The organism is Nocardia sp. NPDC058114 (genome assembly GCF_042884695.1).
Lineage (GTDB): Bacteria > Actinomycetota > Actinomycetes > Mycobacteriales > Mycobacteriaceae > Nocardia.
Map to the genome: position 1 here is coordinate 226,964 of NZ_JBHVTK010000006.1, position 230,686 is coordinate 457,649.

General features: G+C 66.2%; 189 protein-coding genes and 3 pseudogenes (2 of these 192 cut by a window edge). 99 read left to right on the top strand and 93 right to left on the bottom strand.

The genetic code is table 11. The features are described from left to right. The 3 genes in view from ACFVVI_RS23000 to ACFVVI_RS23010 are tightly spaced (at most 3 nt apart) and all read left to right on the top strand, a layout consistent with a single transcriptional unit that may run on beyond the window. Positions 1-654, top strand: the 3' portion of a protein-coding gene (locus ACFVVI_RS23000; RefSeq protein ID WP_067446961.1) for a mycofactocin-coupled SDR family oxidoreductase. 195 nt of this gene lie to the left of the window's left edge; 654 of the gene's 849 nt are visible here — the last part of the coding sequence; its start codon lies off the left edge, out of view; its stop codon occupies positions 652-654. A 3-nt stretch (positions 655-657) separates the two neighbouring features. After that, a complete protein-coding gene (locus ACFVVI_RS23005; protein ID WP_067446959.1) occupies positions 658-849 on the top strand; it encodes a rubredoxin in 192 nt (63 codons plus the stop codon). Beyond that, complete coding sequence (locus ACFVVI_RS23010) at positions 846-2,114, top strand: NAD(P)/FAD-dependent oxidoreductase (RefSeq protein WP_387446732.1); 1,269 nt, start codon at positions 846-848, stop codon at positions 2,112-2,114. The genes ACFVVI_RS23005 and ACFVVI_RS23010 overlap by 4 nt, the downstream gene beginning before the upstream one ends. Positions 2,115-2,196: 82 nt before the next feature. Here the strand turns inward: ACFVVI_RS23010 and ACFVVI_RS23015 are convergent, their stop codons facing one another. Beyond that, positions 2,197-3,882 carry an FAD-dependent oxidoreductase gene (locus ACFVVI_RS23015; protein ID WP_387446734.1) on the bottom strand — a complete coding sequence of 562 codons (1,686 nt, stop codon included), beginning with the start codon at positions 3,880-3,882 and terminating at the stop codon, positions 2,197-2,199. A 235-nt stretch (positions 3,883-4,117) separates the two neighbouring features. Between ACFVVI_RS23015 and ACFVVI_RS23020 the strand changes: the two genes are divergently transcribed. Both ACFVVI_RS23020 and ACFVVI_RS23025 read left to right on the top strand, forming a co-directional pair. Next, entirely contained in the window at positions 4,118-4,966 is an 849-nt protein-coding gene (locus ACFVVI_RS23020) for an SDR family oxidoreductase (protein ID WP_387446736.1), read from the top strand. Between the two features lie 16 nt (positions 4,967-4,982). Beyond that, positions 4,983-5,783 (top strand): enoyl-CoA hydratase/isomerase family protein, encoded by an 801-nt coding sequence (locus tag ACFVVI_RS23025; RefSeq protein WP_387446737.1) that lies wholly within the window; start codon positions 4,983-4,985, stop codon positions 5,781-5,783. Positions 5,784-5,816: 33 nt separating this feature from the next. Here ACFVVI_RS23025 and ACFVVI_RS23030 read toward each other — a convergent pair whose 3' ends face one another. Beyond that, entirely contained in the window at positions 5,817-6,701 is an 885-nt protein-coding gene (locus ACFVVI_RS23030; RefSeq protein ID WP_378992975.1) for a TetR/AcrR family transcriptional regulator C-terminal domain-containing protein, read from the bottom strand. Between the two features lie 279 nt (positions 6,702-6,980). Between ACFVVI_RS23030 and ACFVVI_RS23035 the strand changes: the two genes are divergently transcribed. The 4 genes from ACFVVI_RS23035 to ACFVVI_RS23050 all read left to right on the top strand — a co-directional run bounded on the left by ACFVVI_RS23035 (position 6,981) and on the right by ACFVVI_RS23050 (position 12,892). Further along, positions 6,981-7,877, top strand: coding sequence for an HpcH/HpaI aldolase/citrate lyase family protein (locus ACFVVI_RS23035; RefSeq protein WP_387446739.1), 897 nt, complete (start codon positions 6,981-6,983; stop codon positions 7,875-7,877). A gap of 252 nt (positions 7,878-8,129) precedes the next feature. Further along, positions 8,130-10,865 (top strand): ATP-binding cassette domain-containing protein, encoded by a 2,736-nt coding sequence (locus tag ACFVVI_RS23040; protein ID WP_387446740.1) that lies wholly within the window; start codon positions 8,130-8,132, stop codon positions 10,863-10,865. Then, the gene (locus ACFVVI_RS23045) at positions 10,862-11,578 is read left to right on the top strand and encodes an ABC transporter ATP-binding protein (RefSeq protein ID WP_379315026.1); all 717 of its coding nucleotides are present in this window, start codon (positions 10,862-10,864) and stop codon (positions 11,576-11,578) included. Before ACFVVI_RS23040 ends, ACFVVI_RS23045 begins: the two co-directional genes overlap by 4 nt. Positions 11,579-11,644: 66 nt before the next feature. Beyond that, positions 11,645-12,892 carry an ABC transporter substrate-binding protein gene (locus ACFVVI_RS23050; RefSeq protein WP_387446742.1) on the top strand — a complete coding sequence of 416 codons (1,248 nt, stop codon included), beginning with the start codon at positions 11,645-11,647 and terminating at the stop codon, positions 12,890-12,892. 24 nt (positions 12,893-12,916) lie between these two features. Here the strand turns inward: ACFVVI_RS23050 and ACFVVI_RS23055 are convergent, their stop codons facing one another. The 6 genes from ACFVVI_RS23055 to ACFVVI_RS23080 all read right to left on the bottom strand — a co-directional run bounded on the left by ACFVVI_RS23055 (position 12,917) and on the right by ACFVVI_RS23080 (position 18,346). Then, positions 12,917-14,146, bottom strand: a complete 1,230-nt coding sequence (locus ACFVVI_RS23055; protein WP_387446744.1) for a CoA transferase — start codon at positions 14,144-14,146, stop codon at positions 12,917-12,919. A gap of 121 nt (positions 14,147-14,267) precedes the next feature. Beyond that, entirely contained in the window at positions 14,268-15,188 is a 921-nt protein-coding gene (locus tag ACFVVI_RS23060; RefSeq protein WP_387446745.1) for an alpha/beta hydrolase, read from the bottom strand. Positions 15,189-15,194: 6 nt separating this feature from the next. Beyond that, a complete protein-coding gene (locus ACFVVI_RS23065; RefSeq protein ID WP_378992985.1) occupies positions 15,195-15,635 on the bottom strand; it encodes a hypothetical protein in 441 nt (146 codons plus the stop codon). Beyond that, the gene (locus ACFVVI_RS23070) at positions 15,632-16,345 is read right to left on the bottom strand and encodes a TetR/AcrR family transcriptional regulator (protein ID WP_378992987.1); all 714 of its coding nucleotides are present in this window, start codon (positions 16,343-16,345) and stop codon (positions 15,632-15,634) included. The genes ACFVVI_RS23065 and ACFVVI_RS23070 overlap by 4 nt, the downstream gene beginning before the upstream one ends. Continuing rightward, complete coding sequence (locus ACFVVI_RS23075; RefSeq protein WP_379312522.1) at positions 16,342-17,145, bottom strand: enoyl-CoA hydratase/isomerase family protein; 804 nt, start codon at positions 17,143-17,145, stop codon at positions 16,342-16,344. Before ACFVVI_RS23075 ends, ACFVVI_RS23070 begins: the two co-directional genes overlap by 4 nt. 4 nt (positions 17,146-17,149) lie before the next feature. Next, positions 17,150-18,346 (bottom strand): CaiB/BaiF CoA transferase family protein, encoded by a 1,197-nt coding sequence (locus ACFVVI_RS23080; protein WP_387447019.1) that lies wholly within the window; start codon positions 18,344-18,346, stop codon positions 17,150-17,152. A 255-nt stretch (positions 18,347-18,601) separates the two neighbouring features. Between ACFVVI_RS23080 and ACFVVI_RS23085 the strand changes: the two genes are divergently transcribed. Continuing rightward, a complete protein-coding gene (locus ACFVVI_RS23085; protein ID WP_387446746.1) occupies positions 18,602-19,528 on the top strand; it encodes a TIGR03619 family F420-dependent LLM class oxidoreductase in 927 nt (308 codons plus the stop codon). 102 nt (positions 19,529-19,630) lie between these two features. After that, entirely contained in the window at positions 19,631-20,023 is a 393-nt protein-coding gene (locus ACFVVI_RS23090; protein ID WP_387446747.1) for a pyridoxamine 5'-phosphate oxidase family protein, read from the top strand. Between the two features lie 89 nt (positions 20,024-20,112). Here ACFVVI_RS23090 and ACFVVI_RS23095 read toward each other — a convergent pair whose 3' ends face one another. The 6 genes from ACFVVI_RS23095 to ACFVVI_RS23120 all read right to left on the bottom strand — a co-directional run bounded on the left by ACFVVI_RS23095 (position 20,113) and on the right by ACFVVI_RS23120 (position 27,826). Beyond that, positions 20,113-21,333, bottom strand: coding sequence for an amidohydrolase family protein (locus tag ACFVVI_RS23095; protein WP_387446748.1), 1,221 nt, complete (start codon positions 21,331-21,333; stop codon positions 20,113-20,115). Positions 21,334-21,524: 191 nt separating this feature from the next. After that, positions 21,525-22,610, bottom strand: coding sequence for a phosphotransferase family protein (locus tag ACFVVI_RS23100; RefSeq protein ID WP_387446749.1), 1,086 nt, complete (start codon positions 22,608-22,610; stop codon positions 21,525-21,527). Then, entirely contained in the window at positions 22,607-23,686 is a 1,080-nt protein-coding gene (locus ACFVVI_RS23105) for a TIGR03857 family LLM class F420-dependent oxidoreductase (protein ID WP_387446750.1), read from the bottom strand. The genes ACFVVI_RS23100 and ACFVVI_RS23105 overlap by 4 nt, the downstream gene beginning before the upstream one ends. A gap of 255 nt (positions 23,687-23,941) precedes the next feature. After that, positions 23,942-24,829 carry a DAPG hydrolase family protein gene (locus ACFVVI_RS23110; protein WP_387446751.1) on the bottom strand — a complete coding sequence of 296 codons (888 nt, stop codon included), beginning with the start codon at positions 24,827-24,829 and terminating at the stop codon, positions 23,942-23,944. Positions 24,830-25,025: 196 nt separating this feature from the next. Then, positions 25,026-25,352, bottom strand: coding sequence for a ferredoxin (gene fdxA, locus ACFVVI_RS23115; RefSeq protein ID WP_379312515.1), 327 nt, complete (start codon positions 25,350-25,352; stop codon positions 25,026-25,028). After that, entirely contained in the window at positions 25,349-27,826 is a 2,478-nt protein-coding gene (locus ACFVVI_RS23120; protein WP_387446752.1) for a molybdopterin-dependent oxidoreductase, read from the bottom strand. The genes fdxA and ACFVVI_RS23120 overlap by 4 nt, the downstream gene beginning before the upstream one ends. Before the next feature lie 104 nt (positions 27,827-27,930). Here ACFVVI_RS23120 and ACFVVI_RS23125 point away from each other — a divergent pair, with 104 nt between their 5' ends. The 8 genes from ACFVVI_RS23125 to ACFVVI_RS23160 all read left to right on the top strand — a co-directional run bounded on the left by ACFVVI_RS23125 (position 27,931) and on the right by ACFVVI_RS23160 (position 36,237). Further along, complete coding sequence (locus ACFVVI_RS23125; RefSeq protein WP_379312513.1) at positions 27,931-28,506, top strand: TetR/AcrR family transcriptional regulator; 576 nt, start codon at positions 27,931-27,933, stop codon at positions 28,504-28,506. A 219-nt stretch (positions 28,507-28,725) separates the two neighbouring features. Next, positions 28,726-29,316: a TetR/AcrR family transcriptional regulator gene (locus tag ACFVVI_RS23130; protein WP_387446753.1), complete on the top strand. Its 591-nt coding sequence runs from the start codon at positions 28,726-28,728 to the stop codon at positions 29,314-29,316. A gap of 249 nt (positions 29,317-29,565) precedes the next feature. Continuing rightward, complete coding sequence (locus ACFVVI_RS23135) at positions 29,566-30,957, top strand: flavin-containing monooxygenase (RefSeq protein ID WP_387446754.1); 1,392 nt, start codon at positions 29,566-29,568, stop codon at positions 30,955-30,957. Positions 30,958-30,987: 30 nt separating this feature from the next. Beyond that, on the top strand, positions 30,988-32,232 hold the full coding sequence (locus tag ACFVVI_RS23140) for an NADH:flavin oxidoreductase/NADH oxidase family protein (protein WP_387446755.1): 1,245 nt from the start codon (positions 30,988-30,990) through the stop codon (positions 32,230-32,232). 17 nt (positions 32,233-32,249) lie between these two features. Then, complete coding sequence (locus ACFVVI_RS23145; RefSeq protein WP_387446756.1) at positions 32,250-33,050, top strand: SDR family NAD(P)-dependent oxidoreductase; 801 nt, start codon at positions 32,250-32,252, stop codon at positions 33,048-33,050. 1 nt (position 33,051) lies between these two features. Continuing rightward, entirely contained in the window at positions 33,052-33,831 is a 780-nt protein-coding gene (locus tag ACFVVI_RS23150; protein ID WP_387446757.1) for an acetoacetate decarboxylase family protein, read from the top strand. Next, complete coding sequence (locus ACFVVI_RS23155) at positions 33,828-34,952, top strand: hypothetical protein (RefSeq protein WP_387446758.1); 1,125 nt, start codon at positions 33,828-33,830, stop codon at positions 34,950-34,952. Before ACFVVI_RS23150 ends, ACFVVI_RS23155 begins: the two co-directional genes overlap by 4 nt. Positions 34,953-34,968: 16 nt before the next feature. Next, positions 34,969-36,237 (top strand): cytochrome P450, encoded by a 1,269-nt coding sequence (locus tag ACFVVI_RS23160; RefSeq protein WP_387446759.1) that lies wholly within the window; start codon positions 34,969-34,971, stop codon positions 36,235-36,237. A gap of 230 nt (positions 36,238-36,467) precedes the next feature. Here ACFVVI_RS23160 and ACFVVI_RS23165 read toward each other — a convergent pair whose 3' ends face one another. From ACFVVI_RS23165 to ACFVVI_RS23175, 3 genes are all read right to left on the bottom strand, one after another. After that, positions 36,468-36,866, bottom strand: coding sequence for a hypothetical protein (locus ACFVVI_RS23165; protein WP_378989567.1), 399 nt, complete (start codon positions 36,864-36,866; stop codon positions 36,468-36,470). Between the two features lie 569 nt (positions 36,867-37,435). Beyond that, a complete protein-coding gene (locus ACFVVI_RS23170) occupies positions 37,436-39,652 on the bottom strand; it encodes an MMPL family transporter (RefSeq protein WP_387446760.1) in 2,217 nt (738 codons plus the stop codon). A 46-nt stretch (positions 39,653-39,698) separates the two neighbouring features. Further along, the gene (locus ACFVVI_RS23175; protein ID WP_387446761.1) at positions 39,699-40,361 is read right to left on the bottom strand and encodes a class I SAM-dependent methyltransferase; all 663 of its coding nucleotides are present in this window, start codon (positions 40,359-40,361) and stop codon (positions 39,699-39,701) included. Positions 40,362-40,958: 597 nt separating this feature from the next. Between ACFVVI_RS23175 and ACFVVI_RS23180 the strand changes: the two genes are divergently transcribed. The 7 genes and pseudogenes from ACFVVI_RS23180 to ACFVVI_RS23210 all read left to right on the top strand — a co-directional run. Continuing rightward, the gene (locus ACFVVI_RS23180; protein ID WP_387446762.1) at positions 40,959-46,406 is read left to right on the top strand and encodes a type I polyketide synthase; all 5,448 of its coding nucleotides are present in this window, start codon (positions 40,959-40,961) and stop codon (positions 46,404-46,406) included. Positions 46,407-46,412: 6 nt separating this feature from the next. Continuing rightward, positions 46,413-50,873 carry a type I polyketide synthase gene (locus ACFVVI_RS23185; protein ID WP_387446763.1) on the top strand — a complete coding sequence of 1,487 codons (4,461 nt, stop codon included), beginning with the start codon at positions 46,413-46,415 and terminating at the stop codon, positions 50,871-50,873. 22 nt (positions 50,874-50,895) lie between these two features. Next, the gene (locus ACFVVI_RS23190; RefSeq protein ID WP_387446764.1) at positions 50,896-56,013 is read left to right on the top strand and encodes an SDR family NAD(P)-dependent oxidoreductase; all 5,118 of its coding nucleotides are present in this window, start codon (positions 50,896-50,898) and stop codon (positions 56,011-56,013) included. 18 nt (positions 56,014-56,031) lie between these two features. Continuing rightward, on the top strand, positions 56,032-58,326 hold the full coding sequence (locus tag ACFVVI_RS23195) for a type I polyketide synthase (protein WP_387446765.1): 2,295 nt from the start codon (positions 56,032-56,034) through the stop codon (positions 58,324-58,326). Beyond that, positions 58,323-58,748 (top strand): acyl carrier protein, encoded by a 426-nt coding sequence (locus ACFVVI_RS23200; RefSeq protein WP_387446766.1) that lies wholly within the window; start codon positions 58,323-58,325, stop codon positions 58,746-58,748. The genes ACFVVI_RS23195 and ACFVVI_RS23200 overlap by 4 nt, the downstream gene beginning before the upstream one ends. A 71-nt stretch (positions 58,749-58,819) precedes the next feature. Continuing rightward, positions 58,820-65,074 (top strand): annotated as a pseudogene (locus tag ACFVVI_RS23205) (beta-ketoacyl synthase N-terminal-like domain-containing protein); the annotation flags it as partial. A gap of 180 nt (positions 65,075-65,254) precedes the next feature. Next, positions 65,255-68,173 (top strand): annotated as a pseudogene (locus tag ACFVVI_RS23210) (SDR family NAD(P)-dependent oxidoreductase); the annotation flags it as partial. Between the two features lie 11 nt (positions 68,174-68,184). Here the strand turns inward: ACFVVI_RS23210 and ACFVVI_RS23215 are convergent. Continuing rightward, positions 68,185-69,774 carry an amino acid adenylation domain-containing protein gene (locus tag ACFVVI_RS23215; RefSeq protein ID WP_387446767.1) on the bottom strand — a complete coding sequence of 530 codons (1,590 nt, stop codon included), beginning with the start codon at positions 69,772-69,774 and terminating at the stop codon, positions 68,185-68,187. A 32-nt stretch (positions 69,775-69,806) separates the two neighbouring features. Next, positions 69,807-71,642 (bottom strand): 2-isopropylmalate synthase, encoded by a 1,836-nt coding sequence (locus ACFVVI_RS23220; RefSeq protein ID WP_387446768.1) that lies wholly within the window; start codon positions 71,640-71,642, stop codon positions 69,807-69,809. Positions 71,643-71,948: 306 nt separating this feature from the next. Between ACFVVI_RS23220 and ACFVVI_RS23225 the strand changes: the two genes are divergently transcribed. Next, a complete protein-coding gene (locus tag ACFVVI_RS23225) occupies positions 71,949-73,061 on the top strand; it encodes a prenyltransferase/squalene oxidase repeat-containing protein (protein WP_387446770.1) in 1,113 nt (370 codons plus the stop codon). Then, on the top strand, positions 73,028-74,071 hold the full coding sequence (locus ACFVVI_RS23230; RefSeq protein WP_378989580.1) for a UbiA family prenyltransferase: 1,044 nt from the start codon (positions 73,028-73,030) through the stop codon (positions 74,069-74,071). The genes ACFVVI_RS23225 and ACFVVI_RS23230 overlap by 34 nt, the downstream gene beginning before the upstream one ends. Here ACFVVI_RS23230 and ACFVVI_RS23235 read toward each other — a convergent pair. Both ACFVVI_RS23235 and ACFVVI_RS23240 read right to left on the bottom strand, forming a co-directional pair. Continuing rightward, on the bottom strand, positions 74,055-75,440 hold the full coding sequence (locus tag ACFVVI_RS23235; RefSeq protein ID WP_387446771.1) for a hypothetical protein: 1,386 nt from the start codon (positions 75,438-75,440) through the stop codon (positions 74,055-74,057). The two genes, ACFVVI_RS23230 and ACFVVI_RS23235, sit on opposite strands and share 17 nt — an antisense overlap. A 13-nt stretch (positions 75,441-75,453) precedes the next feature. Then, complete coding sequence (locus ACFVVI_RS23240; protein WP_387446773.1) at positions 75,454-77,514, bottom strand: AMP-binding protein; 2,061 nt, start codon at positions 77,512-77,514, stop codon at positions 75,454-75,456. A 307-nt stretch (positions 77,515-77,821) separates the two neighbouring features. On the opposite strand from ACFVVI_RS23240, the gene ACFVVI_RS23245 reads away from it, so the two are divergent. The 3 genes from ACFVVI_RS23245 (at position 77,822) to ACFVVI_RS23255 (ending at position 80,825) form a co-directional block, all read left to right on the top strand. Continuing rightward, entirely contained in the window at positions 77,822-78,796 is a 975-nt protein-coding gene (locus tag ACFVVI_RS23245; protein ID WP_387447020.1) for an alpha/beta fold hydrolase, read from the top strand. A gap of 176 nt (positions 78,797-78,972) precedes the next feature. Next, positions 78,973-80,034 carry a cytochrome P450 gene (locus ACFVVI_RS23250; RefSeq protein ID WP_387446774.1) on the top strand — a complete coding sequence of 354 codons (1,062 nt, stop codon included), beginning with the start codon at positions 78,973-78,975 and terminating at the stop codon, positions 80,032-80,034. Then, positions 80,031-80,825, top strand: coding sequence for a thioesterase II family protein (locus tag ACFVVI_RS23255; RefSeq protein WP_387446775.1), 795 nt, complete (start codon positions 80,031-80,033; stop codon positions 80,823-80,825). The genes ACFVVI_RS23250 and ACFVVI_RS23255 overlap by 4 nt, the downstream gene beginning before the upstream one ends. Here the strand turns inward: ACFVVI_RS23255 and ACFVVI_RS23260 are convergent. Continuing rightward, a complete protein-coding gene (locus tag ACFVVI_RS23260) occupies positions 80,760-81,710 on the bottom strand; it encodes a cytochrome P450 (protein WP_378989585.1) in 951 nt (316 codons plus the stop codon). The two genes, ACFVVI_RS23255 and ACFVVI_RS23260, sit on opposite strands and share 66 nt — an antisense overlap. Positions 81,711-81,993: 283 nt before the next feature. After that, on the bottom strand, positions 81,994-82,311 hold the full coding sequence (locus ACFVVI_RS23265; protein WP_387446776.1) for an acyl carrier protein: 318 nt from the start codon (positions 82,309-82,311) through the stop codon (positions 81,994-81,996). A gap of 459 nt (positions 82,312-82,770) precedes the next feature. Between ACFVVI_RS23265 and ACFVVI_RS23270 the strand changes: the two genes are divergently transcribed. The 3 genes from ACFVVI_RS23270 to nocL are packed head-to-tail and all read left to right on the top strand — an operon-like array spanning position 82,771 to position 87,121. Continuing rightward, positions 82,771-84,858 (top strand): amino acid adenylation domain-containing protein, encoded by a 2,088-nt coding sequence (locus ACFVVI_RS23270; RefSeq protein WP_387446778.1) that lies wholly within the window; start codon positions 82,771-82,773, stop codon positions 84,856-84,858. Positions 84,859-84,872: 14 nt separating this feature from the next. After that, the gene (locus tag ACFVVI_RS23275; protein ID WP_378989590.1) at positions 84,873-85,916 is read left to right on the top strand and encodes a polyprenyl synthetase family protein; all 1,044 of its coding nucleotides are present in this window, start codon (positions 84,873-84,875) and stop codon (positions 85,914-85,916) included. A 44-nt stretch (positions 85,917-85,960) separates the two neighbouring features. Then, a complete protein-coding gene (gene nocL / locus ACFVVI_RS23280; RefSeq protein WP_378989591.1) occupies positions 85,961-87,121 on the top strand; it encodes a 3-methyl-2-indolic acid synthase in 1,161 nt (386 codons plus the stop codon). Between the two features lie 51 nt (positions 87,122-87,172). Here nocL and ACFVVI_RS23285 read toward each other — a convergent pair whose 3' ends face one another. The 5 genes from ACFVVI_RS23285 to ACFVVI_RS23305 all read right to left on the bottom strand — a co-directional run bounded on the left by ACFVVI_RS23285 (position 87,173) and on the right by ACFVVI_RS23305 (position 91,929). Continuing rightward, a complete protein-coding gene (locus tag ACFVVI_RS23285) occupies positions 87,173-87,622 on the bottom strand; it encodes a nuclear transport factor 2 family protein (protein ID WP_387446779.1) in 450 nt (149 codons plus the stop codon). A 66-nt stretch (positions 87,623-87,688) separates the two neighbouring features. Continuing rightward, positions 87,689-88,915, bottom strand: coding sequence for a cytochrome P450 (locus tag ACFVVI_RS23290; RefSeq protein WP_387446780.1), 1,227 nt, complete (start codon positions 88,913-88,915; stop codon positions 87,689-87,691). Positions 88,916-88,954: 39 nt separating this feature from the next. Beyond that, on the bottom strand, positions 88,955-90,115 hold the full coding sequence (locus ACFVVI_RS23295; protein WP_378989596.1) for an LLM class flavin-dependent oxidoreductase: 1,161 nt from the start codon (positions 90,113-90,115) through the stop codon (positions 88,955-88,957). Positions 90,116-90,322: 207 nt separating this feature from the next. Further along, positions 90,323-91,198, bottom strand: coding sequence for an LLM class F420-dependent oxidoreductase (locus tag ACFVVI_RS23300; RefSeq protein WP_387446781.1), 876 nt, complete (start codon positions 91,196-91,198; stop codon positions 90,323-90,325). Between the two features lie 257 nt (positions 91,199-91,455). Further along, a complete protein-coding gene (locus tag ACFVVI_RS23305; protein WP_387446782.1) occupies positions 91,456-91,929 on the bottom strand; it encodes a MarR family winged helix-turn-helix transcriptional regulator in 474 nt (157 codons plus the stop codon). 119 nt (positions 91,930-92,048) lie between these two features. Here ACFVVI_RS23305 and ACFVVI_RS23310 point away from each other — a divergent pair, with 119 nt between their 5' ends. Both ACFVVI_RS23310 and ACFVVI_RS23315 read left to right on the top strand, forming a co-directional pair. Then, complete coding sequence (locus tag ACFVVI_RS23310; protein WP_387446783.1) at positions 92,049-92,927, top strand: dioxygenase; 879 nt, start codon at positions 92,049-92,051, stop codon at positions 92,925-92,927. Positions 92,928-93,003: 76 nt separating this feature from the next. Continuing rightward, the gene (locus ACFVVI_RS23315) at positions 93,004-93,939 is read left to right on the top strand and encodes an NADP-dependent oxidoreductase (protein WP_387446785.1); all 936 of its coding nucleotides are present in this window, start codon (positions 93,004-93,006) and stop codon (positions 93,937-93,939) included. Positions 93,940-94,064: 125 nt separating this feature from the next. Here the strand turns inward: ACFVVI_RS23315 and ACFVVI_RS23320 are convergent, their stop codons facing one another. The 3 genes from ACFVVI_RS23320 to ACFVVI_RS23330 form a co-directional block, all read right to left on the bottom strand. Further along, on the bottom strand, positions 94,065-94,562 hold the full coding sequence (locus ACFVVI_RS23320; RefSeq protein WP_378989601.1) for a DUF6764 family protein: 498 nt from the start codon (positions 94,560-94,562) through the stop codon (positions 94,065-94,067). A gap of 258 nt (positions 94,563-94,820) precedes the next feature. Then, on the bottom strand, positions 94,821-95,618 hold the full coding sequence (locus ACFVVI_RS23325; protein ID WP_387446787.1) for an SDR family NAD(P)-dependent oxidoreductase: 798 nt from the start codon (positions 95,616-95,618) through the stop codon (positions 94,821-94,823). 33 nt (positions 95,619-95,651) lie between these two features. Beyond that, positions 95,652-96,221, bottom strand: coding sequence for a hypothetical protein (locus ACFVVI_RS23330; RefSeq protein ID WP_387446789.1), 570 nt, complete (start codon positions 96,219-96,221; stop codon positions 95,652-95,654). Positions 96,222-96,305: 84 nt separating this feature from the next. Here ACFVVI_RS23330 and ACFVVI_RS23335 point away from each other — a divergent pair, with 84 nt between their 5' ends. Further along, the gene (locus ACFVVI_RS23335) at positions 96,306-96,872 is read left to right on the top strand and encodes a TetR/AcrR family transcriptional regulator (protein WP_387446791.1); all 567 of its coding nucleotides are present in this window, start codon (positions 96,306-96,308) and stop codon (positions 96,870-96,872) included. A 54-nt stretch (positions 96,873-96,926) separates the two neighbouring features. Here the strand turns inward: ACFVVI_RS23335 and ACFVVI_RS23340 are convergent, their stop codons facing one another. Continuing rightward, complete coding sequence (locus ACFVVI_RS23340; RefSeq protein ID WP_387446793.1) at positions 96,927-97,586, bottom strand: hypothetical protein; 660 nt, start codon at positions 97,584-97,586, stop codon at positions 96,927-96,929. Positions 97,587-97,832: 246 nt separating this feature from the next. Here ACFVVI_RS23340 and ACFVVI_RS23345 point away from each other — a divergent pair, with 246 nt between their 5' ends. After that, entirely contained in the window at positions 97,833-98,741 is a 909-nt protein-coding gene (locus ACFVVI_RS23345) for a hypothetical protein (RefSeq protein ID WP_378989606.1), read from the top strand. Positions 98,742-98,785: 44 nt separating this feature from the next. Here ACFVVI_RS23345 and ACFVVI_RS23350 read toward each other — a convergent pair whose 3' ends face one another. Continuing rightward, complete coding sequence (locus tag ACFVVI_RS23350) at positions 98,786-99,697, bottom strand: alpha/beta hydrolase family protein (RefSeq protein WP_387446794.1); 912 nt, start codon at positions 99,695-99,697, stop codon at positions 98,786-98,788. 86 nt (positions 99,698-99,783) lie between these two features. Next, positions 99,784-101,895, bottom strand: coding sequence for an acyltransferase family protein (locus ACFVVI_RS23355; protein ID WP_387446795.1), 2,112 nt, complete (start codon positions 101,893-101,895; stop codon positions 99,784-99,786). 280 nt (positions 101,896-102,175) lie between these two features. Between ACFVVI_RS23355 and ACFVVI_RS23360 the strand changes: the two genes are divergently transcribed. Next, positions 102,176-102,766 (top strand): hypothetical protein, encoded by a 591-nt coding sequence (locus ACFVVI_RS23360; RefSeq protein ID WP_387446797.1) that lies wholly within the window; start codon positions 102,176-102,178, stop codon positions 102,764-102,766. 143 nt (positions 102,767-102,909) lie between these two features. Then, positions 102,910-103,470, top strand: coding sequence for a hypothetical protein (locus ACFVVI_RS23365; protein WP_387446798.1), 561 nt, complete (start codon positions 102,910-102,912; stop codon positions 103,468-103,470). 333 nt (positions 103,471-103,803) lie between these two features. On the opposite strand, the gene ACFVVI_RS23370 is transcribed toward ACFVVI_RS23365, so the two are convergent. Beyond that, entirely contained in the window at positions 103,804-104,415 is a 612-nt protein-coding gene (locus ACFVVI_RS23370) for a hypothetical protein (RefSeq protein WP_378989612.1), read from the bottom strand. 299 nt (positions 104,416-104,714) lie between these two features. Here ACFVVI_RS23370 and ACFVVI_RS23375 point away from each other — a divergent pair, with 299 nt between their 5' ends. From ACFVVI_RS23375 to ACFVVI_RS23385, 3 genes are all read left to right on the top strand, one after another. Further along, complete coding sequence (locus ACFVVI_RS23375) at positions 104,715-105,335, top strand: hypothetical protein (protein ID WP_387446800.1); 621 nt, start codon at positions 104,715-104,717, stop codon at positions 105,333-105,335. 150 nt (positions 105,336-105,485) lie between these two features. Continuing rightward, complete coding sequence (locus ACFVVI_RS23380) at positions 105,486-105,929, top strand: RDD family protein (RefSeq protein ID WP_387446801.1); 444 nt, start codon at positions 105,486-105,488, stop codon at positions 105,927-105,929. Positions 105,930-106,028: 99 nt separating this feature from the next. Continuing rightward, positions 106,029-106,679: a zinc ribbon domain-containing protein gene (locus ACFVVI_RS23385; protein WP_378989615.1), complete on the top strand. Its 651-nt coding sequence runs from the start codon at positions 106,029-106,031 to the stop codon at positions 106,677-106,679. 46 nt (positions 106,680-106,725) lie between these two features. Here ACFVVI_RS23385 and ACFVVI_RS23390 read toward each other — a convergent pair whose 3' ends face one another. Continuing rightward, the gene (locus tag ACFVVI_RS23390) at positions 106,726-107,523 is read right to left on the bottom strand and encodes an EI24 domain-containing protein (RefSeq protein ID WP_387446803.1); all 798 of its coding nucleotides are present in this window, start codon (positions 107,521-107,523) and stop codon (positions 106,726-106,728) included. Positions 107,524-107,650: 127 nt separating this feature from the next. Here ACFVVI_RS23390 and ACFVVI_RS23395 point away from each other — a divergent pair, with 127 nt between their 5' ends. Continuing rightward, on the top strand, positions 107,651-108,868 hold the full coding sequence (locus ACFVVI_RS23395; RefSeq protein WP_387446804.1) for a TerD family protein: 1,218 nt from the start codon (positions 107,651-107,653) through the stop codon (positions 108,866-108,868). Positions 108,869-108,919: 51 nt separating this feature from the next. Here the strand turns inward: ACFVVI_RS23395 and ACFVVI_RS23400 are convergent, their stop codons facing one another. Then, positions 108,920-109,288 carry a VOC family protein gene (locus ACFVVI_RS23400; RefSeq protein WP_387446806.1) on the bottom strand — a complete coding sequence of 123 codons (369 nt, stop codon included), beginning with the start codon at positions 109,286-109,288 and terminating at the stop codon, positions 108,920-108,922. Between the two features lie 62 nt (positions 109,289-109,350). On the opposite strand from ACFVVI_RS23400, the gene ACFVVI_RS23405 reads away from it, so the two are divergent. Both ACFVVI_RS23405 and ACFVVI_RS23410 read left to right on the top strand, forming a co-directional pair. Next, positions 109,351-109,803 carry a MarR family winged helix-turn-helix transcriptional regulator gene (locus ACFVVI_RS23405; RefSeq protein WP_378989619.1) on the top strand — a complete coding sequence of 151 codons (453 nt, stop codon included), beginning with the start codon at positions 109,351-109,353 and terminating at the stop codon, positions 109,801-109,803. 31 nt (positions 109,804-109,834) lie between these two features. Next, complete coding sequence (locus tag ACFVVI_RS23410) at positions 109,835-110,419, top strand: QsdR family transcriptional regulator (RefSeq protein WP_378989620.1); 585 nt, start codon at positions 109,835-109,837, stop codon at positions 110,417-110,419. Here the strand turns inward: ACFVVI_RS23410 and ACFVVI_RS23415 are convergent. Then, entirely contained in the window at positions 110,416-111,015 is a 600-nt protein-coding gene (locus ACFVVI_RS23415; protein ID WP_387446808.1) for a TetR/AcrR family transcriptional regulator, read from the bottom strand. The two genes, ACFVVI_RS23410 and ACFVVI_RS23415, sit on opposite strands and share 4 nt — an antisense overlap. Positions 111,016-111,072: 57 nt before the next feature. On the opposite strand from ACFVVI_RS23415, the gene ACFVVI_RS23420 reads away from it, so the two are divergent. From ACFVVI_RS23420 to ACFVVI_RS23440, 5 genes are all read left to right on the top strand, one after another. Next, entirely contained in the window at positions 111,073-112,236 is a 1,164-nt protein-coding gene (locus ACFVVI_RS23420) for an acyl-CoA dehydrogenase family protein (protein WP_387446810.1), read from the top strand. A 9-nt stretch (positions 112,237-112,245) separates the two neighbouring features. Next, positions 112,246-113,373: an acyl-CoA dehydrogenase family protein gene (locus ACFVVI_RS23425; RefSeq protein WP_387446812.1), complete on the top strand. Its 1,128-nt coding sequence runs from the start codon at positions 112,246-112,248 to the stop codon at positions 113,371-113,373. Then, complete coding sequence (locus ACFVVI_RS23430; protein ID WP_387446814.1) at positions 113,373-114,497, top strand: alcohol dehydrogenase catalytic domain-containing protein; 1,125 nt, start codon at positions 113,373-113,375, stop codon at positions 114,495-114,497. The genes ACFVVI_RS23425 and ACFVVI_RS23430 overlap by 1 nt, the downstream gene beginning before the upstream one ends. Further along, entirely contained in the window at positions 114,494-115,936 is a 1,443-nt protein-coding gene (locus ACFVVI_RS23435; RefSeq protein WP_387446816.1) for an NAD-dependent succinate-semialdehyde dehydrogenase, read from the top strand. Before ACFVVI_RS23430 ends, ACFVVI_RS23435 begins: the two co-directional genes overlap by 4 nt. A 102-nt stretch (positions 115,937-116,038) precedes the next feature. Further along, positions 116,039-117,943, top strand: a complete 1,905-nt coding sequence (locus ACFVVI_RS23440; protein WP_387446817.1) for an alkyl/aryl-sulfatase — start codon at positions 116,039-116,041, stop codon at positions 117,941-117,943. Positions 117,944-118,080: 137 nt separating this feature from the next. On the opposite strand, the gene ACFVVI_RS23445 is transcribed toward ACFVVI_RS23440, so the two are convergent. Beyond that, entirely contained in the window at positions 118,081-118,536 is a 456-nt protein-coding gene (locus ACFVVI_RS23445) for an NUDIX hydrolase (RefSeq protein ID WP_378989627.1), read from the bottom strand. 440 nt (positions 118,537-118,976) lie between these two features. Here ACFVVI_RS23445 and ACFVVI_RS23450 point away from each other — a divergent pair, with 440 nt between their 5' ends. After that, the gene (locus ACFVVI_RS23450; RefSeq protein ID WP_387446818.1) at positions 118,977-120,011 is read left to right on the top strand and encodes an alpha/beta hydrolase family protein; all 1,035 of its coding nucleotides are present in this window, start codon (positions 118,977-118,979) and stop codon (positions 120,009-120,011) included. Positions 120,012-120,059: 48 nt separating this feature from the next. Here ACFVVI_RS23450 and ACFVVI_RS23455 read toward each other — a convergent pair whose 3' ends face one another. The 4 genes from ACFVVI_RS23455 to ACFVVI_RS23470 all read right to left on the bottom strand — a co-directional run bounded on the left by ACFVVI_RS23455 (position 120,060) and on the right by ACFVVI_RS23470 (position 124,863). Then, positions 120,060-120,473, bottom strand: a complete 414-nt coding sequence (locus tag ACFVVI_RS23455; protein WP_378660098.1) for a nuclear transport factor 2 family protein — start codon at positions 120,471-120,473, stop codon at positions 120,060-120,062. Then, positions 120,470-121,405 (bottom strand): NAD-dependent epimerase/dehydratase family protein, encoded by a 936-nt coding sequence (locus tag ACFVVI_RS23460; RefSeq protein WP_387446820.1) that lies wholly within the window; start codon positions 121,403-121,405, stop codon positions 120,470-120,472. Before ACFVVI_RS23460 ends, ACFVVI_RS23455 begins: the two co-directional genes overlap by 4 nt. An 11-nt stretch (positions 121,406-121,416) precedes the next feature. Further along, entirely contained in the window at positions 121,417-124,182 is a 2,766-nt protein-coding gene (locus ACFVVI_RS23465) for an AMP-binding protein (protein WP_387446821.1), read from the bottom strand. A 69-nt stretch (positions 124,183-124,251) separates the two neighbouring features. Beyond that, positions 124,252-124,863, bottom strand: a complete 612-nt coding sequence (locus ACFVVI_RS23470; protein ID WP_378989633.1) for a malonic semialdehyde reductase — start codon at positions 124,861-124,863, stop codon at positions 124,252-124,254. A gap of 122 nt (positions 124,864-124,985) precedes the next feature. On the opposite strand from ACFVVI_RS23470, the gene ACFVVI_RS23475 reads away from it, so the two are divergent. Both ACFVVI_RS23475 and ACFVVI_RS23480 read left to right on the top strand, forming a co-directional pair. Further along, complete coding sequence (locus tag ACFVVI_RS23475; protein WP_387446823.1) at positions 124,986-125,657, top strand: TetR/AcrR family transcriptional regulator; 672 nt, start codon at positions 124,986-124,988, stop codon at positions 125,655-125,657. Positions 125,658-126,265: 608 nt separating this feature from the next. Then, a complete protein-coding gene (locus tag ACFVVI_RS23480) occupies positions 126,266-127,402 on the top strand; it encodes an acyl-CoA dehydrogenase family protein (protein WP_387446825.1) in 1,137 nt (378 codons plus the stop codon). A 77-nt stretch (positions 127,403-127,479) separates the two neighbouring features. Here the strand turns inward: ACFVVI_RS23480 and ACFVVI_RS23485 are convergent, their stop codons facing one another. Then, positions 127,480-128,436, bottom strand: coding sequence for a helix-turn-helix domain-containing protein (locus ACFVVI_RS23485; protein WP_378989637.1), 957 nt, complete (start codon positions 128,434-128,436; stop codon positions 127,480-127,482). A gap of 638 nt (positions 128,437-129,074) precedes the next feature. Between ACFVVI_RS23485 and ACFVVI_RS23490 the strand changes: the two genes are divergently transcribed. The 6 genes from ACFVVI_RS23490 to ACFVVI_RS23515 all read left to right on the top strand — a co-directional run bounded on the left by ACFVVI_RS23490 (position 129,075) and on the right by ACFVVI_RS23515 (position 137,139). Next, positions 129,075-129,827: a hypothetical protein gene (locus ACFVVI_RS23490; protein ID WP_378989638.1), complete on the top strand. Its 753-nt coding sequence runs from the start codon at positions 129,075-129,077 to the stop codon at positions 129,825-129,827. Between the two features lie 689 nt (positions 129,828-130,516). Next, positions 130,517-130,705 (top strand): hypothetical protein, encoded by a 189-nt coding sequence (locus tag ACFVVI_RS23495; RefSeq protein ID WP_387446826.1) that lies wholly within the window; start codon positions 130,517-130,519, stop codon positions 130,703-130,705. A 261-nt stretch (positions 130,706-130,966) separates the two neighbouring features. After that, a complete protein-coding gene (locus ACFVVI_RS23500; protein ID WP_387446828.1) occupies positions 130,967-132,388 on the top strand; it encodes a family 2B encapsulin nanocompartment shell protein in 1,422 nt (473 codons plus the stop codon). 4 nt (positions 132,389-132,392) lie between these two features. Further along, positions 132,393-134,678 carry a germacradienol/geosmin synthase gene (locus ACFVVI_RS23505; RefSeq protein ID WP_387446830.1) on the top strand — a complete coding sequence of 762 codons (2,286 nt, stop codon included), beginning with the start codon at positions 132,393-132,395 and terminating at the stop codon, positions 134,676-134,678. Further along, positions 134,675-136,066, top strand: a complete 1,392-nt coding sequence (locus tag ACFVVI_RS23510; protein ID WP_387446832.1) for a family 2B encapsulin nanocompartment shell protein — start codon at positions 134,675-134,677, stop codon at positions 136,064-136,066. Before ACFVVI_RS23505 ends, ACFVVI_RS23510 begins: the two co-directional genes overlap by 4 nt. Next, entirely contained in the window at positions 136,063-137,139 is a 1,077-nt protein-coding gene (locus ACFVVI_RS23515; RefSeq protein WP_387446833.1) for a family 2 encapsulin nanocompartment cargo protein polyprenyl transferase, read from the top strand. Before ACFVVI_RS23510 ends, ACFVVI_RS23515 begins: the two co-directional genes overlap by 4 nt. A gap of 87 nt (positions 137,140-137,226) precedes the next feature. Here the strand turns inward: ACFVVI_RS23515 and ACFVVI_RS23520 are convergent, their stop codons facing one another. After that, complete coding sequence (locus ACFVVI_RS23520; protein WP_387446834.1) at positions 137,227-139,047, bottom strand: ABC transporter ATP-binding protein; 1,821 nt, start codon at positions 139,045-139,047, stop codon at positions 137,227-137,229. Between the two features lie 77 nt (positions 139,048-139,124). Here ACFVVI_RS23520 and ACFVVI_RS23525 point away from each other — a divergent pair, with 77 nt between their 5' ends. Further along, positions 139,125-139,535 (top strand): MarR family winged helix-turn-helix transcriptional regulator, encoded by a 411-nt coding sequence (locus ACFVVI_RS23525; RefSeq protein WP_378989646.1) that lies wholly within the window; start codon positions 139,125-139,127, stop codon positions 139,533-139,535. Between the two features lie 101 nt (positions 139,536-139,636). Here the strand turns inward: ACFVVI_RS23525 and ACFVVI_RS23530 are convergent, their stop codons facing one another. Then, positions 139,637-141,202, bottom strand: coding sequence for an FAD-dependent monooxygenase (locus ACFVVI_RS23530; RefSeq protein WP_387446835.1), 1,566 nt, complete (start codon positions 141,200-141,202; stop codon positions 139,637-139,639). A 203-nt stretch (positions 141,203-141,405) separates the two neighbouring features. Between ACFVVI_RS23530 and ACFVVI_RS23535 the strand changes: the two genes are divergently transcribed. Further along, the gene (locus tag ACFVVI_RS23535) at positions 141,406-142,035 is read left to right on the top strand and encodes a TetR/AcrR family transcriptional regulator (RefSeq protein WP_378989648.1); all 630 of its coding nucleotides are present in this window, start codon (positions 141,406-141,408) and stop codon (positions 142,033-142,035) included. 187 nt (positions 142,036-142,222) lie between these two features. Here the strand turns inward: ACFVVI_RS23535 and ACFVVI_RS23540 are convergent, their stop codons facing one another. After that, positions 142,223-145,525 (bottom strand): protein kinase, encoded by a 3,303-nt coding sequence (locus tag ACFVVI_RS23540; protein ID WP_387446837.1) that lies wholly within the window; start codon positions 145,523-145,525, stop codon positions 142,223-142,225. 147 nt (positions 145,526-145,672) lie between these two features. Continuing rightward, a complete protein-coding gene (locus ACFVVI_RS23545; RefSeq protein WP_387446838.1) occupies positions 145,673-146,536 on the bottom strand; it encodes an SDR family oxidoreductase in 864 nt (287 codons plus the stop codon). Positions 146,537-146,598: 62 nt separating this feature from the next. On the opposite strand from ACFVVI_RS23545, the gene ACFVVI_RS23550 reads away from it, so the two are divergent. Beyond that, complete coding sequence (locus ACFVVI_RS23550) at positions 146,599-147,321, top strand: PaaX domain-containing protein, C- domain protein (RefSeq protein ID WP_378989652.1); 723 nt, start codon at positions 146,599-146,601, stop codon at positions 147,319-147,321. A gap of 119 nt (positions 147,322-147,440) precedes the next feature. On the opposite strand, the gene ACFVVI_RS23555 is transcribed toward ACFVVI_RS23550, so the two are convergent. Then, positions 147,441-148,721, bottom strand: coding sequence for a PucR family transcriptional regulator (locus tag ACFVVI_RS23555; protein WP_387446840.1), 1,281 nt, complete (start codon positions 148,719-148,721; stop codon positions 147,441-147,443). A gap of 161 nt (positions 148,722-148,882) precedes the next feature. On the opposite strand from ACFVVI_RS23555, the gene ACFVVI_RS23560 reads away from it, so the two are divergent. The 3 genes from ACFVVI_RS23560 (at position 148,883) to ACFVVI_RS23570 (ending at position 153,668) form a co-directional block, all read left to right on the top strand. Further along, entirely contained in the window at positions 148,883-150,322 is a 1,440-nt protein-coding gene (locus ACFVVI_RS23560) for a class I adenylate-forming enzyme family protein (RefSeq protein WP_387446842.1), read from the top strand. A gap of 91 nt (positions 150,323-150,413) precedes the next feature. Beyond that, positions 150,414-152,213, top strand: coding sequence for a DUF3556 domain-containing protein (locus tag ACFVVI_RS23565; protein WP_387446843.1), 1,800 nt, complete (start codon positions 150,414-150,416; stop codon positions 152,211-152,213). A gap of 42 nt (positions 152,214-152,255) precedes the next feature. Then, entirely contained in the window at positions 152,256-153,668 is a 1,413-nt protein-coding gene (locus ACFVVI_RS23570) for a phytoene desaturase family protein (RefSeq protein WP_387446844.1), read from the top strand. Between the two features lie 133 nt (positions 153,669-153,801). Here the strand turns inward: ACFVVI_RS23570 and ACFVVI_RS23575 are convergent, their stop codons facing one another. From ACFVVI_RS23575 to ACFVVI_RS23595, 5 genes are all read right to left on the bottom strand, one after another. After that, a complete protein-coding gene (locus ACFVVI_RS23575) occupies positions 153,802-154,119 on the bottom strand; it encodes a VOC family protein (protein ID WP_387446846.1) in 318 nt (105 codons plus the stop codon). 516 nt (positions 154,120-154,635) lie between these two features. Then, positions 154,636-155,739 (bottom strand): MCE family protein, encoded by a 1,104-nt coding sequence (locus ACFVVI_RS23580; protein ID WP_387447022.1) that lies wholly within the window; start codon positions 155,737-155,739, stop codon positions 154,636-154,638. A 9-nt stretch (positions 155,740-155,748) separates the two neighbouring features. Next, positions 155,749-156,513 (bottom strand): MBL fold metallo-hydrolase, encoded by a 765-nt coding sequence (locus tag ACFVVI_RS23585; protein ID WP_387446847.1) that lies wholly within the window; start codon positions 156,511-156,513, stop codon positions 155,749-155,751. A 7-nt stretch (positions 156,514-156,520) separates the two neighbouring features. Continuing rightward, entirely contained in the window at positions 156,521-157,486 is a 966-nt protein-coding gene (locus ACFVVI_RS23590) for a fumarylacetoacetate hydrolase family protein (RefSeq protein WP_387446849.1), read from the bottom strand. Beyond that, positions 157,483-158,817: an alpha/beta hydrolase family protein gene (locus ACFVVI_RS23595; protein WP_387446851.1), complete on the bottom strand. Its 1,335-nt coding sequence runs from the start codon at positions 158,815-158,817 to the stop codon at positions 157,483-157,485. The genes ACFVVI_RS23590 and ACFVVI_RS23595 overlap by 4 nt, the downstream gene beginning before the upstream one ends. 98 nt (positions 158,818-158,915) lie before the next feature. On the opposite strand from ACFVVI_RS23595, the gene ACFVVI_RS23600 reads away from it, so the two are divergent. The 3 genes from ACFVVI_RS23600 (at position 158,916) to ACFVVI_RS23610 (ending at position 160,455) form a co-directional block, all read left to right on the top strand. Further along, positions 158,916-159,521, top strand: coding sequence for a TetR/AcrR family transcriptional regulator (locus tag ACFVVI_RS23600; RefSeq protein ID WP_378989662.1), 606 nt, complete (start codon positions 158,916-158,918; stop codon positions 159,519-159,521). 47 nt (positions 159,522-159,568) lie between these two features. After that, a complete protein-coding gene (locus tag ACFVVI_RS23605) occupies positions 159,569-159,961 on the top strand; it encodes a carboxymuconolactone decarboxylase family protein (protein ID WP_387446853.1) in 393 nt (130 codons plus the stop codon). Positions 159,962-160,167: 206 nt separating this feature from the next. Then, entirely contained in the window at positions 160,168-160,455 is a 288-nt protein-coding gene (locus ACFVVI_RS23610; protein ID WP_387446855.1) for a hypothetical protein, read from the top strand. A gap of 360 nt (positions 160,456-160,815) precedes the next feature. Here the strand turns inward: ACFVVI_RS23610 and ACFVVI_RS23615 are convergent, their stop codons facing one another. Next, positions 160,816-162,075, bottom strand: coding sequence for a hypothetical protein (locus tag ACFVVI_RS23615; RefSeq protein ID WP_387446857.1), 1,260 nt, complete (start codon positions 162,073-162,075; stop codon positions 160,816-160,818). 443 nt (positions 162,076-162,518) lie between these two features. Here ACFVVI_RS23615 and ACFVVI_RS23620 point away from each other — a divergent pair, with 443 nt between their 5' ends. Then, positions 162,519-163,298: a class I SAM-dependent methyltransferase gene (locus tag ACFVVI_RS23620; RefSeq protein WP_387446859.1), complete on the top strand. Its 780-nt coding sequence runs from the start codon at positions 162,519-162,521 to the stop codon at positions 163,296-163,298. 165 nt (positions 163,299-163,463) lie between these two features. On the opposite strand, the gene ACFVVI_RS23625 is transcribed toward ACFVVI_RS23620, so the two are convergent. The 6 genes and pseudogenes from ACFVVI_RS23625 to ACFVVI_RS23650 form a co-directional block, all read right to left on the bottom strand. Continuing rightward, a complete protein-coding gene (locus tag ACFVVI_RS23625) occupies positions 163,464-163,799 on the bottom strand; it encodes a hypothetical protein (RefSeq protein WP_387446860.1) in 336 nt (111 codons plus the stop codon). A gap of 177 nt (positions 163,800-163,976) precedes the next feature. Beyond that, positions 163,977-164,528: a S1 RNA-binding domain-containing protein gene (locus ACFVVI_RS23630; RefSeq protein WP_387446861.1), complete on the bottom strand. Its 552-nt coding sequence runs from the start codon at positions 164,526-164,528 to the stop codon at positions 163,977-163,979. Positions 164,529-164,638: 110 nt separating this feature from the next. Continuing rightward, positions 164,639-165,013, bottom strand: coding sequence for a DUF1206 domain-containing protein (locus ACFVVI_RS23635; protein ID WP_387446863.1), 375 nt, complete (start codon positions 165,011-165,013; stop codon positions 164,639-164,641). 82 nt (positions 165,014-165,095) lie between these two features. Then, positions 165,096-165,170: pseudogene (locus ACFVVI_RS23640) on the bottom strand (hypothetical protein); the annotation flags it as partial. 47 nt (positions 165,171-165,217) lie between these two features. After that, on the bottom strand, positions 165,218-165,385 hold the full coding sequence (locus ACFVVI_RS23645) for a CsbD family protein (protein ID WP_387447024.1): 168 nt from the start codon (positions 165,383-165,385) through the stop codon (positions 165,218-165,220). 157 nt (positions 165,386-165,542) lie between these two features. Further along, on the bottom strand, positions 165,543-166,304 hold the full coding sequence (locus tag ACFVVI_RS23650; RefSeq protein ID WP_378989665.1) for a nuclear transport factor 2 family protein: 762 nt from the start codon (positions 166,302-166,304) through the stop codon (positions 165,543-165,545). A 61-nt stretch (positions 166,305-166,365) separates the two neighbouring features. Between ACFVVI_RS23650 and ACFVVI_RS23655 the strand changes: the two genes are divergently transcribed. The 5 genes from ACFVVI_RS23655 to ACFVVI_RS23675 all read left to right on the top strand — a co-directional run bounded on the left by ACFVVI_RS23655 (position 166,366) and on the right by ACFVVI_RS23675 (position 170,684). Continuing rightward, positions 166,366-166,971: a TetR/AcrR family transcriptional regulator gene (locus tag ACFVVI_RS23655; RefSeq protein WP_387446865.1), complete on the top strand. Its 606-nt coding sequence runs from the start codon at positions 166,366-166,368 to the stop codon at positions 166,969-166,971. A gap of 271 nt (positions 166,972-167,242) precedes the next feature. Continuing rightward, on the top strand, positions 167,243-167,779 hold the full coding sequence (locus ACFVVI_RS23660) for a hypothetical protein (RefSeq protein WP_387446866.1): 537 nt from the start codon (positions 167,243-167,245) through the stop codon (positions 167,777-167,779). A gap of 112 nt (positions 167,780-167,891) precedes the next feature. Further along, a complete protein-coding gene (locus ACFVVI_RS23665; protein WP_387446868.1) occupies positions 167,892-168,374 on the top strand; it encodes a nuclear transport factor 2 family protein in 483 nt (160 codons plus the stop codon). 259 nt (positions 168,375-168,633) lie between these two features. Beyond that, a complete protein-coding gene (locus ACFVVI_RS23670; RefSeq protein ID WP_387446869.1) occupies positions 168,634-169,377 on the top strand; it encodes a hypothetical protein in 744 nt (247 codons plus the stop codon). A 137-nt stretch (positions 169,378-169,514) separates the two neighbouring features. Continuing rightward, positions 169,515-170,684: a serine hydrolase domain-containing protein gene (locus ACFVVI_RS23675; RefSeq protein ID WP_387446871.1), complete on the top strand. Its 1,170-nt coding sequence runs from the start codon at positions 169,515-169,517 to the stop codon at positions 170,682-170,684. Positions 170,685-170,739: 55 nt separating this feature from the next. Here the strand turns inward: ACFVVI_RS23675 and ACFVVI_RS23680 are convergent, their stop codons facing one another. Continuing rightward, positions 170,740-171,408 carry a hypothetical protein gene (locus tag ACFVVI_RS23680; protein WP_387446872.1) on the bottom strand — a complete coding sequence of 223 codons (669 nt, stop codon included), beginning with the start codon at positions 171,406-171,408 and terminating at the stop codon, positions 170,740-170,742. Between the two features lie 226 nt (positions 171,409-171,634). Between ACFVVI_RS23680 and ACFVVI_RS23685 the strand changes: the two genes are divergently transcribed. Continuing rightward, positions 171,635-172,894, top strand: a complete 1,260-nt coding sequence (locus tag ACFVVI_RS23685; protein WP_379312451.1) for an oxygenase MpaB family protein — start codon at positions 171,635-171,637, stop codon at positions 172,892-172,894. A 17-nt stretch (positions 172,895-172,911) separates the two neighbouring features. After that, a complete protein-coding gene (locus ACFVVI_RS23690; RefSeq protein ID WP_378989672.1) occupies positions 172,912-173,976 on the top strand; it encodes a lipocalin-like domain-containing protein in 1,065 nt (354 codons plus the stop codon). A 23-nt stretch (positions 173,977-173,999) separates the two neighbouring features. On the opposite strand, the gene ACFVVI_RS23695 is transcribed toward ACFVVI_RS23690, so the two are convergent. Beyond that, positions 174,000-174,626: a TetR/AcrR family transcriptional regulator gene (locus ACFVVI_RS23695; protein ID WP_378989673.1), complete on the bottom strand. Its 627-nt coding sequence runs from the start codon at positions 174,624-174,626 to the stop codon at positions 174,000-174,002. Between the two features lie 270 nt (positions 174,627-174,896). Between ACFVVI_RS23695 and ACFVVI_RS23700 the strand changes: the two genes are divergently transcribed. Beyond that, positions 174,897-175,451: a hypothetical protein gene (locus ACFVVI_RS23700; RefSeq protein WP_378989675.1), complete on the top strand. Its 555-nt coding sequence runs from the start codon at positions 174,897-174,899 to the stop codon at positions 175,449-175,451. Positions 175,452-175,512: 61 nt separating this feature from the next. Here the strand turns inward: ACFVVI_RS23700 and ACFVVI_RS23705 are convergent, their stop codons facing one another. The 11 genes from ACFVVI_RS23705 to ACFVVI_RS23755 form a co-directional block, all read right to left on the bottom strand. Next, the gene (locus ACFVVI_RS23705; RefSeq protein ID WP_387446874.1) at positions 175,513-176,220 is read right to left on the bottom strand and encodes a cutinase family protein; all 708 of its coding nucleotides are present in this window, start codon (positions 176,218-176,220) and stop codon (positions 175,513-175,515) included. A gap of 53 nt (positions 176,221-176,273) precedes the next feature. After that, on the bottom strand, positions 176,274-177,746 hold the full coding sequence (locus tag ACFVVI_RS23710; RefSeq protein ID WP_387446875.1) for a serine/threonine-protein kinase: 1,473 nt from the start codon (positions 177,744-177,746) through the stop codon (positions 176,274-176,276). After that, positions 177,739-178,971, bottom strand: coding sequence for a hypothetical protein (locus tag ACFVVI_RS23715; RefSeq protein WP_387446877.1), 1,233 nt, complete (start codon positions 178,969-178,971; stop codon positions 177,739-177,741). The genes ACFVVI_RS23710 and ACFVVI_RS23715 overlap by 8 nt, the downstream gene beginning before the upstream one ends. A 3-nt stretch (positions 178,972-178,974) precedes the next feature. Beyond that, positions 178,975-180,417 carry a serine/threonine-protein kinase gene (locus ACFVVI_RS23720; protein ID WP_387446878.1) on the bottom strand — a complete coding sequence of 481 codons (1,443 nt, stop codon included), beginning with the start codon at positions 180,415-180,417 and terminating at the stop codon, positions 178,975-178,977. Next, on the bottom strand, positions 180,404-181,942 hold the full coding sequence (locus ACFVVI_RS23725) for a serine/threonine-protein kinase (protein ID WP_387446879.1): 1,539 nt from the start codon (positions 181,940-181,942) through the stop codon (positions 180,404-180,406). The genes ACFVVI_RS23720 and ACFVVI_RS23725 overlap by 14 nt, the downstream gene beginning before the upstream one ends. Positions 181,943-181,947: 5 nt before the next feature. Then, complete coding sequence (locus tag ACFVVI_RS23730) at positions 181,948-183,147, bottom strand: hypothetical protein (RefSeq protein ID WP_378989682.1); 1,200 nt, start codon at positions 183,145-183,147, stop codon at positions 181,948-181,950. Then, complete coding sequence (locus tag ACFVVI_RS23735) at positions 183,144-184,613, bottom strand: serine/threonine-protein kinase (protein ID WP_387446881.1); 1,470 nt, start codon at positions 184,611-184,613, stop codon at positions 183,144-183,146. The genes ACFVVI_RS23730 and ACFVVI_RS23735 overlap by 4 nt, the downstream gene beginning before the upstream one ends. A 280-nt stretch (positions 184,614-184,893) precedes the next feature. After that, positions 184,894-186,000 (bottom strand): saccharopine dehydrogenase family protein, encoded by a 1,107-nt coding sequence (locus tag ACFVVI_RS23740; RefSeq protein WP_387446882.1) that lies wholly within the window; start codon positions 185,998-186,000, stop codon positions 184,894-184,896. Further along, the gene (locus tag ACFVVI_RS23745) at positions 185,997-186,761 is read right to left on the bottom strand and encodes an alpha/beta fold hydrolase (RefSeq protein WP_387446883.1); all 765 of its coding nucleotides are present in this window, start codon (positions 186,759-186,761) and stop codon (positions 185,997-185,999) included. Before ACFVVI_RS23745 ends, ACFVVI_RS23740 begins: the two co-directional genes overlap by 4 nt. Further along, entirely contained in the window at positions 186,758-188,278 is a 1,521-nt protein-coding gene (locus ACFVVI_RS23750) for a flavin-containing monooxygenase (protein WP_387446885.1), read from the bottom strand. The genes ACFVVI_RS23745 and ACFVVI_RS23750 overlap by 4 nt, the downstream gene beginning before the upstream one ends. Further along, complete coding sequence (locus ACFVVI_RS23755) at positions 188,278-189,525, bottom strand: NADH:flavin oxidoreductase/NADH oxidase family protein (protein WP_387446886.1); 1,248 nt, start codon at positions 189,523-189,525, stop codon at positions 188,278-188,280. Before ACFVVI_RS23755 ends, ACFVVI_RS23750 begins: the two co-directional genes overlap by 1 nt. A 105-nt stretch (positions 189,526-189,630) precedes the next feature. On the opposite strand from ACFVVI_RS23755, the gene ACFVVI_RS23760 reads away from it, so the two are divergent. Next, entirely contained in the window at positions 189,631-190,227 is a 597-nt protein-coding gene (locus ACFVVI_RS23760) for a TetR/AcrR family transcriptional regulator (protein ID WP_387446888.1), read from the top strand. Between the two features lie 106 nt (positions 190,228-190,333). Here the strand turns inward: ACFVVI_RS23760 and ACFVVI_RS23765 are convergent, their stop codons facing one another. From ACFVVI_RS23765 to ACFVVI_RS23780, 4 genes are all read right to left on the bottom strand, one after another. Beyond that, positions 190,334-191,917, bottom strand: a complete 1,584-nt coding sequence (locus ACFVVI_RS23765; protein ID WP_387446889.1) for a succinic semialdehyde dehydrogenase — start codon at positions 191,915-191,917, stop codon at positions 190,334-190,336. Between the two features lie 21 nt (positions 191,918-191,938). After that, complete coding sequence (locus ACFVVI_RS23770; RefSeq protein WP_379313645.1) at positions 191,939-192,892, bottom strand: alpha/beta hydrolase; 954 nt, start codon at positions 192,890-192,892, stop codon at positions 191,939-191,941. A gap of 45 nt (positions 192,893-192,937) precedes the next feature. Continuing rightward, positions 192,938-193,855, bottom strand: coding sequence for an acetoacetate decarboxylase family protein (locus ACFVVI_RS23775; RefSeq protein ID WP_387446891.1), 918 nt, complete (start codon positions 193,853-193,855; stop codon positions 192,938-192,940). A gap of 95 nt (positions 193,856-193,950) precedes the next feature. After that, positions 193,951-194,667, bottom strand: coding sequence for a type 1 glutamine amidotransferase domain-containing protein (locus ACFVVI_RS23780; protein WP_387446893.1), 717 nt, complete (start codon positions 194,665-194,667; stop codon positions 193,951-193,953). A gap of 172 nt (positions 194,668-194,839) precedes the next feature. On the opposite strand from ACFVVI_RS23780, the gene ACFVVI_RS23785 reads away from it, so the two are divergent. Beyond that, positions 194,840-195,670, top strand: coding sequence for a serine aminopeptidase domain-containing protein (locus tag ACFVVI_RS23785; RefSeq protein ID WP_387446894.1), 831 nt, complete (start codon positions 194,840-194,842; stop codon positions 195,668-195,670). Between the two features lie 145 nt (positions 195,671-195,815). Next, on the top strand, positions 195,816-196,028 hold the full coding sequence (locus ACFVVI_RS23790; protein WP_378989698.1) for a hypothetical protein: 213 nt from the start codon (positions 195,816-195,818) through the stop codon (positions 196,026-196,028). Here ACFVVI_RS23790 and ACFVVI_RS23795 read toward each other — a convergent pair whose 3' ends face one another. Next, positions 196,029-196,955, bottom strand: coding sequence for an SMP-30/gluconolactonase/LRE family protein (locus ACFVVI_RS23795; protein ID WP_387446895.1), 927 nt, complete (start codon positions 196,953-196,955; stop codon positions 196,029-196,031). A gap of 187 nt (positions 196,956-197,142) precedes the next feature. Then, a complete protein-coding gene (locus tag ACFVVI_RS23800; RefSeq protein WP_387446896.1) occupies positions 197,143-197,781 on the bottom strand; it encodes a TetR/AcrR family transcriptional regulator in 639 nt (212 codons plus the stop codon). 138 nt (positions 197,782-197,919) lie between these two features. On the opposite strand from ACFVVI_RS23800, the gene ACFVVI_RS23805 reads away from it, so the two are divergent. Further along, positions 197,920-198,552 carry an NAD(P)-dependent oxidoreductase gene (locus tag ACFVVI_RS23805; RefSeq protein ID WP_387446897.1) on the top strand — a complete coding sequence of 211 codons (633 nt, stop codon included), beginning with the start codon at positions 197,920-197,922 and terminating at the stop codon, positions 198,550-198,552. Positions 198,553-198,737: 185 nt separating this feature from the next. Here the strand turns inward: ACFVVI_RS23805 and ACFVVI_RS23810 are convergent, their stop codons facing one another. Further along, the gene (locus tag ACFVVI_RS23810; RefSeq protein ID WP_387446898.1) at positions 198,738-201,053 is read right to left on the bottom strand and encodes a protein kinase; all 2,316 of its coding nucleotides are present in this window, start codon (positions 201,051-201,053) and stop codon (positions 198,738-198,740) included. A gap of 213 nt (positions 201,054-201,266) precedes the next feature. On the opposite strand from ACFVVI_RS23810, the gene ACFVVI_RS23815 reads away from it, so the two are divergent. From ACFVVI_RS23815 to ACFVVI_RS23825, 3 genes are read left to right on the top strand one after another with little or no spacing between them, the layout of a single operon-like run. Further along, a complete protein-coding gene (locus tag ACFVVI_RS23815; RefSeq protein WP_387446900.1) occupies positions 201,267-202,394 on the top strand; it encodes a polyprenyl synthetase family protein in 1,128 nt (375 codons plus the stop codon). Between the two features lie 33 nt (positions 202,395-202,427). Further along, entirely contained in the window at positions 202,428-203,954 is a 1,527-nt protein-coding gene (gene crtI, locus ACFVVI_RS23820; RefSeq protein ID WP_387446901.1) for a phytoene desaturase family protein, read from the top strand. Continuing rightward, positions 203,951-204,913: a phytoene/squalene synthase family protein gene (locus ACFVVI_RS23825; RefSeq protein ID WP_387446902.1), complete on the top strand. Its 963-nt coding sequence runs from the start codon at positions 203,951-203,953 to the stop codon at positions 204,911-204,913. The genes crtI and ACFVVI_RS23825 overlap by 4 nt, the downstream gene beginning before the upstream one ends. A gap of 3 nt (positions 204,914-204,916) precedes the next feature. On the opposite strand, the gene ACFVVI_RS23830 is transcribed toward ACFVVI_RS23825, so the two are convergent. Both ACFVVI_RS23830 and ACFVVI_RS23835 read right to left on the bottom strand, forming a co-directional pair. Beyond that, positions 204,917-206,404, bottom strand: coding sequence for an SDR family oxidoreductase (locus ACFVVI_RS23830; protein WP_387446903.1), 1,488 nt, complete (start codon positions 206,402-206,404; stop codon positions 204,917-204,919). Between the two features lie 107 nt (positions 206,405-206,511). Continuing rightward, a complete protein-coding gene (locus tag ACFVVI_RS23835; protein WP_387446905.1) occupies positions 206,512-207,795 on the bottom strand; it encodes a class I SAM-dependent methyltransferase in 1,284 nt (427 codons plus the stop codon). Positions 207,796-207,944: 149 nt separating this feature from the next. On the opposite strand from ACFVVI_RS23835, the gene ACFVVI_RS23840 reads away from it, so the two are divergent. From ACFVVI_RS23840 to ACFVVI_RS23860, 5 genes are all read left to right on the top strand, one after another. Beyond that, on the top strand, positions 207,945-209,144 hold the full coding sequence (locus ACFVVI_RS23840) for a PucR family transcriptional regulator (RefSeq protein WP_387446906.1): 1,200 nt from the start codon (positions 207,945-207,947) through the stop codon (positions 209,142-209,144). A gap of 161 nt (positions 209,145-209,305) precedes the next feature. Further along, positions 209,306-210,754, top strand: coding sequence for a dihydrolipoyl dehydrogenase (gene lpdA / locus ACFVVI_RS23845; protein ID WP_387446908.1), 1,449 nt, complete (start codon positions 209,306-209,308; stop codon positions 210,752-210,754). 10 nt (positions 210,755-210,764) lie between these two features. Next, positions 210,765-211,862 carry a pyruvate dehydrogenase (acetyl-transferring) E1 component subunit alpha gene (pdhA, locus tag ACFVVI_RS23850; RefSeq protein WP_378989711.1) on the top strand — a complete coding sequence of 366 codons (1,098 nt, stop codon included), beginning with the start codon at positions 210,765-210,767 and terminating at the stop codon, positions 211,860-211,862. Between the two features lie 20 nt (positions 211,863-211,882). Then, positions 211,883-212,866 (top strand): alpha-ketoacid dehydrogenase subunit beta, encoded by a 984-nt coding sequence (locus ACFVVI_RS23855; protein WP_387446909.1) that lies wholly within the window; start codon positions 211,883-211,885, stop codon positions 212,864-212,866. A gap of 26 nt (positions 212,867-212,892) precedes the next feature. Continuing rightward, complete coding sequence (locus ACFVVI_RS23860; protein ID WP_387446910.1) at positions 212,893-214,158, top strand: dihydrolipoamide acetyltransferase family protein; 1,266 nt, start codon at positions 212,893-212,895, stop codon at positions 214,156-214,158. Between the two features lie 274 nt (positions 214,159-214,432). Here the strand turns inward: ACFVVI_RS23860 and galE are convergent, their stop codons facing one another. Genes galE through ACFVVI_RS23880 form a run of 4 tightly spaced genes read right to left on the bottom strand, consistent with a single transcriptional unit; the run spans position 214,433 to position 218,476 of the window. Beyond that, positions 214,433-215,410: a UDP-glucose 4-epimerase GalE gene (galE, locus tag ACFVVI_RS23865; RefSeq protein ID WP_387446911.1), complete on the bottom strand. Its 978-nt coding sequence runs from the start codon at positions 215,408-215,410 to the stop codon at positions 214,433-214,435. Next, positions 215,407-216,471 (bottom strand): hypothetical protein, encoded by a 1,065-nt coding sequence (locus ACFVVI_RS23870; RefSeq protein ID WP_387446913.1) that lies wholly within the window; start codon positions 216,469-216,471, stop codon positions 215,407-215,409. The genes galE and ACFVVI_RS23870 overlap by 4 nt, the downstream gene beginning before the upstream one ends. Positions 216,472-216,474: 3 nt before the next feature. Then, positions 216,475-217,788, bottom strand: a complete 1,314-nt coding sequence (locus ACFVVI_RS23875) for a phosphomethylpyrimidine synthase ThiC (protein WP_387446914.1) — start codon at positions 217,786-217,788, stop codon at positions 216,475-216,477. A 13-nt stretch (positions 217,789-217,801) separates the two neighbouring features. Beyond that, positions 217,802-218,476 (bottom strand): hypothetical protein, encoded by a 675-nt coding sequence (locus ACFVVI_RS23880; protein ID WP_387446915.1) that lies wholly within the window; start codon positions 218,474-218,476, stop codon positions 217,802-217,804. A 92-nt stretch (positions 218,477-218,568) separates the two neighbouring features. Between ACFVVI_RS23880 and ACFVVI_RS23885 the strand changes: the two genes are divergently transcribed. Together ACFVVI_RS23885 and ACFVVI_RS23890 are read left to right on the top strand one after the other, a co-directional pair. Continuing rightward, on the top strand, positions 218,569-219,885 hold the full coding sequence (locus tag ACFVVI_RS23885; protein ID WP_387446916.1) for a helix-turn-helix domain-containing protein: 1,317 nt from the start codon (positions 218,569-218,571) through the stop codon (positions 219,883-219,885). After that, positions 219,882-220,532: a 2'-5' RNA ligase family protein gene (locus tag ACFVVI_RS23890; protein WP_387446917.1), complete on the top strand. Its 651-nt coding sequence runs from the start codon at positions 219,882-219,884 to the stop codon at positions 220,530-220,532. Before ACFVVI_RS23885 ends, ACFVVI_RS23890 begins: the two co-directional genes overlap by 4 nt. Positions 220,533-220,656: 124 nt before the next feature. Here ACFVVI_RS23890 and ACFVVI_RS23895 read toward each other — a convergent pair whose 3' ends face one another. The 3 genes from ACFVVI_RS23895 to ACFVVI_RS23905 form a co-directional block, all read right to left on the bottom strand. Further along, positions 220,657-220,926, bottom strand: a complete 270-nt coding sequence (locus tag ACFVVI_RS23895) for a DUF6301 family protein (protein WP_387446918.1) — start codon at positions 220,924-220,926, stop codon at positions 220,657-220,659. A 144-nt stretch (positions 220,927-221,070) separates the two neighbouring features. Further along, complete coding sequence (locus ACFVVI_RS23900; RefSeq protein WP_387446919.1) at positions 221,071-221,265, bottom strand: hypothetical protein; 195 nt, start codon at positions 221,263-221,265, stop codon at positions 221,071-221,073. Positions 221,266-221,332: 67 nt separating this feature from the next. Beyond that, positions 221,333-221,830 (bottom strand): DUF4442 domain-containing protein, encoded by a 498-nt coding sequence (locus ACFVVI_RS23905; RefSeq protein ID WP_387446921.1) that lies wholly within the window; start codon positions 221,828-221,830, stop codon positions 221,333-221,335. 461 nt (positions 221,831-222,291) lie between these two features. On the opposite strand from ACFVVI_RS23905, the gene ACFVVI_RS23910 reads away from it, so the two are divergent. After that, the gene (locus tag ACFVVI_RS23910) at positions 222,292-223,062 is read left to right on the top strand and encodes an SDR family oxidoreductase (protein ID WP_387446922.1); all 771 of its coding nucleotides are present in this window, start codon (positions 222,292-222,294) and stop codon (positions 223,060-223,062) included. A 135-nt stretch (positions 223,063-223,197) separates the two neighbouring features. Here the strand turns inward: ACFVVI_RS23910 and ACFVVI_RS23915 are convergent, their stop codons facing one another. After that, a complete protein-coding gene (locus ACFVVI_RS23915; RefSeq protein WP_387446924.1) occupies positions 223,198-223,596 on the bottom strand; it encodes a DUF4345 domain-containing protein in 399 nt (132 codons plus the stop codon). A 78-nt stretch (positions 223,597-223,674) separates the two neighbouring features. Here ACFVVI_RS23915 and ACFVVI_RS23920 point away from each other — a divergent pair, with 78 nt between their 5' ends. From ACFVVI_RS23920 to ACFVVI_RS23930, 3 genes are all read left to right on the top strand, one after another. Next, the gene (locus ACFVVI_RS23920; RefSeq protein ID WP_387446926.1) at positions 223,675-224,277 is read left to right on the top strand and encodes a TetR/AcrR family transcriptional regulator; all 603 of its coding nucleotides are present in this window, start codon (positions 223,675-223,677) and stop codon (positions 224,275-224,277) included. A gap of 685 nt (positions 224,278-224,962) precedes the next feature. Continuing rightward, positions 224,963-225,484 carry a flavoprotein gene (locus ACFVVI_RS23925; RefSeq protein ID WP_387446928.1) on the top strand — a complete coding sequence of 174 codons (522 nt, stop codon included), beginning with the start codon at positions 224,963-224,965 and terminating at the stop codon, positions 225,482-225,484. Positions 225,485-225,507: 23 nt separating this feature from the next. Continuing rightward, entirely contained in the window at positions 225,508-226,320 is an 813-nt protein-coding gene (locus ACFVVI_RS23930; protein WP_387446930.1) for an alpha/beta fold hydrolase, read from the top strand. A 31-nt stretch (positions 226,321-226,351) separates the two neighbouring features. Here ACFVVI_RS23930 and ACFVVI_RS23935 read toward each other — a convergent pair whose 3' ends face one another. Next, positions 226,352-226,855: an SRPBCC family protein gene (locus tag ACFVVI_RS23935; RefSeq protein ID WP_378989720.1), complete on the bottom strand. Its 504-nt coding sequence runs from the start codon at positions 226,853-226,855 to the stop codon at positions 226,352-226,354. 166 nt (positions 226,856-227,021) lie between these two features. On the opposite strand from ACFVVI_RS23935, the gene ACFVVI_RS23940 reads away from it, so the two are divergent. From ACFVVI_RS23940 to ACFVVI_RS23950, 3 genes are all read left to right on the top strand, one after another. Further along, the gene (locus tag ACFVVI_RS23940; RefSeq protein WP_378989721.1) at positions 227,022-227,387 is read left to right on the top strand and encodes a BlaI/MecI/CopY family transcriptional regulator; all 366 of its coding nucleotides are present in this window, start codon (positions 227,022-227,024) and stop codon (positions 227,385-227,387) included. Further along, a complete protein-coding gene (locus tag ACFVVI_RS23945; RefSeq protein ID WP_387446931.1) occupies positions 227,384-228,334 on the top strand; it encodes a M56 family metallopeptidase in 951 nt (316 codons plus the stop codon). The genes ACFVVI_RS23940 and ACFVVI_RS23945 overlap by 4 nt, the downstream gene beginning before the upstream one ends. 79 nt (positions 228,335-228,413) lie before the next feature. Continuing rightward, positions 228,414-230,366: a peptidase gene (locus tag ACFVVI_RS23950; protein WP_387446933.1), complete on the top strand. Its 1,953-nt coding sequence runs from the start codon at positions 228,414-228,416 to the stop codon at positions 230,364-230,366. A 12-nt stretch (positions 230,367-230,378) separates the two neighbouring features. Here the strand turns inward: ACFVVI_RS23950 and ACFVVI_RS23955 are convergent, their stop codons facing one another. Then, a protein-coding gene (locus ACFVVI_RS23955) for an SDR family oxidoreductase (protein WP_378989724.1) crosses the window boundary here: on the bottom strand, positions 230,379-230,686 show its 3' portion. 529 nt of this gene lie beyond the right edge of the window; the window shows 308 of its 837 coding nt (coding positions 530-837); the start codon falls outside the window, past its right edge; it ends in the stop codon at positions 230,379-230,381.

Consider the following 230,686-nt stretch of genomic DNA (forward strand, 5'->3'; position numbering starts at 1 on the left):
GGTGCGCGTTTCCATCCGGTGGTCGTCGATGTGCGTGAGCGTGGCGCCGTCTGGCAGGCGGTCGCGCAGGGGGTCGAGGCGCTGGGACGGCTCGATATCGTGGTCGCCAACGCGGGGATCGCCCCGCTGGGCAGCGGTCAGACCATGCAATCCTGGTCGGACACCATCGATACCGACCTCGTCGGTGTGTTCAACGTGGTGCAGGCGAGCCTGCCGCATCTCGGTGCCGGGGCGTCGATCATCGCCACCGGTTCCCTCGCCGCGCAGCTGGGGAGCTCGACCAAGCAGGGACCGGGCGGCTCCGCCTACAGCCTCGCGAAACAAGTTGTCGCGCACTACGTGAACGACCTGGCGGTCCAGCTCGCGAAGAAGTCCATTCGGGTCAACGCGGTGCATCCCACCAATGTCAATACCGACATGCTGCACAACGAGGGTATGTACAAGATCTTCCGTCCCGATCTCGAGGCGCCGACTCGCGCCGATGCCGAGGTGGCGTTCCCGGCGATGCAGGCGATGCGCGTGCCGTACATCGAGCCGCAGGACGTCTCCAACCTCGTGGTCTTCCTCGCCTCCGAGGATTCGCGCTACATCACCGGCAGCCAATTGCGGGTGGATGCGGGTGGTTTCGTCAAAGCCGTGCCCTGGGGGAAGTGAGCGATGAGCGACACGACGACGGTGTACAAGCTCTACCGCTGTGTCATCTGCGGATGGGAGTACGACGAGGAACTCGGCTGGCCGGACGACGGCATCGAACCCGGCACCCGCTGGGACGACATCCCCGAGGACTGGACCTGCCCCGACTGCGGCGCCGAGAAGGCCGAGTTCGACATGGTCGAGGTCGATCGGTGACGATCGCGCGACACGGCCGGGCGGTGATCGTCGGCACCGGTGTCGCCGGCGCCAGCGCGGCCGAGACGCTGCGCAAGGAAGGGTTCGCCGGATCGATCGTGCTGGTCGGCGACGATCCGGCGGCACCGTATCGGCGCCCGATGGTCTCCAAGGAATTGCTGTCCAGCTCGGTCGGCGAGGAGAAGGCGCGGCTCAAGCCCACCGCGTTCTGGGCGGACAAGTCGATCGAGTTGCGCACGGGTGTGACCGTGCGTGCCGTCGATACCGCCACGGCCAGTGTGGAGTTCGACGACGGCGACCAGCTGGCCTATGACGCGCTGATTCTCGCGACCGGAGGCAGGCCACGACGGCTGGATCTGCTGCCCGAGGCCGAGACACTGCGGCACCTGCGTGACGCGGCCCGATTGCGGCAGATTCTCGATCGCGTCGGTGCTACCGGCGCCGTACCGAGTGTTCTCGTCGTCGGCGGTGGACTGGTCGGTTTGGAGGCGGCGGCCGCGGTGCGTACTTTCGGCGCCGACGTCGTGGTGTTGGAGGCCGCGGACCGGGTGCTCGGACGGGTGGTGCCGGCCGAGGTCTCGGCGAGCTATGAGCGTCTGCACCGGGATCGAGGGGTCTCGGTGAACACAGGAACACGGCTCGCGGCCGCGCACAACGAGAACGGCCGGACCCGCGTGTTCGCCGAAGACGGCCGGGAATGGGTCGCCGACGTGGTGATCGGCGCGGTCGGCATGACCCCCGATACCGAACTGGCGGTCCGCGCGGGCCTCACGGTCGATGATGGCGTCGTCGTCGACGAGTTCGGGGCGACCTCGGCGCCCGGGGTGTACGCGGCCGGTGACGTCGCGCGGCTGCCGAACCGGATTCTGGGTGGGTCCGACCGGATCGAGCACTGGAATCACGCCCAGGCCCACGGCGCGGCCGTCGCGCACACCGTCTTGGGCGCGCGGGTGCCGTATGAGGAACTTCCGTGGTGTTGGACCAACCAGTTCGGTCGCAACCTCCAGATCGCGGGCTGGCCGGGGTACGGCACGGAGACAATCGTCTACGGCGACGTCGATGCCGGACCGTTCCTCGCGCTGACCCTGGTCGAGGATCGCCTGGTCGGCGTGCTCGGCGTCGGTAGGCCCAAGGATGTCCGAGCAGCTCAGAACCTGATCAAGAACGGCCCGTATCTGCCGCGAGCCGCGCTCGCGGCCGACAATCTCGATTTGGTCGAGTTGGCCTCGGCACCAGAGCAATTCGCCGCATCAGCACGGGATTAGGGCGCTCATACAGCTCGCCCGGGTCAGGTACGCGGAACTAAACCGACCGCCGCTTCGACATCGAAGCGGCGGTCGGGTCGTTTCAGGACCGCACCGTCGCCGTCCGCGCCGCGTCGAGCAGATCGGCGTGATCGGTGAACTTGACCCGTGGTCGGCCGGTCGCCGCGCCGGCGGACCGCTCGGCCTGGTCGATGGCTTTCCATCCCGCGCGATCGACGACATCGGGCTGCCGCTCGTTGACCAGCGCGGTGAGGGCGGCCCGATCGCCGGTGGGCGCGGTGAGTCGGCCCGCGACGAAGTCGGCAACGAGGTGCTCGACGGTCTCCGCCGAGTCGACGCGGTTGGAGCCGATGACACCGCGCGGCCCGCGCTTGATCCAGCCGCTGACATAGACGCCCTCGATCGGGCAGCCGTCCGCGCCGATGACGCGACCGTGCTCGTTGGGCACCACGCCCAGTGCCTCGTCGAAGGGTAGGTCCGCCACGGCGACTCCGCGATAGCCGATCGAACGCAACACCAGGCCGGTCTCCACCCGCTCGGTCTGATCGGTGGCCCGTGCCACCCGTTGTCCGTCCCGGTCGATCAGTTCGTTGCGGGCGAACTCGAGGGATTCGACCCGCTCGCCGCCGTGGATCTCGATCGGAGAAGTCAGATAGCGGAACACGATCCGCTTGTTCTCGGGGGTGGCCGGGTCACGCGAGTATTCCTCGGCCAGTGCGTACTTCAACCGCGGTGACGGCCCGGCGTCCGGGTGGTCCAGGGCAGCGTGGTCGACCGGGTCGAGCACGAGGTCGGCCTCGTCGATGATCACGTCCACACCGTCGAGATGCCGCAGCGCCATGAACTCCGGACACGTGTAGGCGGCCTGCAACGGGCCGCGCCGCCCGAGCAGCACGACCTCACGGATGTTGCTCTCGCGCAGCGCGGCCAGGGCATGGTCGGCGATATCGGTGCCGGCCAGCTCGTCCGGTGACACGGTGAGCACGCGGGCCACGTCGAGGGCGACGTTGCCGTTGCCGACGATCACCGCGCGCGGCCCCGAGAGGTCGAAGACGCGATCGGCGTAATCGGGGTGGCCGTTGTACCAGGCGACGAATTCCGTGGCCGAATGCGAACCGGGCAGGTCCTCGCCGGGCACGCCCATCCGGCGGTCGCTCGACGCACCGACGGCGTAGAGCACCGCGTGATGGTGCTCCATGAGCTCCGCGTGTGAGATGTGTTCGCCCACTTCCACATTGAGATGAAAGCCGACGCTGTCGCCACGGAACGCGGAGTCGAACAACTGCGTGACGGTCTTGGTGCCCGGATGGTCGGGAGCGACCCCGGCGCGCACGAGTCCCCATGGTGTCGGCAGCTTGTCGAAGATCTCGACCTCGGCCGAGCAGCGCCGCCGTAGCTCATCGGCGGCGTAGCACGCGGCGGGGCCCGCACCGACGATCGCGACCCGGAGCGTGTCGAGACCCGTCGGCAGTCGGGGCGTCGGCGCGATCGAATCGAACGTCGAGCCCAACGGATGATGCTGGAAATAGGTGGCGTTGATATCGCGGAACCGGGCCAGCGACGCGGTCAGGCTGTCCTCGGGGAAGATGGCCTCGACCGGGCACGCGTCCGCGCACGCACCGCAATCGATGCAGGTGTCGGGGTCGATGTAGAGCATTTCGGCCGTAGCGAATTCGGGGTGGTCCGGCCGAGGGCGGATGCAATCGACCGGGCACTCGGCGACGCAGGTGGCGTCGTTGCAACAACGCTGGGTGATGACATAGGCCATGTGTGCTGCTCCTTCGGGAGGGTGGAAATGCCAAGTCGCTCGGCGGATCGGGTCCGCATCCGCTGGCGCCCGACCTCGACTGGTGATATTACTGTAATGACAACTGGAAGGGTTTCATCAGCGTCTCGACAGCAGTGCGCGATGCGGACGAGACTGTGAGCCGGTGGAGAACCCGCGTGGCTCGCCCTGCCCTTCGGCGGAATTCGAGTCGGGGTCGAACAGATTGGAGCCGGTGATGCCGGACAGTGACAGGCCACTCGCGGGCAAGACCCTGATCATGTCGGGCGGCAGCCGCGGCATCGGGCTCGAGATCGCCAAGCGGGTGGCCGCCGACGGGGCGAACATCACCCTGATCGCCAAGACCGATCAGCCACACCCCAAGCTGCCGGGCACCGTGCACACCGCGGCCGCGGAGATCGAACAGGCCGGCGGCTCGGTTCTCGCGGTCGTCGGTGATGTGCGCGACGACGCGGTGGTCGCGGCGGCGATAGATCGAACGGTCGAACGCTTCGGCGGGATCGACATCGTGATCAACAACGCGTCGGCGATCGACCTCGCCACCACCGAGGCCCTGTCGATGAAGGCCTACGACCTGATGCTCGACATCAACTGCCGGGGCAGCTTCCTGCTGTCCAAGCTTGCTATCGGGGCCCTGCGGAAATCGGCACTGGCCGGGCGCAACCCGCACATCCTGACTCTGTCGCCACCGTTGAACCTCGAGCCACGCTGGGCCGGAGCCCATCTCGGCTACACCATCGCCAAATACGGTATGTCGCTGACGACGCTGGGACTGGCCGAGGAACTGCGCGCCGACGGCATCGGCGTGAACTCGTTGTGGCCGCGCACCACGATCGCCACGGCGGCGATCCGGAACCGTGCCGGTGGCGAGGAGCGGATCGCCACGTCACGCACACCGGCGATCTGCGCCGATGCCGCCTACCTCGTGCTCACCTCACCCGCCGAACACACGACGGGCAACTTCCTGATCGATGAGGAAGTCCTGGCCGAGCACGGGATCACCGACCTGGACAGGTATCGGGCGGTTCCGGGGAACGCGCCGCTGATCGTCGATCTCTTCCTCTAGTACAGGAGTCGACCAGATGACCGAAGAGCTTGTGCTGCATCAACTCCGGCGCGACGGGGTGTGCACCCTGACGCTGCATCGCCCCCATCGCAAGAACGCGATCACCATCGGACTGTGGACCGCCCTGCGCGAAGCTCTGGACACGATCGCGCACGACCCCGCGGTGCGGGCGATGGTTCTGACGGGGGCGGGTGGATCGTTCTGTTCCGGCGCCGACGTCACCGACAGTGATCCCTATGCCGCGCCGTTCGCCAAGCTGCAGGCGATCTCGGACGTCGCCCAGCGCCTGCACGATCTGCCGGTACCGACCGTCGCCAAAGTGCGCGGTGTCGCGGTCGGCGCCGGATGGAATCTGGCACTGGGGTGTGACCTGGTCGTCGCGACGCCGGACGCGACGTTCTCCCAGGTCTTCGCCCGCCGTGGGCTCTCGCTGGACTGCGGCGGTTCGTGGCTGTTGCCCAAGCTCGTCGGAGTGCAGCAGGCCAAGCGGCTGGCGCTACTGGCCGAGACGATCGATGCCGCGGCGGCGCTCGACCTCGGTTTGCTCACCTGGGTCACCCCCGAGCCCGAGATCGATGACTTCGTCGACCGGATCGCCGACCGGCTGGCGGCCGCCCCGCCGATCGCCGTCGCGCAGACCAAGGCCCTGCTCAACGAAGGCGCCGACCGGACGATGCACGAGGCGCTGGCCAGTGAATCGCGTGCACAGGCCGTGAACTTCGCGACAACCGATGTTCCCGAGGCATATGCGGCGTTCGCTCAGAAACGCGAAGCTGCCTTCACCGGGGCATGGAACGTTCGTCGTCCGCCGAGCTGACGGCGATCGAACCGGATGCCGATATGTCGCTGGTTATTCGGCTTTGGCGGCGGACCTGCTTCGTCGCGGGGCGGCGACCTTCTTGGCTGCGACGGTCTTTTTGGCTGCCACCGTCTTCTTCGCTGCGACGGTCTTCTTCGCCGCGACCGTCTTCTTCGCAGGTCCAGCCGCCGCCTTCTTGGCGGGGGCGGCCCTCTTGCGCGGTGTCGACGGACGTGTCGAGTCGATCAATCGGCTCGCGCGCTCGAGAATGGATTCGAGGCCGTACTCGAAGTTGGTGTCGTCGGGAGCGCCGCTGTGATGGCCCCGTGCTCCCGCCTCGGCCAGTAGGGGAGTGGTTTCCGGAGAAATGGTCAGATGCTCGTAGTAGGCGCCGCGCTCGTCGCCGGATTCCTTGTTCTTGTCGTAGAGCCGCTGCAGGACAATCGATCCGCGAGTGTGCAACTGGATCGCCGAATACGTGTCGACGGCATCGTCGAGTGTCAGGCCGGCCTCCATGAGATTCGCGATCACCTGCTCGGTCAGTTGCGCGCCCAGGCGAGCGGCCAAGGGGCTCAGCGCCGATCGGATCAGGATCAGATCGCAGAGAATGGGGTTGCCCAGAAACGTCGCTCGCATGGTCCTGGCGTGGTTGCGCATCGTGTCCTGCCAGTCGCTCGCCTGGATGAACGGGGCCTCGCTCGCATACTGTTCCAATGCGCGATCGGTCATGGCGTTGAGCAGATCGTCCTTCTTGCGGAAATACCAGTAGATGCTGGTGACTCCGACATCCAGATGCTTGCCGAGCATCGGCATGCTGAGATTGTCGAGGGACACATCTTCCGCGAGTTCGAATGCGCCGTCGAGAATATCCTCCGGGTTCAGGGACCCGCGCTCGCGTCGCTGCCGCTTATCCGCAGTCGCTTGCTGTTTCGCCATGCCGTAACCACCTTTGTGAGTTCCTGGGTTGCCGACGTTAACTGTTGTCGACGCTGCGCCGCCAGCCCTGGTGGTACGCGCCACAGTAAATGATACCGCGAGGCATTCTATCGACTCGTCGAGCCGATCACGGTGAGGAGCCGAACCGGTGTCGTCGGCGCGTCGAATATTCTCGCCGCCTGTTTACTGTATGTAGTACCGTAATGATTACGGCAAAAGGATTCGCTCCGTAGCTGCGGTGTCCACACCGGCCGACCCAATCCATCGAAGGGACCGTTCATGAGCAGCATCGGACACCGCGGATTCGACGCCAGGTCCTGGCTGTTCGCTCCTGGCGACAGTGCGCGGAAAATGGCGAAAGCGGCCGCTGGGGCCGCCGATATCGTGCTCATCGATCTCGAGGACGCCGTCGCGGCCGCGGAAAAGCCGGCGGCCAGGAATCGAACCGCGGATTTCCTCGCCGCGCACGCGGAATCGGACCGCCGCCGGCTGTGGGTTCGGGTCAATCCACTCGACGGTCCACACACGCTGGCGGATCTGGCCGCGATCGTGCCCGCGCGACCGGGCGGAGTCATGCTGCCCAAATCCCGTGGCGGCCAGGACGTGCGGACACTGGACCACTATCTGTCCGCGTTGGAGGTCGCCTCCGATGCCGAACCCGGCCGGATCGAGGTGATCGCGCTGGCCCCGGAATCCGCCGAAGCCGTCTTCACCACCGGAACCTATCGGGACGCACCGAGGTTGGCCGCCCTCAGCTGGGGTGTGGAAGACCTGGCCGCGTCGCTGGGGGCCGGTACGCATCGCGGCCCCGATGGCGGCTACGGCTTCACCTACGAGTTGGCGCGAAGTCTCTGTCTGGTCGGCGCGGCGAGCGCCGCAGTGGCCGCCGTCGACACCATCCACGGCGACTACCGCGATCTCGACGGTATGCGAGCTCGTGCGGAAAAGGCTCGTCGTGAGGGCTTTCGCGGGATGTTGGCCATTCATCCGGATCAGGTGGACATCATCAACGCGGCGTTCGCGCCCAGCGTCGAGGAACTGGCTGCTGCCCAGGAGATCGTGGATTTGTTCGCCGCCGATCCCGAGACCGGAGCGATCGGCTACCGAGGTGGGCTACTGGATCGACCGCACCTGGCCAGAGCGCAGGCGCTCCTCGCTACTCGCAGGCAGGCCTGATCCTCGAGCTCGGCTGGGAATCCGATGGTCGAGACGGTGTGGGCGGAAGATTCCTATTGCCATTACAGTATGTATTACCGTAGCGTGTCTCGCGTCACATGGTTGACCTGACGACCTGGCCGACAGGCAGGGGCGTCAGCTGTGTTGGAACAATTCGGGCCTGCGAGTGCTGCCGCCCGAATCGCGAGTGAGGCGCTCAATGCTTTCTGTCACGACCGCAGGGGATTTCGAGCTCGTCGAGGGGCTCGGAGCATGAGTCAGCATCTTCAGTTCCTGATCCTCGGGATCGGTAGCGGCGGCGTGTTCGGTGCCCTCGCGATCGCGTTGGTCCTGATCTACCGCAGCTCCGGCGTCCTCAATTTCGCCACCGGCGCGATCGCGCTCAACTGTGCCTATATCTACGCCTTCTTGCGGCGCGGCGAATTCTTGATCCTGGTCCCCGGCCTGCCCAAATCGGTGGGTATCGGGGGTGATCCGGGCTTCGCGGTGTCGGCGCTGGTCGCAGTCCTGCTGTCGGCGATGTTCGGCCTTCTGCTCTACATCGTCGTGTTTCGTCCCCTGCGCAAGGCTCCGCCGATCGCCCGCGCCGTCGCCTCGATCGCGTTGATGATCGTCTTGGTGGCGATAGCGACCAAACAGGTCGGTACCAACACCATCGGGGTCAAGGCGATCTTCCCGGTCGGCATCTGGAGCCTCGGGGGTATTCGGATCCCGCAGGATCGGGTGTATTTCGGGATCGCCATCGTGGTGATCGCTCTGGTCCTGGCCGCTCTCTACCGATTCACGAGATTCGGCTTGCTCACCCGTGCCACCGCGGAGAGTGAGCAAGGCGCCTACGTGAGCGGTCTGTCGCCCGATCGCTGCGCGGCCTACAACTGGATGATCGGCTGCGCGGTGGCTGGATCGGCGGGCATTCTCATCTGCCCGATCGTGCCGCTCACCCCGACGGGCTATTCGTTGTTCATCGTTCCGGCGCTGGCCGCGGCCATCATCGGGCGGTTTTCCTCGATCGTCGCCGCTGTCCTGGCGGGCCTGGCGATCGGCATGCTCCAGTCGGAAGCCACCTACCTCTCGCGGGTATACGAGTGGCTACCCTCCAGCGGTTTGGTCGAGCTGGTTCCACTGCTCGTGCTGCTCGTCGTGCTGGTCGCGCGGGCCAGGCCGTTGCCATCACGCGGCGCGGTCATAGTCGCCGAGTTGGGCAACGCGCCCTACCCTCGCCGGTTGTGGTCCAGCGCCGGGGTGGGCGTGGTGGTGGTCGGCCTGGCGCTGGTATTCGCCGGAAACGACCTGCGCATCGCGCTGATCACCTCTGTCATCCTGGCCGTCATCGGTCTGTCCCAGGTGGTGGTCACCGGATACGCGGGTCAGGTGTCCCTCGCTCAACTCGCCCTCGCCGGCGCCGCCGCGTACATACTGGGACCGATTGCCGAGAACTGGGGCATACCGTTCCCGTTCGCTCCGTTGCTCGCGGCGCTCGTGGCGACCGTCCTCGGTGTGGTCGTGGGACTACCCGCGCTGCGGATTCGCGGGCTCACTGTCGCTGTGGTCACCCTGGCGCTGGCCTATGCGATCGAAGCACTGTGGTTCCGCAATCTGGATTTCGTCGGTTCGGGCGGAATCAACATTCCGGACCCGACCGTATTCGGGTACAGCCTCGGAATCGGGCGCGGCGAGAACTATCCCAGAGTGGAATTCGGGCTGTTCTGTCTGATGGTGCTGACGGTGGTCGGACTCGGGGTCGGGTACCTGCGGCGAAGCCGACTCGGTACACGGATGCTGGCGGTTCGGGCAAATGAGCGTTCGGCCGCCGCCTCGGGTGTCGATGTGGTGCGGACGAAGTTGTCCGCGTTCGCGATCGGCGCGTTCATCGCGGGACTCGGTGGCAGTCTGCTCGCCTATCAGCAGACGAACGTGTCGTTCCAATCGTTCACCGCGCTGGCCGGTGTGACTTTGTTCGCGACCGTCTACCTCGCGGGTGTCACGTCGATTTCCGGAGGTGTGCTCAGTGGCGTAATCGGCGCCGGCGGTGTGGCTTTTCTGCTGCTGGAGCAGATCAGTGACCAGGCGGGCAGCTGGTATCAGGTGATCGTGGGTATCGGGCTGCTGCAGACCGTGCTGACGAATCCGGAGGGAATTGTCGCCCCTGTCCAGCGGGCCTTCGCCCGTACCGGTCCGAAGTCGTCTGGCCGTACGGGGTCGCTGGCCGGCACCGGAGTCGCCGCGCCGAAGCCGACTGCGGTGTCAGTAGGCGACCCGCTGCTCGGACTCCACAACGTGACAGTCCGCTACGGAGGTGTCGTCGCTGTCGACAACGTGACATTCGATGTACCCGAAGGCGCGATAGTCGGTCTCATCGGTCCGAACGGTGCGGGAAAGACCACCTTGATCGACGCGATCAGCGGGTCGGTGCGTGCTGAGGGCACCATCGCCATCGGCAGCGAGTCGCTCGGGACCAAGAAGACCCACGAGCGTATTCACGCGGGTCTCGGCCGTACGTTCCAAGCGATCGAACTCTACGAGGATCTGAGTGTTCGTGAGAACGTCGTGGTCGGACTGTCGGGCCGAGGCACGGCGCGGGCAGCCTTCGACGAGGCGGAGTTCGACGAGATCTTCGACTTGCTCGGGCTGGCGCACGCTCGCGAGACGCCCGCGGGTGAGCTGTCGCAGGGACAACGCCAGTTGGTGTCGATCGCGCGCGCGATGGCGGGCAAGCCGCGAGTCCTGCTGCTCGACGAGCCGGCCGCCGGCCTCGATACCACCGAGAGTCACTGGCTCGGTGAACGATTGCTCGCCATTCGAGACAGCGGGGTGACCATCGTGTTGGTCGAGCACGATATGAGTCTGGTGCTGCGGATCTGTGACCACGTTCAGGTGCTGGACTTCGGGCGGATCCTCGCCTCGGGTACGCCCGAGCAGATCCGAAACGATCGCACAGTCGCCGAGGCCTATCTCGGCAGCATGTTCGCGGAGGAGATCACCGAATGACTCTGCGACTGCACAATGTGACCGCCGGGTACGGCAAACTTCCGATCGTTCGTGAGCTCGACCTCGAGGTCGCGTCCGGATCGGTGACGGCCGTCCTGGGACCGAACGGCGCGGGAAAGACGACCCTGATGTCGACGCTGGCCGGTCTGCTTCCCGCCCTCGCGGGCGAGGTGACGGTGGCCGGGCGGCGTCTACCGAATGGCAAGCCCGCCAAGGCGAATCGCGCGGGTGTGGTTCTCGTCCCGGACAATCGCGCGCTGTTCAACAGCTTGACCGTCTCCGAGAATCTGGAAATCGCCCGCGTGCGCAATGGACCGTCCCTGGACGAGATCCTCGCGCTGCTACCCGCACTGCGACCGCGGTGGAAGGTCGCGGCGGGTGCACTCTCGGGCGGCGAACAGCAGATGCTGGCGGTGGGGCGGGCGCTGGTTCAGAATCCGGCAGTGCTGCTCATCGATGAGATGAGCATGGGACTGGCCCCGGTCGTCGTGGAGACGCTGCTTCCGGCCGTGCGACATATCGCCGATACCACCGGTGCCGCGGTCGTCCTCGTCGAACAACACGTCCGGCTCGCGCTCGAGATCGCCGACGAAGCCATCGTTCTCGTCCACGGGGAAGTGACTCTCCGGGGTAGCGCAACCGAGCTGAAGGCATTCCCGGAGCGTCTGCGAGCCGCGTATCTCGGAGGCGAGACCGGCACCGCCGCAGGTTGATGCGTGCCCGTGCCAACGGGGTGAACGGCAAGTTCGCCCCATTCGATTCAACACCAGGAGACAAGCATGTCCTTTTCCCTACGGAACCGGTGGGCTGCCCTGCCGTATGTCGCGCTCGCAGTGGCGTTGTCGGCCTCCGGCTGTTCGAGCGGCGACGGCGGTTCACCGGCTCCGGTCGACAGATCAGTGCTCGGCCAGGAGAACAAGGCAACGGGTGCGCCGATCAAGCTCGGGTTCGTCACCACCGGACCCCGAGCGCCTGTCCACACCGAGGAACTCGAAGTAGCGAAAGCGACCGTCGCCTACGTCAATACCCATCTCGGTGGGATCAACGGTCGTCCGATCGAGCTCATCACGTGCGAGGACGAGATCCAGGTGAGCCTGGCTCGAAATTGCGCGAACAAGTTCGTGCAGTCCGACGCTGTCGCCGTGGTCACCGGTGACTACGGCAATTCCGACACCATCGCCACGATCACCTCGCCCTCCGCCATGCCCTATTTCGCACTCGCCGGCGGCGGGCAGGCGATGGTGCTGCCGAACACCTATGTGATGGGCAACCCGCTGAACGGGCTCATCGGAGTACCGGCGGCGTATGCGAAACAGAACGGCTACAAGAAGATCGCGGTCCTGACCGTCGATTCGCCCGTCGCGGTGGAGCCGCTCACCAAGCTCGGTCCCCTCGCGTTCGGAAATGCCGGTGCGCAGGCCGACGTGGTCGCGATCCCACTCGGCACCGCCGATATGACGCCGCAGATTCAAGCCGCACTCGAGAAGAAGCCGGACATGTTTCACCTGCTCGGCGATGTCTCGTTCTGCGCGGCGGCGATCAAGGCCATGCGGACGCTGAACGCGACCCAGCCGGTGATGACGGTCAACCAATGCGTCGGCGATTCCGAGATCGCGTCGCAGATCCCCGGCGGCTACCAGGATTTGCTTGTCGTCGCCAATAGTGTCGTCGACCCTGCCTCGAAAGAGACGAAGCTCTTCGAAGCGGTGGTCGACGGATCAGGTGCCAAGATGCCGGATACTGCCGCAGCGCCCTATATGGCGATCCTGGGGCTCCGGTCCGCATTGGACGGGATGGCGGGCGAGATCACTCGCGCGACGGTCGCGGCCCGTCTCGGTTCGATGGCAGAACCCGAACCGCTCCCTCTCACCCCCGCATCGACGTTCCAATGCGGAACCAAACCGATCTCCTTCGGTCCGAACATCTGCAGTGGCAATGCCCTGCTCGGCAAAGCGGAAGAAGACGGCTCGGTGGTCGATGTGAAGACCATAGATACCACCGCGGTATTCGCGACACCCGGGCGTTAGCGAGAGCGCGTTCTCGCCGCGAGATCAACTCTCGGTCGCGATGACGGCCGCCTCGCGCAATCGCGCGAGGTCGGCCGGCGACAGGTGAAGCCGGTCGCGTAAGACCTGTTCGGTGTGTTCACCCAGCCGTGGAGCCGCTTGCGGCGCGGTGTGGGCGCCGTCGACCGACGCAGGCGCACTGGGCGCGAGGTAGGTGCCGATGCCAGGTTGCAGCAACGACGCGAACAAGGGATTGGCGGTGACCCGTGGGTCGGTCACTACCTCGTGAAAGCTCCGGTAGCGCTCCCACAGGATCGAGGTCTGTTCGAGGGCGGCGGTGATCTCGACGCCGCTGCGGGTCCGGAACCACGGCGTGAACAGGCCGGTGAGGACATCACGATGGTGGTAGCGGGCGCCCTCGTCGGTGAAGTCGGCGTCGAGAGCCGTGGCCAGCGCGTCGACGGCGGCGCGAGTTCCGGTGAGCTCGGTGAGCGCGTGAAAGTGGCGGGAGGTGAGGGCCACGATCATGAACGTGGCGTCGTCGGCCGCACTGAAATGCTGACCGTACTGGCCGTAGATGGCGTTGCCGAGGCGCGGCCGCGGCGTCTGGCACAGCATCGCCTCGGTGAGAAAACCGAGGTTTCCCGCCGTCGCCAGTGCGACATCCTCCAGCGGCAACGTGATCCTGCTGCCTTCTCCGGTCGCCTCGCGGTGCCGTACGGCCCCGGTGATCGCCAGCGCGGCGTACAGACCGCAGAGCAGATCCCAGGCGGGCAGAACCTGATTGATCGGCCCCGCGTGCTCGGCCGGGCCGGTAACCATCGGAAAGCCGATGGCGGCGTTGACGGTGTAGTCCACCGCAGTCGAACCGTCGGCACGCCCGAGGATCTCGAGCCGGATCAGATCGGGTCGCCGGGCGGCGAGAGTGTCGTAGTCGAGCCAGTCCCGGCCCACGGTGTTGGTGAGCAGGATGCCACCGCCTGGTCCACCGTCGGTGATCAGGTTCGAGATCAGTTGTTGCCCGGCGGAGCCGCGCAGGTCCGCCGCGACGGAGCGCTTTCCCTTGTTGAGACCGGTCCAGTAGATGCTCGCACCGTCGTCGGTGAGCGGCCACCGATGGTAGTCGGCCGCCCCGCCGAGGGGATCGACCCGAATCACGTCGGCACCGAGTTGGCTCAGTGTCATTCCCGCCAGCGGAGCGGCGACGAAACTGGAGATCTCCACCACCCGGAGCCCGGCCAAAGGCTGTGCCGCCGATCGTACGGTCTCGCTCATGGGATCTCGCATTCCCTCTTCGGTTCGATACTGTTTGAAATACGGTATGTATTACCGTTGAACGTACTGAACAAGGTAGCAAGCATCGCCTGCCGAGGGAAACGGAGCACGCTTCACCGGCTTACGCGGGGTCTGCCCCGCCGTTGAGCGCGTCGTCGAGGGCATCCAGCCGGGCTCGCCGAAAGGCACGCGCGACCGGCGTGCGCCGCTCGACCAGGTCGAAGCCGTGGTAGGCGCCGGGCACCAACCGCAGGGTGCACCGAATGCCGGCCTGCCGGAGGCGTTCGGCATAGGCGAGGTCTTCGGCGTAGAAGAGATCGTTGGTCCCCACGCCGATCCAGGCCGGCGCGAGCCCGGTCATGTCGTCGCAGCGGGCCGGAACCGCCAGGGGCGATACGGTGTCGCCGCTGGCACTGCCGAGGTAGGAACGCCAGCCGAGCCGGTTGCTCCGTTCGTTCCACAGACGTAACCGGCCGGGAGTGGGGTAGGTGCGGGCGGTGGTCCGGTCGTCGAGCATCGGATAGGACAGCACCTGGAGAACGGGGCTCACCTCGGCACTCCACGTGCAGAGGTGGGCCAACGCGGCGGCCAACCCGCCGCCCGCGCTCTCGCCGACGAGCGCGATCCGGCGAGCGTCCACATCGGATCGAGCCGCGAGCCAGCGCAGCGCCGCGTAGCAGTCCTCGAGCGGGACGGGGAACGGGTGTTCCGGCGCCAGCCGGTACTCGACCGATGCCGCGACCGCACCGAGTTCGCCGGCGACCCGCCGACAGAATCCGTCGCCCATCGCCGCATTGCCGATGAGGTACCCGCCGCCGTGCACGAACAGCACCGCCGGTGCTTTCGGTCGCGCGCCGTCGGGCCGGAACAGCCGGACCGTGACATTCGCGTCGACCCGCTCGAGCACGCCTTCGGACGGTGGTCGGCTGCCGCTACGAGCCGTCAGTTTCCGGATGAGACCCACCGACCGTGATCCGACGACCGTGCGTGGCAGGTATCGGGCAAAGCGCAGGTCGGGATGAAAGTCGGTAGGTTCGTCCACGGACGCTCAGGCCACCATCTCGTCGGAGTCGAACGGCGCGAAGAACGCACCCATACCGCCCACTGCCAAGGCGTGGCCGAGGGCATCGAAATCATAGGTCGCGGCGATGTTTCCGGAGGCACCCAGTATCCGGGCGAGGATCTCGTGGGACGTGTCGGGCAGCAGGGCGGCGCGAGCTCGATCCAATCCGGGCAGTGCGCAGCGCTGCTGGACGTGGGCGATCATCAGGTGCAGACACAGCTGCTGGGCTGGTGTTTCCGGCCGCGGGCTCGTGCCGTCGGCGAGCCTGGTGGTGAGCGAGTCCAACGTCTGCGCGAGGTAGAAGCCGAACACCGGTCGCGAGCTGTGCAGGATATCGGCGCGGACTCGGTCGGCCAGGCCGGCGCCCGCGGCACCGAGGGCGGCGGTGATCGCGGGTGTGAGGGCTGGATCCTTCGGCTGTCTCACCGGCTCTGCTCCTCCATCGCCCGCTTCGCGTGATCCAGGATGCATTCCAGCCCCCATTCGAAATTTCGGTCGTCCGGAGCTCCGGTCCGCCTGCCCTTGGCCATGGCGGCCGCCAGCAACGGAGTCGTCTCGGGGTCGACGTGGATGACGTCGTAGTAGGCGGTCGCATCGCTGCCCAGCTCCTGGTTCTTGTCGTGGAGTCGTTGCAGGACGACCGAGCCCTGCACATGCAGGTTGACCGCTGAGTAGACGGTGAACGCCTCGTCGACCGAGAGCCCGGCCTTCACCAGGCTCGCGACCGTGCGCTCCACCTGCTCGGCGCCCAACCTCGCCGCGTGCTGACTCAGCGCCGAACGGATCAGCACGAGGTCGCACAGGATCGGATTGTTCAAGAACGCGCGGCGCATGGTGCGCGCGTGGCGCGACAGCGACTCGCGCCAGTCGTGCGCGTCGACGGCAGGGTAGGGCGCCGCGTAGATGAACTGGCGCAGCGCGCGATCGGTCATGGCGTTGAGCAGGTCGTCCTTCTTGCGGAAATACCAGTAGATGCTCGTGACGCCGACATCGAGATGTTTGCCGAGTAGCGGCATGCTGAGCCCGTCGACCGAGACCTGTTCGGCGAGTTCGAACGCGCCGTCGATGATGTCCGCGGGATTGAGCGATCCTCGTTCGCGTCGGCGACGCGGCTGCCCGAGTTTTCGACCGGTCATAGCGCGACTTGCTGATCGGCGGCGGCGTACACCGGTTCACGCTTTTCGGCGAAGGCGGCGAAGGCCTCGATCACGTCGGCCCCCGTGAGGTTGACGCCCGCGGCCTTCGCCTCGGCATCCAGCGCCTCGGACAACGTTCGATCGGATCCGGCATTGAGCAGATTCTTGGTCTGCCGCAACGCAACGGGCGGACCCGCCGCCAGTTTGCCCGCTATCTCGTCGACGAACTCATCGATCGTCTCGGCAGGCCGCAGCCAGGTGACGAGTCCGAGCCCCTCGGCATGCTCGCCGGTGATCATCTCGGTCAGCAGGGTCAGGCGCTTGGCCTGCTGCAAACCGACGAGCCGGGGAAGCAACCACGAGCCACCGCAATCCACCGACAGCGCACGGCGGGCGAAGATCTGGCAGAACCGTGCCTGCGGGGTCGCGACAACGAGATCGCAGGCCAGCGCGAGGTTCCATCCCGCGCCGACCGCAACGCCACGCACCTTGGCCACTGTCGGCACCCGCAGCTCGTGCAGCAACTGCACGGTCTCGTTGATGGTGCGCAATTCGCGAGCCGGATCCGGAAACTCGTCCATTCCCTCGGTGGCGGCGAGATCGGCTCCCGCGGAGAACGATTCGCCCGCGCCGGTGAGCACAACGGCCCGCACCGTGGGGTCGCTCGTGATGTCACGCAGTGCCGCCCGCAGCGCGTGCCACAGCGGGGTGCTGATCGCGTTCTTACGACGTGGGCGGTTGAGCGTCAGCGTGCGCACGCCGCCGGCGTTGCCGATGAGCAGTACGGGCTCGTCTGTCACAGGGTCATCCTTTCGTCGCCGTCACTGCGGACGGGGCGGGAGTGGTAGTGCCGATCGCACCGCGATCACGGAGTTCCGCGATGTCCGAAGGTGTGAATCCTGCTGCTGCCAAGACTGTCTCGGTGTGCTCGCCGAGACCGGGTACCGCACCCATCGGCGGCGCGAAGCCCGCGATGACCGGAGGCGGCAACAGGGCGGTCACCGAACCTGCGGGAGTGCTGATCTCATGCCATCGGTCGCGCGCCGCGAGATGAGGGTGCGCGATGACCTCGCGCGGTGTTCTGAAACGAGAGTTCCCGATGCCTGCCGCATCGGCCCGAGCTTGGACGGTGGCTGCGTCATGGCGCGCACACCACTGGGCGATCTCGTTGTCCAGTTCGGTCCGGAGTCGGACCCGGTCGAGGTTGCCCGCGTAGCGCTGGTCGTCGGCGAGGTCGGGCCGATCGAGCAGATCCCGGGCGAGGCGCTGCCATTCACGGTCGTTGGTGGTGCCGAGAACCACGGTCTCGCCGTCCGAGGTTCGGTAGGCGCCGTACGGTGCGACGGCGGGGGAACTCATCCCGAGCGGTTGCTGATCGACACCGGTATGGCGGGTGTAGGTGAGCTGGTAGCCCATCAATTCGGCGGCGGTATCGAACAAGCTCACCGATGCGTGGGTGAACGGGGCAGGCTCGGCGGTGCCGCCGGTGCGCGCACCGGGTGATCGTCTGGCGCAGATCATCGCCAGGATCGTCAGCGCGGCATACAGACCCGAGCTCACATCCGCGATGGGCGGGCCCGGCTTGGCGGGTGCCCCTGGCGAGCCGGTGACGGCGCAGACTCCGGACTCTGCCTGGATCAACAGGTCGTAGGCGCGTTTGTGTGACAGCGGTCCCCCCGCGCCGTATCCGTCTATCTCCATCACCACCAGGTCCGGGTGTCGCTGTGCGAGTTGGACCGGTGAGATACCCAGTGCCGCGGTCGCCCCCGGTGCCAGGTTGGCGACGAAGACATCCGCCGTGTCGAGCAGTCGGTGCAGGACCGTCATCCCGTCCGGATTCTTGAGGTCGAGAGTGATCGACTCCTTGCCGCGGTTGGCCCAGACGAAGTGCGCGGCGAGCCCGTGGACCACGTCGTCGTAATGTCGTGCGAAGTCGCCGCCGCGGGGGTTCTCGATCTTGATCACCCGGGCACCCAGATCGGCCAGTGTGCGCGTGCACATCGGTGCCGACACCGCTTGTTCGAGCGTGACGACCGTGATCCCGGCAAGCGGACCTTCCGACTCGTCCTGAACAGGGATGTGCACAGCTCACCTCATCGTTCGTCACCACGCCACTCTGGCGCACCATTGTACTGTAAGCTATACAGTAAGAAGGACCGAGTTGGCCACTGTTGCGCTCGACGTGGTTCGTCGGCCAGTGGCACGCTGTCGTGCGCGAACGACGTGCGCGGTGATCTGGACAAAGGAATTCGCGTAATGAAGTACGTTCTCGAGTATCCCGCCGAGCTGCCGACGGCATCCGACGCGTTCTTGGACCCCGCGGTCATTCGTGACGTGGTGAGCCAAGCCGAGGAGTCCGGTTTCGCCGCGGTGGCGCTCAGTGAACACCCGGCGCCGTCGTCGAAGTGGCGGCACAACGGGGGTCACAACACTCTCGACCCGATCGCGGCATTGAGCTATATGGCGGGGTTCACCACGCGTATTCGATTGCTCACAAATCTGTATGTACTGCCTTTCCGTAACCCCTACCTCGCCGCGAAAGCGCTGGGCAGTCTGGACATCGTCTCGGGTGGTCGGTTGATCGCCGGTGTCGGAGCCGGATACCTGCGGGCCGAGTTCGCTGCTGTCGGCGTCGATCATGACCGGCGCGGCGAGCTGCTGGACGAAGCGCTGGATGCGCTGCGGCGCATTTGGGCCGACCCTGAAACGCCGGTCGCGGGAGTGGGTTTCGGCGCGCCGGGGCCGCTGTGGTTGCAGTCTCCGGCGCAGCGCCCGCACCCGCCGCTGTGGATCGGCGGTAACGGCAGGGCGGCTCGGCGCCGCGTCGTCCGGCACGGCATCGGGTGGATGCCGATCATCGCCGATGCCGGCATGGCCGCTGCTATGCGAACGACCGCTATCGAGAGCGTCGAGGCGTTCGGTGCCGCGGTGGCCGACCTGCGCCACGGTCTGGCGGCAGCGGGCCGAGATGCCGACGCGGTCGACATCCAGGTCGTATGTCCGCACCTGGACTTCGGTGATACCGATACGGTCCTGGCGGCGTCGGGCTATCTGGACGACCTCGAAAAGCGTGGCGCCACCTGGGCTGTTGTGCACGTCGACGGTTCCAGCCCGGCGGCCGCTACGCAGTTCGTGAAGAGATTCGGGGCAGAGGTCATCGCCGGGCGACGCGGCATACTGTAATCTATACAGTAACTATATCGGTATTCGGATTCTGCCGCGGCGACGACCAGCGCGCCGGTGCGGAATCGTGTATCTCACTGCGAATCGATGGTGGAGACTCTCATGACCTCAAGGGTGCCTACGGAATACGAAGACCTGCTTCAGCGACCGATCGTCGGTGTTCTCGGAACCGTGACCCCGCAGGGTTCGCCTGACCTGTCGCCCATGCGCTTCACCTGGGACGGTGCGCACCTGCGGATGAGCCATACGATCCCGCGACGCAAGTTCACCAGCTTGCAGGCGAACCCGAACTACTCGTTCCTCATCACCGACCCCGATGCGCCGACCAGGTCGCTGGAGACACAGGGATGGCTGGTCACGGTCTTGGGAGACGATGAGGGGGTCTTCTATCGTGAGCTGAGCGAGTTGTACGGTGACGTCGACGCCGGGCTGCCCGATGATGTCTACGATCGCGTCGTGCTGATTCTCGACGTCACCAGGTTTACCGTGAAGTGACTGCTCGCCGATAGTCCTACCCGAACCGTGCAACATCCCGAATACGCAATGCGGCTCCCCGTCGGTGACGGGGAGCCGCATATTTCGCGCTATCGGCTGGGTGACTCCTGAGCGACATTCGAGCCGATCAGATCGAGAGCGTTGTCGCGCATTACTTTCCGGGTGTCCTCATACGAGAATTCCGGAAACTGTGGAATGTCCGCGGTGAAGGTCGTCGGATCGGCGAGCCCCTCGCCGTGTGGCCAATCGGAGCCGAACAAGACCTTGTCCACGCCGATCGTCGCGGCGAGCAGTTTGACGTCGTCTTCGTAGTAGGGCGCGATCCAGACATTGTTCTTCAGCTGCTCCACCGGATCCTCGGTGAAGTGGTGAGGAGCAGTGTTCGCGGCCTTCTTCAAGCGCTTGATCAACCGGTAGACGAAGTACGAGCCGTTCTCGATGCTCACCACTCTGAGCTTCGGGTGGCGGGTGAACACCTGGTGCACGATCATCGAGGCGATCGTGTCGTGGATCGCGCGATCGTCGAGCAGGATCTGATCGAGCGGATCCTTCTTGCCGAATCCCTCGAACGTCGCCGTGCCGCCCCACAGCGCGTTGATGGCGAGATATCCGCTGTCGGACAGGTGGAAGCCGACTGGTACGCCGGCTTCGGCCAGGCGGGCCCACACGGGGTCGTGCAGAGGGTCACCGAGGGACCGCGGGCGTGTCACACCGGGTACCGGTGCCGGGCGCACGAGCACCATCTTGGCGCCGCGGCTCAGCGCGAACTCGACCTCCTCGACCGCCGCCGCCGGATCGGCGAGGGAGATGATCGGCGCCGAGATGATGCGGTGGTCGGGACGGTCGAACCCCCAGTCCTCGTCGAGCCACAGGTTGAAAGCGTGGACCGAGGCGATCGTCGCGGGAATGTCGTGCTTGAGCGCTTCCTCTACCCCGCAGGCGAAGGTCGGCAGCATGAAGACAGTTTCGAGGTTCTGTCGATCCAGGACCGTCACGCGAGCGTCGCGGTTCTGGTATTCGGGGTGCTCGGACAGGCGGTCTACTTTCATCAACGAGGCCGGAGAGACGCCCTCGGGAATCTCGCCGCGAAACAGCAGATCGAGGCACCCGGGCTCGATGATCGGGTCGAACGTAGGGTTGGGGACGAATTGGTTGACCTTTCCGCCCATTATCGCCAGCGTCCGCTTTCCGTCGTTGACCATCTGCACCCCGCGCTGCTTGAACTCTTTGGGCAGATGGCGGGTGAACGCGTCCAGTGGTTCGTAGTAGTGGTTGTCGACATCGACCGCCAGATAGTCCAGCTTTGTCATTCTTCGTCCTTTCGCAACCGGTGGTCTCGCCGGGCGCTCCGTCGTCGAACCGGGCGATCGGCATCCGGCACGGACCGCGCCGGGAAGACCTCCAGGAAGACCATCGTCGGCACTAACGTTTGACTTACTGTACCTCTTTCAGTAGCGCCTCGCGCAAGTCCGGCTTCGCAGCGGTTCGCGGTCGACGCGCGTCAGTCGGCAGCGCTGATCAATGCGAGTGTCCCCAGGTCGCGAATCGCCCGGCAGCTGCGCTCCAGCATGACGAGGAAAACCTCTTCGCCGCGCGCTGTGGGTGTCGCGAAGGCGGCGCCGAGGGCGATGATCAGCGGGGCCTGCACCATTCCGAATCGATAATCCTGCCAGCATGTTTCGCGGGTATATCCGGTGACGCCGTACTCGAGCAGTCTCCGGTGGTACACGTCGACGAGGCTGTTCTCGCACGCCGATCGCGCGTCGGGGTCCAGACCGGTCGCGGTGAAGTAGGCGAGATCGCGCGCGGGCAACCCGACGCCGAGCGTTTGCCAGTCGACCACGCTGACGCTGCTCGTCGCGGTATCGAACATGAGGTTGTCGAGTCGGTAGTCTCCGTGCAGCAACGCGAATCGGCCGGTATCGGAGCCGGCCTGCAGCCAGGGTGTCACCAGACCCAGGGCCTCGGAGAAGGTTTCACGGTCGCGATGATCCATGCGCGCGCCGAGCTTGTCGAGCGTGATGTCGGCGGCCATCCGCGCCACGTCGCCGAGGCCGCCTGCCGCTGCGGTGTCACCCGGTTTGGGCATCGCTACGGCGAGGTCCAGCCAGCGTGGATCGCGCCAACTCGGCCCGTGTAGACCGGCCAGCGCGGACACAGCCTGGTACGCCGCATCGGTCCCGCAGCCCGCGATCTGGTCGCCGGGGACGGCGGGGGACAGGTCGGCGAGGAGCAGGGCGAATTCGGTCCCGTCCTCGGTGATGTCGCTGTAGAAGCAGCGTGGCGTCGGCACGCTCGTCTGCGTAGCGGCTTGTCTGTAGAAGGTGATCTCGCTGAGATAGCCGAGCGTGACGCCCGCCCGCACACCGTCGTCGTCGGCGGGCAGTTTGATGACGAAGGTCGACGGGAATTCGTGCTCGCTGTGTGCATAGCGTGGCGTGATTCGGAACGTCGCCCCGGTCTGGCCGGTGCCGATCGGGCAGATCTCGACACCCTCGACGACGTTTGTCTCCGGTCCGAGCACCGCCTGCAGCCAGTGGCTGGTGATGTCGGCGGCGCGGCGCGGAATCGGTACGGTCGCACTCATTTCGAGGCCCTCACTGTGTCGCTGTCACTGTCGCTGTCTCGGTACGCGGCGACGACAGGCGCGAGTTCTTCGGGAGTCGCGCCGTGCAGGATCACGCGGTCGGCACCGTTACCGAATTCCTCGCGTATTCGGTCGGCGCATTGCCTCGGCGTGCCGGTGGCCGCCGATGCCAGCCACTCCGAGGGCAGTATCGCCGCGATGTGCTCGATCTGGTCGGCGGTCGCGACCCCGTCGATCGGACCGGCGATCGAGGTGACGACCCGGTCTTCGCGGAACCGCCGCAGCGCGCCCGGATCCCAGCCGTTCGTGCGCACCATCAGGTCCCCGTATCCCTGCAGATATGTCGCCAGCCGGGCCACGGTCTTCTTCAAGCGAAGCTCTTCTGGCAGATGGTCGCCCACGGTTGCCAGGCATGACCAGACCCGCACCGAATCGGGATCGCGATCGGCCTTCTCGGCAGCGAGCTCGACCGTCCGCACACACCGTCGCAGAGTCTCCGGTGAGAAGTAGGTGTGCAGGATGACATCGTCGAAGACCCGTCCGCCGAGCGCCAAGGTGTTCGGACCGAACGCGACCAGCGCGAGTGGAATGTCCTCATCGAAGCTCTGGTCGAGAAAGAGTACGGGGTAGGAGCCCAGCGGGCCGTCGTGGCCGATGATCGCCTCTCCCCGCCACAGCCGTCGCATGACGTGGGCCCAATCCTCCATCTGAGCGGTGGTCACCGCCGGGATGCCGAACGCGGAGTACATCGCCGCGACGCCCCGCCCGATACCGAGAGTGAACCGGCCCCCGGAGAGCCTGTGCATGGTCGTGGCCCACGACGCGGTGACCAAGGGGTGGCGCGTGTTGTGGTTGGTCGCGGCAGTGGCCACCCTGGTTCGCTCTGTCACCGCGCAGGCCGCGCCGGTGAGCGACGCGGCCTCTTTGACGTTCCAGCGTTCGGAGATGAACGCTGTGCCGAGCCCGAGTTCCTCACCCCTGCGCGCATCTTCGATCAGGCGTGCCGGACCGCCCCCGCCCGAGCCCGCCAACAGGTAGTAACCCAACTCTTCGAGTGGGCGCTGGTCCACGGTCATGGTGTACCTCGATCTGGAATCGCGAAGGAGACGGCGCAATCCTCAGGTCCGGAGTGGTCGTGGCCTCGGCGCAGCTCGGCTGGGAGCTGGTCGACGCTCACACGTGCAGCGCGGTGAGGACTGGGGGAGCCTCTCGAAGAGGCTACCAATGGGGCAACGGTAATGCTATCGGTTCAGTGAACGGTAGTAGGCCGGAATCACTGATCGATCTGTCCGTGGCGACGCGCAGCGGGTGAGGCTGACCAGCACCGCTCCCTACGGGTTCGCGAATTCCCTGTAGAGATCGGGCAGGAATTGGGCCAGGTGGTGCATCTCCTGCCCGCAGTGCAGCAGGAGATCGCGGGCGAGATCGGTGCCGAGGACGAGATCCGCTGCATCGACCGCGGCGCCCCGGCTGATGGCTTGTGCGGCTCGGACCAGGTCGGGGCTGTGGAGCCCGTAGTGGTTGAGATAGAAGCGGCTGCGCATTTCGCATCCGCCGGGAACGGGCCGAACCTGATGCGCGAGCCACCCCACATCGACGGGCGCCACGCTGCTGCCTACCCGTCCGAAAATCACTGTGTGTCCAGCGGGTACATCGAATCCGTGGTCCTGTGGATCGAGAAAAGCGATAGCCAGCTGTTGTAGTTTCGGGCCGACGTACTCATCGACATAGGAGATATTGCCGACGTACTTCGCGCGATCCGGCACCGCGTGGCCGGTCTTGTCCACGCTGATTCCGGCATACAGGTGTGCGTCGGGATGCCACAGCTTGTATCTCGCCGATTCCGCCGAATGCCAGCCGAACCACCAATCCCACATCGCCGCAGAGACATTCGGCATATCGGTGTGTACTGCCGCCCACACCATTCCGCTCGCGGTCTGTCCGTATCCGGTCTCGACCGGAGAGTAGCCATGGGCGGCGAGATCGTGCGAAAGTGCCGAAAAATCCGGAATGGTATTCGGCGGCACCGGCGGACCGTCGTAGGTGGTGAGCACTGATGCCGGTGCGGGTGCGGTTCGTGCGGCCATGAACCGCGCATAGGGCTTCGCCCGGTCGTCGGCGGAGTACCCCTGGTATCGGACGGCGGGGTCTTCTTCGGCATGTGACACGGCCGAGGCCCCCGCGCCCGAGAACACTCCACCGACCAGCAGGGCTCCCATGGACAGAGTCTGCCGTCGAGTCCACCGCCTGTGTCTCCACATGTGTCGACGCTATCGAAAGCCGCCCGGCGCGGACCGCGGAACGGCGTGAGCAGGCCGCGTTCTGTGGGAACTAACAGACCGGCTCGCACACCAGTAGGTCCCGTCGACATTCATCGAGACGCGACGCGTGTGCTGAGCGGCAGTGTCACCGGGCTCAGCCGTCGACGGTGTTGGGCGCCAAACCGGCCACGAACGGGGTATCTCCGTCGTATTTCCCGAATTTGGCGGCGCCACCGGGGGAACCGATCGTGTCGAAGAAGTCCACGTTCGTCTGCGTGTAGCCCGTCCACTGGTCGGGGACGTCGTCCTCGAAGAAGATCGCCTCGACCGGGCAGACCGGTTCGCAGGCACCGCAGTCGACGCATTCGTCGGGCTGGATGTAGAGCATCCGGTCGCCCTCGTAGATGCAGTCCACCGGGCACTCTTCGATGCAGGCTCTGTCTTTGATGTCGACGCAGGGTTCAGCGATCACGTAGGTCATGCGGTCGGGATTTCTTCGAGTGCTTCGAGCCGGGCCGGGACGTGTTTGTGCCATGGGGTGCCTGCGAAGGCGTCTTTGAGTGCGAGGCCGGTCAGTTCGTTGGGGGAGACCCCGGCACTGGTCGTTGTTCCGTCGCCGGTGGGGTAGTCGAGGCCGAAACCGTTGGGCAGGGCGATGTTTCCTGCCCGCATCATGTCGCTGACCTCGACGATCACGGTGGCGGATCCATTCGCGGTGACCAGTCGTGCCGGGGCGCCGTCGGTCAGCCGCAAGGCGGTGGCATCCTCGGCGCTGATCCGGAGGTGGCCGTCGCGGTCACGGCGACGCCGGTCGGGGTTGCGGAAGATCGTGTTGGCGGTGAACGAGCGCCGCTCACCGGCGGCCAGGACCAGCGGGAACTCCGGGGTCGTCCACGCCGTGCGCGCGGTGGGCAGCCGGCGGACCTGGTCGAGCAGATTGTCGATGTCGATGGTGAAGCGGCGGTCCTTGCGTTTGACGTAGTGCCAGACGTCATCCCAGGTGTCGTCGGTGAAGACCACGCCGGTCGGGGATTCGACGATCGCGTCGAACAGCCGGTTGCCCGGCGTCAGGCCGGTACCGGTGAAGCCCGCTCGGGCAACGGCTTTCGGGTTCGACATCGCACATATCTGACTGATGCCCCACAGCACCGCGGCGCCCCTCATCTGTGGCGCCATCGTGGTGCCGAGCGTTTCGTACAACAAGTACGGAGCGATCTTTCCGAGGGCGGGATCAGCGGCGACGGTGGCCAGGAAGGTCGCGCCGAAGGTGTCACGGCCGGTCTGCGCGGCGCGTCGGAGCCGGGCGACGGTGTCGGTGTCGAGGACCCGCATGCGTCGAAGTACCCGCGCGTAGATCTCGGGTTCGGGCAGCGTGCCGTCGAGCGGCTCCATGAGCGGTTTGCGGAGGTGAACGACATTGCGCGGGAATTCGAAGTTGAAGAACGTCGCTTCGGGCTTCTCGTACTGGCTGGCGGCGGGCAGCACATAGTCGGCCTCACGCGCGGTTTCGGTGAACGCCACATCGATCACGACCGACAAGTCCAGTGCGCGCATCGCGGCCCGGAAGCGGGGCGAATCGGCGAGGGAATGCGCCGGGTTGGACGAGTCGATCCACATCGCGCGGAAGCGATTCGGGTGGTCGGTGAGGATCTCGTCGGCTATCGAATTGCAGGGGATCAGGCCGCCGATGATCTTGGCGCCGGTGACCGGGGAGGTCCGGCCACCGCCGCCACTACCGCCGCTGCCGAGCATCCCGCCCGCCAGGGGAACCATCGCGTCGAGCAGGGCCGAGGCCCCGGCCTCCACCCGCGCGCGCAGCGGAGTCACCCGGGCGAGGGTGGGCAACGTCGCGCTGATCGCCGTGGCCGCCGCGGTGACGGTCCGCGCCGTCAACCGCTTCTGCGCGCGGGCCAGTGCGCTCGGCTTCTTGCGCGGTGATCCGGACCCGGAACCGCCGGTCAGCATCGCGAAGGAGGAGTGCAGGTACATGGTGCCGGGTCTGCCGAAGTTGCCGGTGACGATCCACAGGAGTTTGTTCAGGTAGGACACCAGGGTGCTGTTGGGCGCCTGCTGGATGCCGAGGTCCTCGTAGACGCACACGCTCGACGCGGTCGCGATCCGGCGCGCTGCCGCCCTGACCTCGCCTTCGCCGACACCGCTGATCGTCGCGAAATCCGTGATGTCGCAGGACTGGAACGCCGCCTGGACCTCGTCGTAGCCGGTGGTGTGCGCGGCGATGAAGTCGGCGTCGACCAGGTCTTCCTGCACGATCACCGCGACCAGTGCGGCCATCAGCCAGGCGTCGCGCCCCGGCAACACCCGCAAGTGGTGCTCGGCCATCGCCGCGGTTTCGCTGACGCGCGGATCGATCACGATCATCGAACGGGTCGGGTCGGCGGCTACCTGCTTGAGTACCGGTCTGGCCCGCGGAAAGCTGTGTGATTGCCAGGGGTTCTTGCCGACGAACACCAGTACTTCGGCGTGTTCGAAATCGCCTTTGGTGTGACCGCCGTACAGGCGGCCGTCGACCCAGATCTCCCCGGTCTTCTCCTGTGCCAGCGCATTGGAGTGATAGATCGAGCCCAGTGCCCCGCGCAGCCCGGCCGCGTTGGCGGCCCCGAGGTGGTTACCTTGGCCGCCACCGCCGTAGAAGAAGATCTTGTCTCCGCCGTGTTCATCGGTGATGGCGGAGAGTTTCGCGGCGATCTCATCGATCGCTGTGTTCCAGTCGATCTCCTGGTAGGTGCCGTCGGGCCGGCGTTTCAGTGGGGTGGTGAGGCGGTGGGCGCCGTTCTGGTACAGGTCCAGGCGCATCGCCTTCTCGCAGGTGTAGCCCTCCGATGCCGGATGCGCCTTGTCGCCGCGGATCTTCGCCAAGCGGCGACCCGCCACCTCGACGGTGATCCCGCAGTTGCACTCGCACAGCACACACGCGGTCGCCTTCGGTTCGGCCATGTCACACCCCTTCGACGAAAGTATGCTAGGCAACATAGCATAATGTTATGCCAAGTAGCATAGTATTGCTGAGTTGACCCGAATCCCGTAAGGAGCGCGACGACATGGGAGCCCGCACCGACACCCGGCAGAAGATGCTCTACAGCGCTGTCGAGCTCCTTCGCGAACGTGGCTCGGCCGGGGTGACCATCGACGCCGTGCTGGCGCGCAGTGAGGCACCGCGCGGATCGGTCTACCACCACTTCCGCGGTGGACGCGCCCAGATCATGACCGAGTCGCTCGCGCTGGCCGGTGACGCCATCGGCACCATCATCGACAAGGCGGTGGAGCAGGGATCGGTTGCGGCGTTGCGGCGATTCGGGCAGTTCTGGAACACCCTGCTCGCGCAGTCCGACTTCGAGGCAGGCTGCCCGGTCGTCTCGGTAGCAGTCGGCAGCTCGCCCGATGACCGGCACCTGCAACCGGCGGTCGCGGGCATCATCCAACGGTGGCAAGCCGCCCTCGTCACCGCGCTCGAAGCCGACGGTGTCGAATCCGAGCGCGCCGTTCGGCTGGCCACCATGGCGATCGCCGCCATCGAAGGCGCGGTGATCCTGTGCCGGGTCAATCGATCCACGACGGCGCTCGACGATGTCATAGAAGAACTCGAGGGGCTGCTCACCTCGGTGGTCGCCGGCTGAGGTGCCCTCGGTGCCCGGCGTCGCGATGGTCGCTCGTGTTCCGAGCTCCGCGGTGAGCCGGTGCTCTGGGGCCGTGGGAGCGAATTCCTATTGCTGCATCTAGTGCAGCTACAGCGTGTGTAGAATTTTCCTCTGCGCTGTCGCTGGACTCGCTCGGCGCGGAGAGGGTGGTACGCGATCGTGGCCGAACGGCAGAGCAGGGCAGCATATGCCCCGCGAATGGCTCCTGAGCAGCGCCGGGAGCAACTGTTGGACGCGGTTTTGCGGGTCATTGTCGGGCAGGGCGTGCACAAGGTGTCCATCGACACTGTCGCGAAGGAGGCCGGTGTGAGTCGCCCGGTCGTCTACGGCCATTTCGACGACTCCGACCAGCTGCTGCTGGCCTGCCTCGACCGGGAGGAGGCCGCGGCGGTAGCGCAGATGGCCACCGTAGTCCCGATGATGACGACCGATCCGACCCAGGCAATGGCGGACAGCCTCGAGCATTTCCTCGACGCGGTGCAGGCCGCGCCCGATAGATGGCGGGCGGCATTCCAGCTCGCCGACTCCAGCACTCCCGCCTTCCGCCGCCGTCTCGAACGCGGACGCCGAGCGTTCACCGAGGCGCTGACCGCGTATGTGCGCGCGGCGGCGCCGCCAGGACAGCTTGTCTCGGTCGATGTCGAACTCACTGCCCGTCTCGTGTACGCGCTGTTCTGGGAAGCGGGCCGACTCGTTCTGGCGGAACCCGATGCGTTCCCGCCGCAGCGCATTCGTGACTACGCCGCACAGCTCATTCCCGCTCTGCCTGCGTTTCATACCTCTGCCTGATCGAGCCGGGTCGACACCCTCGCGGCCGTCGATGTTTCGCCGCCTTCTCTAGGCGCTGCTGTTTACCGGCCGAAGATCGCCGTTATCGAGCGGCGACCTCGGCATGCCTTGCCGTCGTGTTCATCGACTTCCCGGTGTACGCCCCGCGTGAGGCCCGAAAACCGACTCGTGCTTGACAGGGCACCGCCAGGTAGCAAATACTACACTCAATGTAGCTACAAAGACTGTAGCTTTTGATGGGAGGTCGCCATGACGCGCCGGTACTGCATCATCGGAGCGGGATACACCGGTCTGGCCGTGGCCAAGGCCTATACAGACCTCGGTCTCGACTACGACCACATCGAGGCGACCGCCGCGATCGGTGGCAACTGGTCGCACGGGGTGTACGACTCCACCCACCTGATCAGCGCCAAAGCGGTCACCGAGTACCCCGACTATCCGATGCCGGACGACTATCCGGATTTCCCCAGTGCCGGGCAGATGCGCGACTATCTGCATTCCTTCGCTGCCGCATTCGGGCTCGATCGGCGCATCGAGTTCGACTCTCAGGTCACCGACGTCGCGCCGCTCGATGACACCGGGATGGCGGGATGGCGAGTCGAATTCGCGAGCGGTGAGGCACGTGAGTACACCGGCGTCGTCGTCGCCAACGGGCACTACTGGGACACCAACATCCCGACGTATCCCGGCGAATTCACCGGCAAGCAGATCCACTCCAAAAACTACAAGCGCCCCGCCGACCTCGACGGCACGCGGGTCCTGGTCGTCGGCGCCGGTAACTCCGGATGCGATCTGGCGGTGGAAGCCGCACTGAATTTCGGTACGTCGGAGATCTCTCTTCGCCGCAGCTACTGGTTCATCCCGAAGTATGTGCTCGGCGTGCCGAGCAGCAAGTTCGACATCGGCTCGGTTCCGGTGCCGAAACTGCTGCAGGAGGCCGTCTTCCGGTCGATCGTCGCAGTGGGGATGGGTAGCTTTCACCAGTTCGGGCTGGAGAAGCCGAAGCACCGCATCTTCGACCAGGATCTGGTGGTCAACCAGCAACTGCCGTATTTCCTCAAGCACGGCCGGATCGCGGTCCGTCCCGAGATCGCGCGCTTGGACGGGCACACAGTGCATTTCGTCGACGGCACCAGCGGGGAGTACGACACCATCGTCTGGGCCACCGGTTTCAGGACAACCTTTCCGTTCCTGCGCGAAGGGCTGCTCACCTGGGAGAACGGGCAGCCGCGGCTGGTGTCGCACACTTTCGCGCCTGGCCTGGCCAACCTCTCCTTCGCCGGACTGGTCGCGCCGCGTTCCGGCGCGGGCATGTTGTTGATGAACAGCTCCCGGCTACTCGCCGAGGCCGCGTTGCTGCAACAGCAAGTACGCACCCCGCTCGGCGATCTCTACTCGATCGTCTCCGAACCCTCCGGTGAAATCCTCGCCGGTGGACCGGAATTGCGCTGGAAGGTGCTGCGCGGCCGATGGCTGGTGCGCGTGCTCACCCAGCTGTCCACATTGCGGATCCTGCTGTTGCGCAGTCCCGTCACGACGGCGACGGAACCTGCGAGCCCAGAACCCGTGCCGGTTGCGCCACGCAGGCTGACCCGCATCGTGGTGAGCCCAGTCCTCGCCGTCGCCCGTCGGATCGCTTGACTCCCAACCCACTACACAGGAGCCCCTTCCATGCCTCCCAAGAATCGTGCACCCCGGACGATCGCCGTCGGTAGCCCCTTGACTCTGCCGTGCGGGGTGACTTTGCCCAACCGCATCGCCAAGGCCGCGATGAGTGAACAGCTCGGCGAGATCAACGGTGCGCCCAGCCAGACGCTGACCCGTCTCTACAGTGCGTGGGGTCGCGGCGGCGCGGGTCTGTTGATCACCGGCAACGTGATGATCGATCGCCGCGCCTATGTCGAACCCCGCAATGTGACACTCGAAGACGATCGCCACCTCGAAGCCGTCGGCAACTGGGCGCGCGCGGGGTCGCGGGAAGGTGCCGTGATGGTCATGCAGATCAACCATCCCGGCCGAGTCGCGATCGGCCCGCTGAACCGGCTTCCGGTGGGCCCTTCGGCATTGCGTCCGGGGACGATCGGCTACAACCTGCGCAAGCCGCGCGCGTTGCCGCTCGACGACATCGCCGACCTGCGACGTCGCTTCGTACGCTCCGCGGAATTGGCGGTCGAGGCCGGTTTCGCCGGTGTGCAGGTGCATGCCGCGCACGGATATCTGCTCTCGCAGTTCCTCTCTCCCATCGCCAACCAGCGAACCGACCGATACGGCGGCAGCCCGGCGAACCGTCGTCGGCTGCTACTCGACATCATCGCCGACGTGCGCGCAGCCATCGGGCCACGCGCACTGCTCTCGGTGAAGCTCAACTCCGCCGACTTTCAGACCGGGGGACTGGACGAGCGCGAATCGCTCGATATCGCACTCGCCCTCGAGCAGCTCGGGATCGATCTGCTGGAGGTCTCCGGCGGCAACTACGAAGCGCCGGCGATGACCGGCGTGGTGCAGGACAGCACCCGTGCGCGCGAGGCCTACTTCCTGCGCTACGCCGAGAATCTGCGCGCCGAATCGGCGATGCCACTCATGCTCACCGGCGGTGTCCGCACCCTCGAATTCATGAACGACGTGCTGGCACAGGGCGCGGTCGATGTGATCGGGCTCGGCCGCCCGTTCGCGGTGCGCCCCGATATCGCGGCCGAACTGCTGGCCGGTACGCAGGAGCCGCAGACGCTGCCCACGGCGCCGCGCATCCCGATCAAGGGCACGACGCCGATCAACTCCTACCTCCAATTGGCCTGGCACGCGGCGAATTTCCGGCGCATCGCGGCCGGCGAGCGTCAGGTGAGCGGACCGGGCGCGATCCGGACTCTGGTCGCCGCCGGGACCACCGTGACCGCCCGCGCGCTCACCCAATTCTGATCACCGAGGAGCAACTCATGAGCCTGCCCACTCCCACTCCCGCCCTGCGGGCCGTCGTCACCGGAGCCTCCTCCGGGATCGGCGAAGCCCTCGCCGACGGCCTGGCCGGTCGCGGATACTCGTTGATCCTGGTGGCACGCCGCGAAGACCGGTTGCGCGAGTTGGCCGATCGGCTTGCCGAACGTCACCGCGTCGAAGCCGAGGTCCGTGCCGTCGACCTGTCCGACCGCGACGAGCGCGCGAAACTGTGCGAGGAACTCGCCACCCGCGAGATCGCCGTCCTGTGCAACAACGCCGGTTTCGCCACCTACGGCACGCTGGCGACCGCGAACCCGGCCAGGGAACGCCAGCAGGTGGAGCTGAATACCGTTGCCGTCCATGACCTCACGCTCGCTGTACTGCCCGGCATGCTCGCCCGCCGCGCGGGCGCGATCCTGATCACCGGATCCACCGCGGGCAACCAGCCCGGTCCGAACAATGCCACCTACGCCGCCAGCAAGGCCTTCGCCAACACCTTCGCCGAATCGCTGCACGGTGAATTGGCCGGCACCGGCGTGCAGTGCACCTTGCTCGCGCCGGGGCCGGTGCGGACCGAATACGCCGAGGTGGCTGAGGTTCCGAACCTGGACCGGATGGTGCCGGGCCCGCTGTGGGTCAGCGCCGAACAGGCCGCGAACGATGCGATCGCGGGCATGGCAGGCGGTCGCCGCCGTGTAGTCCCCGGCATCTTCGCCAAGGTACAGACCGTCGGCGGCCAGTACACCCCGCGCGGGTTGGTCGGGCCGATCCTGCGCACCATCTACCGAAGGGTCAAGTGACATGGGTTGGGAACCTGCCGACCGGACCGAGGGCCGATCGTTCCGGGCGGATATGCGCCGCGCACTGGCGATCGGCGATCCGCGCCGCAGCCTCTACCGCGACGCCCACTACTTCAGCGCCACCGTCGACATCGACCCCGCTGCGATGAAGAGGTGGCTCCCGGTCGGCGTGCGGTTGACCGAACCGGCGCGCGCGGATCTGTTCACCGCGTGCTTCCCGGACAACAACTTCGAGTCGCCGGGATACCACGAGGCGGGGTTGTTCGTGCACATCAAGACGGTGCAGGGCACCGGAATCCACTGCCCGTGGATGATTCTCGACGACGATGTCGCCTTGATCATGGGGCGCGAACTGCTCGGCTATCCGAAGAAGCTCGGTGAGGTCGACTGGACAGTCACCGACACCGAGATCCGCGCCGAGGCGTCGCGCCGCGGCAACAAGCTGCTCACCATGGGTGGCAGGCTCGGCGCGGTTATCGCCGATCCGCCACCGATTCTGGGCCGCCCGCACCGCAATGTCGTCGGCCTCGCCGGGCTGTTTCCCGCCTTCGTGGTGGGCTTCACGCCCCGCGAGCGGGTGATCGAGGTGCGCCAGATCGAGGACTTCAGCCTGGTCGTACACGGTTCCGAACGCGATCCACTCGACCAGATGGGGATCGGGCGGGTGATCCAAGCGCGGCTGCACCGCGTCGATCTGCTCGGTGTGTGGGTGCCACCGATACCGCTGCGACCGCTCACCCCGCTGTTCACAGCGAGCCGGATGCGGCCTCGAGTCCTATGAGCATCGCCGATCGACTCATTACCGAACCGCTCGCCATCCCGCGACCGGCCGTCACCGCGCCGTTCCCCCGCCTCGATACCTTCGACAAGGCACTCACCGCACCGGGCGGTTTCGGTCCACGACTGCGCGCATGCCGCACGGCCGCACTGGATTTCCGTCGCGAGTTCGCCGCCACCGGGCGACCGGACTCGGTGCGGACCCACGATCTGATATCGCTGCCGTATCCGACCCGCTACGGTCTGTTCCGCGCCGCGATCAGTCCCACACCGTTCGTCACCATCAGCAACCGCTTGCTGATCGTGCGCTGGACCGAGACCGACGGCACCCCGCGCACGTTGCTGTTCGAGCCGAGCGATCATGAACTCGACTCCTACACACCGTATTTCGATGACATGAAGCGATTGGCACCAGGACCGGTACGAGGCATGTTCGTCCATGAGCACACCGATGTGCTGACTGCCTGCCGCCGCGCCGGAGTCGACCCGGCCGAGGTCGACTACCTCGCCTTCGACCACCTGCACACCCAGGACGTGCGGCGCTGGCTGGGCACCACCTCGCCGGAACCCGACATCAGCCCGAATCAACCTGTGGTAGCGGCTTTCCCGAATGCGAAGCTGCTGGCTCAGCGTGACGAGCTCGAGGCCATGGCCGACCTGCACCCGTTCCAGCGGCCCTGGTATCAGCCGAGCACCTTCGTCGACCTGCCACCCGAGAAGATCCTGCCGCTCGACGGCAGTGTCCTGCTCGGCCCCGGTGTCGCGCTGATCACCACGCCGGGCCACGCCATGGGTAACCAGTCGCTGGTGCTCAATACCGACACCGGCATCTGGGCGATCAGCGAAAACGCCATCGCCACGGAATGTCTCACGCCGGACCAGTCTCGAATTCCGGGTCTGGCGAAGGCGGCGAAATCCTGGGGACACGAGGTGGTGCTGAACGCCAACACCATCGAAACCGCGTACGAGCAGTACAACTCGCTGGTCATCGAGAAGACCATCGTCGATGTGTCCCAGCAGGATTCACGCTTCCTGCAATTCTTCCCGTCCAGCGAGCTGACCGGCGCACTGCTCAATCCCGGCACCGCACCCACCTTCACCCACCGCGCCATCCGGCACGGCTGACCCACTCGGCGGCATCATGACCACCACACCCGCGCGCAACCTCGGACTTTTCGCTCAGCTGCTCGATCCCGCACACCGCGCAGACCCGTACCCGCTCTACCACCGCATCCGCGAGCACGGACCTGTCCGGCTCGGCGGGGCACCGGTAGTGGTGTTGTCGTCGTATCAGGACTGCGCAACGGTATTGCGCGACAAGGCGAGCAGTGTCGAACGCCACTACGCCTCGATTCCTTTGGGACCCACCCCCGTTCACGACCTCGCGGGAGACCTCGCCGGCGAACTCACCGGCATCGCCCCGATGCTGTTCCGCGACAACCCGGATCACGCCCGCCTGCGTCGTCTGGTCGCCGCGACCTTCACTCCCGCCGTCGTGCGCCGGATGGAGCCACGGATCACCGCCATCGCCGACGCAGCTCTGGACCGTGCGGCCGAGCGCGGGCAACTCGATATCGTCGCCGATCTCGCCGGCCCGCTGCCGGTCACAGTGATCTGCGAACTACTCGGTGTCCCACTCGATGACGAACCCCTGATTCGAGGGTGGTCGACTTGGCTGGCACGCGCTCTCGACCCGGTGTCGGCCACCGCCACCACCGGCCGCCCCGACCCTGCGGCACTGGTCAGCGATAACAACGCGCTGCACGATTACTTCGAACAGCTCGTGCGCCACCGCCGCACCCGACCGGGTGACGATCTGGTGTCCGCCCTGATCGTCGCCGAGGACTCAGGCCAGGCCCTGAGCCACGACGAACTCATCACCACCTGCGCGCTCCTGCTGATCGCTGGACACGAAACCACGGTCAATCTCATCTCCAACACCGTTCTGGCTCTGCTTTCTCATCGCCTCCATCGCCAGATCCTGCGCGTAGCACCGCCTTTCGTCACATCAGTGGTCGAGGAGAGCCTGCGCTACGACCCGCCGGTCCAGCTGGTTCCCCGCATCGCCCGCGAGGCCATCCAGCTCCCGGATATCACCATCGCGGCCGGTGACTTCATCGTCATGCTCCTCGCCGCGGCCAACCGCGATCCGGCGGTGTTCGCCGACCCCGATCGATTCGACCCCGCCCGTGCGAATCGTCATCTCGCCTTCGGTCTCGGCCAGCACTTCTGCCTCGGTGCCCCGCTGGCTCGGCTCGAAGCCACCGTCGCCATCAACTGCTTCGCCCGCCGGGTCATCGACCCCCGCCTGGTCAGCGACCCACCGAGCTACCGCGAGCACGTCACCTTGCGTGGACCGGCGGCGATGCCACTCACCTTCGCCTCGATCGCTTCCGCGAACGCCGCGTGACCGGATGCGTGCGGTCCTGAGTGACCCGGGCGGGACCCAATCGGTCCAGTCCTCGTTCAGCCGGCGGAACGGGCCATGTAGCAGACCAGAGCCTCGATCGTGCTCGGCAACGAACCGAGGTGAGGCTCTGTGAGTCCGGCCGCCTCGACGCTGAACCGGATAGCGCAGAGGCGCCCGCTCGATGACTTCCGCGCCGGCACGGTGCAGCCCCGGGATCGACCCGGAATTGCTCAGTCCAGGAGCTGGGGGTCCCGTCGGCAGTAGGTGATGGGCGGGTCGATGACGATCACATCGGTGACGGTCAGCAGGTCGGCGGGCACCTGGCCATCGAGGTGGATGAACGTGGGGCACAACACCACATCGACGGCGAGCTCGGTGACGAGGAACTGTAATCGGGCCAACGGTGTTGCCGTGAGTATCAGAGTCCCGAGGAGCTCGTAGCCGAGATCGGTCGCGGTGGTACGGATCAGTGATTCGCACTGCGGTCGGCTCGGACCGGTCAGGTCGGCACGCACATAGCCGATAGCGGTCCTGACGGCCGGACGCCGGCGCCGACGGGCGAACCCGATGTCTGCCGAGGCGCGAGTGAACCGGCGCGCACCGGCCGGGTCCGAGATCTGTTTGTGCATCGGATGTCCTGCCTTCGGTCGAAGCCATGTCTGCGGGCACGGCACGGATGGGAAGGTGATGGCGAGATCGCACCAGGCTGGAACGATCTGGCGCGATGAGCTATCGAGTCCGCCCGCGGACATAGGACGGAGTGGTCGCATCGGCGAAGTAGCGCACGGCGCGACTGGTGGTGATATCGGCTGCGCTGTCGCCGATGTCCGGGTGGGCGGCACACGCAACTCGAGGGGCAATCATCACCTGAACACCTCACTGTCTGCGGGGTGGAGCGTTCGACGGGCCCAACCTCATCACAGTTACCGATAGGCAAATAGAGTAGAAAGTCCCTCTAAAAAGAGTGGTCGGGGAGCCGTGTCAGCATCGGGGACGTGCTCGCGTCTCGGGTAGCGTTCGACCGGGTGGGTTGTGAGTACATCTTCACGAGCAGATCCACTGCTCGGTACGAAGCTCGCCGAAACCCCGGTAGGACTAGCACATCCGGGCGCACTGGATCGGCTCGCCGCCGGACCGGCGTGTTACGCCGAAACCGAGACGGCATCACGTGGTGACACCGGCAGCGAATCCGGTACGTCTAGCGAGATTCGCTGATTCCGATTCGATCATGCAGTGCGGCAAGGGGTTTCGGAGCCCACCAATTGGCGCGGCCCATCACGTGCATCGCCGCAGGCACCAGCACAGTGCGTATCAGTGTCGCATCCATCAGCACCGCCAGGGTGAGCCCGAGGCCGAACATCCTCATGAATGGCACTTGCGAGGCTGTCAGCGCGCCGAATGAGATCGCCATGAGCAGCGCGGCGGCGGTGATCACCCGTCCGGTTCGGGCTACGCCCAGCGCCACGCCCTCGTCGTTGGCCTGAGTGCTGTGGTCGGAGGTCTCCCAATGTTCGCGGAACCGCGAGACCAAGAACACCTCATAGTCCATCGATAGGCCGAATGCGATGCAGAACAACATCACCGGCATGCTGGCGACCAGGGTTCCGGTGGGCGTGGTTCCCAGGGCTCCGAGGTTGCCGTCTTGGAAGATCCATACGAGCGCGCCGAACGTCGCCGTCAGTGACAACACGTTGAGGATCAACGCCTTCACCGGGAGCACGACACTTCCGGTGAGCAGGAAGAGCAGTGCGAAGGTGAGGCCGGCGATCAACCCGAGCACCAGCGGCAACCGTGAGGTGATGGCATCCACGCTGTCGCGGTTGATTTGCGCGAGTCCGGATATCTGTACCGATCGGCCCGCCGGGCCCGCCACATCGTGAATCCTGTCCAACTGTGTGTCGGAGGCGTCAGTGCTCATCGGTGCGGTGCTGAAGACCGTGAGAAACCCGCTGCCCTCGGCCAAGCCGGCCAGATCGGCCGGTGGCCCCACTTTCATGCCTCCCGCGAACGAGCCGGTCGGGGCGGCCACCGCGGCGACGTCGGGCACGAGAGAGAGGTTTGCGGCGTAACGCTCCAGGTCGGCCTGTTCCAGGCCGGACGCGTCAGGGATGACGATGGGGATCGACGCCGCGGGATCGATGGCGAACTCGCTGCGTAACTGGTCACCCACCTGATGTGCCGACATGGAATCCGGGAGCAGGCGGTCGTCCGAGAATCCCCATTTCATGCCGATGGCGGGAGATCCGAGCAGCAGTAGGAGTGCGATCACAGCCAGACCGATCGGTATGGCGTGGCGCATGACGCGCTTGGTCGAGCGGTACCAGAACGACTGCTCGATCGGTGTGGGCACGGGATCGGGCCTGCCCAGCAGGCGGCGAGCCAGGCGCCGCACATCCAGGGCATCCAGTCTGTGCCCCAGCAGGACGATGACCGCCGGTGACACTACGATCGCCGCAATCGCCGCGAAGGCGACGATGGACACGCCCGCGTACGCGAACGACCTCAGGAAGTACATCGGGAACACCGCCAGCACCGACATGGACAGTGCGACGGTGATCGCGGAGAACGCCACGGTGCGGCCCGCGGTGGCCATGGTCCGGAACAGCGCGGCGTTGCCGGTGGCGCCGTCGGCCACTTCGTCGCGGTAGCGACTGATGATCAGCAAGGTGTAGTCGATCGCCAGGGCGAATCCCAGCGCGGTCGCCAGGTTGAGAGCAAAGGTCGACACCTCGGTGCCGAAGGTGATCAGCCTGAGCACCGACAACGAACCGACGATGGCGATCAATCCGACGGCGACCGGCAAGGCCGCCGCCAACAGTCCGCCGAATACCCACACCAGCGCAACGAAGCTCAGCGGAATCGCGATGGCCTCCATCAGAAGCAGGTCGTGCTGGCTCTGCTCGTTGACTTGCGCGTAGGCCAGTGGCGTGCCGCCGGCGCGCACGGTGACGTCGCCCCTGTCGCGCGCCACTTCGTCGGACAGGGTCTTCGCGTAGTGCTCCGCGTCGTTCTCCGAGCCCGCGAGATTGGCCACGATCAGCCCGGACCTGCCGTCTTTGCTGACCATGGCCGCCGCTGCCTGCTCGGGCGAGGTCCACGCCGACGACAGGTCCATGACGTGCGGCGACCGTTTCATATGGTCGACGACATCGATGGCGACCTGTCGACCTTGTTCACTGCGGGCACCGTCGGGGGCGGTCACCACGATCAGCAACTGCTGATCGCTGACGCCGAACTTGTCCGTCAGTAGCCGGGTCGCCCTGGCCGAATCCGACTCCGGATCATTGAAGCCGCCCGCCGACAGGCTCCCCACCGCCGGGATGCCGAATATCGCCGCGCCGACAAAGAGCGCCATCGTGACGGCGACGACTCGTCGTGGTGCGGCGACAGCCAGTTGTGTGATCCGGTGAAACAATGCGGGGTCCTCTCGGGGCGGGAGCTATCGGCGGACGGCTATATGATCAGTCGCGCCCCGGCTTGGTTGCCGAGAAATATGCGATCGCGCCCGAACAATTGATGGTGATCTGATCGAGGCCGGCCGCTTGAAGCCACTGACGAAGCTCGTTCTCCGGGTAGACGTCGGCGAAGATCCCGCGCCGTTGCCACAGTGACACGAAGAGATCGTTCTTCCGGCCCTTACCGGTGAGAACCGTACTTCCGCGCAATACACCGCCCGGGCGTAGCGCGCGCCCGACAGCGGCTATCGCACCCGCCGGATCGGGCATGCAATGCAGGCCCATGTAACTCAGGCAGAGGTCGAATTCCGAATCGTAGGGAAGTGTCACCACGTCGCGTTCGACCAACTCGAGGTTCCCGATTGCGGATTTCTCTGCTTCTTTGGCGGCGAGCGCGAGCATCGCCGGGGAGACGTCGGCGCCGATGTATCGCTTCGGTGTGGTGCCTGCCAGTTGCGGGAATACCGCACCACCGCCGCACGGAATATCGAGGACCTCGGCGCCGTCGACCAGACCGCGCACGTCTTTCAGGTCGGCATAGAAACGCCGGTAATCGGATCCGAATGCGACGTATGTGTAGACCATCGCAACGATCGGATGCTTCACCGTGTAATCCCATCCTGAAGTGATGGGTGTGCCTTTACGCCATTTCTGGGTGACGATCGTCATTGTTCTTTACCATCCTTTTCTTCGGCGTATCGCACTGATATGAGTGTCTTCGTGATCCGGCCGTTCATGCGCAAAACGTATGTCCGCCGATATGTTGGGTTCGAGGGGTGCGCGGGTCGGTCCAGGGCGATCACGTGGATTGCGGGATGCTTGCGAAGGTGCCGCGCGGAAAGCCAATTGCGATGGGGTGCAAGGGTATTGGTGGTCGTAACCACATGCTCCCGGGTCGCGCTCGCCGGCGGCCGGACCGGCGGCCTGCAGTCCGGGGCCGCCACGTCGCTGCTGGACTGGTCTGACCTCTGAAGATGCATGCTGACATGCTGAAATAAACCTGCGCCAGGTATGGCGGCCCCCTGCCGATCCGAGTGGACGAATTGCTCCCCAGGCTTCACGGAGGCCACCATCACCTCAAGCGAGTGTGACTTATCTCACATTAGGCGGAGAAGCTCCGGTCCTACGTAGCTGGTAGCTTCCAAAGTAAGGGGACTCGGGGCGAGGAGCGTCGAAGTCACGCGGGAGAAGTGCAATTCATGGCTCGGAGGGGATGACTATGTTCAACGATTCTAATCCAAAGATCGATGCCGGTGTAGCCCACTGATGCAGCCCGGCGCGGAATCGCTGTTAAAAAAGCTTTCTCCGGCAACCAAGGCTGCGCTACGCCGTGCGCTCGCTGCCGAGGATGTGAACGTATCCACGTCGGCGGAAACGGACGCTGTAGCGCTCATCGGCGTTGGTTGCAGGTTCCCCGGGCGCATCACCGATTCCGGTAGTTACTGGGATTCCCTGATGGAAAAACGGGATGCGATCACCGAAGTGCCGGCGGGGCGCTGGAATATTCGCGAGCAGTACGAACGGCATCCGGGAATTCCCGAGAGCAGTTCGATGAACTGGGGCGGATTCATCGATGATCCCGCTGGGTTCGACGCTGAATTTTTCGGTATATCCAGCGCCGAGGCTACGGCCATGGATCCGCAACAGCGGGTACTTCTCGAAGTCGCTTGGGAGTCGATTCAGAATTCCGGAATTCGCTCCGACGCTCTCGGCAACAGCCGGACCGCTGTGATTGTCGGGATGACGAGCTGGGATTATACGATCGTCAATATCGAGCGGCGCAGTGAGCCTGTCGCGCATATGGCTACCGGAAACACCCACAGCACCGCCGCCGGGCGTATCTCGTATCTGCTGGGTCTGCACGGGCCGTCTTTCACGGTCGATACGGCCTGCTCTTCTTCGCTGGTCGCCATCCACCTCGCGTGTCAGAGCCTGCGGTCGGGCGAAAGCGACCTGGCCCTCGCCGGTGGCGTGCAGCTGAATCTGGCGCCCTACGCGGGGCTGGCGATGTCGCGATGGTCTGCCTTGTCGCCGACGGGCAGGTGCCGGGCGTTCGACAGCGAAGCCGACGGATTCGTCCGGAGCGAGGGTTGCGGTGTCGTCGTGCTCAAACGCCTGTCCGATGCGGTGCGCGACAACAATCGCATCATTTCCGTCATCCGCGGATCGGCGGTGAACCACGACGGACCGACGAACGGGCTCACTGCCCCGAGCAGGGCTGCGCAAGCCGATCTGATCCGTCAGGCACTGGCATCGGCCGATGTCCCGCCGGGGACTGTGGGTCTGATCGAAACACACGGCACCGGAACGCCGCTCGGCGATCCCATCGAGTTCGATGCGATACGTCGGTCCTACGGCGCCGCGGGTATCAGTTGCGCGCTGGGTGCGGTGAAGACGAACCTGGGTCATCTCGAGGCAGCGGCCGGGGTGGCCGGGCTGATCAAGGCGAGTCTGGCGCTCTACAACGACGCGATTCCGCCCAACAATCATTTCAACGAGTGGAATCCGCAGATAGACGCGTCGGGATCGCGCTATTTCGTTCCGACCGATTGCACGAAGTGGCCGGTCGCCGATCACCCGCGTCGTGCCGGGGTGTCGTCCTTCGGCATTTCCGGCACCAATGCGCACGTGATCGTGGAACAGGCACCGGAAGTGCCGCTGACAGCGGTGCTGGAACGTCCCGTCACCGCATTGCGCCTGACGGGGAAGACGCCGGAACGGATTGCCGCCGAGGCCGATGCCCTCGCAAACTGGATGGCAGGCGACGGGGCGAAGGTCTCGATCGACGATATCGCCCACACCGTCAACCGGACACGGGCGAGCTATCGGCATCAAGCTGTGGTGGCAGGCCGGGACCGGGCCACGATTACCCGCAGGCTTCGGCAACTGTCCCGGCCGGAAGCCGATGGCGCCGTGGTGCATCGACGGTTCCGGAGCGGGCTGCGGCCGGTGTGGTTGTTCTCGGGCCAGGGATCGCAGTGGGCCGGGATGGGTCAGCGGCTGATGGCGGACGAGCCCGTCTTCGCCGCGGAAATCTCGCGGGTGAGTTCGCTGATCTCCGCCGAAGTGGATTTCGATCTTCGTGACATGCTGAGCCGCGGCGAAGAATTCAGCGGAATCTCGCAAATTCAACCCGCACTGTTCGGTGTTCAGGTCGCGCTCGCGGCGCTCTGGCGTTCGTACGGGGTCACACCCGGCGCCGTAATCGGTCATTCCATGGGGGAGATCGCCGCGGCGGTCGTTGTTGGCGCTATCGACGTACAGACCGGGGTGCGCGTCATCTGTCGTCGCTCCCTGCTGCTGCAGCGAAACGCGGGCCGAGGCGCGATGGCGATGCTGTCGCTCAGCTCGGCCGACTGCGCCGCACTGATCCGCGGATACCGCGGCCTGGATATCGCCGTGCTCGCGGCACCGAGCCAGACGATCGTCTCCGGCGACGAAACCGAGCTGGCCGACCTGATGGCACGGGCCGAGAAGGAGTCGATTCCGGTCTGGTCCATCAAATGTGATGTGGCGAGCCACAGCCCCCAGGTGGACAATCTGCTCGGCGATCTGCGCCAGCGTCTCGCGGGGGTGGCGAAAAGACAAGAGCCGGAAGGCGGGTACTACTCTGCGACCTCGGCCGACCCGCTGGAGACGCCGCTGTTCGATCCCCAGTACTGGGTCGACAACCTGCGCCGGCCCGTGCAGTTCCACCGAGCCGTGTCGGCCGCGGCTGCCGACGGATATCGGCTTTTCACCGAGATGTCTCCGCATCCGCTGCTCGCCTCACCGGTCACCGACACGCTCGAGTCGGTGCTGGCGGGAGAAGAGTTCATGGTGAATTACTCCATGAAGCGCGATCAGGATGAAACCGAGGAGTTTCGTTCTCAACTCGAGCGCGTCTTGTCCGCGCTCGAGCCGGCATTCGGCGAACTCGGGCCCGACACGGGTCGATTCGTCGATGTCCCGGCCGCGCCGTGGGCACATCAGAACTTCTGGACGGCCGATCGAGCGCCCGTCGTGGATACCGGCGGTCACCCACTGCTCGGCCGAAACGTTGGTGTCCCGCGCACCGGCACCCACGTCTGGAGTGTCGATGCCGGTACCGAACGGCATCCGTGGCTGAACGATCACCGGGTGCACGGAATGCCGGTGATGCCGGCCGCGGTGTTCGTCGATATGTGTCTGGGTGCTGCCGGTGACGTATTCGGTCTCGGATCCGAACAACTGGAGCTGCACGATTTCACCGTCGACACCATGCTCGTGCTCGACCAGCACTTGACCCTGACCACGCACCTGACCTGGCGGGCTGCTGATCGAACGGCCGAGATCGAGATCTTCTCGCAGTCGGTTGACGGCGACTGGCTCCGGCACGCCGGGGCAGTGGTGAGTCGCGTCGATGATGTGACCGGCGATCGCGACCGGGCTCCCGTCGATATGGCCGGCGAGCCGGGGACTTCCACGAAGACGGTGCCGGTGTCGGCGCTCTATGCCCTGTTGAGGCAATCCGGCCAACTGCACGGGCCTGCTTTCGCGGCGTTGACCAGGATCGAACGGCATGGCGGGGGAAGGGCTTCCACCATGATCGAACTCCCGGCCTCCGCTCCGCAGAACCTTCGATTCACGGCGCATCCGGTCATCCTCGACGCTGCCCTGCAGAGCATCGGCGCCGCGCTGAGTGACACCTCTTCGACGCTGTCTGCGGACGCCACCTATCTGCCGCGATCGATCGAGTCTTTCCGGATCTTCGAACCGATCGGCCACGCAGTCGGCTGCCGCGTACGGCTACGGCAGTCCGACGATGTGGACCGCAGTGTTGAGGCATCGGTCCAGCTCGTGAACGAGGCCGGCCGGTCGGTGGCGGAATTCACCGGTATCTCCTTGAGGAAAGTGACCTCCCGGAGGCTGGATCTTCCGATCGGGCACAAGGTTTTCGATACCCGATGGACTGCGAAACCACCGACGGCACCGGCGAGTTCGTTCGATGGGAGCAGCTGGATCCTGGTGACCGACGGCGACAACTGGTCATCGTCCGCGTCGGCCGTCGCCGCCGCGATCGGCGAGAATCAGGGGCGGGTTCTCCCCGCTACGCTCGCGGACGAGCGATCATTGCTCGCGGCATACGAGTCGGCCGCGGAGGGTGAAGGCACTTCCCCGGCCGGGATAGTGATCTTCCTCGATCCCGCCGGGCCGCGGGAGGCAGCCACCGCGGTGGGAATCGCGCGCGCACAGGGGTGGCTGCGGCACTTGTCGTCCATTGTTCGGACGATCGTTCAGCACCCCGCCGAGCAATCGCCACGTCTGTGGCTGGTGGCTCGGGGCGGCCTTGCTGTTCACGATGACGAAGTCGGCGACCCCGGGGTCGGGGCACTGCGCGGGGTGATCCGGACGCTCGCGTTCGAGCATCCGGAATTGCACGCGACGCTCATCGATCTCGACCCCGGTGCCGACGCTGCCGCGGAACTGTTGTCCGAACTGAGGGCAAGCGCCGGAGACGATACGGTCGCCCTGCGTCGTGGTCTCAGATATGTGGAAACACTCGCGAGAGCGCAACTCGGCTCAGACGTTCCGGGCAATACGGTGCGAACCGACGGCTCGTACATCATCACCGGCGGCCTCGGCGGGCTGGGACTCAGCATCGCGCGATGGCTGGTGGAACAGGGTGCCGGCCGCGTGGTTCTCAACGGCCGGTCCGCGCCATCCGACGAAGTAGCGGCGCTGCTGGCGGAGTTCGGCGGCAGCGCCGAAGTGGTCGTCGAACTCGGCGACGTTTCGGCCGCCACGACCGCGGACAGACTCGTCGCGGCCGCCGAGCAGACCGGTCGGCCGTTGCGGGGTCTGATTCACGCTGCCGGCGTGCTCGACGACGGAATATTCCTCTCGCTGGACGACGAGAGCTTGACGAAGGTGTGGCGACCGAAAGTGGCCGGTGCGGTGGCCCTGCACCACGCCACCGTCGGCCGGGACATGGATTGGTGGATCGCCTTCTCATCGATGGCCGCGATGCTCGGATCGCCCGGCCAGGCAGCCTATGCCGGGGCGAACGCGTGGCTCGACGCTTTCGTTCGATGGCGCCGCGCGCAGGGCGCACCGGCATCGGTGATCAATTGGGGCCAATGGTCGGGTGTCGGATTGGCGACGTCGGTAGTCCTTCCTGTAGTCGACCCGCTCACTCCGGCGGAAGGTGTCGAGGCGTTCGGAACGCTGCTGGCCCACAACCCGGCGCGTATCGGAGTCGCGCGGCTGCGGCTGGATCGTGCGCGGGATCTTCCGGAGCTGAAACAGCTGTCCTATTTCGGGGAGGTGATCCAAGAATTCGATCATGCGGACGTATCGGAAGAATGGATCGGCCCGGACGGTCTGCGGAAAATGGGCCCCGACGAGGCGCGCAAGGCAATAGCGGAACGATTGGCCTCCCGTCTGAACGCCATAGTCGGCGCGACGTCGTCGGTCGGACTCGATGCGAGTGCTTCACTGTTTTCGGTGGGAATGGATTCGCTGATGGCGATACGTATCAAGAATGCGTGCCGAAGGGATTTCGGGGTGGAACCGTCGGTTGGACTGCTGTTGCAGGGCGCATCATTGCATGATCTGGTACAGGACATCGCCGGTCAGCTCGGGTTGAGCCTGTCCGAGCATTCGAATGAGAACGACGAAACACATAATCGGCCGATAGCACGTGCGCACGCTCGCCGAAGCGCACGGGCACGACGGTCGCGCGGCGGAGAATAGGATTGCGTGAGTAAGGTGACAGTAGCGGCCGATTCCGGTATCGAGAACTCGATTGCGATCGTCGGTATCGCCGGGAAATTTCCCGGCGCCGAGTCAGTGGAAGAATTTTGGGAAAATCTTCGTCATGGTCGCGAATCCATTATCGATATCTCCGACGATACGCTGATCGGGTCGGGAGTTCCGGAAGCGGTGTTCAAACGTCCGAATTATGTGCGGCGTGCCCCGATTCTGGCAGACATCGACAAGTTCGACGCCGAATTCTTCGGGTTCACGCCGCGAGCGGCACGGATCATGGATCCGCAACACCGGATGTTCTTGCAGACGGCCTGGAAGGCGCTCGAGGACGCCTGCTGTGATCCGTACCGGTACGACGGCGCGATAGGAGTGTTCGGCAGCAGCGCGGCCAGCGGTTACCTGCTGCACAACCTGCTTTCGCACGGTGACCTGCGCGAATCGATCGCTCAGGGAGCGAACGCAGAGCTGCTCAACCTATTGATTCACAACGACAAGGACTATCTGGCAACCAGGCTGTCCCACCAGTTCAATCTCCGAGGCCCCAGCCTGACCGTGCAGACGGCGTGCTCCTCTTCCCTGGTGGCTGTGCACATGGCGTGTCAGAGCCTGCTGTCGAACGAATGTGACATGGCGCTCGCGGGCGCCGTATCGCTTCGGATACCGCACCACGTCGGATACTTCTACGAACCGGGATCCATGGCATCGGCGAGCGGACATTGCCGGCCCTTCGATGCCAGGGCCGACGGTACCGTCTTCGGTAGCGGTGCAGGCATCGTGGTTCTGAAGAGGCTCGAGGACGCGCTGGCGGCGAATGACACCGTCCACGCGGTGATCGCCGGTTCCGCCGTCAACAACGACGGGTCCCGGAAGATGGCGTTCACAGCGCCCAATGTCGCGGCCCAGGCGGACGTCATCGCCGAAGCACAGGCTGTCGCCGGTGTCGACTCGTCCGATATCAGCTATATCGAAGCCCACGGCACCGGGACGCCGCTGGGAGACCCCATCGAGCTGGACGCACTGCGCCGGGCTTTCGAGATATCGAGGAAACAGCGGTCGGCGCCATGCTATATAGGCTCCGTCAAGTCCAATATCGGACACCTCGAGGTGGCATCGGGTGTAGTCGGTCTGATCAAGACCGTACTGTGCCTGAAGAACCGAGCGATTCCGCCGACGCTGCATTTCGAAAAGCCCAATCCCGAACTGCGGCTCGATCGCAGTCCTTTCGTGGCACCGACAGAGTATCGCCCGTGGGATTGGGACGGCCTTCGATACGCCGGCGTGAGTTCGTTCGGAGTGGGCGGAACGAACGCGCACGTCGTGGTGCAGGAGGCCCCCGTCGTCGCCGCTGCGCCGTCCCGTTCCGGGCCGCAGGTGCTGTTGCTGTCGGCGCACACCCATGAGGCCCTCGTGGAATCACAAGGGCGCCTGGCCGCGCACCTGAATTCGAGCCCGGAACTCGACCTTCTCGATGTGGCGTACACCCTCGACAAGGGACGAAAGCCCCATCAGGTGCGAGTAGCCACCGTGGTGAACGACCGGGCTTCGGCGACGCAGGCCTTGGCCGGTCGCGGAAACGAGCCCAAGATCGTGCTCGACCCGGACGCAGCGGTTGCCTTCCTGTTCCCCGGCCAAGGAACTCAGCACCTGGGGATGGCCCGGGACCTGGTGGAATCGGAGCCGGTTTTCGCCGAGACCTTCAACCGTTGTGTCGACGAGTTCCACAGACTGTCGGGTCGCGATATTCGCTCGGCGGTATTCGGCTCGGACACCACGCAATTGAACCGGACCTGCTACGCGCAGCCGGCGATCTTCAGCGTCGAGTACGCCTTGGCGAAGCTCCTGGAGTCGTACGGCGTCCGGCCCGCGGCGTTGGTCGGGCACAGCATCGGTGAATATGTGGCAGGCACGGTAGCCGGTGTCTTCGATCTCGGCACGGCGATCCGGGCTGTGGTCGCGCGCGCTGAGCTGATGCATGCCGCGCCGATGGGCGCGATGCTCGCTGTCGCGTCTGCGGTCGGCGGGATCGAGGACGGGCTGGGGCCGGAGCTGGATGTCGCCGCGATCAACGACCCGCACCAATGCGTGGTATCGGGGTCGACTCCGCGCATCGAGGAGTTCGAACGCTGGTCGGCGGGCCGGGGAATTCTGACCCGCCGATTGGATGTCTCGCACGCATTCCATTCGGGCCTGATGGAGCCAGTGGTGCCGAAGTTCCACGATGCACTCCGGGACCTGCCGCTCGCCGAACCGAAGATCCCGTTGTTGTCGAACAGATCCGGTTCGTGGATGTCAGCGGTGGAAGCGACCGATCCGGCCACGTGGGCGCAGAGTATCCGCGCTACCGTCCGGTTCAAGGACAATGTCGAACATGCCCTGGACACGGCCGGCTACGTGTTCGTGGAGGTCGGACCCGGCGGATCGCTGAGCGCATCCGTGAAGCGGCACCAGAGTTGGACCGAGGACAATCACGTTGTGCGCCTCATGCGCCGACCGTCGGAGAACGCGAACGATCACGACGTCTTCCTCGGCGCACTCGGCCTGCTGTGGACTGCCGGAGTGGGTATCGATTGGTCCCCGCGGTATTCGGGCGCCGCTCCGCGCTGGGCTTCGTTGCCGGCGTATCCGTTCGCACGTGACCGCTATTGGATCGACGCCGCCCACGTTGTCACCGGCGACTCAGGAGGAGCCGACGCCACCGAACCGAAGCGGGACGTGTCCGGACGGGTCTCGGCCCCGAGCGAGAACGCCGAAGACGTGGGCGGCGTCCGGGCGATCGAGATCATGCTCAGCGAGATCGCGAACGAAGTGATCGGTGTAGACCACCTCGATCTCGACACGAACTTCTTCGATCTCGGCGTCGATTCGCTCATGGCCGTCGGATTCGTCCGACGAGCGCTGGAGTCCGGGGCGGATATCGAACCACAGGATCTGTTGGAGAATCAGACGATCCGATTGCTGGCGCGGGCCGTGTACGAGCGGTCGTTGTCGAGTGAGGGCAGCGAGAGCGCGGCCACACCCGATGCACAAGCGGCGGATTCGGTCGCCGACACAGGCACACCGGCGAAGTTCACCGACCGCGAACTCACCGGGATCGCCGGTCAGCTGAGCGGACATCGACCGGGAACACCCGTGCCCGTCAGCGAGATCGAAGATATCTATCCGCTGTCTCCGGTACAGAAGGACACGCTGCGATACGTGCTCGCAGCCGGGGGCGCCGGTGTCTTCCTCGAACAGTTGGTGGCGACGTTGGTCGGCCCACTCGACGTCGAACTGTTTCGCGATGCGACACAGCGGGTGGTCGACCGGCACCCTGCCTTGAGAACGTCGATTGCGTGGAACGGGGATGCCGAGCCTGTTCAGGTGGTTCGCCGCAGCGCGACAATTCCGTTCGTCGTCGAAGACGTGACGGCATCGGACAGCCACGATGGGGGGAAGCGCGAGAGCGAATTCATTGCCCGGGATCGGGGGCAGGGCTTCGACCTCGCCTCGGCGCCCCTCGTTCGGATCACGATCGTCAAGGTATCCGAGGACCGCCACCGAATCGTGTGGACGCATCATCGGATGCTCCTCGACGGCACATCTTTCGCCATGGTCGTCGCGGAAACCGCCGCCCGATACCAAGGTCTGAAGGCGGGAAGACTGAGCGCGCCGAAGGCCGCTCGGCCGTTCCGGGACTACATTTCGTGGGTTCACGAACTCGACGGCGATTCCGCCGAGGAGTTCTGGCGCGCCGAGCTGAACGGCATGAGGTCCAACGCGCTGAAGGAGATCCGTCCCGCGGAAGCCCCCGCAGCCTGCGGGGAGGGAGACGCGCAGCCGGTTGTCGCCGTCGGACTCACCGCCGCGCAGACGGCACACGTCACCGAAAGCCTGCGTGCTCAGCGCGTAACTTTGGCGACCGCTGCCTACGGGGCGTGGGCGGGCGTCGTCGAGCGGCACAGCGGCGAATCGGACGTCACCATCGGCGCGGCCGTATCCGGGAGGTTCGGTCCCTCGGCCGGCATGGAGCAGATCGTCGGTGCGTTCTCGAACGTGGTCCCGCTGCGCGTTCACTTCGATCCGTCGGTTCCCACCGGAGAATGGCTGCGACAACTCCAGTCCCATGTCACCTCGCTCAGGAGTTTCGAGCATGTCGCACCGCCTGACCTGGCGCAGTGGTCGGGCGTGCCCGCGGGGCGTCCACTGTTCGAGACCGCGGTGTCGGTCGCGGTCCACGCATACGAAGGTCTGGACGTCGGCTTCGCCGATGTGTCGTTCGAGGATGTCGACGTTCACCTCCGATCGAACGTCCCGCTCTGGGTGATGGTGATTCCCGGCGCCGAGATCTCGTTCCGGGTGATCTACCACGCCGCCCGGATCGACGCAGCGGAGGCAAGGTCGCTGCTCCAGGATTGGGTGTCGATTTTCCTGGAGTTGGTCGGGGAGGGTCGGCCGGGTGTCGATGGCGAATAGGGGCGGGCCCGACCGTGTTGCGGTGCCGGTCGTTCCGTGGGTGATTTCGGCCAAGAGTGCTGCCGCGTTGACCGCGCAGGCCGCGAAACTGCTGGCTCACGTGGAGCGACACCCCGGGCTGGACCCGGTCGATATCGGCTATTCGCTGGTGACGACGCGATCCACGTTCGATCACCGGGCTGTCGTTCTGGGCAGGGACAAGGACGAACTCGTCGCCGGACTCACGGCCTTGGCCCAGGACGCCACCGCGCCCGGACTCGTGACCGGCCGTACGACGGTCGGGGCCAAGACCGTTTTTCTGTTCCCGGGCCAGGGCAGCCAATCGTCGGGTATGGGGCGCCTGCTCTGGGATCGGTATCCGGTCTATACCAAGGCGTTCGACGCCATCTGTGCCGAGTTCGACGGAGAACTCGAGACTTCGCTGCGCGAGGTGATCTTCGCCGACCCCGGCTCCGGCACCGCCGAGTTGCTGCATCAGACCGTGTATACGCAGGCCGCGCTGTTCGCGGTGGAGGTGGCGCTCTTCCGGCTGCTCGATTCCTGGAATGTGCGGCCGGACTGTGCGATGGGGCATTCGCTGGGCGAGATCACCGCCGCCCATATCGCCGGTGTCCTGCCGCTGAAGGATGCCTGCACCCTGGTAGCCGCACGCGGTCGGCTCATGCAATCCCTGCCCGCCGGCGGTTCGATGATGTCGGTATCGGCGGCGGAGGATTTCGTGGCACCCTTGCTGGCGGATTACGGAGACAGGCTAGGCATAGCGGCGGTGAACGCACCCACCTCGGTGGTCGTCTCCGGCGACGACGACGCGGTCGGAGAATTCGAAGAGGCGCTGGCAGCCGCCGGAACACAGACGAAGCGACTACGGACCAGCCACGCCTTCCATTCCCGGCGAATGGACCCCGTCCTGGCCGACTTCGCCGCGGTCTGCCGCGGCCTCGATTTTCACGCGCCCGGCATCGAAGTCGTTTCCAACCTCACCGGAAAGCCCGCGGACCCCACCCAGCTCGGTTCACCGGACTACTGGGTTCGGCATCTGCGCGACCCCGTCCGATTCATGTCGGGCGCCCAATACCTGGGCCGAGGTGGCAACGCCGGCAGTTTCCTCGAAATCGGCCCCGGCACCGCGCTTTCCGCGATGACGCGGGAAAGTCTCGCGGCTGCGGGCGATGCCACGCCACCGCAGGTCGTCACGTCGATTCTCCGGCTGAACCGTGACGCCGACACGGCCTTCGTCACCGGTGTGGCGGAGGCGTATGTGGTCGGTGTCGGTGTGGATTGGTCGGCTGTCTTCGCGGGGACCGGTGCCGGGCGGGTCGACCTGCCGACGTACGCCTTTCAGCGAAAGTCGTTCTGGCTGAACGAGAGTACGACTACAGATGTCGGCGCGGCCGGTCTATCCGCGGCGGGTCATCCGATGTTGGGTGCGGTGGTCGATCTGGCCGCCGGTAGCGGGGTGTTGCTGTCGGGGCGGTTGGGGTTGCAGACGCATCCGTGGCTGGCCGACCATCGGGTGGGTGGTGCGATCTTGCTGCCGGGGACGGCGTTCGTGGAGTTGGCGCTGCACGCAGGCAGTGTGGTGCAGGCTCCGGTAGTGGAGGAGCTGATCTTGCAGGCGCCCTTGGTGGTGCCGGACTCGGGCGCGGTCGAGCTGCAGGTCGCCGTCGACGAGCCGACGGGGTCCGGGCAGCGGTCGGTGACGGTGTTCTCCCGCCCCCAGGTCCCCGGCCACGGCTCGGGTGCGCCATGGGTGTGCCACGCGACGGGCGTATTGCGTTCGGAGAGTAAGGGTTTCGAAAGTTCGGGCGATTCGGCGCAGTGGCCACCCGCTGGTGCGTCGGCGGTCCCGCTGGGTGAGGTGTACGAAGATCTGGCCGAGGCGGGGTACGAATACGGATCGGTCTTCCGGGGTCTCCGGTCGGTGTGGCGTCGTGGGGACGAGACGTTTGCCGAGGTGAGCATGCCGGAGCATGCGCGGGCGGAGGTGGAAGGGTTCGGCATTCATCCGGCACTGCTGGATTCCGCACTGCACGCGCTGCTGGTCACGGGTGCGCTCGGTGCCGGAACCGCCGCCGGAGATGTCCGCCTGCCGTTCTCCTGGGAGGACGTTTCGCTGTCGGCTGTCGGCGCCACCGATCTGCGGGTTCGACTGCGGGTCGCGGGTTCCGATCGTGTCGAGATCGAGTTGTCCGATCCGGCGGGGGGACCGGTGGCGCGGGTGGGAGCGCTGACGGTTCGAGATGTTTCACCCGCCTCGTTCGGTGCGGCGGCGCAGCGCTTTTCGGTCGGTGACGCACTGTTCACGACCAACTGGTTGGCGGCTCCGTCCAAGGAAGCCGTTGTGCCGCAGGGTGAGTGGACGACCGTTGCCGACGAGACCGGCCTGCCGTTGGAGCGGTGCGTAGTCCACGGCCGGGAATACCTGGTGGCGCGGTGCTTCTTCGCCGAGATCGGTGCGGAGGGCGCCCGACAGGTGCGCACCGGTGTGACCGACGTCCTGGCGCTGTTGCAGAACTTGCAGGGGGTGGATTCGCCGCCGGCCGTCGTGGTCACCTCGGGTGCGGTCGCGACGCATCGCGTCGAGGATGTCGATGATCTGGTGGGCGCCGCCGTGTGGGGGCTGGTCCGCAGTGCCCAGAACGAGAACCCCGGACGGATCGTCCTGGTCGATGTCGGGGATCCTGCGGAATACCGCACCGGGGTCGTCGCCGCGATTTCGCATGGCGGCGAACATCAGAGTGCCGTGCGGGACGGGGAGGTACTCGTGCCACGGCTGGTACGAGTCGGCGCAGATGTCCTCGGCTCCGCGGAGCTTGTCACCGCCGGCGGCGATTGGCAGCTGGTGACGCGAGGGCGAGGGACGTTGCACGGCGACAACATGATCGCCGCTTCCCATGATTCGTCGCCTGCGTCGTTGCGGGCGGGTGAGGTTCGGGTCGGCTTGCGTGCGGTCGGCCTGAATTTCCGTGATGTGCTGATCGCGTTGGAGATGTACCCGATTGCGGACACTCCGGTCGGTAGCGAGGGTGCCGGTGTGGTGCTCGAGGTGGCCGACGATGTGGTGGATCTGACGCCCGGCGATCGGGTGATGGGCATCTTCGCGGGGATCGGGTCGACGGTGGTGGCGGATCAGCGGATGATGGTTCGTCTTCCCGAAGTGCTGACGTTCGAAGAAGCGGCCGGAGTGCCCGTCGTGTTCGCGACCGCGGTCTACGCGCTGCGGGATCTGGCGCAGGCGTCGCCGGGCGAGTCGGTGTTGGTGCATTCGGCGACCGGCGGTGTCGGTATGGCCGCTGTGCAGCTGGCGCGCCATTGGGGACTGGATCTCTACGTGACGGCGAGCGTTCCGAAATGGGATGTCCTGCGTGCCGCGGGATTTTCCGACGATCGGATCGGCGATACCCGGAGCACCGATTTCTCCGCCGAATTCCTCCGGAACACCGGCGGCTCGGGAGTCGACGTGGTTCTCAATTCGCTGACCGGCGACAAGATCGACGCCTCGCTGGAACTGCTGTCACGCGGTGGCCGATTCATCGAAATGGGCGTCACCGATATCCGCGAGGCGGAGCAGATCACCGCGCGGTATCCCGGCGTCGAATACCGCGCGTTCATGCTGCCAGAGGCGGGCGCCGACCGGATTCACGAAATCTTGGTCGAGGTGGCCGACCTGTTCGACACCGGTGCGTTGCGGCCGGTGCCGGTCACGGTGTGGGATGTGCGTCAGGCGCCGGAGGCATGCCGGTTCCTGAGTCAGGCCAGACACGTCGGAAAGAACGTCCTGTCGATACCGAGGAGCCGCAACCCCGAGGGGACCGTGCTCATATCCGGTGGCACCGGTGGTCTCGGAGGCAGGCTGGCCGAACATTTGGTGGCCGAGTGCGGTGTGCGCCATCTGGTGCTGACTTCACGCCGCGGGCCTGCCGCCCTGGGGGTCGGCGAATTGGCGTCGCGATTGTCGGAACTGGGCGCGCGGGTCGAGGTGGTCGCCTGCGACATGGCGAACCCTGCCGCGGTCCGATCACTGGTGGCGGGTATCGATCGGTCGCACCCGCTGACGGCAGTCGTTCAGGTAGCGGGTGTGGTGGACGACGCGGTCTTCTCGTCGCAGACGCCAGGGCATGTCGAGCGGGCGCTGCTGCCCAAGGTGGATGCCACGTGGAATCTGCACGAGGCGACTCGCGATCTGCCGTTGGACGCGTTCGTCATGTACTCCTCAGTGGCGGGGGTGCTCGGCAGTCCCGGCCAAGCGAATTACGCGGCGGCGAACGCCTTTCTGGACGGCTTGGCGCACCACCGCCAGCGGCTCGGCTTGCCGGCGACCGCCATGGCCTGGGGCGTCTGGGAGCGGCCCACCGGGATGACCGGGCACCTGCGGGACGCGGATCTCGAGCGATTGCGGCGTGGCGGTTTCGCGCCGATTTCGGACGCCAAGGGCATGGCCCTGTTCGATGCGGCGATGGCCACGGGTCTGCCGTCGACCGTGCCTGCCCCCATGGAACTGGAGGCGATTCGCCGGCGGATTGTCGACGTGGACGACATTCCGCCGCTGCTGCGCGGACTGGTCCGGGTAACCAGACGAGCTTCCGACAGCGATTCGGGTACCGTCTCGAAGCTGCTGGCTGAATCGGCCGGGCTCAGCCGCGCCGACAAGGAACGACTGTTCCTCGACGCGATCCGCTCGCACGCGGCCACTGTGCTCGGGCACGGCTCTCCCGACGACATCCCCGCCGACTCCGCCTTCGCCGACCTGGGATTCGACTCGCTCGGCGCGGTCGAGTTCCGCAATCGAGTGCAGTCCGCGACCGGTGTGAAGCTGTCGGCGACCGCCGTCTTCGACTATCCGACTCCCTCGGCATTGGCTCGCTACATCGGCGAGCATCTCGCGCCCGACGACAACCCGGCAAGACGAATACTCGGTCAGATCGACTCACTCGCCGAGACCTCGCTACTCGGGGATCTCGAAGATCAAGACCTCCGGATCTTCGCGGATCGTATGGAGGAAATGGCCAGGAGGGTCAGGGCGACATTGCCGGAGAGCGTCGTTGTGAGTCGTGAGGTCGATCCGGAAGAGGACATAGATTTTGATGAAGACGACGCCATATTCGAGTATCTGGACCGTTCCGATCCGACGTTCAACTGAGTTGAGAGGTCTTTCGCAGTGAGGGAGGACGAGCTCCGGGACTATCTGAAGAAGGCCGTCAAGGACCTGCAGAAGGCTCGCCAGCGCTTGCGGGACATCGAGGCGAAGTCGCGCGAGCCGATCGCGATCATCGGCATGTCCTGCCGCTATCCAGGTGGCATCGAATCACCTCAGGACCTGTGGGAGACCGTTCTGAACGGTCGCGATGTCATCACGGATTGGCCGACGGATCGCGGGTGGGACAACCTTGTCCGACATGGTCTCGGGCCCATAGATTTCGACAAGATCCGGAGTCGTTCCGGCGGATTCCTCACCGCGCCTGGCGAGTTCGATGCCGAATTCTTCGGGATCACGCCACCCGAGGCGTCGGCGATGGATCCACAACAGCGCCTGGTGCTGGAAGCGGCGTGGGAGGCTGTCGAATGCGCCAGGATCGATCCACGGACGTTGCACGGCAGCGACACCGGCGTCTATGTCGGCGCGGGCAATGACCAAGGCTATGGATCCCTGGAGGCGCAGGGGGAGTACGCCGATACCGACTCGACGGCTTATCTGACCGGAAGTGTCGCGGCGCTGGCCTCGGGGCGGATCTCGTACATCCTGGGCCTGAAAGGGCCTGCGATAAGCCTGGATACCGCGTGTTCGTCAGGTTTGGTGGCCGTGCATACGGCCGTGCAGGCCCTGCGTTCGGGCGAATGCGCGATGGCGCTGGCCGGGGGCGGTTCGGTCCTCGCGACGCCGGGAGTCTTCGCGCTGTTCGAGGGCGGTCTCGGAGTGGCCGGAGACGGGCGGGTGAAATCGTTCGCGGCGGGCGCCGACGGGACGATTTTCGCCGAAGGCGTGGGAATGCTGGTGCTGGAGCGCTTGTCGCAGGCACGGCGGCTCGGGCACGAGGTGCTGGCGGTGGTGCGTGGTTCGGCGGTCAATCAGGATGGTGCCTCGAACGGGTTCATGGCGCCGAACGGCCTGGCTCAGCAGCAGGTGATCCGCGCGGCGCTGGCCAACGCCGGGGTGCCGGCCGCCGAAGTGGATGTGGTGGAAGGACACGGGACCGGTACCGAGCTGGGGGACCTGATCGAGGCACAGGCATTGCTGGCGACCTACGGACAGAGCAGGCAGCAGGATCGGCCGTTGCTGCTGGGATCGATCAAGTCGAACATGGGCCACACACAGCTCGCTTCCGGGATCGCGGGGGTGATCAAGATGGTGGAGGCGATGCGCTGCGAGACAGTGCCGTCGACGCTGCATGTCGATGAACCCAGCCCCCATGTGGACTGGTCGACCGGGGGCGTGCACGTGGTTACCGAGACACAGTCGTGGCCGGACAATGATTGGCCGCGCCGGGCCGCAGTATCGTCCTACGGAATCAGCGGCACCAACGCGCATGTGATTCTCGAGCAGGTTCCCTCGGGCGTTCCTGTCGACGCGACAGATTCGGCCGTGCTCTCGGTGATTCCGTGGGTGATTTCGGCCAAGAGTGACGCGGCCCTGATGGCGCAGTCGGCGAAGCTGCTCGCTCATGTGCAGCGGCACCCGGAGTTGGATCCGGTCGATATCGGTTATTCGCTGGCGACGACACGATCGGCGTTCGACTACCGGGCCGTTGTCCTCGGCAGGGACAGGAAAGAACTCGTTGACGGACTGACGGCATTGGCCGAAGGTTCCACCGTGACGGGGCTTCTCACCGGCCGAACGGCCGTCGACGCGACGACGACCTTCCACTTCGCTGGACGGGATACCGGTGCGGGACAGCTGCTGTACGAGGAATTTCCGGTTTTCGCCGCCGCGTTCGACGCTGTCACTGCTGAGTTCGGTGAACAGCCGGCGGCGCCGTTCACGGTGGAGGTTGCCCTGGTCCGGTTGCTGGAATCCTGGGGTGTGCGGCCGGATTGTGTGATGGGCAGTTCGCTGGGTGAGATCACCGCTGCTCATGTCGCTGGTGTTTTGTCGTTCAAAGATGCCTGCACGCTGGCGACCGCGGACGAATTGCCCACGGCACTGGCCGATTTCGCTCTCGCGGAGCCGTCGATATCGTTCGCGGCCTCGGGCGAACCGGCCGGGCCGTTCGGCTCCTTGTACACCCCGGAGCCGGCGCGCGACGTGCTGGCACGTCCGGGAGCCACCCTCATCGAGATCGGATTCGACGCACCGCATGCGCTTCTTCGGGGCGTCGCGGGCGGCTGGATTCGAGGGATCCGGGTCGACTGGGGAGCCGTCTTCGGACGGCGGGGCACGGTGGCATTGCCCACGTATGCATTTCAGCGGCAACGCTATTGGCGTGGCATCGCCCTCGGAAATGAGGAATCCAAGTGAGTCATGACTCGTCGGGCGCCTCGTCCGGTTCGCGGCCGGTGAATATTCCCGGTGAGCGAGAAATCCGTTCCTGGTTCATCGGTGCACTCGCGGAGAAGCTGGCGGTACCACGCGCGGAGATCGATACCACCGTGCCGTTCGCGGAGCTGGGATTGACGTCGCTGCAAGGCGTGCGGATGTCGGATGAGCTGAGTCGATGGCTCGGCGTCGCGGTGTCGGCCGGAGTCGTCTTCGACTATCCGACAATCGATCTGCTGGCCCGTCACCTGTTCAGTGAGATCAGCGACGGTGACTCGACCGAGATGACCGAAGCATCGGATCCCGGGGACGAGGATGCCGGGGAAAGTTTGGAAGACATAGAGGAACTGCTCCGACTGCTGGATGAGGATGCCGGCGGGGATGGTCACGGGGAGACCGAGTGAGTACTGCGAACTCTTTTCGCAGCTTGATTTGAATGGGTGCGCATATGTTCGGTTCGTTTTTGGATCTGTTGATGCTGCGGAAGGCGGAGCAAGGATCTGGTCTCGCCTTCCGATTCCTGAAAACGGGCGACATCGGCGGTGACATCGATGAACTGACCTACGCCGACCTGGAACGCCGGGCCATGGCGATCGGGGCACGGTTGCAGGCCGAGGGTTTCGCGCATCGGCGGGCGTTGTTGCTGTACCCACCGGGGATCGAGTTCCTCTCGGGCTTCTTCGGCTGCCTTGCCGGTGCCGTGGTGGCGGTGCCGGTGCCGTTGCCACAGCGGCACGAGGTCGATCGGGCGTTGCGCCGGTTGCGTCAGGTCATCGCGGACGCCGACATCCAGGTGGTGCTGACCACCCGATCGGTCATCGATGCGCTCGGCGCGGTGGTCGAGCAGGTGCCGGAACTGGCGAGGCTGCGATGGATCGCGACCGACGAAGTTCCCGGCGATATCGCGTCGACCTGGTCCGATCCCGGGGTGGGCCCGGAAACGGTCGCCTTTCTGCAGTACACGTCGGGCTCTACGAGTGCACCGCGAGGCGTCGTCGTCACCCACCGCAACCTCCTGCACAATCAGCAGGCGATCGCCGAGGCCATGGACCACACCCCCGAGCGGGTGGCGTCGTGGAACGGTTCGTTGTTCGTCAGCTGGTTGCCGGTGTATCACGACATGGGGCTGATCGGGCCGGTGTTGCAGACGGTGTATCTGGGGGTCGATGCAGTTCTGTTCTCTCCGTTGCACTTTCTGCAGAAGCCGGAGCGGTGGCTGCACGCGGTATCGCACTTTCGGGCGCACACCAGCGGCGGTCCCAACTTCGGCTACGAACTGGCCGCACGGCGAGTCACCGCCGAACTGGCAGAACAGCTGGACCTGAGCCGATGGCGGGTGGCGTTCAACGGGGCGGAGCCGGTGCGCGCAGGCACACTGCGCCGATTCGCGGACGCGTTCGCACCGTCGGGGTTTCGGCCGGAGACATTCCAGCCGGTCTACGGCTTGGCCGAGGCCACGCTGCTCGTGACGGGCGCTCCGGTCGATCGCGCACCGACAGTGGTGAAACATTCCACCGATGCCGACCCCGCCCGGTCACGTGAGGTGGTCGGGGTGGGTTACCCGCCCCGAGGTGTCACGCTCGCGATCGTGGATCCCGAGCGAGGCGTGGAGTGCCGCGACGGCGAAGTCGGCGAGATCTGGGTGTCCGGCGACAGTGTGGCGGCAGGGTATCTGAACGACGAGGACAAGACGGCCGAGGTGTTCGGCGGCGTCCTCGTCGACGGTCGGGGTCGTTTTCTGCGGACCGGCGATCTCGGATTCCTTTCCGCGGGCGAATTGTTCGTCGCGGGGCGGAGCAAGGATCTGCTGATCATCGACGGCAAGAACCACTACCCGCAGGACATCGAGTTGACGGCCGAATCCGCGCACGGCTCGGTGCGTCCGGGCTGCGTCGCGGCGTTCCCCGTGGACACGGGCGATGTCGGGGAGCGGCTGGTACTGGTCGTCGAAGTGGCGGCGACCGAGGCGGACGAGCTGGACTACATCCGGGCAGCTGTCCGCGGCGCCGTTGCTACCGAACACGCCATCGCCATCCACGATGTCGTGCTGATCCGCCCGCGAACGATCTTGAAGACGAGTAGCGGCAAGGTCCAGCGCCGGGCTTGCCGCACAGCCTATCTCGACGGCGAACTGGACACGGTCGAGGTTCCGGCAGGCGCTGCGGCAGCGGAGAACCTGGAGACTCGACGCATCGCCGACACGGCTTCGGCGGCGCAGATCGAGGCGTGGCTGATCGCCGCGGTGGCGCAGGAGACCGGCCTGCACCAGGACCGGATCGACGTCGATCGTCCGCTGGCCGAATTCGGTTTGGGCTCCAGCAGTTTGGTCCGGCTCACGGCGAGTTTGGCCGAAAGCATCGGCCGGGATGTCGATCCGAGTGTGATCTTCGAATATCCGACTATCACCGCCCTCGGCACCGTCCTCGCTGAGGCGGCCACACCACGAGCCGACGAACAGCCCGACACCGGCGACAGTGCCGTGGCGATTGTGGGGATGGCATGCCGATTGCCCGGCGGAGCAGACGATCCGGAAGCATTCTGGAAGCTGCTGGCCGACGGGACAGACGTAGTCGGCGAGGTGCCGTCGGGTCGATGGAACCTCGACGGGCTGTACCATCCGGACCCCGACGTCGCGGGCACGGCATACACGCTGCGGGGCGGTTTTCTCGAGCGGATCGCCGAGTTCGACGCCGCCTTCTTCGGCATCACGCCGCGGGAAGCCGCGGCGATGGACCCGCAGCAGCGGCTGCTGTTGCAGACCAGCTGGGAGGCGATCGAACGGTCCGGGTGTGATCCTCGCGCATTGAGCGGTACGTCGACCGGGGTGTATCTCGGGCTCTACAGCAGCACCTACCTCGCCGGCGCGGCGCTGGCTCAGCTCGACGGTTATGTGGGCACCGGTTCGGCGACCAGTGTCGCGGCCGGCCGGATCGCCTACCAGCTGGGCCTGCACGGCCCGGCGGTGACCATCGACACGGCGTGTTCGTCGTCGCTGGTGGCGCTGCATCTGGCCGCGCAGGCACTGCGGGCGGGTGAATGTGATCAGGCCCTCGCGGGTGGGGCCACGGTGTTGGTGGGCCCCGAGACCCACGTTGAGTTCAGCAGGCTGCGTGCGATGTCGCCGTCTGGGGTGTGCAGGCCGTTCTCCGCCGACGCCGACGGCATGGTGTGGGGCGAAGGTTGCGGCGTGGTGATGCTCAAGCGCCTGGACGACGCCGTGCGCGACGGCGATCCGGTGCTGGCGGTGCTTCGGGGGTCGGCCGTCAACTCGGACGGTCGCAGCCAGGGCCTGACCGCTCCGAACGGTATCGCGCAGGAACGGGTCATGCGCGCGGCGCTGGCCGCGGCGGGTCTGCACGCGGCCGACATCGACTACGTGGAGGCGCACGGCACCGGCACCACCCTCGGCGATCCGATCGAAATGCGGGCGTTGGCAAGGGTATTCGGTACCGGTCGCGAACCGGGGCGTCCGATGGGGGTGGGTTCGGCGAAGTCCAACCTCGGGCACAGCCAGGCAGCGGCCGGGATCGTCGGCGTGATCAAGACCGTGCTCGCGCTGCGGCACGAGACAGTGCCTGCTTCGCTGCACGCCGAGCATCCGACCGAGCGGATCGACTGGGAGACGAGCGGTGTCGCGGTGCAGAATCGGCCCGCGCGGTGGCTTCGCGGTAACCGGCCGCGGCGGGCCGGGGTGAGCTCGTTCGGGATCAGCGGCACCAACGCGCATGTCGTCCTCGAGGAGGCGCCACCCGCGGCTGTCGAACCGGACGGCGCGGGCAGCGCGACCTTGTTCCCCCTCTCGGCCCGCAGTGATGCCGCACTGCGCGGTCAGCTCGAGCGCCTGATCGGCCTGGTGGAATCGGATCCGGGCCTCGCTCTGCCGTCGGTGGCGCGATCACTCGCCCTGCACCGCACGCACTTCGAGCGCCGGGCAGTGGTCGTGGCCGCCGATCGTGCGGAGTTGCTCGAGGGACTTCGGGCAGTCTCGCTGGGCGAGCCCGCGCCGAACACGGTGGGGCCCGAGGACGCGGTGATCTCGGGCAAGGTGGCGTTCGTATTTCCTGGGCAAGGATCCCAGTGGCTGCGGATGGGCCGGGATCTGTGGTCGCAATCCCCGGTGTTCCGAGCCGAATTCGCACGTTGCGACGACGCGTTGCGCCCCCACACCGGCTGGTCGGCGGTGGGTGTGCTGTGTGGTGATGCGGACGCGCCCCCGCTGCGTGACGATGATGTCGTGCAGCCGATGCTGTTCGCGGTGATGGTGTCGCTGGCCGCGATGTGGCAGGCGGCCGGCGTGCTGCCGGACGCGGTGGTAGGCCACAGCCAGGGTGAGATCGCCGCGGCCTATGTCGGCGGTGCCATCGGGCTGGCGGCCGCGGCAGCCGTGATCACCCGGCGCAGCCGGGCCTTGTCGACCGTCAGCGGTGGTGCGATGGCGGCGGTCGGATTGCCTGCCGCGGCACTGGAAGCGAGGCTGGGTGGCGGGGTGTCGGTGGCCGCGGTGAACAGTGGCGCCTCCACCGTGCTGACCGGTGACCGCGAGGCCGTGACGGCCCTGCTGGCCGAACTGGAGCAGGAGAACGTCTTCTGCCGTCTGCTGGCGGTGAACTACGCATCGCACTGCTCGGACATGGACCCGCTGCGGGAGCCACTGGCTGCCGAGCTGGCGGGGATCGTTGCCCTTCCGGCCTCGATCACCTGGTACTCGACAGTCTCCGCGGAGCCACTGCCCGCCGAGCCGCTGGCGCCGGACTACTGGTATCGCAATCTGCGCGAGCCGGTCCGTTTCGCCGACACGATCGAGCGGATGATCGGCGACGGCTACCGATTCTTCGTCGAGGCGAGCCCGCATCCGAGCTTGACCACGGCCGTCGAAACCGTTGCCGCGGAGTGTGATCGCGCGGTCGTCGCGGTCGGCTCCCTGCGCCGAGGCGAAAGCGGTCCACGTTGTCACGATCGTGCGGTGGCGCAACTGTACGTCAGCGGTTTCGGGCTGGACTGGACACCTCTGATGCCCGCGTCCGGCCGCGCCGATCTGCCCACGTACGCCTGGGATCCGCAGTCGTACTGGACCGAGCCGAAGGGAATCGGCACGAGCAGGTCGGGGCTGTCCACGATCGGTCACCCGCTCCTGGATGTGGTGGTGGCGCAACCGGATTCCGGTGGTGTGGTGGTGGCAGGCAGGGTGGCCATGGCGTCGGCCGGCTGGCTTCGTGATCACACCGTGGGTGGCTCGGTCCTGATGCCCGGTGCGGCCCTCGTGGAGCTGGCCGTGCGAGCAGGTGACGAGGTGGGCTGTCCGGTAGTCGCCGAACTCGTGCTGCACGCGCCGTTGGTGGTGCCCGCTGTGGGAGGCGCCTACCTGCGAGTCGTGGTCGGCGGTCCGCAGCAGGGTGGGATGCGTTCGGTGTCGGTGTACTCGCGCGAGGAGGGCAGGACAGAGGACGGCGAGCGACCCTGGGTGTGCCATGCGTCCGGGGAGTTGTCGCCACAGACCTCGGCGCCGACGATGCCCGAACTGGCCCAGTGGCCGCCGGCGCGCGCGGTCGAGTCCGATATCGGGCGTTTCTACGCTGACCTCGCCGAGCGGGGATACGAGTACGGTCCGGCGTTCCAGGGTGTGCGCGCGGCGTGGCGGCGCGGCGCGGACGAGGTGTTCGCGGAGGTGGTGTTGCCGGAGCCGGAGGACGTCGGCCCGTACGCGCTCCACCCTGCGCTGTGGGACGCGGCGGTGCAGGTCATCGCGTTGGCCGGGTTAGAGCCGGCGGACGGGTTCGTGCTGCTGCCCTTCTCCTGGTCCGGGGTGTCGATACACGCGGTCGGCGCGACCGCGCTGCGGGTGCAGCTGACCCGCAGCGGAGACCGGCAGGTGCGGGTGCGGATGGCCGATCCCTCGGGCGCGCCGGTGGCCTCGATCGAATCTCTTGCGGTGCGGGACATGTCGTTGTCGCAGTTCACATCGACCGTCTCCGGACCGGGATCGCAATTCGCGGTCGAATGGGTGCCGCTTCCGTCGCCGGGGCGCACCGAAACCGTGGCGCGGACGGTCTTGACGGTGCGACCGCCCGATGCGCCGCACGGTGTCCCGGCCGACCTGGCGGCATCGACGCGGACCGCGGTCGCCACGGTGCTCGAACGGGTGCGGCGGTGGCTGTCGACCGGCCCGGATGCCCCGCTCGTGGTGGTGACGTGCCGGGCGGTGTCGGTCCACGGCGAGGACGTGGTCGATCTGAGCCGCGCGCCGGTGTGGGGATTGCTGCGCTCGGCCCAGACGGAGAATCCCGGGCAGATCGTGCTGGTCGATGTCGAGGATTGGACACAGGTCGACACCGCGGTGTCCGCGGCGCTGGCGGTCGACGAGCCACAGGTGGCATGGCGTGACGGTGCGGTACTGGCACCCCGGCTGATCAGGGACAACGGACAGTCCACCCTCAGCGCGCCCGCCGGGAGCGCCGCCTGGGGACTGGTCACCCTCGGTACCGGCACGCTGGACGCGGACAACCTGGCCTTGCGGCCGTGGACGGCAGCGGATCGGCGGCTCGGTCCACGCGAGGTGCGCCTGGGTGTGCGTGCCAACGGTATGAACTTCCGCGATGTGCTGATCGCGCTCGGCACCTACCCCGACCCGGGCATCGCGGTGGGTGCCGAAGGCTCGGGCGTGGTCCTCGAGGTGGGGGAGGAGGTGACCGATCTCGCGCCCGGAGAACGGGTGATGGGATTGTTCGCCGGCGCCGGTTCGGTGGCGGTGGCCGATCGCCGTACGGTGGTGCCGATTCCCGCCGGGCTGACCTTCGCCCAGGCCGCCGCGATTCCGGCGGCCTTCCTCACCGCCCACTACGCCTTGACCGAACTCGCGGACCTCCGCGCGGGGATGCGCATTCTCGTGCACGCCGCGACCGGCGGTGTCGGGATGGCCGCGGTCGCGCTGGCGCGGCATCGGGGGCTGGAGGTCTTCGCCACCGCCAGCCCCGGCAAGTGGGCCACGTTGCGGGACATGGGATTCGACGACGAGCACATCGCCTCGTCACGCACTCTCGAATTCGAGGACCGGTGCCGCGCGCAGTTCGGTTCCGCCGGAGCGGATGCCGTGCTCAATTCACTCACGGGTGACCTGCTGGACGCGTCGTTGCGGCTGATGGCGCCCGGCGGCACATTCATCGAAATGGGCAAGGCCGATCTTCGCGATCCCGAACATGTGGCAGCCACATACGCCGGAGTCCGCTATCGCGCGTTCGATCTGACCCGGGCCGATCCGGATCGGCTGCAGCAGATGTTGTGTGAGATCGTCGCGCTGTTCGACTCGGGTGCGTTGGCGCCGTTGCCGATTCGCACCTGGGATCTGCGTGAAGCGCCCGCGGCGTATCGGTTCATGGCGCAGGCGAGGCACGTCGGAAAGCTCGTACTGACGGTGCCCCGGCCGATCGACCCGGACGGAACGGTCCTGATCACCGGCGGGACCGGAATGCTCGGCACGCTGCTGGCCCGGCACATGGTGTCCGAATACGGTGCCAGGAATCTGCTGCTCATCAGTAGGCGAGGACAGGCGGCGGCAGCCGCGGAGGCCGTCACCGAGGAATTGGGGGCGCTGGGTGCCAGTGTCACCCTGGTCGCCTGTGACGTCGCCGATCGGGACGCCCTGGCGGCCGTCTTGGCGGGAATCCCGGCGCAGCACCCGTTGACGGCCGTGATTCACGCGGCCGGAGTCCTCGACGATGCCGTGTTCGATGCGGTGACCCCGGCGGGGCTGGACACGGTGATGCGGCCGAAGGTAGACGCCGCGTGGCACTTGCACGAGCTCACCCTCGACGCGGATCCGGCCGCATTCGTGTTGTTCTCCTCGATGGCGGGTGTGGTGGGCACGCACGGTCAGGCGAACTACGCGGCTGCGAACGTCTTTCTGGACGCGTTGGCGCAGCATCGGCGGCACCGGGGTCTGCCCGCGATCTCGATGGCCTGGGGGCAGTGGGACCAGGCGAGCGAGATGACCGGTCACCTCGACGATCGGGACAGGGCCCGGCTGAGTCGAAGCGGCATGGTCGCGCTGTCCGCCGAGGAGGGCTTGCGACTGTTCGATACGGCGATGGCTGCCACGCGCGCAGTCGTGGTGACCGCGCGGATCGACACCGCCGCCCTCGCGGCGCTCGACGATGTCCCAGCGCTGGTCCGCGCCCTGGTGCCCACCCGGCGAGCGGCTCACGTGGAGCGACCGACCGCCGATACCGTGTCCACCGGCGCCACCGCCGCCGAACGGGAACAGCAGATGCTGGCGTCGATCGTCGAACACGCCAGTGCCGTGCTCGGGTCCGAGCAGCGGTCGGTGCACGTCGATCGTTCGTTCACAGAGCTCGGGTTCGATTCACTCAGCGCGGTGGAATTCCGCAACCGGCTCCAGCGGGCAACAGGCGTCCGGCTGCTGGTGACCGCGGTGTTCGACTACCCGACTCCGGCGGCACTGGCCCGTCACCTGACGGCCGAGATCGCGCCGCGGCCCTCGACACCTCCGTCGGCGAGCCGGATGGTTCGGCCGGACCGCGATGATCCGATTGTCATCGTGGGCAGCAGTTGCCGGTATCCCGGCGGGGCGGATTCCGCCGACGAACTGTGGGAGATAGTTACCCAGGGGCGCGATGTGCTCAGCGCATTCCCCGAAGACCGCGGGTGGAACCTGGCCGATCTCTATCATCCGGATCCCGATCACACCGGTACGACCTACGCTCGCGCCGGTGGCTTCCTCGACAGCGTGGCCGGGTTCGACGCCGACTTCTTCCGGATCAGCCCGCGGGAGGCGCTGGCGATGGATCCGCAGCAGCGGTTGCTGCTCGAGGTGTCGTGGGAAGCGCTGGAGCGTGCCGGGATCGACCCGGAATCACTGCGGGGCAGCGCGACCGGGGTATATGCCGGCATCACCTACGCGGACTATGCGGCCCGCCTGCTGAACAACGCGCCGCCCGAAGCCGAGGCGTATCTGGGCGAGAGCTCCACACTCAGCTTGGGCTCCGGTCGGATCGCCTATTTCCTCGGGCTGGAGGGCCCCGCGTTGACGGTCGATACAGCGTGCTCGTCGTCGCTGGTCTCACTCCATCTGGCCGCACAGGCACTCCGGTCAGGTGAATGCTCGATGGCGTTGGCCTGCGGCGCCACGATCATGGCGTCGCCGGGGGTGTTCATCGGATTCTCGCGCAAGAGGGGGCTCGCGCCGGACGGCCGATGCAAAGCGTTCTCGGATGCGGCCGACGGCACCGGATTCTCCGAAGGCGTGGGTGTTGTTGTGTTGGAGCGCCTTTCGGACGCGGAGCGGTTGGGTCATCCCGTGTTGGCGGTGGTGGCCGGCTCGGCGGTCAATCAGGACGGTGCCAGCAACGGCCTCACCGCACCGAACGGCCCGGCGCAGCAGGCGGTCATCCGCGCGGCCCTGGCCGATGCCGGCTTGGCGCCGAACGAGATCGACGCGGTCGAGGCGCACGGCACCGGTACCACGCTCGGCGATCCGATCGAGGCGCAGGCGCTGCTGGCCGGCTACGGGCAGGATCGCCCCATGGATCGACCGTTGTGGCTGGGCTCGGTGAAGTCGAATATCGGCCACACCCAGGCTGCTTCCGGGCTGGCGGGCGTCATCAAGATGGTGGAGGCCCTCCGGCGCGGCGTGCTGCCCGCGACACTGCATGTGGACAAGCCGAGCCGCCACGTCGACTGGGAGGCCGGCGCGGTGAGCCTGCTCACCGAGGCTCGGGAATGGCCGGCCGCCGATCGTCCCCGGCGTGCCGGTGTGTCGTCATTCGGACTCAGCGGTACCAACGCGCACGTGATCCTGGAGCAGGCGCCGTCCGGGCCCGCCGTTCGCTATGCCGGAGAGGAGCTGCTACGAGATACACCGTGAGCGGCTAGGGCCTTGCGATCGACTTTGCCGTTCGGATTGAGTGGAAATGCCGTTACTTCGACGAATTCGGCGGGGACCATCGCGTGCGGTAGCACTGCGAGCAACTCCTTGCGCAGTCGAGGCTTGTCGAGTGCGTCGGCCGTCGGAATCACGAAGGCGATCAGTTGCAGATCGTCGGCGTCGTCGGCCACCGCGACGACCGCCGCGTCGTTGACCGCACCGTTGCGCCGCACGGCTTGGTCGACCTCTCCCAGATCGATCCGATGACCGCGGATCTTCACCTGCGAGTCCATGCGGCCGACCAGGACGAGCTCGCCGCCTGGCGTCACATAGCCCCGGTCGCCGGTGCGGTACACCGGAATCAGCAGCCCGTTCCGCTCGATCTTCGTGAACCGAGCCGACCCCTCTTCCGACGGGTTGATATAGCCGGCGCCGACACTTGCCCCGGAGATGCAGATCTCCCCGACCTCACCGGGCCCCACCTCGTCCAGGTGCTCGCCGAGCAGGTGGATCGTGGTGTTGTACACCGGCTTTCCGGCCGGCGTGACACCCGCGGCGGCGTAGCCCGGGTAGTCGGTCATCGGGTGGGAGGTGGCGACGTCGGTGCACTCCGCAACGCCGTACTGGTGCAGCAGGACGCAGGTGTTCCCAGGCCGCGTCGCCCACGTCGACACCCGTGTGGAGGACAGCGCTTCGCCACCGATGAACACGTATCCCACCTGTGTCAGTGCCGTGCCACCGCGCTTCATCTCCCGGTCGACCAGCAGGTAGAGCGTGCTCGGGGCGCAGTGCAGGGTTCGCACGTCACGCTCACCGAGCAAGCGGTAGGCGAGCGAAAGGTCGAAGCTGCGGCTGCCGAGCAGGTGCACGGCAGCGCCCGAGAACAGCGGTGTCATGATGCTGCGTTGCGTGATGTCGAACCCGAACGAGCTCACCACGAGACTCGACGAGAGCTGGTCCAGACCGTATTCGAGGACGAGCCAGTTCAACAGGTTGTACCAGCCGCTATGGCGCACCGCGGTCGCCTTCGGAGTCCCCGTCGAGCCCGAGGTGAAGACGACATAGCACAGGTCCGCCGGCGTCACCGCCGACTGCGGATTACTCACCGGTGCATCGCGGATCGCCTGATCGCGCCCCTCGTCGGAGAGCAGGATCGTCTCGGGGCGACTGGGGCCGAGCATTGCCTCGGTCTCGGCCGAGCCGATGACCATGGCCATGTCGGGCAGCTGCGCCAGCATCAGCCGCAACCGGTCCGGCGGGTACGAGGTGTCGAGTGGTACATAGGCGGCACCGGCCTTGAGTACCCCGAGAATCGCCTCGATCAGGCACGGAGTCCGATCCAGGCAGAGGCCGACCAGGGAACCGGGCCCGACCGATTTCGACCGCAGATGATGCGCGAGCTGATTCGCCCGGGCGTTGAGCTCACCGTAGGACCGGACGACAGGGCCGCATGTCACAGCGACTCGATCGGCAGCGGCAGCGGCGTGGCGTTCGAATTCGAGGTGGACAAGTGGGCGGTCGGGGAGCGCGAGGGTGTGTCCGGGCAGAGTCATACAGGGTGTCCTCGATCGTGATGGCGATGCGATCAGTGAATCGGCTCTGCGGATACCCCGCCGCGAACCTTGTTCACCGCGTTGATGATGGCGCGCACTTCCGCCGCCGTCGTCGAATCGTCCAGACCGACCCCGAAGGACCGCACCTGGTCGACGATCAGTTCGCAGTAGACGGGGTTGCCGTGCGGACAGCTCCGATCTGCCGGTGCTTGACGAGTCACGTCGACAACGTCGATGTCATGCCCCGCTCGACGCATTCCGTCGACGAGAGCGGAGCTCGGGTCCGCACCGGATCCGTGGAATTCGATCAGCCTGCCGTCCTCGGTGACCGTAACGGTGACGGAGATCCCGGGGCCGCTGTTCTCCCTCCTGCAGTGCTCGAACAGCAGGGGCGCTTCCACTTCGACGTATTCCGCGCGGAATACGTCCCAGAGTCGATCCGGGTCGAGTTCGGTCCCACTGGCGTCCACCAGCAGCTGAACGGTATCGGCGAAATGGCGACGAAGCGCCTTGGGCAGGTGGAGGCCGTGCCGAGTCTCGAGTACGTGGGCGATGCCGCCCTTGCCGGACTGGCTGTTGAGCCGGACGATCGACTCGTAGCTACGCCCCACATCTTTCGGGTCGATCGGTAGGTAGGGAACCTCCCACGCCAGGGAACGCACGTCCCGGTCCGTATCGGCGGCGCGCTGTTGCAGGGCCGCCATGCCCTTGGCGATCGCATCCTGATGGGTGCCGGAGAAGGCCGTGTAGACAAGTTCGCCGACGTAGGGGTGGCGCGGGTGGACCGGCATCTGGTTGCAGTACTCGACAGTCGCCCGTATGTCATCGATGTTCGAGAAGTCGAGTTTCGGGTCGATTCCGCGGCTGAACAGATTGAGTGCCAACGTGGCCAGGCAGACGTTGCCGGTCCGCTCACCGTTACCGAACAACGTGCCCTCGACACGGTCCGCACCGCTCAGCAACGCGAGTTCCGCCGACGCGACGGCGGTCCCGCGGTCGTTGTGCGGATGCACCGACAGGATTATCGATGCGCGATCCTCGAGATTCCGGTCCATCCATTCGACCTGGTCGGCGAACACGTTCGGCGTATCCGTCTCGACTGTCGTGGGGAGGTTCAGAATCAGCGGCCGATCGGGTCGCGCGCCGCAGATGGCCGCCACGGAGTTGGCGAGCTCCAGCGTGAACTCGGGCTCGGTGATGTTGAAGGTCTCCGGTGAGTACTCGAACAGGAACCGTGACGGGTCGAACGTGTCGGCACATCGCATCATGTGTTCGGCGGCGCCGTCGGCCATTCGCCGGACGTCGTTCATCGACATGCCGAACACGACCTCGCGCCAGAGGCACGCTGTCGCATGGCACAGGTGCACAACCGCGCGATCCGCGCCACGAACAGCTTCGAACGTCCGATCGATCAGCTCCGGCCTGGCCGGAGTGAATACGCTTATCGTCACATCGTCGGGAATCCGGTCTCCGTCGATAATGCTGCGGACGAAATCGAAATCGGCCTGGCTCGCCGACGGATAGCCGACCTCGATGTCTTTGAATCCGATACCGACGAGAAGATCGAACATCTTCGCTTTGCGGTGCAGGTCCATCGGATGTGCCAATGCCTGGTTACCGTCGCGCAAGTCCACCGAACTCCACAGCGGAGCATTGTCTATCGTTCGAGTCGGCCACAATCGTCCCGCCGGCTCATCTCTCAATTGTGTCGGGTGTGCCGCGCGAACATATCTGCCGAACGGCATCGGCGAGTCGACCTGTTGATTCCGGAACGGCTGAGTTGCAGGCGTCGGCGAGGCAAGCCGAAGATGTGGCAAGTCGCCACTGGTTGTCGTCATGTGCACCCCCGTCGCATATCGCTCCAGCATTGCACAGGTTGTCAAGTGCTGCAAGGCAATCGGCGATGAGTGACAACTGCTGGAACATTCGACAAACCCTGGCGCTCGGGGGAACGGGCACGCTAGTATTCGGTTGACCGGGGGTCACGGGCTCGATCCGACTACACGATCGCCTGTTAGTTGCACGAACGTGCACCGCGAGGGGGAAGCGTCATGGAATTCGTATTCGAGCGCCATCGATTCCGCGCCTCTCGGTAAATGTCGACAAGCGGGAAGCTGCCGCTGTATATCGTCGAGCGGCTTACCGAAATGGCATGGTTCAGATGGGAGACTGCCATGGGAGAAAAGACCGACCTCAGTGTCGAGGCCACAGTTTGGGAGAATATCGCGTGGCCGGGTATCGTCCACCTGGCCACTCAGATCAGCGGTGGGCCGACAGATCTCACCGACACGCTGCGAGTACCGCGCGAACTCGGTCTTGGATCGGATACCGAAGAACAGCAAGGTGATCTGTTCCAGCGCGCACTTATCGTCGACGTATTGACAGATTGTGCCGAGCTTCTCGGCGATCAGGCGAAACCGCTGATCGAAGGTGAACTGGATTATCTGCTGAACCGGCGACGGGGTGACGGGCGTGGCTGGAACTACTTCCCCGACCTGCCGGAATTCCCGCCGGACGCCGACACTCTCTCCTGCATCACCATCGCTCTGTCGCAGGCGGGACTGCGAGCGGATGTCGAGAAATATTGCATCCCCGCACTGGAATTCGCGCTGGACCACTGCGTCGGGCCGAACGGCGTGGTCCGCACATGGTTGGTGCCCGACTTCGAACGGACCGCCGACGGGCGACTTCCCGAACCTTGGACGAATTGCCTGTGGGAGGACTCCGGTGACGCCGATGTATTCCCCAGCCTGTTGTTCGCCCTGCACCTGAGCGATCCGGATCGGTTCGCCGGTCCGATAGCGCGCGGAATCGACCACTTGGAACAGGTGCAGCGGCACGACGGGGGCTGGGCAAGCCCCTTCTACTGCGGGCGGTTCTACGCCATCTACGCGGGCCTGCGGCTGCTGTCGGCGGTGCGGCCGGATTCGCCGGCTGTGCTGTCCGCGGTGAATCTGCTGCGAGCGACCCAGCATCCGGATGGTGGCTGGGGCCGCCGTTCCGCGGGTAGCGACCCGCAGAGTACGGCACTGGCCTTGCTGGCATTGGCCACCGTCCCGGATCTGCTGAACAGCGAAGACCTCGAGCGGTCCGCCCGGGCGGCCGACTACCTCGCCGGTTCTCGCGGTGTGGATCGGCTGTGGCCGGCCGGCTCGCTGTACTGGATCTTGGACGAGGTCGGCAAGCCGCCGACGATGACTCCCTTCGCGAGCTCCACCTTGACTGCGGCGTTCGTGGTGAAGGCGAGCTCGGCGTGGCGCCGGATCGACACCCGCCCCTTCTTGTGATCGTTGTGGCGGAGAACCGGCGGCGGTTTCGTACTCACCTGACCGCGCACTGGGAAACGTGGCGGCCCTACACGCTGGCGTATCCGGTAATGCTCGCGCTGGCCGGAGTCGGTTCGACTGGTTCTGACAGCGACGGCTGGAAGGTCGCGATGTCGTGTGTCGGGCTGTCCGCCGGCTGGCTCGGCGCACACTATCTCGGAGATCTACTCGATCGCGATCTCGATGCGATCGCGAAGCCGCACCGGCCGATACCTTCCGGACGGCTGACACCCACCGAGGCGGCCGTCTCCGCAATGGTGTGTTTCGGTTTGCTCATCGGGATCGGCATCGCGATCGACTGGCGCACGGTTCCCGTGTCCGCGGCGATAATAGTGGGAATCTTCGGCTATAGCGCGAGATTCAAGGCTCGAGGGTTCTCAGGTAACGCTGTGCGCGGCTCGTTGGGAGCTTTCGGACTGTTCTACGGTGCGATGGCCGTCCACTCCTGGGCGACGTGGACCCTGCTGGTATCGGCGTTCGTATTCTGCTGCCACGACATCAGTTCCAACCTGGTCGGTACGCTGCGAGATGCCGAGGGAGATCGAGCGGGCGGTTACGATACCGTCGCCGCGGTTCGCGGGACGACATTCACTGTCGCACTTGCCCGTTCCTTATACGCTGCGGCGATTGCCGCAGCGATGGTCGTACCGTGGTTTCTGGGGAAGAACAACGGCGCGTACGTCGCGTCGCTCATCCTTTCCGCGATGCTCGGCTGGTACGCGTTCCGCCTGCTGAGTCGTTCCGATCACTCCCAGAGAATTCAAGCATTACGAGCGCACGCGATGCTGAATATCGAACGACTCGTCCTCACTGCGGGATTCGCGACGTACGCGGTCGATCTGGGAGCGGTGGTGCCGGTATTGCTTGTTTCGATTCTGTCTGCTGTGGTCTTGCATCGCATCATGCGAGAAAAGCACGAATTCGGCGCGAATCACCCGGCGCGGGCGACGTCACCTACCGGACCGGGCTGACGGTCAGCGCGGCCACCGCCCTATCGGCGATCCGGCCGGCTCGCTCCGCCGACATGAGTCCTTCGATGAAGGTGAAGTTCCAGTACAGATCCCCACCACTGATCGTCACAACCGAACGCAAGCAGCTGAGACACGATATTCCGGCGGCCGCCTGAACGCCGGTGACATCCCACTCACCGATTCTGCCGGGCATGTTCAACCGACCGAAGTTCGAGATGGCGATGCCCCGCGACGTCTTGTGGTCGATGAGATCGATGAGCGGCCCGCTGGACTCGACCGACGGCGGAGCCATGAAGGCCAAGGCGGCGAAAGCCGACAGATGCTGCCCGAACCGCAGCCGTCTCGCCAGATCGCGATCGAACTTGCGCGCCGCGATCCAGAAGTCGGCCGCGGGATCGGCGGCGACATGCGCGACCACTCCGCTCGCGTACGAACCGAGTTCCCGGTTGTCGACGCGTGGCACCAATTCATGCCGCAAGCTGATCGCCGATATGACCGATACCCTGCCGGCTCCGGCAGGGGTGATCTCGGCCCCCACCGCCCGTGCCGTGGCGGAGGTCAGGGCAGCGTGCAGGGTGACGCCTTCGTGCCGACAGCGCGCGAGGAGGCCGCTGAGGTCCGCGGCCGGCAGTATCCGCCGGATGAACCGCGTGCGGCGCTCTTTCGGAGGCACTGTGGCCTCGGGTTCGAGCGACTGCGGTTTGCTCAGCGCTGTGATCGCCCGATCCACGCGCGAGACGGCCTTCGCCCGGGCGATGCTTCGTAGTCGGCGAGGCAGCAGGTCTTCCGGAACCGGAAGGGGGCTGCGCGACCGTACGGCCGTTCTCGGCGAAGCATCGTCTGTGGTCGACTGCGCGGCGTGTTCGAGAAGGCGCCGCAACAACGACGTCATGCCCATGCCATCGGTGATGAGATGCGCCGCCGTCAGAATCAGGTCGTGCGACTCGTCCGGTGTGCCACCACCCCGGACGATGTCGACGATTCGGGCCAGCGGGCCGGTTCGCCAATCGATGCGCTCGGACAACTGCACCGTGTCGACCTCGGCGTCGGCCGCCTGCACGTCGTCTGCCGCCACGTGAACGGTCCGGATCGGGATGCGCGGATCGGCCGTCGGCACGAACCGCGGATTCGTGCCGTCGGGCTCGGTCTCGACGTGGACTCTCAGCAGAGGATGTTCCGCGACCACAGCCTCGGCGGCCAGGGCGAGCTGCTGGTGTTCCATCCGGCCGCGCAGATGCACCCAGACGACCGCGTTCATCGGTGAAATCTGGTCGATGATCCAGAGCCAGCGCTCGGACGGCCCCAGTGGCCGGACCACCTGGGGAGTATCGGACGCGCGGGTACCCGCGGAATTCTCCTGGATTTCCATGAACATGTACCCCTCACAGATCGTTGTACAAAGACTCGAGACGACTCTCGTACCGTTCCTTCAGAGCCGGGCGCAGCAGTTTCCCCGAACTCGACAGCAGTCCGTTCGTTCGGGTGAACTCCTGCTGCTCGACGATGAAATCACGAGGAATTTCGTAGGAGGCGAGTGCATTGTCCGTTGCGACTTGCCGGAGTGCGGCAGAGAGCTTTTCCTTGCCGTTCTCGGGGTCGACGAGATCCTGATTCGGCACGACCACCGCGAGCAAGAACGGCTGTGCGCTGTTGCCGTAGATGTAGATCTGGCGTAATTCGGGAGTGCCGGAGTACATCGCCTCCAGCTTGGACACCGACACGAAACCCACGGCCGCGAGCTTGAGAATATTCGACGCTCGATCGATGTAGGAGAGGCGGCCGGGCGCCACTTCTGCCATGATATCGCCCGTCTTGTAGAAGCCATCGGCGTCGAAAACGTCGGCAGTGTCCTCCGGGCGCTTGTAGTATCCGCTGAAAGCGCAGATGGACTTTATGTACAGTTCGCCGCGGGGATGCGGTCGATCCGCATTCGTGTAGCCGCTCTCCGGTACGTCGACGAGCTTGTAGTCGACCACCGGCGGCTGCAGTATCCAGCCGTTCTCCGTCACCGTGGTCCCGGCTTCCGTCGACCCGTAACCGTCGACGACCTGGATTCCGAGGCACGACTGTACGAAGTCCCGGATCGTCGTCGAAAGCGGCGCGCCCCCACAGCATGCTGTGACAACGCGGCCCCCGAGTACATCGACACGGATCGTCTGCATCGCCGCCGCGGTCGCAGCCGCCTGGTCGATTCCGAGTTCCAGGAGCCGGCTCTCCTCGCTCTGGAACAGCCGGAAGATTTCGCCGCACAGCTTGGGGACCATCACCAATTCTGTCGGACGTACCAGCGTGAGATCCTCCAGGAACGTGGAATTGTCGCTACCAGCGGTGAAATACCCTGTGCCACCGTTGGACAGGGTCGATGCCAGCCATTGCCGCCCGCCGAGAAAGCTCAGTGGCAGATTCTGCAGATGCAGGGCGGGGACGGTCGGGTCCGGGCGGCCGACGGATCGTTGCCAGTAGTGTTTGATCCAGCTCGTCGGAAACATCGCACCCTTCGGCGTGCCGGTGCTTCCGGAGGTGTAGATGATCGTGGCCAAGGTGTCTTCGTCTTCGGGCACATACACCGGCGGTGGCGCGTGCTTCTTCCCGGCGGCGATCTCGTCCGGTAGTGAGGTCAGCGTCAGCTCCGGCCGTACCGCGGACAGGCGTGTTCGAGCACGTCCGAGCAATGACCGATGCTTGTCGTCGTCCGGGACGTAGTCGAAGACGACGACACGCTCTACCGCCGAATCCTCGGCGAGTGCCGCGATCGCCACGGGCAGGGATTCAACGCTGACCGCGAGCAATCTGGGTGCTGTCTCCCGAAGGATCGGAACGATCTGATGAGCGTCGAACGTATTGTGCAACGGCACCGTGACAAGTCCGGAGAGTGTGCATGCCAGATCGACGACGGCATAGTCGGCACTGGTGAATCCGAGCGTGGCGACGAAATCGCCTGCGGTCAATTCGCCACCGTCCGGAGCGGACCACCGGGCTCGTAGACAGTTGATCAAAGAATGAAATTGCCGATAAGTGATGACATCGAACGAGTCGGATCGTCGGTGCCCCAAGGCGGGGCGGTCCGCGTAGCCGCGGAGGTATACCTCGATCATCTGCGCGGCGCTCGAGCTCGGATCACCGGCGGCCGCACTCACCTCTGCCGACGGTGCGGACGAGGCGAACTGTTCGTCGGTGGCCCGAAGGGTCTCGGCGAGGCGATAATTCACCTGCGCGTACGGGTGTAGCGAAGTCAGGTGCGCGCTTATCGATCGGACGGTCGCCCGCCGGAACAATTCGTCCATCGGTACCTCTATGTCGAAATGATCGATGAAAGCTTCCTGGATCCTGGCCATGGTCAGCGAATCGCCGCCGAGAACGAAGAAGTCGTCATCGTCGGAGAATTCGGTGAACCTCAGCTCGCGAGCCCAGATACCGCGTACGGCCTCTGTAATCAACGGCACTTTCCTTATGACCGAGGAGCAAGGTGTGTCCAGCGATATGGTCTGTCCTCGGGGTCGGGGTTGTCAACAGCTCGCACCGGTCGGCCGTTCGGTCGGGTGCCGGCACCGGTCCCGACCTGGCGCGACGATGTTCATTCTGGTGAACCGTTGATGAAAGTCGTTCCGGGGCGCTAGCATTCGGGTGTCGGGGGCGATCATGAGGGGGGATTCTCGATGATGTCGACAAGCCATGGCGATCCTTGTTTCGGTGGTCGGTGCGCACGGCAGCGAGCGGCTGTCCGCGCCCGGGAAGAAGGGTGAGCACAGCATGGAGACCTGGCTCAGGCGCTACTGCGCGCCCCATGGCGCACCGACAGAGCGCCTGATCTGTTTTCCGCACGCGGGCGGTACTTCTCACGCCTTCAGAGGGTGGCCGCGGAGAATGCCCGCCGGCGTCGAGACCATCGTCGTTCAGTATCCGGGCCGACAGGATCGCATCGCCGAGCGATGTCTCGAGGACATGGACGCGATGGCCGACGCGCTGGCATCCGAGCTGACCGAGCTGACCGACCTTCCGATGGCGATGTTCGGGCACAGCATGGGATCCGCGATCGCCTACGAGGTGGCCCTGCGACTCGAGCGCGATCTCGGATTCATCGTCGACACCGTCTTCGTGTCGGGACGAACCGCACCGCATCAGCGCCATGGCGAAGACGACCATCGCCTCGACGACGAAGATCTTGTCGCCGCGATGCGGCGGCTCGGCGGTGGAGACGACGACGTCTACCGCAACCTGAAACTGTGGCCCCTCATCCTCCCGCCACTGCGCTCGGATCTGCGGCTGCTCGATGCCTATCGTCCAGCAACGCTGACGCCCCTACAGGCGGCCTTCGTCGCCTTGGGCGGACAAGAGGATCAGACCTGCCCCGTGGCCGATCTTCATGCGTGGACCGCGGCCACGACAAAAGACATCGAGGTCCGAACGTTTCCTGGCGGGCATCACTACCTCGTCGCCGAGGAGGCTGATGTTGTCGCCGCCGTTGTCAGCCGTCTCGCGACACGACCGCCACTCACCTCGACGGAGCAGGACGTGGTCGACATCTGGGCAGAGCACCTCGGAATCTCCGGAATAGGCGTGGACGACGATTTCTTCAGTCTGGGCGGACACTCGCTCGTCGGCATGAAGATCCTCGACGACATCGACCGCAGGCACCATGTCGAGATCTCACCCGTCGAGTTCTACCTGCAACCGACGCCGGCGGCGCTGGCCGCGAGGATCCATCAGACGATCGGCACACCGTGATGCCCGCCGGTGTCATTCGTGACGGGGCCGGCCTCGCCGCAGTCGACCTCCTCGATGCCGGCTTTCACGCCGGTGACCCGCATGCCGTTTGGACGTACATGAGGGAGCACGCCCGGCTGCACCGACAGGAGTATGCCCCGGGGCGTTCGTTCTGCTCCGTCACACGATATGACGACGTGTGCAGGGTGCTCGGCGACCATGACGCATTCACCTCCGAACGCGGCACCGTCATCACGCAACTCGGACACGACGACATCGCGTCCGGCCTGCTCATGACCTCCTGCGACCCGCCCCGCCACACCGAGGTGCGTCGACCGCTCGCCAAGCGGCTGAGCGCGGGGGCGACGAGCGCGATGGAATCCGAGATCCGGTACGCCGTCGACCGCGTTTTCGCCGACGTGCCCCACGACCGACCATGGGACCTTGCCGAGCGCGCGCTCCGGCTGCCGATGGTGGTCGCAGGCCGGCTACTCGGCGTACCGGAATCGGACTGGGACGACCTGATCCGCCTGGCTGCCATGGCCGCGGCACCCGAGGACCCGAATTTCGCGATCGGTGCCCGAACCGCGACGCTGACCGTCGCGCACCATCAGATCTTCTCCTACTTCACCGAGCTCATCCGGTGTCGGCGCGCGAGTGTCGGACACGACGACCTACTCGGCCATCTCATGTCGATACAGGCAGGCGCCCAGCCGCTGTCGGACGTCGAGGTCATGTACAACACTTACAGCCTGCTGCTGGGCGCCAACGCCACGACGCCGCATACCGTTTCCGGTGCAGTCCTCGCGTTGGCGCGAAACCCCGACGCATGGCAAGCGGCCCACGATGACCCGGCACTCGTCCCCGGTCTGGTCGAGGAGGGGATTCGCTGGACGTCGGCAGCGAGCAACTTCATGCGCTATGCGACACGACCGACGCAACTGAGCGGCGGGACCGTAGCGACCGGGGAGCCGGTCGTGGCCTGGATCGGGTCCGCCAACCGCGACGAGACGGTGTTCTCCAACTCGCACGCCTTCGATATCGCCCGGCGCCCGAACCGCCACATCGCGTTCGGATACGGCCCGCACTATTGCATCGGCGCGCCGCTCGCCCGGCTGACGTTTCGCATCGTGTGCGAACAGTTCCTGTGCCGGTTCGAGTCCGTCGAAGTCGACGGCGAACCGCGACGGCTCCGGTCCTCCTTCATCAACGGCATAACGCACCTCCGGGTCCGGACTCCTAGGCGGGACGAAGCGTGACGCGTTCGACTCCGAAAGTCGCCGGCGGGGCGCGCTGGTTGCTGCGCCCGCCGGATCCGGCGGCGAAGGCACGACTGTTCTGCCTTCCCTATTCGGGGGTCGGTGCCTCGATGTTCGCGCAATGGCCGCGGCGCATCGGAGGTATCGAGATCTGCCCGATTCAGCTGCCCGGCAGGGAGAATCGGATCGGTGACCAGCACTTCGGTTCCTACGAGCAACTCGCGGTAGACCTCACCGAGGCGCTGAAGCCCTGGCTGACGGTGCCTTTCGCTGTTTTCGGCCATTGCTCCGGGGCGCTACCGGCATTCGAAACCGTGGTCAGGATCGAGGAGCTCGGTCTGCCGTCTCCGAAAATGTTGTTCGTCTCGGGTCAGGTGGCTCCCCATGATTGCCCGTTCGATCGCCTGCTCGATCTGGACGAAGACGGGCTCCGCGCCGAACTGTCGGAGGTTATTCGCAGCCGCGGCGCGGTAGCCCGCCCGGCGCTGGTGGATGCCGCGCTGACGGTATTGCGCAATGACCTCGTGGCAACTCGCGGATACCGGCGGTTCCCGCCGGTCCGCCTCGGGTGCGGGATCACGGCAATACATTGGGACCGCGATGCCGAGATCGAGCGTTACCAACTCGACGGATGGCTGCGGTACAGCGATACCTGCCGGATGATCGAGCTGTCCGGCGGTCATTATGACGTCTTGAGCGCGCCGGACTCGCTGTTGCGGGCGGTATCAGCCTGGGGAAAGGACGAGTGGCAGGTTTGTCAGCCCGCGGACGAGGAGGCTTCGTCGCCATGACAGGGTCGCGCCGACAGCGAGTCGAATGTCGGGAAACCGGTCCAGTAGAAACGTGATCGCGATGACCGCCTCCATGCGCGCCAATTGCGCACCGACACATTTGTGGATCCCGTACCCGAAGGCGATGTGATTATTGTGCGCGCGGTTCATATCGAAGCGTTGGGGATCCTGGAATCGCTGTGGGTCACGATCGGCGGCAGCCATCGACACCATGACGAGTTCCCCAGCGGGGATCTCGATGCCGCCCAGGGTGATAGGGACGGTCGTATATCGGAATGTAGCTTCGCAGGCCGACGATTCATAGCGCAGAACCTCTTCGACAAAGTCCGGTATGCGACCCGGGTCGGCACACAACGACCGATGGACATCGGCATCGGCGAGCAAGATTGCGATGGAGTTGCCGATAAGGTGTGCTGTCGTCTCGAACCCCGCGACAAGGAGCATGAACACCATGCTGACCAGTTCCCGATCGGTCAGCCGATCATCGTCATTTCTGGCCGCGACGAGTTCCGACAGCAGATCGGTCCCCGGAGCGGAGATCTTCGTCTCGATCAGCTGTTTGATGTAGACGACGAACTCCTGCATGATCGCGAATTTGTCCCCGGTGGAATGCTCGCCGGAGAAGATGATGGTCGTCCACGCGCGGAATTTGTCGCGATCTCCGCGCGGCACTCCGAGCAGGGATGATATGACCATTGTCGGTAGGGGGATTGCGTAGGAATCGAGTAGGTCGTGAATCTCGCGCGAATCGGCGGCCATGTCGGCAAGGAGGGAATCGGCGATCTTCTCGACGCTCGGGGCCAGATTTCGGACAGCCGGTCCGGCGAACGCCCCAGTGAGGAGGTTGCGTAGCCGAGTGTGTTGCGGCGGATCGTAGAAGACCATCATGTCACTGAACAGACCGCTCTTGACTCGCTGGTCGCCGCCGTGATCGGTGAGTGCTGCCCGGGCACCCGGAGACTGGATCACCTTGCTGATGGTGGTGTCGGCGAAGGCTGCCTTCGCGGACTCGTAGCCGGTGACCAGCCAGCCGGTGCGGCCGTCGGGAAACCTGACGAAATGTACCGGCCCCAGGTCGCGCAGCCTGTCGTAGGCGGCATGTGGATTCCGGTAGTACTCGTCGCCCAATTCGATCGGTGTGGACTGTGACCGCTCGTGCTTCATCCGTCTACTCCCCGCCTGCGCGTCGTTGGATCAGTTTCGCCAACTGTGCGACCGTCATCGTGAGTTTGATGTCTGCCGGTTCGATTTCGGCGCCATATTCCTGATCGATGGCCGCACCCAAATCGATCGCGCCGACGGAGTCCAGCCCCAGATTCACCAGTGCCAGACTCGCGTAGTTGTCGTCCAGTTCTTCGCCGATCAGCCGGGATATGAATTGCCCGACGAATCTTTCGACGTCTCGAGTTCTTCCCTTGTTCGCCGTGCCGTCATCATCGGCTGTCGGTCGTGAAAGACGATTCCACGGTCTGTAATTAACCCGCACAATGCTTCCGCCGTTTCTTCCCGAATTGTTGCAGTGTAATAGCTGGATGCCGGGTGCTCCGGTCCCCCCGATCAGTCGCTATTGCATAGGACTACAGCTGGGTCGGGGTTGTCAACAGTCGGTTCTTGCCGTCTTCGGTGAGTCGTTCGCCGGTACCGGTCGCGACCTGGTGTGACGATGTTTGTTGGGCGGATTCGTTGATGAAATCGGTTCTGTTCCGCTAGTATTCGGGTCGAAGGGGGAGGTGGTTCGGTGAATGGCATAACTGACGATTCGGCCACGATCATGTCCATCGATCGATGGCGGCGATATGTTGCGGACAGCCCGTTCAGCTTCGCGTTACCAGGCGATCGCGCGCACGGTTCGAGGCGAACTCCTGCCCCGAACAATGTATGTGCCACGGTGCCCATTCCGGATATTTCCGATGACTCGATCCGGGATCTCGCAATTGACATGGGGGTGTCTTATCGGCCTGTATGGCTGGCATTGTTTGCGGCCCTCGTTCACAGGTATACCGGCGAGACGGATTTTCTTGTTGCCGAGGCAACGGCGCAGGGTCTGCTGGCACATCGCATCGACCTGGCCGGCTCGCCGGCCTTCCGCGAGCTGGTCGGCAGACTTACCGCCGAATCCGGCCAGGTGCCGGAACTTCTCGGTCCCATACCGGCCGAGAGCCTCCTCGAGCTGGTCCAGCCCGACGCGCGAAACGCGGAGCGCGTACCCTTCACCGCGGCGTTCGGATCGTCATGCGACGTATCCGATTCCGGTGTCACGGACATCGCCGACCTCACCGTGGTCATCGATCGCGGTGCACTCGTCTACCACGCCGAGCAGTGCTCCATCGCCGACGCGGAGCTGATCGCGGGCCATTTCGCGACGCTCGCCGCCGCCGTGCTCGCGGATTCGGATCGCCCGGTGAGCGGATTGCCGATCCTTGCCCCACGAGAGCGCGAGACCCTTCTCGTCGAGTGGAATGCCACCGCTGCTCCCGCCGATCCGTTCCGGACGCTGCAGGGGAGGATCGCCGAGCTCGCCGTCGCCGACCCAGGGCACCCGGCAGTCGTCGACCCGACAGGAACCGTGACGTTCGGCGAACTCGACCGGGCTGCCAATCGCCTCGCCAATCACCTTGGGGCCGTAGGTGTTCGGCCGGGCGATCGAGTGGCGATCCTGCTCGAGCGTTCCGCGTCGAACGTCATCAGCCTGCTCGCGATTCTGCGCAGCGGCGCGTCCGCGGTACCCCTGGATCCGGCGAACCCACACTCACGCACCGCGTTCATGCTCGACGACTCCGGGGCGACGGCCGTTGTCACCGCGGACGCCATGACACCACAGTTGGCGGGTGTCCACGGATTGAGGATCATCTGCCTCGACGGCGACGCCGCCACCATCGGCTCGGCCGCGGATTGCGCTCCGCCGCTGAATCCGGAGCCGGACGATATCTGTCATGTGTTCTACACCTCGGGGTCCACCGGGAAACCGAAGGCCGTCCTGGAACGGCACGGTGCGATGTCCAACATGATCGCCTGGACCGCGCGCGCCTGTGGTATCGCTCGCGCCGATCGCGCCACCTGGATCTCCTCGCCCGGATTCTCCGTCGGGCTCATGGAGTGGATCCCCTTCCTGGCCAACGGCACGACCGTGTACACAGCACCCACCGACGCCGCGAGGGATCCGAAACGGTTGCGGGACTGGCTGATCGAGAACGCGATAACGCACACATTGCTGGTGAGTTCGGCCGCCGAACGTGTGTGGTCGCTGGATTGGCCGGACGTTTGCGCGCTGCGCTACATGGTGGTCGCCGGTGAACAAGTCCGCCGCTGGCCGCGGGCCGACCTGCCGTTCGAGGTTGTGGTGAGCTATGGCTCGACGGAGACGACGCTCGTGGCCTCGACCTTCGACGCCGCGGCAGGCGTGCGCGTCACCTCGGCCACCGTTGCCGGGGCGGAGCGGGACAGTCCGCCGCCGATCGGAAAGCCGATCACCAACGTTCGCGTATACGTGCTGGACGAGGCAGGCGAGCCCGTCCCCCGCGGTGTGGTGGGTGAGCTGTACGTGGCGGGAATCGGAATCGCGGCCGGCTACCTCGACCGGCCCGAGCTGAACAGCGAACGCTTCGTTCCGAGTCCGGTGCCAGAGGAGCCGGACGCGATCGTCTGCCGCACCCGGGACCTCGTTCGATATCGCGCCGACGGAATGCTGGAGTTCATCGGTCGCGCCGACCAGCAGATCAAGATTCGGGGATTCCGCGTCGAGCCCGGTGAGATCGAGGCGCTGTTGTCGGCCAGGCCGGACATTCTGGAGTGCGCAGTGACGCTGCAGGCGACGACCACGGGTGGGCGCCTGATCGCCTATCTGGTTCCGGAGGACGGCGCCGAGCTGTCGGCCAGCGGATTGCGCTCCGAACTGTCGGCGCAGCTGCCGCACTACATGCTCCCGGCGCAATTCCGGATCCTGGACACATTACCGAGATCGCCCTCGGGAAAGGTCGATCGCACAGCGCTGACTCCGTCGGTCGGCCTGCGCCTGTCGGGTTTGTCGATCTGATCGGACTGATACATATGAACGCCACTCCCTTCTCCGGCACGCAGATCTCGCGTGCGCCCGACCTGCACGCCGCACTGGCCGACCGCCGCGCTTTGCTCCACGACGGTATGCGCCGGGCCGTCGCGGAATTGAGCGACGAGATCAGACCGATCATCACCTATCACCTGGGCTGGACAGATCCCGACGGAAGACCCGCGAACGGTGACGCAGGCAAATGCCTCCGCGGCTGCCTGGCACTCTTGTCCGCCGAGGCGGTGGGTGCGACGCCGGAAATCGCCGTTCCCGGCGCGGTGGCGGTCGAGCTCGTCCACAATTTCTCGCTTCTGCACGACGACATCGTCGACCTGGACCGGGAACGCCGGCATATGCCGGCCGCGTGGACTGTGTTCGGCGTCGGACCCACCATCGTGGCGGGTGATGCCCTGCTGATGCGCGCCCTCGACGTCCTCGGCGGAACCGGCAACTCGGAAGCTGCCCTCGCGCTGGCGACGGCGACATCGACAATGATCGAGGGCCAGGCGGTCGATCTGTCCTATCAGGTGCGGCGCGATGTGGGCGTCGATGACGTTCTGGCGATGTCGGAGAAGAAGACCGCAGCCTTGATCGGCTGCTCGACCTCGATCGGGGCGCTGCTCGGCGGCGGGGCACCCGACGTGGTAGCGGCGCTCCGGGACTTCGGGACGTATCTGGGTATCGCATTCCAGGCGATCGACGACATTCTCGGCACCTGGGGCGATCCCGCTGTCACCGGTAAGGATGTCGGCGGCGACGTGCGCCGCCGGAAGCTGACCATGCCGCTCTCCGCCGCGATGAGGCAGAGCGGGGTGGAGGCCGCAGAGCTACGCACCTTGATGAACAACTCCACCGACCTCACGCAGGCGCAAGTCGCCCGGGCGATCCACCTGATCGAGCACTGTGGGGGCAGGCAGTGGACCGAACGATGTGCAGGCCGACACCATCAGCTGGCGCTCGCCGCGCTCGCCGTCCTGGACACCGATACCGACGCATGGCGGTTGTTGTCGGGAGTGGGGGAGTTCACGGTCGGCCGCTCGTATTGATGTAGGACTCGAGATCGATCACGAATTCAGAATTGGGGAGATATATGACTGTCGATATTCAGATCGGCCGGAGATTCAACCTTCCAGAGCTCAGCCGATCGGCGGAAAAGGCGAAGAACATCGACGTGCGGGGAATATTGGGGCTCGAGATCGATGCCGATCTTCCCGACGACCCTGCTGTGGTGGCTCTGGCGTTGACTCGCGACACCTCCGTCTCTACAGAGGAATTGAGAACCGCGGCCGAGCGGCGGATCGCCCAGCGGTCACCGCGGCTGCATACGTTCGTTCCGCTGTACACGACGAACCACTGTGATTCCGAATGCAAGATGTGTGGCATGAAGAAGAGCAACACGCGGATGATCCGGAAGCTCGCAGGGAAGCGCGAGATCGAGGACCAGCTGCGTATCCTGCTCGAACACGAGGGTGTGGCCGGCGTCGGATTCCTGACCGGCGAGTACGAAGACGAATACACTCGGCTCGTCAACGCTTTTCGGATAGGCTGGGCGATCCGGACGGCATTCGATATGGGGTTTCAGCGCGTCTATTTCAATATCGGCAGCATGACCACAGCCGAGATCGAAACGCTCGGTGAATGGATCGACCGCGATGAACCGGCGACTATGTGTGTCTTTCAGGAGACGTACGACCGCCATACTTACGAGCGCTTCATGGGAGGTAAGGACGGCGCCCCGAAAGCGGACTACGATCGGCGGATCCAGTCCTTCGACCGGTGGTTGGACGCGGGGTTCAAGTATGTGAACCCGGGTGCCTTGATCGGCCTGCACGATATCGAATCGGAAATGATCGCACTCGTTTCCCACGCGACATATCTCGCCCGCCGCGGCGGGATCGTCGATATCTCGCTGCCGCGTCTCCGGCCCGCGATGGCATCGAGCAACCGGACAAAGGTCGACGACCAGGCATATATTCGGCTGATGGCGGCGATCGCCTTCGTCTGCCCGGACCAGCGACTGGTCTTGACCAACCGGGAGGGAAAAGCACTCCGGGACAGCGTCATCGACCTGTGTGGCGTCATCAGTCCCGGCAGTCCGGACGTTGCGCCCTATCGGCGTGGCGACGACATCGTGAACGAGGAGAACTCCTCGCAGTTCTTGGTCGCGGACCTGGCTCGGCCGTCGACGATCTTGAAACAGATAACCGACACCGGGCGTGCCGTGCAGAACTTCGCCCCTGAACCGCGCTGACGTGCGCCTGGACGGGGGCTCCGCCCAGGCGGAGCCCCCGTCCAGCGTGCGCTATTTCTTCGATTTGCGACGGGTGAGGCGCGGATAAGCCCTCAAGACGAGGCTCAGGAGCAGGGCGATTCCCGGATTGCTCGGGTTGATGTACTCGCGAATCGAATCGATACGACCGTCGCGAATATGTGCTATCCAGCAGTAGCCGTCGATGTTCAGCCGGACGCCACGGACAACGGCCTTGCGCTCGTACTCGACCACGACATGATCGTCGTTTCTGAACCAGCTGGTGATCCGCACCGTGGGCTCGCCGTCGTGCGAATCGGTTCCGCCCGAGACAGTGAGCGCCCCGATGACGTCCTCCCGGCCCTTCCATGTGTGACCGATCGGGACGAGAGTGAACTCGCAGTCATCCGTCAGCAGCTCACCGAACGTTTCGTAGTCGTGGTCGGCGATAATCTCCAGGTATCGTTCGACAAGTTCTTCGGAGCCGGCTTCGCTCGACGTCATTCGCACTTCTCCTCACTCGCTTGCGGGTGGACACGCCGACGTGCGGTCGGCGTCGGTGATCGGGATCTACGGAAGTACGCGCACCGGGACATTGTTCCAGCCCGCGAGATTCTGCATGTTCACCCGCTGGCAGCCATCCCAATCGACCTCGTACCGTGGCATGAAGTCGAGCAATCTCTGCAAGGCGATAGCGCTTTCCATCCGTGCCAGCGCCGCCCCCAGACATGTGTGAATGCCGAAGCCGAATCCGAGATTCAGGGCCTGGGTGCGGTCGCGATCGATGTCGAAGACGTCGGGCTCCTTCCAGGCGTCGGGATCGCGATTGGCGGCGCCGACCAGCAAGAACACCGGCTTTCCGGCGGGGATGGTGACGCCGTGCAGCGTGACGTCCTCGCGTGAGCGACGCACGTTGTATTGAGTCGGTGATTCGTAGCGGAGCACCTCTTCGACCGCCGCGGGGATCTTGCTGCGATCGGCCTGCAATTTCTCCCACTGTTCGGGGTGCTGCGCGAACAACACCACCATGCTGGCCACCAGTCGCGTCACGGTCACCGCGCCCGCTCCGCCCAGAACGAGGGCGAACTGGGCGATTTCGGTGTTGTCCAGGCCGGTGACCTCACCGTTTTCGCGCTGCACCGTAGCCGACACCAAATCGCTGATCATGTCGTTCCGCGGCCGGGCCCTGCGCTCCTTCACCACCTGGTAGTAGACGACCAGCATCTGCAGGGCTGCCTGGAGGCCGGCTTGCGAGATCTTCACCGCGCCGGGCTCGCGGTGCAGGAAGTCGTCGAGCCACAGCCGAATCTGCCCACGACGCTCGTCGGGGACACCCAGCATCGTCGTGATGACCTCGATGGGGAACAGCGCCGAGAAGTCTTGAACGACATCGAATTTCGCAGGATCTGCGGCGTGGAGATGTCGATCGATCAAGTCCGTGGCCAAGGGGCGCAGTTCCTCGATCGCACGCGGGGTGAACACCTTGTTGACGAGGCCGCGCATATGGCGATGCTCGGGCGGATCCATGGTGATGATCGACTTGTGCATGGGGGGTTCCCCCGATTGCACGGTTCCGAGGTCTACGCCCTCAGCCGAAGAATACGTCTCGAAATTCTTGTGCCCGGCCGCGACATCGACATGGCGGCTCAAAGCATAGAAGTCATACTTCTCGTTGTAGTAGACCGGGGCGTCTTCACGCAACCGGCGATACGTCTCGAACGGTCCGTTGAAATAGTCTTCCGAGAAAGGGTCGAATTCTATTTCTTCAGGCGGCACCTGTGGCCTTCTTTCGCGCATTGCAAGAGGATTGCTGTGACCCGTCGTGTACCGGACCGGCTACGAAGCGGCTTCGTCGTGGTACTTCTTCGTCATCTGATCGATGACCTCCTGGTGCTGCTGGGCGAGTTCGTCTCGCACCTGTGCCGCCCGGGCAGCAGCATCCAGTGTCGGCTGCGATTGGCCCTGGAAGTGCGGCATCACCTCGTCGGCGAAGAGCTCAGCCGAGCGCTTGGTGGCCGCGGGATTCGCCCATTCGTGAGCCATCTGCAGCATGCAGCCGAACCCACCGGACTGGTCCCACAGTCGCTGAACCTGTGCCCGAGCGCGCTCCGGCGTGCCGATGACGCCCACCCCGAGGTTGTTGATGATGTCGATCATCTCGTCGAGTTTCTCCCCCGGCACCGTGAGGTGGGGGAAGGCAGCCACCTTCTGGAAATAGCGGAACCACGACTCGATGCCGAACTTGACGTCCTCGCGGGCCTGCTCGTCGGTCTCGGCGATATGGAACGGCCCGGCCAGCGCCCAATTCTTTCGGTCGACCCGGGTGCCGAAGGCTGCGGCCTGTTTCTCGGCGATATCCCAGTGGTACTGGAGGGCGTTGAAGCTTTCCAGTGTCAGCGTCGAGCCGATGGAGATCAGGCCGATCCCGTGCTTTCCGGCCAGCCGCGCGCCGGTGGGGGAGGAGACTGCGGCGACGGCCAGCGGTATCCCTCCATCGGAATAGGGGGCCAGCTGCAATCGGGCGTCGCACAATTCGTGTGTCGGCGTTTTGGCGCTGACGGTTTCGCCGGCCAGCAGACGGACGACGATGTCGAGATTCGTCTCGAGGAGTTCGCGCGTATCCGTTTGGCTCAAACCGATCATTCCGGCATCTGTCGGAAGTGAACCCGGACCGAACCCGCCGATCAACCGGCCGTGTGTGAGATGGTCGAGCAGCATCAGCCGGTCGGCGACCCACAATGGGTTGTGGTACGAGAGGGAGATGACGCCGGTGGCGAATCGGATTCTCTTGGCTCGTTGTGCGGCAGCGGCGATGAAGATCTCCGGCGAACCGATTATTTCGCTCCCCGCCGAGTGATGCTCGCCCAGCCACGCCTCGTCGTAGCCGAGTGCGTCGATATGTTCGATGAAATCGAGGTCGCGCTGTAGCGCAAGTGTCGGGTTCGTACCCGCGCGATGAAAAGGTGCGATGAAGTACCCGAACCGAAGCCGAGCCATGATGAATCCTCCCCTTGACGTGATTTCCTGAATCGTAGCGCGCTGGTCGGCCCGCCGCCATGGTTCGAGTCGACGTTCCGGCGGTAGGTGGGCCCGTTGGTGTATGTCTCTGCGGCCGTCGACCCTGGTGATCGGCTTGCTCGTACGGCTAGGTCCGAACGTGTGGATGTGCGGTGGCCCAAGCGATCTCGATAGGCGGGGGACGCGTCAACGGCCGTTGAAGGGAGCCATGACATCCGTCTGGTACCGCTGCATCGCCGCTGCCGGGTCGCCCCAGAACAGCCCTGCGGGAACTAATACCCGACTTACGCCGAGGCTGCGCAGAGTGTCCAGTTCTGCAAGGGAGTTCTTTCCGATGAGGGTTGTGCTGACGGTGACCTCGATATCGTCCAGATCCCTGTCTTCCGCTACCGCGGCATTTCTCATCTCGATCAGCAAAGATTTCAGGGTGTCGGCTTCCCTGGTCATCGGAAAGAATCCGTCGCCATAACTCCCCGCCCGCCTGGCCGAGGCGACAGAATTGCCGCCGATATGAACGGGTATCGACTTCTGGGCAGGCTGTGGGCGCAGGATACATTTGTCGAAATCGACGTACTTGCCGTGATAGCTTGCGACCGGCTGTGTCCACAGTGCTCGAATGGCTGAAATGTATTCGTCCGCGCGCGCACCACGATCCTCGAAGGGTACGCCGACGGCTTCGAACTCCTCCTTCAGCCAGCCCAGTCCGATGCCGAACTCGACCCGTCCGCCACTGAGGTGGTCGAGCGTGGCGAGTTGCTTGGCCAGTACAACTGGATTCAGCAGGGGAGCGATCATCGTGCCGGTGGCCAGTCGTATGGTGTCCGTAGCCGCCGCGATATAGCCGAGCCATACCAGCGGATCCGGGATCGACATATCATCGCCGCCGGGCATTCGGCCGTTCTGAGTATATGGACAGGGTGACGTATAACCGGAGGGAATGACAACGTGCTGACTGGCCCACAAGGATTCGAACCCCAACCCCTCGGCCGTCTTCGCAAGGTCGGCCGCAGCTGCCGGCTCACCCATCGTCCCCGTGTTCGCGAAGAGAATACCGAATTTCATGATGTTTCTTCCTGCTGATCGATCACATCGTGCCGTCGTGACCGAAGCCTAGCCTCGATCTTTCGTGCGCTCAGCTGAACAGGAGGTCGCCCCTGGTAGGTGATCGGTCCGCGGCATGGCCCGGAAACGGTTCTCCTGTCGGCGATTTCACCGAGGGCCTCGGCCGCGATCGTCTGAGCAGCCGCGGCCCGGGTCTTCGGCGTCGGTCTGCTTCGGGATGTCGCGGGTTGATGCGGGGGAGGGAGGCCCCAGGCGGCTCAGCCTCGTTCGAGTTCCCCACGCACGGTGGCGGCGATGCGGGTGAGCGCGGTCCCGAGGTTGCGGCGCTGAGCGGCGGTCAGCGGATCGAACACGAGCCGCTTCACCTGCGCCACGTGCTCCGGGGCGCTGTCGGCGAGCTTGCGGCGGCCGCCGTCGGTGAGGGTGGCGAAGGTGTATCGGCCGTCGCTGGGGTCGGGTCGGCGGGTGACCCAGTCGCGGGCTTCGAAGCGGTCCATGGCTTTCGACAGCCGGGGCTGGGTGCTGTCGCAGACCCGGGCGAGGTCGCTCAGGCGCATCGTGTCGTCGTCGGCCATCGACAGCCTGGCCAGCACCCCGTACTCGAAGTTGGAGATGCCCGCGTCGCGCTGTAGCTGACGGTCGAGAGCTGCGGGGAGGGCGGTGACGACCGTGAGGAGCGCCTGCCAGAGCTCCTGTTGGTCCTCATCGAGCCAGGGTGACGGGGTGTTCATGCGCTCATCGTACTTGCCCAGGAAACACGTACTTGCCTGGGCAAGTAATCGTGCGCTACGTTGGTACTTGCCTAGGCAAGTGAAAATACTTTCCAGGGCAACTTAAGGAGCTGATATTGATGACAACCAGCCGCCTCTCCGCGAACGGCCGAGCTTCGGGCAAGCCTGCTGCCGCCTACACGGAGCTGCTCGCCCGTGTTATGCCACAGGCGCGCGAACAACTCCTGTGGAGTCCGGCCGACGGGCCGCTGCCGAGCCTGTTCGTCAGCCACGGTGCCCCGTTCACCCTCGACGATCCGCAGTGGCTCGGCGACCTCTTCGCCTGGGCTCAGTCGATGCCCAAACCCCGTGGCATCGTTGTTGTTTCGGCCCACTGGGAACAAGCACCAGCCGCGGTCACCGGGGCCGTGGCAGGCACTCCGCTCTACTACGATTTCAGCGGCTTCGACCCCCACTACAAGACCCTTCCCTACGCGACCCCGGACGCCACCGACCTCGCCCGCCGAATCGCCGGTCTGCTGGGCCCTGCGCCCGTGCACGAATTCGCTGACCGCGGCTTGGACCACGGCGCCTTCATCCCGCTCATGGCCATGTACCCCGCTGCCGATGTCCCGGTCGTACAGCTCTCGATGCCCGGCCTCGATCCCCGCGTGCTCCTCGAACTCGGCGCACGCCTGCGGCCCCTACGCGAAGAAGGCATCCTCGTGCTCGGCTCGGGCTTCATGACACACAGCTTCGCCGTCTTCCGCCATCCTGAGCTCGTCGCCGAGACAGCAGCTTTCGATGAGTGGGCAGTCGATGCTCTGGCCCGCGGCGACGTCGATGCGCTGGCTGATCACCGGAGGAAGGCGCCCGGGGCCGCGGTTGCCCACCCGACGGCCGAACACTTCGTTCCGCTGCTGCTCACTGTCGGTGCCGCTGCGGACCCCGCCAGTGCGGTGAGCGCCATCGACCGCCTGGTCATGGGCAATTCCATCCGCTCGGTCCAACTGACCTGAGCCGGTTCGGCTTTCCCTTCCCGCTCGATCGCCTCATCCCGCGGCGACGAGATCGCACACCCTGGAGGACAGTTCCATGAAGGCAATCCGTTTCCACGAGTTCGGCGCCAGCGAAGTCCTGCGCTACGAAGACATCGAACGTCCTGTCCCCGCGCCGGGGCAGGTACTCGTCCAGGTCGTCGCTACTTCGTTCAACCCGGTCGACGATCACATCCGCGCCGGGCATCTGGCGCAGATGCTCCCGATCGTGCTGCCGTATGTGCCGGGCATCGACCTGGCGGGCACCGTCGTCGAACTCGGCGCGGATGTGACGGGCCTGGCGGTCGGTGACCGGGTCGTGGCGATGTTGCCCCTCGACTCCGCGGGCGGCGCAGCCGAATTCGCGCTGGTTCCCGCCGAGTCCCTGGCCGCGGCACCGCAGTCGATCGAGTTGGCGGACGCCGCGGCGCTGCCGCTGACCGGCCTCGCCGCCTGGCAGTTGGCGTTCGAGCTCGCCGAGCTGAAGCCGGGTCAGACGGTCCTGGTCAACGGGGCGGGGGGTGCGGTGGGCAGCCTGGTGGTGCAGCTCGCTGTCGATGCGGGAGCACGGGTAACCGCGGTGGATGCGCCGGAGCACGCGGACCGGCTCGGCGGCTACGGCGCAGTCCGGGTCGAAGGCCCGCTCAGCCTCGCCGACGGTCCGGACGCGGTGGGTGGTCCGTTCCAGGTGGTGGTGAACCATGTGCGCGTTTCCCCCGAGGAACTCGCACAGTTGACGAACTATGTCGCCGACGGCGGGATCGCCGTCAGCTCGGCAGGCCCCATTCCCGACGACGCCGCCCGCGGGGTCCGCAGCGAGAGTCTCTGGGTCCGTAGCGACGGGGCCCAACTGAGCGAGCTGGTCGCCAAAGTGGACGCCGGCAAGCTCCGCCTCCACGTCGCCGACCGTCGCCCGGTCGCAGAGCTGGCCGAGGTACACGCGGACGCGGGCGCCGGTCGACTGACCGGGAAGACCGTCGTACTCGCCCCCTGATCGCACCCGACCGAGGTAAGGCGCTTCCCGCTCGAGCGGGAAGCGCCTCCGCATCGAGGGTCGGGCGAGCTCGCCGTCGGCCAGGTGGAATGCAAGATCGTTTAGGGTCTTGCCGGATCGGGGCGTCAGCCCATCGACACGCATCCCTGCAGGGTCTGGAAGTCACCTGCGAATCCGGGCCCGCCCGCACAGGTGGGTGTCGAGGTCCCGGTGACAGTCACCGTGGCTCCGGGTCCGGCGATGCCGATGGACAGTCCCGGCCGCACGCCGGTGACAACCGCCAGTGCACCCGGCCCCACCGCGATCGCGGCCGGTCCGGACAGATACTGCGATGCCGAGGCGGCCTCGCCGCCGTTCGCCGCGATCGCGAGCGACAGGCTGGTGGGGGCGGCGTCGGCGTCGGCGTTGCCGTCGAGTCCGTATGCCGCGGCCGCCCCCATGGCCTCGCTTTCCGCGGCGCAGGACGCACCCTCCTCGCCCGCCTGGGCCGTGGTAGCGCCGGGGGCCGGACAGGCCGCGACCGGCGCGGCATTCGCTGTCGGGCCGCCGACCAGAGCCGACAGTGAAACCGCACCCGCACCTACCAATAGGGCCGCGGCGCGCCTAGCAGTGAAGCTGAACATCGGGGTCACCCTCGCTCTCGATCGTGTCGCTCGTACCCGGCAACCCGCGAGGCTGCCCGGTCGAGCTGAAATCTGAGTTGGACAACCTTCAGCTTACGCACCTAATGATGCAAATTCGATGCACTCGGCTACTTTTACGTTCGCAGGACGGGCGAGACCGTTGAGCAGGCTGCGGCAGCGTGGAGGTGCCCGTACAGGTGGGCTCCGAGATCGGCCGGGCGGCCACGCCGCCGCTGAACACGACGAGCGAGCGAGGGCTCAGCCGTTCTTGAAGGGGTTGAGGGTCTTTCCGGCGAGGTAGCCCAGTCGGATGGGCAGGGGCTTCATGGCGACGGCGGAAATCTTGTTGACGATGCCCGGGATGCACACGGGTTTGCCTTTCATCACCGCGGCCCAGCCTTCGGTGACGACAGCTTCGGGCTGCTGCCAGAGGATCCGGGGTAACTGGTCGGCTGCGTCACGAGTGCCCATGACGTCGTGGAATTCGGTGCGGGTGAAGCCGGGGCACAGCGCGGTGACATGGATGCCATGGGGCTCGAGTTCCATGTCGAGAGCTTGCGAAGTGTTGAGGACGTAGGACTTGATGCCGGTGTAGAGCAGGCCGGCGCCGGGCGGGGCGAACGCCGCGACCGAGGACAGGTTGATGATCCGGCCCCAGCGGCGCTCCTTCATGCCGGGGATGACCAGGTGAGCGAGTTCGGTCGGGGCGGTCACCATCAGCTGGATCTCCGCGGCCAGGGCGTCCCATGGGGTGTCGGCGAACGCGGTCTTGCCCGACAGACCCGCGTTGTTGATCAGGACGTCGACGTCCAAGCCCTGCTGGGCGGCGTAGTCGAGGATCGCGGCGGGTGCGGCGGGGTCGGTGAGATCGGCGGCGAACACCTCGCAGCGCACCTCGTGACGTTCGGTCAGCTGCGTGGCGAGCTCCTGTAGCCGGTCGGCGCGGCGGGCGACGAGCAGCAGCTGGTAGCCGCTGGCGGCCAGGTGGTGGGCAAACGCCGCGCCGATGCCGGCGGACGCGCCGGTGATCAGGGCGGTGCGGGGGGATGTGGTCATGGGTCCTTCGTTTCGGATGGGGGTGGGCGGTGTTCAGACGGGTGGGCCGGGCAGCTCGCGAGGACCGGGTGTGAAGTCATGGCGGGCTTTGCCGATGTCGCCGCGGTAGGAGCCGACCGGACCGGTCAGCAGGAAGGGGCGGGGTACGCGCCGCTGAGCGTCGGTGAATCCCCAGGTGCCGATGCCCAGATAGACGCCGGGCGCGGCACGCCGCACCTCGTCCACCATATGGAGCGACCCGCACATCGAGGTGTAGGCGCGGTAGATGAGCGTGTAGGCCGCAGCGCCGTCGTAGCGGGACGGCGCCAACAGTGTGCGCATCGGGTAGCGCTGCCGGACCCGACCGAACTCGCTGAAAGTGTTGTAGCCGCGCCCGCTGTTCTCGTCGACGGGCTGGAATGCCTTGCACAGCCATGGACCGAGCGGGTTGGCCACGGCCACCTTTCCGGTCGCCACGGCGAACAGGTTCGGCTGCGCCAGCAGGGCGGCGGTGTATTCACCGTCGATCTCGCTGATCGTGGGGGCTTCGAGGGTGGTGAACAGGGCAAGCAGGCCGCTGGTGTTCAGGCGGCGCAGCTCCGCGGTCACGGCTTCGGTGCCCACAGGGAACTCCACTTCTCTCGACTTCTTGAATGGTCCTCAAGAAGGTAGCGCGTTCTTGAGGACCATTCAAGATAAAGTGATGGGGTGCCCAGGAATCGACGCCCGCAGGATCGCGAGGAGAAGCGCGCGGAGATCATCGCTGCCGCGCAGCGCCTGTTCATCGACGACGGCTACGAGTCGGCGCCCATGGGGCAGATCGCCAAGAGCGCAGGAGTCACCGTCAATACGGTCTACTGGTACTTCCGGGACAAGGACGAGCTGCTCATCGCCGTTCTGGATCGCCTCCTGGCCGAAGCGCTCGCGACCTATGCGTCGGTCGACGGCCTGCCGCTCAACGACCGGCTGCTGTGGGTGGTCGACCAGCTGGAACGGCTACACGGGCTCGTCAACACCGTGCACACCCGCGCCCCGGCCTCTCCCGCCATCGGCACCTGGCACGCCGGGTTCCACCAGCTGGCTGACGCCCTGTTCGCCGACGACCTCCGCAGGGCAGGCGCCGCCGAGGCCGACCTCGCCGCCATGACCGCCATCGGGACCTTCGTCATCGAAGGCCTACTGACCCATCAGCGCGACGACGCGGGCAAGCGAGCCGTCATCGACCTGCTCGTCCACAGCCTCACCGCCGCCCCCGGCCGAACCGGGACAAGCTGACCCGCAGTCGTCGAGATCGGGTGTTACGAACAGATCTTTTGCCCCCCGACCTGCTCAACCCGGAGGCTGCCAAAATCTCCCAGGCTGCATATGCCCAGGACGAGGCTGTTGGAAGGTATCCATCACCAATCGGATCGCGGCAACGACGGCACCCGGACCGTGTTCAGGCCTGCTGTCGAAGTCTTCGTATCGCACTGCGGCCGACCCGTGGACGATCAGTTCTTCGGTGTCCGCCGGATAGAAGCCATAGCCCACTCCGTCGGTGAGTTCGGTGTACGGATGACGACTGGAGTAGGCCGTAGCGAGAACGCCCGGGTGGGGAGAGCGCACCAGACCGCTGGCCGCCGCACGGTTGATCAGTGCTTCCAGTGCCGATTCGATCTCGAAGTCGGGGGTGCGGAAACCGAGCAGGTCGGCCCAGTCCGGAAACGTCGACTGGCGTAGCTGCAACGCCGCCGGTGCGCCGACGACCCATGCTCGCGCCCACTCGTCGATTGCCGGATCGATGACGAATTCCCAACTCCGCGCATCGAATTCCTCGTGGGCTCGCCGCGCACGCCGGGAGTCCTCGGCGTAGTAGGCCTCTCGAAACGCCGCAGTCGAGCGGTCGACAATCGGGGAATCGCTGTGCAGCGCCCTGTCCCGATCGTCCCAGCGCCGCACAGGAGCGATGCGCGCCAACGAGAGTTCGTAACCGGACGGCTCCTGCTTCATACACGCACAGTACCGATGTTCAACTTCCGCGGAGGGGTGCAGCGAACGAGCACCAGGAGTCTCAACGGCAATTTATCGGCAATGGCATATTTCCGCGAGTGAGTGAGCTGGTCCGTCGATCCGATCAGGGGGACGCGCGCGCGTCCTTCGCGGCGCGGCGCGGGGCTTGACAGGGGCGCCGGACACGGCTTTGACTGACTTGGAAATGGGTTCCACCTCCTACGACAATGCTCTGAGAGGTCGACGATGGGTAACACGCGGATAGCGAGCCCGGGGCATCGGCGCGGATCGTCCGCCCGCCGCGGAGTCATCTCGGTTCTGGCACTGATCGGTGCGTGCCTGCTCTCCTTGACGGCTACCCAGACCGTCTCAGGGCAACCCATGGCAAACACCTCCGACACCGGATTCGCGATCCCCTTCGCCGGTGCGCCCGCCTACGAACACGTCGCACCACCGCTGATGACGAGTCCGGAGCAGCTCAACCAGCCGCTCGGTCAGGCATTGGCCGACACGATCGCCGGTCAGGTGGGTCTCGACAGAGCCGACGCGCTGACCGAGCAGCAATATCGTGACCTCAGCACCGGCGGCGGCGTCGGCGGCAGCCGCGAGGCGGCCGAGGTGATCGTCGCCTGCGTCGAGATCCTCACCAATACGGTCGGCCGCCCTCTCTATTCCGAGGTCAACGGGCAGCGCACGCCCTCGGTGCTGGCCAGCTACGGACTGTACGTGAACCCCGGTGGGCTGTTGGAGAGCCCGGCCAACGTGGACGCGCCGACCAGGCAGGTGAACACCTTGCTCGCGCCCGGCGGTTACGTCGGAACGTGGTTGCGCGACAACGGCGCGTTGCGCACTCTGGTCGCGCTCTACCGGTCGGCCTACACGGTGCAAGCTGCCTACGGCTTCGCGGCACAACAGATTTCGGGCGCGGCGCAGCTGGTGACCAACACCAAGGGGGGCGTGAGCTCCGAGGTCGGCATGTCGATGGCCCCGCCGCTGTGGATTGTGAACTTCGCGCTGATCTACATCTTGAACCCGGCCCTGGCGGCGGAGATGCCGGCCTACTGGGCTCCCATACCCCCGCAGGTCGCCGACGCCATCACAGCGAGCCCGACCGGCCAGGTCCCTTTCGGCGACTATGCGGTCTACTTCGAGTGACGTGGTCAGCACCACGGTGTGCCGGCGATCGTGCGAGCGGAGCGTCAGTTGATGGTGCCGACGTAGCCGATGATGGTGTCGCGCGCTGTGTTCCATGCAGCAGACTCGGCGTCGGCGAATTCACCGTGTCCGGTACCGCGCAGGATTCGTAGGTCGGCGATGCCGCCGGCGTGAGTGACAGCTTCGACGTAGCGGTGACTTTGTAGCGGCGCCACAACTCGGTCGTTCTCGCCGTGTATTGCGGTGATGCGCGTGTCGTTCGCCGGGAGGCGGTGAATGGGGGAGGCGTTGCGGTAGCGGTCGGGTACCTCCGTCGGCGTACCGCCGAGGAGCTTCGGGACGAACGAATCCTGGCTCTCGGTGACGGCCAGATCCAAGTCGAGTACCGCCGCCATGAGGGTGAGACTGCGGATGCGAATCGCGGGATGTCTCGGTGGTTCGGCCGATCGGTGTCCGGCGGTCCAGGCGGCGAGGTGGCCGCCTGCCGAGTGTCCGGCGAGGTGAACCCGCTGTAGGTCGAGCAGGTTACCGAGGCGTGGTGCGACGATGTTCGCCAGCGCGTCGACGGCGTCGTCGACATCGGTGAGTGTGACCGGCCATCCGCCGCCGCCGTTCACTCGGCGATACTCGATGTTCCACACGGCGACGCCGTCGCCTGCCAGCGCACGGGCATGGGCGTCGAATTGCGCGAGGGTCCGGTTCTGCGCCCATCCGCCGCCGTGGATCAGCACCACCACGGGCAGTCGCGTGTTCGATGCCGGTGGCAGATAGAGGTCGCCGAATGTCTCCGGTGAGTTTCCGTAGTTGATGCGCATCGGGGATGGCGGAATCGCCGATGCTTCCACAGCGATCGTCTCGGCCGGTACCGACAGATCCGTGGCGCGATATCCCAGGGCGAGGATGACCACCGCGAGCACACCGAGACCGGCAATGCGACGCTTGCCTCCGTGCGCCATTGGTAGATCTCCTCTCGATATCTGCTCCGTATCGTTCCCGCTGTCGGTCAGCGACGAGATGGGGCGGTCGGATCCAGCGGCGTTCCTCACCACCACCCGAGTATCGGTTGCAGCTCCCGTCCGAGTGGTCCGGCCAGGGATCGGGAGTAGCTCGCGGTCAGGTGGTGTTCGTCGTGATAGATCAGGATGTTGCCTTCGGCTACCGCGCAGAGCGTGGGTTCGCAGACTGCGTCCGTCAGGTCGATCGGGAAGACACTGGGAAACGCCGAGGCCGGTTCCAGTCCTGGGTTGACCGGGTCGAGCGCGTCCTCGCGGCGCATGCCGCAGCTGGTTCGGTTCCCGCCGCCTGCCAAGCAATCGGTGGCCTTGTATCGGACGGTTCCGCGGCGCAGCCAGGGGGTGTCGCGGATGGTGACCACGTTGAGACCGCGGTCCGACAGCGCCGCCCAGACGTGGAGATAGTCGGCGGGCGTCTCGTCGCCGCCCTCGTCGCGGGGCCGGGTACCGGTGGTGAACACCCAGTCGGGGCGGTCGGCATCGAGGCGGTCGATCACTTCGGCCGACCAGTCCCGGCAGTCCGGGATGGGCTCGCCCTTGTAGCTGGCGTCGTCGGCCAGCGTGAGCGGGCAGCCCATCTTCAAGTACACCTGGATGCGGAACGAGTGTTCGGTGGCGAGCACCTGGAGCGCGGGCAGCCAGTGTTCGGCATGGGAGCTCCCGACGAGTGCCAGTGTTCGATCAGCATCCGGGTCGCCATAGGTACAGGTGACGACGTCGCGGGTGTCCCAGTCCGCGATACATCCGTCCGCCGTGGGCGGGGGGACTTCGGTGGGTGCGGCGAAGACGGTGGGTCGCATCGGCTCGTCGGGTGTCGCAGCGCCGGAGGCCAGCGCCTCCGCACCCGGGTACAGTGCCGGGTCGAGCTCCCCGGCCGCGACCGGTGGCTTGACCTGGACCACTGCGAACTGCCAACCGGCGGTGGCGGTGATGGTCGCCGCCAGCAACACCGCGACCGCGGACGCGGCGAGGTGCCGCGATCGTGCGTCCCCGGCATCGTTGCTGTCGGCTGGTGAAGTGCGCTGCCGCAGTGGCTGTTCGATCCAGCGGTGTGTCATCCAGGCCAGCACAACAGACAGCCCGATCACCCCGGTGCCGCCCACGAGACCGGCGTGGGTGTTCCCGCGTTCGGTGAGGAAGAAGATCAGGATCGGCCAGTGCCACAGGTACAGGGGATAGGCGATATCGCCGAGCCACCGCATGGCCGGATGCGCCAGTAGCCGGTTCGGCAACGGCCAGTCGGCGAACCGCAGCTGGGTCACCGAGAGGATCACCGCAGCCGTCGCGCAGACAGGGAGCAGGGCCGCGGGGCCGGGGAACCGGTTGGCGCCGTCGATGATGAGCCACCCGCACAGCACGACACCGAGAACACCGAACACCGACAGCGCGACGCGCACCTGTCGCCACAACATCAGCGTCGGCGCGACGACGGCGAGCCCGGCGCCGGCCAGCAACTCCCATCCACGGGCGAAGCTGTCGTAGTAGTTCCACCCCTGGTTCGTGGCGACGCCGTAGGCCGCGTAGACGAACGAGGCCACCGACACCGCGACCACGACAGCGCCGATGGTCGCGCGAATCCGACCAGGTCGTGAGAGCCGCGCGCACAACCAGGCGACAGCCGCGACCGTCAGCAGTGCGGCCAGATAGAACTGCCCCTGCACCGACATCGACCACAGATGTTGCAGCGGACTGACCGAAGGATCGGCGGCCAGGTAGTCCGACCAGGTCAGGGCGAGCTGCCAGTTCTGGTAGTAGAACAGCGAGGACAGAACCTGCGCCGCCGCCGTCGACCATTGTGTATACGGCAGCAACACCACCGTCGCGACGACGACCGCCGCCAGCACGACCGTCATGGCCGGGACGAGCCGCCGCAGAGTGCGGCGCACGACCGACAAAGCCCAGAACGGCTCCGGCGACTCCGCTCGGCGCAGCAGCAAGCCCGTGAAGAAGAACCCCGAAAGCACCAGGAAGACGTCTACACCCCCGGAAACACGACCGAACCACACATGAAAGACGACGACCAACGCGATCGCGAGACCCCGCAACCCGTCCAGATCGAAGCGGTACTCCAACTCACGGTTGGTTCGCGTTGCCGTGCCGAGACGAGTCTGCTCGGTCGAATCGGCGTCAACATCGGTCACAGCCCCTGACACCGCCCCGCGGAGCTCACATCGGGTACAGGCGAGCCGGTTCTCCGGAGAACGGACGATGACGAGGACATGACAACTCTCCTACCACGGACGAAACCGCCAGGTCCATTCGCCGGCGCTGGCTTTGAGCCGGGGGCCATGCCATCGGGCGTCGATATTCGCGGCGATCGTGGTGGCGGTAGGTCGCCGAACGGATAGTGGTTCGGTAAACATGATCTGAATTCCACTCGGGTAGTTATGGTCTGGGTGCCGTCGTCATGAAGGGACGTCCATGGACACCACTGACCGAACGACACCCGATCAACACTCCTGGGTCCGCCGGAATCGGTGGATCGTCATCGCGAGCGCGGTCGGCGCGGTGATCGGGTTGACGTTGGCCGGCGGTGGCCTCCAGCACCTGAAACCGCTGTTCGGTATCGAGAGCGATTCGGTACGGTTGACCGAACCCGATGCCCTGCAGGGTCTTCCGCGCCTCGCCGGTCCCGAAATTCAGCGCGAGGCCGCGACTGTCAAGAGCACCTACGGTGCGGACGTCGATTCGGTGGTCGCCGCTTACGGCGCCTCCAGCGAGCAGCCCGAGCTGATGGTCCATGTGGTGGCCGCGTCTTTGAAGAACCCCGAGACCAACCTCGACCGGCTGTTGACCGACACGCTCGGCACCACGCCCCGAGACGTGACGAGGGTCGACGAGGGCCCGTTGGGCGGTATCGCCCAGTGCGCCACTGCCGAAACCGTTCAGGGCGCGACGGCCCTGTGCTCGTGGGTGGCCGACAACAGTTTCGGCAAGATCGTCTGGGTGGGCGCCTCACTAGCTGATGCGACGCGCGAATTCGCGCACATCCGGGGCCAGTTCGAGAGCTGATGTCCGGCCGAACTGCCAGTCGGCGCGCGAGTTCGGCCACAGCGTCATCTCCGCGCAGCGGTGGTCTACCGATCTTGTTGAGTCGACTCGGAACGTCGCTGGCTTCGTGCGACGGGTTACCGTCCAGCACTACGTTCGGCGGCGTGCCGTCGGCGTCGGTCAGAGCGATAGCTTTGGTTGTGCTTACGGTGATGATGAACGACCGAGCGACGAGGGTGCTCGGTGTTCGGAACGGATTCGGCGGCCTGGACCCAGAGGAGGGCTTGGCGGCCGGTCTGCGGAAGAGGGTGGACGGTGGGATCGAATGCCGCGGCGAGGTGGTGTGCTGGTGTCCTGTTCCCGCGCACGCTGACAACGCGCCGGGGCAGGCCGTCGATCTGACCGGCTGGGAATGTACTCATACCAGCTTCCATCTCGAAGGCTTTGTGCCCGTTGAGGCTACGTACGCCGAAGGGCCGATCGTCAGCGTCGACGCGCAGCGAACCCTGCTTCGGCAGGGGATCGCACTGGCGCGGGAGGTCGGGCGACTGGCTGGTGAACTAGACGCGTCGATTCCGCTGCGATGCATCATCGCGACCAACGAAACCAACGGTACGTTCCGGTTTCACAAGATCCGGCCCGATGAAAGCTGGCTGGCCGACGACCTCGACGGTTACAACGGTGAATGCGTAGTTGCTATCGACTTTCCCTCGACTCACCCTTGATCTGTGAGCCTCTGTGCGTGAACGGCAGCCCGTTCGGGTTGGCGACAAACGACACGGCTGTGTGTACCCAATCCCGAAATAAGCCAAAGACCAACGCACGGCGTCCAGTACCCGGGTCCGCCACCCGTTTGGGTCGCTCTCCAGCACGGTGGCGTAGGTAAGTCACCTGTGCGGACACCGACGCGCTCCCGATGGTCGACGCGATCCGTCTACGCCTGTCCGATTGGCGCTCTGGTCAGTACCCGGCTATCCGTTGACCGGGTACCTGACCACAACGACTCGGCTGGTCAGAACGCCCGGCCGCGGGATACCGCGGCCGGGAACGTCAGTGAATCAGGGCTGGCCGCTGACGGCGGCGGTGACGGCGTCGAGGAAGGGCTGGCCGCCCATGGCGTAGCCGCCGGCGATGGCGCCCAGGACCAGGCCGACGGGGCCGGTGATGATGCTGAGGAAGCCGAAGCCGAGGACCGTGCCGATGAGGCCGCCGAGGATGCCGCCCGCGACGACGCCGACCACGTTGCGGTTGATCTCGTTGGTCAGCTGGGACATGGGGCTGATGGCCTGCATCTCGCCGATTCCGGTGGCGCTCGCCTGCGGGGCGAGGACGAGGTGATGGCCGTTGTCGGAGATCGTTTGCGCCACCCGCATCTCCTTGCCGGAGATCTGGTAGGTGAGCGGGATACGGGTGACGACGGCGCCGGAGTCGGCGACGAGGGTGACCGCGGTGTTGTCGTCGGTGGTGGTGAACGTTCCGCCGGCGACGGTGGTGGTCAGCACCCGGGAGAACTCGGTGAGGGTGGCCTCGTAGTGCACGGACTGGTCGACCCCGGCTGTGGTGACCTCAGGGCGCGGCGGTGCGACCGGCTGCGCGGCGGCGGTCCCCGCGGTGATCCAGACGGCGGCGCCGACCAGGAGCGTGGCAGCAGGGAAGTAACCGAGTTTCATCAGGGAATTCCTTTACGCATCACGAAAGTTTGCGCGGCAAAACGGCGCGCCGCTGCTCGGGGCGCGAACCGTGTTGTCCGCCAGTGAGATCGGGCAGACAATAGCATCCTTTTCCGGCTGTCGGTGAACCGTGTCGAATTGGGCGGTGGACCAGTGTTTAGCATTGTTAAAAGACGCAGATTCACAATTCGACACGTTCGTGTGTGCCGTGTAAGAACTGTCAGGCGAGTGGGACGTCGGTCGGGGATGTCCAGCGGATGAGTAGGACAACACAGATGGCACGTCGAAGAAACCTAGCCATGCTCGGCGTGTCCATAGGGGCGGTGTTTGCCCTGGCAGGTGCGTTCTACCTGGCGCTTTCGGTCGTGGTGGGGTTCGCGGCCGAGGAGCCCGACGGGCCTGAGAATGCCTCGGCTGAAAAAACTTTGCCGAGCGAGGTTTCGGCAACTCAACCGCTGGGAACTATTACCGATGTTTCTGGCAGCGTCGTGTCGACTTTGACCAAATCCGCGACGCGGATTCCCTGGGTGGAACTGCGTGCCGGCGATTGTGTGGATTTGAATGCGAGTCCGGACGATATTCGCCAGGTCTCGTGCGGCGACATCAACTCCCGCTACAAGGTGACGGAATTGGCGTCGGCGGGCGGGCACTGCCCGGGCGACGTCGACCGCGCCCAACCTCGGACACTGCCCGGCGGCGTGGACCAAACCCTCTGCCTGGACATCGACTGGACCGTCGGGGAGTGCCTCGACATGGCGGGGGACGCGGCGAGGCACGTGGACTGCGCCGCCGACATCCCCGGTCGGGTCCGCGTCCTCGAGATCCGGCATGACACCACGGATGTGAACGTCTGCACGATCGGCGACCGCGGTGTCGTCTACGACCAGCGCCGCTACGTGGTCTGCGTCAGCACCCGCTGACCCGCCGGGATCGTCAGTCTGCCGTGCCGATAGTCGCGGCGGTCGTCTCCGCACTCGATGTGGCCTCGATCCGACTGACCGGCTCCTGCCCATTCGCTGTGTGTGAGATCCTCGGTGTACCACCGTGACTGGTGTATTCGAGGAGGAACCATGACCAACGCAGTCGGCATCACTCCCGCTGGAATCGGACGTCGGGCAGGGGCCAGGTTCATCGACTGGATCATCGCCGGAATCGTCGGCGCCGTGCTGTTCTGGATCCTCGAGCGAGTCACCGATCTCCCCAGCTGGATCGCGATCCTGCCCGGCGCCGGATTCGGGTTCCTGTACTTCGTCGTCTTCGAAGTGGCGACCGGATCGACCCCGGGCAAGAAGCTGCTCGGTCTGCACGTGAACGGCGCGGGCGGAGCGGTCAAGCCCGATCTCGTCGAATCGGTCAAACGCAACGCCTACATGCTGCTGAACCTGATTCCCTGGCTGGGCGGGCTGCTGTGGTTCGTCGCGGCCATCGGCATCGCGGTGACGGTGAGTTCGAGCCCGAGTAAACAGGGCTGGCACGACAAGTTCGCGGGTGGCACCCAGGTGGTCAAGGACTGATCCGGCCGTGGTGCGGTTGTGTTGCGTTCTTCGCGGCCCCCGGCGATAAGGAATCGGCGAACGCCGAAACTCCTGCGCCGGAAGAGGAACCGAACACACATGGCCGTACCGGTGGTCTTCACCAGCAACTGTTCCGACCAGTCCAACGACAACGGTTTCCAGTGGGAGTTCCGTTGCGAACGCTGCACCACCGTCCACCGGTCAGCGTTCCAGCAGAACTACCTGTCTCGGGGTCGCGGTGTGCTGCGCTCGATGCGTGATCTGCTCGGGGACCGAATCCCTCTCCTCCACAAAGTATCTTCGGCCGCGGACAGCTACTCCAACAGTTGGGGCGGCTCCGCGTCGAGCACCAAGGACGCTGCGTTCGCCAAGGCTGTCGACGAGGTAGCGCGCGAGTTCCGTCTGTGTGCGGGCTGTGGTTCGTGGACGTGTGCGCGGATCTGCTGGAACGACCATGTCGGACAGTGCACCAACTGCTCGCCGCAGGTGGGGCACCAGATCGCGCAAGCGCAGGCAGCCGCCCGCGGCGCGCAGATCCACCAGGCGGCTCAGCGTCAGGAGTGGTCGGGACAACACGACCTCGGTACTCCCGCGCGCGTCGCCTGCCCCACCTGCGCCGCCACCACCGACGGCGGCCGGTTCTGTCCATCCTGTGGCAGCGCACTCGACATCCGCATCGATTGCCAAGGTTGCGGTTCCCCGGTAGGTCCAGGCGCGCTGTTCTGCTCGAACTGCGGTCGCGCCAGATAGGCGCGGCGATCGGGGGCGCTCACGACATCGGCATGAGCGCCCTCGGTTATCGGGGCGGTGTCGTCATCGCTTCGCTGACCAGTGGCTTACCCTCCGGTCGGTTCTCCTCGCCGAGGCTGCGCACCAGCAGCGTCGCACCCGCGACGGCGCCGGGCATCAGCAGCACGGCCACGAACGGGATCAGGAAGACTAGGGCGAGCGGAACACCGAAGCCCCAGGCGAGCATGCGTCGTCCGCGCAAGACGGACAGTTGTTCGCGCAATTCGACGCCGCGACGCTGCCATGCCACCGCGGTGAGTTCTTGGGCGAGGAAGAAGGCGGTCACGCCGATCCCGATCACCGGAACGACGGTTTGGCCGAGGACGGGGATGAACCCGAGAACGAACAACAGCACAGCCCAGACCAGCACTCTGATCAGCAGGCGAACACTGTCGCGGGTCGATATCCACAGATCCCGCCCGAACCCGTTGCCCGATTCCGGCGCGGTGCCGTCCGCCGACTCCGACCTGTCGACCTGCTCGGACAGTCGCTCGTAGAACGGCTGCCCGATCACCAAGGTGATCGCGGTGAACGCCACGACCGCGACCAGGGCCCCGAACCCGAACAACACCACGCCCAGCAACCCACGAAACAGCCCGCGCCACGGCGAGTTCCAGTCGTCGGCGAACGGCGACATCCACGCGGTGAAATCCCCGACACCGAACGCCGCTGCGGTGAACACCGCGACGTAGAGGATCAACGTGACCAGGCCGGGCAACAGCCCGAAGCCGAACCAGCGACCGTGGCTCGCGACCCACCGCTGCCCGCTCCACAAGTAACCGAACCCTGTCCCCAGTTCATGCATGGCCGTAGCCTATCCGCGATCGATCGACCCCTCGGCGGTGTTGTGGGCGTTGAGCTTTCACGCCCTGGTACGAAATGATTTCTCGTACAGTGGAACCAAGCATTCCTCGGGGGTGAGAGGCGCAACGGTGTCGACGAGTCTGTCGAAAGGGCAGAACAGCCCGCTGACCGTCCACGATGTCGTGGTCGCGGTGCAGATCGATGCGGCCGCGGACCTGTCGGCGCTACTGGTCACCGACGCGGGCAAGGTTCGCTCGGACGCGGACTTCGTCTTCTACAACCAGCCGACGGGGCCCGGCGTTCGCCTGCAGCCGACCTCGTCGGGGCGACCGTCAGGGTTGGCGGTTTCGCTGGATCAGGTCCCGGCCGATGTCGCCCAGATCCGAGTGGTGATCACCCTCGACGACGCGCGTGCCACGTTCGGACGGATTGCGGCCCCGTCGGTGTTCGTGACAGACGCATCCGGCATTCGGTTGCACGAGTACCGGATCGACGGGTTGACGACCGAGTCCATCGTGATCGCGGTCGAGTTCTACCGTCGCCAGGGCAGTTGGAAGGTTCGCGCGGTCGGACAGGGATACGCCGGTGGATTCGCCGCCTTGGTCACCGACCACGGCGTCACGGTCGATGACCCTCCGCCGCCGGCCCGCCCCGCCACACCAGTCCCGAGCTGTCCGCCGCCGCTTCCAGCGACTGCCGGTCACCCGCCACCGCCGCGCGCGACGCCACCGGTCGCCGCCGGTGAGGTCAGGCTGTCGAAGAATCGACCCGTCAGCCTGGCGAAAGGCCAGCGGGTCACGCTGCGCAAAGACGGTGGCGTCGCGTTGACCTTCATTCGGATGGGGTTGGGCTGGGATCCGATCCGGCGCGGCGGGCTGTTCGGGCGCCGCGCGATCGAGATCGACCTCGACGCCTGGGTGGCGATGTTCGCCGACCGAAATCTGGTCGATGTCGCCTATTACGGGCAGCTCGTGTCCAAAGACGGCTCGATCCGGCACCAGGGTGACAACCTCACCGGTGAGGGGGAGGGCGACGACGAGGTGATCCTGGTCGATCTGACCCGCGTTCCGGCTCACGTCACCACGTTGCTGTTCATCGTGACCTCGTACCAGGGACATACTTTCGAGAAGGTCGTCAACGCGTTCTGTCGCTTGGTGGACAACACGACCGACACCGAACTGGCCCGATACTCGCTGACCGGTGGGATGCGGTGCACCGCGATGGCCATGGCGAAGGTCTTTCGCGGCGACGGAGACTGGCAGCTGCAAGCCCTCGGCGAGGGCTTCGATGCCAAGCATCCCGGTGAGGCGGTGCCCCTGCTCGGGCGATTCGTCACACGAGGATGACCTAGCTGCTGGGGTCGACAAGGGCCGCGGGAGCCGGTGATCGGCCGGCCGTCACGTGCGGTCGTGGAGAGTGACGTGATAGCCGTCGGGGTCGGCGAAGGTGAAGGTTCGGCCGAAGGGGCCGTCGATCGGTGCGGAGACGATGGTGTGACCGTCGGCGGCGAGAGCATCGTGAACGGCCTGGACATCTGTGGCGTGGAGCCAGATCGCGACACCGATGCCGGGCTGGGAAACGGCGGCGAGATCGGTGCCGGGAACGATGTCGCGCAGGGCGAACGCGATCGGTTTCGTCTCGAAGACGACGGCGTGCGGAGGACCGGTCGGTGAGCGGACGAGGCCGAGGTACTGCTCGTAGAACGCTTGGGAAGCGTCGAGGTCGCGTGTTTGCAGCGAGAGGAAGTCGGGGCCGGTGGCGGGCATGATGAACTCCTTCTAGTCGTGTCAGTATCCTGACACGAACCAATCTATGTCAGAATACTGACATGAGTCAAGACGGGGTCGATCTGGGGACGTCACTGGGCTACCTGCTGAAAGAGGCGTCGAGCGCGCTTCGCATCGCCATGGAGGAAGTGCTGCGCCCGCTCGGGATGAGCGTGACGCACTACTCCTGCCTCGAGCTGCTGGCTCAGCGACCGGGCTTGTCGAACTCCGAGCTCGCGCGGGGCGCGTTCGTCACCCGGCAGACGATGAACGTGCTGCTCCAGACCCTGGAACGAGACGGCTATGTGACCAGGCCCGCGGCGGCGCCCGTCGGGAAGGTTCTTCCCACGCGGCTCACGCCTCGCGGACGACGGAGTCTCGAACAGGCCACCGTGGCCGTCCGGTCCGTCGAGGTCAGAATGCTGGCCGGCATGACCGAGGCCGAGCAGTCGGGCGCGTTCCGGATCCTGCGGAGCATGATCGGTTCTCTGCGCGATGACAGCGACGGCGCATAGTCCGTTCCCCGGCGCGCTCTATGCTGTCGGCGTGGCACGCACCGAAGGAACCCGAGCTCCCGGCCGCCCGGCCGCGGCGAGCCGTGACGACGTGCTGGATGCTGCCGTGCAGGTCTTCCTGGCGGGCAATCGAGTCGACGCGAATGCCATTGCCGCCCAACTCGGTCTGGGTCGCACCAGTATCTACCGGTGGTTCGGTTCCCGGGACGGGCTGCTCGGGGCCGCTTTGGCGCGCCAGCTCGAGCGCATGGTCGCCTACGCCGAACGGCGCAGCACCGCCACCGGCGGGGAACGGCTCGTGGAGATCCTCGACCGCGCCATTCACTGGCTGGTCGAAGACGGTTCGCTGCGCACCTACTTCGATCAGGAATCCACGTCGGCACTGCGCGTGATCACCCGCAGCGACGGGGTGGTGCACCCGGCGGCGGTCTCGATCGTGGAAGGTCTGCTCGAGCGCGCCGAGGAGCAGGGCTATCAGCCGCCGATCGATCGCGCCACCCTCGCGTATGCCTTGGTCCGGCTGTGGGAGGCGTTCCTGTACAACGACGCGGTGGCCGGATTCCAGGGTGACGTGGAGCGGCTGAGTCGCGTCCAGGCTGCCCTGCTTCGGGCTTAGTCGCCACTGTCGCGCAGGCGCGAGCAGTACCACGCGGCAAGGGTGTCCAGCGCCGCCTGTCGCGATATCGGTTGCCGCAGGCGGTGCCATTCGTGTGCCGCCGCCAGGGTCGCGCCGATGAGTCCGGCGGCGAGGAGGCGGGTGCGCTGCGACCGATTTTCGTGCGGGTGCAGGTGAGTGGCCAGCGTGTCGACGAAATCCGCCAGTGCCCTGGCGATTCGGGACTCGACGGTGTGGTCGCCGACGGCCCCTGCACCGAAAACCAGCTCCGATGTGGAATGCGGGCCGGACTCGACGAGATCGAAGAGCACCGTCACGCAGTGCCGCACCTGGTCGACGTCTGAGGTCGCCGCGTCGTGGGCGTTGCGCAGCCTGTCCGCGACGTCGTCCAGATACTCCAGGATCACCGCGAGATAGAGCTCGCTCTTGGTGGAGAAGTGGCGGTAGAGAACGGGTTTGGTGACGTCGGCGACGGCGCTCACGGTGTCCATCGTGGTGCCGTGATAGCCGTGCGCGGTGAACGTCGTCCGCGCGGCGGTGATGAGCCGACCGCGCTGCACGCTGCCGGATCGAGACGTTGCGAAGGAAGTGCTCATGTGCCGGGTCCCTACCTCCATTTGATACACGCAGAACTCTATGTAACATACTGGACCATGCAACTGGCCTTCACCGAGGACGAGCTCGCCTTCCGCGACGAGCTGCGAGCCTTCTTCCGCCGTGAAATTCCCGCGGACATCCGCGGGCGGAACCGACACATGCACGAGCTGAGCAAAGACGACTTCGTCACCACTCAGCGCATCCTCAACGCCGCCGGGCTGGCCGTACCCCACTGGCCCGTCGAGTGGGGTGGCCGGGACTGGTCGGCCGTGCAGCACCACATCTGGCATCACGAAATGCAGCTCGCCTCGGTGCCCGAGCCACTCACCTTCAACACGAACATGATCGGCCCGGTACTCGCCGAGTTCGGCTCGCCCGAGCTCAAGGCCCGATTCCTGCCCGCGACGGCGAATCTCGACATCTGGTGGTGCCAGGGCTTTTCCGAGCCCGACGCCGGCTCCGACCTGGCCTCGCTGCGCACCGTCGCGGTGCGCGACGGTGATCACTACGTGGTCAACGGGCAGAAGACCTGGACCACCGCCGCGCAGAGCGCGGACTGGATGTTCTGCCTGGTCCGCACCGATCCCGCCGCGCCCAAGAAGCAGGCAGGCATCTCGATGCTGCTGTTTGCCATGGACACCCCCGGCGTGACCGTGCGGCCGATCGAGCTGATCGACGGCGGCTTCGAAGTCAACGAGGTGTTCCTGGAGAACGTACGCGTCCCGGCCGATCAGCTGGTCGGCCAGGAGAACCACGGCTGGGCCTACGCCAAATTCCTGCTCGGCAACGAACGCAGCGGCATTGCCGCGGTCGGGCAGACCGAGGTCCGCCTGGAGCTGGCGAAGGAATACGCCGCCCAGACCAGGCTCGGCACCGGCACGCTCCTCGACGACGCGACCTTCGCCGCCCGGATCGCCGATCTCGACAACGAACTGCTGGCACTCGAGCTGGTGCAGCTGCGGGTCGCGGCGAGTTCGAGTGGCGGCGCTCCCAACCCCGTCTCGTCGATCCTCAAACTGCGCGGTACCGAACTGCAGCAGGCCGTCACCGAACTGCTCGTCGATATCGCGGGCCCCGCTGCCGTCGCCCGGGTGGGGGAGACCGACGACTGGGCGCGTCGCACCATCGCCGGATACCTGAACTACCGCAAGACTTCCATCTACGGAGGATCGAACGAAGTGCAGCGCACCATCATTGCCTCGACGATCCTCGGACTGTGAGTAACCGCCATGGATTTCACCTTCACCCCTGAGCAGACCCTGCTGCGCGACACGGTGCGCAGCGTGCTGACCCGCCATTACACTCCCGGACGCCGCGCGGAGGTGATCGCCGATGTTCCCGGCTGGGATCCGAAGGTGTGGGCGGACTTCGCCGAGGTCGGTCTGCTCGGGCTGACCGTGTCCGTCGAGGACGGCGGCGTCGGCGGCGGCCCGATCGAAACGATGCTCGCGCTGGAGGAAATCGGCCGCACCCTGGCGCCGGAACCGATCTTCGACTGCGCCCTGCTACCCGCCCTCGTGATCGGCCGGGCCGGCACCGCAGACCAGCGTGCGTCCCTGCTGCCCGGAATCGTCGACGGCGAGCAGCTGTTCGCCTTCGCCCACGCCGAGCCCGGCGTCCGCTGGCCGGACACGCGTTCGGAAACCCTGGCCGTCGCCAACGGTGACCGGTGGACGCTGACCGGTCGCAAAAGTCCTGTGCCCTCGGGAGATCGGGCCGACCGGTTGATCGTCTCGGCCGTGGTACCCACCGGCGAGACCGCGTTGTTCCTGGTCGATGCCGAGGAGACGGCGGTCGTGCGCACCGCCTACCGCACCTACGACGGAGGTAGTGGCGCCGAGATCGAATTCCGTGGTGCGCCCGCCGAGTTGCTCGGCGCCGACCTCGACGCCGGTGCGATCATCGACGAAGCCGTGATCACGACGCAGGCCGCACTGGGCGCCGAAGCGGTCGGTGCGATGGCCGAGGCGTTGCGACTCACCACCGAGTATCTGAAGACCCGCAAGCAGTTCGGTGTCGCGCTGCGCACCTTCCAGGCTCTCACCCACCGGGCGGCGGACATGTACGTCGCGCTGGAACTGGCCCGCAGCATGAACCTGTACGCGGCGATGTCCTTGGCAGACGGCGTCATCGATCCGACGGTGGCTTCCCGTGCGAAACGGCGAATCGACCTCTCCGGCAAACACATCGGCCAGGAGGCCATACAGCTGCACGGCGGAATCGGCATGACCGCCGAATACCCGGTCGGGCACTACACCGCCCGGCTCACCACCATCGAACACACCCTGGGCGATACGAACGATCACCTGCGCTACCTGTCGGGCCCGCTGGGCGAGCACCGGAAAGCGAAGATCTGATGCGTATCCGTGGCGCGGTTCTCGACCACCCCGACCGGCCGCGGCCGTTCGCGTCGTCGCGCCCGATCGGGGTCTACGACCTCGAACTCGACGAGCCGGGCCCCACCGAGGTGCTGGTCAGGATCGAAGCGGCCGGTGTGTGCCATTCCGATCTCAGTGTGGTCGACGGCAATCGGGCGCGGCCGCTGCCCATGCTGCTCGGCCACGAGGCGGCGGGCATCGTGGTGGCACTCGGCGACCAGGTCGACGATCTGACAGTGGGTGACCGGGTGGTGATGTCGTTCCTGCCGCGGTGCGAGCGCTGTGCGGCGTGTGCCCGCGGCGGTGAGCTGCCCTGCACCGAAGGAACCCGGTCGAACACGGCAGGCGAGCTCCTGCACCACCCCGGCAGACTGACCAGGGCCGGCAGGCCCGTGCGTCATCACCTCGGCGTCTCCGGGTTCGCCACGCACGCGGTGATCGACCAGGCCTCGGTCGTCGCGGTCGGCCGCGACGTGCCGCCCGAGGTCGCGGCACTGTTGGGGTGCGCCGTCCTGACCGGGGGCGGCGCCGTGCTCAATGTCGCCGACCCGGGACCGGAGGACGACCTGATGGTGGTGGGGCTGGGCGGCGTCGGCATGGCCGCGTTGCTCACCGCCTCCGCGATCGGGGTGCGGCGCATCGTGGCGGTCGACCGTCTGCCCGCCAAGCTCGCGGCCGCCCGCGACCTCGGTGCGACCGAAACCTGCACACCCGAACAGGTTGCGGCACAGGGGATCCGGGCGCGCTACGTGATCGAGTGCGCTGGTCACCCCGCCGCGTTCGAAACCGCCTTTCTGGCCACCGCTCCCGGTGGAACCACCGTCACCGTCGGTCTGCCCGCCCCGTCGGCCACTGTGACACTGTCACCCCTGATGTTCACCGCGGAAGCCCGCACCGTGGTCGGTAGCTACCTCGGCTCCGCGGTACCGGCGCGCGATATCCCGCGCTACGAGCAGATGTGGCGGGCGGGCAGGCTGCCGGTCGAGAAACTGATCTCCGCCCGCATCGGACTCGACGACCTCAACGAGGCGATGGATCAACTCGCCGACGGCGCGGCGGTGCGTCAGGTGATCGTCTTCGAACCCGACATGGAGCCACGATGACATCCACCCTTTCCGACCTCCCGGTCGCCCAGTTCATCGGCGGCGACTGGGTGCACAGCGCGGCGACGATGCCGGTGCGCAACCCCGCCACCGGCGAAGAGGTCGCCACCGTCGCCGATGGTGACGACCGGACTGCCTCGGCCGCCTTGGACGCCGCGGTCGCCGCCCAGGACGACTGGGCGGCCACCGATCCGCGCCACCGCAGCGACATCCTGCTGCGCGCGTTCCACCTGCTGCATGCCGACACCGAGCGCATCGCCCACACGATCAGCCTGGAAATGGGCAAACCGCTCGCCGAGGCACGCGGCGAAGTCGCCTACGGCGCCGAATTCCTGCGCTGGTTCGCCGAGGAAGCCACCCGTGGCAGCGGAGCGTACTTCCGCGCACCGAGTGGTGGCCGCCGCATCGCTGTCCGCACACAGCCGGTGGGCCCGGTTTTCGCGATCACACCGTGGAATTTCCCCCTGGCCATGGTCACCCGCAAGGTGGCCCCCGCCCTCGCCGCCGGCTGCACTGTTGTTCTCAAGCCCGCGCCCCAAACCCCGCTCACCGCAGTGGCATTCATGCAGATTCTGGCGAAGGCAGGCGTGCCACCAGGGGTCGTCAACTGTGTCACCACCTCGCGCGCGCCGCTGGTGTCGGCGCGGATTCTCACTGACCGGCGGCTGCGCAAGCTCACCTTCACCGGCTCCACCGCCGTCGGCCGCACCCTGCTGACCCAAGCCGCGCAAGGAGTCCTGCGGGTTTCGATGGAACTCGGCGGCAACGCTGCCTTCGTCGTCCTGGAGTCCGCCGACCTGGACAAGGCCGTCGACGGCGCGGTGCTCGCCAAACTGCGCAATGCGGGCCAGACCTGTGTCGCCGCCGACCGCTTCCTGGTCCACGAATCGCGGGCAGCGGAGTTCACCGACCGGTTCCTCGCCGCCGTTTCCGCGCTGCCGGTGGGCGACGGCCTCGACCGAGCCACCCGCATCGGACCCGTGATCGACGACGCGGCGGTACAGCGGATCACCGCGCTCGTCGACGAAGCGGTCAGCCAGGGCGCACACCTGCACACCGTCGGAACCGACACCGCAGGATCCGGTTACTTTGTGCAACCGGCGGTCCTGACAGACGTCGACACCCGAACCCGGCTCTGGAATTCTGAAGTATTCGGCCCCGTCGCCGCGATCCGCACCTTCACAGACCCGGCCGAGGCCCTGCAACTGGCCAACGACACCGACTCTGGCCTGGCCGGGTACGTCTTCGGCGAAAACCTCAGCGACACCCTCGAATTCGCCGAGAGCCTGCAGACCGGCATGGTCGGTGTGAACACCGGCGCAATCTCCGACCCGGCCGCGCCCTTCGGCGGGATGAAATCGTCCGGACTGGGACGGGAGGGTGGCAGCACCGGGCTGGAGGAGTACCAGGAACTGCAGTACCTGGCCATCGACCGGTGACGTCCCGATCGGTGAGGTTCACCCAATTCGTGTGATGCGATCTCGGCGGTGCCGGACGATCGTCGATCCCGAACGATTCCCGGACCCCGACAGGAGCGCTTCATGTGCGAGAAGCCGAAGCCCGCGAGCGCCGCGACAACGGATATCAACCACGCCGCGACGCAGCTCTACGACCTGGAGAACCGGGCCGACTTCGCCGATGCGCAGCGAGGGCTCATCGCTCCACTTCCGGGCACCGTCTACTCCGACGCCGATCCCCACCAGGTGGTCTTCGACCCCGCCGAGTTCGACTACCTCCGTGGTGACCCGCCGGTCCCGGACTCGGTGAACCCCAGCCTGTGGCGGCAATCGCAGCTCATCAGCATGGGCGGGCTGTTCGAGGTGACCAAGGGTGTCTACCAGGTCAGAGACAACGACATCGCGAACCTGACGGTGATCGAGGGCGAGGACGGCATCATCGTCATCGACTGCATGGCCGGTGTCGAATCCGCGCGGCAGGGCATGGACCTCATTCGTGAACATGTCACCGACAAACCCGTCGCGGCGGTGATCTACACCCATACCCATGTCGACCACTACGGCGGCGTGAAGGGGGTGGTCTCGGCAGAGGATGTGGCGTCGGGCAAAGTGCCGATCATCGCCCCGGGTCTGCAGTTCGACAAGTTCGCGATCGGTGAGAACGTCGTCGCCGGTAATGCCATGGCGCGCAGAAGCTTCTACGCTTTCGGCGCGCTGCTGCCGCCCGGTGAACGTGGGTTCGTCACCTGCGGTATCGGTATCGCGTCGACGAACGGGCCGTCGATCTCCTACATCTCACCCACCGACCTCATCACCGAATCCGGGCAACGGCGCGAGATCGCGGGCGTCGAGTTCGAATTCCTCTACACCCCCGACACCGAGGCGCCGGAGGAGATGCACATCTGGATTCCGCAGTTGAAGGCGTTGACCTGCGCCGAGAATGCCAACCATGCCCTGCACAACATCCAGACGCTGCGCGGCGCCCGCACCCGCGACGCCCGCAACTTCGCCCGCTATCTCGACGAGACCTTGGAGCGGTGGGGTGACGACGTCGAGGTCCACTACGGCCCTCACACCTGGCCGGTCTGGGGCAACGAGAACGTCACCACCCTGCTGGAATCTCAGCGCGACACCTACAAGTTCATTCACGACCAGGCCCTGCGATTGGCCAACAAGGGCTACACCCCGCTCGAGGCCGCCGAGGTGATCGAACTGCCCGACGAGCTGGGCCGGAACTGGGCCAACCGCGGCTACCACGGCACCCTGCACCACGATGTGCGCGCGGTGTACACCAAGGAACTCGGAATGTGGGACGGCGATCCGGTCTCGCTGCACCCCCACACGCCCGTGGACGCGGCAACTCGGTTCGTCGAATTCGCCGGCGCCGACAACATTCTCGCCGAGGGCGAGCGTGCGATCGCGACGGCCGACTACCGCTGGGCGGCCGAGATCCTGCACAAATTGGTGTTCGCCCAGCCCGACAACCAGCGAGCCAAAGACCTGCAAGCCGACGCCTACGAGCAGATGGGCTATCAGGCAGAGGGTCCGCAGTGGCGCGGGATCTTCCTCTCGGCCGCACTCGAACTGCGTGAGGGTACTCAGCCACCGCCGTATGTGATCGCCAGCCAGGACACCATCTTGGCCATGCCCATCGACATCCTGTTCGACTTCGTCGCGGTGCACATCATCGGCGAACGTGCCGCCGAGGTGGACCTGCGCCTCGATCTGGACTTCACCGATGCCGGTGAGCAATGGACGATGTGGGTTCGCCGCGGCGTGCTCAACGCACGCCGAGGCAAGTCCGACAACCCACAGGTAACAGTGTCCGGACCGAAGCCGTTCCTGGTCTCGACACTGTTGAAGCCGGAGACTGCGGTCCCCCTCGCCGACAGCGGCAAGATCACGATCACGGGCGATCCGGCGGTCCTCACCACCTTCGGCACGCTCCTCGACGAGTTCGATCCGGCTTTCCCGATCGTCACCCCCTGATCCGCCGTGAGAGGTCCGCGAACTGGTACCGACCCCGAACGGCTGGGGTCGGCTGCCGGCGGTGTCGATGAGTCGGCACCACCGGACCGGGGGCGACGAATTCCCGGACCTCGTTCAGTGACGCCGAGACCTGGATTTCATCCGAGGACGAGGTTGCGGTAGGTATCGAGGATGCCGCGGATCGACGATGTCACCGGCAGCTCACCATCGAGTGGTGCCCAGATGTAGCGGGCGTGCGCGGTGAGGTGGATCGGGTGTGTCGCGGCGACATCGACGGCGAAATGCAGACGGCGTACCGGGTGTGCGTCGGGGGACAGGTAGTCGAAATCCCCGACGTGGTGGCGGATGCCGGTGACCATCAGCCCAGTTTCCTCGAGCACGCCGCGGGCGACCGCCGCTGCGAGGGATTCTCCCGGCATCACCGTCGCACCGGGCAGCTTCAAGGGTGCCTTGATCGGACCGGTGTCGTGGCGCTCGAGAAGTAGTATCTGCCCGCCACGATCGATGATCGCGCCGACTCTCGGTGCGGTGCCGTCGATCGCGGCCCGGCGGGACAGATCTTCGAACTCCGACTCAGATACCGTAGGACTCACCGACTCTTCACTCCTACACCCACTCGATACCAACGGCCGGGTTCGACGAACACAGCCGACTATTACGGTACTTGCCGGACGCCGCAGATGGAGGCGAACCGGAGGGTAGCTTGAGTTGGCCACTGCTGCAGCGAAACTGGACAATTGACCGCTGTCCGGTCGATGCGGGGAACAGTCGAGCGGGCGAGGGACCTTCGAGGAGCCACATGGGGGTCTGTGTCCAATAAGGTGGGCACCGATACCGGATCCAGGGGTGGGGGGTTGTATTGACAGGCAAAGGTTCCCGAGGTCTCGCGACCATCGCAGTGGCGCTGTGCACAGCGGCCGCCACTGCCGTCGTGCCATCCTGCGCCACACCACCGGCGGCGCCGGGCGCACCTGTTGTGGTGTCACTGCCGGCGCCCACCGGGCCGAACACAGTCGGCGTCACCGAACTCCACGTGAGCGACTCTCGCCGCGCCGATCCCTGGACCGGTGCCACGCGCGAACTCCTCGTACAGATCTGGTACCCGGCGCAGCCCGCCGGTGACGCGGTCGCGGCGGCGTGGATGGCGCCCGGCGGCCGCTCAGCACAGGAGGCCTACCTCGCCGGCCTCGGGGTGCCCGAAGCTCGATGGTCCCTGGGGCCGAGCCACAGCTACCCGAACCGACCGGCTCGCGAAGCTGGTGGGCCGTTCCCGGTCCTGCTGAACTCTCCCGGCATGGGTGACGCCACCGGCTGGAGCACCGCGCAAGCCGAGGATCTCGCCAGCCACGGCTACGTCGTTGCCGCGATCAACCACACTCATGAGGCCTTCGCCGTCCACTTCCCTGATGGCCGGGTCGAGCACACGGTCGTTCCTCTCGATTCGCCCCAGGAAGTCCTGCGAGATCTTCTGGTCCCCACTCGGGTGGCCGACGCTCGTTTCGTCCTCGACGAACTCGCCGCTGCGACGACCGACCGGCAGTCGGCAGCGAGGTTGCCCGTCGGGCTGACCGAGCGACTCGACCTGTCCAATGTCGGAATGTTCGGGCATTCGCTCGGCGGATCGACCACAGTGCAGTCGCTGCACGACGAACCCAGGATTCGCGCCGGCGTCAACTTCGACGGGCCGATTCTGGGCTCGGTCGCTACCGACGGGACAGCCCAGCCAGTGCTGATGCTCGCCAGCGGCGCCTCGCCGTGGTACGGAAACGCAGGCTGGGAACCGAACTGGCCCAACAACTCCGGGGTGAAGATTCCCCAGCGCGTCGCGGACACCGAGCACATGTCCTTCAGCGACCAGCAAACGATCCTGCCCCAACTCACCGCCGCAGGACTACTGCCCGCCACCACAACAGCGAAGGCGGTCGGTGGGATCGACCCACAACGATCCATCGACCTGCAGCGCACCTCGCTACGCACATTCTTCGACGCAGTGTTCGGCCGCAGCGCTGGCGGCGTCGTCGAGGCGATCGACAACTTGGATCAACCCGAAGTCGCTGGACCTCGATAGCTACACGTGCCGTGACCGCGCCGTGGGCAGCCCACGGCGCGGTCGGTGTCAGCTTTCGATGGCGGCGTGGAAGGCCACGGTGTCGAAGATGTCTTCCATCCGGGTGGCTTTGCCGTGGCGCATGGTCCAGGAATGCAGGAACGGCAGGGTGGTGATCGTCCCGCTGCGGGCGGTGACCCGGCGGGTGCCCATGACGATGACGCGGTCGTTCTGTTCGATGAACTCGACCGGGTCGAGCGCCATGCCGCCGAGTACCGACGGAACATGGGCGAGGAACTGCTTGATTCCGTCGTGGCCGATCTTGGTTCCGCCGAGGCCGTACTTGTGCATGCCGTCCGGGTGGACCCATTCCACGTCGTCGTGCATGACGGACAGGATCTTGCCGACATCGCGCGTGGCGAAACCGTCGTAGGACGTGCGGATGGCCTCGATGTTCGGTGTCGTCACCTGTGCGCGGCTCATGACGACGTCACCTGACGCACGTGCGCCGGGTGGTGCGCGGCGAGCGTGCGACGAATGCCGTCGCGCCAGTCGACCGTGCACGGGCCGGTGAGGGACCGGCGCAGTTCGGGATCGAACTGGTAGGTCTCACGGGTGACCTCGGCGGGGACGAGTTTCGCCTCGATACCGCTGAGCTCTTCGAGGTATCGCACACAGTCGGTGATACCCACCGATTCGTCACCACCCCAGTTGACGAGCCTGGCCGGCACCGACGCCGCGTTCCACAGGTCGGGAACATGGGCGACGAGGTCGTCGGTGTAGAGCAGCGAACACCAGTTCTGCCCCTCCAGCGGAACCGGAATCGGTTCCCCGGCCAGCATCCGCTGGAAATACAGCATCGGCACACCGCCGTATCCGCCGGGACCGTAGGCGATGTTGAGCCGGGCGATCGTGGTCGGCAGTTCGAGCACGTTGGCCATCGCCCGCACGGTGCCTTCGGCGGCGATCTTGCCGACCGGGTAGGTGGGCAGCCAGTCGGCGACGCCGTCGATCGGGTCGGATTCGCGATAGGCGTGGTCGAGGGTCTGCCGTTTGTAGAGCGCGCCGGTCGAGACGAACAGGAACGACTCGGCGGTGCGGCAATGTGTCATGAGCCGCGCACAGGCGGTGGCGTTGATGCCGAGCGCGTCCTCGAAATCGCTGCCGTCACCGCGATGGACCGCGGAGTGCAGTACGTGGGTGAAATCGGTGGGCAGCTGTTCGTAGCCCGCGGTGGTGGTGTCGTTCATGTCCCACTGACGCGTGATCACGCCGGCCTCGCGCAGTTCGGCTTCGACACCCGGTGTCCCGAAGCGGCCGAGACACCAGACCTCGTTGTCTGCGGCGAGCGCCTCGGCGACAGGTCTGGCGACCTGCCCGGTCCCGCCGGTGATCAGAATCTTCTTGCCGTGCAACGTGTTTCTCCCTATCGGTCGGCGTCGCCGAGTGCCCGGTCGAGTTCCTTGCGCAGAACGGACTGGAACGCGGTGACGTGCCGTGGCCCCATCAGCGTGTAGTGCTCGCCGGGGACGTCGATGTAGCGGTTGGGTTCAGTGGTGAACTCGTCCCACCGGCTGAGTTCGTTGTCGATCCAGTCTTGTTTGGTGCCGCGCAGGGGAACCGCGCAGAACACGCTCATCGAGCGCACGGCACCACTGGGCGAATACGTGCGGCCCAGGCCGGTGAGACCGTCGGCGAGCTCGGCCCATGCCGTGAACTTCGTCAGGTCCAGATCGAGTTCGGCGATCCGTTCGGGTGGGGCGAGCTCGATCAGGCGTGCGAGCTGCCGGCTCTTGGGCAGTGCGCGCAGCTCGGCGGGCAATTCGGCGGCCTGCCGCTTGCTGATCAGGTCGAGGAACATCGCCAGATTCGCCGCGGTCTCGGTGAAGTCCAGCTCGTCCATCCGGTACTTGATATGCGGTGGCAGGTTGAAGCTGCCGAGGAAATCGACCCGCTCACCCTCGGCCTCGAGTCGCTTGGCGATCTCGAAAGCCACCGCGGCACCGAAGGAGTAACCGGCGAGGGCATACGGTCCGTGCGGTTGCCGTCGGCGGATGGCATCGAGATAGACATCGACCATCTCGTCGAAGGTGTGGAACGGCTCCTCACCGCTGTTGAATCCGCGGGCGCGCAGCGCGTAGAACGGCCGATCGCCGACGAAGTACTTCGCCAGGTTGACGAAGACCAGGACTTCGCCGACGCCGGGGTGGACACAGAACAGCGGCGTCTTGTCGCCACTGGTCTGCAACGCCACGATCGGATCGTATCGGCGCGGTCCGTCGCCGCCGCCGTCGACGATGGCGGCCAGCTCCCGCACCGACGGGGCGGTCAGGATGGCGATGATCGGCAGGGTCGCCACCTCGAAGCGTCGCGCGATCTGCTGCTGCAATCGAAGGATGTCGAGCGAGGTGCCACCCAGATCGAAAAAGCTTGCCGTGACGCTGATTTCGGTGACCGGAAGATCGAACAGCTCCGCGTAGACACCGGTCAGGATCGACTCGGTGTTGCCCTCCGGTGCCGAATATCCGCCGAGCTGACGGGTTGTGACAGCCGCGGTGTCGGCGATGACCTGGTCGTAGCCACCCGATTCGAGCCGTTGGCGCATGCGTGGCCGCAAGGTCTTACCCAGACTCGTCTTGGGAAAGTCCGCCTTGTCCAGCGGCAGGATGAATCCGGGCCGGAACCCGCACAGCAACACGACCGTGGAACGCACCGCGGTCAGCAGGCGATGCAGACCGGCTTCGTCGGCCCCGGTCTCGGCGTGGATGGCGATCACGAGCTGTTCGGTGTCGCTGCCGGGGCGCCGCGTCGGGAACGCGGCGACATAGCCGGGGGAGATGCCGTCGAGTTCCTCGATCGCCGTTTCGATCTCGTGGCTGAAATAGTTGACGCCGTTGACGATGACGCTGTCCTTGCTGCGCCCGACGAGCGTGAGCCTGCCGTCGGCCAGCCGCCCGAGATCGCCCGTGCGGAACCAGCCGTCGGCGGTGAAAGCCTCGCGGGTGGCGTCCGCGTTGTTGAAGTAGCCGTGAGTGACCATCGGGCCGAGCAGTTGCACCTCGCCGGTCGCACCGTCGGGTAGTGACAGGTCTTCGTCGTCGGCGACCCGCAGCTGCAATCGGGGCACCGGATGCCCGACAGCGGCGAACTCCTGCCCGGTGTCGGCACTGGGGAAATCGCGATTGTAGATGCTGCCCGCGCAGGTCTCGGTCATTCCGAACGCGGGCCACAACGCGGCGTCGTGCAGGCCGCAGGCGGCGAAGGTCTGCAAGAACGTCTGTCCTGTCGCGACCACATTGGCTTCGCCACCGCTCACGATGTGGCGCAGACAGGTCAGATCGAGCAGGTCGCTGTCGCTTTCTGGTTCGAACAGCGCATTCAACTGGCCCAGTAGGAAATTCGGTGTAAATGTCATGGTCACCCGGTGGCGGGAGATGATCCGCAGGAACTGCATCGGGTCGTCGGCGACGATCTCGCTCGGAGCATGGATCTGCTGCGCTCCGGAATACAGCGGAAGCAGATGTGTTTCCAGCAGCGCCGCGACGTGGTCGAACGAGATCCAGTTGAAGGTGGTATCGGCCGGGGTGAGGTGCTGCACCGCCGACTTGCCGGCCATGGAGCTGAGCAGGTTGCCATGGGTGAGTGACACCGCTTTGGCGTTTCCGGTGGATCCGGAGGTGAGGACCAGCAGCGCGAGGTCGTCGCTGCTCGCGTGGTGCACGAACGGTGGGTGTTCGCCCGTCCGCAGGGATTCCACCGTCACCGGCGCCAGTCCTGACACGGCGGGCATGGTGTCGCGCATCGCGAGCGATGTCACCACCAGTGGGCCTTCGAGCAGTTCGTCGACATGGCGCAGTGCGCTCGCCCAGCGCGTCGGGTCGGCGGGCTGGGCGACCATAGGACACGGGACGAACCCGCCGAGGAAACAAGCCCACAGCACGGTGACGAAGTCTTCGTGATCATCGAGCAGGAGAACGACTTTCGACTGTGGTCGCAGCCCTTGGTCGCGCAGCGCGCCGGTCAGCCGCAAGGCGTCGTCGAGCAGTTGTGGATGGGAACGATGGACCCGAACCGCGGGTGCGTCGGCGGTGCGTTGCAAATAGGTCGTGCCGCTGGTCGGATGATGGCGCGCGGCGTGCAGGAGAATTTGTGGTACCGACTCGGCGTCGCGTACCGCATGCGGTACAGGCACCGTCGAAAGAATCGATGTAGCAGTCATTTTCACCTAACCACTGATCAGACGTGCGGCGAACCGCGATGTTCAGGCAGTGCCGAAGACCTCGTCGTACTCCAGCCGGGGAAGGCGGCCCATCCAGGCGTCCGGGCCTGGCTTGCCGATGTTGATGACGCACAGCGGTGCGTGCCTGCCGTCGGGGAAGAACTCCCGGGCGATGGCGTCGGCGTCGAATCCGACCATCGGGCCTGCCGCGAGACCCGCGGCCCGGATTCCGATGATCAGGTACGCCAGCTGCAACGCCGCGTTGAACGTGGCCGACTTCTCGCGCACCGCCGGGTCGGCGAAGACGTTCTGCGGGTTCTCCATGAAGGGAACCAGTTTGGGCAGCTCGTCGTGGAAATCGAGGTCGGCCCCGAGCACGACTGCCAGTGGCGCCTGCGCGGTCTTGTCCTTGTTGCGATCTGTCATGGCCTCGACCAGGCGCGACCTCGCCTGGTAGGAGCGCACGAGGACGCCGCGAAGGGGTTGCTGGTTCATGGAGGTCGGCCCGAATTTCACGAGTTCGTAGATGGCGCGGAACTGTTCGTCGGTCACCGGCTCGTCGGTGAAGGTGTTGGCCGTGCGGGCGGTGCGGAACAACAAGTCCTGCGCTTCCGCGTCCAGTGCCAGCTGCTCGGTCGATACCGTCGCCGCCATGAAACCCTCCAGGGTGAGTTGATTAGACTAGTCGGTCCAGTCCAGTAAATAGTAGATAGACTGACTCGTCCACCCGTACTGTTGGTGACGCGGGTCACTCACCATGAAAGGCGCAGACGGACATGTCGACATCGGCCATACGCTCGAGTGGATCCGGTGGCCGCCCACCCGGCGGCGACCCGGGTAAACGTCGAGCCATCCTCGATGCCGCGATCGATACGTTCCTGCGAGACGGCTACGAGCGGGCGACCCTCGACGTGATCGCCGAACGGGCCGGCGTGGCGAAACAAACCGCCTACAACCACTTCGGCGACAAACAGACCCTGTTCCTGGCCGCCGTGGACGACGAACGCAGCCGTGTCGCCGCGAACTTCGGCACAGACATCACCGGCGCGGATCAGGCCGACGATCTCGATGCCACCACCGCTCTCGTCGAGATCGGCCACCGCGTCCTGCGCGTCCTGCTCGACGAGCGCGCCTCCGCGCTGCGCCGCCTGGTCATCAGCGAGGTCGCCCGCATCCCGTCGCTGCGCCCTGCCTGCGCGGACGGCGAACCGAAACAGCTCGTCACGCAGATCGCCGACCTGCTGCGTCACCGCAGTGAACGCGGTGAGCTCGATGTCGACGATTCGTCGACCGCCGCCCGGCAGTTCGTCTCACTGCTCGTCCAACAGGGTCTGCACGCCTCGATGTACGGCACGATCCCACTGCGTGCCGACGACGCCGCAACGATCTGCACCGAGGCCGCCCACCTCGTCGTCCGCGCCTACCGCCCGGCCGCGGATCCCGACTGATGGACCGTGACTTTTGTCGAGATCGCGGTCCCGGTTGTGCGGAATGTAGGCAAAGGGCTTGTGTCGCTTGCCATTGAGGTGCGCAGGGGATTCGATCCCCGGAGCGATCGGGAATGGGCGCGGCATCGCTGTGCGAGAGGCTACAGCGCCTAGGATGGATCTGCCCCCGCGACGTGGCGGCGGCGCGTGGGTGCACGGGGAAGGCTCGCCTCGACCGGTCAACCGGTCGAGGCGAGCCGCACCGCCTTGCGAACGCCGAGGGCGTCAGTGATTACTGCGCGATCGCTGATCATGGGGAGGTCGGAGGGAATCCATCCGATCAGAGAGACAGCATGACAGCGACCATCGCCGTTTGCCCGAGCAGCTGAGCTATCGGATCGTCGATTGTTGTGCCCATTTTCCCATGGGACTCCGGTCCACCGACACGTTCTGATCTGACCCTGGACAAGAATCCCATCGTCGTGGCACTTCGCGCCGACCGGAGGTGTTGAGGACGGTCGTGGACATGCCTTCGGCGGCTTCTTCCAGCCCGGCGCGCTGCGTATTCTGGTCGGATGATCTCCGCAGGTATCGCGGCGATCGAATTCCTTGTGAGCGGAGGGTAATTCGTGAGCAGCGCGCAGGTCGGGTCGTCGCGAGGGGTGGGCGAACAGGAGATCCTGGATCGGGTGGCCGAACTGGCGGTGGGGTTTGCCGCCGATGCGGCCGGCTATGACGAGCGGGCCGAGATTCCGGTCGCCGAGCTGACCGCACTGCACGATGCCGGGGTTGATCGGGCGGTGTTGCCTAGGCGGCTGGGCGGGCTCGGATCGAGCTATCAGTCGTTCGGGACAGTAGTCCGGATTCTGGCGAAGGCTGATCCGTCCATCGCGACGATCTGGGTGATGCACGCTGGTGCGGGCGTCGCACTGGCCGAGTTGACCGGGGATTCGGCGGGGTCGTTCTTCGCCGAGGAGTTCCTCGCGGGTAAACGGTTCGCCAACGCGTTGTCCGAGCCGGGCAGCGGGAACCGGTTTCTGCAACCACAGCAGGTGGCCGAACCCGTGGTGGGCGGCTGGTCGCTCACCGGCGCGAAACGGTTCGTCTCCGGTAGCGAGATCGCGGACTACCTGCTGGTGAACGCGCTGGTTTCGGGGGCACCGACGTTCTTCGGGGTGATACCGGACGAGTCCGTATCGATCATCCCGATCTGGGACACCCTCGGTTTGCGCGCGACCCGCAGTCAACTGCTGGCCTTCGACAACACCGTGTTGCGCGCCGAATACCGTGGTCGTGCACCGGGACCGGGTGATTTCGCGGTGATCCCGGCCGGGTTGCCCGCCATCTCCCTCGGCATCGCCGACGCGGCGCTCGCCGCGTTGGTCGCGCACGCCCGGTCGCGGATGATCCTGGGCAATCCGCTGGCCGAGCAACAGTGGGTGCAGCACGAGGTCGCCGACGTACAGGTACGCCTCGCCGCCGCCCACGCCCTCTACGACCAGGGTCTGCGCGAGGCCGACAGCGCGAGCCCCGCCTTCTTCTCCACCCTGTCGCGGGCGAAGTATCTCGCGAACAAGGTGGCAGTGGACGTCGCCCAGTTGGGTGTGCGCGTGGGTGGAGCATCGGGGTATCTGCGTCAGTCGCCCATTCAGCGGCACCTGCGCGACGCCGAGGCGGGGCAGCTCATGGCGTACTCGACCGAGGTGCTGGCCGGTGAGATCGGCCGGGAGGTGCTCGGCGCCGATGTGCCGCCGCCGAGCTCTTGATCACCTCGGTCGAGATCGGTTGTCTTCCAATACTTCAGGTGCCACAGCCGTCGTCGGACGTGGAGCTACCGGAGTCACTATCCGGCCATGGCGTCCTTGCGCCGCGCGGCGCGGTAGGCGGCCGGGGTGACCCCGTACTTGGCGCGGAATGCTCGGGAGAGTTGATCGACCGTGCGGAAACCGCAGCTGTCGGCAATGTCGCGCAGGCCACGGGTGTCATCGCTGAGCGCGCTCGCCGCGGCAGCCAGCCTGCGGGTGCGGATGAGCCGCCCCACGGACAGGCCCTGGAGTTCGAACGCCCGGAACAGGGTCCGCCTGCTCACGTGCAGCCGGACCGCGACCGCATCGGGATTCACCGCCGGGTCCGCGAAATTCCGGTCGATGAAGTCGGCCGCGCGGCGACGCAGCACATCCTCGGTTGTCAGCTCCCTCGTCGCATCCGTGAGATCGCGTTCGAGCAGCGCGACTATCGCCGCCCGGAACAAGATCTCGTCGATGCGAGCCACAATTCGCAGATGGTCGGGACTTGTTGCACCACAGGCGATATCACGGCCGAACATCAAGGCAGACACCGCCGCGCGCGACAGCGGCCAGGACCAGCCGCCTGCCGCGGCCGCGTCCAGTCCCCACGCGGTCAGCGAATCGACCGGTAGGTAGAGGTACAGCACATCGGTGGCCGGAGCCTCGCAGCGCGCGAGGGTCGACCGGAACGGGCTGTCGAGGCACACCGCGAAAGCCTCACCGGCCACCGCGGTCGATCGGTGGCCCCGTTGCTCGAGCGTGGCCCGCCCGGCCAGCACCAAACCCAGTTGCAGGTATTGGCTGTAGTGGTCGTCGCCGACGCCGGCGCCGCGCTCGGCGGTGATGTCCGAGGATCGCAGCCGGGCGACCAGCACCGACCCGGTGCTCGAGGTCCACAGCGTGGCAGCGAAATCCTCCCGGGCGCGCAGGCGGCAGCCGAACGCCACCCGCTGCAAATCGGGCGTCCCGCGGAGGGCCACACCCTGGTCGGCGGCGGGGCCCGGTCGCTCCAAGGGGCACACAGTTGCCGGTCGAATCAATTCGCTCGCCGATTGCCCCAATTCGAACAAAACGGACTTCTCTGGCGCTGGGACCCTCGGATAGGCCTCCGTTCGGTCGGAGTGCTGCTCGCCGCGCTCGGTTCGCCCTCCGGTCTCGATCCTGTGCGCGTCCGCCTCGCTGTGCATATTCCACCTCCGCGCTGGGGGTGCGCGGTCGCCGGAAACGGGTAGGACGCGGATCCGTCACCGGTTGCCTGCACCTGTCGACAATGGGAGTTGCTCTCGAAAAACCAAGGATAACAGCGTAATTCGCTGACATAGTACGGTCTATCGGATCTCGGTGTCACCTCGTGGACGACACTCGCATTCCGTGCCAGGTTCGCCGGGATGTCGTGCCAGGACGGGTTGCGCGGGCCGTGCTCTCGACTGCCTCGAAGGCGGTTCCCGCCTGCCGATTTCGGTCATCCGGTAGCCATCGGGGGCGCTCGTCGATGGTTTGCCTGGTTATTGCGGCACTCCTGCCTGCGGCCTAACCTCGACACCGTTGGCTCCCTTGCTATTCCGCGTTCAACGGTCGCAGGATTCCTCATCGTGTCCTCCCTGCTCGCGCGCATTCCTCGCTCACCTCGACGACAAAGGACTACTGAGACATGCTGTGGGAAGCACTGCTGTGGGTGATCGTCGCCGCAGGACTGGCCGGAACCGCCGCCTACCTGCTGCGCAGGCGCGGCAAGGGGCGCGACGGAGAGGCCACCAACGAGTCGGTGGGGCAGGTGTTCACGCTCGTCGGCGGACTGCAAGTGGTGCTCGCGTCGTTCCTTCTCATCGGCGTGCTCGACACCAACGCCGGTGCGGCGAAGGCGGCATCGGACGAGGCAGACCGGCTGCTCGCCTTGCAGTGGGCGGGCGACGCGTTGTCCGAGCCGGCCCGCAGCACCGTCACCAGGGCTGTTCACTCCTATACCGGCCAGGTGATCGAGGTCGAATGGCCAGCCATGAGCTCCGGTGGGAGTGTCGATGACAGGGCGTGGAACCAGTTGTCGGCGGTGCGCACCAGCATTGCGGCCAGTCCCGCCACCGACGAATGGCAACGTTCGCGTCAGATCGCGGCAGCCGATCGGCTGTGGGAGGTCTACGAGGCAAGGCAAGCCAGGATCGAGGCCGCGGGCAGCGCGCTGTCGCCGATGATGTGGCTGGCGCTGGCACTCGGCGCGATTCTGTCGGTGGGTTTGTCACTGCTGTTCTCGGGCACCAGCGCGCGCATTCACATCGTGGTGGTGGCCAGCTTCGCGGCGGTGGTGACGTTCATGATCTTCACCATCTTCGAGCTACAGAACCCCTATGGCAGAGCGGCGGCTGTCGCACCGACGGCCTTCGATGCCGTGCTGGTGCAACTGAGGTGAAAAAGACTGTGCGGAGAGGGATCTGGGCTGCCGCACTGGCGGGGGTGGGCCTGTTCGCGCCCGGATCGGTCGGTGCGGTTCCAGGTCCGGTATCACCGTCGATCGAGCCACCGAGCGTCGTCGTACCGCGAAACATGCCGCGAATCGGGACGTTGACCACCGCCCCACCGGAACCCGCGGAGACGCTACGCGTACCGCCGCCTCTCGCGACGACCGGCCAGCTTCCTCGGTCGGTGCCGCGGTACGAGGAACCGGAGGTCACCCGGCGGCCGTTCGTGGAACCCAGGCTCCCCGGTCAGGGCGACCGGCCCGATCTACCGGAGACGACCACGCCGAGAAGGCCGTTCGAGAAGCCGGCCGTTCCTTCGTTCGAGCGGCCGACTGTTCAGGTGCCGGTACCGCCTCGCGGTGGTCTGGAATTGCCCGCTCCGGCCCGCCCGTTCGATGGACGGGAAGCGCCGGTTCCGCAGGCCCCGCGTCCGCTCCCGTTGCCTGCTCCGGCACCTCCGCCGTTCCCCTTACCTGCTCCCGCGCCGCCGAAGTCGCTGCCTGTACCATCGCCACCTCCCTCGGTCCCGGCCCCGCAGCCGACTGTGCCGCCTGTCCCTGAACCGTCACCTCCACCGGAACCTCCTCCGCCACCGCCGAGCGTGTCGGTCAGCCCTCCGCCGGCCCCGATTCCGTCACCCGTGGAACCGCCGCCGAGTCCACCCGTCCCGGTCCCCACGCCGGTGAGCCTTGTCTCGCCGCCGGAGAAGGAGCCGGAGGCGGTGGTTGCCCAGCCGGTGGCGGTCGAACAGCGACGCTGGGCGCTCACCGCCCTGCTGCTGGTCATCGGAAGCGCGGGTGCGGGGAGGGCGGCGATGAGGCGCTCATGAGTCACTGAAGTAGACATACAGCGTCCTCCTGGCAATGCCATGAGGGCCGATCGAACCTGGCTACGGGCCCGCGCGAGAATCGTGAAGGAGCTACGAATTCACTTCTCGCACAACGGATTTCGAGTCATTTTGCTCCGTAGATCGCGCACGATCCGCTACAGTCGCTTCTGCCACAATCGATAGCCGGTGGATAACTGATTCGTTCACTCCCCGTGGTGTGTCATCTCGTTTCTCCCATGTCTCTCGAAGCAGGAAGAACTCATGACTGAACTGGCTGAACCATTCTCTGGAACCATCGCCGCCGCCCAGCTGAGCCTCAGCACCGTCGCCGCGCGCAACCTCGCAACCACCACCAAATCCGTGCCACAGATGCAAGGCATCACCTCTCGGTGGCTGCTGAAACTGCTGCCCTGGGTGCAGGCCGACGGTGGTGTGTACCGGGTCAACCGCCGCCTCACCTACACCGTCGGCGACGGTCTGATCACCTGCTACGACACCGCGGGCCAGGCGCGGGTCCTCGCACCCGACCTGCGTGAACTGCGCTATCTGCGTGACTACACCGACGATGCCGCCCTGCAGACGGTGGCGGACTCCTTCGTCGAACGCCAGTACGCGCCCGGCGACATCATCGCCGAAGCAGGCCGACCGGCCGAAGAGCTGGTGGTCCTCGCCCACGGCAAGGCCGACAAGCTCGGCACCGGCGCCTACGGGGAGTCGACCGTCCTCGAGATCATGACCGACGGCCGGTTCATCGGTGAACGAATCCTCGGCGCCGACGCGCAGCCATGGGACTTCACCGTCAAAGCGGTGACCGCGTGTACCTGCCTGGTCCTTACCGACCGTGCGCTGGCCGAGGTCAGCGCACGGATCGAAGGATTGCGCGAACACGTGCGGGCGGCCCAGCTCGACGGCGCCGTCACCGACGAGCGGGCCAACCCCTACGGCGAGAGTTCGATCGAGCTCGCCTCCGGTCACGAGGGCGAACCGCAGTTGCAGGGCACCTTCGTCGACTACGACCTGTCCCCGCGCGAATACGAGTTGAGCATCGCCCAGACCGTGCTGCGGGTCCACAGCCGCGTCGCCGACCTCTACAACAAGCCGATGGACCAGATCGAACAGCAGCTGCGGCTGACCATCGAAGCCCTGCGCGAGCGGCAGGAAGACGAGATGGTCAACAACCGAGACTTCGGATTGCTGCACAATGCCGCACCACAGCAGCGGATCAGTACTCGCACCGGGGCTCCGACACCGGACGACATGGACGAATTGCTCGCCCTGGTCTGGAAGGAGCCCGCGTTCTTCCTGGCCAATCCGAAGGCCATCGCCGCCTTCGGCGCCGAATGCAGCCGCCGCGGCATCTATCCGACGAGCACCGAGCTGAACGGACATCGGGTGCCCTCGTGGCGCGGGGTACCGATCCTGCCGTGCAACAAGATCGGTACCTCGGCCGGCCGTACCACCTCGATCATGCTGATGCGCACCGGTGAGTCGTCACAGGGCGTGATCGGCTTGCGCCAGACCGGAATTCCCGACGAGTACGAGCCCGGACTGAACGTGCGCTTCATGGGCATCGACGACAAAGCGATCATCTCCTACCTGGTCAGCACCTATTACTCGGGTGCGGTGCTGGTGCCCGATGCCCTCGCGATCCTCGAGAACGTGCAGCTCGGCGCCGAGGGCTGACATCGTGCAGCCCTTCGAGCTGCCCGAGTTCTACGTCGCTCATCCCGCGCGGCTGAACGCGCACGTGGAACAAGCACGGGCACATACCAAACAGTGGGCCTACGAGATGGGAATGCTCGGCGACACCGTCGGTGGCGATGTGGTGTGGGACGAGCCGAGTTTCGACGGCATGGACTACGCCGGTCTGTGCGCCTACACGCATCCAGAAGCCGGCGCACCGGTGCTCGACACCGTCACCGACTGGTACACCTGGGTCTTCTATTTCGACGACCACTTCCTCGACGCGTTCAAACGCACCGGTGACATGGACGGTGCACGGCGGTATCTCGACCGTCTGGCCACGTTCATGCCGCCCGACGGCGCCGCGATGCCCGAGCCGACCAACCCCGACGAACGCGGTCTCGCCGACCTCTGGACCCGGACGGTGTCGTCGATGTCGGAATGCTGGCGCGAACGGTTCCGCGAAAGCACCCGGAACCTGCTGCTGGACTGTGTCTGGGAGATCGGCAATATCAATACCGCCCGGATTCCCAATCCCATCGACTACATCGAGATGCGTCGCAGGGTCGGCGGTGCACCGTGGTCGGCCGATCTGGTGGAGTACGCCCGCGGCGTCGAAATTCCCGAAGCCATCGTCGGCACCCGGCCGATGCGCGTGCTCAAGGACACGTTCTCCGATGCCGTGCACTTACGCAACGACATCTTCTCGTATCAGCGCGAGACCGAGGAAGAAGGCGAGGTGAACAACGGAGTCCTGGTGGTAGAGCGGTTCTTCGACTGTTCGCCACAGCAGGCCGCCGACATCGTCAACGACCAGCTCACCTCGCGGATCCACCAGTTCGAGAACACCGTGCTCACCGAGCTGCCGCTGCTGTTCGACGAGCACGGGCTGGACGCGGTGCAGTGCGCGGCGGCGCTGTCGTACGCGCACGGTCTGCAGGACTGGCAGTCCGGTGGCCACGAATGGCACCTGCGGTCCAATCGGTACATGAACGGCTCCGCGGCGACGGGACCGATGTCGTTCGGTCCCGCGGGAATCGGCACCGAACTGGCCAGACCCGGGTTCTGGAAAGGTCTCGCCGGGCCGGGCGGCGCGCGCAGCCACACCCGGACTCCGTTGCGCCGCACCGGGCAATTGCCGCTGCCGGACTTCGACGTGCCGTTCGAGTTGAGTCTGTCACCGCACCTGCCCGTGGCACGCTCGGCCAGTATCGACTGGGCGCAACAGGTCGGATTCCACGATCCGCTGCCCGAGCTCGGTGGGCGGCAGTTGTGGACTCGCGAGGATACGGCCGGATTCGATTTCGCGCTGTGCTCAGCCGGTTTGGACCCCGACGCCGATGTCGACGTGCTCACGCTGTCGGCCGAATGGCTCACATGGGGGACCTGGGGGGACGACTATTTTCCTACTGTCTTCCCACCCACCCAGGGCGCCGCCGCGATGGCCGGCGCGAAAGCCTGCAACGCCAGACTGTCGACGTTCATGCCGCTGGACCTGAAACCTGTTGATACACCGGTCAACCCGCTGGAACGGTCGTTGGTGGACCTGTGGTCGCGCACGGCGGGGCCGATGTCGCCGACGGCTCGGCGCACCTTCCGGCAAGCGGTGGAATCCATGACCGAAAGCTGGTTGTGGGAGCTGGCCAACCACATCCAGCATCGCGTCCCCGATCCCGTCGACTACCTGGAGATGCGCCGCCGCACCTTCGGCTCGGATCTGACGATCGCCCTGTCGAAGATCGCCCGCGGCGGCCTGATCCCCGATGCGGTGTTCGAATCCACCACCATGCGCGGCATCGAACACGCCGCACAGGACTACGGCTGTTTGATCAACGACTTCTACTCCTACCAAAAGGAAATCGAATACGAATCCGAACTGCACAACGCGATTCTGGTGGTCGAGTCGTTCTTCGATTGCGACCGCGACGTCGCCGCCACCGTCGTCGATGACCTGATGCGGGCCAGAATGCGGCAGTTCCAGCGACTCGTCGACGACGAATTGCCCGTCCTGTTCGAACACCACCGGCTCGACGACACCGCTCGCGCGGCGCTGACCAGCTACATCGACGAACTGCGTGATTGGATCGCGGGCATCCTGCACTGGCATCGCGGCACCAGCCGCTACCGCCCCGAGAACTTGCGCCGCCCGGTCGGCCAGCAACCGCGAACCGCCGCCCGCCCGGTCCACACGTGGGGACCCTCGGGCATCGGCACCGCCGCCGCCCGGGTTCGACCCCGAGTCGGATCCGTCGCCACCCATGCCACCTCGCCGGGAAGGACCTCCTTGTGACCAGCACCGCCCAGAACCCACCGACAGCGCTCGGTGTCGCCGCCGCCCGCACACTGTCGACCACCACTAAATCTGTTCCGCAGATGCAGGGGATCACGCCCCGCTGGCTGCTGCGCATGCTGCCCTGGGTCGAGGTCGACGGCGGAACCTACCGGGTCAACCGGCGCCTGACCTACACCGTCGGGGACGGCTACGTCACCTGCACGCTGGCCAACGGCCGGTACCAGGTGGTCCCCGCCGAACTGCGCGAATTGCGAGCGCTGCGCGATTTCGACGACGACGACACATTGCGCGAGATCGCCCACCTGTTCACCCAGCAGGAGTTCGCGGCGGGGGAGACGATCTGCGAGTTCGGCAACGAAATCGACGCGGCCTATGTGCTCGCCCACGGCCGGGTCGTGCTCTCCGGCCCGGGCGACTACGGTCAGCAGGTACAGCTGGACGTGCTCGACGACGGCAGCCACCTCGGTGCCTCCACACTCCTTGGCGGGCAGGCTATTTGGGAGCACACGGCGACCGCGAACACCGCCTGCACGGTTCTGGCGTTGCCGCGCGCCGTGTTCGACGCGCTGTGTGCCCGTGAACCGCGCCTCGCCGCCCATGTCGCCGGCCTCGGAGCCGCGGTCGCCGCCGAACGAAGCGGTGCCGACAAATACGGTCAGGCGGCGATCGGACTGCTGTCGGGCCAGCAGGGTGAGCCGACGCTGCCCGGGACCTACGTCGACTACGACCAGCAACCACGCGAACTCGAGCTCAGCATCGCGCAACTGCTGCTGCGCGTGCACACCCGGGTCACCGACCTCTACAACAAGCCGATGAACCAGCTCGACCAGCAGCTGCGCCTGTCGATCGCGGCGTTGCGGGAACGCCAGGAACGCGACCTGCTGACCCACCACGACTACGGTCTGCTGCACAACGTCGACCCGAGTCAGCGGTTGTGTTCGGCCACCGGCCGCCCGACACCCGAGGACCTCGATCGCTTGCTGGCCCGCCGTCGCAAGACCGCGTTCTTCCTCGCCCACCCCCGCGTCATCGCCCAGTTCGGCCACGAATGCACAGCCCAGGGCGTCTATCCCGATCACACGGAAATCGAGGGAAGACGGGTGCACGCGTGGCGCAATGTGCCGCTGCTGCCCTCGGACAAGATCCCGATCTCACCGAGCGGAACCAGCACGATCTTGGCGATGCGGATCGGTGAATCGGATGACGGGGTGATCGGCCTGCGCCAGACCGGTCTGCCCGACGAAGTCGAGCCGGGCGTCAACGTCCGCTTCACCGGCATCGACGACCGCGCCATCGCCTCCTACCTCATCAGCGCCAATCATGCTGCGGCAGTGCTCGTTCCGGACGCACTCGGCGCGCTGACCGAAGTGCAGGTGAATCGATGAGCACCCCGGATGTCGCGACCACACCGATCCCGGTGCCCACACCCGCTGTTGCGCACAGCTCGCGCACGGCCGCCGACGTCCTCGATCAATGCCGGGAGACCTGCGCGGCCACCCTGCATGCCACCGTGCAGATGATGCCTGCCACGGTCCGCACGATCGTGGGCTACCACTTCGGCTGGTGGGACAAGACCGGGCGACCGGAACGTCACGACGGCGGCAAGGCCATTCGCCCCGCCCTGGTTCTCTCGGCCGCGCGGTTGACCGGCGGCGACGTGGGAGATGCCGTGCGCGCTGCCGTCGCGGTCGAACTGGTGCACAACTTCTCGTTGCTGCACGACGACGTGATGGACCGAGACACCACCCGACGGCACCGGCCGACGGCGTGGACCGCGTTCGGGATCGGGCCTGCCATCCTCGCCGGCGACGCGCTGGTGGCCCAGGCGTATTCCCTGCTCGCCGCGGAGCCGGACACACCGATCGTCGAAGCGACGAATCTGATGAGCCGCTCGGTGCTGCACCTCGTCGAGGGTCAGTGCGCGGACCTGGGATTCGAGCGGCGCACCGATGTCGAGCTCGAGGAGTGCTTCACCATGGTCGACCAGAAGACCGGGGCGCTGTTCGGGTGTTCGGCCGCACTCGGGGGCCTGTTCGGAAACGCGGACTCCGGTGAGCTGTTGCGGCTGCAAGAGTTCGGCAGGCGCTTGGGCCGTGCCTTCCAGCACACCGACGACCTGCTCGGCATCTGGGGCGACCCCAGCGTCACCGGCAAATCGGTGTTCTCCGACCTGCGCAGCCGCAAGAAGTCGTTGCCGGTGGTGTTCGCACTGCGCTCGAACACCCCGGAAGCGGGCGCCCTCGCCGACCTCTATCTCCGTGAGAAGCCGCTCGACGACGCCGAATTGGTCCGTGCCGCCGAGTTGGTCGAAGCCGCAGGCGGCCGGGAATGGAGTCGGCTGCAGGCCAGGCAACTGTACGAGGAAGCCATGTCGACGATCAGCGAGGTCGGGGCGAACGCCGAAGCTCTGGCCGACCTGGACCTGCTCGCGGCGCTGGCCGCGAACCGAGACTGCTGAGCCGAGTGCTTCTCATGTCACCGCCCGATCGCGGCCTCGGTCCCGATCGGGCGGAGGCTGATTCGAGATTCCACGGCACAGCACCGATCAGGCCGCCACGACGTCGGCGGCGCCGTTGAGCCGGGCATAGCGTCCTCCGTCGTCGACGAGGGACCGGTGGTTTCCACGCTCGGCGACCCGGCCATGGTGGAGGACCGCGATCTGGTCGGCATCGCGGATGGTGCTCAGCCGGTGCGCGATCGTGATGACCGTGCGGCCCTGGGCGACCACGTCGATGGCTGCCTGCACCGCACGCTCGGTCTCGTTGTCGAGGGCGCTCGTCGCCTCGTCGAGTACCAGCACACGAGGGTCGCGCAACAGGGTGCGCGCCAGCGCGATCCGCTGCTTCTCACCGCCGGAGAACCGATGACCGCGCGACCCGACCACAGTGTCGTAGCCCTGGGGCAGTGAGGCGATCAGCTCGTGGATCTGGGCGGCACGGGCCGCGCGCTCGATCTCCGCATCGGTCGCACCGGGCTTGGCATAGCGAAGGTTCTCACGAATGGTCGTGTGCAGCAGGTACGACTCCTGCGACACCACGCCGACGATGCGAGCGAGGGTGCCGAGCTCCAGGTCACGGACGTCGACGCCGTCGATGGTCACCCGGCCACCGGTCGCGTCGTGCAGTCGCGCGACGAGCGAGGCGAGGGTGGTCTTGCCGGAACCGGTCTCGCCGACCAGAGCGAGCGTCGACCCGGGAGGTACGACGAGCGAGACGCCATCGAGGACATCGGGGCCCACGGCGTCGTAGCGGAAGCTGACATCCTCGAACCGGACTTCGCCCACGACATCGCGTGGGTCGAGGTCGACCGGCTGGGTAGGTTCATCGATCTCGACCGGAAGGTCCAGGTAGCCGAAGATCCGGCTGAACAACGCCATCGAGCTGGTGACTTCGACACCCACATTGAGCAGAGCCATCAGCGGCCTGAACAACCCTGCCTGCAACGTGGTGAAGGCGACCAGGGTGCCGATCGTCATGCCGCTGCTGGTCGCCGGAAGACCGGCGGCGAGGTAGAGCAGCGCCGGGATGGCCGCGAAGAGGATGCTCATGGTGGCCATCCGCCAGCGGCCCGCGAGCTGTGAGCGCACTTCGAGGCCGACCAGGTCATGCGAGGTCTGCTCGAACTGCGCGGACGCGAGAGGACCGGTGCCGAGGGTCTTGCCCAGCTGGACGCCGCTGACCGAGAGTCCTTCCTCGACCTGGCCGTGTAGATCGGCGAGGTGACGTTGGCGCTGGGCGGTGATGTCGCGTCGCAGCAGCGCTACGCGCCGGGTCAGCCAGATTGCCGGCGGCAGCACCACCAGCGACAGCAGCGACAACCGCCACGACAGCACGGCCATCGCGACGGCGGTGCCGACCACGGTGGTGACGTTGCTCGCGATGGCGGTCGCGGTGCTGGTGACCACGGATTGCATGCCGCCGACATCGTTGATCAGGCGCGACTGGACCTCACCGCTACGGGTGCGGGTGAAGAACGCCAGCGACTGCCGCTGTAGGTGGCGGAACACGTCGGCACGCAGGACATGCATCACCTGCTGCCCGACCGTGGTGGAGATGAGTGTCTGGCCTACGCCGAGCACGGCGGTGAGCACGGTGACGGCGAGCATGCCGCCCACGGCCCAGAGCAGGAGTGGGACGTTCTGCTGGGGGAGCGCGTCATCGATCACCAGTCGCAGCAGGAACGGCGAGGCGAGGCCGATCGTCGAACCCGCCACGATCAGGACGGTCAGCAGGGTGAGCTGAAGCCGGTACGGCGCGAAGAGCGCGGCGATCCGGCGCAGGGACACGGGGGACTCGCGCAGTTGTGCGCGATCGGCCGGGTCGGGTCGGCGGGCGCGGCCGCCGCCGGCGGAGACTTTCACTTCCATCTGCAACCCCCTTGGGTTGTGTTTATGCTGAGGTTACCTCACTATCTGGTAGGGGAAACAAAGCGAGAGGCGGGTTTATGCCCGACAACGAGAGCGATCTCCTGATGCAGGTCGCCAGGACGCTCCGTCGGCGCTGGTCGGCGGCGTACGCGCCGATGGGTCTGACGCCACACCAGGCCCGCGCGCTCCGCGTGGCCGGCGAGCACGACGGTCTCCGGCTGTCGGCCATCGCGGACGCGTTGCGGATCAGCGCCCGGTCGGCCACGGAAGTGGTGGACGCGCTCGAGGAAGCTGATCTGGTCACGCGACGGCCCGACCCGACCGACCGCCGCGCGATTCTCGTGGCGGTGACCGCGCTGGGCAAGCGGACTCTCGCAACCTTGACTGCCGCCCGGACGAAGGACGCCGACGATTTCTTCGGACGACTCACCGACGATGAGCGCGCTTCGCTGCGCGACATTCTCGGCAAGCTCGTCGCCGGGGGGTGAGGAGCAGATCCACCCGATCCGGCGCTGAGCGCGGAACGTCGAGCGGTGTTGACCTACCGGTGATTTCATGTCGTCGTGACGGATGAGGGACTATCGACCCGTCAACGGTCAGATGCCGGCGGGTTCGTGGGGCGGAAACAGCGCTGCAGTGCCGTGCGGAGCGCCTGTCGGTCCGCGCTGTCCGGGCACGGGGATGCGGTTGCCCATGCGACATAGCAGTCCGGGCGCAGGAGCAGGGCGGTGGGTGATCCGGGTTGGGGGCGTGCGGTGACGATGTCGAGTTGGTCGTGCCACTCGGGCAGCGTTTCCGCCAACCCCGTGTTCCCGGTCAGGTCGAGCAGCAGTGGCCGTGCGGTCCTGGTCAGCTCGGCCAGCCGGACGGTCCCGTTCGGGGTGGTCAATTCCATGTCCGGCGCGAACCGGCCGATGAGCGGGTGGGTATCGGGTCCGCCCGTGTCGTAGCGGATGTCGGCGCCTGCGGTGAGGGCGGCGAGACGCTGCACGGTGTCCTGGTCGCGTAGTAGTTCGGTGAACAGTTCGCGCAGGGCGGTGACGTCGCTGCCCGGGGCGATCAGCGCGGATTGTGCTTGGGCGTAGGTGACCATGCGGGAGGCGGCTTGCCGACGTTCGGCCTCGTAGCTGTCGAGTAGGTCGGTCGGGGCGTTGCCGCGGATGTCGGCGGCGAGTTTCCAGCCGAGGTTGGCCGCGTCCTGCAGGCCGAGATTGAGCCCAGGGCCGCCTCCTGCAGTGTAGATGTGGGCGGCGTCGCCGATCAGGAACACGCGGCGGTCTCGGAATCGGTCGGCGATTCGGGTGTTGCCACCGCTGAGCCGGCGCAGCACGTGCGGTTCCTGGCCGGAGGGCGCGCCGAGTGGGATGTCGGCGGCGAGTACGCGGTCGACGCTGGCCCGAAGCTCGTCGAGGCTCATGGGAGCGTCGGTCTCGGGCTGGTCCCACTCGATGGTGCTGATGAGCGGCGAATGACCGGGGAACGGCGCGTAGGAGAAGCCCCCGTGCTCGGTGCGCAGTGGCAGGAATGGTTGGACGGTTCCGTAGCCGGGCACGGTCAGGACGCCGGTTGTGGGGTCCACCCAGTCGGCCGGGACGGTGGCGTGTGCCGCCCGGCTGGTCGCGCGGTCGTAGGTGACACCGGGGAATCCGATGCCGGACAGCTTGCGGGTGACGCTGTGCGCCCCGTCCGCGCCGACGAGATAGCGGGCCCGCAGGCGGTAGGTTCCGTCCGGGCCCGCGACGTCTACGGTGACCATGTCGTCGTCTTGTGCCAGGCCGACGACCTCGTGTCCGCGCCGGATCGCCGCGCCGAGTTCGACAGCACGCTGTTCCAGGACCTGTGCGATGTGGTGCTGCGGCGCCGCCAGCCCGAAGACCGGGCTGTCGTCGAGCAGGCTCAGGTCCAGGGCCATCGCGGCGAACATGAAGTAGGTGGAGTTCGGTTGCGGCGGCGCCGGGCTGCCGCTGAGCCGCTCGTACAAACCCCGCCTGTCGACCAGTTGCACGACCTGGCCGAGCAGCCCGTTGGCTTTCGGTTCCTCGCTCGGTTCGGGTAGTCGCTCCAGCACGATCGGCCGGATCCCGGCCAGGCTCAGCTCGCAGGCCAGCATCAGCCCGTTCGGGCCGGCTCCGCTGATCACAACATCGACGGTCATCGGTGATTTCTCCTTCATCGGGATGGAAAGACGCGCAGCTCGCGCTCGACTTCGTCCAGGTCGACGCGCGCACGGGAGATCGTGCCGCCCCTGCCTCTCATCGACCTGGTTCCTGTCGGTCGGGGATGAGGAGGCCAGACTAGAGGACAAAAGTGCGTGCACGCAATTTTGCGTGTGCGCAAAGTCGATGGAATACTGAAGCGGTGACGACACGACGGGCAGGGTTGCGCGAGCAGAAGAAGCGGGCCACCCGGGAGGCGCTGTGCGAGGCGGCACTTCGGCTTGCGCTCGAGCGCGGGCCGGACAACGTGCGCGTGGACGACATCGCCGAGGCCGCCGGCGTCTCACCCAGGACCTACAACAACTACTTCTCCAGTCGAGAACAGGCGATCGTCGCTGCCATCACCACGGAACGGGAAACACGGGTCGCGGCGGCAGTGGCAGCTCGGCCCGCCGCCCGACTCGCCGATGCCGTCATCGACGCGATCGTGGATCAGTACACCGCTCAGGACGAATCCGGTCGTGACGCGCTGCTCCTGATCGCCGGCCATCCCGCGCTGCGTGACGCCTTCGTCCATACCTCCACCGCGATGGAACATCCTCTCGCCGACGCGATCGCGGCCCGCCTCGGCGACATCGACCCGCACACCGCCCGCGTGCTCGCGGCCAGCGTGACCGCCGCGGTTCGCGTCACCCTCGAACGATGGCTCCAACCGGCCCCCGTGAGCAGCGGACTCGTCGTGCCATCCGGCGCGTTACCGGAGCTGCTCCGCGCCGGACTCGCACCACTCGCCCCCGCACTCGATGCCGCCGAGAAACGACCACACCGCTGACATTCGTGCACCGCGAAACCCGTGCCCGCGGCCTGATCTGCGCCGATACCGGACTGCTGCGATGGCGGGCCGGCGACATCCGGCACCGACCCATCCCGGATCTCCACCCGCACTACCCGGTCATGGTTTACCGAGTCGATTTGTCGCGCAGAGAAATCGATCCTGAACCGGGCCGCAGGGCAAAACTCTAGGTCGCCATCGCGTCGGCTGGCAGGCGGACCAGGCCGAGGTGATCGCATCGGCGGATCAGCGGTGTGAGGATGCGATCGGCTTCGCTCGCGCGGTCGGCCCGGCGCAGGGCGCTGCCGAGCAGGAACCCGGCACGCAGCGCGGCCAGCGGCCTGCGCTGCACATCTATCCCGGCGACCAAGTTCTCGGCGCGCTCGATCGCCGACCGGGGCCGACCCGTCGCCAGCAACACGCGGATCGCGGAGTCCTCATCGAATTCATCGATGGTAGTGGCGGTTCCGTTGTCACGCCGGATCGTGCGCGCGCTCGTCAGTGCCGCCGCCACGGTGGGATCGAGTTCGACGCCGAGACGTACCCGCTCGTTGCGGACCCGGGCGGCCAGGCGCGGCAGATCCAAGAGTTCGGCGTGGGACATGCCCTCGTCGAGGAGTTCCAGCGCGCCGTCCCGGTCGCCGCGCAGGGCTCGTACCCGCGCACCGGTCGCGTAGGTGGCGAGCATGATGTCCACTCCGCCGCCGCCTTCGGCGGACAGTTCCCTGCTCTGCTCCAGTAGATCCGCCGCGATATCGAAATCACCGGTCTCATAACGTAATTCGCCCAGCAAAGCGCACGCGAGGCGAGTCGCGTGGGCGGCGGCGCCCATGGTCGTGCGTGCGGTGTCGAGCGCGGTCGTGAACAGGTCGTCGGCGCCGATGATGTCGAGCTGTTCGCGGGCGGCCACACCCGCGAAACAGCGCCCGTACACCGACAGGAACGGGCCGGTCGCCTCGTGATACGGCGCTGCCCAGAGCTGCCACCGGCGCGCCTCGGCGAAGTCGAAACGCTGGATCGCCGCGAAGCTGGCGATATTGGCCGCCACTCCGGGGATCCGTGGGGAGAAGTCGTCGGGCCGGGCCAGCGCGTCACCGATCAGACCGTCGAGCTCGGATACGCGGTCACCGAACATCTCCCGGACGCTGATCGCCACGTCCGCTTCCGCGCGCAGATCGGTGCGCTCGGGCTCGGCGGGTGGGGCCGCGGCCAGCGCGGTCTCGAAGCGGGCGAGGGAGGACGCGGTGGCCGCGGGTCTGCGCAGCACCAGGTTGACCCAGACGCCGAACAGCTGGATACGGGGCCTCGCCCGGCACACCCTGGCGGGTAGTTTTGCCAGAATGCCCTGCAGCATCACCATTTTCGACAGCTCCAGCAGGTAACCCGCGCCCTGTTCGACGAGATCGGCCGCGCGTTCGGGGTTCTGCGCGGCCAGCGCTTGGTCGACCGCGTCGTTGAGCAGGTGATGGTGCGCGAACCAGTCGGCGGCTCGCAGCCGCAGACCCGCGATCTCGCCCGGGCGGTCCTGGGCGAGCCTGCGGCACAGATAACCAGCGAACAACTGGTGGTAGCGGTACCAGTGGTGGTCGGGGCCGGTGGGCAGCAGGAACAAACCGCGGTCGGCGAGATCGGCGAGGAGGTCGGCGGCGTCGGTGCGGCCGGTCAGGGCGGTGGCCAGTCCGCCGCAGATCCGCTCGCAGATCGAGGTCGTCATGAGGAATTCGAGGGTGTCCGGATCCAGTGCGCCGAGTACGTTCTCGGCCAGGAACGCCCCGATGTCGGGGTGCGCGGCGAGGCTGTCGAGCAAGTGCGCCGGGTCCTCACCCGCGCGCAGCGACAGCACCGTCAGCTGTAGTGCCGCGACCCAGCCGTCGGTGGCGCCTGCCAGCGCGGCCACCTCGTCGGCGGCCAAGTGCACACCGCCGGCTTCGGCGAGGAACGCGTGTACTTCGTCGGGATTGAAACGTAGTGTCGTGGCGTCGATTTCGGCGAGCTCACCGTGGATGCGCAACCTGCTCAACGGCAGGTCGAGCCGCTCGGTGCTCGTGACGACGAGGGGCAGATGGTGACACCCGTGCTCGAGCAGGAACCGGACCGCGTCCACCGAGGCGGGGGCGGTGACCCGTTGCCAGTCGTCGAGTATCAGCGTCACCCGCCGGTCGTCGGCGTGCAGACCGTCGACGAGTGCGGTCAGCACGGCGCGGGTCGGATCGTCGGGGTTGGCTTCCAGCAGCCGGTCGAGATCGTCGGCGAGCACGGGGACGGCGGGCCGGATCGCCTCGGCGAGGTGGGTGAGGAACCAGGAGACATTGTCGTCGTCCTCGTCGACGGTCAGCCACGCGACTGCGGCGCCGTGCTCGACCAGCTCGTCGTGCCATTGGGCGGCCACCGTGGTCTTGCCGAATCCGCTGGGCGCGTGGATGGCGGTGAGCCGGGTGCGTTCGGTGGTGCGCAAGTGCTCGAGCAGGCGCTTTCTGGCGAGAGTCGCCCGCGCCGGAGTCGGCGGGCGATACTTCGTGGCGGGTGTGGGAGGCGCGGTGGTGCGGTCGCGGGCCCGGGCCGCCGGTGCGATCGGCACCGCGACGGGGCGCTGGGTATCCGGGACCCGGAGGACATCGACGGGGCTGCCGGTGCTGCGCTGGGCCGCAACCAGTTCCGCGCCGAAGGCGGCGGCGCTGTCGGGCCGGTCGGCGGGGTCGGTCGCCATCGCGTGCTCGATGGCGGCTCTGACCTCGTCGGGCACATCCTGGCCGGTGAGATCGGGACCGGGCTGCGCGGAGACTCGCAGGAACTGTGACAACACCTGCTCTCCGACGCGCCGCTCGTAGGCGACATGTCCGGTGAGTGCGCAGAACAGCGTGGCGCCCAGACCGTACACGTCGGCGGCGGCGGTGGCTTGCGCGCCGCGCAGGACCTCCGGCGCGGCGAAAGCGGGGGAGCCGGTGACGATTCCGGTCGTCGTGTGGAACCCGCCCTGGATCCGGGCGATCCCGAAGTCGGTGAGTTCGGGTTCGTCGTAGTCGCTGAGCAGGATGTTGGACGGTTTCACGTCACGATGCAGGATCCCGGCCCGGTGCGCGGTCTCGAGGGCGCCCGCCATCTTCACGCCCAACCGCAGTGTCGCTGCCCAGTCCAGCGGGCCGACGGCGTGGATACGTTGTTCCAACGACCCGCGTGCGTGATAGGGCATCACCAGGTAGGGGTGCCCGCCGTGGGTGGTGCCCGCTTGGAAGACCGCGACGATGTAGGGATGACCGGACAGCCTGCCCATCGCCTGCTGTTCGCGCACGAAGCGCTGCAATCCGTCGGGGTCGAGTTCGGCGGTCAGTACCTTCACCGCGACCACGCGGTCCAGATCGGGCTGGACGCAGCGGTAGACCACACCGAAACCGCCGCGTCCGATCTCCTGGGCGTCCTCGAAGCCCTCGGCGGTCAGTTCCGCCGCGATCCCGGTGGCCGAGCTGCGCTGCGTCGGCAAGTTTTCGGCCATTCAGGCTCGATTCGGTGCGACCTCGTGGCGGTGCGCTGGTGCGCCGCCCTCTACCGAGGATAGCCCCGGAACCCATCGTGTTCGACGACGTCAGGCGCGTTTCCGGTGTCGGCGAAACCCCCGGTGTTCGCGCTGCGGGCGGGCGGCTCAGGCCCGCTTGTGCGGCGGGTCGACGAAGATGTCGTATTCCAGCCCGTCGGCGCCTCCGTAGGGCGAGAGATCGGTGACGCCTTCGGCACGGAGCACGTCGACGTCGAGGAAGGTGTTTCCGGTGACCGATCGTGCGTCCTTGCGCAGGAGCGCCACCGCGGCGTCGGCCATGATTTGCGGGGTACGGGCTTTGGCGATCGCGTCGTCGCCGCCGAGGAGGTTCTGCACCGCGGCGGTGGCGATCAGGGTCTCGGGCCACAGGCAGTTGCCTGCGATGCCGTGTTCGGCGTATTCGGCTGCCCAGCCCAGCGTCAGGAGCGACATCCCGTACTTGGCGAGCATGTACGCGGGGTAGGCGCCGAGCCATTCGGGTGCGAGATTCAGCGGCGGCGACAGGCTGAGGATGTGGGCGTTGTCGCTGCGGCGCAGGTGCGGCAGGCAGGCGCTCGAGAGCAGGTAGGTGCCGCGCAGCTGGATCTGCTGCATCAGGTCGAACCGCTTGATGGGCAGTTCCTCGGTGGGGGCGAGGGCGATCGCCGAGGCGTTGTTCACGCAGTAGTCGATGCCGCCGAAACGCTCGACCGCGCGGGCCACCGCGTCGGTTACCGAGGCTTCGTCGCGCACATCGCCCACCACGGCGAGTGCCTGTCCGCCTGCGGCTTCGATCTCGGCGGCGGCGGTGTGGACGGTGCCCGGCAGTCGGGGGTCGGGCGTATCGGTCTTGGCGAGCAGCACGATGTTGGCGCCTTCGCGGGCGGCGGCGACGGCGATCGCCAGCCCGATGCCGCGGCTGCCGCCCGACATGATCATGGTGCGCCCGGTCAGCGGGAACGAGGAGGTCGTGGATGTGGTCGTGGTCATACCGTGCGACGTTACAGTTTTCTGACAGTCGCGGCAATAGTGAAATATGTAGACTCGGTCTCGTGAAATCCGCTGCTACCGGCTTCGACGCACGGGTCCGTCCGGTGTCGGCCCGTTCGGCGGTGATCCGGATTCTGATAGCGGCCGAGTCGCCGACGACCACCTCGAGTGAAATCTGCGCTGCCACCACCGCCGTCGGCTATCCGGAGACAACGGTGCGTGTCGCGGTGTCGCGGATGGTGGCCGCGGGCGAGCTGATCCGCGAACAGCGCGCCTACACGCTCGACCCCGCCTTGCGCGCCCGCCGGACCGAACTCACCGCCCCGCCCGTTCGGCCCTGGGACGGCGACTGGGAGCAGGTCGTCATCACCGCCGCCGGACGGCCGTCGGCCGAGCGTGCGGCCCTGCGCGCCAGGCTGCTCTCGCTTCGCCTGGCAGAACTTCGCGAGGGAGTCTGGCTGCGACCGGCCAACCTCGTCCGCGAGCTGCCCGCGGACCTGGCTACCACCACGCTCCATTTCCGACTCCGGCCGGTCGAGAACGCTGCCGACCTCACCGCCGAACTGTGGTCGCTGGCCGATTGGTCGGCGCGGGGGCGCGCCCTGCTCGACGACATCGAAAACCCTGACCCGGCAGCAAGATTCGCGGTGGTATGCGCCGCGCTCGACCTGCTCACCACCGACCCCGCCCTTCCTGCGGCGCTGCAACCCGACGACTGGCCGGTCGACGATCTCCGGGCACAGACCTCGGCCTATCTCGCCTGGATCAGACAACTCGACCTGTAAGCCGTCCCGGCGCCGCAGGTCAGGAGAGGACGACTGCGCGGGCGCCGTTCTCGCCGGCGCAGTAGTCGACGGCCTTGGCGAGGTCGCCGAAATCGAAGGTCTCGGTGACCAACCGGTCGTCAGGTCGCGTCGTCCACGGTGGTCTCGGCCGACCTGCGACGGCTTCGCCGGGGCTCGCGGGGAGCCTCGGGGATCCCCAGTTGCGCGCAGGTCAGCAGGGCCACTTCGATGTCGAGCCTGCGCTCGCCGAGCGGATGTCCGAGCAGCTCTTCGGCTTTGCGCACCCGGTAGTGGACGGTGTTCTTGTGGACGTGCAGCCGCGCGGCGGCGTCGGTGTAGCTGCCACGGGCGTCGAGGAACGCGCGGACGGTCTCGCGTAACCGCGCTGCTGTCTCGTCCGTGCCCAGCAGTGCGCCGAGCACACGCTCGGCCCACACCCGCATCTCGGGCACCCGGTCGGCGAACAGGGCGGTCAACGCCACGTCGGAATGGACGGTGAGTCCGTGCTCTCGCCTGGTCAGGGCGACGGCGCGGGCTTGTTGCGCGTCGAGGAAGGTCTGGCGGAATCCTTCGAGGCCGGTAGCCGGATCGCCCAGGGTGATCGACAGATTCGGATGGGCCCGCAGATCGTGGGCGAGTTGTTCGGTGTCGAGCACGGGTCGGGCCACCGAGGAGATCCACACCCACCGGTTGTGATCGTCGACCTCGACGGTCATCGGCGTCTTGCCGGTCGCGGCCGCCAGCAGGGCGGTGCCCGCGCGCAGCGACGCGCGGGGATCGCGGGTTCCCGGTGGTGTCCACAGCGTCGCGAACTGGTGCCAGCCACGCAGGGAGGCCGACAGCATCTGCTCGGCCGAGCCCACGTCCAGATCATCGGCGTCGACGACGGCGCGCACCTGTGCGGCACGGGCGGCGTCGGTGCGCGCGTCCCAGCGGCGGCGCTCGCTCTCGTAGATATCGATCAGGCCCTCGATCACCTGGTCGATATAGCTGTTGACCAGGTAGGCGATGCGGGCCGCGGTGGCCATCGCCACGTCGGTGGGCGGATTCAGTTCGGCCAGCAGCGTCATCGTCCACTGGACGAACATGTTCTCGCCGAGCCGGTAGGCGCGCAGCAGTGCCTCCAGCGACAGATCGTGCTGGGCGAAGCGGCGGGCGTATTCGGCGGCGGCGGGCGGCACGGTGATGTCGTCGAGGCCGATGGCCAGCGTGAGTATGTCCAAGATCGCGGACAGGTTGGACTCCGTGCTGGCCACCATCAGCCTGCGCACTTCGTCGTCGTGCCGGAATTCGGGGATGACCTCGGTGAACATCGTGGTCATCCTCGGTGACAGGTGGTCCAGGTCGGCTTTGATCCGGCCCGCCACCGCACGCACCAGTGGATCGTTGTCGTGGGCCATGGCCGCAGACAGTACCCCCGACGCTCACCTGTGTGGCGCTGTTTGTGCCCGTGGCACAACACGTCGGCGCAACGCTGGGCTGCGGGCCCGTAGTCGGCGCCTGATTCGCGTCCTACCGTGAGTGATGTAACTCAGATCACATTCGCCACCGGTGAGGAATCATGCGACACATCGCCGAATTGCCCGAGGTCAGAGCCGCTGCCGACCCGCACGGACCCTGCATCGCCGACGACACCGTCACACTGTCCAATGCGCAGTTCCATGCTCGGGTCGATGCCGCTGCGTCGGTCCTGCATCGTGAGGGCGTGCGGTCCGACGACGTCGTCGCGGTGGTGCTGCCCAACCGCGTAGACCTCGTGGTGGCCCTGTTCGCGGCCTGGCGACTCGGTGCGGCCGTCACTCCGGTGAATCCGGGGCTCACCGACGACGACATCCGGTACCAGGTCGAAGACTCCGGCGCCGCCGTTGTCCTCGGCGAATCCGGCAGGCCCGCAATCACTCTCGACATCACGGAATTGGCCGAGCACGCCGGTCCCGTCGCCGCCGCGTCCTCTGACGATCTCGCCCTGATCATCTACACCAGCGGCACCACGGGCAGGCCCAAGGGTGTGCTGCTCGGTCACGAGAACCTCGCCGCCATGTGCGCGATGATCATCGACTCGCTCGGCCTGAACGAGACCGACCACAGCCTGCTGATCCTGCCGCTGTTCCACGTCAACGGCATCGTGGTCAGCGTGCTGTCGCCACTGCTGGCGGGCGGACGCACCACCATCGCCGGAAAGTTCTCCGCCTCAGGCTTTTTCGGCACGGTCGAGCGGGTCCGGCCCACCTATTTCTCGGCGGTGCCCGCCATCTACGCGATGCTGGTGGCCCAGCCCGACGGTCCTCGGCCCGACAACTCCTCGTTGCGCTTGGCGATCTGCGGTGCCGCGCCGATGCCCGCCGAGCTCATCGCCCGGTTCGAGCAGCGCTTCGGTGTGCCGATCGTCGAGGGCTACGGTCTGTCCGAGGGGACCTGTGCGTCGACTCTCAATCCCGTAGCGGGCCAACGGAAGCCGGGGACTGTCGGGATCCCGTTGCCCGGTCAGACCGTAGCGATCATGGATGTCGGCGGCGCGTTGTCGGCGCCCGGCGAACCCGGCGAAGTCGTCATTCGCGGAGCGAACGTGATGCGCGGCTACCTCGGCAGGCCGACGGAGACGGCGAAAACCGTCGTGGACGGCTGGCTGCACACCGGCGACGTCGGCTACTTCGACGCCGACGGCTATCTGGTTCTGGTCGACCGGATCAAGGACATGATCATCCGGGCGGGCGAGAACCTGTACCCCAAGGAAATCGAGAACGCGCTCTACCGTCATCCCGCTGTTCACGAAGCCGCGGTAGTCGGTGTGCCCGACGCCGTGCTGGGCGAGGTGCCGGTCGCCCACGTGGTGCCCGCGCCGCAGGCCACGGTCACCGTCGAAGAGCTGATCGAACACTGCCGCGTGGAACTCGCGGCGTTCAAGGTTCCCGCCGCGATCGTGTTGACCGCGGAGATGCCACGCAATCCGGTCGGCAAGATCGACAAGAAGCAGCTGCGGCTCTCGGCCGCGCGCACCTGAGCGGTTGTGCACCGCAATCCACTTCGAACGAAAGACACCCCTTTCGGTCGCGGTCACTCGCGCCCGGAAGCCGGAAGAAAGGGATCGAGCCATGGGATTCAAGACGGGAGACTTCCCGCCGGTGGACACCGAGACATTCTTGGATCTGCCGCTGCGCGAACGTATACGGACGCTGGCACTGCACTGGGCGGAATACGGATTCGGTACGCCGAAGATGATCCACACCGTGTATCTCGCGAAAGTGCTCGTGCTCTACATCGTCGGCGGCATCGCGATCGCGACGGCGACGTCGGGCACCGGACCGTTCTGGGATGTGGCGCAGTGGTGGAACCAACCGGTGGTCTACCAGAAGCTGGTCCTGTGGACGGTGCTGCTCGAAGCCCTCGGCGTCGCGGGCTCCTGGGGACCGCTGGCGGGCAAGTTCAAGCCGATGACCGGCGGCATCCTGTACTTCGCCCGACGGGGAAGTATCCGATTGCGGCCCTGGTATCGGGTGCCGTTCACCAACGGTGACTCGCGCACCGCCCTCGACGTGGTCCTGTATCTGGGCTTTCTCGCGTCGCTGGTGATCGCCCTGGTCGCACCGGGCCGGACCACCGCCGCACTGCTGGAAGCGTTGCCGGACAACACCTCCGGGCTGGTCAGGCCGGTGCTGTTGATCGCGCCGATCGTGCTCTACATCCTGTGCGGGCTGCGGGACAAGACGATCTTCCTGGCGGCTCGCGGCGAGCAGTATCTGCCCGCGCTGCTGTTCTTCGCGGTGTTGCCGTTCACCGACATGATCATCGCGGCCAAGCTGCTGATCGTGATCGTGTGGGTCGGCGCGGGAGTTTCGAAGTTCGGCAAGCACTTCACCAATGTGGTGCCCCCGATGGTGTCCAACAGCCCGTCGATGCCGTTCCGGTCGATCAAACGCGCCCACTACCGCGACTTTCCGCGCGATATCCGCCCGTCGCGGGTGGCGGCGTTCATGGCCCATGTCGGTGGTACCGCCGTGGAGGTGCTCACCCCGATCGTGTTGCTGTTCTCGACGAACCACTGGCTCACGTTGGCCGGTGTCGCGATGATGGTCATCTTCCACCTGTTCATCACCTCCACCTTCCCGCTGGCCGTGCCGCTGGAGTGGAACATCCTGTTCGCCTACCTCACCGTGTTCCTGTTCCTCGGGTTCCCGAACTCGGACGGGTACGGGGTATTCGACATGTCGTCGCCGTGGCTGACGGTGGCGATCGCGGCCGGGCTCGCCTTCTTCCCTGTGCTGGGTAACCTGCGTCCCGACCTGGTGTCGTTCCTGCCGTCCATGCGTCAGTACGCCGGCAACTGGGCCTCGGCGCTGTGGGCCTTCGCGCCGGGGGCCGAGGCGAAGCTCAACACCATCGCGCACCGCCCCGCCGACAACCAGGTCGACCAGCTGCTGGCCATGGGCTACCCGCCCGCGGTCGCCGAGATCACCATGCAGCAGACCATCGCCTGGCGTTCCATGCACAGTCAGGGCCGCGGCCTGTTCTCCCTGCTGTACAAGCACCTTCCCGACATCGATCGCTGGACCGTGCGCGAAGCCGAGTTCGCCTGCAACTCGCTGATCGGCTTCAACTTCGGCGACGGCCACCTGCACAACCTGGACCTGATCGACGCGGTGCAGGCACGGGTCGGCTTCGCTCCGGGAGAATGGATCGTGGTGTGGGTGGAGTCGCAGCCGGTACACAAGAGCACGCAGCAATACATGGTGGTCGACGCGGCGCTGGGCGTCATCGAACGCGGAACATGGGAGGTGGCCGACGCGGTCGAGGCGTTGCCGTGGCTGCCGGACGGTCCCATCGCGCACACCGTGACCTGGCGGCGTGAAGACGTCACCGCACCGCGGCAGGGTGTGGTGGCTCCGGCCGAATAGCCGAGCACCGGACGATATCTCGACCAAGAGAAAGGCACGTCGATGACAACGGCGACAGTGGTCGGCAGCGGCCCCAACGGGCTGGCCGCGGCCATCACCCTGGCCCGCGCGGGCGTGGAGGTGACGGTTCTCGAAGCGGCCGACACGATCGGCGGCGGCACCCGCTCGAGCGAGGCGATCCTGCCCGGTCTGCTGCACGACCACTGCTCGGCCATCCACCCGATGGCCGTGGGCTCGCCGTTCCTGCGGCGCATCGACCTGGAACGGTACGGATTGCGGTGGGCGTGGTCGGAACTCGACTGCGTCCACCCCCTCGACGACGGCACCGCCGGTGTGCTGCACCGCTCGGTCACCGAGACCGCCACGGGCCTCGGCGCCGATGAACGGCTGTGGCGCACGCTGTTCGAACGCCCGGTCGCCGGCTACGACGTGTTCGATGCCGACATCATGCGCCCGCTGCTGCGCGTTCCTCGCCATCCGATCCGACTGGCGCGCTTCGGCATTCCGGCGACCGCACCCGCCACACTGCTCGCGCGAGCTTTCCGAACCGAAGCGGGACGGGCCTTGTTCGGCGGCGTCGCCGCACACGCCTTCCAACCCCTCGAACGCCCGTTGAGCGCCAGCGTCGGGCTCGGCATCCTGACGGCGGGACACCGATACGGCTGGGCGGTCGCGGTCGGCGGATCCCAGCGGATCGCCGACAGCATGGTCGCGGTACTGGCCGACCACGGCGGAAAGGTCGAGACCGGCGTCCGCGTGCGCTCGGTCGCCGACCTACCGCCGTCCGACATCACCATCTGGGACCTCGCCCCGACATCGGTCGCGGAGATCCTCGGTGACCGACTCCCCACTCGAATCGCGCGCGCCTACCACCGATTCCGCTACGGCCCCGGCGCTTTCAAGGTCGACTTCGCCGTCGACGGCGGTATCCCATGGACCGCCGAGGCCGCCCACCGCGCGGGCACAGTGCACCTGGGCGGCTCCTTCGCCGAGATCGCCGCGGGCGAACGTGACATCCACGCCGGCCGAATGCCTCAGCGCCCCTTCGTCCTGGTCGGCCAGCAATACCTCGCCGACCCTCAGCGATCGGCAGGATCGGTTCACCCCGTCTGGACCTACGCCCACGTCCCCAACGGCTACACCGGCGACGCCACCGCAGCGATCATCGCCCAGATCGAACGCTTCGCACCCGGCTTCCGAGACCGCGTAGTCGGCCTGACCACCCGCACCACCACAGAATTCGCCGACTACAACCCCAACTACGTCGGCGGCAACATCATGACCGGCGCCAAGAACATCCCGCAGCTGGTCTTCGGCCCCCGAAAAACCCTGCAGCCCTACGACACCGGCCTCCCAGGCCACTACCTGTGCTCGGCGGCGACCCCGCCCGGCCCCGGCGCGCACGGCATGTGCGGTGCCAACGCCGCCGAACGAGCACTGCGACGGCTGAGGTAACCAATATTCGAGGACCGACAATGGTGGCTGACCCATCACGTATGCCACCACCAGCGGTGCCCGAACGTCGGCTCATGGCGATGAGCGCGAGGTTTGCAGGGGTACTCGGAGAGTATGTCTGAGCAGCAACTGGTTAGCCGCCCAGAAACTCGAGACGGTTGCCCACCGGGTCGGTTGTGTGGAATCGGCGGCGGCCGGGAATCTCGGCGGGATCAGCCCAGTGGACTTCGTGTCCAGCCGCCGTGACCGCGGACGCGAGGGCGTCCACGTCAACGATGAAGGCGGGATGAGCTTTGCGCGCAGGATGGAAGGGTTCCTCGACGCCCACGTGCAATTCCCCATCCGGGCCGCCCACTCCCGGAACCGTGAACCAGCAGCCGCCTCGGGCAGCGAGCAGCGGAGGTTTGGGGAGTTCGGCCCAGCCGAGGACACCGGTGTAGAACGACCGCATGCGACCTTCGGCGCCTGGCGGACAAGCGACTTGTACGTGGTGAATCACGGATCCCCTCCTGACATCTCTTGCAGGACAAGCGTACTGCTTGCCGTCATCCAGCGCCTGGAGGAACATCCGAACCGCCACGTCAGAACGCACTCAATGCCGATCATGTAGGGGGACGACCGACTGTGTACCCGTCGTGCTCGGCTTCCGGACGGCGTGCTCCTTGGAGCGAAAATGCTCCAGTGAGTCTTCAGTCTGTACGAACAGCTCCACCGGCCACTCACCGAAATGTATCGATGAACGGTAGGACGCCGATGAACCATGCATCAATACGGTGATATCCAGATCAGAAGTCGCCGTAGCCATTCCGAGAGCCACGCTGCCGCCTAGCCACGCTGCCCGAGTCTGCGGAAAGTCTCGCGGGACCAGCAGCCGTGCTACTTCAACCCCGTCGATCGCCACCGGGCATGTCTGTCATCGTGTCGGCTCTGCGACGATTCCCCCGCGATCTAGTGGTCCAGCGTTTCGTCATTTCGTCAGTCCGAGCAGTGCGGCGGTGAGCCCGTAGTCGGGGCCGAAGTCGTGCATGTTTCCGGAGCGGCAGCCATCGGACTTCATCTGGATCCGCTCACAGAACACGCTGACGATCTCGCCGGAGAGGGCGGTGCCGATCAGGGCGTGTATGCGCACGAAGCCCTCCTGCTTGTTCATGGCGCCGTCGATGTTCTGCATGAGCAGCGGCACCACGTCGACGATCTCGACCATCGCACCGGAGTTGGCGCGCAACTGGTTGGTCACGGTGGTCAGGCCGGTCAGCGAGGCGGCCAGTTCTTCCTGATGCCCGGCGAAGGTCGTCGAGGTGTTGTTCAGGAACTGGTTGAGCTGATCGAGGGTGGCCTGCAGACCGGGCGCCTGGTCGGCGAGCAGCCCCGACATGGCGGTCACCCGGTCGCTGAAGTCGCGCACCGACTGATCGTTGTCGGCCAGCATCGTCGTGAGCTCGTTGAGCTTGATGATGATGTTGGCGATGGCGTCCTTGTTGTCGACACCGACCTTCAGCGCACCCGAGAGCGCGTCGAGGGTTTCGCGGATCTTCTGACCGTTGCCGTTGAGCACCGGGTAGAGCACCCGGCCCGACAGCGGGCCCAGACCCTCCTGGCCGGGTTCGGGCTTGAGCGAGGCGGCGAACTGGTCGATGGTCTTGATCATCGTGTCCAGCTCGACCGGGGTCCTGGTGCGTGCCTTGGGCAGGTGATCGCCGGACTTCAGTGTCTCACCGCCGGTGAACGGCGGGCTCACCTCGATGTGGCGATCGGTGACGATCGAGGGCGAAATGATCGCCGCGATCGCGTCTTTCGGGACCTTGACGCCGGCGTCGATGGTCATGTGGACCTCGACATAGGTGCCCTTGGGCACGATCTTGTCGACCTTGCCGACCGCGAGACCGAGGACCATGATCTCGTTGCCCTCGTACATGCCGGCGATGTTCTCGAAGTCGGCGGTGATCTTGGTCGAGCGGCCGAGCGGGTCGTTCACCTGGCCGGGTATGGAACAACTGACGATCGCGATGGACGCCGCTGCCAGGCCCAGAGGGCGGAAGGATCTGTACACGGTGCTGCGCAGGTACCTCATTGGTTCCATCTATTTGTTGTCAGTGTCGGTGAGTGGTGGTCGCGGCCCCAAAGCTGTGGCGATGGACGGTCCGTCGAAACTGCTGGGCAGTCCGTGTCCTGGAACCAGGGTGTGGGCGTGCACCGTTGCGAGAGTCGTAGCGGTGTCGTAGGTGAGTGCTTCGTCGTGATTGAACACCGCCGGTAGCAACTGGGGGCCGACGTGAGGTAGCAGCGGATGCCCGGTGACGAGTGCGTCTCCGGAGAACAGCACGCCTTCGGCGGGAAGGAGGTAGGCGGTGTGGCCGCTGGTGTGCCCGGGGGTGGGTATCGCGACGAGTCCGCCGGGCAGTGCCGCCAGGGTGGCGGGCTCGACCGCCTCAGCTTGTGGGATGGCCGTGCCGATGTGGCCGTGGACCGCGCGCAGGGTGTGTGCGACCCAACGGCGGCCGCGGCGGGTGGCGAGTTGTTCGAGCATTCCGATCGGCGTGATCTGTTGCAGGTATTCGCGTTTGGCGTGGCGCACTTCCTCGGCGCCGGTGTAGACCGGCATGCCGAACTGCTCGATGAGCGCCGGGATCGCACCGATGTGGTCGAGATGGGCATGGGTGATCAGCACGGCCCGAACATCGGCAAGCCGACCGCCGATCTGCCGGACAGAACCGAGCACGTCGGCGGCGTCAGCGGGGTATCCGGCGTCTATCACGGTGATCCCGGAATCGTCGCTGATCAGTGCCCAGTTGACGTTGGTGCCGGCTACGACATGGACGGAGTCGGAAACCTGATCGATTTTCATCTCGGGCCTACTTCTGGATGTCGTGTTCGATGATGCCGATGCCGTCGATTTCCAGGCGCAGATGGTCGCCGGGGGCGAGCCAGCGGCCCAGTTCCATCCCACTTCCACCGGGCAAGGTGCCGGTCGACAGCAGTTCGCCGGGGTAGAGCTGTTCGCTGCAGGACACGTGCGCGATGGCTTGGGCCATCGAGTACCGGGCATTGTGTGTTCCGGTGCGCGCCACTGTCTCTCCGTTGATCGTGACCGTGGCGGTCAATCGGTCGAGCCGATCGATGAGCGCGGGCCCGGCGGCCGCGGTCGCCGACATCGAGGTGAGGAAGTGTTTGGATCGTTGCGGTCCGAACCCCGAACGCATTTCGGCGAGTTGGACGTCGCGGGCGGAGAAGTCGTTGATCACCACCACTGCGGCGATCGCGGCGGCCGCCTGTTCGACGGTGGCGTCGCGCAGCGGAACACCGAGCACGACGCCGAGTTCGAGTTCGAAATCCAGTGCCCGCGTGTAGTTCGGGGCAGCAACCGGCAACCCGGAGGGGACGATGGTCAAGGCGTTGGACATGTAGTAGATCGGCTGCCGGTACCAGAGCGCGTGCGGCCGGAACGGCGGGAAAGTGCGCCGGGTCAGTGTCTCGTACGCGGTGGCGACGCGGGAGCCCGCAGGCAAGAATCGGCGGGCCAGACCGCGCGCGGCGTCGACGGCGTGCCTTTCGAAGATCATGAAATCGCGGAACGAGGCCGGGCACACCGGCAGGACGAGGGCCCCGTCGTCCAGCCCGAGGGCGTCGTAGCGCGCTAGCTCGAAATCGAGGGTAAAGGCGGGCTCGATCCTCGGGAACCCCTGGCTACCATCGGATTCGGACTCGGTGCGCCATCCCGTGCCATATTCGATCTGGGTATCGATTCGGTGTGTGTTGCGATCGAGGATGCGCCGCATCCGAGGGATCGCCGCAGTGGCCCGATCGTGTGGGTGGGTCATGCGGTGACCTCGACGCCCACACGTAGGTGATCGCGAAGGAATTTCGTCGACAGTGCTGTCCACTGCTCGGCGTGGCCCATGGCACAGTGGTCGTCCTCGGCATAGAGCACCAATTGCGCGTCCGGTGCGGCGATGGCGATGTCGATCGAGTCCTGGGTGGAGGCAAGGGTGTCGCGGGCGCCGTTGATCACCAACAGTGGGATGTCGATCCGGCGATAGTGCTGGGCGAGTGAGAATGTCGCCAATTTGCTCGACAAGTCGGCAGGGCCTCGAGCACCAAGGGTCGAGACCAGTGCGGAGACCATGATCTCGGGCATGCCGATCGAGTTGAGCAGCCCGAAACTGCGGTCAGCGAGCGGGCCGTTGGACACTGCTACCGTCAGCCTCGGGTCGACGGCGGCCATCCGCGTCGACCAGTAGGCTCCGAAACTGAAGCCCAGCATGCCGATCCGTTGCGCATCCAGGCGCGGGTCAGCGCACAGGTGATCGATGACGGTCGAGTAGATGGTCTCGGCGTCGATGCTCAGCGGCTCGGTATACGAGTAGGTGCCGGGCATCTCCATCACGAATACGCCCATGCCGGCGTCACGCCGCGACAACAGCGGCAGTAGCGCTTCGGCGATGGTGCCTTCCAGCCCGTTGGTGACAAGGATCGTCGGTACCGACTCCACACCGGCTGGAAGCATCAGCATTCCACGCACAGTCTGAGCGCCGACCGGAATTCGCACCATTTCGATACGCACTCCCATCGCGGTGTCGAGCGAACCCAGCAGCACTTCGCACAGCCGGTGCGAGCGCTCGTAGGCGACGAGCCTGGCCGGGCTGAACCCCGGCCAGGCGGCGATGAACTCGTACACCAACGCCTTGATCAGCCCGTCGATCGCGATCGCGGCATCGGCGGCGTCGGGATGAGCCGCACAGAATCGGTCGACTGCCTCGGGATCGGCCACCGGCCCTCGGTCGGCCAGGATCGTTACCGCTGGTGAGAGCAACTCGCCAAGAGCATGCAGGTCCAATGGCGCGGCGGGGTCGAGCAGTTGGTCGGTCGACGGCCCGCCCAGGCGCAGCAACGCCGTGTCGGCCCGCGCGAAGTGTTGGCGAGCGAAGTCTTGCCAGTACCCGGTCCAGCGGGTGTCGTCGAAGGACCGGCAACCGTGCAGCTGACGCTGGAATTCCTCGGTGTCGATCCCGCCGAGGTGGGTGAACCTCTCGGCGAACAACCGGGGCAGGAATCCCGCCACGCCGACCCGCCGGGCCGCACGCTCGGTGGTGTGAGTCATCGCGCGAGCGCTGATGAGCACTCGTTTGCCGATCTCCCGCACTGACGTCATCGTTGTGCCTCTCGATCTCTAATCGCAGATGTTTCTGCTTTTGTGAGCGTAGGCACAGCGATAGCCAAAAGCAAGAAGCTCTGCTTTAGCATGGGGCTATGTCGGAAGCCGAGAACATCGAGCCGCCGCGTCGACCCGGAGGACGGGCGGCGAAGGTCCGCGAAGCCGTGCATCGCGCCGTGCTCGACGCTGTCGAAGAACACGGCGTGGACAAGGTCGGCATCCCCGATATCAGCCGCCGCGCCGGTGTCCGCGACAGCTCCATCTACCGGCGATGGGGAACGCGGGAGAACCTGGTGCTCGATGTGATGCTCAGCGCGAGCGAGCGCACCCTGCCGCTGCCGGACACCGGGTCGTTGCGCGGAGACCTTTCCTTCTTCGCCACCGCACTCATCGCCTACCTCGATAGCCCTCTGGGTACCGGTCTTGCGCGCGCACTGGCGTTCATCAGCGACTCCGAAGACATCGCCCGAGCACGGAACACCTTCTGGGAAACCCGCTACGAAGCCAACCGGGCCATGGTTGCCCGGGCGGTCGAACGCGGCGAGCTACCCGCCGGCACCGATACCCGGACCGTCGTCGAAACCCTCATCGCGCCGATACACTTCCGCCACTTCCTCACCCGCGAACCGATGGACGAACGGTTCGTCGACCAGCACGTCATCCGGGTGATCCGCGCGTTGCAGTCCGATCCGGCCGAATGAGCGACCGCCCATGACGCCTCCGATACCCCTCGACGAACAGGTAGTACATGACTGATCCCGAACCCCGGCAGCCTTCGGCCTACACCAACGGCCTGCGCACCCGCGAAGAAGTCATGGGTGAGGAGTACGTTGCCCAGGCGCTGGCCCGGACCTCCGGCAGCGAATCGGCAGACCTTCAGCGCTTCGTCACCGAGCATGTCTGGGACGCGGTATGGAATCGGCCTGGTCTGGATCGCCGCGACCGCAGCCTGCTCAACCTGGGAATCCTCACAGCGTTACGAGCACACGACGAGCTCGCCGGCCACGTGCGAGGCGCGCTCAACAACGGGCTCACGCGCGCGCAGATCACCGAGTCGATCATCCACACCGCCGGATATTGCGGCGCACCCGCGGCACTGGCCGCCATGCGGATCGCCCAGCAGGAATTCGATCAACTCTGACCAACCCCGCAGCAGGTCGAACCTTTTGCCGCGCAGCGAACTCGCACTCGAGTCTCCGAGGCGTACACTGATCAGTTTCGGCCTTCTGACGCCTATGGAACATTCTGTACTCGACGAGACTGTCAGACATCCTGTACTGCCGAAGAGGGAGCATCCTGCGTTTGACGTTGACACAGCACGGAAAATCGATTGCCGCTTGTGCTCGAATGCGAAAGCTGACCCACGTGAGTTTCTCGAGCGATGATTCCGAGATCGCGTATGTGGTGTCAGTCGAGCTGAGGTTGGCCGACCGCAAGATTCGCAACTCCAGCGAGGAATCCTCTGCACTACTGGCCTCGGAATTTCGCGAGTTCGGCGCATCCGCCATGGTGTGGGACAGAGAGTCGATCCTCGACATGATGGCCGATGATGGTGCCTGCCTCAGTCGAGCTGCGCACGGTGGGGTGTCGGGCGCGGTGTTCCTGCTGCCGGTGCAGATCAGCGTGTTGGGCTAATGGCCTCCAAATCGTCGAAGGCCGGACCCGTACTGGTGTGCTGCGCGGCCGTCATCGTGACGGATTCCACGTCGCCAACCACCACAGTGTGTGGATAGGGCGGTAGTCACGCATTGTCGACGCTGCCAGCGCTAACACTGCCCACCACCGAAGCGGGCCGTTGCGAGGCGCACGGGCCCAGTAGCGCGCGGTTGGCGGAACGCGGTGAGTCGTGGAATCGCCACAGCGTTGCATTTTCTGCGCCAGTTTCCGGCTTGGACGAACCGGCGCGAGCTCGACGAGTGTGGGTGCGGATCAGCCAACGCCCAACGGATGCGATCTGACGCACTCGCTCGCACATCACGGTCAGCGGCACGATCCTTAACTGGCCGACGAGTGGGCTGCGATCACCGCGATTCGCCCGTCGGTCAAGCTTGAGCTGACAAAGTCGTTGATATCAGCAGCGGACAGGCCACTGCTGCCTACCCATCCCATCTTTACCAACGCTGCGAACTGGCTGTTGCTGAGCCACCGTCTGAGGTTGGAGTGAGTGATCGCTGCCCCGCCCCGCGGTCCGATCAAGTGACCGCCGTCGTGCAAGCGCTTCAGTAGCTCGGAAGGTACGTACATTCCGTTCGTTAGGTCACTTTCCTTCTGTGGGGACACGACTGGGTACGCAAACTTTGTGTAGGTCGCACCTGCCCCAAGTCTGAAGGTAGTGGGTTCTGGCCCGCCCGACTGCATGTGACTCAGAGCGTCGAAGGCGACCATTCGCCGGAGTTGATTCGGGAGTCTCGCGTCGACACCAGCGATACGCGCGCCAGCTTCACTATCCATGCGCTTGTACTGCACAAGTACGTAGCAGTCATAGTCGTGGCTAAAGTAGATCAGGTCGACGCCGGTTGCGGCTTCGATTCCAGTGGCGTTGACATTCATAACATCGAGGGTGTGCTCCTCGTCAGTGAAGCGGACGATGTCTTCGGCATGGGGCTCGCCGTTCATGCCTGGAAAGTTGCGTAGGTCGTTGTCGATGAGGCTTGCCTCTGATGGGCTGAGCCGAAGCTGCCTTAGGGGACTCTCGCCGGGGAGTGGCGCATAGCGCATCTCTCCAATGTCCATGTCGCTGAACATCAAAGCAGTGCCGATTGCGTTGGTATGGTCCTGCCGGATGTTCCCGTCGATCCTCGGCGTCATCCACTCGGGCGTGCCGTCTATCCCAGGCCACTCGTTTTCCGCGACTCGCGATTGGAGCGCAGCGCGGAGCTTGGACGAGCCCGCGAGTGTTAGGGCTCCTCCTCGTCGGCTTCTTGCGGCCTTCAAGACGCCGCCCGACGAACGACCGAGCTCAGCTTCGATCTCTGAGAACGAAATCGGATCTGACAGCTCGTGAACCGCACTGAGTACCCATGTCGAGTCCAGGTTCGTCCGTCGTGGGCCAGACTTCACCCATCCAAGATGTGTGATGCCGACCTTGCCGCGATGGCCATGCGTGACGACGACCGCTACCCGGCCGAGACCGGGACTCTCGGAACCGCGATCGACTGCGAAACTGATGGTGTCGCGCCCAAGGTCCATCTGGTCGTCGAGCTCGTGCGCAGATAGCACCACAATGTGCAGACGGTTTGATGCGGTTGAAGGCATACCGCATTCTTCCATCTCTGCTAAGACCCTGAGGTTGATGAGTGCGGAACCGTATGGGGCACTGTGAGATCGGAAGTACGCGGACGCGCGTTAGGCTGGTGAATGGAGTTCGAGAAGCGGTGCCAGGTGCGCCGTCCTGTGGGCTTGGGCCGCCGACGGTCGCCGCGTCGGGTCGCGGAGCAGTCCATCGGGTGCGCCACCGCTACACAGCTCGGTGGCCGGGCGTGAGGAGGGTGCGGTGACTAACCCTTGTCCGCAAGATAGGTTCGGAGTTGCGGACGTGAGGCAGCCGCGATGTTTCCGCGCCGACCCGAGTGCGTACACCAACAGATTGTCCGGGTTTACTCGTCTGTGAGCTGTGTATCTGCAGGTCGGCACAGCGCTGAAAGTGTTTGATCTGATAATCCGTTGCCGCCGTGTACTGCGCCGGCCGAGTATTTGGCATGACTTCTGATCTCGCACAGCACTACTCCGGCGCCTCGGAGGACGATCGCCTGTCCAGGTCCCCTCACGGCCGTCTGGAGTTCCTTCGCACACAAGAACTGATCCGCCGTGTCCTCACGGCTTCGATGAGAGTGCTCGATGTCGGTGGGGGGACCGGGGTCCACGCCGAATGGTTGGCGAACGACGGTCACATCGTGCACCTCGTCGATCCAGTACCTGGACACGTCGAGACGGCTGCGACGCTACCTGGGGTGACCGCCGAGCTGGGCGATGCGCGGCGACTACCTGTCCCCGACAACAGCTTCGACACCGTTCTGCTGCTCGGACCGCTGTACCACCTCACCGAATCCGTCGACCGGACAACAGCTTTGTCCGAGGCCGTACGCGTGCTTCGTCCCGGAGGCATCCTGGTCGCGGCCGCGATCAGTCGCTACCTGTCGGCCCTGGAGACTGGCACAAACGGCACCCTCGACGACACACTGACAGCTGCGGTGGGCGAGGTGATCGCCACAGGTGACTACGACGGCCACGTCGGGTTCGTTCGGACTCATTGGCATACGGCAGACGAGCTCCGTACCGAGCTGGAAGCAGCCGGTCTCATTGATGTCGTGACCTACGGCGTCGAAGGCCCGGCCTGGCCCACACTCGATCACGCCGGACAAAACAGCTTTCGATCCCTCGTAACAGCAGCACTGCACTGTGCACGGCTACTGGAACAGGACCCGCTGCTGATCAACGCAAGCGCACACCTATTGGCAATCGCCAGGACCGAGCACTGACCTGGCCCGTGATATCAAACCCACGCCGCATGCCGCATGCCGCGCTGACCGAAGCGGCCAGCGCGGTGCGTAGGAAAATCAACTGACCGTACCGATCCGACGTCGGCGGAACGTCCGCCTGCTACTGCTCACTTCCTGCAGCCTGTATGCCCCCGCGAGCCCCGCTCAGCTACCAGTTAGCCATCGGCGTTCGATCGTGGAACGAGCCTTTGCCCAGGCTTCTCGGAACTGCTCAGCAGTAATCTCTTCGAGGGAAGAGGCCTCGACGTGCCAGTCATCGGCGCTGGATTCCGAGAGGACTCCATATTTGCTCTCGTATGCCTGAACTGCGCCGATTCCCCCGTGATCTCGGGCACGGATTATCTCTTCGAGCGCTGCGGCGGTGTCGGGCTCACTGTCTGAACCTCGCAGATTGACTTGCCGGTTCGGCCAACCGTCGTCATCGAGTTCGAGGAGAAGCCAGATGCCTTCGTCCTCGTAGTAGTCGCGAATCCACCGCATCCGGCCACAGTATCGTGGCTCGGTAGTCGCCGAGGCAACGTACTGACATGCTGCGGCTGCGATCCAGATAACCGCGGAACCAGCCGACGAACGCACTCAACTGCCGAGTTGAGTGCACAACTGGCGACTGTGGCTGAAGACCGACGGTAGCCCTTCCTGATTCCAGGTGTTCGAAGGTCAGAGCTGGCCGGTGGTTTGTCGGGAGAGGAACAGCTGACGTTTTTCTCGGTCGACATGGGTGACAACGACCGTGACCCTGTCCCCGATCTGGACGACTTCGTCTGTCGGCTGGGTGAGGTCTCGGCGACGAATCAGCCCCTCGATCCCGTCCGCCACTTGGACAAAGACGCCGAAGGACACCAGCTGGGTGACATGCCCGCGTAGTTCTCTACCGACGGTGATGCGCTCGGCAAAGGCATGGAAGGGGTCGGGCTGTAGTGCTCGCAGAGACAGCCTGGCCTCGGCATTCCAGGTATCGAACTGCAGGAATTCACCCGAAACGCGCTGCCCGACCTGGACAATGTCGGAAGCCGCTTCGAAACGCCTCCAGGACAATTCCGGGATCGTGATGAACCCGACGCCCGGGTAGAGCGGATGCGCGGGGCCATCGTCGAGCGCCACGAACACGCCGAACAATTCGATCGCTGTGACGGTGCCGGAAAGGACCTCGCCGCACCGTAAGGATCCCAGGAACGCCCAGAGTTCGGGGCTCTCGGCCCGCCAATCCATCTGTCCAGCCTTTCATGACGCGCTCAGCCCCTCCAACGACCCTGTGGAACGTCGCGCCATGGCTGGATCGCAGAGTCGTTCCCAGGCTTGCCTTTTCGTTTCGCCGCTGGTCAGCGAGCATACGACGTGGACCGGGGCTGCGAAATCCTCAGTTTGCTCGTGGAGCCTTGCAAGTCTTCGAGGAAGCTCTGCGTCGCTCCCTTGTACACGTGGTAGCCGCCGATCGCGATGATGATCAACCCGGCGGCGACGAGAACGATCGTGCCCACGCTCGATCGCATCATCGCAGCAGTGATCCCCGTACTCTGCTCGCTATTGGATTTGCCCGCGCCCCGGGCGAATCCGGATGCGGAGATGGCGAAACCGAGGTAGACCACCGCGAGGGAGAAGGCCTTGACGCGATTGACGGCCTCGGATTTCTTGCTGTCGGAGTCGGGTCTGGAGGAGCTGCCGAGCGCTGCTTCGGCGAGCCGCCACAACGCCATCAGCGAGAACGCAACGACACCGACCCAGAGCGCGAGGGCCCCCCGGCTTGGCGGCCAGTTCCGCCATGGCCCCCGATTGGTCGGCGGTTCCGCCGCCGCCACCGAGGGCGAGCCGGATGGCGATGTAGCCGATGAACAGGTGCACGATGCCGCTCATGACGAAGCCCGCGCGGGGTCTACTGCGAGGTCTCTCGTTCGGCGACGCTAGCTCTTGAAGGCGTCTTTGATCTTGGCAGCGGACTGTTTCAGGTTGCCCTTGAATTGTTCGGCCCGACCTTCGGCCTCCAGGCTTCGGTTGCCAGTGGCTCGACCGAACACCTTCTTCACCCGGCCCTTGGTGGCCTCGACGGAATTCGCGATTTTCTTGCTCATGCTCATGGCGGTTTCCTCGCTGTGTGCGATCAAGTCAACGCCGGAATCCCACGGCTGTCAACGATGTCGATCTTCGACACAAGGAGCAGAGAGCGATCGTGGTGAGCCTTCTGGCCTGCTGCCGCGACCTTGCCTTCTCTGCCACGCTGATCTGCGATTATCGGATGGATGCCGAACGAGGCCGGGTGGCAGGAGGGCGTAGTCGGGTGATGGCCCGGGTTGCGAGTCCTGCGCCGCGCATCAGCAATGTGAAGGCTGTGGTCGAAGGCCCGGGTACGATTCCGGCCAGTTGTACGCCGTCGAGCAGGTCGTAGAGCGTTTCGCCTTCGTACATCAGGTGTTCGGCGTTGAAGTGATATCGGTCCACCGCGGTGCACTGGATGAACGCGCCGTTGCCCGGGATCGCGGGGGCGTCCGCTCCGTATGGGTGAAGCTTCAGCGGCCCGACGATGTGACCACTTCCGTAGTAGCGCACGACCATCCGAACCTCACCGGTCGGTGACAGGTCGACGTAGCACTGTCCGGGTATCGGATCATAGCGCCAGTCGGGGATGGCATCGAAGAACGCGAAGTTGTAGGCCACGAATTCGTCGAGGCCGACCATTGTCGCGCCGAGGGTCGTCACATCCTTGTACCTGAGATCGCCGGTGTAGAGCTCGTGGTTATGGCTCATATCCCGGGTCTGCCAGCTCCACCAGTACTTCTTCGCCCAGTCGAGAGTCCAGGCGATATCGAGGCCGTGGTCGGCATAGAACGCGATCTTCTTCTCGTATTCGTCGAACCACGTCTGCGTCATGGCGGTCAGCGCGGCTTCATCGAGAACATCGACCGGCTCGGCGCGGTTCGTCAGCACTGCCGGAATCGGTTGTGCCAGGCGCGGCTGTCGCAGTGACAGTTGGAACTGCTCGTCGGTGAACATGACCCTCTCCATCCGGAAGCACATGCTTCCTGATTAATGATGGTTGTTGTAAAGTGGTGCCGTGTCAAGGAGCTACGGCGGACAGACGGCTGAGAGCCGCGCCGCCGACCGGCGGGCGCGGCTGATCGATGTGGGTGTCGAAATAGTTGGCACGCAAGGTGTTTCCGCCCTGGGAATGCGGCCGGTCTGCCGTGCGGCGGGGCTGAGTCAGCGATTCTTCTACGAGAGCTTCGCCGACACAGACGTGCTGCTGCACGCGGTGTACCGGGCGACGCTGTCTCGCTTGGAACAAGCCGTCGCGCCGGCGGTGGCATCCGGCGATCTGCATGCGGTGTTCGAGGCCGCCGCCCGCCTGATGGAGGCCGATCCTCGTGTCTGCCGCATCTTGCTGGTCGAGCCGGTGGCGGATGTGCGACTGCGGGGCTATGTGCGAGAAACTGTTCCGGCTCTCGCAACAGCCGCACTGGGCGATCGCATCGCGGGTTCGCCCGGCGATCCTATTGTCCGCATGCATTTTTCGGCACTCTTCGGCGCCTTGATCTCACTGTTCGTCGAGTGGACGGAAGGTAATCTCGGCACCGACCGGAACGCCTTCGCCGACCATGTGACTACCGTCGCGAAACAACTTATGAGCGAGATCAGCTCGGCCGAAACAAGGCGCCGATGATGAGGCGAGCGCTGCAGACATTGACGCCGTGATTCTTCAACTGGGCAGGGCGTCGTGCGCCTCAGTCGGTGAGCCCCCGCAGGGCCCAGGCCGATCAATCGCTGTTCAGAGCAGGGCGCGACACCTCGTGTGCCGGTTCTACGAGGACGCCGGGCATATAGTCGTCAGTGGCGACGCTCGACGAGGTGCACCGAATTTCCACCCCGTATGTCCGCACCTCCCCGCTCCGCATGAGCTGTCTCGGATGGGTGCGACTAACGGGTGAGGACCGATGGAACGCGACAAAAACAAGCTCTTACACGGGCCTTTGTTCGCCCGGAACATTCCGCTCGACCGTCGGAACGCGGCTCGCCGGATCAGCGCGTACATCTATGGGAACGTCCTGATCCTCTCCGCGCTGATCCCGGTCGCGCCATCCCTCGAAGATGTCGGTATCGCGGTCGTTCTCGGGGCCGCTCTGTCGACGTTCATCGCCCATGTCTTCGCCGAGAGCGTCGGGCAATCGGTACGCCAGAGCGGCGTGCCCTCCCCGCCCCAGCCATGGCTCGACCTGCGCGATTCGCTGCCGATCCTCAGTTCGGCGGTGCTGCCCTGCGCGATCCTCGCGGCGGCGGCGGTCGGATGGCTCGAACCACGGACCGCTCAGGTGCTCGCCGAGGTCGCCATGCTGGTGCGGATCGGCGGAATCACGTTCGTCATCCGCAGGCTCGAGGGTGCGCGGCCGGATCGGTCGACTCTGCTCGGGGCGATTCTGCTCGGCTGCGCGGCCACCGCCGTCGTGGCGGCGAAGGTCATCCTCGCGCACTGATCCGAGGCGGAACGGTCAGGGAACGCCCCGACTGCCTTCGGGAATATGGATCACCGGGGCTGGGGGCGCGCTTTCCCTGCGCTGAATCTAGAACACGTTCTACACTCCGGTCATGGACCTGGTTGCTATCGAGGAGATCAAGCGTCTCAAGCACCGCTACTTCCGCACGCTCGACCTGAAACTGTGGGACGAGTTCGCGGACTGCCTCGCCGAGGACGTCTCCGCGCGCTATGGCACCCAGGCCATGGGCGAGCCACTGCATTACGACAATCGCGCCGACGTCGTGGCCTTCATGCGCAAGAACCTCGGATCCGGGATCGTCACGGTCCACATCGCCAACCACCCCGAGATCGAGACCGATGGTGACATCGCGAAGGGTTCGTGGGCATTCGAGGACACCGTCCTGGTACCGGGCGCGAAGATCCAGATCCGCGGCGGCGGATACTATTGCGACACCTATCGTCGCGACCCGGACGGGGAGTGGCGGATCGCCTCGACGCGATACGAGCGCATCTACGAGGCATTGACCTCGCTGGAAGACCTCCCGAGCTTCACGCTGCTGGCCAACCGCTGGGATCCATCACTGGAGCACTGACCGGTGATTGCCTGCGCGAGCATCCAGCGGGCGGCATCATCGCACGCCCACCGGACGCCATCCGTCTGTCACACCTCGACAGCGGCCTCATCTATAGGATCGGGCACGCGAAACGCGGAATCAGGGGGCGACAGGTATGGATCAGCAGGCATCGCAACAGTTTCCGTCCAGGACGGGCGGGAGTATCGAATCGCGCGGTGACACAGCACCTTCGCAGATGCCGGGGAGGATCCGGGCGGCGCGGGTCATCATTTTCGCGATGTCGGCGATCGGACTGGCCGGCACCGTCGCGCTGATAGGAATGGGTCATCCCCATGCGGCGGGCGGGAACACGCAGGGATACCTGTTCTTCTGGGCGATGGCCGTCACCGCCTTGTTCTTCGCGCGGCGCCGGGGCTGGGTCCGGATCACCGTGACCGTCTTCGCCGTGATCGAAGGGCTCGTCGCTTTCGGTTCCATGGCCTTCAGCGGCGGGAACGTGGACACCGATGCCGGTTTCGCCTTCGTCCGGATGTCACCCGGGCCTTTCGGGCTGGTCGCGGTGATCGCCATTATCGCCCTGCTGTTCGGTGGATCGGCCGACCGATGGTTCGGTCGTCCCGCCGGGGCGGCACCGGGCAGCCCGCGACCGATGCGGGATCCGGGCGAGCTGCTGCTGCGCCGCCGCCCTTACGTGGTCGGTGTGCTGATCACGATCGTGGTCGTCATCGGCATCGTGACGGCGGTGGTCATCGGCAACACCAGCAACACCACCGGGCCCGGCGCGCTGTCGGCCGGCGACTGCGTCGCGACCCAGGACGACCTGAGTATCGGTTTCTCCGATGCCGAGTTGGTGAAGGTCGGCTGTTCGGACGTGAGAGCCCAGGCGAAGGTCATCGCCCGAATAGCGGGCACCGACAAGACCACCGAGTGCCAGAAGTACGAGGACTCCGTCAAGCTCGCGGGGTACATCGGCTCCGACGGCGGTGCGTCTTTCGTGCTCTGCCTGCGTTCGTTCAGCTGAATTCGGCGACCCCGGCGGCAGCCGCGTCGGAGGAGACATCACAAGGTCCTGACGAGCCTGAGTCGGTCGAGCCCGATGGGCGCGTAGATTCGACCTTGCTGTGATCGTGAGCGTTCCTCGACGAAGGGATCTCTGTCATGAGCAAGTCGCCCAGGCATCGCGGATGCCGCAGAGCATGTGCGGTGCTCGCGGTCGTGCTCGCCATCGCCACGGGCGGCTGCGGTGCGGAGGACATGTCCGGCGGCTCCGCGTCTTCGGCGGTCGAGAGTGCCGAAGCGGCGAAGATCGCCGACATCGTTCGCGCCAAGATGACCGAACTCGATCTCAGCTCCGCGGTCTACGGCGCATGGCGGGGCAGTGAGCAGATCGCCTTGGGCGCGCTGGGCGGATCACCGCTCGGTGTGCCCGCGACCGCGGAGATGCGCTTGCGCGTCGGCCAGCCGATGGAACCCATGCTGTCCACGGTCCTGTGGCGACTCGACGGCCAGGGCGTGCTGAAACTCGACGAACCCATCGCCCGCTGGCTGCCCGATTTCCCGCGCGCGGACAAGATCACTGCGCGGATGCTCGCCGACAGCACCTCCGGGATCTCCGACTATGTGACCGAACCGGAGTTCCTGAAGATCTTCGGCGAGAACCCGATCCGCGAATGGACCGCGCCGCAACTGCTCGAACGCGCCAATGCCCGCCCGCCGCTGTTCGAGCCGGGCACCAGTTTCGCCTACGCCCACAGCGATCTGGTCGTGCTCGGCGAGGTCCTGCAGAAGGCAGCGGGCAAGCCCCTCGGCGAGCTGATCGCCGAGCACATCACCGTCCCACTGGGCATGCACGACAGCAAAGTAGTACTCACCCCGCAGGTCGACGAACCGATCCTGCACGGCTACACCAACGAACGAAACTTCTTCGAAGACTCCACCTTCTGGAACCCCACCGCCTTCCTGCACAGCGGCAACATGAACTCCACCGTCGGCGACGTCGGCCGCTGGGTCCGCGCCCTCGGCACCGGCGAACGACTCACCCCCGACCAGTTCCAGCAGATGATGGGCCCGTCGACTGCGGGCCTCGGCCCGTTCACCACCGAAAAATACTTCGCCTTCGGTGTGGTCCACCTCGCCGACTGGCTGTATATGAACCCGTCCTACGGCGGGTACGACGGCGTCGCCTTCTACGACACGAAAACCGAGACCACCGTCGTCGTCTACGACACCCTCGGCCCCACCTCCGACTCCGATCAGAACAACGCCGTCGGCATCGGCACGGAGATCGCCACGCTCCTGGTCCCCGAACGCCCGCCGGCGGTCCCCTGAGCAGTGGGCACCGCCCTTCTGCCGGGTGCGGTCGGCAGGCAACGCCGGCCCGCGATCACCGGTCGCGCAGGACTTCGAGGCGGCCGTTGATCGACGCCAGACGACATCCGGTTGTGCCGGTGGTCAGCAGCATGTTGGCGACTTGGAGCAACAGGACTAGGGATGGCTTGCCGGAGGTGGACCTGCGGGGCCATTCGTGCCAGTAGTGGGGTGGGTCGAGGTCGGCGTCGGGGCCGGTGGGTAGCCGCAGTCGATCACCGGGTGCGAGGACGGTGATGTGGAGATCGGTGAGTGCCCCGATGGCATCGTCGGACAGGGGAGAGGTTCGGGTGAGCATCGCCCAGCGGTGCAGCGGAACGCAGGCAGGCGCCGTGGCGAGGGTCGGTACCGCCAGCGCGTTGCGGTCGTAGGTGGCGGCGGCCAGTCCGGCGGGAACGAGCAGCGCGGTGACCGTGTCGTCGCACACCAGCTCCACGCCTGTTCCGTCGGCGGTGACCTCGGTCGGTAGTCCTCGATGCTGGTAGGCATCCAGCCAGTCCAGGGGGGTGCGCAGTTGGAGTGTTTCCGGCCAGGGCAGACCCCGGGATCCGTTCAGGACCGCCCACGCGGCGGCGCCGAGCTCGCACTCGTGGTGGCGATGGTCGGACCAGTACCGGCGGGCGTCGGTGGGGGAGAGTGCCAATGGTGGATTGGCACAGTCGAACTCCTCGTTCTCGAGTCCCATCGGTGTTCCTCCGGTGTCGGATGGCGGCCGATGACATCGGCCGCGGGCACCGACGATCGTGCCACACGCTTCCATACTTTCAGGTATGGATAAGTGTGCTTCATAGTATGGTCGGTGGACGTGACGCCCAGCGGGGTCGTTCAGCGAATTTCACGTCAGGAGGCCGACATTGGCCGAGTTCGTCGAGGATCATCTCCAGCGGGTCGCGACCCGGGCCGCGAGCAGCGTGGACACCGTGCGAGCGCCGTCGAGATGTCCCACCGCCTTTCGCTACTGGGAGGCCCGTGGCACGCCGGCAGTGCGACGGATCGAACGCGCTTTCACGGCCGTGACCCGGCAACCGCTGTTCCCCAGCGACGAGCAGGCTGCGGCCATGTGCGAAGACCTGTTCGCCGGTGACCCGGTGGCCGAGCGATTCGTCGCCGAGGTGATGCATGGCGAGATCGGATCGAAAGCCGGGCGGGCAATGCTGGAGACAGCGCTGGCCGAGGGCATCGACGCCGTCGCGGACGCACCGGAATCCATGCGCGCGTTGTTCGCCGAGTTCGAAACAGTGCCCGACTGGGTGGTCCCAGAACTGGTGGAACAGGGTGCGGCGATCTGGCGGCGCTGGGGCACCATGCTGTTCAGCTTCGCCGGGGCCGAAACCCTCGAGATGTACACCGAAGCCGCGGTCGCGACCCCGTTGTCACTGGCAGGCGGCTACGCCGGAGACAGCGCGCTGCGCCGGTTTCTGGAGACCACCCGCTTCTGGATGGACGTCTCGGCTCCCGATGCGCTGCTCACCCCGGGATCGGCGGGCCGGGCCACCGCGCTGAAGGTCCGCGTCATGCACGTTTCGGTGCGGGCGAAGGTCGCCGACCATCCCGAATGGGACATGCGGCGGTGGGGCTTGCCGATCAGCCAGACCTACCAGATGCTGACCCTGCTGGCAGGCAGTGTGACCCCCGGACTGGGCCTGTGGGCGCTGGGCTACCAGACGACGCCCTCGGAAATCCGTGCGCTGCTGCACTTCCAGAAGTACATGGGCCACCTGCTCGGTGTGCGGTTGCGCTGGTACCCCGAGACCGTGCGCGACGCGCTGCGGGTGCTGGCCATGACGATGGTCTCGCGTTCTTATGACGCGGGTCAGCACGGTACGGAATTGATCGAGTCGTATCCGGCGGCGTTCGCGCCCCGCGACGGGCACCGTGGCCTGACCCGGTTGCGCGAAATGTACAACTACCGGATCAATTCCGTGTACTCCGCGATGTACATGGCGCCGGGAACCCGTCGGCGCTACACCATGCCACCCGCGTTGCCGTGGATCATCGTTCCGATCGCGCGATTCCCGCTGATCACCGTGATGGAGATCGTGCGCCGGGTCTGTCCGCCGTTCGCGCGGGCGCACGAGAAACTGATGCTCGCGCATCGCGAGAACTGGTATCGAGCCCAGATGCAGGGCCGCACCGCCGCATTCGACGCCAGCGGCGCACTGCGCCGATGAACCCACCGAAGGTAGCCATGAGCACTGCCCCCATCGTCGAAGTGTGGAACGGGCCGGGACGTCGCGACGGCGTGCTGACCCCGGTCGAGCCTCGGCACAACGCGTTACATCCGTCGTCGAGCACACTGGCCTTCGAACACTGGTACTTCGACGCGCACCTCGACACCGGGCACGTGGTGATCGGGTTCCTGATCAAACGCAGGCCCGAGGATCTGCCCCTGGCCAGGCCCTGGGTGGAGATGATGGTCTATTCGCCCGACGGCACCTTGCGTCAGGTATCGCAGCGCTACCCGCGTTCGGCCACCTCGTTCTCGGCCGAGGGGTGCGACGTGCGCATCGGTCACAACACCGCACGCACCGTGTCCGACGCCGACGGGCAGGTGAGCCATCACCTGCGGATGGCCGAGGGCGGCATCGAGTTCGATCTGCGATTCCACAACGAGGTACCCGGTTGGATGCCGGGCAAAGGTGAAACCCGCTTCGGTACCAAGGATTCCTTCGGCTGGATGGTCGCCGCTCCCCGCGCGCGGGTGACCGGCGCGATCGAGCTCGACGGCGTGCGGCACGAGGTCACCGGGCGTGGATATCACGACCACAACTGGGGTGTCGGCGACATGAAGAAGATCATCGAGCGCTGGCATTGGGGGCGGCTCTATGTCGAGGACTACTCGCTGCTGTTCGCCTCGGTGCTGACCCAGCAGCGCAGAGGCGGACACGAGATCAGCCCGCTGATGCTGGCCCACCACGACGAGATCGTGCTGTCCACCGGCGAGACCAGGCTCATCGAGGGCCCGGAACGCTTCGATGTGACCGCAGGACGCACCTATCCCGAATGGGTCGAACTGCATGTACCGGATCAGCTCGACCTCCGGTTGGACGTGGTGCGCGTCATCCACGCCCACGACCTGCTCGACGATCTTCCGGTGGTGCGGTCGCGGGTGATCAAGCCACTGATGCACCGATTGGTGGGGCACCCCGGCTACTTTCGGTTCGAGTCCACCTTCGACCTCAGCGTGCGCACCGCCGCGGGAACGCAGCGACGAACCGGCTCGACCCTGCACGAACTGGTCGCGCTGACCTGACCGGCACCGCGCGCCCCGGACGGTCAGCCCGGTGTCTCCCCGCTGGTGATGAATCGGAAGAACTCGCGGCGTTGCTCCTCGGTCGGTACGGGCAGGTTCTGGTTGCCGTGCACGAAGCCGATTCCGGCGAAGCACATCAGTCCCGCCCGCATCTGTGCCTGCTCGGTCGAGAACCCCATGTCGACGAGGGTGTCGGACAGTGTGTGAAATATCCGCTGATCCAGGGCTTTCACGGCCTCGGCCACCTTGGCGTTCGTTCGTGCCCAGTCCCGGACCGCGAGTTCGACCTGCCAGACTCGTTCTCCGGTGAGCAACTCGCCCATGCGGGCCAACCGCTGCTGCGGTGGCAGCTCGTCGAGGTCGTGGAAGCCGCGCGCCGCGTCGTTGTGGTCGGCGCACCAGAACTGCGCGGTGGTCTCCAGGAGTTGATCGATGCCGTCGAAATGCCAGTAGAAGCTGCCCTTGGTCACGCCGAGTTCGTCGCACAGGGTGGAAATGGTGATGGCGGCGACGCCCTTTCGCAGCAGCAGGCCGAGTGCGGCGGCCGTCCAGTCCTCGACTCCGAGCCTGCGTGCCCCGCGACCGGCCGCCGCCGCCTTGCGCTTGGACACCGGCTCGGCCGGTCGCGAAGCCCTGGTCCCTCCGGTCATGGCCGCCTTCCGTGTGCGCGTCGAGGTCAGCTTATCGCGCGGCGTCCGGCGTGTCGGCCGACCACTGGATACACACTGACTGGTCGGTAACGGCGTGCGCGGTGAGAGGCAGCGCCCCCAGGGCGAATTCTGCGGCGATTCGTACTCTGCGCGGGCACGTACTCTGTTGAGTGCCTGCACATTTGGTGACCGTAGACCGTAGGATGGAGCCTGATGGACCACACGGACCCTTTCCCCCGCCCTATTCCCGTCACGGTACCGAAGCTGCTAGTGGGCTTAGGGTCAGCGTTGGTCGTCGCCGCGGCAATCGCATCCTTCACCTTCACCTCCACCCTCGCGCGGGTAGCCGGAGTTCCCGAGCACCTGACCTGGCTGTGGCCGGTGGTGGTCGGTCTCACCGTGGCGCTGGTCGCCTGCACGTTCATCACGCTGGTGGGTATCCGCGATGAGAAGGCCACGTCGCTGGTGCGGGTCTACGAGTTGCTGCTTGTCGGCGCCGTGCTGTCGAGCATCTGCGGAAACCTGCTCTCCATCTCCCGCGATCCGATCGAGATGGGAACCCTCGGCACCGCGATCGTGGTGTCCGTTCCCCCGATCTGCCTGATGATCTGCGTGGGTAACTATCTGTTGCTCACGGCAGTCATTCCCGTTCGTATCGTGGCAGCGATCCGTGAGGACGACTGGCGGCTGAGAGTCCTCGGCATACCCGGTGCGCCGTCGTCGTCCAAAGGTTCGCCTCCCGCCCAGCACGACAGCGACTCCTGGTGGGACCAGCACCGCAGCGAGGCAAGGACCCCGCCGACGACGCCGAGAACCCGGACGTAAGAACCCACGCCCCAGTACATCGGGGCGTGCGCGCCACGATCTGCCTCCACCGATATCCGGGCTATTCGCCGAGCTGTTCGCGGACGAACGCCGCAGCTTGGTCGCGGGTGTCATTGAGGAAGTACATGAAGTGGCCGTAGCTCAGCGCATTTCCGAACCCGGCGGCCGGGTCGCCACCCTGGCAGACGCGGTCGCCGGTATTGCAGTAGTCGCGTAGGCGGTCGGCGAATTCCGTGAGCGCGCCCAGGCGCAGGGACCCGGTGCCGGACAGCGCGGGATCGAAGCTGCCGCGGTTGTAGGGTTCGGCGCCGTTGAACAGCGGGCTGCCGAACAGGGCGATGGCACGGACTCGCGTGGCCGCCTGTTCGGTCAACGTGGTTCGTGCGGAAAGGGCGTTGCCGATCACGCGTGCGCCTTGCGAGTAGCCGAGTAGAACGAGCTGCTGGTCAGGGCACGCGGCGGCGGTCGCGTTCAGGAGCGCGGTGAGATTCGCGATTCCTTGGACGGAGCTGTCCGGGCTCATCGAGGCCGGATACTCGAGTTCACCCACCGTGGTGCGGCGGCCGGATTCCTGGGCGATCCGCTCGCCCAGCGGAGTGAGCAGCCGGCTGCCGGACTGCGGTTCGAGGGTGCCACGGACGGTGACGACTCGGATCTCCGCGCAGCCGCCGGGCTGGGGTATCGGGTCGGCGGCCGCAGCAGAGAGAACCGGCAGCGACAGCGCTGCCGCGGCGCTAGAGAACGCCAGGATTCGAAAACGTCCACGCATGCGGCCACTGTATTGCTTCCGCACACCGAATTCGACCGACATCGACGACCCGTTCAGAGCGGGGCGTTGCGCCACCATCGGTCGTAGAGGTCCTGACCCGAGGTGCCGCCCGAGACTGCGAGGGCACACCGGGAGCGGGTGCCGTTCTCGAACTCGACCAGCATCTCGCCTGTCGGTCCCGCCACTCCCTGTGCGTCGTTCCAGCGGGCGTGTCCGCGGCCGCTGGGCCGTTGCCAGCCCTCCTCGCCGACGAAAACCGCGGTGGCGGAGGAGACGTAGCGTTCCACCGGTTCGTCGGTTCCGCAGGTGAGCAACAAGCGGAACACCGGGTTCTGGTCACCGTTGCAGGCGAGTGCGTTGAGCGAATCGCGGGTCTGACGCGCGTCGATGGGACGTTGGTTGCCGTCGACGGCGCTGCACCGCAGGCCCTGGTAGCCGCTGTCTGCCTGAGATTTCGGCAGCAGCTCGGGGAAAGCGTCGACGACCCACTGGTGGGCCGCCCAGGAATTCGGGTCGATCGGAGCCGTCGAGGTCGCCGCAGCTGTGTTCTCCTCGGGCGAATCACGATTCAGCACAACCACACTCGTGACGACCGCCGCGATCGCCGCCGTCAGCGCGCCGACCACGATGCCGAGGCGACGGCGACGCGCCGGTCGATGCCCCACCACCGCTACCGCGTCGGTGGCGACGCCCAGGGCGGCGGCGGCATCGGCGGCCAGCGCGCCGCAGCTCGGATACCGCCGCTGCGGATTCTTGGCCAGCGCGCGGGCGATCACGTCGTCGATCCGGCGCGGCAGGTCCCCGGCCACCGCGCTCGGGCGGGGTGGCGGGTCGTACAGGTGTGCCGCGATCACCGCGTCGACGCTCGGTCGCGGGAACGGTTTGGCGCCGGTCAGCAATTCGTAGAGGGTGCAGCCGAGCGCGTAGACATCGGCACGGTGATCTACCGTCGTGCCGGTCAGCTGCTCGGGGGCGGCGTAGGCGACGGTTGCCAGAATGGTTCCGGCCTGGGTCAGCGTCGTCGCGGCCGCGGCCTTGGCGATGCCGAAATCGGTGACCGCGACCCGATCCGGTTGTCCCGGAATGGATTCGACCAGGATATTGGCCGGTTTGACATCGCGGTGCAGCATCCCGGCCCGGTGCGCGTGATCGAGTCCACGAGCCACCCCGGTGACCAGATGCGCGACACGGTGCGGGGTGAGCGCGCGGTCGCGCAGCAGGGTGGCGGCGTCGGGGCCGTCGATGAAGCGCATCGCGATCCACAGTTGACCGTGTTCGATGCCACGGTCGTAGACGCCGATGATGTTCGGATGGTCCAGCCGCGCGGCGAGTTCGGCTTCGCGACCGAAGCGCGCCCGGAACTCGGGGTCGGCGCCGAATTCCGCCGACAGCACCTTCACCGCGTCGCGGCGCGGGAGCCGGGGGTGGGCGGCGACGTAGACGGTGCCCATGCCACCGACGCCGAGTACCCGCTCGATCCGGTACCCGGCGAAGACCGTGCCCGGCGGCAGCGGGCGGCTATTCACTGCGCACCAGCAGCGCGTACTGGGCCGCGCTCTGCTGTGCGGCGTGCGCCGGGCTGCGGCCGATGATCGAGGCGGTGTATCTGCCGTAGAGCACATGGCAGTAGACCTGGGCGGGTGACGCCGGGTACTGATCGAGCTTGTTGCAGTAGACATCCGGCACGCCGACCGGTGTGTCGATCATCGTCGCGGGATTGGCTGCCTGCCGCTCCTTGGTGAAGACCCGGCGCGCGCTGACCGCGTCGGGAAACCGTTCGACCACATTGTTGCCGTTCACGGCGACGACTTCGATCGGATCCTGGAAACCGAAGTGCTTCATCAGCCGGGTGGCTCGTGGACCGAGCACGACGCCGCCGATCTCGATCGAGGCCGACCAGCCGGCATTGGCGTCGGTATCGGCGGTGATCACCGTCGGCGGGGGCCAGTGCCCGGCGCCGAAGGGAAGCACGCGCGCGACCATGCCGTCCCGATCGAGCGGCAGGTCGGCGAATCGGTCCGGCGCGGTCGGCTGGAAATCCTGCAGCCGGGGGAGCTGGGCGTCGAAGGTCTTGCGCACCATGGCCAGCAGCGCGGCCTGGTCCGGGCTGGTGTGCGCGGCCAGCACACTGACGACGAACGACCCGTGCGCGAGAGTGGCCGCCATGGTCGGCACGGTCGGGCGCCAATGCGCGAACGCCCCCGGGTACTCCGCGATCCGCACCGCGACGTTGTCGGCGGTGACCGCGGCGTCGGTGGCGTTCATCTGCCTGGCCGCCAGCCGCGCCTTCGTGTCGTCGGGGAAGCGCAGCAGCAATACGGTGAGCAGACGGGCGGAGCCGATCTCCGGTGCTTTGCCACGAAAGTTGGCGTCGCTGCCGCTGACCACGAATCCGGCCAGCATGTCCTGGGATTCGAGCACTTCGCGGACCGGCTCGGCCAGAATTCCGGCTGCTTTCAACGGTGTGGGCAGCGGTGCGGTCCGGTTGGAGATGCCGTTGGTCAGGGTCGGATCGACCTCGACCGGATCGAGCACCGCCTCACCCATCCGCACCGATTCCAGCACCCTGCCGTACTTCTCGGTGCTCGAGGCCGGCGGCGTCATCGGGTCGACACTGTTCGAACCCACATCAAGGGTGGCCAGGTCGACTCGCTGCGGGACCGCTTCGCCGGGACGCACGCACCCGCACAGCACCGTCAACGCCGCGGCCAGGACGGCCACGGTTCGGATTCGCTCACCCCGCGAGAACATCGACTACCCCTGTCCCAGTGGCGCATCCGGCCACCAGCGTTGCCACAGCACCGAACCCGAGGTGCCGCCGGAGATACGCAGCTTGCAGAACTGGCGGTCGGGCCCATCGAACATCACGTCGAGCCGACCGATGAGCGCGCCCTCGTCGCCGGTGATGGTTCCCCATCGCACCTTTCCGCTCGCACCGTCGCGGGTCCACAGTTCCTCGCCCTCTACAGCCAGATTCGCTGTCCACGCCGGAATCTGGGTGCGATCGGACCGGCAGACGACCGAGAGCGTTTCGACGGGGTTCCGGTCACCGAGGCAGAGCACCCCGCCGATCTCGACCTGCTGATCGAGCGCGAGCGCAGTGCCGTCCTGGTCGACGTGTATGCAGCTGTTGACGTCCTGGTATCCGACGGCCAGCGGTGCGACCGGCAGCAGGTTCGGCAAGGTCTCGGCGGCCAGCGCGGCCGCGCCCCATGCGTCGGAGTTGGTGGCGACCCGGGCAGGGGCAGCCGAATCGGGATCGTCACCGGCGAACCCGATGACAAGCGAAATCGCCACCGCCACGGCCACTACGGCTGCGATCGCCACGCCGGTCAGCAGTCGGCGCGGCTCGGCAGCGGCTTCGGGTACGCAGGCCGCCCGCGCGGCAGCAGCCAGTTCACCGCAGCTCTGATAGCGCTGCGCGGGGTCCTTGGCCAGCGCCGTGGCGATCACCGCGTCCAATTCGGCCGGTACCCGGCCGTTTTCGCGCGACGGTCGAGGTGGTTCGTCGGACAGGTGCGCGTACATCACCGCCGCGGGACTGCTGCGCGAGTACGGGACCGTCCCGGTGAGCAGCTGGTAGAGCGTGCAGCCCAGCGAGTACACATCGGCGCGATGGTCCACCGGGTCGCCGTTGATCAGCTCGGGTGCGGCGTAGGCCAGTGTCGCGGTGAATCCCGCACCCTCGGCGAGAGTCCCGTCTGTCTCGGCGGTGCGGGCGATCCCGAAGTCGGTGACCAGCACCCGATCCGGTTGGCCCGGTTCCGCGGTGAGCAGCAGGTTCGCGGGCTTCACGTCGCGATGCTGCAGGCCGACCCGGTGGATCTCGTCGAGACCGTTCGCCGACTCGGTCACGATACGGAGCGCCCGCTCGACCGGAACGGCGGTCTCCTGCCGGATCAGCTCGGCGACATCGCCACCGTCGACGAACTGCATCGCGATCCACAGGCGGCCGTCCTGCTCGCCACGATCGCGGACCGCGACGACATTGGGATGTTGTAGCCGCACAGCGACTTCCGCTTCGCGCAAGAACCGCGCGCGGAATTCCTCGTCGTCGGTGTATCGGTCGGACAGGATCTTCAGCGCGTCGTGTCGGGGGAGCCGGGGGTGGTGCGCGAGATACACCTCGCCCATGCCGCCGGCGCCGAGCCGCCGTTCGATCCGGTATCCGGCGAACTCGTCGTCAGAACGGAGCATCTGGCCACCACCGGTCGTAGAGTTCCTGGCCTGTTGTCGCGCCGATCACGACGACCATGCAGAAGTTTCGGGATGGCTCGTCGAATCCGACCCCGACCAAGCCGAGATCGCCGGTGGACACGGTCATGGTCGACCAGGTCACCCGGCCACGCCCGGTAGCGCGTTCCCACTTCTGGTCGCCGAGAACCACGGCACCCGGTTCGTTCACGAGGATGAAGGGGTGCCTGTTCGTCGAACAACGCACGTCGACATCGCGGATGGGGTCGTTGTTGCCGGTGCAGGTGATGCGGGCGACTTCGTCGGGCATCAGATTCAGGTCGGCGGCCGCACCGGTGTTCAGGCCCATGGCGGCGCATCGAATGCCCTGATGTCCGGTTCGGGTCGGGGTAGCAGGCAGCAGCCCGGGCAGCGCATCGGCGATGAAGGCGTACCGCCCCCAGGTCACCCCGGCACTGCTGGTCGGCGTGGCGGGGCTCGCGGTCGAATCGTCGGGGTCGCGGACGAGCGCCACGGCGACGGCGAGTGCCAGCACCAGCATGATGACGGCCCCGGCCATGGCGGCATACCGCAGCCGTGGAGTCTGTTGCTGCGGAGGCTGTTTCGGGGCGGGCACGACGGGGCGATCGGTGCTGGGCGAGGGCGGTGCGGGCGGTGCGCCGGCGACCACGGTGTGATCCGCCGCCACACCGAAGGCGCCGGCGGCCGCCGCGGCCAGTGCGCCGCACGACGAATAGCGCTCGTCGGGGTTCTTCGCCAGCGCGCGGGCCAGCACCGTGTCGATCGCGGGCGGCAGTTCCGGCCGAAGGGCCGTAGCCCGCGGCGGCACCGCCATCAGATGCGCCTGCATCACCGCCACCACCGAATCGCGGGGGAACGGCTTCGTACCGGTGAGCAGTTCGAACAGCGTGCAGCCCAGAGCGTAGACATCGGCGCGATGATCCACGCGCTGTTCGGTCAGCAGTTCCGGCGCCGCGTAGGCCAGCGTCGCCACCACCGTTCCGACCGCGGTGAGCGCGGTGCCGTCACCGGCGGCCCTGGCGATGCCGAAATCGGCGACCAACACTCGATCCGGTGCGTCCTCGACCGGCTCGAGCAGGATATTGGCCGGTTTCACATCGCGGTGCAGGAGGCCGTGGCGGTGCGCCTCGTCCAGCCCGCGCGCGGTCTCGGTGACGATGTGCACGGCCCGCGGCGGCGGTATCGGTGACTCGTGGCGCAACAACGCGGCCACGTCGGTCCCCGCCACGAACTCCATCGCGATCCACAACTGGCCCTCGTGCTCCCCGCGGTCGTGCACCGCGACGATGTTCGGGTGATCGAGCCGGGCGGTGAGTTCGGCCTCGCGCAGGAAGCGCGCCCGGAACTCCTCGCCCGCACCGGCGTTCTCGGGCAACACCTTGATCGCATCACGGCGGGGCAGCCGCGGATGCGCGGCCACATACACCGTGCCCATGCCGCCGGTGCCGAGCACCCGCTCGATCCGGTAGCCGGCGAAAACGGTTCCCGGGGGAAGGGTTTCGGTCATCGCCTCTACTCGCTGTTCACCAGCAGCGCGTACTGCGCCGCCGCTCGTTGCTGGACATCCTGGTAGTCCCGGCTGAAAACCAGCGCGACGTAGCGGCCGTACTTCAGGCGGCAACTGAACTTGGTGATCGGCGAGTCTCTCGTCGACTCCGCGCAGTTGATGTCGACCATGCCCTTCGGTGGCGGAACCGCGAGCTGGTCGTTGTTGTTCGGCAGGTCGGCGAAGAACGCGGCCGCTGTCGCCGCGTCGGCGAAGCGCATCAGGCGGTCGTACCGGTTCAGGCTGACCAATTCGGCGACCTCGCGGCTGGGTTGGTAGAAGTGGCCCGCACGCGGACCGAGAACGATGCCGCGCGCCTGCAGCAGGCTTTCCCACCCGGCGACCTCGCTGAAGTCGCCGAGAATCACCACCGGAAACGGCCACCGCCCCGGTGCTTCGGGCACCATCCGTCCCAGCATGCCGTCGCGGTCGAGGGGCAGGTCGGCGAACTGCTCGGGCGGTGTGAGCGCGACATCGCGCAGCATCGGGCGCTGTTCCTCGAAAGCCCTGCCCGCCAGCGTTGTCAGGGCGGCGAGGTCGGGCGAGGTGTGCCCGGCCATGACCGTGACGACGAACGAGTCCACGGCCATCGTCGCCGCCAGCGTCGGAACCGTCGGACGCCAGTGCGCGCGAGCCGCCGGGTGCCCGGGGATCGTGACAGCCACATTGTCCGGGCTCACCGCCGCGTCGGCGGAGTCGATCTCCTGCGCGGCCAGTCCCGCGGCTGCCGCATCGGGAAATCGCAGCAGCGTGAGCTGCAGAATCCGGCTGCTGCCGATCGAGAATTGGGTGGAAGCATCGGTGGCGCCGACGGTGTAGCCGGCCAGCATGCCGTGACGCTCCAGGACCGCGCGCACCGGATTGGCCAGCAGCGCCGCCGCTTTCGCGGCGGTCGGCAGGGGGTCCGAACCCGATCGTGAGCGGGGCACGGTCAGCGCCGGGTCGACCCTGGCCGGATTGGCGATGGCCTCGCCGAGCCGAACCGATTCGACCACGCGCCCGTGATACTCGCTGCCGCGTTCGGGCGCGCGCAGCGGGAAGCGGCTGTAGGGGCCGACATCGAGGGTGGCGGGATCCGGCACGGGCATTGGATCACCGGTCATCGCGCAGCCCGAGACCGCGGCGAGGATCACAGCGAGCGCGAGAGCCAGGGGTGCGAGTCTCACAGCGGTGCCTCCGTCCACCAGGCGGCCCGCAGCTCGGTGCCGTCCCGCGCGCCGGTGACGACGATGTAGCAGAAGCTGCGGTCGGGATCGTCGAAGTACAGCCGCAGGTAACCCGTCAGCTGCGGGGCCTTGTAGAGGTCGAGATAGGTTCCCCAGTGCAGGTTTCCGTGGCTCGACGGCCTGGTCCACTGTTCGTCGCCCTCGGCGCGATCGTAGGTGGGCGGCGGGGCGATCGGGGTGCGGTCGGCGTTGCACACGAGTTCGATCGTCTGCACCGGTTCACGATTGCCGAAACACATGATCCGGCCGGTCGGGACGAAGACGTCGACGGGCAGGTCCCGCAGCTGTGCGTCGGCGGGCCTGCACCCCCACATCTCCTGATACCCGGTCCCGAACTGTGAGGCAGGCAGCAACTCCGGAAATGCCTGCGCGACATAGGTGTACGCACCCCAGGACACCGGGTCGACCGCGGTTTGCGGTCCGAGCGCGATCGCGGTCGGCGCGTGTTCGGTGGAACCGGTTCGGCTGACACCGAGCACCGCGGCCGTCAACGCGATCAGGACAGCGGCGGCCAGCGCGCCGTAGACGAGCGGGCGCCGCCGGACGGGAGCCCGGACCGCTGCCAGCCGGACCGTCCCCTGCGCGGCGGCCGACGCGGCAGCGGCCAAGGCGCCACAGGTCGGATACCGGTCGCCGGGGTTCTTCGCGAGCGCGGTCGCGATCACCTGGTCGAATCCGGGTGGGAGCCCGGGCTTGTCGAGGGCCGGCGGGGCTTCGTTCAGGTGGGCGTACATGACCGCGGCCGGGGTGTCGCGGGGGAACGGCACCGACCCCGTCAGCAGTTCGTAGAGCACGCAGCCCAGCGCGTACACGTCGGATCGGTGATCGATCGCCCCGCCGTTGATCTGCTCGGGTGCGGCATAGGCCAGGGTCGCGCTGAGCCCGGCGCCGGTCGAATCCTTGGGCGCGTCGGCGGGTCTGGCGATGCCGAAGTCGGTGATCAGCACCCGGTCGGGGCGGCCGTCCTGTTCGGCGACAAGGATATTGGCCGGTTTCACGTCGCGGTGCAGCACACCTTTGCGATGCAGCAGGTCGAGTCCCTTGGCGGCCTCGGCGACGATCCTGACCGTCCGCTCCAGCGGCAGCGCGCCCGGTCCACGGCGGATCAGCTGGGCGAGGTCGACACCGTCGACATACTGCATCGCGATCCACAACCGGCCGCCGTGCTGACCGCGATCGCGCACCGCGACCAGGTTGGGGTGGTTGAGCCGGGCCGCGATCGTGGCCTCACGCAGGAAGCGCTCACGGAACACCGCATCGCCGGAGTGCCTGTCGGACAGCACTTTCAGCGCGTCCTTGCGCGGTAGCCGCGGATGCTGGGCCAGGTAGACCGTGCCCATACCGCCCATACCGAGGCGCCGCTCGAGGCGGTACCCGGCGAAATCCATGCCCTCAGAAACAGTCAACCGTCGTGCTTCCCGAACCTATCGGCGCCGGGACCCTTCCGGCGCAAGTCGACCGACCCGTGGTCGACCGGCCGACTATAACCCGACTGGCGGTTGGGTTACCGGGGGACAGTCGAGCTACCGGTCCACTCGGTAGCCGATCAGCAGGACAGCGGTTTACGACGCGGCACAGGACATCGTGCCCTGCCCGCTGACGTTCGATCACGGTCATCGGAAGCCCTCCTCGCCACGCCGACGCGAAGCGCCTGCTGCATGGTTAGACGAGACGACCGAAGCGAATTCATCGCCGGCCCGATCCGACCGGTCGCAGCCCCACCTCGGCACAGCCCTGGAGCAGCGTGTCGAAACCGAATGCTTCGACCGGACCGACGACACCGTTGGTGCGAGGTGTCGTTGTAGCCAGTTGTTGGGCGGCCCAGGCCATGAGTTCCCCGGTCAAGCTGTAGGCGCTGGGGCCTTCGACGTGGACTTCGGCAGGGCGCGAGCCCTCGGCGGTGGCGAGCGCGACGACATGTGAGCGCGTGCGTGCGCGCTCGTCGGCGTCGGGGCCGCCGGGCGGGCCGATCATCGGACGGGTCAGCGCATCGATGAGCCTGCGCCCCAGCGGGATCCGCGCTGTCAGGGCGGTGATCGCCGACAACGCCACGAGCGGGCGGCTGAGCGCGGGGAACCAGCCGTTGTAGACGGTCACGGAATCTAGGGTGGGGAGGTCGAGCGGTAGGAAGAGGACCTCGGTGCCGGAGACGAGTGTGGCGTTGCGACGCCGGCCGCGCACGTCGAACCCGCGAACCCGCGAACCTGTTCGCTCCTGGACGAGCTCACCGCGGCGTCGGCGCGGCGCGGGCAGGGTGAGACCGTCACGCAGGGTGGTGCGGGTGCCGTGACTGAGCCCTCGGCACAGGGAACCGATGGCGAAATAGCCGATGTCGACCGAGCGCACAGTGGGGCCCGCCTGCCGCGCCGCCAGGGTCGCGGCGAGCATGCCGGGCACATAGTCGTAGCCGAACGCGGGCAGCATCACCGAACCGGTCTCGCGGGCCAGTGCATGTAGTTCGCGGCGCAAATCGAGCACGAATCCGACCTCGCCGGTGGAGTCGATGTAGTGCGCGCCGGACTCCGCCGCGGCACGGGCGACGGCATAGCCGAAGCGTTCGAACGGTCCGACGGTGCTGATGAGTACGTCGCCGCGATCCACGAGGTCTGCGACTTCGGCGTAGTCGGTGACATCGACGACGGCGTACTCGAGGCCGTGGCGGTCGGCGATCGCGGCGAGCGCCTCCCGATTGCGTCCGGCCACAACGGGTTCGATCCCGCGCCGCAGTAGCGCGTCGAGGACGAGCCCGCCGGTGTAGCCGGTGACGCCGAGCAGCACGATACGACCGGTCATCGAGATTCTCCTTCGGAGCGAGGTATGCCCGTGATGCGGGTGATCAAATCCCCGACTTCGTCGGGTGCTTCCCACTGCGGGGTGTGCCCGGTGCCCGTCAATACGGTGGTGCGTACGTGGCCCAGGTCGGCGAATTCGTCGGTGGGCAGGGCGAGGCGGGCATCGAGGTGGCCGAAGACCAGCTCGGTCGGGATCGGCAGGTTGCGGAGGCGGTCGGCGAGTGGGCGAGCGCCGAGATAGCTGTCGATCGCCCGCGAACTGCGGACGAAATTGCGCCTGCCGCGTGTTCGCGCGTCGGTGATGAACTGGTCCGGCACGGTGGCACCGGGAGCGAAGGCGCTGCGTTGTGCGGTGCGCTGCTGTTCGCCGGAGGCGAGGGCCCACATCAGCTCACCCACTCCGGGCATCGCCAGGGCGCGCTCGACCGGCCCACGTGCGGTCAGCCGAGCAGCGCGTGACCACGGCGGGCACAACAGCACCAACGCGCAGACCAGGTCGGGACGACGCTCGGCCAGCGCGGTGGCGACCAGTCCGCCACGGGAGTGGCCGACAACCACGGTCCGCGTGTCGAGGAGGGCCGCCACGTCGCCGGCGTCGTCGCCGATCGAGCCGCTCGAGTCCAGCTCGACGGCGACAATCCGCGTCACGTACTCGAGCTTCGGCACGACCCGGTCCCAGGCGTGGTGGGAGCCGGCGAGACCGTGGACCAGGACGACCGTCGGCAGGCCAGGGTTGCCAGTGAGCACTGCGCCCGCGCTCACGACAGCACCGTCGCCTCGCGTCGCCGCATCAGATGCTGGGTGGGGTCGAAACGTAGTGTGCGGCGCCGGAAGTCGAAGGTCGAGCCGGGCCAGATGTTGGTGTTGCGGCCGTCCTCGTTCAGATACCAGCTGGTGCAGCCACCACTGGTCCACACCGTGCCCTCACCGAGGCGTTCGACATCGTCGGCGAACTCCTGCTGGGCTCTGGCGGTCGGTTCGACGGCGGCCAGCTCGTGCTCGGCCGCATAGCCGACGGCGCCGGCGATGTAGTTGGCCTGGGATTCGAACATGTGGATCACCGAGGTGTGGCCGAGACCGATGTTCGGGCCGTGCATGAGGTACATGTTCGGGAAACCCGCGACGGAAGTTCCCAGGTACGCGGTCGGGCTCGTGCCCCACACCTGGGCCATCGTGCGCCCGTCGCGCCCATGGGTGCGATCGGTCAGTGGCAGGCGCGAAGTCCGGAATCCGGTCCCGAAGATGATGACGTCGACCTCGTGCTCGGTCCCGGCGTCGTCGACCAGTCCGGTTGCGGTGATCTCCCGGATTCCCGCTGTTTCGAGCGCGACGTTGTGCCGGTCGAGGGCGCGCAAATACCCGTCGGAGATGAGCACCCGTTTGCAGCCGAACCGGAAGTCGGGCACCAATTTCGCGCGCAGCAGCGGGTCGCTGACCTGTGCCTCGAGGTGGCGACGCGCACCGCGTTCGGGCAATGCCATGAGCGCGGGATTGCGGAAGGCCACCACCTGCCACTCGCGTCGTAGATACAGGCGCAGGCGCTCGAGCCGCTGGATCGCGGGCAACCGGCGATACAGCAGTCGGCTCAGCGCGCTGATGGGTCGATCGTGGCGCGGGACCACCCACGCCGGTGTGCGCTGGAAGACGGTCATCCGCGCGACATCAGGTGCGATCGCAGGGACGAACTGGACCGCCGAGGGGCCTGTGCCGATCACGGCGACCCGCTTGCCGGTGAGGTCGACCTCGTGATTCCACCGGGCGGAGTGGAAGCTCACGCCCTCGAAACGATCCAGCCCCGGAATCGCAGGGACGAGGGGGTCGGCGAGTGCGCCGGTCGCCAACACCACATGGTCGGCGGTGCGTGGCCCGTGTGCGGTCTCGAGCCGCCACCGCTGCGCTGCGCAATCCCATTCCAGCCTCGTGACCGCGCAGTCGAGTACCAAGTGCGCGCGCAGACCCTGCGAGTCCACGACGTCTCGGAGATAGGCGAACAACTCGGGCTGCTCGGCAAAAGTATTGCGCCAGTGTGGATTCGGCGCGAACGAGAACGAGTACAGGTTGCTCTGTACGTCGACTGCCGCGCCGGGGTAGTCGTTGTCACGCCACACACCGCCCACCTCACCGGCGCGTTCGAGCAGGACGACATCGGCGAATCCCGCCTGCCGCAGCCGCACGGCGGCGGCGATCCCGCCGAAGCCGGTGCCGACGATCGCGACATGATTGTGGGGGATGGGAGCACCGTGGGGGTCAGCGTGCTCACGGGTGGTGGTCGATGCCATCACTTGGCGGCCAACCACTTCGAGTAGCTGCGCAGTGCGCGGGTTTGCACGCGCTGGTCGGCCAGCATGGCCAGCGCAGGGCTGACATCGATCGCGGGATCGGCGCCGGTGGCCATGCGCCGCATCTGGTAGCGGACCATCGCCATCTCGGTCGCCGAAGCCAGCGCCTTGTCCGTCCAGGTCACCGCTTTCATGGTCCTGGGGGCTTCGCGTCCCTCGCGCCAGCGGTGAGGCAGATCGGGCGTAACCGCGAGTGCTGTCGCCATGCCGATCAGCGCGACCTTGTTGTCCAGCACTCGTTCGGCGGTGTCCCGGCGCGAGATGCCGCCGGTCAGCATGAGCGGCAGGGCGCTGGTCGCGGCCAGTTCCGCGGCCAGTTCGAGGAAGTACGCTTCGCGTGCGGCGGTGCGTCCGTCGGCGGGTCGGCCCGACATCGCGGGGCTCTCGTAGCTGCCACCCGATACCTCGACCAGGTCGACACCGAGCGAGGCGAGCATGCCGATCACCGCGTGCGCGTCGTCGGCGTCGAAACCGCCGCGCTGGAAATCCGCCGAATTCAGTTTCACCGCCACGGCGAACGCCGGCGATACCTCGGCGCGAATGCCGCGCACGATCTCGGTCAGCAGCCGGGCACGGTTCTCGAGTGAGCCGCCCCATTCGTCGGTGCGATCGTTGACCAGCGGCGAGAGGAACTGCGACAGCAGATACCCGTGTGCGGCGTGAACTTCCACGCCGTCGAAGCCGGCTTGTTCGGCGCGGCGGGCGGTGGTCACGAAACGCCCGATGGTCTCGTGGATCTGCCGGGCAGTCATCGCCACCGGCTGTCCGAAACGCTTGGAGTGACGCCCCAATTCGACCGCGATGTTCGACGGACCCCAGACCACGCCGGGCATGCGAGCCTGCACCTGACGGCCGGGGTGGCTGATCTGCATCCACATGGCCGCGCCTGCCGCCTTGCCTGCCTGCGCCCATGCCGTGAACGGCGCCAGCGGCGCCTGCGCGTCGAGCACGATGCCGCCCGGCCCGGTCAACGCCTCGGCGTGCACCATCACGTTTCCGGTGATCAGGAGCCCGGCGCCCCCTGCGCCCCATCGCCGATACAGCGCGATGAGGCGCTCGTCGGGAAGTTGGGACTTGCCCGCCATTCCCTCCTCCATCGCCGCCTTGGCGATCCTGTTCTGCAGGACCTGGCCGGATCGCAACCGCAGAGGCGAGAACACCTCGCCCGAGTCCGCACCGCTCGCCATTGTTCGCTCCTTTCGGCACGCATATTGACACTGCTTACATTCGCGTGCGGAGCCCAACGGTAGAGGTAAATGTAAGCAGTGTCAACACTTGCTAGATTTGTTTCCATGGCAATGTCGAACACGTCGTATCACCACGGCGATCTACCCAGCGCGCTCGTGCGCGCTGCCGTGGAGCTCCTCGAGGAGGATGGCGCGGCAGACCTGTCGCTGCGGGCGGCCGCCCGCCGTGCCGGGGTGTCCACGGCCGCGCCGTACCGCCATTTCGCCGATCGCGACGCACTGCTGTCGGCCGTCGCCGCGGTGGGCTTTCGTGAGCTGGCCGAACAGCTGGTCGCCGCGAGCGCGGAGCCGAGCACGCCCGAGGATCTCGCGACCATCGCTGTGGCCTATGTTCGCTTCGCCTTGGCGCGGCCCGCGTTGTTCCGGGTCATGTTCTCGGACCCGTGCGATCCGACCAGTCCCGAACGCGTGGCCGCGACCACGGCGATCCACGACTACGTCCAGGCGATCGTGCGGAGGATCTATCCCACCGCCGACGAGGAATCGCTGACCAACGCGATGTGGGCTCTGGTGCACGGTCTCGCGTTCCTCTATCTGCAGGGCAAGTTCGATGCCGCCGCCGACGCGGAACTCGAAAGTCGTATCCGCGGTGCGGTGTTCGCGATCGTCGAACTCCCGACGCTGCCGTCCGCGCACGGCTGAGCGCCGCCGCCGAGCGCTCAACGCGGATGCGGACAGCCGTGTTGCGGTGAGGAACCAAGCGCTGCGCGACGGTGAATCGGCTCCGCGCCCCGGTATTCACCCGATCTCAGCGGGCACCCACCTTCTTCATGCCCGCCAGCACGGTGGTCAGAGTGGTCGCCCATGCGCTCCGTGACAGGCCTGCCGGTGCGTCGAAGCCGAGGAGGCGCTGGTGTGCGATCGTCTGCGGCTCGGTGTATTTCAGCATGCCGTCGGCGCCGTGCCTGCGGCCGAGCCCGGAATCGCCCATGCCGCCCATCGGCGAATCGACGCTGCCCCACGCCGCGGCGTAGGCATCGTTGACGTTGACCGTACCCGCGCGCACCCGGGCCGCAACGGCCCGGCCGCGGGCGCCGTCGCGGGTCCAGACGCTGGCATTGAGACCGTAGGCGGTGGCGTTGGCTCGCACGACGGCCTCGTCGATATCGGCGAAGGGGTAGATCGACACCACCGGCCCGAACGTTTCGTGGTCGTAGAGCGTCATTTCCGGGGTGACATCGGCGAGGATGGTCGGTTCGTAGAACAGCGGCCCGAGATCGGGTCGCGCCCGGCCACCGGCCAGCACAGTGGCGCCCTTGGCGACCGCGTCCTCGACGTGCGCGGTGACGGTATCGAGCTGGGACCGGTTGGTCAGGCAGCCGACGTCGGTGCTGTAGTCGTAGGCGGCACTGATGTTCATCGCCTTCGTCCGCTCGACGAACGCGGCCACGAACTCGTCGCGGATCGCCTCGGCCACATACATCCGTTCGATCGACACGCACAGCTGCCCGGTCGAGGAGAAGCACGCGGACACCGCACCGTCGGCGGCACGATCGATATCGGCGTCGTCGAGGACGATCATCGGGTTCTTGCCGCCGAGTTCGAGAGAAGCGCCGATGAGACGTTCGCCCGCGTCGCGGGCGATCCGGCGACCGCTGGCGGTGGACCCGGTGAACATCAGGTAGTCGGCGTTGTCCATCAGCGACGTGCCGATCGAGCTGCCACGGCCGACCACCATCTGCCACACCCCGCTCGGCAGACCCGCCTCGTGCATCAGATCCAGGGCCCACAGCGCGGTGAGCGCGGTCTGGGTGTCGGGCTTCTGTACCACCGCGTTGCCGGCCAACAGCGCCGCAATCGCGTCTCCGGCCCCCATACTCAGCGGATAGTTCCACGGCGAGATCACCGCGACGACACCCTTCGGATGGTGCAGCTCGGTGGTGTGGGTCAGGATCGGTATGGCGCCCCGGCGACGCTTGGGAGCGAGCAGCCGTGCGGCGCTACGGGCGTAGTACCTGGTGGCGATCGCGATGTCGGTGACTTCCAGGAACGCGTCGCTACGAGTCTTACCGTTCTCGGCCTGGATGAGGTCGAGAACCTCGGCCTGACGTTGCAGCAGCAGGTCGTGGAACCGCAGCAGGATCGCCTTACGTCTGGCCACCGGCATTGCGGCCCAAGAGGTTTGGGCCGTGCGGGCACGCGCGAACGCTGCCTCGGCGTCCTCGGGAGTCGAGACGGGCAGCGTGGCCAGCGGGTTGCCGGTATAGGGGACCGTGGTCGTCACCTGTGTGGCGTCCGGACCGGCCGCGATCCGTGCGGTCAACCGGTTGATCAGGGCCGGGGACAGGGAAGGCGGCAGGCCCTCGGTTCGGGTGGCGTGGTCGACAGACATGAAGGCTCCATGGTTTCGGATTCAGTGCAGTGCCGCGCGCAGGGTGTCCTGCGCCAGCTTGATGGCGGCGTCGGCCGCGTGCGTCGAGCGCATCGAATTGATCATCACGAAGTCGTGGATGATGCCGCCGAAGCGAACCTGGGTGACCGGCACCCCGGCCGCCCTGAGCTTGGCCGCGTAGGCCTCGCCCTCGTCACGCAGGACGTCGGCTTCCCCGGTGATCACCAGCGCGGGTGGCAGACCCGCGAGCTGATCGACCGAAGCGCGCAGCGGTGACGCATAGATCTCGGCACGCTGGGCGTCGTTGTCGGTGTACTGGTCCCAGAACCAGCGCATGCCGTCGCGGGCGAGAAAGTAGTGCTCGGCGAACTGGTGGTAGGACGCGGTGTCGAAATCGGCGTTGGTGACCGGATAGAACAGCACCTGCTGCGAGATCCGCACATCGCCACGGTCCTTGGCCATCAAGGTGAGTACAGCGGCCATATTGCCGCCCACCGAATCGCCCACGGCCGCGAAACGCGTAGCGTCGAGACCCTTGTCAGCACCGTGTGCGAACACCCATTGTGCGGCGGCGTAGTTCTGTTCGATCGCCGTCGGATATTTCGCTTCCGGCGACAGGTCGTACTCCGGGAACACCACGGCGGCATCGGCGCCGACCGCGAGTTCGCGGACCAGCCGATCGTGGGTGTGCGCGTTGCCGAATACCCAGCCCGCACCGTGGATGTAGAAGATCACCGGAAGCGTGCCGGTGGCGCCCGCCGGTTTGACGATGCGGACTTTCACCGAGCCGGTCGGCCCGCCCTCGACGGTGATCCATTCCTCGTCGATGGCGGGCTTGTCGATGTCACCCGATTGGACCTCGTCGACCGCTTTGCGACCCTGCTCCGGTGGCAACTGGAAAAGGAACGGCGGGGTATCGGTGGCTGTGGCGAACTCCGCTGCCTCAGGCTCGAGAACCGGCTTGATTTCGGTCATCACGATCTCCTTCTGGTCGGGTGTTCATTGAGGCGGTGTGGCGTCCTATGCCCTTGTCGGGACCGAAGTCGGAACCGGCATGTGCAAAGCGTTCTGGCCTTCGCTCATCACGTCCAGGCGCAGAGTCTTGATCGGCGCGAGTGATCGAAGATCTCGCGACAGGCGGCCGTGCCCCATCGTCAGCGTGACGTCACGGGGCATCGTCGTGCTGCCGGCCGACAGGACGTTGGTCTGGCTCAGTGTCGAGTGCCAGCCGCCCTTGATCGAGGTGTAGGAGGTGAGCGTCGACACCCGCTCACCGCTGGGATATGCGGTCTGGGCAGGTGTGGCCACCGACAAGGTCAGATCTGTTGCGCCGCTGTCGTCGAGGACCCGGCCGGTGGTCCGGGTGCCATCGACCTCGAAGTCGATCTCGGTGACCCATTTGGGGAAGCCGTAGCCGTCGTGCCCACGGACCTGGGCGATCTCGGTGCTCACCGGCAGCGACAGTACATAGGAATCCAGGCGGTCGCTGTCGAGGCCGGTGAGCAGGTCGGCAAGACCGAGCTTGCCGTGTCTGGCCGGTCGGACCGCGATGCCCACGGCGGCCTCGGTATAGAAGTCGATATCGCAGACGTCGTAACGGAAGAACATGACCGAGACCACGCCGAATCCGGGGAACACTTCCAGCGGCGCCAGCTCAGCGGGCAGCCGGGAACGGATCGCGCGCGAACGGGCCAGCATCGTGAGCCTGGCACTGGACATCCGGTAGTAGAAATTCGGCGTGTAGGTTTCGCCGATCAGTGAGTCGACCTTGGTTTTAGGGAGTTCCCGGAAAAAGTCGACACCGCTGACCCGGGAATCGCGCGCTATCTCGTCCAGATCGGGATTCATGCGATATCTGTCGTAGAGACCGTCTTCCGGCACGGTGACTGTACGACCACCGAGATCTACCTGGACCGTGCTCTGTTGAGTCGTTGACATCGGCGCAGCTCCCTTTGTTTGCTTTTCGAGGCGATCCCGACGCTAACCATCAATGTAAGCACTGTCAACACTAGCGTGGCGTGACCGTCACGCGGTCAGGTCAACGACCATGCGGCGCCGACGTCGGTGATGAGTCGGTCGGCGAGCTCTTCGGAGGATTGCGGGTTCTGTCCGGTGTAGAGGTTTCCGTCGACCACGATGTGTGGCCGTAAGGGGATGAGCGCCTTCGAATAGTCGACGCCCAGTTCTTTGAGCTTGTCCTCGAGCAGCCACGGTGCCTTCCAGGCGAACCGGTTGAGTAGCTCTTCCCGATTGGACAGCCCGGTCATCCGGCGACCGGCGAACGGATTCTTTCCGTCGGGTCCGGTCGCCGCCGTGATCGCCGCGGGAGCGTGGCAGAGCAGGGCCAAGGGCTTGCCAGAGGCCAACCGGGCGGCGAGCAGCGCGCCGGAGGTCTCGTCGTAGGCCAGGTCTTCCATCGGGCCGTGACCGCCCGGGTAGAAGACGACGTCGAAAGAATCGGAGTCGACAGTGTCGAGCGGGACCGGTGTGGCGAGCGCATCCTGAATGCTGTCGAGGTAGTGCTCGATGTCGCGGCGCTTGCCCGGCATTCCGCCGGACATGCCGAGGCTGAGCCGGTCGAGCGTGGGTTTCTTGCCGCCCGGGGTCGCGATGGTGATGTCCCATCCGGCTTCGGTAAAAGCGCGGTGCGGAAAAGCGACCTCTTCGGCCCAGTAGCCGGACGGGTGCACTGTGCCGTCTTTCAATGTCCAGCGATCCGCGGCCGTGATGACCATCAGCACTTTCGTCACAACATGTTCCTCCTGGGTGCGGTCGTACTCTCGACAGAGGGGATGCCAGGCGGCCGGAACGGCAGAAGAGTCCGTAGACCCGCAGCCAATGTTTTCGCTGCTAACATTAGCCCCGGGGTTGCCCGCCGTCAACGACCCGATGGGCGTATCGGACGAACGAAGGAGTGCATCAGTGAGCAGGTCGAGTAGTCGGCATTCGGGTGGTATCGGGCCGAAGGCGATATCGCCGATCGTCTTGATCGCGCCGGCCATGGCCATCGGTTCGCGCTTCTACGCCCCGCTCGTCGCAGCATTCGCCGACCTCGGCTGGAGCGCGCGGGCGCTGCCACGGCGGGGCTTCGAACAGGGCACGCCGCAGGCATCGCGGCACAACAACTGGTCCTACCGGGACGAGATCGACATCATCGCGTACGCGGTGGCCGAGGCCCGCAGGGAAGACCCCGCCCGGCCGGTCGTCGTCCTCGGACACAGCCTCGGCGCCCAACTCGCCGCGGGCCACGAGCTCAACCACCCTGGCGCCGATGGCATGGTGACCGTCGGCGGCAGCCTGCCATACCACCGGCATTTTCCGAATTTCGGCCTGCCCGTGGCGATCATGGCTTCGCTCGTGCCGGTCATCACGGCGGTCTTCGGTTATCTGCCCAAGCCCGCCTTCGGCGCACCTGGAGCACGCACGCAAATGCGCGAGTGGGCCGCCATGGTCCTGACCGGGCGGCCTCCCTTCCCTGCACTGGACACAATCAATACACCGACGCTGGTGATCGCCCTCGAAGACGACGCACTGGCACCGCGACGCGGTATCGAGGCTTTCGCCCGCCGGCTGTTCACCCCGGGCAGGGTCACTCGATGGGACTACCGCACCGCGGACGTACCGGCTGGTGCGTCCAACGACCACATCAAGTGGGTGCGGACACCAGGGCCGGTGGTCGACCGGATCGCCACGTGGTGGCACCAGGTGTCGACGACAGCGAGTCATTCGAGCGTAGCCGGCGTGACGGAGTGATCCGGGGCGCATGAGCATTCGCGAAGGGCGTTGTCCGAGTGGGTAACTCGCACGGCATCAGATGATGCGGTCCGGTGTGATTCTCGGTGCGCGCCCCAGCAATTCGGGGCGTGCGCGCCGCGAGGACACACGGCACGGTGGAGCTATGAACAAGCTCGCGGCGTCGTCCGCACTCGCTCTCTTCCTGCTCGCGTCCGCCGTCGGCGCGGGTTCCGCGCACGCCCAGCAGCCGGTGGCGGACACCGGCTCGTCGAGTCTGGACGTGCTCTGCAGCCCGGTCGGGGGCCTGCTGGTCATGGTGGGCAGCGCCGAGAATCGGTACGGCCCGCTGCTCGGGATGGTCTGTCTCAACCGATGATCAGGGCGGCGTGAGCTCGGTGACCGTTCCGAGGAAACTGGTGACGTACAGGGCGTTCGGATCCCAGCCGGGTCCGGACCCGAACCGTGCCGACGACGACAACGGCAGACCGTCGGCGATCGCGCAGGTCCGGCCGGTGTCCACATCGACCTGCTGAACTGCGCCGGCCACGTTGAGGGTCACGTACGCCTTGCCGTCCGGGCCGACGGTCAGATCGTCGGCCGAGTTCAGTGGCTCGACACCGGGAATCACGGCCTGGCGTGGTGGGCTGTCGGGATCGGCGTAGTCGACGGCGGCGATGACCGATGTGGGGTTGAACGTCGTCGAGACGATGAGCCGATTGCGGTACGGGTCGAACGCGAGGCCGTTGGTGGAGCTCAGTGACGGCGCGTAGGGTGTCGCGATGTTGTCAGAGGTGACCCGAGTCAAGGTGCCCGCGCCGATGTCTCTGCTGACGACGAAGTCGCCGTTCGGCAACTGCGCCAACCCGTTCGGCATCGTCAGACCGGTGGCGACTGTCTGCACGGTGCCGCTGTCGAGGTGCAGGGCCTGAATCGTCCCGTCGGCGCGGTCGGTGAGGGCGGCGGTGACGCTGTTGCCCGTCGTGAAATACGCGGTGTCGCCGGCGGTCAGGATCGACCCGGGACCCTCCACGTCGCTCACCGCGACAGATCGCGAGCCGTCGGCACCGAGGCGTTGCAGGGTGCCGGACGATCCGGTGGCGGATTGCTCTGCCAGCAGCAGATTTCCGCGACCGTCGAACCCCAGGTTCTCGAGTATTCCGTACCCCGCCGCGACGGTGTGCCGAGTCCATTGCGCGCACGAAACCGGTTCGGCGGAAGCGGTCTGCGCGGCGGGAAGGGTGGAGGCTGTCGCGGTGATCGCTATCGCGGCGAGCGCGCGAGACATAATGGGGGAGAGGGGCATGGGGTTCCTCGGGTCCGGGCCGGCAGCTCTGCCGTTGTCGGAGGCGGTGTTGTCGACGAGATCGGGCCAAGCCTAGGGCGGCAGTCGTGGAACTCGCACCGAAACAACGGATCGGCCGCGGACGTCGGCGAAAGCCTCCGTGGGGTGATGAAGTCGGAGCTGTGGTCGGCGGGCCACGTCCGCAGCGTCAGAGGTCGCCCGCTTCGAGGATGGTCAGCAACTGGTCGGCCGCGTGGCGCGCTCGGTGGGTGATCTCTTCGGTGTCGGGCTGCGCTCCGCCGAGTAACACCTGGTCGAAGAGCCTGGCCTTCAGCAGTCCGCCGAACACCGCGGCCGCCTCGTACTTGTCGGCGATTCGCCAGCCCTGCCGCTCACACCACCGGTCCAGATAGGACGCGAAGATCAGGCCGCTACGTCCGAGGACTTCCCGCCGGTAGATGCGCCCGAGTTCGGGAAAACGATCCGCGTCGTGAGCGACCACCCGGTAGAGCGCGAGCTGCTCGTCGGAAAGGGCATGGCGAAGGTACTCCTCGCCCGCACGAACCAAGCCGACCTCGGGCGGATCGGTGTACCAGGCGGGGTCTCGGGTGGTGTCGCTGTCGGGTGCGCACAGTCCCGCGATGACGGCGGTGAAGAGCTCGTCCTTCGTCTCGAAGTGGCGGTAGAGGGTCTTGATCGAGACGCCGGCCTCGTCGGCGATCTTGTTGACTGAGCTCGCGGCGTATCCCTCGTCGAGGAAGGCCGTGCGCGCGGCCGCGACGATCTGGGCACGCTTGCGCGCCATGAGCCCGGCCTTGGGATCGTCTGTCGCCCACGTTCTGACCATGTGTCCGCCTTCCGTCTTGACCGACCTTACGACAGTAGTTACTGTCGTTTAAAACAACAGTAACTACTGTCGTGAGGGTGGGTCGTCCGAGTGGGCGATCGCGATCTCGAACGACCACACAGAGGCGGGGCTCGGAACATGAAACTGGTGGTCTTCGGTTCGACCGGTATGGGCGGCAGCGCTGTTGTCGCGAAAGCGCTCGAACGCGGGCACGACGTGACAGTCCTCGCGCGCTCCGCGACAAGCGCCGACAAAGCGCCCCACGGCGTTCGCGTCGTGCGCGGCGATGCGCTGGATCCGGCGGCGGTCGAGCGCGCGCTGGACGGCACCGACGCCGTGATCCAGTACCTGGGGGTCGGCGGGCTCGGCGACGGCAAACCCAATGACCTCGTCCCCGACGCCACACGCGTGATCATCGAGAAGATGCGCGCGCACGGCGTCGAACGACTCGTGTGCGCGAGCAACATGGGACTACCCGGTTCCGGTGCCTTCCTTTTCCGCCGCGTCCTGGTGCCGCTGTTCGCGCGCCGCCTGCCGCCCATTCTCGATGCCAAAGTGGCGATGGAAGCCCAGCTCGCAGCCAGTGCGCTGGCCTGGACAGCCGTTCGCCTCCCGGCTCTGAAGGCGGTGGCAGACAAGGGAACCGTCAAGGCCGACCCGAGCGGGCGAGCGACGGGCTACTCCATCACCTGCGGCGATGCCGCCGACTTCATGCTCGACATCATCGAGCAGCGCCAACACCTGCGCACAGCAGTCGGCGTCTCCAACTGACAGCTCACAATCCTGGCCGACCTCGAGTCTCGCGGCTGTTCCGTCCCTGGCCGTTGGAGATCCGGGGCCTGGTGCGCCGCTCGATCAGCGGCCCCGATGCGGTCCTCACCCTGGAGGGGAGGGTGAGGCCCGTGTCGGTCGACGCGGCACCCGCGTGCAGGCTTAGGTGCGCGGGCCGCCGGATCTCACACCACCCGCCGATTGCCCACGTACACCCGGCCGTCGAAACAGCGAAGAGGACTGCCGAAGTCGAGTGACCCGAGCGGATTCGAGTGCTCGCCGGCCGGAATCGCGGTCACCGTTCCCTGACCGCCTCGCGGAACGGCCACGACTCGGGTGCCGTCTGTCGCCCAGGGGATCTGCTCGCTCGGCAGGACGCCGCCGTCGGCGGTGTACGCGTCGAACCACGCATAGGCGACGGCGTTTGTCGCATCGGCGAATCGGGATTTTTCCGTCGTATCCCATCGAACGAGAATCTTGCTGCCGATGCCCGCCACGGTCAGGTGGTGACCGTAGCTCGCCTCTTTGGGGACCTCCCTCGACCAGAGGGCGGAACCGGTCGCCGGATCGAACGCGCCGACGACACCGGTCTGCTTGTTCATCAGCACCGGCACAGCTGCCGCGGTAGCGGGCTCCGCGTAGTGCTCGGCGCCGCCGTTGGGCGAGGGGTCGTCGCCCTGAGTGGAATAGACGGCGTTCGGGATGACGCGCCAGTCGGCACCCACGCTCGACCGTTTCGTGCCGTCGAGCGCGTACATGTCCCGGCCGATAGCGAAGCCGCCGGGAAATGCCGCCCAGTCCGGCGCCCAGACGGTCGCGGAATCGGCGTTCTTCGGCGTCATCTGATACACGATCTTGCCGCTCTCGACAGCTCGTAGCTCGAAGCTCGCTGTCGAGAACGGATCACCCGAGACCGGATCCTTCTCCAGCGACAGCACACTCGCTCCGCGCACCAGACCGGCGCGAACGCCGTCGGCCTGCCAGATCACGGTGCCCGCGCTGTTCGCGACGGTCACCGAACCGCTGGAACTGCCCTTGCGTTCGGGCTCGAAGATCGCGAATGTTTCTCCCGCCGCGACGATTTCGGTCGCGGCGCCGAGCCTGCCGGAGACCGCCCCGGCCTCGATGTCGATGATCGTCGTCGCGTACGAGTCCGAGTCGATGTCCGCGGTTCCCGCCGCCGACTCGGCGTGGCGCACCCGGCATCCCGCGTAGCGGCCCGAGGGCGTGAACACGCAGGCGCCGATGCTCCCACGGCCCACATCGACACTACGGAGCACCGTCCCGTTCTCCGCGTCGAGGATGTCCAGAGAGTTCGTCCGCCCGGTTCGGGCGTAGAGCACCACGTCGTCCGAGCCGCCGACCGGGTACTCGGAGCCCGGCACCGCCGGCTGCCGCCACCGCTCGGCGGTGGGCTGGACGGCAAGGTCGGGACTCTGCGCGGTCACCGAGACGCGGGGCATCGCGCGGGCGGCATCGGTCGGCCCCATCTCGTCGGAACCACTCGACCACGCGACGATCGTCGTCACGACCGCGACGACGATCGCGGCTGCGCCCGCCCCCACCCACCTGCCATGTCTCGGTCGAGCGGGTGCGTCGCTGTCGCGGATCACCGTCGCGATGGCGGCCTGTGGCCCGCCGGGAGGAGGCGTCTCAGCGCCCCGCGACCCACTGCCGGACAACCCCAGCGCCGAACCCAGTGCGGTCGCGAAGTCCGACGATGATTCGAAGCGGTCGGCGAGCCGTTTCGCCATCGCCCGTGCGAGCACCCGATCCACCTCGGGACTCAGCTCCGGTCGTGCGGTCCGCACGCTCGGCGGCGCGGCTGTGGCGTGCCGGGTGACCACCACCGCGGGGTTCGCATCCGCGAATGGTGGCACGCCGGTCAGCAGGTGAAAGACGCTGCAAGCCAGTGAGTATTGATCACTTCGCCCGTCCAGTGGCACTCCGGTCAGCTGTTCGGGCGAGGCGTAGTTCAGCGTCCCGATCATGACGCCCGTGCCGGTCAGATCCGAGGTGTCCGCGACTTGTCGCGCTATCCCGAAATCGGTCAGGAGGAGATCGCCGGTCCGGCTCAGCAGGATGTTCGCCGGTTTCACATCCCGATGCACCAGGCCTTGCGCGCTCGCGCGATCCAATGCTCCGGCAACGGATTCCGCGATCCGGACCACCTCGTCGGTAGCGAACGGCCCGATCGTGGACAGCCGCTGGGCCAGGTCCACACCCTCGACCAGTTCCATCGCGATCCACAATCGGCCGTCGCACTCGCCACGGTCATAGACCTTCACGATCGCCGGATGCGACAAACCCGCCGCGAGATCGGCCTCCCGCTCGAACCGGACCCGGTACTGCGGATCCAGGGCGAACTCCGCCGCCAGCACCTTCACCGCGTCGGAACGCGGCAACCGCGGATGCCTGGCCGCGTAGACCTCGCCCATCCCACCGGCACCGAGTAGCCGTTCGATCACATACCCGGCGAAAACCTCTCCTGGACGCAACATCAGTCCCTCCTCCGGCGACGAGGTTACCGACACTTCCCTGCGGAGCCGGAGCAACCCGAGCCGGGGTCCGGCCAAGAATGCGCAGCGCGGTCCAGCGTTGAGAGTCGGTCCATGACGCGTGTTCTCTGGTGCGGCCGCAGTCACAGCGCCGCCGGAACGATCAAACGATGCGCAAACGATGCATTTTTGCTCGATCGGTGTCACAATCGATGGGTGGATGCCGAACGAGTAGCAATCGCGCTTCGACCTTGTGAACCCGCAACCGGTGATGACGGATCCGCGCGGTTCGCCGACTGGCTCGCGCGCACACAGATCTCGGTCCGCGGTCATGTCGACGAGTTCGTCCGCGCGCGTTGCCGGGCAGAACTCGACCCGGCGGGATTTTCGTTCCCGGGCCGGTTGATGATCGATTTCGCGTCGGGCGGCAAGTGCGTACGGTCGGTGTTCGTCTATCTCGGCTGGCTGTGCGGCGGCGCAGGGGAATCCGAAGCCGCCCTGCGTGCGGCCGCCGGCGCGGAGCTCCTGCACGCGTTCGCGCTGGTGCAAGACGACGTGATGGACGAGTCGACGGTCCGGCGCGGACAGCGGTCAGCTCACCTCCGGCTCGCCGCATGGCACCGCGATCAGGGATTGTCGGGCTCGCCGGCCCGATTCGGCGAGTCCGCGGCGATCCTCATGGCCGACCTGTTCCTGGTGTGGGCTGAGCGCATGGTGCGCGAGAGCGGCCTGCCTGCCGCCGCGCTGGATCGGGCATGGCCGCGCTACGACGCGATGCGCAGCGAGCTGGCGGTAGGTCAGCTCGCTGATCTGACCAACGACGCGAACCGGCTCCCGAGCGTGGGCGAGGTGATGGATATCGCGCGGCGCAAGTCCGGCAACTACACAGTGCGGCGCCCACTCGAATTGGGTGCGGCGATGGCCGGCTGCGACGAGACGGTGATGCGCGTTCTCGGCGAATACGGCGACGTGATCGGGGAAGCGTTCCAGCTCCGTGACGACCTTCTCGGCATCTTCGGCGACCCGTCGACTACCGGAAAACCCACCGGAGACGATGTCCGGGAACGCAAGGCGACCACCGTGATCGCGCTGGCCGATCAGCTCGCCGAGCCGTCGGATCGCGCCCGGCTACGAGATCTGTGGCGGGCCGAGTTCATCGACGAGCAGGCCGTAGCGCTCGCCCAGACCGTGATCATCGACAGCGGCGCACGCCGGCGTGCCGAGCAGATGATCGGCGAGCGCGTCGAGCACGCACGCCGGCTCCTCCAGAGCGCCGACCTCGAACCATCGGTGGCCGACGCGCTGCAGCGAATGGCGCTGTTGTGCACGCACCGCTCGCACTGACCGGCGAACCCGCCGCCCCACCGAAAGGAAGCAATGCGCACGATATCGGGAACAACCGATGAGGTGGTCGTCGTCGGGGCCGGCCTGGCCGGACTGGCCGCCGCGTTGCACCTGGCAGGACGCGGACGCAGCGTCACGGTGGTGGAGCGCGATACGGTCCCCGGTGGCCGGGCCGGACGGCGCGACGTCGACGGCTATCTGCTCGACACCGGACCGTCGGTGCTCACCATGCCCGACATCGTCGCCGACACCCTCGCCGCGGTCGGTGACAGTCTCGAGTCCCGGTTGGAGCTGTTGCCCGTCGCCCCGGCCTATCGCGCGCACTTCGCCGACGGCACCGCGCTGGATGTCCACAGCGACGCCTCGGCCATGGAGGAATCGGTCCTGGCGTTCGCCGGACCGACAGAGGTCGAGGGATATCGCCGGCTGCGTTCGTGGTTGAGCGAGCTGTACCAGGTCGAATTCGAACGGTTCATCGCCGCGAATGTCGACTCTCCGCTCGGGCTGCTGACGCCGGCGTTCGCGCGGTTGATCGCGTTGGGCGGATTCCGGCGCCTCGACAAGGCCATCGGATCGTTCCTGACCGATGAGCGGCTGCGCCGCGTCTTCACCTTCCAATCGCTCTACGCGGGCGTTTCGCCACAACGCGCGCTGGCGCTGTACGCGGTGATTTCCTACATGGACACCGTGGGTGGGGTCTCCTTTCCGCGCGGCGGCATGCGCGCACTACCCGACGCCCTGGCCGCCGCCGCTGTCGATGCCGGTGTGACGTTCTGTTACGGCGAGACAGTCAACGACCTGGAGCGGCGTGGATCCCGGATCACCGCGGTGCTCACCGAGCGTGGCCGCCGAATCCCTTGCGACGCTGTCGTTCTGGCGACCGAACTTCCCACCGCCTACGAGCTGCTCGACCGCGTCCCGCGTCGGCCGAGCAGTTGGCGCCCAGCGCCGTCCGCGGTCGTCATGCACGTCGGTGTCCCCGAATCGGTGCCGACCGCCCATCACAACCTCGTCTTCGGCGCCGCGTGGGAGCAGACCTTCGACGAACTGATCGGTGCCGGAAAAGTGATGACCGACCCGTCGTTGCTGGTGACCCGCCCGACCGCGACCGACCCCACCCTGGCCCCACCCGGCCGCGACCTGTTCACTGTTCTCGCCCCGGTGCCCAACCTCTACCGCAGCGGTGACCTCGACTGGGATCGCCGTGCCACCGCCTACGGCGAGGAGCTGGCCGCGATAGTCGAGAACCGGTTGGTTCCGGGCTTCGTCAGCGACGCCCGGGTCGTGCATCTGGACACGCCCGCCGACTGGCAGCGGCAGGGCCTGCTGGCCGGAACCCCGTTCTCGCTCGCGCACACCTTCGCTCAAACCGGTCCCTTCCGCCCCGCGAACCTGCCGCGCGGTGTGAGCAATGCGGTGCTGGCCGGCTGCGGCACCGTACCCGGCGTGGGCGTACCGACGGCACTGTTGTCGGGCCGCCTCGCCGCCGACCGCGTCACCGGCACGGTGTCCGCGTCGCGGGCTTCGACCTCGACCTCGATCGGAGGCGATCGACGATGATTCGCACGGAACTCGACGCGGCCGGTATCCGCGATGCTCGATTGCGCGAGGCGTACCAGCGCTGCCGGGAACTCAACGCGCGCCATGGCCGCACCTTCTTCCTCGCCACCCGGCTGCTCGCGCCCGCACAGCGCCCGGCGATCCACGCTCTCTACGGCTTCGCCCGGTGGGCCGACGACATCGTCGACGAACCGCTGACCGACGATGCAGCGGGCACTCCGGCGCAACGGCTGGACGCGGTGACGAGGGACCTGCACGACAGCCTTTCCGGTGCCCCGGTCGACGACCCGATTTTCGCCGCGCTGGCCGATACCGTCGCCAGATACGAGATCGACCACGTCCTGTTCGACGAATTCCTCGACTCGATGCGCATGGATCTGACTGTCACCGACTACCCCGACCGGGCCGCGCTCGACCGCTATGTGCGCGGTTCGGCCGACGTGATCGGTTTGCAGGTACTGCCGGTGCTCGGCACCGTCGGCGAACGAGCCGATGCTGCCCCCTACGCGGCTGCGCTGGGAAAAGCGTTTCAGCTCACCAACTTCCTGCGCGACATCGCCGAGGATCTCGACCGCGGCCGGGTGTACCTACCGGCCGACGAGCTGGCTGCCCATGATGTGGACCGCACCAGGTTGCAGTGGTGTCGTTCTCGCCGACGCACCGACGCGAAGGTCCGGTCAGCGCTGGCCGAGCAACACGCGATCGCGCGCGACTGGTATCGGTACGCCGACAGTGGAATAGCGCAACTACACCCGGTGTCGCGACCCTGTGTAGCCACCGCGGCGGTGCTGTACTCGGAAATTCTCGACCGCATCGAGGAGAGCGAGTTCGCGGTGTTCACTGCGCGCGCCACCGTGGGCAACGCGCGCCGCACCCGCGTTGCCGGTTCGGCGTTGGCTCGTGCGCTGTGGGCGCGGCGAGGCAGCCGCGCTCGCGCGCTGACGAACGCGGCAGGCTGATCGTCAGCTGGACGGCACCGCGCCGTCGGCGGGGTCGTGTTCGGCGGTGCCGGTGATGTTGCGGACCATGCCGCCGAACACGGCGTTGTGAAACGGCGTGATCGCTTTCCAGTAGAGGTGCCCGGCGAGACCGTGCGGCTGGAAGATGGCCCGCTGCCGATAGCGGGAGCCGCCGGTCGGGTCCGATTCCACACCCAGTTCGAGCCACGCCAGTCCCGGGAGCTGCATCTCGGCGCGCAGCCGCAGGAGATGGGGCCGGTCGATGTATTCGACGCGCCACCAGTCCAAGGCTTCGCCCGAGTGCAGGTGGCGGGGGTTCTTGCGGCCGCGGCGTAACCCGACACCGCCGGTGACACGGTCGATCCAGCCGCGCAGCGACCAGGCGAGAGGGAAGGAGTACCAGCCGTTCTCGCCGCCGATGGCTTCGATCACCGCCCACACGGTTTCGGGGTCGGCGTCGGTGTGCTGCTCACGAAGGTCCTCGTAGAGTGAGCCGCCCGACCACGCGGGGTCGGTGGGCAGCGGATCCGAGGGTGCGCCGAATGTGCTGGCATCGGACCAGCGGGTGGGTACGTCGGCATGGCGAATACGGGTCAGCGCCAGTTCCACGGCTCGCGCGTAGCGGGTGAGACCTTCGGCGGGATCCGGGATGTGGGTGGCGATATCGTGCTCGCCGCACACGACTTCGTGCACGAGCGACTCGATGAGCGGTACGGCCAGCGCTCGTGGCACAGGGGTCACGAGGTTGACCCATTGCGCCGACAGCCACGGCGTGAGCACCGGAACCGGCAGCACCACACGACGAGTGAGCCCGGCTACCACAGCGTATTCACGCATCATGGTCAAGTAGGTCATGACGTCGGGCCCGCCGATATCGAACGAGCGATTGACGTCGGCGGGCAACTCCGCGGCGTGCACCAGGTAGTAGAGGACGTCCCGAACGGCGATGGGCTGGATCCGGTTGTGCACCCATCGCGGGGTGATCATCGCGGGCAGGCGTTCGGACAGGTATCGCAGCATCTCGAAACTGGCCGAACCGGATCCGATGATCACCGCGGCGCGCAGTTCCGCTGTGGGAACGCCGGATTCGCGCAGAATTTCGCCGACCTCGGCGCGGGAGGCGAGATGGCGTGACAGCGTCGCGTGCTCGGGGATGATGCCGCCGAGATAGACGATGCGGCGGACACCGGCCGAGTTCGACGCGGCCGCGACGAGCCGCGCCGCCTCGCGATCGATGTCGGAGAAGTCGTCCCGGGCCAACGAGTGCACCAGGTAGTAGACGACCTCCTGGTCGGCGACGGCGGCGCGCACCTCGTCATCGTCGGTGACATCGCCACGGACGATCTCGACCTGTTCCCGCCAGGGAACCTCGGCCAACTTCTCCGGGGTGCGGGCCACCACCCGGACCTGATGGCCGCCCTGGATCAGCTCTGGCACCAGACGTCCACCGATGTAGCCGGTCGCGCCGAACACCACACACCGCATGCTCATCACCCGTTCCCTGTGCTCGTCATCGGCATTGTTCGATGCATAAATGATTCATCATATCGGGATGGTGATCGTTGTGCGAGCTGTTGCCGTGCGCTGACCCGCGCGGACTATCCCCAGTCGCGTCGTGTCGCGGGCATCTCGGCGTTGCCTGTCGCTTCGGGCACCACGCCGAGGACCTGGTGAATCCCGAGTCCGCCGTCCTCGAAGCCCAGCGCGGACGCAGCCATGTACAGCCGCCAGATTCGGGCTCGCCCATCGCCGACGAGCGAAACCGCCTGTTCCCACTCGTTTTCCAGATTCGCGACCCATTGGCGGAGGGTACGTTCGTAGTGCTCGCGCAGGGCTTCGACGTCACGGACCTCGAATCCGGCGCGTTGCATGGCGAGCACGACCTCGCCCACATCGACGAGTTCGCCGTCCGGGAAGACGTAGCGCCCGATGAAGGAACGATTGCGCATGACGGATCCGCCCGGCGAGGAAATGGCGTGGTTGAGCAGCCGTCCGCGCGGGTGCAGCAGTGCGCGCATAGTGTCGAAGTATTCGGCGGCGCGCCCGGAGCCGACGTGCTCGAACATGCCGATCGAGGAGATGGCGTCGAACTGCTCGCCGCGCAGGTCCCGATAGTCGGAAAGCCTGATCTCGATACTGTCCGACAACCCCGCCTCGGCGACGCGTTTGCGGGCGAGCTCGACCTGAGCGCTGCTGATGGTGACGCCGACGACCTGCGCGCCGTAGGTCGACGCCGCGTGGATCGCCATGGACCCCCAGCCGCAGCCCACGTCGAGCAGGCGCATACCCGACTGCTCGGCCAGGCCCAATTTGCGGCAGATCAGGTCGTGCTTGGCTCGTTGGGCGGCCTCGAGCGAGCCGTCGTCGTCCGGTACGAACCGCGCGCAGGAGTAGGTCATGCTCGGTCCGAGCACCAGCCGGTAGAAGTCGTTGCTGACGTCGTAGTGATGACTGATCGCCGCCGCATCGCGCCGCTTGGTGTGCAGGGGTCCACGCTGCGGGCGGGCTTCCTCCGGCGGCGGTTCCAGGCGGCGACCGAGCGCCCCGAGCTGGCGCGCCGCGCCGATGGCCTGCCATGTCGCCCCGAGACCGAGGCGGGCATCGTTCGGCGCGGTCGACTGGAGTGCTCGCAGCATCGTGAAGATATCGCCGTCGAGATCCACCGCGCCCGAGACGAAAGCACGCGCCAAGCCGAGCTCACCCGGCGCCCAGACCAGGTGACGTAGCGCGTCCTCGGAGCGCACGCGCATCGTGCCGGGGCTCTCCCCGTCGGGATGGATCGTGCTGCCGTCCCAGAACTCGAACCCCACCGCGGGGCGGGGGCCCAGCGTGGCTCGCAGCAGGGGTTGGAACGCGGTAGCGATCGTGGACTGGTTACCCATCCGACCACTATGGCCCGCCTGCCGCTGCCACTGCGGCAACGACGCGGCTGTCTGTGCCAGAGGCGGCGGGACTGCGGAGTCGGTCGGTTCGTGGATGCGGTGATCGGCTCGTTCCGGGCGAGCCGGGGGCGGGCGTAGCGTCTAGCGATATGGCCGCGAGATCCAAGCACACCCTTCCCTCGGTGGGTACGAGGGAGCTGGTGGCCGCGTGCCGAACCGAGATTCCCGCGCTGACCAGGCAGTTGATCGCCGCGATCTTCACCGATATCCCGGAGTGGACCGACTACTCGCCGGTGAGCCGGGAGGACCTGCACCATGCGTGCTGCCGCTATCTGACCAGGGTGCTCGATCTGGTCGCCGGTGACGTGACGGGCCCGGATCGCGACGATGTCGCCGCCGCCATCGGCCGCAATCGGGCCGCGCAGGGCGTGCCCCTGGAGGTCATGTTGCGGACGTTCCGGCTCGGCGGTCAGATCGTGTGGGAGGCGCTGCTCGACAAGGCAGGCGAACTCCCGCCCGGTGAGGTCCGCAAGATCGGTGTGGCGACCTGGTCGGCCATCGACGGCATGTCGTCGTCGCTGGTCACCTCCTATCGCAGTACCGAACTGGAGCAGGTTCGTCGCGACGAGCGGCGACGCCACGGCGTGATCGAGGACCTGCTGGCGGGCAGCGCCCGTGACGCGACTTTCGCCGCGCGGGCGGCGCGCGAGCTGAACTTGCCCGCCCACGGTGGGTATCTGGTGGTCGCGGTGCGCGGTGATCGTCCGCACGTGGAGTTCGGCACCGAGACCGCGTTGGCGGCGATGGGCATTCGGTCGATCTGGCACGACCGCGTCGAGACCATGGTGGGGCTGGTCTCGCTCGAGCAGCGAGACGGTTCCGCTGTGCTGGACCAGGTGGGAAGCCGGATCCGGGGCAGGGCAGCGGCGTCACCGGTGGTGCAGGGATTGGCGCAGATCGAGACGGGCCACGCGCTGGCGATGCTCGGCTTGGAGACCCTGCCCGCGACAGCACGGGGTCTGGTGTCGTTGGAGCAGCGCTACCCCGAAGCGTTGTTGCTGCGCTCTCCCGACCTGACCGCGCTCATGGTCGCGCGCACCCTCGGCCCGGTGCTGGAACTGCCGGCCAAAGAGCGCGAGATCCTGTTGCGCACCCTGGCGATCTGGCTCGAAGAGAACTGCTCGGCGGCGAATGCCGCGCCGCGACTGCACTGCCATCGCAACACCGTGATCAACCGGCTCCAGCGAATCTCCGCCCTGCTGGGTCGGCGACTGGAAGGACAGCGGTCCTACCTGGAACTCTCCCTCGCCTTGGCCGCGCTGGAGATGGGCGTCAACCCACCCGGCTGACCACCCCGCAACCGCGACCGATTGGGCGCAGCGCCCATTTTCGAGCTCCGAATTCTGGGCTGTCGGTTGGTTGTTTGTGCATTTGTGGACCGTGAGACTCGACGGATGATCCAAGCCACGACCGTGGATGGGTTGATCGTTCGAGCTGAGGAGCACCACGAGTGCTGGAATTCGATCTATTGGTGATCGGTGGTGGACCGGGCGGATACGTGGCCGCCATCCGTGCCGCGCAACGCGGCCTGAAGGTCTGCGTGGTGGAGAAGGAGCGCCCCGGCGGCGTGTGCCTGAACTGGGGTTGCATTCCCACCAAGGCGATGCTCCGCTCGGCGGAGGTCTTCCAGACTCTCACCACCGCAGCGGAATTCGGCGTTCTCGCCGACAATGTGCGCTACGACTTCGGCGCGGTGCGCCAGCGCAAGGACTCCATCGTCAAAGAACTGACCGACGGTGTAGCCGGCTTGCTGAAGGCCAACGGTGTCACGGTCATCGAGGGCCATGCCCGATTCGTCGAACCGACTGTCGTGGAGGTCCACGAAGTCGGCGCCTCACCGATCTTCGACGGCGGCCCCCGCTACGCCGCGCCCGCTGGAACGGCGATTCGCCGGGTGAACGCGCGCGACGTGATCGTCGCGACCGGTTCGGTGCCCGCGCGGCTACCGATCCCGGGCGCGGGATTGCCCGGCGTCGTCACCTCCGACGGCGCGTTCGGGCTGACCGAGGTACCGCGACGGTTGGTGGTCATCGGCGGCAGCGCGGTCGGCGCGGAATGGGCCAGTCTGTTCGCCACGTTCGGCAGCCAGGTCACGGTCGTGGAGATGCAGGACCGCCTGGTTCCGTTGGAGGACAAGGAGATCGGCGACGCACTCGGCCGCTCGTTCCGTAAGCGTGGCATCACCGTCCTCACCGGCGCCACCGTCACGGCGATCACCGAGGGCGACGCGCTGCGGGTATCGGTCGGCGGCCCAGCGGCACAGGAACTCGACGCCGATGTCGTCCTCGTCGGCGTCGGGCGACGCCCCAACACCGCCGAACTCGGTCTCGATGTGGCCGGAATCGCCACGGACGCGCGCGGTTTCATCGAGGTCGACGATCGACTGCGGACAAATGTCGAGCACGTGTCCGCCATCGGCGACGTGACCGGCCGGGCCCTGCTCGCCCATGTTGCCTCTCACCAGGGCATCACCGCGGCCGAGGTGATCGCCGGGCACGACACCCACATCGACTACACGGTCATCCCGGCAGCGACGTTCACCCACCCGGAGATCGCGAGCGTCGGTCTCACGGAGGAGGCCGCTCGCGCGGCGGGCCACGAGGTGATCACCGCCAAGTTCCCGTTCGCGGCACTGGGCCGGGCCAAGACCTTCGGCGAGACCGAGGGGTTCATCAAAATCGTGGCGGGGCAAGCGCATCAGGAAGTGCTCGGCGTGCACATCATCGGCCCGTCCGCCAGCGACCTGATCGCCGAGGGCGCGCTGGCGATCTCGCTGGAAGCCACGCTCGACGAGTTGGCCGACACCATCCACGCCCACCCCACACTCGGCGAAATCGGCATGGAGGCGGCCATGGCCGGACTCGGACTGCCGGTACACATCGCGCCACGCAAGCGTTGAGGAGCTCGACATGACCACGACCACCGCGCGGAGCAAGCCCGCCCGCAAGCCGGCCGAAACCGCCGCGCCCGCTTCGGATGTCGACTCCGCAGTCGCGGCCGAGAATCCCGAGACCCTGCGTGGTCTCTACCGCGACATGCTGTTCATCCGGCGCTTCGAGGAGCGCACCGCGCAGAGCTACCAGCAGGCCAAGATCGGCGGCTACTGCCATCTCAACCTCGGCGAGGAAGCCACGGTCGTCGGCCTGGGCGCGGCGATGCGCCCCACCGACTACCTGTTCACCAACTATCGCGAACACGGATACGCGCTGGCCAAGGGCATCGAACCGGGCCGCGTGATGGCCGAGCTCTACGGCCGCTCCACCGGCACCTCCAAAGGGTGGGGCGGCTCGATGCACATGTACGACACCGCGACCCGGCTGCTGGGCGGCTACGCCATCGTGGGCGGACAGGTTCCCCTGGCGATCGGCGCGGCGCTGGCCATCGACTACAACGACGGCGACGACGTCGTGGTGTGCCAGATGGGGGAGGGCACCACCAATATCGGCGCCTTCCACGAGTCGCTCAATATCGCGGCGCTGTGGCGGCTGCCGGTGGTGTTCCTGGTGATCAACAACCAGACCGGCATGGGGACCACGGTCGAGAAGTCCTCGGCCGAACCGGATCTGTGGAAGCGCGCCGCGGCCTATCGCATGCGCGGGGAGCGGGTGGACGGTACCGATGTGCTGGCCGTGCGCGACCTGGCGAGCGAACTCATCGAAGGTGCCCGCCGGGAAGGCAAACCCGCACTGCTCGAAGCGGTGAGCTACCGGCTCAAGGGTCACTCGGTGGTCGACCCGGCCAAATACCGCAGCACCGAAACCGTTGCCACGGTGCGTGAACACGATCCGATCGTGTTGTGGCAGCGGCGTTTGCTCGCCGCCGGTGTGCTTACCGAAGCGTCGCTGGCCGATCTCGACCGCGAGGTGGCCGACGGTGTCGCCGCCGCCGTCGAATTCGCCGACGCGAGCCCGCATCCGGAGCCGTCGAGCCTGTTCGACTACACCTACGCCACCCCGGTGCCGGGCGATTCCCGCCGTCTGCCCGCCGATCCGCTCTTCACCCACTGAGGACTCCCACTGTGCCTGTCATGACCTATCGCGAAGCGCTGCGCGAGACCCTGCGTGAAGAGATGCGACGCGATGACGACGTTTTTCTGATCGGGGAGGAGATCGGCGTCTTCGAAGGCTCCTACAAGATCACCGCCGGTCTGCTCGAGGAGTTCGGCGAGAAGCGAGTACGCGACACCCCCATCGCCGAGGAAGGTTTCGTCGGTGCGGCGATCGGCGCCGCGATGCTCGGATTGCGCCCGGTCGTGGAGATCATGACGATCAACTTCTCGCTGCTGGCGCTGGACCAGATCGTCAACCACGCCGCGAAGATCTACGGCATGTTCGGCGGGCAGACCAATGTGCCCATGGTGATCCGGACTCCCGGTGGCGGCGGCCAGCAACTCGGGGCGACGCATTCGCAGAACATCGAGTTGTACTACGCCTTCGTGCCCGGTCTGAAGGTCGTGGCGCCCAGTACTCCCGCTGATGCGCGGGCGCTGCTCAAGGCCGCGATCGCCGACGACGATCCGGTGTTGTTCCTGGAGAATCTGTCGCTCTACAACACCAAAGGCGAAGTGCCCGAGGATCTTCCGCCTGTCCAGATCGGCAAGGCGGCGGTCACCCGGGAGGGTACCGACATCACGCTGATCGGCTACTCCCGGATGGCCACCGTCGCGACCGAGGTCGCGCAACGTCTTGCCGGCGAGGGGATTTCGGTGGAGGTGATCGACCTGCGCAGCTTGCGTCCGCTCGATCGCGACACCATCGTGGCCTCGGTCCGCAAGACCGGGTGCGCGGTGATCGGCGAGGACGACTGGCTCACCTACGGCATCGGCGCGGAAATCGCGGCCTCCATCTCCGACGGTGCCTTCGACTATCTCGACGCGCCGGTCCGCCGTGTGGCGATGGCCGAGGTTCCGCTGCCGTATGCCAAGCCGCTGGAGAAGCTCGCCTTGCCGTCCGCGGAATCGCTCTATACCGCCGTGACGGAAACCCTGGCCGCTGTCGGCCGGCGGCGCTGAGAACCAGGAACAGGACGGACAAGACCATGCCCGAAATCGTCATGCCCCGGCTCTCCGACACCATGGAGGACGGCGTCGTCTCCGCCTGGCTCAAGCAGGTCGGCGACCAGATCACCCGCGGCGAGATCGTCGCCGAGATCGAAACCGACAAAGCGCTGATGGAACTCGAAGCCTACGACGATGGAGTGCTCGAGAAGATCCTCGCCGAGCCGGGCGTTCGGGTCGCGATCGGTGAGCCGATCGCGATCGTCGGCGACGGCACCACCTCGACGGCGGATTCCGGTGCCGCTGCTGCGGTGACGCCATCCGTTGCCGTGCCATCCGCTGTCAACTCTCCTGCCAGAGACTTTGCACCACAACGTAGTTCGCACAGTGAGCCCGTCTCGGTCTCGCCGAGGGTCGTGGTCAAGTCCTCGCCGCTCGCTCGCAAGATCGCCCGCGAGTTGCAGGTCGATATTGACTCCGTCGTGGGTACCGGCCCTGGTGGGCGGGTCACCAAACGAGACGTGGAGGCGGCCCACAGCGTCGCGGCGCCCGCTGACATCTCGACGCCGTCACCTGAGGCGAGTGCGGTTGCCGTGCAGTCTGTTCCGGCGTCAGGGGAGTTCGAAGAGGTCGCGCTGACCAACATTCAGCGCGTATCGGCAACTCGGCTCACCGAGAGCAAGCAGCAGGCGCCGCACTTCTATCTGACCAGCGCGATCGACGTGACCGAGCTGTTCGCCTTCCGCGCGCGGATCAACGCCACCCTGGACGCGGCGGGCGAGAGCAAGGTCAGCGTGAACGACCTGCTCGTCAAGGCGGTCGCGACTGCACTGCGCAAGGATCCCTCGGTCAACGTGAGTTTCGCGGGCGACAAGCTGTTGCGCCACCAAGGAATCCACATCGGCGTCGCGGTGGCGACCCCGGTCGGACTCCTCGTCCCGGTCATCCGTGACGCCGACCGCAAGAGCGTCTCCGAGATCGCGACCGAGAGCCGCGACAAGGCGACCCGCGCCCGCGATCGCAAGCTCCGCGCCGAGGACATGTCGGGCGGCACCTTCACCATCTCCAACCTCGGCATGTTCGGCATCGAACAATTCACCGCGGTGATCAACTCGCCCGAATCCGCGATTCTCGCCGTGGGAGCGGCGGCCGACGAACTCCGCCTCGACAACGGCGAAGTGGTCGCCCGCAAGATCCTTCGCGTCACCATGTCCGCAGACCACCGGGCCATCGACGGCGCGGTCGCGGCCCAATTCCTGGCAACCCTGAAGGAATTCGTCGAAAATCCGCTACGGATCGTGACGTAACAAGGACACTCGGCCTCTGCGGATGGTGCATCTGAGGAGGCCGACTGTCGGCGCTGGATGAGTCGCACGCGAGCCGTACTGGCACGCCATACTATGTGCCGTTAGTCGATGACGACGGGCCTGACGACCCGGATCCTGACCACTACTGGGTTGTCGATATCTTCGACGCGCCCGTTCCTGACCGGTTTACCGAGACCGGTTCCACATGGGAACTGTAGGTGTTGGCGCCCGGGCTCAACGACCGATGTCGACCGCGGCGCGCCCCGGTGACCAATTACCTAGCGACAGTCTGGTGGAATTTCCAAGCGTCACCGACGATGTCGACGATGTCGGGGTTCGTCGGCGACCATCCGAGCTCACGTTTTGCTGGTTCAGCGGAGGCGTATAGAACCGCAGGATCACCAGGTCGGCGTGGTGCTGTCTCGACTTCGAACTGAGCGGCTGTGACGCGCCGAACGGCGTCGAGGACTTGTTGGTTGGAGAACCCGATTCCATTGCCCAGGTTGTAAATTCGGTGCTCGCCGGAGCCAATGGATTCAAGCGCCAGTAGATGCGCCTGCGCGAGGTCGGTGACGTGGATGTAGTCGCGGATGCAGGTTCCGTCAGGAGTCGGGTAGTCGTCGCCGAAGAGATCGAACTTGTCGCGAAGGCCAGCGGCGGCTTCCAGCGCCAAGGGAATGAGATGGGTTTCAGGAGTGTGGCGTTCGCCGATCATCGAACCGTCAGCGCAGGTATGCGCGCCCGCGACGTTGAAGTAGCGCAGGCTGACGGCACCGAGTTTGCTCGCGCGGGTGATCGAAGCGATAGCTCGGTCGACTGCGAGTTTGGTGTCGCCGTAGGTGTTGACCGGGTTCGTGGGGGCGTTCTCGGTGATCGGAACTGTGTCGGGCTCGCCGTAGACCGCGGCGGTGGAGGAGAACACCAGGCGCGGTATCCCGGCGTCGCGGATGGCGTCGAGGAGGGCGAGCGAGGCTCGGGTGTTGTTGTCCCAGTGCCATTCCGGGTGGTTCATCGATTCGCCGGCGGCGATGAGTCCGGCGAAGTGCAGCACTGCGTCGAATCCGGCGTCGGGGGTGAGGACGGCGGCGATGTCGTGTACGCGTAGTCGGTGGAACCGCGCTTCGGCGGGGATCTGCCGGTCGTCGTTGCGGGAGAGGTCGTCGACGACATCGACTTGGTGCCCGGCGTCGAGGAGGAGCCGGGTCACGGTGGCGCCGATGTAGCCGGCGCCGCCGGTGACGAGGATCTTCATGCAGCGACCTGCACTTTCATGGCGAGGAGGTGGTCGTGGATTTCGCGTCGGTGCTTGGCGAAGTAGGAGGCGGGGCCGGGCTGTTGCTGCGTTCCTGCCCAGCCGGTGACTCGTGACCAGGTTGCGCGCTCCACGGTACCGATCCTGTCCAGACGAGGGTTCGAGACCCACGTGGCGGCGACTTCCCGGGCCAGTTCGCTGACTCGCTTCTGGTGGCGGGCGATGATCTGCCCGCTGCTGGTGGTGGCGTATTTGCTCAGTCGCACCGCGTCTGGTCGTGGGCCGCCGAAGGCGAAGTCGAATCTGCGGAAAGCGTCGTGCACGTAGACCCAGAATCGGGACGGGTCCAACGGAGGCTGCCGTGGATCGGTGCGCCATGCCAGCTCGGTGCGTATCTGTTCGGCGAGGTGTGGGGCCATGCGGGCGAAGTCGTGATGGGCGTAGGCGCCGCGTTCCAGCATTGCCGTCGCGCGAAGCACTTTCATGCACAGTCGGTTCACCAGCAGGTGGAATTGGGTGGAGTCCAGGCCGGTCTGCCACCGGTAGTTGAGTCGATGCCAGTAGTAGGCCTGGATGTAGTACAGCAGGATCTCGTAGGCGTCGCGGTCGTCGAGTCGCACGGGATTGTGCTCTGGCAGGCCGTGCGGGGTCAGTGGGACGCCGAGGTTCTTGAAGTCGTAGCCCAGTGACGTTGTGACGGTGCGGTAGTCGCGCAGCGGCAGCGTCATCAAATCCACGGTGGGGAAGCGCCTTTCAGCGGTCGTGCGCAATTGGGAAATGAGCGCTGTCGGTGTCTCACCAGAGAAGACATACAGCAGGTCGAGGTCGCTGATGAGTTGGCGCTGGTCGTGGTGATAGCGAATCCAGCTCGGTTCGCCGCGGGCCATCGATCCACCCAGGATGAGCCAGTCGGTGTCGGGCACGTGTTCGCCGAGGGCGAGCAGGTCGTCGGCCACGCGGGCTGCGACCGTCGTCAGCTCTGCTGTGTCGGGGAGACGCCTGGTGATCGTGGCGGCCAAGGATGCTGTGGTGCCGATGGGCTGAGGAGCTGTCGTGGTCATTGCTCAGCTCTCCACAGGAGTGATCGACAACGGAGCGGTACCGGCGGGGACGGGAATTTCCTCGTTGGCCTTCTTGGCTGTCAGGTGTGGGCACAGCGATCCGCAGATCGTGCACGGTGCACCAGTTTTCAATCCGGCGTTGATGAATGCGTTGCCAGCCAGCCGTGGGTAGAGCGCGTGGGTGGCTTGCACGTCCCAGTTGTTCGCGCGCCGAGCGACGGAGATGGCGCGCTGGCGGGCTGCTTCGTCGGTGTTGTCGCGGCCCAGTTCGAGGGCGGTGATGGCGACTTTGACGTTGCGTACGGCTTCGGCGGTGTCGGGTCCGGTGGGCATCAGGTAGTGCTCGACCTGGGTGATGGAGGCGAACATGTCTCCGCCGTGCTGCCCGGCGGTGGCCACGCCGATGGTGTTGACGATCGAGTCGAGGGTGACAGCGTTGTCGATGACCATCGGGCCTGCCAGCCACAATGGCGCGCCACCGAGGGCCTTCTTGTAGGCGGGGATGATTTCGTGGATGCGGTGCAGCGGGATGTGGCCGCCGGTTTCGCACAGGACTTGAACGCCGGCGTCGAGGGCTAGGCGGCGCAGCGTGGCCAGCAACTCGATCTCGCGCCATTTCAGGTCGTCACCGGCATCAGCTGTGGCGCCGGGGCGGAAAATGTCGCCGAGGTCGAGCACCACGCCGCGGCGTCGGCAGATCTCGAGGATGCCGTCGAAGTACTTGTGCAGCGGCGATTCGGTGTTGTGCATGCGCATGTAGCGCGCGATCAGTCCGCCACCGCGGGAGGTGGTGGGCATGATCCGTGTCGACTGCTCACTCATTCGCGCCAGCTCCGGGTTGATCCCGGCGTGGATCAGCGCGAAGTCGACACCGGAGTCCAGGCCGAGTTCGAAACGTTCCAAGAATTCGGCACGACCGAGCTTCTTGCGGGGCTGGGCGAACAGGTCGTAGGTGAGGCAGCAGCCCAACGGGATTCCCACCACTTCCTTCAGCTCGCGGCGCAGCGCGATGCCCTCGGGGTTGGTGGTCAGGTCGATCACCGCATCGGGTTTGGCAGCCAGGATCACCGACATGCTGTCGACGATCGCGTCGCGGTTGGTGTCCCTGGGGCCCAACCCGATCAGCGCCGTCACTTTTCGTCGAGTACCCGCACCGACGAAGATCGGGACAAAGTCCTTGTGATGGCGAGAATCGTTGGAACGCAAGAACACCAGAGTGCCGCTCGCGATAGCGGTCGCGGCCTCGGTGACTGCGATTCCTTCGCGCGCGCAGGTTTCGAGGAACTGTGGATCAGTCGAGTAGTCGAGATCGAGCATGGTGGTACACCTTTCAATCGCTGGATATGGGGGAGGAAAGCTGCAGTGGTCGCGACACGGCTGCCTGGCCGGTACGGAGGTCGCCCCAGTCGATGACGTGGCCGGCGACGATGGTCCATGCTCGGTGCAGCTCGTCGAAGTCGACGGGCGCTCTCGCGTGGAACTTCGCTTCGAATCCGATATACGCGGCCGCCAGTTCATCTAGCGCGGCGCCGTAATCCCGGTCGGGCAACCTGGAGTGGTTCGCGACCCAGGCATCGACCAGTTCAGCGAGTTCAGCTCTGCGCGTATCGATTCGGGCAGTGTTTGCGGGGTTGATGTGGCGGCAACGGTGCAGGTGGGCGAAGGCTTGAGCCCAGCGTGCGATCAGGTGGTCACCAGGAAGGTGTCCGAATGCGCCACGGAAGGCGGAGATCAGCTGGTAGCCGGTTGGCAGTTCGTGCGCGGTGAGAAAAACGTCGACGGTTTCCGCCGCATGGGGGTTGTCGGCAACAGGGGAACTCGGGATAGCCAGGGTGAGGTTGACCCAACCGGCTTCTCTCATCACCCCGACCAGCTTGACTAGATCGGTGAGCGAGTGGCTCGACATGTGCGGCCTCCTGGCGACGCATCCGGCAGTGAAGGGCATCGATCTGGCGGCCTCGCCATGGATTCCCGGGAACAGGTGCAGATGAAAAGCGTCGCCCACCAGCGGTATCGGAGGTAACCGCGTAGCGATCGCATACCGTAGGCGTATCGTGTGTACTTCCGAGATCAGGTGCTGAAAAGTAGGAAGCGGCGATGATGCGAGGGCGGGCTTGGACAGGCTTTGAAGCGGCTGCGCTTCAAGAGGCGATGCGAAAGTCGATTCGAGAGTTCGCCGCCTTGCTCGGTGTCGAGACGACCACGATCAACAACTGGCGCTCTGGCCTGAGCTCCGTGAAACCCAGATCCACGGCGCAAGCAATTCTGGATACGACGTACCGGCAGCGTGCATCTCCAGCGGATAGAGAACGCTTCGAGCAGATCGTGGCGGACGGGGAAGCCGTTTGGCGGGACCGCCATTCAACCGTGCTGCGTCACACCCAGACTGCGATCGCATACACCAACCGCGATGATGACGGGTTGCCGGAGGACGGTGACCAGGCAATCACTACGGATCTGCTCGCGGTCCTAGGTCGCGTCCACAAGCTGAGCCGATCTGTCAATCCCGAGATCATTGACCAGCTGCGAATCAGTACGCACCATGCAATCGCGAACTATGAAACTGTAGATCCTGCCGGACTCGTTCCCGCGTTGAAGCAGCAGCGGGAGTGGCTCGATGGGCTCATCGGTGAATGCAGCCATCCGAAACAGCGCAGCGAGTTGTTCGACATCGCCAGCGAAACTTCGGGACTGCTCGGCTATATCGCCGTCGGAACTGGCCATTATTCGATGGCACGGGCTTACTGTCTGGAGTCTTTCCATCTGGGGGACAATGCGCAGAACGCTAACCTCACAGCATGGGCGCGTGGGCTGCAAAGCTTCTGTGAGTATTACGCGGGGAGGTACGAACGAGCGTTGGACTATGCTCGAGACGGCCTCGCTCGAGCGGAAGATGGGCCGCAAAGCGTAAGACTAGCGATCAACGGAGTCGCGCGAGCAATGGGAAAGCTCGGCGATACTGACGGCGTGCGACGCACGGTGGACCGGGCATACGAGCTGGTCACGTGCGAGAGCGCCCCGGATGGAGTGCCATCCAGCATCTCGCTGGGAAGCTACAGTGCGGCGCAGGTGGCTGGAAATGCCGCGACATCGTATCTGTCGTTGGCGATGCCGGACAAAGTCGAACAGTATGCGGAGCTCGCATTGGCGGACATGAACAACACGAACTCGCCATGGGGTAGGTCGCTGGTGATGATCGACGTGGCCCGCTCGCATGTCTTGGCCGAAGATGCCGACCTGGATGCTGCAGTCGCGATAATGCACGATGCTCTAGACACTTCGCCAGACAAGCCTATGGCCCAGGTTCAGCGCCGAGCTTCGGAATTTTTCCGTGACGTGGCCGACAGGTGGGGGGATACCTCGCAGTTGAAGGGCGTCCGGGATGCGCTGGCAAGTAAGGACGGCGAGAAGTGACTGGAAACTCGGACAGCCTGCGACGCCGTCCGCTCGAAAACGGCCCGCTCGGCTACTACTGGTTCTTGACCTTCGATCACGCTTCGGAACTTCATTCGCGGACCAAAGAATGTCAGCAGGCCATCGATCCGGCGTACTTCAAGACCACGCCGCCCGACGGCCTCCACCTGACGTTGGATCGAATTTCACGCCCGTACACGTGCACCTTCGAGCAACGTGCTTCTATTGCGGAAGCCGCGCAGCATGCCTGCCGAGACCTGGCCCCGTTCAGCTTGTCCGTCGATCGGCTGACCAACATTCGTGGTGCGCTCGGCTTTGTGATCTCACCCGCGGCGCCGGTGATGGAGCTTCGCGACACGCTACGAGCCGCAACGATCTCCGTCTTGCCGCACGCGTCGCTGAAGGAATCAACATCGGATCCCCATGTGACGATCGCGTACCCGGTTTTCGAAGGTCTGGAAGAGGTGGCTGCCACGACGGCAGCGACGGCTGGCAGTGCTATCTACGGCTTCGATGTCGTGACCACCGAGGCTGCGCTGGTTTCGCTCGAACTTCGGGACAACTCCTATATATGGGATGTCATCGAACGGATCGAACTGGGTCGGGGCAGTCGAAGCGGTTTGGCTGAAGCGGGGCTCCCGGGCTAGCGCTGTCGACCGCGACAGATGCAGAGAAGATTCATCACGGATACCTGTCACTTACAGGTCTCGGTCCGGTCGCAGGCTCGGCTCGGTGCCGCCGAGTGCTGGGTATTGCTCAGACCCGAAATCCTCAGCTGAGGACGCAAAGTTCGATGCGAGCGCGCTCTTCAAGATGTCGTTGTGGAACCGTCAGCGTTTTTCGTCGCTTGAAGTCGACGCTGCAGTGCGGCAGGTGGACGTCGAGGTTGGTTCGCAAGCTGGGGCCGAGGCCCCGATCTTCGTGGAGGATGCTCCATCCCGTGGCTTGGCAGAAGCGGGTCACATCCGGCTCGGTCCACGTCCAGCCGAATCCGCGTGCGATGAGGGCGATGTGGACTGCACCGTCAATGTCTGCTCTCACCCGTCAACTCATACACGTATTGATTGGTGGCATTCTGACGGCCAACGATGCGCTGACCGGTTGAGGCCAAGGCCGTTTGGCGAACATCGGCCGGGGCGACGGTGTCCGCGCTGATCCCGCAGGTACGGATGTTCGTCAACCCGTTCAGCATCGGCAGCCAGCCGGTAGGCCGATCTCGTTGGGGGTCTTGTCTGTCCGGATCCACCGGAAGCTGGGATGCCGCAGCAGACCGTCGTCGCTGATCTCGCGATACTCGACGTCCGTGACGAACACCGGCTCGACCCACCACGCGGTCCGACCACGGCTACACCAGATCCGCTGGTTTCCGCGCCGTGCCACTTCTGATTCCTTGGATGCAGGACTCAGCGCACGTCGTGCACCGTAACTCTAGAGATGGGATTCTGCGTCAGGCGGTCTTCGCGACAGCGGTCCTCGATCGACGCGCATAGAGCTGTTGCTGGGCGCGAGCGACGACTGATCCGTCGCTCGCGACGATCTCAGTCGAGTGACGGGTCACAGACTTGCTGCCATCAGCGGTCACGCGGCGAATCGCATCAACCTCATCCGACGTGAGTTGCATTGTCGCAGTTACGGTCCCACGACCGGCTTTGAAGAACTCGATGCTTGCTGAGGTGTTCCATACGACGTAGTCGGCGCCGAGCTGCTGCAATGCCATGAGCCCGAAGAACGGATCGGTCATGGCCGACAACGTCCCGCCGAAGGCAGCACCGTTGTGATTGCCGTTCCACCAGCTGACCCGGTGTCGAACCCGAACGGTAGTCCAGTCGTCTGCCACGTGCTCAACGCGAACGCCGGCGAAGAGCAACGGCGGATACAAGCTCATCCCGATCCGGAACGTCCGCGGCGAGATGATCTTTCCGACCAACTTGCTTCCAGGCTTCACTTCCACCCCTATCGGTCGGCCTCCACACTTCGACGACTCGACATTACCGACGCTCATGATCTTAGTCAGGATTGATACATCAATGATTGACCAAGGACAGATCGACGAGCGACCGCACGAATACGCGACAGTTGACGATTCCGTGTGCACAGACGGTCATTGACCGAATGATCTGACGCCCGCAGGACAACCGCATTCAGGGCGTGGCCAAACCTGTCTCTGTCGCCGCCACGGACACCTCGGTTTTTCCTGTGGGTGGTACTTTCCGCCCGCGACCGGGGGCCGTGCACCGCAGATCGGCAGATGGAGATCGGAAACAGCTGTCGGTTGCAGCCGATTGCGCAGCTACTGCGCTGCGCTGCAAGGGATTTCGGTGTGTTGTTCGGCACCGGATTTCGTGGTTCACGCTGCGTGTTCGACTCGTTACTCTTCAACTACACGACGTAGTAGAAGAGGTGGGTATGAACGGGCTGCAGAACAAGACGGCGTTGGTCACCGGATCGAGCCGAGGAATCGGACGTGCCATCGCGACCAGGCTCGCGCGCGACGGGGCGCTGGTCGCGGTGCACTACGCGACGAACGGGGACGCGGCGGCGCAGACCGTGGCATTGATCGAGAACGCCGGTGGCAGCGCCTTCCTGGTCCGTGCCGAACTCGGTGAGCCGGATGCGGTTTCGGAACTGTCTGCGGCGCTGGAGATGGAACTCGAAACCCGGACGGGGACGGCGAGATTGGACATTCTGGTGAACAATGCCGCGCACGCCGGGTTCGACGAGATGGCGCCGGAGGAGGTGACGCCGGAGATCTTCGACCGCTTCATCGCGGTCAACGCCAAAGCGCCGTTCTTCCTCGCCCAGCGTGCACTGAAATTGATGTCGTCCGGCGGGCGAATCATCAATATTTCGTCGGGCATCACCAGAACTTCTCATCCCGGTCAAACGGTCTATGCGATCAGCAAAGCCGCCATGGAGCAGATCACGGTGCAACTGGCGCGGCACATCGGCCCCCGGGAGATCACGATCAATACCGTTGCCGCCGGCGTGACGAACAACGGAAGCCTCATCTTCTCGAATCCCCAGGCTGTCGCGGAGATGGCCGCATGGTCGGCCATCGGCAGGGTCGGCGAGGTCGCCGACATCGCCGACGTTGTCGGCTTCCTTGCATCCGACGACGCCCGCTGGATCACCGGTGCCTACCTCGACGTCTCCGGCGGCATCCTCGCCGGTCGATGACACGATGACACCGGCCGGCCGTGAGGCCGGCCCGTGTCGCCGGGAGTGATGATTTCTGCGAGTCGATCTGGTTAGTCGCCGCGACGCTGCCCGCGCTTCACGCCTGCGAAAACCCGCGTGGCCTCGCCCCAATTCCTAGGTGGGGATCGCGGTCGTGACGCGTTCGAAACGCCGCACGACAAACGCATGCGCTACTGGGATCAGTAGCTCAACGGGAATCATCAAGACGTAGAACGCATGCGGTGCTCCCGCGACGGTCCACGCCAGAATCCTGGCCAACCCGCCGAGGAAGAACAGCAACCCCAAAGCATCGATCACTCTTGCCCGGCCGACGACATCGGCCGCCGTCCAGATGAAGGCTGCACCGTAGGCGGCGAAGAGCACGCTGTAGAAACGCAGATCCGACTCCATTGTGGCGTTGACCTCGCCTCCACCGATGTAGGTGGCTTGACCGAACAGCAAGTGCGCCAACGCGATACCGACCACGGCAACACCGAACACTCGCAGCCACACCTGAAACACGCGCATCGTCATCCCCCTTATTTGACAACTGTCGAATAAGGCTACGGTAGCCGTCTCGGGCCGCTCCGGACAAGCCCTACACTGGGCTCGATGCCGCCCCGTCGTATGACCCCGGACGCTCGACGCGTGCAACTACTCGACGTCGGTGAACGGCTCTTCGGTACAGAGCCGTTCGATGACGTGTCGATGGAGCAGATCGCCGCGAGCGCCGGTGTGACCCGGGCGTTGCTGTATCACTACTTCCCGACCAAGGCCGACTTCTTCGCCGCCATCTGGCAGCGCGCCCACGACAGCCTGCGCACCGCCGCACCCCTGCACACCGCGGCCACGGTGCGCGACGGCTTGATCGCCACACTGAGCGGATACCTCGACTTCTACGCGCGCAACCTGCCCCTGGTCCTGATCGCCAACCGCAGCTCGATCGCTGGATCGCCCATAGTGCGCGAGCCGATCGACGCCACCTTTCGCGCCCTGTGCGCAAGCATCCTCGATGCCACCGGCGCCACCGGACACCACCGCGAACTGGCCCAGGCGGCATTCGCCGGTTGGGTGGCATTCGTCCGCGAAACGACCCTGGCCACCCTCGTGGACCGAACCATCAGTCCCTCGGACAACCTCGCGCTGTGCATCGGCGCCCTCGACGCCACCGTCGGAACGCACATCGATCTACACACCGCTTCCCAACGTCGATGAGACCCCGCCCTTCGGGACAACGGTGTTCTGTTCGCGTGGCGATGTGCTTCGCGTTCTGGATCGGCGCGCAATCCGCCGACGAAGGTGACGATGATGTTCGACACTTGTCGCTGACCACTCATGTCGGCAGCGAGCTACGAAACGACCTGGGCGACAGTAGCGAAGGGCAAGCCCTCGGGCGCCTGCTGTAGCGCTGTGGTGGTCGTCTCGCGTCGTGCGGCGGCGCCGAGGGCGGCCCGAGGTTGATCGGTGAGACGGCGCGCTGTTCGTCCTCGGTTGCGACGCGTTCAGCGCGGGTTGCCAATTCGTTGGCGTACCGGTTGGCCGCTCGGGCGGCGTCGCGGTGAGTTGATGTGTTTCGCGGTGCTGGCGATGTTCACCGGTCAGCGTCTCGATCCCCACACGTTGCCCACCGCTGGAGGGACAGCGCAGTACTTTGTCGAAGTCGGTCGTGCGGCATCGATGATGCGAAATTATCCAGCTTCGATTCACGCTCTTCTGCGAGCTGAAAATACTGCATCACAACAGGTTCGGAACATGACCCATGTTCGTAGCTTGTTGGGCACATGATGCGCAAAGCGCGGCGCGACCTGATTACTGGCGACTTGGGTCGGCTGGCGCAACGAGTAGGTGTGGTTCCGACGGAGGTGTGCCGATCTGGCCGATGCCTGCGACGATGGTTGCTATGGCTGAGCGAACCCGGGTGTTGTACGCGATCGTGACAGGCGCGACCCCTGCGAGCGATATCGGCGAGTTGGTCAAACTGGCCCAGGCCGACGGATGGGACGTGTGCGTGGTTGCTTCGCCGAATGGTGCCCGTTTCATCGACGCCGCCGCACTGGCGGCCGAGACCGGGCATCCTGTGCGTTCGCAGTTCAAGGAGCCAGGCACCGTCGACCTCCTGCCGCCGGCTGATGCGTTGATTGTCGCGCCGATCACGTCGAACTCGTTGGCCAAGTGGGCTTGCGGGATCGGGGACACACTTCCCTTGGCGATGCTGGTCGAGGCTGTGGGCGGAGGTCGTCCGGTTGTGGCGGTGCCACATGCAAAGCCAGAGCAGATGGCGTTTCCAGCAATCCGCGAGGCTGTCGACAAGTTGTCCCGGTGGGGCGTGCGCTTCGTCCATATCGACGGAGGACTCGGCACGGTTCCCTGGGGCGCTGCATTGAAGGAATTGGGTCGACCGCGAACCCCGCCCACCGGGTGACCGGCGGTGAGTAGCATCTGCCCATGAGTTCCGGTAAGTCCTCGGTCGTCTTGTTCCATGGCGTCACCATGTCGGCGGCGGCGTGGGAGGACGTCGTTCCGCGCCTGACCGATCATCACGACGTGGTCGCGCTGACAGCGCTCGGGCATCGGGGCGGGCCGGCGGTGCGCGAGCGTCCGGTCAAAGTGCGCGACATCGTTGACGCGGCGGAGCGCATGCTGGACGAGCGGGGTATCGGGAAGGCTCATCTCGCGGGGAACTCGCTCGGTGGGTGGATGGCCATCGAGCTCGCGTTGCGGGGTCGGGCGTTGAGCGTCTGCGCGCTCTCACCTGCCGGGTTCTGGGATGGTGGTGGCCATGGGCAGACCGGCGCGGTCAGGAAGCTGCGCCGCTTGGGCGCCCTGGTCGAGCTGTCCCGACCGGTTCAACCGGTGGTCATGCGATCGGCGGTGGTCCGGCGGCTCGCGCTGCGCGATATCGCTTGTCGCGCTGATCGTTTGACCCCGGCGCAAGCACTGACAGCGGCCGCCGACCTCATCGGGTGCACGGTCACCGAAGACGTGCTCGACACCAGGGAGCAGATCGCGTCGGTGTCGGAGTTGCCGTGTCCGATCACCCTGGCCTGGTCGGAGAAGGACGCGATCCTACCGCCGGCGGTCAATGGCCGCATCGCCCAGGAGCGCTTCCCGCGGGCCCGCTTCGAGATCGTGCCGGGCGTCGGCCATGTGCCGATGATCGACGATCCGAAACTGGTCGCGGCGACGATTCTGGCGACGACGGGCGCCGTGCCCACCACGACGGGCGTGCCGTCGGCGAGCCTTGACGGCGACCGGTAGGAAGACGGTTAGGCCCCTGCGGCGCCCGCGTTCAGTCGTTCGACTCGAAGTGCTGCTTGAGGTTGCGCAGCGTGCGGCGGATGTTCTTGCGCTGGAATTCCACGAAGGTGTCGCCGCCGGTGGCGATCCGGTCGAAGACCTGAACCGCCGCGTCCGGCCATGACTTGCGATCGTCGTGCCAGGTCTCGGTGACCAGGGTGCCACCGTCGTCCGGCTCGAACCGGTAGTCCCAGGTCGCGATACCCGCGCGGATCCATGGCCGCCGGACGCCGATCGCCTCGACGCGGAACGCGAACCGCTGTCCCGGCTCGGCCGCGATCACCACGCAGCGGGTCACCCAGCGAGCACCGCCACGCTTGTTCAACCCTTCGAATTCCATTCCCACATAAGTGGACTCGCGCGGCTGGGCTACCTTCGCACCACGGTTCTCCGGGCTCCACCGACCCATCAGTGTCGGATCGCTGACCTGCTGATAGATGGACACCGGATCGGCAGCGATGTCGATGCTGTCGAAGACGGTCGTGGTGCGGCTCATGGGCACGAACCTAGCCGACTGTGGTGCCGGCGCCGTAGCTCGGTGATCGCCGCCTCGGCGGACCGAGGACATCTCACAGCATGTCGTCCGAAAAACTATGTCGGATAGTAAATTGGGCGGGCGGCATCCGGTCCGGTGGTGTTGTCGCGGCGGACGAGGGGGAGTGATGAAGGGGCTCGGGGCGCTGGAGAGCCAGGTGATGGCTGTGCTGTGGGAGAGTTCGGCGGCGCTGTCGGTGCATGATCTGGTGGATCGGTTGGACAACGACCAGCGGGTTCCCGCGTACACCACCGTGCTGACCGTGGTGACGCATCTGTGGGAGAAGAAGTGGGTGCGGCGCGAGAAGGTCGGGCGTTCCTATCGATACCGGCCCAGCCGGACCCGGGCCGAGGCGACGACCGATCTGCTGCGCGAGATCCTCGACGCCAGCCCCGACGCTCCCGCGGTGCTGTTGCATCTGGTCCGCACGGCCAGTGCGCCCGAGGTCGAGGCGCTGCGCCGGGGACTCTCCGACGACGAGCGCGGACCATGATCCTGCTGACCGCGTTGCTGGCGGCCGGTATCGCGCTGGCTGTGCTCGCTCCAGCGTTCCTGTCCCGGGTCGATTTCACCGCCGCCCCGGTCGCCGGGTTGGTGGCGTGGCTGGGTGCGCTCGTCGCGACGATCGGCTGTGGGGTGCTGGCCGTGATCGCATTGGCGTGGCCGGGCGATCCGCCGGGAAATGTGTTGGCGGGCACCGTGGTGCGCAGTCTGGCCGCGGTCGAACCGGCGGTCGTCACCTGGGCGGCGGGGCTGATCATGCCGATCGCCGTGGTCGCCACGATCGTACCGACCGGACAGCTGGCACGGATCGTCGTCGGCTACCGGGGGCGCGGGGCCGCGCTGCGCCGCAAGCACTGGGAGTTGGTCGAGATGGTGGGCCGGGTCGATGGGGCTGGGGCGAAACTGGTCCGGCTCGATCATCCGATTCCGCTGGCGTACAGCGTCGCCGGGCGCGGTGGGTACGTGGTGGTCACCGACGGGCTGCGGAGCTGCCTGACCGAACCGCAGTGGCGTGCGGTACTCGCGCACGAACACGCGCATCTGCGCGGGTTCCATCACCACATTCTCGGCGTCTGTCAGGTTCTCGCCCAAGCCTTTTCGTGGATTCCGCTCTTCGCCGCGGCTCCGGTAGCCGTCGCCACCTTGGTCGAATTCGCTGCCGATCGGTCGGCCGCGGCCTCGACCGATTCGCGGGCGCTGTCCGGGGCGCTGCATACCGTCGCCTCCCGCATGCCGTCGATCCCGGGCACGCCGCTGCGGTTGATCGATGACTCGCTGTCGATGCGTCTCGAGTGCCTGGCGGCCGCGCCGGAGTCTCGTGCGGTCGCACGCCGAACGGCGATCACGATGCTGGTCGCCATGATGCTGCTCGCGCCTGCGGCGGCGGTGGCCGTGGTCGGTGTGAGTGCGGCACTGGTGAGCGCGCTGGTGGTCTGAGAACCCGCCACAAAAAACTATGTTCCATAGTATTTTGACCGAGAAAGGTGAAATACCTCTAGTTCAGAATTGAGAAGTCTTGCGTTCCACCATCTCCCGTCGGGGACCAGCAGGTTCGACGTACCTACCGATACTCGCCGTCACCCTGATCGCCACAGGTCTCGCGGTGCCGGGGCACGCCACCGCTGATCCAGGACAGACCCGCTATTCGCTGGTCGACGGCTGCTACCGAATCGACACGCCGACAGGGCCGTTGGTCCCGGGAGCCGGGCCGTACCGGATGCGGGCGACAGCGCTCGGCGAATACCTGCTCTACGGTCGCAACGGCGACGTCCTGGCAGCCGGACAGGGGGCGATCAGCCCCGCGAAGAACCCGACGCCGTCGGCGGTATGGAAGGTGGACGGCACCGGTGCGAGCGGATTCGTTCTCAGCAACACCGAAACCGCGACCAGCACGCCCGCCACGTTCGTCCAGGACACCGGGTGCGCGGACTTCCCCGAGGCACAGACCGGCGCCCAGGGAACTCCGGGCCCCAGCGTCGGCGCCGACGGCGCGGTCGTGGGCGCCATCGACGCGCACGCGCACGTCACCGCCTACGAATTCATGGGCGGCAACTTTCACTGCGGCCGCCCGTGGCACCCCTACGGAGTGAGCTACGCGTTGCCCGATTGCGCGCAGTACCGCACCGGCACCAACGGTGTGATCGCCGACTTCCTCGACCACGGCGAACCGTTCCACGCCTCCGACACCCGAGGCTGGCCTACCTTCCGCGACTGGCCGAAACCGTCGGTTCTCACCGCCGAAGGCACCTACTGGACCAGCATCGAGCGCTCGTGGAAGGCGGGCCTGCGCGTGATGACCGTCGACCTGGTGGACAACGAATCACTGTGCGCCATGATGACCGATCGCCGAAACCCCTGTGACGACATGGCTTCGGTGCGCAGGCAGGCCGACAGCCTGCGGGCGTTGCAGGACTACATCGACGCCCAGGCCGGTGGGCCCGGGCAGGGCTTCTTCCGCATCGTCACCGATCCGGCCCGAGCACGCCACGTCGCCGCGTCCGGCAAGCTCGCCGTGGTCCTCGGCATGGAGTTGTCCGACCCGATGGGGTGTGGCGTGTTCCTCGGGCAACCGGAGTGCGGCCGAGCCGACGTCGACCGCTGGCTCACCGAACTTCGCGCCATCGGCGTGAGCAGCTTCTTCCCGGTACACAAGTTCGACAACGCGTTCGGTGGCACGAAAATGGATCACGCTGTCACCGGCCTGCTGGTGAACGCGGGCAACTTCATGCAGACCGGCACGTTCTGGAACGTCCAGCCCTGTCCCGGACCCGAACAGGACAGCACCCAGCTCTCGGTGCCGCTCGCCGGTCATATCAACCAGTTCATCGCCGATCTCACCGGCCCGCTGCTCGGCGGCGCACCACTGCCGCTGTACGCGGCGGGATCTCACTGCAATGCGCGCGGGCTGACCGACCTCGGCGAGTACCTGATCAACGCGATGATCGACCACGGTTTTCTCATCGAGATAGATCACCTCAGCGAAGCCACCGCCGAGGAAGTCATGACGATCATCGAAAAGCGTGACTACCCCGGTGTGCTGTCCTCGCACGGCTGGGACTCGCCCACCACCACCGAACGAGTCTATGCGGCAGGCGGTTTCGCGACTCCCTATGCCGGTGGGCCCGCGAGCTTCGTCCAAGCCTGGCGGGAAGCCCGCGTGCTGCCCCGGCCCGGCGCGGAGTTCGGTTTCGGCTTCGGTTCGGATATGAACGGCATCGCCGGCCAGGGCGGCCCGCTCGGACCCGGCACCATCCGATATCCCTTCGTCTCCCACGACGGCGCGGTGACATTCGACAGGGAACGATGGGGCGAGCGCACCTTCGACATCAACACCGACGGCACCGCGACCTACGGAACCTACGCCGACTGGCTCGAAGCGGTCCGTGTTCTCGGCGGCCCGGAGATCATGGCCGACGTCTTTCGCGGTGCCGAGGTCTACCTGCGCCTCTGGGACGAGGTCAGGTCATGACGCGCCCAGGTGCTACTGACCCTGGTGCGCGGCGTCGAGGAGCGGCTGCCCGATGACACCCATCGCCTGCGACGCGCCACCGAGGACCCACCCGCCGTCAGCGGGAAGCACAACACCGGAGACGTAGTCGGCCAGCGGGGAAGCGAGGAAGCGGCAGACGTTGGCGACGTCGCGGGGGGTGCCGTAGCGGCGCAGCGGGACGCTGCCGGTGACCAGGGCCCGGTCCTGCTCGGTCGGGGCCAGCCTGGCCATGCCCTCGGTGCCATCGATCGGGCCCGGGATCACACCGTTGACGCGGATGCCGAACGGGCCCCATTCCA

Coding starts and splice junctions, on each gene's coding strand:
- ACFVVI_RS23580 (WP_387447022.1), bottom strand. CDS start 155,739: ATGAGGTACCTGCGCAGCACCGTGTACAGATCCTTCCGCCCTCTGGGC.
- ACFVVI_RS23870 (WP_387446913.1), bottom strand. CDS start 216,471: ATGACCACGACAGCTCCTCAGCCCATCGGCACCACAGCATCCTTGGCC.
- ACFVVI_RS23825 (WP_387446902.1), top strand. CDS start 203,951: ATGATTCGCACGGAACTCGACGCGGCCGGTATCCGCGATGCTCGATTG.
- ACFVVI_RS23855 (WP_387446909.1), top strand. CDS start 211,883: ATGACCTATCGCGAAGCGCTGCGCGAGACCCTGCGTGAAGAGATGCGA.
- ACFVVI_RS23090 (WP_387446747.1), top strand. CDS start 19,631: ATGACCTCAAGGGTGCCTACGGAATACGAAGACCTGCTTCAGCGACCG.
- ACFVVI_RS23135 (WP_387446754.1), top strand. CDS start 29,566: ATGACGCGCCGGTACTGCATCATCGGAGCGGGATACACCGGTCTGGCC.
- ACFVVI_RS23345 (WP_378989606.1), top strand. CDS start 97,833: ATGGGTAACACGCGGATAGCGAGCCCGGGGCATCGGCGCGGATCGTCC.
- ACFVVI_RS23165 (WP_378989567.1), bottom strand. CDS start 36,866: ATGCACAAACAGATCTCGGACCCGGCCGGTGCGCGCCGGTTCACTCGC.
- ACFVVI_RS23015 (WP_387446734.1), bottom strand. CDS start 3,882: ATGGCCTATGTCATCACCCAGCGTTGTTGCAACGACGCCACCTGCGTC.
- ACFVVI_RS23810 (WP_387446898.1), bottom strand. CDS start 201,053: ATGTTGCGTCCAGGAGAGGTTTTCGCCGGGTATGTGATCGAACGGCTA.
- ACFVVI_RS23305 (WP_387446782.1), bottom strand. CDS start 91,929: ATGAACACCCCGTCACCCTGGCTCGATGAGGACCAACAGGAGCTCTGG.
- ACFVVI_RS23800 (WP_387446896.1), bottom strand. CDS start 197,781: ATGGTCAGAACGTGGGCGACAGACGATCCCAAGGCCGGGCTCATGGCG.
- ACFVVI_RS23325 (WP_387446787.1), bottom strand. CDS start 95,618: ATGACCACATCCCCCCGCACCGCCCTGATCACCGGCGCGTCCGCCGGC.
- ACFVVI_RS23755 (WP_387446886.1), bottom strand. CDS start 189,525: ATGGCGAGCGGTGCGGACTCGGGCGAGGTGTTCTCGCCTCTGCGGTTG.
- ACFVVI_RS23095 (WP_387446748.1), bottom strand. CDS start 21,333: ATGACAAAGCTGGACTATCTGGCGGTCGATGTCGACAACCACTACTAC.
- ACFVVI_RS23440 (WP_387446817.1), top strand. CDS start 116,039: ATGTGCGAGAAGCCGAAGCCCGCGAGCGCCGCGACAACGGATATCAAC.
- ACFVVI_RS23670 (WP_387446869.1), top strand. CDS start 168,634: ATGTCGGCGATCGGACTGGCCGGCACCGTCGCGCTGATAGGAATGGGT.
- ACFVVI_RS23005 (WP_067446959.1), top strand. CDS start 658: ATGAGCGACACGACGACGGTGTACAAGCTCTACCGCTGTGTCATCTGC.
- ACFVVI_RS23920 (WP_387446926.1), top strand. CDS start 223,675: ATGCCGCCCCGTCGTATGACCCCGGACGCTCGACGCGTGCAACTACTC.
- ACFVVI_RS23500 (WP_387446828.1), top strand. CDS start 130,967: ATGACTGAACTGGCTGAACCATTCTCTGGAACCATCGCCGCCGCCCAG.
- ACFVVI_RS23720 (WP_387446878.1), bottom strand. CDS start 180,417: ATGCTCCGTTCTGACGACGAGTTCGCCGGATACCGGATCGAACGGCGG.
- ACFVVI_RS23050 (WP_387446742.1), top strand. CDS start 11,645: ATGTCCTTTTCCCTACGGAACCGGTGGGCTGCCCTGCCGTATGTCGCG.
- ACFVVI_RS23860 (WP_387446910.1), top strand. CDS start 212,893: ATGCCCGAAATCGTCATGCCCCGGCTCTCCGACACCATGGAGGACGGC.
- ACFVVI_RS23935 (WP_378989720.1), bottom strand. CDS start 226,855: ATGAGCCGCACCACGACCGTCTTCGACAGCATCGACATCGCTGCCGAT.
- ACFVVI_RS23415 (WP_387446808.1), bottom strand. CDS start 111,015: ATGAGCACTTCCTTCGCAACGTCTCGATCCGGCAGCGTGCAGCGCGGT.
- ACFVVI_RS23695 (WP_378989673.1), bottom strand. CDS start 174,626: ATGACCGGAGGGACCAGGGCTTCGCGACCGGCCGAGCCGGTGTCCAAG.
- ACFVVI_RS23385 (WP_378989615.1), top strand. CDS start 106,029: ATGGCCGTACCGGTGGTCTTCACCAGCAACTGTTCCGACCAGTCCAAC.
- ACFVVI_RS23350 (WP_387446794.1), bottom strand. CDS start 99,697: ATGGCGCACGGAGGCAAGCGTCGCATTGCCGGTCTCGGTGTGCTCGCG.
- ACFVVI_RS23030 (WP_378992975.1), bottom strand. CDS start 6,701: ATGGCGAAACAGCAAGCGACTGCGGATAAGCGGCAGCGACGCGAGCGC.
- ACFVVI_RS23600 (WP_378989662.1), top strand. CDS start 158,916: ATGTCGGAAGCCGAGAACATCGAGCCGCCGCGTCGACCCGGAGGACGG.
- ACFVVI_RS23035 (WP_387446739.1), top strand. CDS start 6,981: ATGAGCAGCATCGGACACCGCGGATTCGACGCCAGGTCCTGGCTGTTC.
- ACFVVI_RS23515 (WP_387446833.1), top strand. CDS start 136,063: ATGAGCACCCCGGATGTCGCGACCACACCGATCCCGGTGCCCACACCC.
- ACFVVI_RS23320 (WP_378989601.1), bottom strand. CDS start 94,562: ATGTTCAGCTTCACTGCTAGGCGCGCCGCGGCCCTATTGGTAGGTGCG.
- ACFVVI_RS23390 (WP_387446803.1), bottom strand. CDS start 107,523: ATGCATGAACTGGGGACAGGGTTCGGTTACTTGTGGAGCGGGCAGCGG.
- ACFVVI_RS23615 (WP_387446857.1), bottom strand. CDS start 162,075: ATGCCTTCAACCGCATCAAACCGTCTGCACATTGTGGTGCTATCTGCG.
- ACFVVI_RS23425 (WP_387446812.1), top strand. CDS start 112,246: ATGGATTTCACCTTCACCCCTGAGCAGACCCTGCTGCGCGACACGGTG.
- ACFVVI_RS23930 (WP_387446930.1), top strand. CDS start 225,508: ATGAGTTCCGGTAAGTCCTCGGTCGTCTTGTTCCATGGCGTCACCATG.
- ACFVVI_RS23770 (WP_379313645.1), bottom strand. CDS start 192,892: ATGACCGAAATCAAGCCGGTTCTCGAGCCTGAGGCAGCGGAGTTCGCC.
- ACFVVI_RS23310 (WP_387446783.1), top strand. CDS start 92,049: ATGACAACCAGCCGCCTCTCCGCGAACGGCCGAGCTTCGGGCAAGCCT.
- ACFVVI_RS23360 (WP_387446797.1), top strand. CDS start 102,176: ATGGACACCACTGACCGAACGACACCCGATCAACACTCCTGGGTCCGC.
- ACFVVI_RS23610 (WP_387446855.1), top strand. CDS start 160,168: ATGCGAAAGCTGACCCACGTGAGTTTCTCGAGCGATGATTCCGAGATC.
- ACFVVI_RS23645 (WP_387447024.1), bottom strand. CDS start 165,385: ATGAGCAAGAAAATCGCGAATTCCGTCGAGGCCACCAAGGGCCGGGTG.
- ACFVVI_RS23690 (WP_378989672.1), top strand. CDS start 172,912: ATGAGCACTGCCCCCATCGTCGAAGTGTGGAACGGGCCGGGACGTCGC.
- ACFVVI_RS23915 (WP_387446924.1), bottom strand. CDS start 223,596: ATGACGATGCGCGTGTTTCAGGTGTGGCTGCGAGTGTTCGGTGTTGCC.
- ACFVVI_RS23180 (WP_387446762.1), top strand. CDS start 40,959: ATGCAGCCCGGCGCGGAATCGCTGTTAAAAAAGCTTTCTCCGGCAACC.
- ACFVVI_RS23070 (WP_378992987.1), bottom strand. CDS start 16,345: ATGACCGGTCGAAAACTCGGGCAGCCGCGTCGCCGACGCGAACGAGGA.
- ACFVVI_RS23455 (WP_378660098.1), bottom strand. CDS start 120,473: ATGAGCCGCGCACAGGTGACGACACCGAACATCGAGGCCATCCGCACG.
- ACFVVI_RS23660 (WP_387446866.1), top strand. CDS start 167,243: ATGGAACGCGACAAAAACAAGCTCTTACACGGGCCTTTGTTCGCCCGG.
- ACFVVI_RS23805 (WP_387446897.1), top strand. CDS start 197,920: ATGAAACTGGTGGTCTTCGGTTCGACCGGTATGGGCGGCAGCGCTGTT.
- ACFVVI_RS23940 (WP_378989721.1), top strand. CDS start 227,022: ATGAAGGGGCTCGGGGCGCTGGAGAGCCAGGTGATGGCTGTGCTGTGG.
- ACFVVI_RS23295 (WP_378989596.1), bottom strand. CDS start 90,115: ATGGCTCGGCTTCGGTTCGGGTACTTCATCGCACCTTTTCATCGCGCG.
- nocL (WP_378989591.1), top strand. CDS start 85,961: ATGACTGTCGATATTCAGATCGGCCGGAGATTCAACCTTCCAGAGCTC.
- ACFVVI_RS23565 (WP_387446843.1), top strand. CDS start 150,414: ATGGGATTCAAGACGGGAGACTTCCCGCCGGTGGACACCGAGACATTC.
- ACFVVI_RS23235 (WP_387446771.1), bottom strand. CDS start 75,440: ATGGAAATCCAGGAGAATTCCGCGGGTACCCGCGCGTCCGATACTCCC.
- ACFVVI_RS23545 (WP_387446838.1), bottom strand. CDS start 146,536: ATGACCACGACCACATCCACGACCTCCTCGTTCCCGCTGACCGGGCGC.
- ACFVVI_RS23540 (WP_387446837.1), bottom strand. CDS start 145,525: ATGGCCGAAAACTTGCCGACGCAGCGCAGCTCGGCCACCGGGATCGCG.
- pdhA (WP_378989711.1), top strand. CDS start 210,765: ATGACCACGACCACCGCGCGGAGCAAGCCCGCCCGCAAGCCGGCCGAA.
- ACFVVI_RS23220 (WP_387446768.1), bottom strand. CDS start 71,642: ATGCTGGAGCGATATGCGACGGGGGTGCACATGACGACAACCAGTGGC.
- ACFVVI_RS23840 (WP_387446906.1), top strand. CDS start 207,945: ATGGCCGCGAGATCCAAGCACACCCTTCCCTCGGTGGGTACGAGGGAG.
- ACFVVI_RS23145 (WP_387446756.1), top strand. CDS start 32,250: ATGAGCCTGCCCACTCCCACTCCCGCCCTGCGGGCCGTCGTCACCGGA.
- ACFVVI_RS23605 (WP_387446853.1), top strand. CDS start 159,569: ATGACTGATCCCGAACCCCGGCAGCCTTCGGCCTACACCAACGGCCTG.
- ACFVVI_RS23045 (WP_379315026.1), top strand. CDS start 10,862: ATGACTCTGCGACTGCACAATGTGACCGCCGGGTACGGCAAACTTCCG.
- ACFVVI_RS23750 (WP_387446885.1), bottom strand. CDS start 188,278: ATGGCATCGACCACCACCCGTGAGCACGCTGACCCCCACGGTGCTCCC.
- ACFVVI_RS23215 (WP_387446767.1), bottom strand. CDS start 69,774: ATGACTCTGCCCGGACACACCCTCGCGCTCCCCGACCGCCCACTTGTC.
- ACFVVI_RS23725 (WP_387446879.1), bottom strand. CDS start 181,942: ATGACCGAAACCCTTCCCCCGGGAACCGTTTTCGCCGGCTACCGGATC.
- ACFVVI_RS23020 (WP_387446736.1), top strand. CDS start 4,118: ATGCCGGACAGTGACAGGCCACTCGCGGGCAAGACCCTGATCATGTCG.
- ACFVVI_RS23150 (WP_387446757.1), top strand. CDS start 33,052: ATGGGTTGGGAACCTGCCGACCGGACCGAGGGCCGATCGTTCCGGGCG.
- ACFVVI_RS23245 (WP_387447020.1), top strand. CDS start 77,822: ATGGAGACCTGGCTCAGGCGCTACTGCGCGCCCCATGGCGCACCGACA.
- ACFVVI_RS23375 (WP_387446800.1), top strand. CDS start 104,715: ATGCTCGGCGTGTCCATAGGGGCGGTGTTTGCCCTGGCAGGTGCGTTC.
- ACFVVI_RS23665 (WP_387446868.1), top strand. CDS start 167,892: ATGGACCTGGTTGCTATCGAGGAGATCAAGCGTCTCAAGCACCGCTAC.
- ACFVVI_RS23470 (WP_378989633.1), bottom strand. CDS start 124,863: ATGGCGGCGACGGTATCGACCGAGCAGCTGGCACTGGACGCGGAAGCG.
- ACFVVI_RS23790 (WP_378989698.1), top strand. CDS start 195,816: ATGAACAAGCTCGCGGCGTCGTCCGCACTCGCTCTCTTCCTGCTCGCG.
- ACFVVI_RS23590 (WP_387446849.1), bottom strand. CDS start 157,486: ATGACCCACCCACACGATCGGGCCACTGCGGCGATCCCTCGGATGCGG.
- ACFVVI_RS23525 (WP_378989646.1), top strand. CDS start 139,125: ATGCCCGACAACGAGAGCGATCTCCTGATGCAGGTCGCCAGGACGCTC.
- ACFVVI_RS23285 (WP_387446779.1), bottom strand. CDS start 87,622: ATGACGTCGAGCGAAGCCGGCTCCGAAGAACTTGTCGAACGATACCTG.
- ACFVVI_RS23405 (WP_378989619.1), top strand. CDS start 109,351: ATGAGTCAAGACGGGGTCGATCTGGGGACGTCACTGGGCTACCTGCTG.
- ACFVVI_RS23340 (WP_387446793.1), bottom strand. CDS start 97,586: ATGAAGCAGGAGCCGTCCGGTTACGAACTCTCGTTGGCGCGCATCGCT.
- ACFVVI_RS23885 (WP_387446916.1), top strand. CDS start 218,569: ATGATGCGAGGGCGGGCTTGGACAGGCTTTGAAGCGGCTGCGCTTCAA.
- crtI (WP_387446901.1), top strand. CDS start 202,428: ATGCGCACGATATCGGGAACAACCGATGAGGTGGTCGTCGTCGGGGCC.
- ACFVVI_RS23085 (WP_387446746.1), top strand. CDS start 18,602: ATGAAGTACGTTCTCGAGTATCCCGCCGAGCTGCCGACGGCATCCGAC.
- ACFVVI_RS23155 (WP_387446758.1), top strand. CDS start 33,828: ATGAGCATCGCCGATCGACTCATTACCGAACCGCTCGCCATCCCGCGA.
- ACFVVI_RS23650 (WP_378989665.1), bottom strand. CDS start 166,304: ATGTTCACCGACGAGCAGTTCCAACTGTCACTGCGACAGCCGCGCCTG.
- ACFVVI_RS23680 (WP_387446872.1), bottom strand. CDS start 171,408: ATGGGACTCGAGAACGAGGAGTTCGACTGTGCCAATCCACCATTGGCA.
- ACFVVI_RS23775 (WP_387446891.1), bottom strand. CDS start 193,855: ATGTCAACGACTCAACAGAGCACGGTCCAGGTAGATCTCGGTGGTCGT.
- ACFVVI_RS23475 (WP_387446823.1), top strand. CDS start 124,986: ATGTCGACATCGGCCATACGCTCGAGTGGATCCGGTGGCCGCCCACCC.
- ACFVVI_RS23945 (WP_387446931.1), top strand. CDS start 227,384: ATGATCCTGCTGACCGCGTTGCTGGCGGCCGGTATCGCGCTGGCTGTG.
- ACFVVI_RS23175 (WP_387446761.1), bottom strand. CDS start 40,361: ATGACGATCGTCACCCAGAAATGGCGTAAAGGCACACCCATCACTTCA.
- ACFVVI_RS23315 (WP_387446785.1), top strand. CDS start 93,004: ATGAAGGCAATCCGTTTCCACGAGTTCGGCGCCAGCGAAGTCCTGCGC.
- ACFVVI_RS23225 (WP_387446770.1), top strand. CDS start 71,949: ATGGGAGAAAAGACCGACCTCAGTGTCGAGGCCACAGTTTGGGAGAAT.
- ACFVVI_RS23025 (WP_387446737.1), top strand. CDS start 4,983: ATGACCGAAGAGCTTGTGCTGCATCAACTCCGGCGCGACGGGGTGTGC.
- ACFVVI_RS23620 (WP_387446859.1), top strand. CDS start 162,519: ATGACTTCTGATCTCGCACAGCACTACTCCGGCGCCTCGGAGGACGAT.
- ACFVVI_RS23105 (WP_387446750.1), bottom strand. CDS start 23,686: ATGACCGTGGACCAGCGCCCACTCGAAGAGTTGGGTTACTACCTGTTG.
- ACFVVI_RS23260 (WP_378989585.1), bottom strand. CDS start 81,710: ATGGTCTTCTACGATCCGCCGCAACACACTCGGCTACGCAACCTCCTC.
- ACFVVI_RS23760 (WP_387446888.1), top strand. CDS start 189,631: ATGGCAATGTCGAACACGTCGTATCACCACGGCGATCTACCCAGCGCG.
- ACFVVI_RS23925 (WP_387446928.1), top strand. CDS start 224,963: ATGGCTGAGCGAACCCGGGTGTTGTACGCGATCGTGACAGGCGCGACC.
- ACFVVI_RS23275 (WP_378989590.1), top strand. CDS start 84,873: ATGAACGCCACTCCCTTCTCCGGCACGCAGATCTCGCGTGCGCCCGAC.
- ACFVVI_RS23300 (WP_387446781.1), bottom strand. CDS start 91,198: ATGAAATTCGGTATTCTCTTCGCGAACACGGGGACGATGGGTGAGCCG.
- ACFVVI_RS23430 (WP_387446814.1), top strand. CDS start 113,373: ATGCGTATCCGTGGCGCGGTTCTCGACCACCCCGACCGGCCGCGGCCG.
- ACFVVI_RS23585 (WP_387446847.1), bottom strand. CDS start 156,513: ATGAAAATCGATCAGGTTTCCGACTCCGTCCATGTCGTAGCCGGCACC.
- fdxA (WP_379312515.1), bottom strand. CDS start 25,352: ATGACCTACGTGATCGCTGAACCCTGCGTCGACATCAAAGACAGAGCC.
- ACFVVI_RS23570 (WP_387446844.1), top strand. CDS start 152,256: ATGACAACGGCGACAGTGGTCGGCAGCGGCCCCAACGGGCTGGCCGCG.
- ACFVVI_RS23100 (WP_387446749.1), bottom strand. CDS start 22,610: ATGAGTGCGACCGTACCGATTCCGCGCCGCGCCGCCGACATCACCAGC.
- ACFVVI_RS23370 (WP_378989612.1), bottom strand. CDS start 104,415: ATGAAACTCGGTTACTTCCCTGCTGCCACGCTCCTGGTCGGCGCCGCC.
- ACFVVI_RS23765 (WP_387446889.1), bottom strand. CDS start 191,917: ATGTCTGTCGACCACGCCACCCGAACCGAGGGCCTGCCGCCTTCCCTG.
- ACFVVI_RS23595 (WP_387446851.1), bottom strand. CDS start 158,817: ATGACGTCAGTGCGGGAGATCGGCAAACGAGTGCTCATCAGCGCTCGC.
- ACFVVI_RS23080 (WP_387447019.1), bottom strand. CDS start 18,346: ATGTGCACGCGCACACTGGCCGATCTGGGTGCCCGGGTGATCAAGATC.
- ACFVVI_RS23835 (WP_387446905.1), bottom strand. CDS start 207,795: ATGGGTAACCAGTCCACGATCGCTACCGCGTTCCAACCCCTGCTGCGA.
- ACFVVI_RS23630 (WP_387446861.1), bottom strand. CDS start 164,528: ATGGATTGGCGGGCCGAGAGCCCCGAACTCTGGGCGTTCCTGGGATCC.
- ACFVVI_RS23635 (WP_387446863.1), bottom strand. CDS start 165,013: ATGGCGTTGTGGCGGCTCGCCGAAGCAGCGCTCGGCAGCTCCTCCAGA.
- ACFVVI_RS23705 (WP_387446874.1), bottom strand. CDS start 176,220: ATGCGTGGACGTTTTCGAATCCTGGCGTTCTCTAGCGCCGCGGCAGCG.
- ACFVVI_RS23830 (WP_387446903.1), bottom strand. CDS start 206,404: ATGAGCATGCGGTGTGTGGTGTTCGGCGCGACCGGCTACATCGGTGGA.
- ACFVVI_RS23625 (WP_387446860.1), bottom strand. CDS start 163,799: ATGCGGTGGATTCGCGACTACTACGAGGACGAAGGCATCTGGCTTCTC.
- ACFVVI_RS23380 (WP_387446801.1), top strand. CDS start 105,486: ATGACCAACGCAGTCGGCATCACTCCCGCTGGAATCGGACGTCGGGCA.
- ACFVVI_RS23875 (WP_387446914.1), bottom strand. CDS start 217,788: ATGCTCGATCTCGACTACTCGACTGATCCACAGTTCCTCGAAACCTGC.
- ACFVVI_RS23420 (WP_387446810.1), top strand. CDS start 111,073: ATGCAACTGGCCTTCACCGAGGACGAGCTCGCCTTCCGCGACGAGCTG.
- ACFVVI_RS23290 (WP_387446780.1), bottom strand. CDS start 88,915: ATGCGCGAAAGAAGGCCACAGGTGCCGCCTGAAGAAATAGAATTCGAC.
- ACFVVI_RS23125 (WP_379312513.1), top strand. CDS start 27,931: ATGGGAGCCCGCACCGACACCCGGCAGAAGATGCTCTACAGCGCTGTC.
- ACFVVI_RS23160 (WP_387446759.1), top strand. CDS start 34,969: ATGACCACCACACCCGCGCGCAACCTCGGACTTTTCGCTCAGCTGCTC.
- ACFVVI_RS23110 (WP_387446751.1), bottom strand. CDS start 24,829: ATGGGAGCCCTGCTGGTCGGTGGAGTGTTCTCGGGCGCGGGGGCCTCG.
- ACFVVI_RS23490 (WP_378989638.1), top strand. CDS start 129,075: ATGCTGTGGGAAGCACTGCTGTGGGTGATCGTCGCCGCAGGACTGGCC.
- ACFVVI_RS23120 (WP_387446752.1), bottom strand. CDS start 27,826: ATGGCCGAACCGAAGGCGACCGCGTGTGTGCTGTGCGAGTGCAACTGC.
- ACFVVI_RS23575 (WP_387446846.1), bottom strand. CDS start 154,119: ATGCGGTCGTTCTACACCGGTGTCCTCGGCTGGGCCGAACTCCCCAAA.
- ACFVVI_RS23130 (WP_387446753.1), top strand. CDS start 28,726: ATGGCTCCTGAGCAGCGCCGGGAGCAACTGTTGGACGCGGTTTTGCGG.
- ACFVVI_RS23675 (WP_387446871.1), top strand. CDS start 169,515: ATGAGCAAGTCGCCCAGGCATCGCGGATGCCGCAGAGCATGTGCGGTG.
- ACFVVI_RS23040 (WP_387446740.1), top strand. CDS start 8,130: ATGAGTCAGCATCTTCAGTTCCTGATCCTCGGGATCGGTAGCGGCGGC.
- ACFVVI_RS23910 (WP_387446922.1), top strand. CDS start 222,292: ATGAACGGGCTGCAGAACAAGACGGCGTTGGTCACCGGATCGAGCCGA.
- ACFVVI_RS23715 (WP_387446877.1), bottom strand. CDS start 178,971: ATGTTCTCGCGGGGTGAGCGAATCCGAACCGTGGCCGTCCTGGCCGCG.
- ACFVVI_RS23140 (WP_387446755.1), top strand. CDS start 30,988: ATGCCTCCCAAGAATCGTGCACCCCGGACGATCGCCGTCGGTAGCCCC.
- ACFVVI_RS23530 (WP_387446835.1), bottom strand. CDS start 141,202: ATGACCGTCGATGTTGTGATCAGCGGAGCCGGCCCGAACGGGCTGATG.
- ACFVVI_RS23560 (WP_387446842.1), top strand. CDS start 148,883: ATGCGACACATCGCCGAATTGCCCGAGGTCAGAGCCGCTGCCGACCCG.
- ACFVVI_RS23435 (WP_387446816.1), top strand. CDS start 114,494: ATGACATCCACCCTTTCCGACCTCCCGGTCGCCCAGTTCATCGGCGGC.
- galE (WP_387446911.1), bottom strand. CDS start 215,410: ATGAAGATCCTCGTCACCGGCGGCGCCGGCTACATCGGCGCCACCGTG.
- ACFVVI_RS23740 (WP_387446882.1), bottom strand. CDS start 186,000: ATGACCGGTCGTATCGTGCTGCTCGGCGTCACCGGCTACACCGGCGGG.
- ACFVVI_RS23520 (WP_387446834.1), bottom strand. CDS start 139,047: ATGGAAGTGAAAGTCTCCGCCGGCGGCGGCCGCGCCCGCCGACCCGAC.
- ACFVVI_RS23555 (WP_387446840.1), bottom strand. CDS start 148,721: ATGGCCCACGACAACGATCCACTGGTGCGTGCGGTGGCGGGCCGGATC.
- ACFVVI_RS23795 (WP_387446895.1), bottom strand. CDS start 196,955: ATGCCCCTCTCCCCCATTATGTCTCGCGCGCTCGCCGCGATAGCGATC.
- ACFVVI_RS23400 (WP_387446806.1), bottom strand. CDS start 109,288: ATGCCCGCCACCGGCCCCGACTTCCTCTCGCTGCAAACACGCGACCTC.
- ACFVVI_RS23055 (WP_387446744.1), bottom strand. CDS start 14,146: ATGAGCGAGACCGTACGATCGGCGGCACAGCCTTTGGCCGGGCTCCGG.